This is a genomic window from Paraburkholderia fynbosensis, from assembly GCF_902859935.1.
In the GTDB taxonomy this organism is placed as follows: Bacteria; Pseudomonadota; Gammaproteobacteria; order Burkholderiales; family Burkholderiaceae; genus Paraburkholderia; species Paraburkholderia fynbosensis.
Map to the genome: position 1 here is coordinate 227,718 of NZ_CADIKI010000003.1, position 230,686 is coordinate 458,403.

Annotated in this window: 192 protein-coding genes, 1 tRNA gene, 1 pseudogene and 1 riboswitch (2 of these 195 only partly in view); of the genes and pseudogenes, 93 read left to right on the forward strand and 101 right to left on the reverse strand. The window is 63.7% G+C overall.

What is annotated here, in order from left to right; translation table 11 throughout:
- The 4 genes in view from ureC to ureG are tightly spaced (at most 11 nt apart) and all read left to right on the forward strand, a layout consistent with a single transcriptional unit that may run on beyond the window.
- Positions 1 to 1,405, forward strand: partial view of an urease subunit alpha gene (gene ureC / locus HV770_RS06725; protein ID WP_121316725.1) — the 3' portion only. The gene continues 302 nt to the left of window position 1, outside the view; only the last 1,405 of its 1,707 coding nucleotides appear in the window; its start codon lies beyond the left edge, outside the window; the stop codon is at positions 1,403 to 1,405.
- A 2-nt stretch (positions 1,406 to 1,407) separates the two neighbouring features.
- On the forward strand, positions 1,408 to 2,088 hold the full coding sequence (gene ureE / locus HV770_RS06730) for an urease accessory protein UreE (protein WP_175158664.1): 681 nt from the start codon (positions 1,408 to 1,410) through the stop codon (positions 2,086 to 2,088).
- Positions 2,075 to 2,755, forward strand: a complete 681-nt coding sequence (locus HV770_RS06735; RefSeq protein WP_175158841.1) for an urease accessory protein UreF — start codon at positions 2,075 to 2,077, stop codon at positions 2,753 to 2,755. Before ureE ends, HV770_RS06735 begins: the two co-directional genes overlap by 14 nt.
- A gap of 11 nt (positions 2,756 to 2,766) precedes the next feature.
- On the forward strand, positions 2,767 to 3,420 hold the full coding sequence (gene ureG, locus HV770_RS06740) for an urease accessory protein UreG (RefSeq protein WP_175158665.1): 654 nt from the start codon (positions 2,767 to 2,769) through the stop codon (positions 3,418 to 3,420).
- A 45-nt stretch (positions 3,421 to 3,465) separates the two neighbouring features.
- Here the strand turns inward: ureG and waaA are convergent, their stop codons facing one another.
- From waaA to HV770_RS06760, 4 genes are all read right to left on the reverse strand, one after another.
- The gene (gene waaA / locus HV770_RS06745; protein WP_175158666.1) at positions 3,466 to 4,779 is read right to left on the reverse strand and encodes a lipid IV(A) 3-deoxy-D-manno-octulosonic acid transferase; all 1,314 of its coding nucleotides are present in this window, start codon (positions 4,777 to 4,779) and stop codon (positions 3,466 to 3,468) included.
- A gap of 109 nt (positions 4,780 to 4,888) precedes the next feature.
- Complete coding sequence (kdoO, locus tag HV770_RS06750; RefSeq protein WP_121316720.1) at positions 4,889 to 5,773, reverse strand: Kdo hydroxylase KdoO; 885 nt, start codon at positions 5,771 to 5,773, stop codon at positions 4,889 to 4,891.
- A gap of 48 nt (positions 5,774 to 5,821) precedes the next feature.
- Positions 5,822 to 6,823 carry a lipopolysaccharide heptosyltransferase I gene (waaC, locus tag HV770_RS06755; RefSeq protein WP_343048085.1) on the reverse strand — a complete coding sequence of 334 codons (1,002 nt, stop codon included), beginning with the start codon at positions 6,821 to 6,823 and terminating at the stop codon, positions 5,822 to 5,824.
- 250 nt (positions 6,824 to 7,073) lie between these two features.
- A complete protein-coding gene (locus tag HV770_RS06760) occupies positions 7,074 to 8,468 on the reverse strand; it encodes a phosphomannomutase/phosphoglucomutase (protein ID WP_121316718.1) in 1,395 nt (464 codons plus the stop codon).
- 290 nt (positions 8,469 to 8,758) lie between these two features.
- Here HV770_RS06760 and HV770_RS06765 point away from each other — a divergent pair, with 290 nt between their 5' ends.
- From HV770_RS06765 to HV770_RS06800, 8 genes are all read left to right on the forward strand, one after another.
- Positions 8,759 to 10,021: an oligosaccharide flippase family protein gene (locus tag HV770_RS06765; protein ID WP_175158668.1), complete on the forward strand. Its 1,263-nt coding sequence runs from the start codon at positions 8,759 to 8,761 to the stop codon at positions 10,019 to 10,021.
- Entirely contained in the window at positions 10,018 to 10,848 is an 831-nt protein-coding gene (locus tag HV770_RS06770) for a glycosyltransferase (RefSeq protein WP_175158669.1), read from the forward strand. Before HV770_RS06765 ends, HV770_RS06770 begins: the two co-directional genes overlap by 4 nt.
- Positions 10,849 to 10,886: 38 nt before the next feature.
- Positions 10,887 to 12,035 (forward strand): glycosyltransferase family 4 protein, encoded by a 1,149-nt coding sequence (locus HV770_RS06775; protein WP_175158670.1) that lies wholly within the window; start codon positions 10,887 to 10,889, stop codon positions 12,033 to 12,035.
- 13 nt (positions 12,036 to 12,048) lie between these two features.
- Positions 12,049 to 13,071, forward strand: coding sequence for a UDP-glucose 4-epimerase GalE (galE, locus tag HV770_RS06780; protein ID WP_175158671.1), 1,023 nt, complete (start codon positions 12,049 to 12,051; stop codon positions 13,069 to 13,071).
- Between the two features lie 256 nt (positions 13,072 to 13,327).
- Positions 13,328 to 14,542 (forward strand): ABC transporter substrate-binding protein, encoded by a 1,215-nt coding sequence (locus tag HV770_RS06785; RefSeq protein ID WP_175158672.1) that lies wholly within the window; start codon positions 13,328 to 13,330, stop codon positions 14,540 to 14,542.
- 151 nt (positions 14,543 to 14,693) lie between these two features.
- Positions 14,694 to 15,569: a branched-chain amino acid ABC transporter permease gene (locus HV770_RS06790; protein ID WP_175158673.1), complete on the forward strand. Its 876-nt coding sequence runs from the start codon at positions 14,694 to 14,696 to the stop codon at positions 15,567 to 15,569.
- Positions 15,570 to 15,577: 8 nt separating this feature from the next.
- A complete protein-coding gene (locus tag HV770_RS06795) occupies positions 15,578 to 17,518 on the forward strand; it encodes a branched-chain amino acid ABC transporter ATP-binding protein/permease (RefSeq protein WP_175158674.1) in 1,941 nt (646 codons plus the stop codon).
- Positions 17,519 to 17,555: 37 nt separating this feature from the next.
- Entirely contained in the window at positions 17,556 to 18,290 is a 735-nt protein-coding gene (locus HV770_RS06800; protein WP_121316711.1) for an ABC transporter ATP-binding protein, read from the forward strand.
- Between the two features lie 120 nt (positions 18,291 to 18,410).
- Here the strand turns inward: HV770_RS06800 and HV770_RS06805 are convergent, their stop codons facing one another.
- Positions 18,411 to 19,970: a methyl-accepting chemotaxis protein gene (locus HV770_RS06805; protein ID WP_175158675.1), complete on the reverse strand. Its 1,560-nt coding sequence runs from the start codon at positions 19,968 to 19,970 to the stop codon at positions 18,411 to 18,413.
- Between the two features lie 294 nt (positions 19,971 to 20,264).
- On the opposite strand from HV770_RS06805, the gene HV770_RS06810 reads away from it, so the two are divergent.
- Positions 20,265 to 21,365 carry an MraY family glycosyltransferase gene (locus HV770_RS06810; protein ID WP_175158676.1) on the forward strand — a complete coding sequence of 367 codons (1,101 nt, stop codon included), beginning with the start codon at positions 20,265 to 20,267 and terminating at the stop codon, positions 21,363 to 21,365.
- A gap of 72 nt (positions 21,366 to 21,437) precedes the next feature.
- Here HV770_RS06810 and HV770_RS06815 read toward each other — a convergent pair whose 3' ends face one another.
- The 3 genes from HV770_RS06815 to HV770_RS06825 are packed head-to-tail and all read right to left on the reverse strand — an operon-like array spanning position 21,438 to position 25,362.
- Entirely contained in the window at positions 21,438 to 23,318 is a 1,881-nt protein-coding gene (locus HV770_RS06815) for a polysaccharide biosynthesis protein (RefSeq protein WP_175158677.1), read from the reverse strand.
- An 11-nt stretch (positions 23,319 to 23,329) separates the two neighbouring features.
- Positions 23,330 to 24,358 carry an MraY family glycosyltransferase gene (locus HV770_RS06820; protein ID WP_175158678.1) on the reverse strand — a complete coding sequence of 343 codons (1,029 nt, stop codon included), beginning with the start codon at positions 24,356 to 24,358 and terminating at the stop codon, positions 23,330 to 23,332.
- A gap of 44 nt (positions 24,359 to 24,402) precedes the next feature.
- The gene (locus HV770_RS06825) at positions 24,403 to 25,362 is read right to left on the reverse strand and encodes a UDP-glucose 4-epimerase family protein (protein ID WP_175158679.1); all 960 of its coding nucleotides are present in this window, start codon (positions 25,360 to 25,362) and stop codon (positions 24,403 to 24,405) included.
- A gap of 285 nt (positions 25,363 to 25,647) precedes the next feature.
- Here HV770_RS06825 and HV770_RS06830 point away from each other — a divergent pair, with 285 nt between their 5' ends.
- The 9 genes from HV770_RS06830 to HV770_RS06870 all read left to right on the forward strand — a co-directional run bounded on the left by HV770_RS06830 (position 25,648) and on the right by HV770_RS06870 (position 37,262).
- Positions 25,648 to 26,616, forward strand: a complete 969-nt coding sequence (locus HV770_RS06830; RefSeq protein ID WP_175158680.1) for a glycosyltransferase — start codon at positions 25,648 to 25,650, stop codon at positions 26,614 to 26,616.
- Between the two features lie 207 nt (positions 26,617 to 26,823).
- Positions 26,824 to 28,980, forward strand: a complete 2,157-nt coding sequence (locus HV770_RS06835; protein ID WP_175158681.1) for a glycosyltransferase family 2 protein — start codon at positions 26,824 to 26,826, stop codon at positions 28,978 to 28,980.
- A 4-nt stretch (positions 28,981 to 28,984) separates the two neighbouring features.
- The gene (locus tag HV770_RS06840) at positions 28,985 to 31,525 is read left to right on the forward strand and encodes a glycosyltransferase family 4 protein (protein ID WP_175158682.1); all 2,541 of its coding nucleotides are present in this window, start codon (positions 28,985 to 28,987) and stop codon (positions 31,523 to 31,525) included.
- Entirely contained in the window at positions 31,522 to 32,586 is a 1,065-nt protein-coding gene (locus tag HV770_RS06845; protein WP_175158683.1) for a glycosyltransferase family 4 protein, read from the forward strand. Before HV770_RS06840 ends, HV770_RS06845 begins: the two co-directional genes overlap by 4 nt.
- Positions 32,587 to 32,737: 151 nt before the next feature.
- Complete coding sequence (locus tag HV770_RS06850; protein ID WP_246290736.1) at positions 32,738 to 33,715, forward strand: glycosyltransferase family protein; 978 nt, start codon at positions 32,738 to 32,740, stop codon at positions 33,713 to 33,715.
- Positions 33,712 to 34,359: a histidine phosphatase family protein gene (locus HV770_RS06855; protein ID WP_175158684.1), complete on the forward strand. Its 648-nt coding sequence runs from the start codon at positions 33,712 to 33,714 to the stop codon at positions 34,357 to 34,359. The genes HV770_RS06850 and HV770_RS06855 overlap by 4 nt, the downstream gene beginning before the upstream one ends.
- 3 nt (positions 34,360 to 34,362) lie before the next feature.
- Positions 34,363 to 35,406 (forward strand): glycosyltransferase family protein, encoded by a 1,044-nt coding sequence (locus tag HV770_RS06860; protein ID WP_241991294.1) that lies wholly within the window; start codon positions 34,363 to 34,365, stop codon positions 35,404 to 35,406.
- Between the two features lie 15 nt (positions 35,407 to 35,421).
- Positions 35,422 to 36,300, forward strand: a complete 879-nt coding sequence (locus tag HV770_RS06865; protein WP_175158685.1) for a hypothetical protein — start codon at positions 35,422 to 35,424, stop codon at positions 36,298 to 36,300.
- 65 nt (positions 36,301 to 36,365) lie between these two features.
- Positions 36,366 to 37,262, forward strand: coding sequence for a methyltransferase domain-containing protein (locus HV770_RS06870; RefSeq protein WP_175158686.1), 897 nt, complete (start codon positions 36,366 to 36,368; stop codon positions 37,260 to 37,262).
- 69 nt (positions 37,263 to 37,331) lie between these two features.
- Here the strand turns inward: HV770_RS06870 and HV770_RS06875 are convergent, their stop codons facing one another.
- The 20 genes from HV770_RS06875 to HV770_RS06970 all read right to left on the reverse strand — a co-directional run bounded on the left by HV770_RS06875 (position 37,332) and on the right by HV770_RS06970 (position 60,778).
- Positions 37,332 to 40,517 carry a hypothetical protein gene (locus tag HV770_RS06875; RefSeq protein WP_175158687.1) on the reverse strand — a complete coding sequence of 1,062 codons (3,186 nt, stop codon included), beginning with the start codon at positions 40,515 to 40,517 and terminating at the stop codon, positions 37,332 to 37,334.
- Positions 40,518 to 40,567: 50 nt separating this feature from the next.
- Complete coding sequence (locus HV770_RS06880) at positions 40,568 to 41,365, reverse strand: glycosyltransferase family 2 protein (protein WP_246290737.1); 798 nt, start codon at positions 41,363 to 41,365, stop codon at positions 40,568 to 40,570.
- Between the two features lie 36 nt (positions 41,366 to 41,401).
- Positions 41,402 to 41,758 carry a DMT family transporter gene (locus HV770_RS06885; RefSeq protein WP_121316695.1) on the reverse strand — a complete coding sequence of 119 codons (357 nt, stop codon included), beginning with the start codon at positions 41,756 to 41,758 and terminating at the stop codon, positions 41,402 to 41,404.
- Positions 41,755 to 42,588: a sugar phosphate isomerase/epimerase family protein gene (locus tag HV770_RS06890; RefSeq protein WP_175158689.1), complete on the reverse strand. Its 834-nt coding sequence runs from the start codon at positions 42,586 to 42,588 to the stop codon at positions 41,755 to 41,757. The genes HV770_RS06885 and HV770_RS06890 overlap by 4 nt, the downstream gene beginning before the upstream one ends.
- Positions 42,585 to 43,379, reverse strand: coding sequence for an NAD-dependent epimerase/dehydratase family protein (locus HV770_RS06895; protein ID WP_175158690.1), 795 nt, complete (start codon positions 43,377 to 43,379; stop codon positions 42,585 to 42,587). Before HV770_RS06895 ends, HV770_RS06890 begins: the two co-directional genes overlap by 4 nt.
- On the reverse strand, positions 43,376 to 44,515 hold the full coding sequence (locus HV770_RS06900; RefSeq protein ID WP_175158691.1) for an FAD-dependent oxidoreductase: 1,140 nt from the start codon (positions 44,513 to 44,515) through the stop codon (positions 43,376 to 43,378). Before HV770_RS06900 ends, HV770_RS06895 begins: the two co-directional genes overlap by 4 nt.
- 19 nt (positions 44,516 to 44,534) lie before the next feature.
- Entirely contained in the window at positions 44,535 to 45,560 is a 1,026-nt protein-coding gene (locus tag HV770_RS06905; RefSeq protein ID WP_246290738.1) for a glycosyltransferase, read from the reverse strand.
- A gap of 332 nt (positions 45,561 to 45,892) precedes the next feature.
- On the reverse strand, positions 45,893 to 47,023 hold the full coding sequence (locus HV770_RS06910; RefSeq protein WP_175158693.1) for a glycosyltransferase: 1,131 nt from the start codon (positions 47,021 to 47,023) through the stop codon (positions 45,893 to 45,895).
- A gap of 11 nt (positions 47,024 to 47,034) precedes the next feature.
- Positions 47,035 to 48,294, reverse strand: a complete 1,260-nt coding sequence (locus HV770_RS06915) for a glycosyltransferase (protein WP_175158694.1) — start codon at positions 48,292 to 48,294, stop codon at positions 47,035 to 47,037.
- The gene (gene wecB, locus HV770_RS06920; protein ID WP_175158695.1) at positions 48,287 to 49,408 is read right to left on the reverse strand and encodes a non-hydrolyzing UDP-N-acetylglucosamine 2-epimerase; all 1,122 of its coding nucleotides are present in this window, start codon (positions 49,406 to 49,408) and stop codon (positions 48,287 to 48,289) included. Before wecB ends, HV770_RS06915 begins: the two co-directional genes overlap by 8 nt.
- Positions 49,405 to 50,982 carry a polysaccharide deacetylase family protein gene (locus HV770_RS06925; RefSeq protein ID WP_175158696.1) on the reverse strand — a complete coding sequence of 526 codons (1,578 nt, stop codon included), beginning with the start codon at positions 50,980 to 50,982 and terminating at the stop codon, positions 49,405 to 49,407. Before HV770_RS06925 ends, wecB begins: the two co-directional genes overlap by 4 nt.
- Positions 50,979 to 52,361, reverse strand: coding sequence for a phenylacetate--CoA ligase family protein (locus HV770_RS06930; protein ID WP_175158697.1), 1,383 nt, complete (start codon positions 52,359 to 52,361; stop codon positions 50,979 to 50,981). Before HV770_RS06930 ends, HV770_RS06925 begins: the two co-directional genes overlap by 4 nt.
- 280 nt (positions 52,362 to 52,641) lie before the next feature.
- Positions 52,642 to 53,418 (reverse strand): ABC transporter ATP-binding protein, encoded by a 777-nt coding sequence (locus HV770_RS06935; RefSeq protein ID WP_175158698.1) that lies wholly within the window; start codon positions 53,416 to 53,418, stop codon positions 52,642 to 52,644.
- 4 nt (positions 53,419 to 53,422) lie between these two features.
- Entirely contained in the window at positions 53,423 to 54,241 is an 819-nt protein-coding gene (locus HV770_RS06940; protein WP_175158699.1) for an ABC transporter permease, read from the reverse strand.
- 1 nt (position 54,242) lies between these two features.
- A complete protein-coding gene (locus HV770_RS06945; protein ID WP_175158700.1) occupies positions 54,243 to 55,658 on the reverse strand; it encodes a mannose-1-phosphate guanylyltransferase/mannose-6-phosphate isomerase in 1,416 nt (471 codons plus the stop codon).
- 288 nt (positions 55,659 to 55,946) lie between these two features.
- On the reverse strand, positions 55,947 to 56,873 hold the full coding sequence (gene rfbD, locus HV770_RS06950) for a dTDP-4-dehydrorhamnose reductase (RefSeq protein ID WP_175158701.1): 927 nt from the start codon (positions 56,871 to 56,873) through the stop codon (positions 55,947 to 55,949).
- A gap of 12 nt (positions 56,874 to 56,885) precedes the next feature.
- Positions 56,886 to 57,437 carry a dTDP-4-dehydrorhamnose 3,5-epimerase gene (rfbC, locus tag HV770_RS06955; RefSeq protein ID WP_175158702.1) on the reverse strand — a complete coding sequence of 184 codons (552 nt, stop codon included), beginning with the start codon at positions 57,435 to 57,437 and terminating at the stop codon, positions 56,886 to 56,888.
- Entirely contained in the window at positions 57,422 to 58,315 is an 894-nt protein-coding gene (gene rfbA / locus HV770_RS06960) for a glucose-1-phosphate thymidylyltransferase RfbA (protein WP_175158703.1), read from the reverse strand. Before rfbA ends, rfbC begins: the two co-directional genes overlap by 16 nt.
- Before the next feature lie 10 nt (positions 58,316 to 58,325).
- A complete protein-coding gene (gene rfbB / locus HV770_RS06965; RefSeq protein WP_175158704.1) occupies positions 58,326 to 59,387 on the reverse strand; it encodes a dTDP-glucose 4,6-dehydratase in 1,062 nt (353 codons plus the stop codon).
- Positions 59,388 to 59,866: 479 nt separating this feature from the next.
- Complete coding sequence (locus HV770_RS06970; RefSeq protein WP_175158705.1) at positions 59,867 to 60,778, reverse strand: GDP-mannose 4,6-dehydratase; 912 nt, start codon at positions 60,776 to 60,778, stop codon at positions 59,867 to 59,869.
- Between the two features lie 202 nt (positions 60,779 to 60,980).
- On the opposite strand from HV770_RS06970, the gene HV770_RS06975 reads away from it, so the two are divergent.
- Complete coding sequence (locus tag HV770_RS06975) at positions 60,981 to 61,853, forward strand: symmetrical bis(5'-nucleosyl)-tetraphosphatase (RefSeq protein WP_175158706.1); 873 nt, start codon at positions 60,981 to 60,983, stop codon at positions 61,851 to 61,853.
- A 123-nt stretch (positions 61,854 to 61,976) separates the two neighbouring features.
- Here the strand turns inward: HV770_RS06975 and HV770_RS06980 are convergent, their stop codons facing one another.
- The 8 genes from HV770_RS06980 to HV770_RS07015 form a co-directional block, all read right to left on the reverse strand.
- On the reverse strand, positions 61,977 to 62,807 hold the full coding sequence (locus HV770_RS06980; protein WP_175158707.1) for a lysophospholipid acyltransferase family protein: 831 nt from the start codon (positions 62,805 to 62,807) through the stop codon (positions 61,977 to 61,979).
- 64 nt (positions 62,808 to 62,871) lie between these two features.
- Positions 62,872 to 64,152, reverse strand: a complete 1,281-nt coding sequence (locus tag HV770_RS06985) for a dihydroorotase (RefSeq protein ID WP_175158708.1) — start codon at positions 64,150 to 64,152, stop codon at positions 62,872 to 62,874.
- Positions 64,153 to 64,293: 141 nt separating this feature from the next.
- Positions 64,294 to 65,319 carry an aspartate carbamoyltransferase catalytic subunit gene (locus HV770_RS06990; protein WP_175158709.1) on the reverse strand — a complete coding sequence of 342 codons (1,026 nt, stop codon included), beginning with the start codon at positions 65,317 to 65,319 and terminating at the stop codon, positions 64,294 to 64,296.
- A gap of 183 nt (positions 65,320 to 65,502) precedes the next feature.
- Positions 65,503 to 66,021: a bifunctional pyr operon transcriptional regulator/uracil phosphoribosyltransferase PyrR gene (gene pyrR, locus HV770_RS06995; protein WP_175158710.1), complete on the reverse strand. Its 519-nt coding sequence runs from the start codon at positions 66,019 to 66,021 to the stop codon at positions 65,503 to 65,505.
- Entirely contained in the window at positions 66,008 to 66,448 is a 441-nt protein-coding gene (ruvX, locus tag HV770_RS07000; RefSeq protein WP_175158711.1) for a Holliday junction resolvase RuvX, read from the reverse strand. Before ruvX ends, pyrR begins: the two co-directional genes overlap by 14 nt.
- Positions 66,445 to 67,023, reverse strand: a complete 579-nt coding sequence (locus tag HV770_RS07005; RefSeq protein ID WP_121316672.1) for a YqgE/AlgH family protein — start codon at positions 67,021 to 67,023, stop codon at positions 66,445 to 66,447. The genes ruvX and HV770_RS07005 overlap by 4 nt, the downstream gene beginning before the upstream one ends.
- Positions 67,024 to 67,267: 244 nt before the next feature.
- The gene (locus tag HV770_RS07010) at positions 67,268 to 68,689 is read right to left on the reverse strand and encodes a FimL-related protein (RefSeq protein ID WP_175158712.1); all 1,422 of its coding nucleotides are present in this window, start codon (positions 68,687 to 68,689) and stop codon (positions 67,268 to 67,270) included.
- 243 nt (positions 68,690 to 68,932) lie between these two features.
- A complete protein-coding gene (locus HV770_RS07015; RefSeq protein WP_006047743.1) occupies positions 68,933 to 69,103 on the reverse strand; it encodes a rubredoxin in 171 nt (56 codons plus the stop codon).
- A gap of 289 nt (positions 69,104 to 69,392) precedes the next feature.
- On the opposite strand from HV770_RS07015, the gene HV770_RS07020 reads away from it, so the two are divergent.
- The 3 genes from HV770_RS07020 to cysC all read left to right on the forward strand — a co-directional run bounded on the left by HV770_RS07020 (position 69,393) and on the right by cysC (position 72,311).
- Entirely contained in the window at positions 69,393 to 70,253 is an 861-nt protein-coding gene (locus HV770_RS07020) for a hydroxymethylpyrimidine/phosphomethylpyrimidine kinase (RefSeq protein ID WP_175158713.1), read from the forward strand.
- Positions 70,254 to 70,422: 169 nt separating this feature from the next.
- Positions 70,423 to 71,667, forward strand: a complete 1,245-nt coding sequence (locus tag HV770_RS07025) for a chondroitin 4-O-sulfotransferase (RefSeq protein WP_343048086.1) — start codon at positions 70,423 to 70,425, stop codon at positions 71,665 to 71,667.
- A 17-nt stretch (positions 71,668 to 71,684) separates the two neighbouring features.
- Positions 71,685 to 72,311, forward strand: coding sequence for an adenylyl-sulfate kinase (gene cysC, locus HV770_RS07030; protein ID WP_175158714.1), 627 nt, complete (start codon positions 71,685 to 71,687; stop codon positions 72,309 to 72,311).
- Between the two features lie 143 nt (positions 72,312 to 72,454).
- On the opposite strand, the gene groL is transcribed toward cysC, so the two are convergent.
- From groL to HV770_RS07045, 3 genes are all read right to left on the reverse strand, one after another.
- Positions 72,455 to 74,095 carry a chaperonin GroEL gene (gene groL, locus HV770_RS07035; protein WP_175158715.1) on the reverse strand — a complete coding sequence of 547 codons (1,641 nt, stop codon included), beginning with the start codon at positions 74,093 to 74,095 and terminating at the stop codon, positions 72,455 to 72,457.
- A 54-nt stretch (positions 74,096 to 74,149) separates the two neighbouring features.
- Positions 74,150 to 74,440 carry a co-chaperone GroES gene (gene groES, locus HV770_RS07040; protein ID WP_008923887.1) on the reverse strand — a complete coding sequence of 97 codons (291 nt, stop codon included), beginning with the start codon at positions 74,438 to 74,440 and terminating at the stop codon, positions 74,150 to 74,152.
- A gap of 596 nt (positions 74,441 to 75,036) precedes the next feature.
- On the reverse strand, positions 75,037 to 75,483 hold the full coding sequence (locus HV770_RS07045) for a hypothetical protein (protein ID WP_175158716.1): 447 nt from the start codon (positions 75,481 to 75,483) through the stop codon (positions 75,037 to 75,039).
- 428 nt (positions 75,484 to 75,911) lie between these two features.
- Between HV770_RS07045 and HV770_RS07050 the strand changes: the two genes are divergently transcribed.
- The 3 genes from HV770_RS07050 to HV770_RS07060 all read left to right on the forward strand — a co-directional run bounded on the left by HV770_RS07050 (position 75,912) and on the right by HV770_RS07060 (position 79,452).
- Complete coding sequence (locus HV770_RS07050; RefSeq protein ID WP_175158717.1) at positions 75,912 to 77,057, forward strand: glycosyltransferase; 1,146 nt, start codon at positions 75,912 to 75,914, stop codon at positions 77,055 to 77,057.
- 22 nt (positions 77,058 to 77,079) lie between these two features.
- On the forward strand, positions 77,080 to 78,168 hold the full coding sequence (locus tag HV770_RS07055; protein WP_175158844.1) for a glycosyltransferase family 4 protein: 1,089 nt from the start codon (positions 77,080 to 77,082) through the stop codon (positions 78,166 to 78,168).
- 87 nt (positions 78,169 to 78,255) lie between these two features.
- Positions 78,256 to 79,452 (forward strand): glycosyltransferase, encoded by a 1,197-nt coding sequence (locus HV770_RS07060; RefSeq protein ID WP_175158718.1) that lies wholly within the window; start codon positions 78,256 to 78,258, stop codon positions 79,450 to 79,452.
- Between the two features lie 268 nt (positions 79,453 to 79,720).
- Here HV770_RS07060 and HV770_RS07065 read toward each other — a convergent pair whose 3' ends face one another.
- From HV770_RS07065 to HV770_RS07100, 8 genes are all read right to left on the reverse strand, one after another.
- On the reverse strand, positions 79,721 to 81,202 hold the full coding sequence (locus tag HV770_RS07065) for an MOP flippase family protein (RefSeq protein ID WP_175158719.1): 1,482 nt from the start codon (positions 81,200 to 81,202) through the stop codon (positions 79,721 to 79,723).
- A 131-nt stretch (positions 81,203 to 81,333) separates the two neighbouring features.
- On the reverse strand, positions 81,334 to 83,595 hold the full coding sequence (locus HV770_RS07070) for a polysaccharide biosynthesis tyrosine autokinase (protein ID WP_175158720.1): 2,262 nt from the start codon (positions 83,593 to 83,595) through the stop codon (positions 81,334 to 81,336).
- 118 nt (positions 83,596 to 83,713) lie between these two features.
- On the reverse strand, positions 83,714 to 85,027 hold the full coding sequence (locus tag HV770_RS07075; RefSeq protein ID WP_246290740.1) for a cellulase family glycosylhydrolase: 1,314 nt from the start codon (positions 85,025 to 85,027) through the stop codon (positions 83,714 to 83,716).
- 105 nt (positions 85,028 to 85,132) lie between these two features.
- Positions 85,133 to 86,389, reverse strand: coding sequence for a hypothetical protein (locus HV770_RS07080; RefSeq protein WP_175158722.1), 1,257 nt, complete (start codon positions 86,387 to 86,389; stop codon positions 85,133 to 85,135).
- The gene (locus HV770_RS07085; protein WP_246290741.1) at positions 86,386 to 87,885 is read right to left on the reverse strand and encodes a N,N-dimethylformamidase beta subunit family domain-containing protein; all 1,500 of its coding nucleotides are present in this window, start codon (positions 87,883 to 87,885) and stop codon (positions 86,386 to 86,388) included. Before HV770_RS07085 ends, HV770_RS07080 begins: the two co-directional genes overlap by 4 nt.
- Before the next feature lie 20 nt (positions 87,886 to 87,905).
- Complete coding sequence (locus tag HV770_RS07090; RefSeq protein ID WP_175158723.1) at positions 87,906 to 88,991, reverse strand: glycosyltransferase family 2 protein; 1,086 nt, start codon at positions 88,989 to 88,991, stop codon at positions 87,906 to 87,908.
- Positions 88,992 to 89,604: 613 nt separating this feature from the next.
- The gene (locus HV770_RS07095; RefSeq protein WP_175158724.1) at positions 89,605 to 90,963 is read right to left on the reverse strand and encodes a glycosyltransferase family 87 protein; all 1,359 of its coding nucleotides are present in this window, start codon (positions 90,961 to 90,963) and stop codon (positions 89,605 to 89,607) included.
- A 177-nt stretch (positions 90,964 to 91,140) separates the two neighbouring features.
- A complete protein-coding gene (locus tag HV770_RS07100) occupies positions 91,141 to 92,322 on the reverse strand; it encodes a hypothetical protein (protein WP_175158725.1) in 1,182 nt (393 codons plus the stop codon).
- A gap of 258 nt (positions 92,323 to 92,580) precedes the next feature.
- Between HV770_RS07100 and HV770_RS07105 the strand changes: the two genes are divergently transcribed.
- Both HV770_RS07105 and HV770_RS07110 read left to right on the forward strand, forming a co-directional pair.
- The gene (locus tag HV770_RS07105) at positions 92,581 to 94,002 is read left to right on the forward strand and encodes a UbiA family prenyltransferase (protein ID WP_175158726.1); all 1,422 of its coding nucleotides are present in this window, start codon (positions 92,581 to 92,583) and stop codon (positions 94,000 to 94,002) included.
- 87 nt (positions 94,003 to 94,089) lie between these two features.
- The gene (locus HV770_RS07110) at positions 94,090 to 94,446 is read left to right on the forward strand and encodes a ligand-binding protein SH3 (RefSeq protein ID WP_175158727.1); all 357 of its coding nucleotides are present in this window, start codon (positions 94,090 to 94,092) and stop codon (positions 94,444 to 94,446) included.
- On the opposite strand, the gene HV770_RS07115 is transcribed toward HV770_RS07110, so the two are convergent.
- Together HV770_RS07115 and HV770_RS07120 are read right to left on the reverse strand one after the other, a co-directional pair.
- Entirely contained in the window at positions 94,437 to 94,826 is a 390-nt protein-coding gene (locus HV770_RS07115) for a hypothetical protein (RefSeq protein ID WP_175158728.1), read from the reverse strand. The two genes, HV770_RS07110 and HV770_RS07115, sit on opposite strands and share 10 nt — an antisense overlap.
- A 28-nt stretch (positions 94,827 to 94,854) precedes the next feature.
- Complete coding sequence (locus tag HV770_RS07120; protein WP_175158729.1) at positions 94,855 to 97,989, reverse strand: acetoacetate--CoA ligase; 3,135 nt, start codon at positions 97,987 to 97,989, stop codon at positions 94,855 to 94,857.
- Between the two features lie 404 nt (positions 97,990 to 98,393).
- Between HV770_RS07120 and HV770_RS07125 the strand changes: the two genes are divergently transcribed.
- A complete protein-coding gene (locus tag HV770_RS07125) occupies positions 98,394 to 99,200 on the forward strand; it encodes a hypothetical protein (RefSeq protein WP_246290743.1) in 807 nt (268 codons plus the stop codon).
- 282 nt (positions 99,201 to 99,482) lie between these two features.
- Positions 99,483 to 99,743: a hypothetical protein gene (locus tag HV770_RS07130; protein WP_175158730.1), complete on the forward strand. Its 261-nt coding sequence runs from the start codon at positions 99,483 to 99,485 to the stop codon at positions 99,741 to 99,743.
- 360 nt (positions 99,744 to 100,103) lie between these two features.
- Here HV770_RS07130 and HV770_RS07135 read toward each other — a convergent pair whose 3' ends face one another.
- Both HV770_RS07135 and HV770_RS39650 read right to left on the reverse strand, forming a co-directional pair.
- A complete protein-coding gene (locus HV770_RS07135; RefSeq protein WP_175158731.1) occupies positions 100,104 to 100,499 on the reverse strand; it encodes a hypothetical protein in 396 nt (131 codons plus the stop codon).
- A gap of 462 nt (positions 100,500 to 100,961) precedes the next feature.
- Positions 100,962 to 101,351, reverse strand: coding sequence for a hypothetical protein (locus tag HV770_RS39650; RefSeq protein WP_175158732.1), 390 nt, complete (start codon positions 101,349 to 101,351; stop codon positions 100,962 to 100,964).
- Positions 101,352 to 101,462: 111 nt separating this feature from the next.
- Between HV770_RS39650 and HV770_RS07145 the strand changes: the two genes are divergently transcribed.
- The 3 genes from HV770_RS07145 (at position 101,463) to HV770_RS07155 (ending at position 105,341) form a co-directional block, all read left to right on the forward strand.
- On the forward strand, positions 101,463 to 103,220 hold the full coding sequence (locus HV770_RS07145; RefSeq protein ID WP_175158733.1) for a hypothetical protein: 1,758 nt from the start codon (positions 101,463 to 101,465) through the stop codon (positions 103,218 to 103,220).
- Positions 103,221 to 103,554: 334 nt separating this feature from the next.
- Entirely contained in the window at positions 103,555 to 105,057 is a 1,503-nt protein-coding gene (locus HV770_RS07150) for a hypothetical protein (protein ID WP_175158734.1), read from the forward strand.
- Complete coding sequence (locus tag HV770_RS07155) at positions 105,054 to 105,341, forward strand: hypothetical protein (protein ID WP_175158735.1); 288 nt, start codon at positions 105,054 to 105,056, stop codon at positions 105,339 to 105,341. The genes HV770_RS07150 and HV770_RS07155 overlap by 4 nt, the downstream gene beginning before the upstream one ends.
- Positions 105,342 to 105,743: 402 nt before the next feature.
- Here HV770_RS07155 and HV770_RS07160 read toward each other — a convergent pair whose 3' ends face one another.
- The 5 genes from HV770_RS07160 to HV770_RS07180 all read right to left on the reverse strand — a co-directional run bounded on the left by HV770_RS07160 (position 105,744) and on the right by HV770_RS07180 (position 113,321).
- The gene (locus HV770_RS07160) at positions 105,744 to 107,978 is read right to left on the reverse strand and encodes a polysaccharide biosynthesis tyrosine autokinase (protein WP_175158736.1); all 2,235 of its coding nucleotides are present in this window, start codon (positions 107,976 to 107,978) and stop codon (positions 105,744 to 105,746) included.
- Positions 107,979 to 108,029: 51 nt separating this feature from the next.
- Positions 108,030 to 109,169, reverse strand: coding sequence for a polysaccharide biosynthesis/export family protein (locus HV770_RS07165; protein WP_175158737.1), 1,140 nt, complete (start codon positions 109,167 to 109,169; stop codon positions 108,030 to 108,032).
- A 64-nt stretch (positions 109,170 to 109,233) separates the two neighbouring features.
- Complete coding sequence (locus HV770_RS07170; protein WP_175158738.1) at positions 109,234 to 110,619, reverse strand: undecaprenyl-phosphate glucose phosphotransferase; 1,386 nt, start codon at positions 110,617 to 110,619, stop codon at positions 109,234 to 109,236.
- A gap of 66 nt (positions 110,620 to 110,685) precedes the next feature.
- A complete protein-coding gene (locus HV770_RS07175; RefSeq protein WP_175158739.1) occupies positions 110,686 to 112,248 on the reverse strand; it encodes a mannose-1-phosphate guanylyltransferase/mannose-6-phosphate isomerase in 1,563 nt (520 codons plus the stop codon).
- Positions 112,249 to 112,337: 89 nt separating this feature from the next.
- Positions 112,338 to 113,321, reverse strand: coding sequence for a GlxA family transcriptional regulator (locus tag HV770_RS07180; protein ID WP_175158846.1), 984 nt, complete (start codon positions 113,319 to 113,321; stop codon positions 112,338 to 112,340).
- Between the two features lie 1,086 nt (positions 113,322 to 114,407).
- Between HV770_RS07180 and HV770_RS07185 the strand changes: the two genes are divergently transcribed.
- Positions 114,408 to 114,554 (forward strand): hypothetical protein, encoded by a 147-nt coding sequence (locus HV770_RS07185; RefSeq protein WP_175158740.1) that lies wholly within the window; start codon positions 114,408 to 114,410, stop codon positions 114,552 to 114,554.
- Positions 114,555 to 115,047: 493 nt separating this feature from the next.
- On the opposite strand, the gene HV770_RS07190 is transcribed toward HV770_RS07185, so the two are convergent.
- The 4 genes from HV770_RS07190 to HV770_RS07205 form a co-directional block, all read right to left on the reverse strand.
- Positions 115,048 to 116,544, reverse strand: coding sequence for an MFS transporter (locus HV770_RS07190; protein WP_175158741.1), 1,497 nt, complete (start codon positions 116,542 to 116,544; stop codon positions 115,048 to 115,050).
- 145 nt (positions 116,545 to 116,689) lie between these two features.
- On the reverse strand, positions 116,690 to 117,928 hold the full coding sequence (locus HV770_RS07195) for a CaiB/BaiF CoA transferase family protein (RefSeq protein ID WP_175158742.1): 1,239 nt from the start codon (positions 117,926 to 117,928) through the stop codon (positions 116,690 to 116,692).
- A gap of 14 nt (positions 117,929 to 117,942) precedes the next feature.
- Positions 117,943 to 118,914, reverse strand: coding sequence for a hydroxymethylglutaryl-CoA lyase (locus HV770_RS07200; protein WP_175158743.1), 972 nt, complete (start codon positions 118,912 to 118,914; stop codon positions 117,943 to 117,945).
- Between the two features lie 327 nt (positions 118,915 to 119,241).
- Entirely contained in the window at positions 119,242 to 120,135 is an 894-nt protein-coding gene (locus HV770_RS07205; protein ID WP_175158744.1) for a LysR family transcriptional regulator, read from the reverse strand.
- A 416-nt stretch (positions 120,136 to 120,551) separates the two neighbouring features.
- Here HV770_RS07205 and HV770_RS07210 point away from each other — a divergent pair, with 416 nt between their 5' ends.
- Both HV770_RS07210 and HV770_RS07215 read left to right on the forward strand, forming a co-directional pair.
- Complete coding sequence (locus HV770_RS07210) at positions 120,552 to 121,193, forward strand: LysE family translocator (protein WP_175158745.1); 642 nt, start codon at positions 120,552 to 120,554, stop codon at positions 121,191 to 121,193.
- Positions 121,194 to 121,426: 233 nt separating this feature from the next.
- Positions 121,427 to 122,215 carry a sulfite exporter TauE/SafE family protein gene (locus HV770_RS07215; RefSeq protein WP_175158746.1) on the forward strand — a complete coding sequence of 263 codons (789 nt, stop codon included), beginning with the start codon at positions 121,427 to 121,429 and terminating at the stop codon, positions 122,213 to 122,215.
- Positions 122,216 to 122,367: 152 nt separating this feature from the next.
- On the opposite strand, the gene HV770_RS07220 is transcribed toward HV770_RS07215, so the two are convergent.
- Together HV770_RS07220 and HV770_RS07225 are read right to left on the reverse strand one after the other, a co-directional pair.
- On the reverse strand, positions 122,368 to 122,616 hold the full coding sequence (locus tag HV770_RS07220; protein ID WP_175158747.1) for a hypothetical protein: 249 nt from the start codon (positions 122,614 to 122,616) through the stop codon (positions 122,368 to 122,370).
- Between the two features lie 324 nt (positions 122,617 to 122,940).
- On the reverse strand, positions 122,941 to 123,279 hold the full coding sequence (locus tag HV770_RS07225; protein WP_175158748.1) for a BON domain-containing protein: 339 nt from the start codon (positions 123,277 to 123,279) through the stop codon (positions 122,941 to 122,943).
- A gap of 713 nt (positions 123,280 to 123,992) precedes the next feature.
- On the opposite strand from HV770_RS07225, the gene HV770_RS07230 reads away from it, so the two are divergent.
- The 3 genes from HV770_RS07230 (at position 123,993) to HV770_RS07240 (ending at position 127,580) form a co-directional block, all read left to right on the forward strand.
- Positions 123,993 to 125,564, forward strand: a complete 1,572-nt coding sequence (locus tag HV770_RS07230) for a TAXI family TRAP transporter solute-binding subunit (RefSeq protein ID WP_175158749.1) — start codon at positions 123,993 to 123,995, stop codon at positions 125,562 to 125,564.
- A gap of 91 nt (positions 125,565 to 125,655) precedes the next feature.
- Positions 125,656 to 126,297 (forward strand): 2-hydroxychromene-2-carboxylate isomerase, encoded by a 642-nt coding sequence (locus tag HV770_RS07235; RefSeq protein WP_175158750.1) that lies wholly within the window; start codon positions 125,656 to 125,658, stop codon positions 126,295 to 126,297.
- Positions 126,298 to 126,593: 296 nt separating this feature from the next.
- On the forward strand, positions 126,594 to 127,580 hold the full coding sequence (locus HV770_RS07240) for a LysR substrate-binding domain-containing protein (RefSeq protein WP_175158751.1): 987 nt from the start codon (positions 126,594 to 126,596) through the stop codon (positions 127,578 to 127,580).
- 84 nt (positions 127,581 to 127,664) lie between these two features.
- Here HV770_RS07240 and xdhC read toward each other — a convergent pair whose 3' ends face one another.
- The 3 genes from xdhC to xdhA are packed head-to-tail and all read right to left on the reverse strand — an operon-like array spanning position 127,665 to position 132,212.
- Positions 127,665 to 128,231 carry a xanthine dehydrogenase accessory protein XdhC gene (xdhC, locus tag HV770_RS07245; RefSeq protein WP_175158752.1) on the reverse strand — a complete coding sequence of 189 codons (567 nt, stop codon included), beginning with the start codon at positions 128,229 to 128,231 and terminating at the stop codon, positions 127,665 to 127,667.
- A 46-nt stretch (positions 128,232 to 128,277) separates the two neighbouring features.
- Positions 128,278 to 130,644, reverse strand: a complete 2,367-nt coding sequence (gene xdhB / locus HV770_RS07250; RefSeq protein ID WP_175158753.1) for a xanthine dehydrogenase molybdopterin binding subunit — start codon at positions 130,642 to 130,644, stop codon at positions 128,278 to 128,280.
- Between the two features lie 38 nt (positions 130,645 to 130,682).
- Positions 130,683 to 132,212 carry a xanthine dehydrogenase small subunit gene (gene xdhA / locus HV770_RS07255; RefSeq protein WP_175158754.1) on the reverse strand — a complete coding sequence of 510 codons (1,530 nt, stop codon included), beginning with the start codon at positions 132,210 to 132,212 and terminating at the stop codon, positions 130,683 to 130,685.
- Positions 132,213 to 132,611: 399 nt separating this feature from the next.
- Between xdhA and HV770_RS07260 the strand changes: the two genes are divergently transcribed.
- Positions 132,612 to 133,823: an MFS transporter gene (locus HV770_RS07260; RefSeq protein ID WP_175158755.1), complete on the forward strand. Its 1,212-nt coding sequence runs from the start codon at positions 132,612 to 132,614 to the stop codon at positions 133,821 to 133,823.
- A 38-nt stretch (positions 133,824 to 133,861) separates the two neighbouring features.
- Here HV770_RS07260 and HV770_RS07265 read toward each other — a convergent pair whose 3' ends face one another.
- From HV770_RS07265 to aspT (HV770_RS07280), 4 genes are all read right to left on the reverse strand, one after another.
- Positions 133,862 to 135,085, reverse strand: a complete 1,224-nt coding sequence (locus HV770_RS07265) for a pyridoxal-phosphate-dependent aminotransferase family protein (protein WP_175158756.1) — start codon at positions 135,083 to 135,085, stop codon at positions 133,862 to 133,864.
- A 158-nt stretch (positions 135,086 to 135,243) separates the two neighbouring features.
- Positions 135,244 to 136,908 carry a bifunctional aspartate transaminase/aspartate 4-decarboxylase gene (locus HV770_RS07270; RefSeq protein ID WP_175158757.1) on the reverse strand — a complete coding sequence of 555 codons (1,665 nt, stop codon included), beginning with the start codon at positions 136,906 to 136,908 and terminating at the stop codon, positions 135,244 to 135,246.
- A gap of 129 nt (positions 136,909 to 137,037) precedes the next feature.
- Positions 137,038 to 138,720 (reverse strand): aspartate-alanine antiporter, encoded by a 1,683-nt coding sequence (aspT, locus tag HV770_RS07275; protein ID WP_175158847.1) that lies wholly within the window; start codon positions 138,718 to 138,720, stop codon positions 137,038 to 137,040.
- A gap of 197 nt (positions 138,721 to 138,917) precedes the next feature.
- Complete coding sequence (gene aspT, locus HV770_RS07280) at positions 138,918 to 140,600, reverse strand: aspartate-alanine antiporter (protein WP_175158758.1); 1,683 nt, start codon at positions 140,598 to 140,600, stop codon at positions 138,918 to 138,920.
- A 533-nt stretch (positions 140,601 to 141,133) separates the two neighbouring features.
- Here aspT (HV770_RS07280) and HV770_RS07285 point away from each other — a divergent pair.
- A complete protein-coding gene (locus tag HV770_RS07285; RefSeq protein WP_175158759.1) occupies positions 141,134 to 142,132 on the forward strand; it encodes a 2-hydroxyacid dehydrogenase in 999 nt (332 codons plus the stop codon).
- Between the two features lie 213 nt (positions 142,133 to 142,345).
- On the opposite strand, the gene HV770_RS07290 is transcribed toward HV770_RS07285, so the two are convergent.
- Positions 142,346 to 142,990, reverse strand: a complete 645-nt coding sequence (locus tag HV770_RS07290) for a plasmid fertility inhibition factor family protein (protein WP_121316623.1) — start codon at positions 142,988 to 142,990, stop codon at positions 142,346 to 142,348.
- 89 nt (positions 142,991 to 143,079) lie between these two features.
- Here HV770_RS07290 and HV770_RS07295 point away from each other — a divergent pair, with 89 nt between their 5' ends.
- The 4 genes from HV770_RS07295 to HV770_RS07310 all read left to right on the forward strand — a co-directional run bounded on the left by HV770_RS07295 (position 143,080) and on the right by HV770_RS07310 (position 148,523).
- Positions 143,080 to 143,865 (forward strand): crotonase/enoyl-CoA hydratase family protein, encoded by a 786-nt coding sequence (locus HV770_RS07295; protein ID WP_175158760.1) that lies wholly within the window; start codon positions 143,080 to 143,082, stop codon positions 143,863 to 143,865.
- A 212-nt stretch (positions 143,866 to 144,077) separates the two neighbouring features.
- Positions 144,078 to 145,244, forward strand: a complete 1,167-nt coding sequence (locus tag HV770_RS07300; protein WP_175158761.1) for an MFS transporter — start codon at positions 144,078 to 144,080, stop codon at positions 145,242 to 145,244.
- Between the two features lie 151 nt (positions 145,245 to 145,395).
- Positions 145,396 to 146,556: an MFS transporter gene (locus HV770_RS07305; protein WP_175158762.1), complete on the forward strand. Its 1,161-nt coding sequence runs from the start codon at positions 145,396 to 145,398 to the stop codon at positions 146,554 to 146,556.
- A 227-nt stretch (positions 146,557 to 146,783) separates the two neighbouring features.
- The gene (locus tag HV770_RS07310) at positions 146,784 to 148,523 is read left to right on the forward strand and encodes a PQQ-binding-like beta-propeller repeat protein (RefSeq protein ID WP_175158763.1); all 1,740 of its coding nucleotides are present in this window, start codon (positions 146,784 to 146,786) and stop codon (positions 148,521 to 148,523) included.
- A gap of 62 nt (positions 148,524 to 148,585) precedes the next feature.
- Here the strand turns inward: HV770_RS07310 and fahA are convergent, their stop codons facing one another.
- Positions 148,586 to 149,899, reverse strand: coding sequence for a fumarylacetoacetase (gene fahA, locus HV770_RS07315; RefSeq protein ID WP_175158764.1), 1,314 nt, complete (start codon positions 149,897 to 149,899; stop codon positions 148,586 to 148,588).
- Positions 149,896 to 151,254 (reverse strand): homogentisate 1,2-dioxygenase, encoded by a 1,359-nt coding sequence (gene hmgA / locus HV770_RS07320; protein WP_175158765.1) that lies wholly within the window; start codon positions 151,252 to 151,254, stop codon positions 149,896 to 149,898. The genes fahA and hmgA overlap by 4 nt, the downstream gene beginning before the upstream one ends.
- A 312-nt stretch (positions 151,255 to 151,566) precedes the next feature.
- Here hmgA and HV770_RS07325 point away from each other — a divergent pair, with 312 nt between their 5' ends.
- Positions 151,567 to 152,400 (forward strand): EAL domain-containing protein, encoded by an 834-nt coding sequence (locus HV770_RS07325; RefSeq protein WP_175158848.1) that lies wholly within the window; start codon positions 151,567 to 151,569, stop codon positions 152,398 to 152,400.
- An 84-nt stretch (positions 152,401 to 152,484) separates the two neighbouring features.
- Here HV770_RS07325 and HV770_RS07330 read toward each other — a convergent pair whose 3' ends face one another.
- A complete protein-coding gene (locus HV770_RS07330) occupies positions 152,485 to 153,270 on the reverse strand; it encodes an IclR family transcriptional regulator (RefSeq protein WP_175158766.1) in 786 nt (261 codons plus the stop codon).
- Positions 153,271 to 153,364: 94 nt separating this feature from the next.
- On the opposite strand from HV770_RS07330, the gene HV770_RS07335 reads away from it, so the two are divergent.
- Positions 153,365 to 154,555, forward strand: coding sequence for an acyl-CoA dehydrogenase (locus HV770_RS07335; protein ID WP_175158767.1), 1,191 nt, complete (start codon positions 153,365 to 153,367; stop codon positions 154,553 to 154,555).
- Between the two features lie 161 nt (positions 154,556 to 154,716).
- Here the strand turns inward: HV770_RS07335 and HV770_RS07340 are convergent, their stop codons facing one another.
- On the reverse strand, positions 154,717 to 155,355 hold the full coding sequence (locus HV770_RS07340) for a peroxiredoxin (RefSeq protein WP_175158768.1): 639 nt from the start codon (positions 155,353 to 155,355) through the stop codon (positions 154,717 to 154,719).
- Positions 155,356 to 155,704: 349 nt separating this feature from the next.
- Between HV770_RS07340 and HV770_RS07345 the strand changes: the two genes are divergently transcribed.
- The 3 genes from HV770_RS07345 (at position 155,705) to HV770_RS07355 (ending at position 157,142) form a co-directional block, all read left to right on the forward strand.
- Positions 155,705 to 156,007, forward strand: coding sequence for an ElaB/YgaM/YqjD family protein (locus HV770_RS07345; protein ID WP_007179108.1), 303 nt, complete (start codon positions 155,705 to 155,707; stop codon positions 156,005 to 156,007).
- 129 nt (positions 156,008 to 156,136) lie between these two features.
- Entirely contained in the window at positions 156,137 to 156,523 is a 387-nt protein-coding gene (locus tag HV770_RS07350; protein WP_121316614.1) for a phage holin family protein, read from the forward strand.
- A 145-nt stretch (positions 156,524 to 156,668) separates the two neighbouring features.
- Positions 156,669 to 157,142 carry a DUF3318 domain-containing protein gene (locus tag HV770_RS07355; protein WP_175158769.1) on the forward strand — a complete coding sequence of 158 codons (474 nt, stop codon included), beginning with the start codon at positions 156,669 to 156,671 and terminating at the stop codon, positions 157,140 to 157,142.
- 76 nt (positions 157,143 to 157,218) lie between these two features.
- Here HV770_RS07355 and HV770_RS07360 read toward each other — a convergent pair whose 3' ends face one another.
- The 7 genes from HV770_RS07360 to glyA all read right to left on the reverse strand — a co-directional run bounded on the left by HV770_RS07360 (position 157,219) and on the right by glyA (position 162,018).
- Positions 157,219 to 157,650, reverse strand: a complete 432-nt coding sequence (locus HV770_RS07360; RefSeq protein ID WP_175158770.1) for a type IV pilin protein — start codon at positions 157,648 to 157,650, stop codon at positions 157,219 to 157,221.
- 10 nt (positions 157,651 to 157,660) lie between these two features.
- Complete coding sequence (locus HV770_RS07365) at positions 157,661 to 158,104, reverse strand: pilus assembly PilX family protein (RefSeq protein ID WP_343048093.1); 444 nt, start codon at positions 158,102 to 158,104, stop codon at positions 157,661 to 157,663.
- 164 nt (positions 158,105 to 158,268) lie between these two features.
- Positions 158,269 to 159,078 carry a PilW family protein gene (locus tag HV770_RS07370; protein ID WP_217468576.1) on the reverse strand — a complete coding sequence of 270 codons (810 nt, stop codon included), beginning with the start codon at positions 159,076 to 159,078 and terminating at the stop codon, positions 158,269 to 158,271.
- Positions 159,075 to 159,518: a type IV pilus modification PilV family protein gene (locus tag HV770_RS07375; protein WP_175158850.1), complete on the reverse strand. Its 444-nt coding sequence runs from the start codon at positions 159,516 to 159,518 to the stop codon at positions 159,075 to 159,077. The genes HV770_RS07370 and HV770_RS07375 overlap by 4 nt, the downstream gene beginning before the upstream one ends.
- The gene (locus HV770_RS07380; RefSeq protein WP_425497378.1) at positions 159,518 to 160,084 is read right to left on the reverse strand and encodes a GspH/FimT family pseudopilin; all 567 of its coding nucleotides are present in this window, start codon (positions 160,082 to 160,084) and stop codon (positions 159,518 to 159,520) included. Before HV770_RS07380 ends, HV770_RS07375 begins: the two co-directional genes overlap by 1 nt.
- 197 nt (positions 160,085 to 160,281) lie before the next feature.
- Positions 160,282 to 160,764, reverse strand: coding sequence for a transcriptional regulator NrdR (gene nrdR / locus HV770_RS07385; RefSeq protein WP_042328342.1), 483 nt, complete (start codon positions 160,762 to 160,764; stop codon positions 160,282 to 160,284).
- A 6-nt stretch (positions 160,765 to 160,770) separates the two neighbouring features.
- The gene (gene glyA / locus HV770_RS07390; protein WP_175158772.1) at positions 160,771 to 162,018 is read right to left on the reverse strand and encodes a serine hydroxymethyltransferase; all 1,248 of its coding nucleotides are present in this window, start codon (positions 162,016 to 162,018) and stop codon (positions 160,771 to 160,773) included.
- 166 nt (positions 162,019 to 162,184) lie between these two features.
- A riboswitch (ZMP/ZTP riboswitch) is annotated at positions 162,185 to 162,293 on the reverse strand.
- A gap of 238 nt (positions 162,294 to 162,531) precedes the next feature.
- Between glyA and ydfG the strand changes: the two genes are divergently transcribed.
- From ydfG to HV770_RS07450, 12 genes are all read left to right on the forward strand, one after another.
- On the forward strand, positions 162,532 to 163,278 hold the full coding sequence (gene ydfG / locus HV770_RS07395; protein ID WP_175158773.1) for a bifunctional NADP-dependent 3-hydroxy acid dehydrogenase/3-hydroxypropionate dehydrogenase YdfG: 747 nt from the start codon (positions 162,532 to 162,534) through the stop codon (positions 163,276 to 163,278).
- 58 nt (positions 163,279 to 163,336) lie between these two features.
- Positions 163,337 to 163,816, forward strand: a complete 480-nt coding sequence (ybgC, locus tag HV770_RS07400; protein WP_175158774.1) for a tol-pal system-associated acyl-CoA thioesterase — start codon at positions 163,337 to 163,339, stop codon at positions 163,814 to 163,816.
- 156 nt (positions 163,817 to 163,972) lie between these two features.
- Positions 163,973 to 164,650, forward strand: coding sequence for a protein TolQ (tolQ, locus tag HV770_RS07405; RefSeq protein ID WP_007179119.1), 678 nt, complete (start codon positions 163,973 to 163,975; stop codon positions 164,648 to 164,650).
- A gap of 10 nt (positions 164,651 to 164,660) precedes the next feature.
- Complete coding sequence (gene tolR, locus HV770_RS07410; protein WP_175158775.1) at positions 164,661 to 165,107, forward strand: protein TolR; 447 nt, start codon at positions 164,661 to 164,663, stop codon at positions 165,105 to 165,107.
- Positions 165,104 to 166,111 carry a cell envelope integrity protein TolA gene (gene tolA / locus HV770_RS07415; protein ID WP_175158776.1) on the forward strand — a complete coding sequence of 336 codons (1,008 nt, stop codon included), beginning with the start codon at positions 165,104 to 165,106 and terminating at the stop codon, positions 166,109 to 166,111. The genes tolR and tolA overlap by 4 nt, the downstream gene beginning before the upstream one ends.
- A 136-nt stretch (positions 166,112 to 166,247) precedes the next feature.
- Positions 166,248 to 167,540, forward strand: coding sequence for a Tol-Pal system beta propeller repeat protein TolB (gene tolB, locus HV770_RS07420; protein WP_175158777.1), 1,293 nt, complete (start codon positions 166,248 to 166,250; stop codon positions 167,538 to 167,540).
- Between the two features lie 34 nt (positions 167,541 to 167,574).
- Positions 167,575 to 168,084: a peptidoglycan-associated lipoprotein Pal gene (gene pal, locus HV770_RS07425; protein WP_168662948.1), complete on the forward strand. Its 510-nt coding sequence runs from the start codon at positions 167,575 to 167,577 to the stop codon at positions 168,082 to 168,084.
- Between the two features lie 20 nt (positions 168,085 to 168,104).
- A complete protein-coding gene (gene ybgF / locus HV770_RS07430; RefSeq protein WP_168662950.1) occupies positions 168,105 to 168,854 on the forward strand; it encodes a tol-pal system protein YbgF in 750 nt (249 codons plus the stop codon).
- Positions 168,855 to 169,034: 180 nt separating this feature from the next.
- A tRNA-Lys gene (locus HV770_RS07435) sits at positions 169,035 to 169,110 on the forward strand.
- A 242-nt stretch (positions 169,111 to 169,352) separates the two neighbouring features.
- Complete coding sequence (locus tag HV770_RS07440) at positions 169,353 to 170,018, forward strand: TonB-dependent receptor (protein WP_175158778.1); 666 nt, start codon at positions 169,353 to 169,355, stop codon at positions 170,016 to 170,018.
- Between the two features lie 410 nt (positions 170,019 to 170,428).
- Positions 170,429 to 170,803, forward strand: a complete 375-nt coding sequence (locus tag HV770_RS07445; protein WP_175158779.1) for a hypothetical protein — start codon at positions 170,429 to 170,431, stop codon at positions 170,801 to 170,803.
- A 328-nt stretch (positions 170,804 to 171,131) separates the two neighbouring features.
- Positions 171,132 to 171,971: a mechanosensitive ion channel family protein gene (locus tag HV770_RS07450; RefSeq protein ID WP_175158780.1), complete on the forward strand. Its 840-nt coding sequence runs from the start codon at positions 171,132 to 171,134 to the stop codon at positions 171,969 to 171,971.
- A 115-nt stretch (positions 171,972 to 172,086) separates the two neighbouring features.
- On the opposite strand, the gene HV770_RS07455 is transcribed toward HV770_RS07450, so the two are convergent.
- Positions 172,087 to 172,758: a VTT domain-containing protein gene (locus HV770_RS07455; RefSeq protein WP_175158781.1), complete on the reverse strand. Its 672-nt coding sequence runs from the start codon at positions 172,756 to 172,758 to the stop codon at positions 172,087 to 172,089.
- A 182-nt stretch (positions 172,759 to 172,940) separates the two neighbouring features.
- On the opposite strand from HV770_RS07455, the gene mutL reads away from it, so the two are divergent.
- Both mutL and miaA read left to right on the forward strand, forming a co-directional pair.
- Positions 172,941 to 174,986, forward strand: coding sequence for a DNA mismatch repair endonuclease MutL (gene mutL, locus HV770_RS07460; RefSeq protein WP_175158782.1), 2,046 nt, complete (start codon positions 172,941 to 172,943; stop codon positions 174,984 to 174,986).
- A gap of 43 nt (positions 174,987 to 175,029) precedes the next feature.
- Positions 175,030 to 175,980, forward strand: a complete 951-nt coding sequence (miaA, locus tag HV770_RS07465; RefSeq protein ID WP_175158783.1) for a tRNA (adenosine(37)-N6)-dimethylallyltransferase MiaA — start codon at positions 175,030 to 175,032, stop codon at positions 175,978 to 175,980.
- Positions 175,981 to 176,050: 70 nt separating this feature from the next.
- Here miaA and purM read toward each other — a convergent pair whose 3' ends face one another.
- Positions 176,051 to 177,118: a phosphoribosylformylglycinamidine cyclo-ligase gene (gene purM, locus HV770_RS07470; protein WP_175158784.1), complete on the reverse strand. Its 1,068-nt coding sequence runs from the start codon at positions 177,116 to 177,118 to the stop codon at positions 176,051 to 176,053.
- Positions 177,119 to 177,219: 101 nt separating this feature from the next.
- On the opposite strand from purM, the gene HV770_RS07475 reads away from it, so the two are divergent.
- The 7 genes from HV770_RS07475 to panB all read left to right on the forward strand — a co-directional run bounded on the left by HV770_RS07475 (position 177,220) and on the right by panB (position 183,543).
- Positions 177,220 to 178,296, forward strand: a complete 1,077-nt coding sequence (locus HV770_RS07475; RefSeq protein WP_175158785.1) for an AI-2E family transporter — start codon at positions 177,220 to 177,222, stop codon at positions 178,294 to 178,296.
- A 73-nt stretch (positions 178,297 to 178,369) separates the two neighbouring features.
- Entirely contained in the window at positions 178,370 to 179,143 is a 774-nt protein-coding gene (gene hda / locus HV770_RS07480; protein WP_175158786.1) for a DnaA regulatory inactivator Hda, read from the forward strand.
- On the forward strand, positions 179,136 to 179,822 hold the full coding sequence (locus HV770_RS07485; RefSeq protein WP_175158787.1) for a histidinol-phosphatase: 687 nt from the start codon (positions 179,136 to 179,138) through the stop codon (positions 179,820 to 179,822). The genes hda and HV770_RS07485 overlap by 8 nt, the downstream gene beginning before the upstream one ends.
- Positions 179,819 to 181,420 (forward strand): polynucleotide adenylyltransferase PcnB, encoded by a 1,602-nt coding sequence (pcnB, locus tag HV770_RS07490; protein WP_175158788.1) that lies wholly within the window; start codon positions 179,819 to 179,821, stop codon positions 181,418 to 181,420. Before HV770_RS07485 ends, pcnB begins: the two co-directional genes overlap by 4 nt.
- Before the next feature lie 48 nt (positions 181,421 to 181,468).
- Entirely contained in the window at positions 181,469 to 182,014 is a 546-nt protein-coding gene (gene folK / locus HV770_RS07495; RefSeq protein ID WP_175158789.1) for a 2-amino-4-hydroxy-6-hydroxymethyldihydropteridine diphosphokinase, read from the forward strand.
- The gene (locus HV770_RS07500) at positions 182,011 to 182,691 is read left to right on the forward strand and encodes a deoxynucleoside kinase (protein ID WP_175158790.1); all 681 of its coding nucleotides are present in this window, start codon (positions 182,011 to 182,013) and stop codon (positions 182,689 to 182,691) included. The genes folK and HV770_RS07500 overlap by 4 nt, the downstream gene beginning before the upstream one ends.
- A gap of 36 nt (positions 182,692 to 182,727) precedes the next feature.
- Positions 182,728 to 183,543, forward strand: coding sequence for a 3-methyl-2-oxobutanoate hydroxymethyltransferase (panB, locus tag HV770_RS07505; RefSeq protein WP_175158791.1), 816 nt, complete (start codon positions 182,728 to 182,730; stop codon positions 183,541 to 183,543).
- A gap of 107 nt (positions 183,544 to 183,650) precedes the next feature.
- Here the strand turns inward: panB and pabB are convergent, their stop codons facing one another.
- From pabB to hrcA, 8 genes and pseudogenes are all read right to left on the reverse strand, one after another.
- Entirely contained in the window at positions 183,651 to 185,588 is a 1,938-nt protein-coding gene (gene pabB, locus HV770_RS07510) for an aminodeoxychorismate synthase component I (RefSeq protein ID WP_175158792.1), read from the reverse strand.
- 25 nt (positions 185,589 to 185,613) lie between these two features.
- Positions 185,614 to 186,753: a molecular chaperone DnaJ gene (gene dnaJ, locus HV770_RS07515; RefSeq protein WP_175158793.1), complete on the reverse strand. Its 1,140-nt coding sequence runs from the start codon at positions 186,751 to 186,753 to the stop codon at positions 185,614 to 185,616.
- A gap of 268 nt (positions 186,754 to 187,021) precedes the next feature.
- The gene (gene dnaK, locus HV770_RS07520; RefSeq protein ID WP_175158794.1) at positions 187,022 to 188,974 is read right to left on the reverse strand and encodes a molecular chaperone DnaK; all 1,953 of its coding nucleotides are present in this window, start codon (positions 188,972 to 188,974) and stop codon (positions 187,022 to 187,024) included.
- A 185-nt stretch (positions 188,975 to 189,159) separates the two neighbouring features.
- Positions 189,160 to 189,463: pseudogene (locus HV770_RS38455) on the reverse strand (thioredoxin family protein); the annotation flags it as partial.
- 88 nt (positions 189,464 to 189,551) lie between these two features.
- On the reverse strand, positions 189,552 to 190,133 hold the full coding sequence (gene grpE / locus HV770_RS07525) for a nucleotide exchange factor GrpE (RefSeq protein WP_175158795.1): 582 nt from the start codon (positions 190,131 to 190,133) through the stop codon (positions 189,552 to 189,554).
- A 496-nt stretch (positions 190,134 to 190,629) separates the two neighbouring features.
- On the reverse strand, positions 190,630 to 191,037 hold the full coding sequence (locus HV770_RS07530) for an RNA-binding S4 domain-containing protein (RefSeq protein WP_175158796.1): 408 nt from the start codon (positions 191,035 to 191,037) through the stop codon (positions 190,630 to 190,632).
- The gene (gene hemH, locus HV770_RS07535) at positions 191,034 to 192,110 is read right to left on the reverse strand and encodes a ferrochelatase (protein WP_175158797.1); all 1,077 of its coding nucleotides are present in this window, start codon (positions 192,108 to 192,110) and stop codon (positions 191,034 to 191,036) included. The genes HV770_RS07530 and hemH overlap by 4 nt, the downstream gene beginning before the upstream one ends.
- A gap of 173 nt (positions 192,111 to 192,283) precedes the next feature.
- On the reverse strand, positions 192,284 to 193,303 hold the full coding sequence (hrcA, locus tag HV770_RS07540; protein ID WP_120346113.1) for a heat-inducible transcriptional repressor HrcA: 1,020 nt from the start codon (positions 193,301 to 193,303) through the stop codon (positions 192,284 to 192,286).
- A 341-nt stretch (positions 193,304 to 193,644) separates the two neighbouring features.
- Between hrcA and HV770_RS07545 the strand changes: the two genes are divergently transcribed.
- Both HV770_RS07545 and recN read left to right on the forward strand, forming a co-directional pair.
- A complete protein-coding gene (locus HV770_RS07545; RefSeq protein WP_175158798.1) occupies positions 193,645 to 194,547 on the forward strand; it encodes an NAD kinase in 903 nt (300 codons plus the stop codon).
- 81 nt (positions 194,548 to 194,628) lie between these two features.
- Positions 194,629 to 196,299, forward strand: coding sequence for a DNA repair protein RecN (gene recN, locus HV770_RS07550; protein WP_175158799.1), 1,671 nt, complete (start codon positions 194,629 to 194,631; stop codon positions 196,297 to 196,299).
- Between the two features lie 129 nt (positions 196,300 to 196,428).
- On the opposite strand, the gene glnE is transcribed toward recN, so the two are convergent.
- Positions 196,429 to 199,266 (reverse strand): bifunctional [glutamate--ammonia ligase]-adenylyl-L-tyrosine phosphorylase/[glutamate--ammonia-ligase] adenylyltransferase, encoded by a 2,838-nt coding sequence (glnE, locus tag HV770_RS07555; RefSeq protein ID WP_484555939.1) that lies wholly within the window; start codon positions 199,264 to 199,266, stop codon positions 196,429 to 196,431.
- A 144-nt stretch (positions 199,267 to 199,410) separates the two neighbouring features.
- Here glnE and HV770_RS07560 point away from each other — a divergent pair, with 144 nt between their 5' ends.
- The 6 genes from HV770_RS07560 to HV770_RS07585 all read left to right on the forward strand — a co-directional run bounded on the left by HV770_RS07560 (position 199,411) and on the right by HV770_RS07585 (position 208,549).
- Positions 199,411 to 203,646 carry a YhdP family phospholipid transporter gene (locus HV770_RS07560; RefSeq protein WP_175158801.1) on the forward strand — a complete coding sequence of 1,412 codons (4,236 nt, stop codon included), beginning with the start codon at positions 199,411 to 199,413 and terminating at the stop codon, positions 203,644 to 203,646.
- A gap of 138 nt (positions 203,647 to 203,784) precedes the next feature.
- Positions 203,785 to 204,648: a carbon-nitrogen hydrolase family protein gene (locus HV770_RS07565; protein ID WP_175158802.1), complete on the forward strand. Its 864-nt coding sequence runs from the start codon at positions 203,785 to 203,787 to the stop codon at positions 204,646 to 204,648.
- 82 nt (positions 204,649 to 204,730) lie between these two features.
- Positions 204,731 to 206,197, forward strand: a complete 1,467-nt coding sequence (gene tldD, locus HV770_RS07570) for a metalloprotease TldD (RefSeq protein ID WP_175158803.1) — start codon at positions 204,731 to 204,733, stop codon at positions 206,195 to 206,197.
- Positions 206,198 to 206,613: 416 nt separating this feature from the next.
- On the forward strand, positions 206,614 to 207,687 hold the full coding sequence (gene aroG / locus HV770_RS07575; RefSeq protein ID WP_168664739.1) for a 3-deoxy-7-phosphoheptulonate synthase AroG: 1,074 nt from the start codon (positions 206,614 to 206,616) through the stop codon (positions 207,685 to 207,687).
- 187 nt (positions 207,688 to 207,874) lie between these two features.
- Positions 207,875 to 208,213 carry a type II toxin-antitoxin system RelE/ParE family toxin gene (locus HV770_RS07580; RefSeq protein WP_175158852.1) on the forward strand — a complete coding sequence of 113 codons (339 nt, stop codon included), beginning with the start codon at positions 207,875 to 207,877 and terminating at the stop codon, positions 208,211 to 208,213.
- 3 nt (positions 208,214 to 208,216) lie between these two features.
- A complete protein-coding gene (locus HV770_RS07585; protein WP_175158804.1) occupies positions 208,217 to 208,549 on the forward strand; it encodes a helix-turn-helix domain-containing protein in 333 nt (110 codons plus the stop codon).
- 21 nt (positions 208,550 to 208,570) lie between these two features.
- Here HV770_RS07585 and HV770_RS07590 read toward each other — a convergent pair whose 3' ends face one another.
- Positions 208,571 to 209,125 carry a cob(I)yrinic acid a,c-diamide adenosyltransferase gene (locus HV770_RS07590; RefSeq protein WP_175158805.1) on the reverse strand — a complete coding sequence of 185 codons (555 nt, stop codon included), beginning with the start codon at positions 209,123 to 209,125 and terminating at the stop codon, positions 208,571 to 208,573.
- A gap of 419 nt (positions 209,126 to 209,544) precedes the next feature.
- Between HV770_RS07590 and HV770_RS07595 the strand changes: the two genes are divergently transcribed.
- The 6 genes from HV770_RS07595 (at position 209,545) to proC (ending at position 216,634) form a co-directional block, all read left to right on the forward strand.
- Positions 209,545 to 210,960 (forward strand): FAD-linked oxidase C-terminal domain-containing protein, encoded by a 1,416-nt coding sequence (locus tag HV770_RS07595; RefSeq protein ID WP_175158806.1) that lies wholly within the window; start codon positions 209,545 to 209,547, stop codon positions 210,958 to 210,960.
- Positions 210,961 to 211,076: 116 nt separating this feature from the next.
- Complete coding sequence (locus HV770_RS07600) at positions 211,077 to 212,570, forward strand: FAD-linked oxidase C-terminal domain-containing protein (protein ID WP_175158807.1); 1,494 nt, start codon at positions 211,077 to 211,079, stop codon at positions 212,568 to 212,570.
- A 139-nt stretch (positions 212,571 to 212,709) separates the two neighbouring features.
- On the forward strand, positions 212,710 to 213,798 hold the full coding sequence (gene glcE / locus HV770_RS07605) for a glycolate oxidase subunit GlcE (protein WP_175158808.1): 1,089 nt from the start codon (positions 212,710 to 212,712) through the stop codon (positions 213,796 to 213,798).
- Positions 213,799 to 213,806: 8 nt separating this feature from the next.
- On the forward strand, positions 213,807 to 215,033 hold the full coding sequence (gene glcF / locus HV770_RS07610; protein WP_175158809.1) for a glycolate oxidase subunit GlcF: 1,227 nt from the start codon (positions 213,807 to 213,809) through the stop codon (positions 215,031 to 215,033).
- A gap of 39 nt (positions 215,034 to 215,072) precedes the next feature.
- Positions 215,073 to 215,771 (forward strand): YggS family pyridoxal phosphate-dependent enzyme, encoded by a 699-nt coding sequence (locus HV770_RS07615; protein ID WP_175158810.1) that lies wholly within the window; start codon positions 215,073 to 215,075, stop codon positions 215,769 to 215,771.
- Positions 215,772 to 215,818: 47 nt separating this feature from the next.
- A complete protein-coding gene (proC, locus tag HV770_RS07620) occupies positions 215,819 to 216,634 on the forward strand; it encodes a pyrroline-5-carboxylate reductase (protein WP_175158811.1) in 816 nt (271 codons plus the stop codon).
- A 273-nt stretch (positions 216,635 to 216,907) separates the two neighbouring features.
- On the opposite strand, the gene ubiA is transcribed toward proC, so the two are convergent.
- From ubiA to recG, 7 genes are all read right to left on the reverse strand, one after another.
- Positions 216,908 to 217,771 (reverse strand): 4-hydroxybenzoate octaprenyltransferase, encoded by an 864-nt coding sequence (gene ubiA / locus HV770_RS07625; RefSeq protein WP_175158812.1) that lies wholly within the window; start codon positions 217,769 to 217,771, stop codon positions 216,908 to 216,910.
- A gap of 234 nt (positions 217,772 to 218,005) precedes the next feature.
- Positions 218,006 to 218,500, reverse strand: a complete 495-nt coding sequence (locus HV770_RS07630) for a Dps family protein (protein ID WP_175158813.1) — start codon at positions 218,498 to 218,500, stop codon at positions 218,006 to 218,008.
- Between the two features lie 153 nt (positions 218,501 to 218,653).
- A complete protein-coding gene (locus tag HV770_RS07635; RefSeq protein ID WP_175158814.1) occupies positions 218,654 to 218,827 on the reverse strand; it encodes a hypothetical protein in 174 nt (57 codons plus the stop codon).
- A gap of 81 nt (positions 218,828 to 218,908) precedes the next feature.
- Positions 218,909 to 220,363, reverse strand: coding sequence for a catalase (locus HV770_RS07640; protein ID WP_175158815.1), 1,455 nt, complete (start codon positions 220,361 to 220,363; stop codon positions 218,909 to 218,911).
- Positions 220,364 to 220,430: 67 nt separating this feature from the next.
- On the reverse strand, positions 220,431 to 220,577 hold the full coding sequence (locus tag HV770_RS07645) for a hypothetical protein (protein ID WP_175158816.1): 147 nt from the start codon (positions 220,575 to 220,577) through the stop codon (positions 220,431 to 220,433).
- Positions 220,578 to 220,806: 229 nt separating this feature from the next.
- Positions 220,807 to 221,766, reverse strand: coding sequence for a LysR substrate-binding domain-containing protein (locus tag HV770_RS07650; RefSeq protein ID WP_168669736.1), 960 nt, complete (start codon positions 221,764 to 221,766; stop codon positions 220,807 to 220,809).
- A 129-nt stretch (positions 221,767 to 221,895) separates the two neighbouring features.
- Positions 221,896 to 224,286 (reverse strand): ATP-dependent DNA helicase RecG, encoded by a 2,391-nt coding sequence (gene recG / locus HV770_RS07655; protein ID WP_175158817.1) that lies wholly within the window; start codon positions 224,284 to 224,286, stop codon positions 221,896 to 221,898.
- A gap of 160 nt (positions 224,287 to 224,446) precedes the next feature.
- On the opposite strand from recG, the gene queA reads away from it, so the two are divergent.
- From queA to secF, 5 genes are all read left to right on the forward strand, one after another.
- Positions 224,447 to 225,502: a tRNA preQ1(34) S-adenosylmethionine ribosyltransferase-isomerase QueA gene (queA, locus tag HV770_RS07660; protein WP_175158818.1), complete on the forward strand. Its 1,056-nt coding sequence runs from the start codon at positions 224,447 to 224,449 to the stop codon at positions 225,500 to 225,502.
- Between the two features lie 190 nt (positions 225,503 to 225,692).
- Entirely contained in the window at positions 225,693 to 226,883 is a 1,191-nt protein-coding gene (tgt, locus tag HV770_RS07665) for a tRNA guanosine(34) transglycosylase Tgt (protein ID WP_175158819.1), read from the forward strand.
- 198 nt (positions 226,884 to 227,081) lie between these two features.
- Positions 227,082 to 227,411 carry a preprotein translocase subunit YajC gene (gene yajC, locus HV770_RS07670; RefSeq protein WP_007179286.1) on the forward strand — a complete coding sequence of 110 codons (330 nt, stop codon included), beginning with the start codon at positions 227,082 to 227,084 and terminating at the stop codon, positions 227,409 to 227,411.
- Between the two features lie 118 nt (positions 227,412 to 227,529).
- A complete protein-coding gene (gene secD / locus HV770_RS07675) occupies positions 227,530 to 229,578 on the forward strand; it encodes a protein translocase subunit SecD (RefSeq protein WP_175158820.1) in 2,049 nt (682 codons plus the stop codon).
- Positions 229,579 to 229,596: 18 nt separating this feature from the next.
- Positions 229,597 to 230,547 carry a protein translocase subunit SecF gene (gene secF, locus HV770_RS07680; protein ID WP_175158821.1) on the forward strand — a complete coding sequence of 317 codons (951 nt, stop codon included), beginning with the start codon at positions 229,597 to 229,599 and terminating at the stop codon, positions 230,545 to 230,547.
- Between the two features lie 83 nt (positions 230,548 to 230,630).
- Here secF and HV770_RS07685 read toward each other — a convergent pair whose 3' ends face one another.
- Positions 230,631 to 230,686, reverse strand: the end of a protein-coding gene (locus HV770_RS07685; RefSeq protein ID WP_175158822.1) for an MFS transporter. Its footprint extends 1,222 nt past the window's final position; the window shows 56 of its 1,278 coding nt (coding positions 1,223-1,278); its start codon lies off the right edge, out of view; the stop codon is at positions 230,631 to 230,633.

Consider the following 230,686-nt stretch of genomic DNA (forward strand, 5'->3'; position numbering starts at 1 on the left):
CAATCCCGACATCCAGCCGAACGTGACGATCGCGATCGGCGCGTCCACCGAAGTGATCGCGGGCGAAGGCCTGATCGTGACGGCGGGCGGCATCGACACGCACATTCACTTCATCAGTCCGCAACAGATCGAGGAAGCGCTCGCGAGCGGCGTGACGACGATGCTCGGCGGCGGCACGGGCCCGGCCACGGGTACGAATGCGACCACCTGCACGCCGGGTCCGTGGCATCTCGAACGGATGCTGCAGGCGGCCGACGGTTATCCGATGAACCTCGGTTTTCTCGGCAAAGGCAACGTGAGCCAGCCGCAACCGGCGCTGGAGCAGATCGCCGCAGGCGCGATCGGCCTCAAGCTGCACGAGGACTGGGGCACGACCCCGGCCGCGATCGACAACTGCCTCTCGGTTGCGGACGACACCGACACCCAGGTCGCGATCCACACGGACACGCTGAACGAAGCGGGTTTCGTCGAAGCGACCGTGGCCGCGTTCAAGGGCCGCACGATCCACACGTATCACACGGAAGGCGCGGGCGGCGGCCACGCGCCGGACATCATCAAGGTGTGCGGCGAAGCGAACGTGCTGCCCTCGTCGACCAATCCGACGCGCCCCTACACCGTCAATACGCTCGAAGAGCATCTCGACATGCTGATGGTGTGCCACCACCTGGACCCGTCGATCGCGGAAGACATCGCGTTCGCCGAATCGCGCATCCGCCGCGAGACGATCGCCGCCGAAGACATTCTGCACGATCTCGGCGCGCTGTCGATGCTGTCGTCGGATTCGCAGGCGATGGGGCGGGTGGGCGAAGTGATCATCCGCACGTGGCAGACCGCGCACAAGATGAAGGTGCAACGCGGCGCGCTGCCTGAAGACACCGCGCGCCACGACAACTTCCGCGCGAAGCGCTATGTCGCCAAGTACACGATCAATCCGGCGATCACGCACGGCATCGCGCATGAGGTCGGCTCGATCGAACCGGGCAAGTGGGCGGACCTGGTGTTCTGGGAGCCGGCGTTCTTCGGCATCAAGCCGTCGCTGATCCTCAAGGGCGGCATGATCGCGATGGCACAGATGGGCGACCCCAACGCATCGATTCCGACGCCGCAGCCGGTGCATTATCGCGAGATGTTCGCGACGCGCGGCGGCGCCTTGGGGCGCACCTCGCTGACCTTCGTCTCGCAGATGGCCGCTGACGCCGGCGTGGCCGAACGCTATGGGTTGAACAAGCGTATCGTGGCCGTGAAGAACTGCCGCAACATTTCGAAGGCCGACATGATTCACAACGCGTGGCGCCCGGCGATCAGCGTCGATCCGGAGACCTATCAGGTGATCGCAGACGGTCAGTTGCTGACCTGCGAACCGGCCACCGTGCTGCCGATGGCGCAACGCTACTTCCTGTTCTAACCATGCGTACTCTCGACAAACTGCTGGCGCCGCATCTGAAGCTCGCGCCGGTGCTGATCAAGCGGGCGCCGTCGCTGACGCTCGCTTTCGACGAACGGCGCAAGAGCCGCCTCGCGGCCACGCTCGATAACGGCGAAGAAGTCGCGCTGCTGCTGCCGCGCGGCACCGTGCTGCGCGACAGCGACGTGCTGGTCGCCGACGACGGCGGCCTCGTGCGCGTCGTCGCCGCGCCGGAAGCCGTGCTGTACGTGCGCGCGAAAGATGCGTTGACGCTGACGCGCGCCGCGTATCACCTCGGCAATCGTCATACGCCGGTGGAAGTGGGCGCGGATTATCTGAAGCTCGAATACGATCCGGTGCTGGCCGACATGCTCAAGCGCATCGGCGCGACGGTCGATCAGGTGTCGATGCCGTTTCAGCCCGAGTCCGGCGCGTATGGCGGCGGACACAAGCATGGGCATGACGAGACGTTCGCCGAGGACTATGCGCTCGCGCAGCAGGTGTTCGGCGAGCATCATGGGCATGCGCACGAGCAGGGTCATTCGCATGACCACGACCATGACCATGACCATGCTCACGGTCACTCGCACGACCATGACCATGACCATGACCACGATCCCAGCGGTCACGTCCACGACGAATCCTGCGGCCACGCGCATCACTCGCACCATGCGCATCGCTGAACTCACCGCGCTGCTGCATCTCGCGTCGCCGGCGTTGCCGATCGGCGCGTTCAGCTACTCGCAGGGTCTCGAAGCGGCGATCGAAGCGCAGCTGATCACCGACGCCGACTCCGCGCGCGCGTGGATCGAACGCGGTCTGAGCGACGTGCTCGCGCACGGCGAGCTGCCGTTCCTCGCGCACCAGATGGAGCGCTGGCGTTCGCATGACGCCGCCGGCCTCGCTGAGGCCAACCGCGAATTCCTCGCGAGCCGGGAGTCCGCGGAACTGCGCCGCGAAACGGAACAGATGGGCTGGTCTCTGCGGCAGTTGTGCGTGTCGCTCGAATGGGGCGATGCTGAAAGGCGCGCGACGCTCGCCTCGCTCACGCCGCTCGCGCAGCCCACCGCGTTCGCCTTCGCCGCCTACGCGCACGACGCCGCCGTCGATGCCGCGCTCGCCGCTTACGCATTCAGCTGGGTCGAGAACCAGGCCGCCGCCGCATTGAAGGCCGTGCCGTTGGGACAGCTCGCGGGTCAGCGCATCATCGTCGCATTGCGCGAGCCGATCGATGCCGCGCTCACGCGTGCGCTGGCCACCTCGCCCGAGAACATCAACACATTCGCGCCGCAACTCGGCATTCTGTCGGCGCGTCACGAGTCGCAGTATTCGCGGCTTTTCCGCTCATAAATCGATCCATCATGAACGCACCCCATCAGCCCGCCCACTCGTCCGTCCGTACGAAGAAACTGCCGCCGCTGCGCGTGGGCGTCGGCGGCCCGGTCGGCTCCGGCAAGACCACGCTGCTCGAAATGCTTTGCAAGGCAATGCGCGACCGCTATGACCTCGTCGCGATCACCAACGACATCTATACGAAAGAGGATCAGCGTCTGTTGACCGTGGCGGGCGCGTTGCCGGCCGAGCGGATCATGGGCGTCGAAACGGGCGGCTGCCCGCACACGGCGATCCGCGAGGACGCGTCGATCAATCTCGAAGCCGTCGACCGCATGCTGACGCGTTTTCCCGATGCGGATATCGTGTTCATCGAATCGGGCGGCGACAACCTCGCGGCGACGTTCAGCCCGGAACTGTCGGACCTGACGATCTACGTGATCGACGTGGCGGGCGGCGAGAAGATTCCGCGCAAGGGCGGGCCCGGCATTACGAAGTCGGATCTGCTGGTGATCAACAAGACGGACCTCGCGCCGATGGTCGGCGCGAATCTCGACGTGATGGCATCGGACGCGAAGAAAATGCGCGGCGAGCGGCCCTTCGTGATGTGTAATCTGAAGGCGCTCGACGGGTTGGATCAGGTGGTGGGGTTTATCGAGCGCAAGGGGTTGTTGAAGGTTTGATGTCGTGGGCTCGATGGACGGGTCGTGCTTATCGCGCCCCGTCCCTCACTCCGGCAGCAACGCCATCAACACGTCCACCGTGCGCGCCGTCGCCCCGCGATGCCGCGCGGCGAATGCCGACGCCGCGCCGCCCATCGCGAGCCGCCGCGCCTTGTCGCCGAAAAGTTCGCGCAATGCGCGCGCGAGATCGGCCGGGTCTTGCACCTGCACCGCGGCGCCCGCCGCGACCGCGTCCGCGGTGGCCTGCGTGAAGTTGAACACGTGCGGCCCGATCAGCACCGGTACGCCGACGGCACACGCTTCGATCAGGTTCTGGCCGCCGAGCGGCAGCAGACTCCCGCCGATGAACGCCAGGTCCGCGGCGGCATAGTAGGCGCCCAATTCACCCATCGAATCGCCGAGCAGCACCGTCACTCCGGCCGGCAACGCCGGCACGGCGCCTCCCGTCGCCATGGCCGCCGACGCCACCTTCGCATCCGGGGCCCACGTCGAGCGCCGTTCGAGCCGCAGCCCCGCTTTCTCGACCAATGCCGCCACTTCGTTGAACCGCTGCGGATGACGCGGCACCAGAATCAGCAGCGCGTCCTCGACATTCAGCGCCGCGAATGCCTGCAGCACCAGCGCCTCTTCGCCCTCGCGCGTGCTCGCCGCAACCCACACCGGCCGCGTGCCGATCGCCGCACGCCACGCATGACCGCGCGCCGCCAGCTCCGGCGGCGTGCTCATGTCGAACTTCAGATTGCCGAGCACCGCGACGTTGCGCGCGCCGAGCGCGGTAAGCCGCTCGGCATCCGAGGGACTCTGCGCGAGCACGCGCGAGAAACCGCCGAACACATCCTTCGTCGCGCCGCCGAATTTGGCCGCGCGTTTATACGAGCGCGCCGACATCCGCGCATTGGTCAGCACGAGCGGCACGTCCGCGCGACGGCATTCGTCGATCAGCGTCGGCCACACTTCGGTTTCCATCACCAGACCGAGCGACGGCCGCCACGCACGCAGGAAGCGCCGCACCGCATGCGGCATGTCGTACGGCAGATAGCTGCGCAACACGCGCTCGCCGAAAACCTCCATGCCGGTGGCGCGGCCGCTCGGCGTCATGTGCGTCAACAGAATGCGCGCGTCGGGACGCGCCTTGATCAGCGCTTCGACCAGCGGCTGCGCGGCGCGCGTCTCGCCGACCGACACCGCATGCACCCAGATCAACGGCCCGTTGTCCTCGGGCAAGCGCCCACGCGAATAGCCGAAGCGCTCGCCGATATGCTCGCGATAACCGCGCTCCTTGCGCGAACGGATCAACAGACGCAGCACGGCGAGCGGCGCGATGATCCACCAGAGCGCGTTATAAATCGCCCTCAGCATCGGCATTCCGCGAAGGCGAAAGCCGCAGCCTCCCACGCATATTCCGCATTCTTCACGCGCTCGAACGCACAGGCGCGCGCCCCTCGACCCACCATCAGCAAAGCGGCGCTCAAACCAGCGCCCTGCCCTTCAGGCGTTCGAGAATGCCAAGCGGCGCGCATTCGGGCTGCGCCATCGCCTTGACCGGCAGGAAGAAGGTCTGCTCCAGCATGAACTGGCCGGACATCACCGCGTGCGAGGTCTGGTCGGAGAAACATACCCACACGCAGCCCGGCGGAAACGGCATGGTCTGCTGCGGGCTCGACTTCTGATAGTCGAGATCGGCCTTCATACCGTCGTGCAGATGCAGCATCAGATGGTCGTACTCGCTGCGCGGCGACTTGGTCACGTGCAGCAGATTCAGCAACCATGCCGAGCCGGGCATCTGCGGCTTGATGCGCGGCAGGAAGCGTTTGGCCATGTCCTCGAACGGCTCGCCGACGCGCCACACGCGCGGCGCGCCATGCGGGTTGACGTTGGTGAACACGCGCAGAATCCGCTCGCCATAGTTGGGCCGCGACGGAAACGCGTCGACGTGCAGACGGCTGTCGTCCTTGCGCCATGAGGTTTCGCGCGTTTCCACCTGATGCAGCCGCAAGCTGGTCGGCGCGACGCGCAGCCGGCCGTTGTATTCGGGAAAGAGACCATCGACCAGCGTGCGCGCATTGGTCTGATACCGCGCGATCAACGCACGCACCGCGGATTGCGTGACGGCGTCGCCGGCCACGCCGTGCAACGCGCCACCGTTGGGTTCGAGGCTGATGTTCTTGCGGCTCGGATCGGCGAGCGCGGGATCGAGCAATGCCTGCTCGCCGCCTTCGATCGCAAAGCGCAGGTTCGGGAAGTACAGCACCTTGCCGCGCTCGACGCCGGCAAGCAGCATCTCGCGCGGCACGGACAGATTGCGTGCGTGCCAGTCGGCGTTCGCTACTTCGATGATCTGGGTTTCGTTCATGGTCGCCCTTGAGAACGGAAGGTGCGCAAGGCGAAGCGCACCGACGGGTTACAGCAGGCCAAAACCGGCCAGCGCCGACTTGACCTGCTGCAGCGTGGGCGGCTGCCCGGCCGAGCCGAGATTGACGACGTTCGGCGACCAGTATCCGCCAGTGCGCCACGCGGTCGAGAAATTGTACAACTCGACCGTGGGCCGCTTCAGCGCCGCCGCGATGTGAACCAGACCTGTGTCAACGCCGACCGTCGCCGCCGCGCCTTCGATCAGACCGACCACCGCGGGCAACGACAGCTTCGGCGGGACGATCGCCGCCGCGCCGAATTCCTTCGCGAGACGCTCGCTGGTTGCGCGCTCGGCGTCGCTGCCCCACGGCAGCACGATCGACGCGCCACGCCGCACCAGCGACTGCCCCAACTCGATCCACGCGGTGTCGGGCCATTGCTTGTCGGCGCGCGAGGTCGCGTGCACGAACACCACGTACGGCACCGGCAGGTTCAGATTCGCCTGCGACAATGCCAGCGCCGCGCGCCCAGTGTCGAGGCCGAAATCGATTTCGTCGGTGGGTTGCGGCTGCGGGCCGTTGAGCGCCGCGGCGACCAGTTGCCGCGTGCGTTCGACCACATGGGTGCGCGGCTCGATCGGCACGCGCTTGTCGTAGAAGAAACGCACCGGCCATTCGAAGCCCGCGCCGTCGGTGCGGTTCGCGAGTCCGACGAGCGGCCCTCGCGCCATGCTCGCCAGCCATGCGGTCTTGATGAGCCCTTGGCAGTCGATCACGAGATCATAGTGCTCGGCCGCGAGCGCGCGCCGGAACGCGCCGATTTCGCGCCAGTTGTCGACCGACAGGATGCGCTTGCGCCAGCGCCGCAATGAAACGGGAATCGCCCGTCGCACGCCGGTGACGAGTTGCACGAGCCCGACGAAGCTTTCTTCGACGAGCCAGTCGATCTGCGCATCCGGATGGCGGCGTCGGATGTCGGCGATCACCGGCATGTTGTGAACGACGTCGCCAAGAGACGACACCCTCACGATGAGTATCTTTTGCACGCTCAAGAGTGGGAAAACCGGCTATCCGGCCCGAAGATGCGTTGAGAGATGCCCCAACCTGCCGCGGCGCGTCAGGCCCCCGAGGGATGAGAAAGCCCGGGACGGCCCGGCGCTTTCTCACGAGGACCGCAATTTTAACGCGTCGCATGTCAATGGCATGAAAAAACGCGGCGCGGTAATAAACCCGCGCCGCGTTCGACCACGGCGGCGCTTGAGGCCCGGCGAACCCAGCCGAACCGCGCCGCCGCTTCAGCCGTCAGAACGGCAGTTTCGCGTCGGCCTTCTCCGCGAGGATCACGCGGCGGAAGTCTTCCTGGATGCGTTTGAGCGCCGCGTCGTTATCGGCTTCGAAACGCATCACCACGACCGGCGTGGTGTTCGACGAACGCGCGAGACCGAAGCCGTCCGGATACTCGACGCGCAGGCCGTCGATCTTCACGACGTCGTCCGCGCCGGTGAATGTCGCGTTCTGCTGCAAGCGCGCGATCAGCTCGAAGTTCTCGCCTTCCTCCAGCTTCAGTTGCAGTTCCGGCGTGGAGTTCGAGTTCGGCAGCGAGTTCAGCAGCTTGCTCGGATCGGCGACGCGCGTCAGGATTTCGAGCAGGCGCGCGCCTGTGTACAGGCCGTCGTCGAAACCGTACCAGCGGTCCTTGAAGAACACGTGGCCGCTCATTTCGCCCGCGAGCGGCGCACCGGTTTCACGCAGCTTCGCTTTCACGAGCGAGTGGCCCGTTTTCCACATCAGCGGTTCGCCGCCCTTGTCCTTCACCCACTTCGCGAGGTTGCGCGTGCACTTCACGTCATAAATGATCTGCGCGCCCTTGTTGCGCGACAGCACTTCTTCGGCGAACAGCATCAGCTGACGGTCCGGATAGATGATCTGGCCATCTTTGGTGACGACGCCGAGGCGGTCGCCGTCGCCGTCGAACGCGAAGCCGATTTCCGCATCCGTTTCCTTCAGCGCGCGAATCACGTCCTGGAGGTTTTCCGGGTGCGCCGGGTCCGGGTGATGGTTCGGGAAGTTGCCGTCGATTTCAGTGAACAGTTCGACCAGTTCGCAGCCGAGCTTCCTGAACAGTTTCGGCGCGAGACCGCCGGCGACACCGTTGCCGGTGTCGACGACGATCTTCATCGGGCGCGCGAGCTTGATGTCGCCGGCGATGCGATCGAGGTACGCATCGGCAATGTCGTATTCGGTGTACGTGCCGCTGCCGTCGCTGAAGTTTTCGTCGACGATGCGCTGATGCAACGCGAGAATCTGTTCACCGTAAATTGCCGCGCCGCGCAGGACCATCTTGAAGCCGTTGTAGTCAGGCGGATTGTGGCTGCCCGTCACGACGATGCATGAGTCGACGCGGCGTTCGCCGCCCGCGAGCTGCAACGGCACGCTGGCCGCGAAGTAGCCAACAGGCGTCGGCACCATGCCGACGTTGACCACGTCGACACCGGCCGCACGCAGACCGTCCGACAATGCCTGAATCAGCTCAGGACCCGACAGGCGTCCGTCGCGCGCGACGACGACCGCGTCGCCGCCTTGCGCGCGCACTTCGCTGCCGAATGCGCGGCCGATGGAGCGTGCGGCATCGGCGTCGAGCGTCTTGCCGATCACGCCGCGAATGTCATACGCCTTGAAAATGGATTTGGAGATCATGTTGGCTCACTGACGTGCAATGGAAAATTTTGACCGGCGCACCGCTGAACATCGGTAAAACTAGCGGTAAAACGAGCGATGAAAAGTAGCCCTGACATGCTGCGGTGCGCGCTTGCCGGAAGCGATCCGGTTCCAACTTATAATTGCGTTCTTCTGACCCGCCTGAATAACGCCATTCTAATGCTTAGACGCCCTCCGTTTGTAAAGTTGCCGCTACAGTCGGCCAGGTGGGCGAACGCGCGCAGTGCCGCTGCGCAATCCGCATACGTGTACCGGCAAACGGCCAGCGGATGCTGACGCTCAAACGCTTCGCCAATCCCGACGTCACGCGCGCATTCACGAATATCGTCTGGCTCGGGCTCGAGAGACTCACACAAATCGGTGTCGCGATCGTGATCAGCGGCATGCTGGCGCGCTACTTCGGCCCGGACGTATTCGGCAAATGGCAATACGCGAACACGCTGCTGCTGGTGCTCTCGCCGATCACCTGGGTATGCGGCGCGGAGATTCTCGTGCCCACCATCGTCAACCGGCCGCCCACGCAGCTCGGCACCGTGCTCGGCAGCGCGTTCGTGCTGCGCTTTGCCGTGTCGGTCGGCGCGCTGCTGCTCACGTGGCTCGGCATCGCGCTGCATGTCTTCGAGCCGCTCGTCGGCGCCATGCTCGCGGGCCTCGCGGTGACGATGCTGTTTCGCGAGCCGTTCGTCGGTGTGATCAACGCGTGGCTGCAAAGCATGACCTACAGCAAGCCGCAGTTGCTCACCAGCATAAGCACCGCCGTGCTCAAAGCCGGCAGCGTCTATCTGCTGGTGCGCGCGGCGGCGGCGCCCGCGCGCTTCGGCTGGCTGTGGGCGCTCGAATCCGCGGCGATCGGCGCGGTGCTGCTGATCTACTTCATGCGCCGTCATGGCGGCCGGCTGAACTGGCGCCTCGACCGTTCGCTCTTCACGCATTTCGCGAGCGCGGGCACCGTGTTCTGGCTCGGCCTGATCTGTATGTATCTGTTCCTGAAACTGGACCGGCTGATGCTCGAGCGGGCGATCTCATTCGCCGACCTCGGACGCTACTCCGCCGCCCAGCAGTTGAACGAAAACTGGATCACGCTCGCGCTGATGCTCGCCCAGACCATCGCGCCCGCATTCGTCTACCGCGTGCAGGAAGCTACGCGACTGCGCCGCAACATGTGGCGGCTCACCGCGATGACCGCCGCATTGATGGTAGGCGGCGCGATCGTGCTGGATCTGCTCGCCGGTTTCATCATTCGCCGCGTGTTCGGGCCGGACTTCGAAGGCGCAATCGACATCTTCCGCTGGGCCGTGTGGCTGTCCGTGCCGGCCGGCATCGAAGCGATCGGCAATCTTATCGTACTGAAGTATCAGGCGAGGTTCGTGTTGCTGTCCAAATGGCTGCTCGCGCTGGCCGTTGCGTTCGTCGTGAATCTGTTGGCGATCCCGCGGCTCGGCGCATACGGCGCGCTGGTCGGTCTCGCGGCCGGCTATCTGGCGGCCGCGTCGGTCAATCTTTATTACATCCGTTTCAAATTGCGCCCATGACGAACGCATCCGCCACCGCGCAATCCGCTCTCGACGACGTCGCGGTGCTGATGCCCGCATATAACGGCCAGGCCGACGTCGACCTCACGCTCGCCTCGTTCAGTGAAAGTGCGCTGGTACACGTACTGATCGTCGATGACGGCAGCACGCCGCCGATCGTCGCGCCGGCGCTCGCCAACATGAAGATCGACGTGCTGCGCATGGCACAGAACGGCGGCATCGAGCGCGCGTTGCAAACCGGCATCGACGCGCTCGCGCAGCGCGGCTTCCGCTATGCCGCTCGAATCGACGCGGGCGATCGCAGCGTGCCGCAACGGCTCGCGAAGCAGCGCGCGTTCATGCAAGCGCATCCGAACGTGGCCGGCCTCGGCATGTGGACCCAGGTCGTCACGCGCGCGGGCGAGCCGCTCTTCATGCTGACGCCGCCCGCCGAGCCAAACACGATCCGCCGCATGCGCTTCTTCCGCTCATGCTTCGCGCATCCTTCGATGATGCTGCGCATCGACGCCGTACGCGCGGTCGGCAACTATCGCGCCGAGTATCGCTGCGCCGAAGACCTCGATCTGTTCGTCCGTCTGATGGAGCGCTACGACTGCGCGAATCTGCCGGAACTCGGGCTCTATTACGAGCTGAACGAAGGCGGCATCAGCGCGACCAAGCGGCGCCGCCAGATCACCTCGACAATGCGTTTGCAATTGCGCTACTTCAACGCCGCCAATCCGTACGACTGGCTCGGCCTCGCGAAAAATCTGCTGCATCTGGTGATGCCGTACCGCGCGCTGCAGCGGGTCAAACGCGTGCTGCTCGCGCCACGCGCGAGTCACTGACCGTCCACCGTCCCATTCACCGCCGAATCCGCTCCCGCATGAAGCCTGCCTTGAAGTCGACGCCCGCGCTGCGCATTACACTCGTTTGCAATACCGCCTGGGCAATCTATACCTATCGGCAAGGACTGATCCGTATGCTGGTGGGGCGCGGCGTCGACGTGACGGTGCTCGCGCCGCGCGACCGCACGTTCGAGCTGCTCACCGCGATGGGCTGCCGCTGCATCGAACTGCCGGTCGCCTCCAAGGGCACCAATCCACGCGACGATCTGCGCACGCTTGTCTCGCTCTATCGGCAATACCGGACGATCCGCCCGCACGTGGTGTTTCACTACACGATCAAGCCGAACATCTACGGCTCGATCGCCGCGAAGCTCGCGGGCGTGCAGTCGGTCGCGGTCACGACCGGGCTCGGCTACGTGTTCATCCAGCGGAGCCGCGCCGCGCAGGTGGCGAAAAAATTGTATCGTTTCGCGTTCCGCTTCCCGCGCGAAGTCTGGTTTCTGAATCGCGACGACCAGGCCGCGTTTGTCGAGCAGAATTTGTTGGTGCATCCTGAGCGGGCGCGGTTGCTGCACGGCGAAGGCGTCGATCTCGAACAGTTCGCGTTCGCACCGTTGCCCGAGCGGCCGGCGTTTAAATTCGTGCTGATCGGGCGGCTCCTGTGGGACAAGGGGGTCGGCGAATATGTGGAGGCCGCGCGACGTTTGCGTGAACGATATCCGCACGCGCGGTTCCAACTGCTCGGCCCGGTGGGCGTCGACAATCCGAGCGCGATCACGCGCGACGAAGTGGCGGCGTGGGAACAGGAAGGCATCATCGAGTATCTTGGCGAGGCGCACGACGTGCGCCCCTTCATCGCCGATGCCGATTGCATCGTGTTGCCGTCGTATCGTGAAGGCGTGCCGCGCACGCTGATGGAAGCGTCGGCGATGGGCCGCCCGATCGTCACGACCGACGTGCCGGGTTGCCGCGAAGTGGTGGCCGACGGCGTCAACGGTTTGCTGTGTGAAGTACGCAGCGCAGAGAGCCTCGCCGCGCAACTCGCGCGCATGCTCGACATGGGTCACGCCGAACGCCGCGCGATGGCAGAACGCGGCCGGCAGAAAGTCGCACAAGAATTCGACGAACGGGTCGTCGTCGAAACATATAAAGACCTGGTGCAGAAAATGACGGGTGTCTTACTTTAACGGAGCAAACAGCATGACCACGAAGGGCACGATTCTGGTAACGGGCGGCGCCGGCTTCATCGGCTCGCACACATGTGTCGAACTGCTCAACGGCGGCTACGACGTCGTGGTGATCGACAATCTCGTGAACAGCAACCGCGAATCGCTGCGGCGCGTGGAAAAAATCACCGGCCGCGCCGTGACCTTCTACGACAACGACGCGCGCGACGTCGACGCGCTCAACCGTATTTTCGATGCGCACCCGATCACGGGCGCCATTCACTTCGCCGCGCTGAAGGCTGTGGGCGAATCGGTCGCGAAGCCGATCGAGTACTACAGCAACAACGTCGGCAGCCTGCTCGCGCTGCTCGGCGTGATGCGTGATCGCAACGTCAGGCAGTTCGTGTTCAGTTCGTCGGCGACGGTGTACGGCGTGCCGAAAAGCTCGCCGATTGATGAATCCTTCCCGCTGTCGGCCACCAATCCGTACGGGCAGTCGAAGCTGATCGCCGAGCAGGTGCTGCGCGATCTGGAACTGGCCGATCCGTCGTGGCGCATCGCCACGCTGCGCTACTTCAATCCGGTCGGCGCGCACGAGAGCGGTCTGATCGGCGAAGATCCGGCCGGCATTCCGAACAACCTGATGCCGTATGTCGCGCAGGTGGCCGTCGGCAAGCTCGACAAGCTGCGCGTGTTCGGCGGCGACTATGAAACGCCCGACGGCACCGGCGTGCGCGACTACATACACGTGGTCGATCTGGCACGCGGGCACCTCGCCGCGCTCGACGCGCTGGTCAAGCGCGACGCGAGCTTCGTCGTGAACCTCGGCACGGGCCAGGGCTATAGCGTGCTGGACGTGGTGCGCGCGTTCGAGAAGGCGTCGGGCAAGCCGGTGCCGTACGAGATCGTCGCGCGCCGTCCGGGCGACATCGCGTCGTGCTTCGCCGATCCGGCCGCCGCCGAGAACATCATCGGCTGGCGCGCGCAGTTCGGCATCGAACGCATGTGTGCGGATCACTGGCGCTGGCAGTCGAGTAATCCGCGCGGATTTGCCTGACGCGGCCACGGCAACCACCGGTTGCAGAAAAAATCGACGGGGGCGCGAGCGGGTCCGGCAAGTTGTGCGCGCGGACTGGGCCGCCGTCGATTGCGGGATTGCACCAAGCGGGTAAGTCCGAATATTACTAATACTTTACGATTTCCTATACTGCCTCACCGACGCGACGGTCAGGCTTCCTAAGAACGTCCGGTCGGCGCGCATGGGAGCCGCATCGAGGCTCCGTGCAAGAAAAAGACATGCTACGGAGACTGCTATGGGAATTCGCTTGAAGAGCGTGGTGAGTGCGCTCGCGCTGTGTGCCTTCGCCAACGTCAGCTATGCGGCCGACCCGATCAAGATCGGCGTCGACGGACCCTTCACCGGCGGGTCGTCTTCGATGGGCGTGAGCATGCGCGACGGCGTGCGTCTTGCCGCCGCTGAAATCAACAAAGGCGGCGGCGTGCTGGGCCGTCAGATCGTGCTGGTCGAACGCGACGACGAAGCGAAAAACGAACGTGGCGTGCAGATCGCGCAAGAGCTGATCAACAAGGAAAAAGTCGTCGCGGTGGTCGGCTACATCAATACCGGCGTCGCGCTCGCCTCGCAACGCTTCTTCCAGGAAGCGAAGATTCCCGTCTTCAACAACGTCGCGACCGGCAGTATCGTGACGAAGCAATTCACCGATCAGCCCGACAACTACGTGTTCCGCAACGCCGCCGCGGACCGCATTCAGGCGCCGATGATCGTCGACGAAGCCGTCACGAAACGCGGCTTCAAGAAAGTGGCGATTCTCGCCGACTCGACCAACTACGGCCAGCTCGGCCGCGAAGACCTCGAAAAAGCGCTCGCCGCGAAAGGCGTGAAGCCGGTCGCCGTCGAGAAATTCAACATCAAGGACGTCGACATGACCGCGCAGCTGCTCAAGGCCAAAGAGGCCGGCGCAGAAGCGGTGCTGACGTACGGGATCGGGCCGGAACTCGCGCAGATCGCCAACGGCATGGCCAAACTCGGCTGGAAAGTGCCGCTGATCGGCAGCTGGACGCTCTCCATGGCGAACTACATCGACAACGCGAGCACCAACGGCGAAGGCGCGCGCATGCCGCAGACCTTCATTCAGGAAGCCAATACGCCAAAGCGCAAGGCGTTCATCGACGCGTACCTGAAGGAATTCAAGCCGAAGAACAATCGCATCGACTCGCCGGTCTCCGCCGCGCAGGGCTACGACTCGGTCTACCTGCTGGCCGCCGCGATCACGCAGGCCGGTTCGACCGACGGCCCGAAAGTGCGCGCCGCGCTCGAAAACCTGGGCACCAAGGTGGAAGGCGTCGTGATGGTCTACGACAAGCCGTTCACGCATGACGACCACGAAGCGATCAGTCCGAACGTGCCGGTGGTCGGCGAGGTCAAGGGCGGCCGCGTGATCTATGCGTACGAGGCCGACCGCAAGGGCGGCAGCCAGTTGCGCACCAAGCAGGCGTCGTCGAACTAGGCGCGCGCCGACGCGAGCGCGGCGCGCACCTCGCGCCGGCCGCGTGGCAAAGCCGCGCGCACAACGCGCGGCAGCATGCTCCGGGAGCCGCACCCGCCTCACGGCGGGCGCGGCTCTGCCTCATAAGCGGTGAATACGAAGGCGCTCGACGATGGCCATTCTTCTGCAGCTCGTCTATAGCGGCATTGCGCTCGGCATGATCTACGCCGTGATCGCATTCGGCTATCAACTCACGTTCGCCACGTCCGGCACGCTGAACTTCGGCCAGGGCGACGCGCTGATGCTCGGCGCGCTGGTCGGCCTGACGCTGGTGTCATTGGGCGTCAACTACTGGCTGATGATTCCGCTCGTCTGCCTGTTTGGTCTGCTGCAAGGCGCGTTCGTCGAACGGATCGGCGTGCGGCCCGCGATCAAGATCAAATCCGAATTCGGCTGGATCATGTCGACCATCGCGCTCGGCATCATCTTCAAGAACGTCGCGGAAAACGTCTGGGGCCGCGATGATCTGCGCTTCCCGTCACCGCTGCCGGAAGCGCCGCTCCGGGTGCTCGGCGCTAACGTGCTGCCGATGGAACTGCTGGTGGTCGGCGGCGCACTCGTGATGATGCTGGCCGTCGAGTTCTTCAATCGCAAGACGATCTTCGGCAAGGCGGTGGTGGCCACCGCGAACGACCGCGACGCCGCCGCGCTGATGGGCATCAACACCGGCCTCGTGATCACGTTCTCGTATGCGCTGTCGTCGCTGACGGCGGCCTTCGCCGGCGTGCTGATCGCCCCGCTCACGCTGACCGGCGCGACGATGGGCGCGGTGCTCGGGCTCAAGGCGTTCGCGGTGGCGATCATCGGCGGGCTGTCGAGCGGACTCGGCATCGTGGTCGGCGGCGTGATTCTCGGGATTGCGGAGACCACCACGGGCTTCTACATCTCGACCGGCTACAAGGATGTGCCGGGGCTCGTGCTGCTGCTGATCGTGCTCGCGCTGAAACCCGCCGGCCTGTTCGGCAAGACCTCGATCAAGAAAGTGTGAGGCCCGCCGTGAATCTGAAGAAACTCATTGCGTCGGCTCTGGCGCTGGTCGCGCTCGCGGTGTTCCCGGTGCTGTCGGGCAATCCGTACTACATCCATCTGTTCGAGACCATCATGATCTACGCGATCCTGCTGTTCGGTCTCGACATCGTAGTCGGCTATACCGGCCAGGTTTCGCTCGGCCATGCGGGGTTGTTCGGGGTCGGCGCTTATACGGCGGGCGTGCTGTTCATCAAGCTCGGCATGCCGTTTTTCGTCACCGCGCCGCTCGCGATCCTGATCACGGCCGGCTTCGGCGCGATTCTCGCGCTGCCCGCCTTGCGCGTGTCCGGCCCCTACCTCGCGATGGTCACGCTCGCGTTCGGCACGATCCTGCAGATCCTCATCAACGAGATGGATTTTCTGACCAACGGGCCGATGGGCGTGAAGATCCCGAAGCCGTCGTTGGGCGGCCGGCCGATGAACGAAGTCGAATACTACTGGCTCGTCGCGGCGCTGCTGGTGGTGTCGCTGATCGTCGTGCACCGCGTGCTCAAGTCGCACCTGGGCCGCGCGTTCGAAGCGCTGCGCGACAGTCCGATCGCCTCGGACTGCATGGGCGTGTCGGTGTACCGCTACAAGGTCTACGCGTTCGTGATCAGCGCGGGTTTTGCAGGACTGGCGGGCTGCCTCTATTCGTATTCGGAGCAGTACATCTCGCCGAATACCTACAACTTCGAGCTGACCATCCTGTTCCTGCTCGCGATCATCATGGGCGGACGCAAGACGCGCACCGGCGCGCTGCTCGGCTCCGCAATCATCGTGCTGCTGCCCAAACTGCTCGACGATATCGACATGTTCCGCATCGTCGCGTCGGTGCTGGCGGCGGTGGTCGTGATCGGCGCGGGCGTGGCGCTCACGCGCAAGGTAACGACGCCGCGCAAGGTGGCGATTCCGGTGCTCGGCACGCTCGGGCTCGCCGCGTTCTCCTACCGCATCGACACGCTCGCCGACTGGCGGCTGACGATCTTCGGCCTGATGATTCTGCTCGTCGTGTACTACCTGCAGGACGGCGTGGTCGGCTTCGTGCGCAAGATCGTGCTGCACGGCCGGGTGCGCACGGTCACCGTCGACACCACGGCGCCCACGACGGTCGGCGGCGATGCGGTTCAGGCGGTGCAAGCAGGCGGCACGGAAGACATCCTGCAGTTGCGCGGCATCCTGATGCAGTTCAGCGGCCTGAAGGCGCTCAACAATGTCGATCTCACGGTGCGGCGCGGCACGATTCACGGCCTGATCGGCCCGAACGGCTCCGGCAAGAGCACGATGATGAACGTGCTGACGGGCATCTACGTACCGACCGCCGGCACGCTCGACTATCGCGGCACGTCGCTCGCGGGCAAGACCTCCGCGCAGATCGCGCTGGCGGGCATCGCGCGCACGTTCCAGAACGTGCAGCTGTTCGGCGAGATGACCGCGCTCGAAAACGTGCTGGTCGGTCTGCATCACACGTTCCGCGCCAATCTCGCCGACGTCGGGCTGATGTCGCGGCGCTACCGGCGCGAGGAAGAGGCTGCCCGCGAGCGCGCGTTCGGCATGCTGCGCTTCGTCGGGCTGCAGAACGTGGCCGGCGAGGAAGCGCGCAACCTGCCCTACGGCAAGCAGCGGCTGCTCGAAATCGCGCGGGCGCTCGCGCTCGATCCGCAAGTGCTGCTGCTCGATGAGCCGGCCGCGGGCCTCACCGCGCCGGACATCAAGGAACTGATCGCGATCATCCGCAAGGTGCGCGATCACGGCATCACTGTCGTGCTGATCGAACATCACATGGACGTCGTGATGAGCGTGTGCAACCGCGTGTCGGTGCTCGACTTCGGGCAGAAGATCGCGGAAGGCAATCCGGCCGAAGTCCAGTCGAACGAGAAAGTCATCGAGGCTTATCTCGGCGGCCAGGCGGCCGGGCAAGCAGCCTGAGTCGCGCAGACAGGTCTTGAGACACACAGGAACACACATGCTATCGATCAGAAATCTGCATGCGGGCTACGGCAAGGTCAAAGTGCTGCACGGCATTTCGATCGACGTGCCGAAGGCGTCGGTCGTCACGCTGATCGGTTCGAACGGCGCGGGCAAGACCACCACGATGCGCGCGATCTCCGGGATGATCCGTCCGAGCGCCGGTGAAATCACGATGGGCGTGGGCGCAAGCGCGAAGCGGATCGACTCGCTCGACTCGCACCGCATCGCGCGGCTCGGCCTCGCGCATTCGCCGGAAGGCCGGCGCGTGTTCGCGACGATGAGCGTAACCGACAATCTGATTCTCGGCGCGTTTCCACGCCTCACATGGGCACGGCCGCGCGGCGACGTGAACGCCGATCTGGAGCGCGCGATCGAACTGTTCCCGCGTCTGAAGGAGCGGCGCAATCAACTGGCCGGCACGCTGTCCGGCGGCGAGCAGCAGATGCTGGCGATGGCGCGTGCGATCATGCTGAACCCCGAACTCGTGCTGCTCGACGAACCGTCGATGGGGCTCGCGCCGATTCTCGTCGAAGAGGTGTTTCGCATCATCGAGAATCTGAAGGGCCAGGGCGTGACGATGCTGCTGGTCGAGCAGTTCGCCGCGGCGGCGCTCAATGTGGCCGACTACGGCTATGTGCTGGAAAATGGCCGGATCGCCGCGCATGGGCCGGCGCTGCAATTGCGTAACGATCCCTCGGTGAAGGCGGCCTATCTGGGCACGAGTCATTGACTCGACGGGCATGAGCCGCCATCGAGATGGCGGCCCCGACTGCGGGCCGCTGTCGATGGGCCTGTCGGGCCCGCGCTGCCACGCGGCGCCCTCCGCCCGCCCGCGAGCGGTACGAGTTGCCTACGCCGACAGCGTGTCGAGCTGAAACACCGAGACGGCGTCCTTCAGAATCGCCGCCTGCTCTTCCAGCGACTTCGCCGCGGCCGCGGCCTGCTCGACGAGCGCCGCGTTGTGCTGCGTGACCTCGTCGATCTGCGAGACCGCCTTGTTGACCTGCTCGATGCCGTCGCTCTGCTCCAGCGCGGAGGCCTCGATCTCGTTCATCACGCCGGTGACGCGCTCGACCGCGCTCATCGCTTCGTGAATCGTCTTCTGCGCGTCGGACACGAGCGAGGCGCCCTCCTCGACCTTGGCCGCGGATTCGCCGATCAGCTCCTTGATCTCCTTGGCCGCCGCGCCCGAGCGCTGCGCAAGACTGCGCACTTCCGAGGCCACCACCGCAAAGCCGCGCCCCTGTTCGCCCGCGCGCGCCGCTTCCACCGCCGCGTTCAACGCGAGAATGTTGGTCTGAAACGCGATCCCTTCGATCATGCCGATGATCTCCGTCACCTTGCGCGAGGACTCGCTAATGCCGTCCATCGTTTCGGTGACGCGCGACACCACCGTGCCGCCGCGCGTGACCGTGTCGAGCGCGCCGTGGGCAAGCCGGTTCGCCTGCTTGGCGTTGTCGGCGTTCTGCTTCACCGTCGCCGACAACTGCTCCATGCTGGCCGCCGTCTGCTGCAACGCGGCCGCCTGCTGCTCGGTGCGCGCGGACAGGTCCGCGTTGCCCGACGCGATTTCGTTCGCGCCCTGGGTGATCGCGCTCGTGCTGCCGCGCACCTTGGCGACGGTTTCGACGAGGCCGTCGCGCATCTTCGTCAGCGCGCCGAGCAACTGGCCCATCTCGTTGCGCGAGCGCACCTTGATGGCGACCGTCAGATCACCGGCGGCGATCCGCTCGAAGTGCTTGACGGTCGCGTTGACCGGCTTGATCAGCGCCGCCGACAGCGCCATGCGCGCCGCCACGCCGATCACGAGCGCGATCACGCCGATAGCGACGAACAGCAGCGTCGCCAGCTGGAAGCGCTGCGCGCCGGTAGCGGCCTGTTGGTGCTGACTGTCGATCTGCGCGCTTTCGAGTGCGTCGATCGCTTTCGAATAGGTTGCGTAGAAGCTGTTCGCGGTGTCGCCCTGGATGTTGCGGAAGGTGTTGAAGTCGAAATCGGTGAGGGCCTTGAATTCCGGCTCGATCGCCTTGTCGACCAGCGCGGCGCGCGCCTGCTCGACGCCTTGCGCGAGCTTGCGCTCGGCGTCGCTCGCGAACGGGCCCGCCATGTAGTTGCGGAAGTCCTTGTTCGACTCGACGAGCACCTTGTGCGCGGCCGGCAGCAGATCGTCGGTCTGCTTGCCGACGCTAAAGAGCGTCTGATACGTGCCCAACGCGAGCTGCACCTGCAGAAGCTTTTCGGAACTCGCCTTCAGATGCGATAGCGCGACCGCGCTGCGCTGCGTGTCGTCGAGGCTGCTGTTGGCGAGTTTGAGCGCGCCATAACCGACAGCGATGACCGTCAGAAGGAAAGCGACGAATACGCTGATTACCAGCGTCAGGCCGCCACGAATTGTGATGTTATTTAGCATTGGGTCTCCGGAACGTCTTGCCGATCTGCGGCGAAACAGATTGGCAGTTGCACGCGCCGCCGCTTGACGGTGACTCGTTGCGCGTGACTTACACTTCGCCGCATCCAGGTTAACGACCGCGCGCCGACTGCGCTGGATAGGTGAAATCCATGACTGGCGCGCCTTTGCGTCCGCTTCGCACCTCACTATCTGGGATCGGCCGCGCGTTGCGCGACAATGGCGGGTGGCGCGCCACCCGGCCGGCGCCCGACGTTTCGTTTGTATAATTCGCCGTCTTCGCTCAGGCCCACTTTCATGCTTAGTTTTGCGCTCGGCTTTCTGGTTTCACTGCTGATCACGCTGTTGATCGTGCGCTATGCGCATCTGCATGAAAAATTGTCCACCGATACCGATCTGGCCGGCGTGCAGAAATTCCACGTGCGGCCGGTGCCGCGCATCGGCGGGACCGGGATACTGCTCGGGCTGATTGCCGCGGCGGTGCAGTTGCATCGTGCGTATCCGGCCGTGTCGGGCGGCATTCTCGGCCTGGTCGCGTGCGGCATGCCGGCGTTCGGCTCGGGTCTCGTCGAGGATCTGACCAAGCGCGTGTCGCCGCTCGTGCGCCTCGTCTGCACGATGGTGGCCGCCGCGCTCGCTTTTTTCCTGCTCGATATCGCGGTCACGCGCATCAGCGTGCCGCCGCTCGACTTTCTGCTCTCGTACGCGGTGGTCTCTTTCGCGGTCACGGTGCTGGCCGTTGCGGCGCTCGCCAACGCGATCAACATCATCGACGGCTTCAACGGCCTTGCGTCGATGGTCGCATTCATGATGTTCGCGTCGCTCGCCTACGTGGCGTTCCAGGTTCATGATCCGATCGTGCTGTCCGCGTCGTTCATGATGATGGGCGCGGTGCTCGGCTTCTTCATCTGGAATTTTCCGGCGGGGCTGATCTTTCTCGGCGACGGCGGCGCGTACTTCATCGGCTTCATGCTCGCCGAACTGTCGATCATGCTGGTGATGCGCAATCGCGACGTGTCCGCGTGGTATCCGGTGCTGCTGTTCATGTATCCGATCTTCGAGACGTGCTTCTCGATCTACCGGAAAAAGTTCATTCGCGGCATGTCGCCGGGCATTCCCGACGGCGTGCATCTGCATATGCTCGTGTATAAGCGGCTGATGCGCTGGGTGGTCGGCACGCGCACCGCGCGCGAACTGACGCGGCGCAATTCGCTGACTTCGCCGTATCTGTGGCTGCTATGTCTGATCGCGGTCGTGCCGGCCACGCTGTTCTGGCGGCATACGCTGCATCTGTTCTGCTTCGTTGTGGTGTTCGCGGCGACTTATGTGTGGCTGTATGTGAGCATCGTGCGCTTCAAGTCGCCGCGGTGGATGGTGGTGAGGAAGGGGAAGCGGTAAGCGGAAAAAGGCGCAGGGCGCCTTTTTCTTTATGTGTATCTCTGAGCGATTACGAAGCTGCCGCCGCCTTCGCTACGACGCCCGCGTCACCGGCGTCACGCTGCGCAGTGCGGTAGCCGTGGCCGGCTGATATTCGGGCACCCAGCGGCGCAGATCGCGGCGCACTTCATCGTCCGACGGCACGCGGTGCTGCATCAGCCACGGCAGCAGATTGTCGATCATGGAGTCGGGCACTGCGCGCGCCCGCGCGATGCGCAACTTCGGATGCGGTGTGCGCGTGGTCGTTTCATCATCGGCCAGCAGTTCTTCGTACAGCTTCTCGCCGGGACGCAACCCGGTGAACACGACGCGAATCTGCTCTTCGGTAAAGCCATACAGACGGATCAGATCGTGCGCGAGATCGGCGATGCGCACCGGCTTACCCATGTCGAGAATGAAAATTTCGCCGCCGCGTCCCATGCTCGAGGCCTGCAACACCAGTTGCGACGCCTCCGGAATCGTCATGAAGAAGCGGGTGATCTCCGGGTGCGTGACCGTGACCGGACCGCCGCGCGCAATCTGCTCCTGGAACTTCGGAATCACGCTGCCGGCGCTACCGAGCACGTTGCCGAACCGCACCGTTTCGAATTGCGTGCGCCGCGAGCCCTGCGCCTGCAGCGCTGAGCAGGCCATCTCCGCGAGACGCTTGCTCGCGCCCATCACGTTGGTCGGGTTGACGGCCTTGTCGGTGGAAATCAGCACGAAATGGGCGACGTCGTGGCGGATCGCCGCGCGCCCCACGCGATAGGTGCCGAGCACGTTGTTGCGCACGGCCTGCCACGTGTTCACCTCTTCCATCAGCGGCACGTGTTTGTAGGCCGCCGCATGAAACACGATATGCGGACAGTAGCGCGCCATCACCTGATCGAGCAGCAGCGAGTCCTTCACGTCGCCGATGATCGGCACGACCGACACTTCCGGATACTTGTCGCGCAGCTCTTCGTTCAGCCGATAGATCGAGAATTCGGAGATGTCGAACGCCACCAGCTGCACCGGACCGAAGCGCAGGATCTGCCGGCACAGTTCCGAGCCGATCGAGCCGCCCGCGCCGGTCACCATGACGACGCGGTTCTTCAGCAGCGCTTCGACGTGTTCCGTGTCGATCGTCACCGGATCGCGGCCAAGCAGGTCTTCGAGATCGATCTGACGCACCCGCGACAGAAACGCCTGGCCCTGCGTCAGCGGCGTGAGCGCGGGCAGCGTCATCGCCCGCACGCCCGCGCGCACGCACAGCGTGGCGATGCGCCGGTGCGCTTCGACGGAAGCGGACGGCACCGCGATGATGACGTGCTCCACTTTCAGTTCGGCGGAAATTTTCTGCAGATCGCTGATCGCGCCGAGCACGCGATAGCCATAGATTTCGCGGCCTTGTTTGACCGGATCGTCGTCGAGCAGTCCCGCGAGGCGCCATTCGCCCGAGCGCTTCAGCTCGCGCACGAGGTTCGCGCCGGCGTTGCCCGCGCCGAGCACCAGCACCGGCTTGCCCTGCCCGACCAGACCGCCGTAGCGATAGAACTCCTTGGCCGCGCGATAGAGCGCGCGCGAGCCGCCCATCGTGAGGAACAGCAGCATCGGCGAGACGATCAGCACGGAGCGAGGCACCACGGGCGCCGGCTGCAGTAGCGCGGAGCCGATCACGACGAACAGCGCACCGACGCCAATCGCCTTCGCGATACGCACGAGATCGGGCAGGCTGGCGAACACCCACATGCCGCGATAGAGCCCGTAGCTGCGGAACATCACCGCGTAGATCAGCAGCACCCACACGAGCGCGTGCAGACCGCTCGACCAGAACGCGGCGGGCACCGGACCGTTGAAACGGATCACGTACGCCAGCATCCAGGCCAGAGCCACCGCGCACAAGTCGAACGCAAACGCACTGAACGAAAGCCATCGGGCTTTAAATCTTTTCATTGCGCAGAACCTCAGGATTGCCCGGAACGGGGCGCGCGGCGCCGCCAGCGGCGATCAATGCACAGCCCGGCGACCGCCAGCACGGCAGCCCAAACGACGACAACCAGCCATTGATACAGGACGGCAAATTGTAGAGCCGATATAGCAAGCATTATGCCCGCCGCCATGAACAAATACCAAACCCATGCCGTCGACGCGTGTCCCAAACCGGACTGCACCAGTCTTTGATAGTAGTGTTCGCGGTGCGCTTCCCAAAATTTTTCACCGCGCAGCAGGCGTTTGAGCAGCGTCACCGACGCATCGCCGATGAACGGCGCGAAGCACAGCGCGGGAAACCACACTGGCCACACGCCTTCGCGCCAGCCCCAGTAGCCGAGCGCGCCGGCGAGGTAGCCGAGCGGGATCGATCCGGCGTCGCCGAGAAAGATGCGCGCGGGGTGGAAATTGAACAGCAGGAAGCCCGCCGCTGCCCCGGCCACCACCACGCTGGCCAAGGCGAGCGCGACGTCGGGATGCGCCGCGGGGCCCGTCGGCAGGGACGCGGCGATTGCATAGCCGCCGAAGCCGAACAGCGCCATGCCGCCGGCCAGCCCGTCCGAGCCATCCATGAAGTTATACAAATTGACCAGCCAGACGAGCAAAACCGCCATGGCCGCCAGTGCCCACCAGGGCACGTCGGCGGGGTAGACGGCGACCAGCGCCGCCACCGCCGCCGCGTGGCCGCCGAAGCGCACTCGCGCGGGCAAGCCGCGGCGGTCGTCGATCTGCGACAGCGCGGCAAGCAGCGCCGCGGCCAGCGCGGGCAGCCAGAGCGACGGCGCGACCAGCCAGATCAGCGCCACGCTCACCGGCACGATGCCCCAACCGCCGACGCGCGGTGTCGGCCGGGTGTGCAGCGAGCGGTCGTTGGGGATGTCGGTGGCGAGCCGCCACGCGAGACCGCTTCTGAGGAGTGCCCACAGAATCGCCGCGCACGCGCCCAGCGCGAGCGCGCCGCACAGCAGCAGATGGACCACCGGGTTGGCGGAAAGTGAAGACATCGGGAGCAGGTTCAATGCAGGTCAGTGCGTTCAGTTCTATGTGATCAATGTGTGGAGCGATACCAGGCGGCAGTCTCCAGCAGGCCATGCTCGACGGTGTGCGGCGGATACCAGCCGAGGCACTCGCAGATATGCGAACTGTCGAGGCGCAATTCACCGACCAGCCGCTCGACCTGCGCCGAGCGTCCCGTCAGACGGCCCGCGAGCCGCAGCACGCCGACCGGCACCGGCACGAGACGCTGCGGTGCGTGCAGTTGCGTGGCCAGCGCCCGCGCCAGTTCAGACACGCTCAGATCGCGGTTGTCGGTGACGTGGAACGTGTGGCCGGCCGCGCGCGGATCGGTGCTGCAATGCACGAGCGCGTCCGCGAGGTTATCGACGAACACGAGGCTGCGGCGCGCGGCGATCGCGCCGAGCGGCAGCGGCACGCCCCGGGCGATCGCGCCCATCAGCTGCAGGAAGTTCGCGCGCACGCCCGGGCCGTAGACCAGCGGCGGCCGCACGATCACGATCTCGAGACCCGACTCGCGGCCGTATGCGAGCAACGCCCGCTCGGCTTCGAGCTTGGAGATGCCATAGGGATGGGACGGCGCGGGCGGATCCGTTTCCTTGATGGGCCGCCCGATGCTGCTTTCGGCCATCGCCTTGATGCTGCTGACGAACACGAAGCGGCGCGCGCCCGCGCGACGGGCCGCGGCGGCGACGCGCAACGCGCCGTCGACGTTGGTCGCGCGATAGGCGGCGAGCGGCTCGGCGGTCGTGTCGTGCATCACGTGGACGCGAGCGGCGAGATGGATGACCACATCGCATTGGAGCGTGACGGGCCAGCGTGGCTCGATGCCCTCAAAGTCGTCCGCGTCGAGCAGCCATTCACGCACGCCTTGCGCCGCGGTCCGGGCGCGGCGTACTGCGCCGACGACCCGGTCGCCGCGCTGCAGCAAGGCTTTGGAGACCGACTTGCCGACGAAGCCGTTGGCGCCGGTGATCAGAACCGTATGACTCATGTTTTATCCACCAGGACGATCGGGTTGCGCAGCGCGGTCATGCCACGCCAGGCGGCAATTCAAACGTCAACGCCGCTGCGCGCTCACGCTTGAGGAGCTGCCAGCGCGTCCCCGGAGCCGCACGGTCTGGCGCACGGAATGGCAAACGAAGCACGGTACAATACGGCATCTGTAGGGTCGAAGGCGGCGTACCGCTATGAGTTCAGGCCGCATATTGTAAGCGGGTTAACTCCCTGGCAAACGTTGTCGGGAAATTCGAGAGATCGAGGACATAAGCTCATATTTATGAAAGTGCTGTTTGCAACGTACCCCATGGCTTTCCACACACCTGGCGGTGGAGAGATACAGTTGCTTGCGTATCGCAAACATCTTCCGGCGCACGGCGTAGAGGTCGACCTGTTCGATCCTTGGAATCCGCGCTTTCTCGAGCATGACGTCGTGCACTTCTTCTCTTGCGTCGGCGGCTCCGTGCACTTCTGCAACTTCGTCAAGCAGTTGGGCTTGCCGCTCGTCGTGTCCTCCAGCCTGTGGATCACCGAGGCGACAAGGCACCTCTATCCCGTCGACGAAATCAGGCATCAGTTCACGCTGGCCGATCGCGTGGTGGCAAATTCGGACATCGAGTGCGACACGCTCGCGCAGGTGTTCGGGCTGCCGCGCGAGAAATTCGTCACGGTCTACAACGGTGTCGAAGAAACGTTTTACGAGCCGGTGCCGGCGCAACTGTTTCGCGATCATTTCAATCTTCCCGAACCCTTCGTGCTCAACGTCGGCAATATCGAACCGCGCAAGAACCAGCTTGCGCTCATGCAAGCCATGAAGTCCATGCCGGAGCGCAAGGTGGTCCTGATCGGCCATCAGCGCGACCCCGAGTATGCGCGCGCGTGCCTCGAAGCCGGCGGCGACCAGGTGATCTATCCCGGCGTGCTGCCGCACGACTCGCCGCTGCTGCGCTCGGCCTACGCCGCGTGTGACGCGTTCTGTCTGCCGAGCACACTGGAAACACCCGGGCTCGCCGCGCTCGAAGCGCATGCGGCCGGCGCGCGCATCGCCGTCACGCAGGTCGGCTCCACGCGCGAGTATTTCGCGGATCAGGTGGCCTATCTCGATCCGGACGACGCCGCAAGCATCACGCGATCGATCCGCGAGGCGTTGACACTCGAACGCGGCACCCGCCGGCACGATCGCGATCTGCGCTGGCAGGCGGTGCTTTCTCCATTGAAAGACCTGTATGCATCGCTGTCGGTGCAATGACGTTCGGGCTTGGCTCAAATAAATCCGCCGTGCGTATCCGGCTTCCACGGCGGCCAGGCGGCGATGAGCCACTATTCGAATTGACCTGAGAGGAGAGTTCGCCAAGCAACATCGTACCCGTGCCGTTCGACATTGCCCTCTCGATGCTGGCCACATGCCCGACAATGTCGTCCATCATAGATATATAGCCAAAGCTCCTCATTCAACATGAAACTTGAACTGCAACCACTCAATAACGTTGAAGTATTCTCGGGTGACGAATACCAATGGAACGCAACGACAAACGATCCGCAGTTTGCCATTGCGGGTTGGGAGCACATGCGTGGACGCACCGTACATCTGTCTTTTACGCTAGCAACGGGCAAGGCGCCGAAGACGCCATGCATGCTGTATGTCGACAAGGGCGACGGCATGTCGGAACAGGGTGCGGTCTGGCTCCGCGCAGACGCCAACGACCATGTGGACCAGAGCATCTCGTTCCCGTGGACGCTGCGTGCGGTGCGCTTCGATCCGCTCGCGTTTCCCGGACCGTTCTCGCTGAACGACTTCGCGCTGGTGGTCGACGAAAACTCGTTGCCGTTCGGTGAAGCGGACGAGGCCGCACTTGCCCAGGCCGACGCGGTGGCCGCGCTCGGCACCCCGCTGCCGGCTACCTACGAGAACTGGATTGCGATCAACGAGGTGGCGGCGGAACGCTATCCGAGTCTGATGGAGGCCGCGCGCGAGTGGCAGCGCCAGCCGCTCATCAGCCTCGTGATGCCGACGTACAACTCGCCGGCCGAGTATTTGCGCAAGGCCATCGATTCGGTGGTCGATCAGATCTACACGAACTGGGAACTGTGCATCGCGGACGACAGGTCCACGCAGCCCCACGTGAAGGAAATTCTCGACGAGTACGCGGCGCGCGACCCCCGCATCAAGATCATCTACCGCACGGCCAACGGTCATATCAGCGCGGCGAGCAATAGTGCGCTGGCGTTGGTTAGCGGCGAATACACCGGCCTGCTCGATCACGACGACGAGTTGCATCCGCTGGCGCTGTACTACGTGGCGGAGTTGATCGAGCGCGAGCCGCAAGCCGCGTTGATCTACAGTGACGAGGACAAGGTCACGATCGAAGGCAAGCGCTACGATCCGTATTTCAAGTGCGATTTCAATTACGACCTGTTCCTCAGCCAGAACATGATTTCGCATTTCGGCGTCTACAAGACCGCCGTGCTGCGGCAGGTCGGCGGCTTCCGCGAAGGCCTGGAAGGCTCGCAAGACTACGATCTTGCGCTGCGTGTCATGGAAGCGGCCGGCCCGCAGGCCATCCACCATATCCCGCGCGTGCTGTATCACTGGCGTGTGCTGCCGGAAAGCACCGCGTCCGGCGCGGAAGCGAAGCCCTACGCGACGATCGCCGCGGCCCGCGCGGTCCAGGAGCACCTCACGCGCAGCAAAATCGCCGGGACGGTGCAATCCGCTGACGACGCGGTGATGTACCAACGGATCGTCTACGCGTTGCCCGAACAGGAGCCGCTGGTCGAAATCATCATTCCGACGCGCGACGCGGCGGGCCTCGTCAAGCAGTGTGTCGACTCCATCAAGGAGCGCACCACGTACCAGAACTATCTGATCACGATCATCGACAACGGCTCGGTCAAGCCCGAAACCTTCGAGCTGTTCAAGAGCTACGAAGGCGACGCGCGCATTCGCGTGGTGCGCGACGACTCGCCGTTCAACTACTCGGCGCTCAACAACCGCATTGCGCTGGCGAGCAAGGCCGAGTTCGTCTGTCTGCTGAACAACGACATCGAAGTGATCACGCCGCAATGGCTGAGCGAACTCGTTTCGGTCGCGCTGCAAGACAACGTGGGCGCGGTGGGCGCGAAACTGCTCTACCCCGACGACACCATCCAGCATGCCGGCGTGTATCTCGGCATGGGTGGGCTGGCCGGCCACGGCCACAAGTACCTGCCTCGCAATGCGCCGGGCTACTTCTGCCGGGCGGTGCTGCGCAATGCAGTCAGCGCGGTCACTGCGGCGTGCCTCGTGATCCGCACGAGTATCTACCGTGAAGTGCGCGGACTCGACGAGGGTCTGGTCATCGCCTTCAACGACGTCGATTTCTGCCTGCGCGTGCGCGACGCCGGCTACCGCAACGTGTGGACCCCGTTTGCCGAGTTGTACCACCACGAGTCCGCTTCCCGCGGCTATGAAGATACGCCCGAGAAGATGGCGCGCTTTGTCGAAGAAATCGAGTTCGTGAAGAAGCGCTGGGGCGATGCCTTGTGGAACGACCCGTTTTACTCGCCCAATCTGTCGATCGACTCGACCGACTTCGTGATGACCATGAGCCCGCGTCTCGCGTGCCATCAATAACGCCATGCCATTGACAAAAGATTGGGCCACGGAGTGCCGGCATCCGTCTCCCACCGTACTGTTTGCGCTTCCCAACGCAATCTATTTTCTGTTGAAGTTCCGCTCCGACCTCGCATCGTTCGAGCACCAAACGATCGAAAGCCGGATCACGCTGTATTTCTGGTGGAAGGCATACGGCGAGCGCGACTATCCGGATTTCGAGTGGGTGCTCGGCGAGGCGGATGTCGCGTATCTCGCACAACTGGACACGCAGACGCTGGTCGACAAGTTTCCGCAGGCCGTCAGCTTCTGGCTGGCCGGCAATGCGCCCGACATTCTGGATGACAAAGCATTGCTCGAGACGCTGCTGCGCAGCGATCTGTCGATCGGGCCGACGCGCGCCCGGCTGCCACGCTTCATGACGCTGCTGGTCAACGCGCGCGCGGACCTGCGCGCCAACCTCGATCTCGACGCGTTCTCGGGTCAACTCGCCGCTTTGAGCTGGTGGGAAACGCATGGGCAGTTCGAATATCCGCGCCTGTCATGGTCGCCGAATCCGGTCTGGGACAGCCTGAACGAACTGGGTAGCGAGCATCATCCCACCCAGATCGACGTCCCGGCCTTCCTCGAACTGTTGGTCAATAGCCGCCCCGACCTGCGCTCCAGCATGGACATGACAACGTTTGCCGGACGTCTTGGCGCATTGATCTGGTGGGACGAACACGGCAAGTTCGAGTACCCGAGGCTGGTCTGGCAAACATCCACTGCCATTCTTCAACTGAACGAGATCGAGCACGACGAGACCGGCACGCTGATCGATATTCCGCGTTTCGTCGCGCCCCTCGTCAGCGGTCGACCGGACCTGAGGAGCATGATCGACCTCAGCAGCTTCAAGGGCCGCTTCAGCATGCTGTTGTGGTGGGATACGCACGGCAAGCGCGAATACCGCCGGCTGGACTGGCCGACGGCGAAGATTTTCGACCGCCTGAACGAGCTCGATAACGGCGATGCACGCGGGCTGCTCAAGACACCGCATTTTCTGCCGCTTCTGATCGAAAGCCGGCCGGATCTGCAGGCGCTCTTCGATCTCGACACGTACCTCGGCCGGCTCGACGTGATGCAGTGGTGGATGGGCGGCGGCAAGCGGGAATATCCGAGCCTCCATTGGCCGATTCAGGAGACGCTCGACGACCTGCTGCGCACGGACTCGATGCCTGCCGCGGCAATCGCGTTGCCCCGACTGCTGCTCGGCGTCCGTGAGAACCGGCCCGACCTGACCGAGGCCTTCGACATCACGACGCTGCAAGGTGCGTTGGGCCTCGTTGCGTGGTGGTACACGTCCGGCCGGCTCGAATATCTGCAATTGCGGCACCTGCGCATCGTGCCGACCGAAATCCGCGATCGGGCAGCAACGCAGCTCAGAGACCAGCAGCCGCGCATCCAGATGCGGCCGTTCGGCGTGAATATCGTGGGCTTCCCGCAAGGCGTGCTCGGTCTCGGCGAGGACGCGCGGATGGCCGCGCAAGCCATGCAGCTCGGCAATACCGACGTTGCGCTCATCAATGCGCCGATGAGCGGACCGGCCCGGATCGATACGTCGATCGACCACCTGCTGCGCGACGAACTCGACTATCAAGTCAGCCTGTTCTGCCTGCCGCCGCCGGAGATGGTGCGGCTCGCGCTCGAAGGCGGGCGCCGCATGATCGAGTCGGACACATACAGGATCGGTGCGTGGCCGTGGGAACTGCCTCACTGGCCGAGCGCGTTCGGGCAAGCCCACGCGTTCGTCGACGAGATCTGGGCGCAAAGCCGTTTCGTTGAAGCCGTGTATGCGAAACTGGGCCGCACCAAGGTGCGGCACATGCCCATGGCCGTGGTCATTCCGACGCCGCAATCCATCGACCGCCAACGCTATGGCTTGCCGAAGGACGACTTCCTGTTCTATCTGATGTTCGACGGCAATTCGTGGCTGACGCGCAAGAACCCGGTCGCCGGAATCATGGCGTTCAAGCAGGCTTTCGCGAAAGAAACCAGCGGCGTCGGCCTGGTCATCAAGGCGATGAACGTTCGCGCCGAAGACCCGACATGGCGGCAGGTGCTCGAACTGGCGGCTGCGGACGAACGCATCCATATCGTCTCCGAGCGGCTGAACCGGCAGGACACGATCGACTTCATGGCCTGCTGCAATGCGTACGTTTCGCTGCATCGCAGCGAAGGCTTCGGCCGCGTGATTGCCGAGGCAATGGCCTTGGGCCAGCCGGTCATCACCACCAATTTCTCGGGCAATGTGGACTTCTGCGACGAGCAGACCGCATTCCTCGTCGACGGCGAACTGGTGCCGCTACGCCCTGGCGACTACCTGTTCCACGAAGGACAGTACTGGTGCGATCCTGACGTAGGGATCGCCGCCGGCCAGATTGCGCGCGTCTTCGGCGACGCCAATCTGCGCGAGGGCATTGCCCAGGCGGGTCGTGAACGTATCGAAAGAGACTATTCGATGGCGGCGGTGGCGCGCGCGTATGCGCAGCGTCTCGATGAAATTCGAAAAACAGTGAGCGCGCGATGAGACTGCTGATCTGTGCACCGGACATCTTTGAAGGCGACGCCGTCGGCAACCATTGCCTCGGGCTGGCTGCGATGGCTGAAAGCGCAGGTTGGGAGTCGCGCGCGTACGCGAAGAACTTCGACGCGGCGATCTCGCGGGTGCGGCCGATCGAAACGCTTTTCGCGCAAGCCACGAGCGAGGATCTTCTGTACGTCAGCTATTCGATCTTCGCGCCGAACCTCGATCGATTGCTGGCCTTGCCGTGCACGAAGATCTGCTACTACCACGGCATCACCGATCCCGCCTTGCTGCGTGAATTCGAGCCGGTGACGGCCGACTTGTGTGAGCAGGCCTTTTTGCAGCTGCCGAAGTTGGCGGGCTTCGATCTCATCGTCACCAACTCGAAACATGTGGCGCAGGATCTCGCGCCGTATGTCGACATCGCGAGCATCGCCGTCATTCCACCCGTGTTCGAGACGCTGCCCACTCTCGCCGACAGCGCGATCGCGCGCCCTGCCCCGGAGCTCTTCAACATGCTGGTGCTCGGCCGTGTCGTGCCGCACAAGCGGGTCGAAGATGCGATCGAAGTACTCGCGCATGTCGTCGAAGGCGGCGTCGATGCGACGATGACGATCGTCGGCAGCATGCCGAACTACGATTACAGCAAATTCCTGCTCAAGCGCGCTCGCGCGCTCGGCGTGCTGACGCGGATTGATTTCACCGGCATGGTCGACGATGCGGACCTGCTGTCGAGTTATGACCGCGCTTCGCTGTTGCTCTCGATGAGCCGCCACGAGGGCTTTTGCATCCCCGCGCTGGAAGCGATGCATCGCGGCATTCCCGCCGTGGTGCGGGCCGGTCACGCGGCCGCCGAAGTGGTCGACGACGCCGGATTGGTCAGCGATACGCACGAGACAGCGGAGCAGATCGCCGCGCGCATTATTGCGCTGCGCAACGATGCGTCGCGTTGGAACGCATTGACACAGAACGCGCGCGAACGCGCCGGCAAGCTGCTGCAACTCACATCCTGGCGGCATTGGTTGGAAGTGTTCGACCGGGCTCGTCGCGGCACGGGTTCGTGAAGAGTCACGTAACGAGTGTCGGCCCGAGGGTCAGCGGCGCCGACGCTCGTGCCCCATCGAACAACGAGCACGAGAATTGCTCCATTAGAAGAAGCGCCTCACACTTCTGACTGCGCGCCCCCAATCAGCAAGCGACTCGTTAGCACCGGCAATGAAAGCTCAACCCAAAATTCTGGTTACCACTTACCACTCCGCTTTTCTCGCGAAAGGCGGGGGCGAGTTCGAAATCGTCAGCCTCGTCGACAGTCTGAAGAAACAAGGCTACATCGCCGATATTTACGGGCCGTTTTCGCAGTCCATCGACAACTACGACGTCGTTCTGCATTTCTCCGTGCATGGTGGCGGACTTGAATTGCTGCGCTCCGTCGCGGCGGCGGGCAAGCCGATCGTGCTGTGGCCCAACCTCTGGATCAACGCCGAACAACCACCGCCCGCGGAGATGATCGCTGAGCACGTCAGGCTCGCGAAATACATCGTCTTCAAATCGGTCGCCGAGAAAGAGCATTTCTGCTCGCACTTTCCCGCGCCCGAAGAAAAAATCCGGCTGGTGCCCGCCGGCGTCGACGTCGTGTTCACGAAAGATGCGCCGCCTGGGCTGTTCCGCACCATGTACGACCTCGACGAATACGCGATCTGGTTCGGCGTGATCGAGCCCAGCAAGAATCAGCTGCTGGCGATCCGGGCACTACGCGACAGCGGCACGCCGCTGGTGTTCGTCGGCCGCTCGCGCAACCGCGCCTACTATGAGATGTGCCGCCGCGAAGCGCCGGCCAATTCCCTGTTTATCGACGGTCTGCCGTATCGGTCGGAAATCATGCGCGCGGCGTTGCAGGAAGCGAGCTACTACATCGAGATTTCGAAAGAACCGGCCGGCCTGTCGGCGATTGCCGCGGGGCTCGCCGGTTGCCGGCTGGTGTTAAGCGACTCGGCGTGGACGCGCGAACACTTCGACGGCTTTGCGCAGTTCGTCGATCCCGACTCCGAGACCAGTGTGCGTAGCGGCGTGGCGGCGAGCCTCGCGTCGAATCCGCACATGCCGGAGTTGCGGCGGCATTTGCAGAAGCACTGCCTGCCGGACGCCATCATTCCGTTGCTGAATGTCTTCGACGAAGCGGTGGCGTCATCATGATGCTCTACCTGTTCCGTCATGCGAAATCGCACGCAAACACCGCGCGGCTTGTCACCGGCACGCCAGCGGATACGCTCGTCGACGAAGGCCGGCGCCAGGCCGAAGCAATGCAACGCTGGCTGGATCAGGTGCAACTGGACGCGGATCACTTCTTCACCAGCACGTGGCGGCGCGCGCAGGAAACCGCGCGCCTGATGTTTCCGCGAGCCGAATGGCGGATCGACGCGCGTCTGGGCGAGACCGATGCGGGCTCGGTGGCCGAATGGCCGCTCGCGCAATTCGTCGCGCAGCAGCCCCAGTTCTACCGCAACAACGCGACGCCCTACCCCGGCGGCGAGTCTCATGAAGCGCTGAACCGGCGCGTGACGAACTGGCTCGATGAACTGCTCGCGCAACAGGCGGCCGACGCGCGGATCGTGGTGGTCGCGCATTCCGGGCCGATCGCGTGTCTGATTCAGCATGCGCTCGGCATCGGCATGGAGCGGTTTCCGGCGCTGCTGCCCGCGCATGCGAGCCTGACGGTCATCGAGTATGCGCACGGCGGCGCACATGCCGACGCAAACGCGCGCAAGGCGACGCTAAAGGGCTTCTCGCTGACGCCGGCCGAGACCGCCGGCCCCATGCTGACCCCAACGAGGCAATGAGAAATGATGAAGGTGTTGGCACTCCAGCGGGTTTCCCACGTTGCGGCGGATGCGCTGTCGCTGTCCGTGGAAGCACGTGTCACCGAGGCATTGGACTACCTGACCGATCAGGGTCAACTCGTCTATGCCGCGATCGCTGAGAACCATGATCGCGCGCACGCGGCGCTGAATTGGGCCGATGTGCTCATTCTGAGCAAGCACAGTTCGCAGGCCGCCGTGGAAATCGCCACGCAGGCGAGGAAGCGCGGTCTGCGCGTGATCTACGACGTCGACGACTGGATCTTCTCATTCCCGTCGTATAGCAACGCGAAGAAGATGTCGCGACAACTCGATGCGATTCAGGCGCTGATCGGACTCGCGGACGTCGTGACCGTGGCGAACAAGAATCTGTATGCCGGTATCAAGGAGTATTGCGAGCATCCCGTGCTGCTGCCGAACGGCATGTATGTCGAGAAGTACATTCCGGAGAAGCGGGGCTGGGAGAATGCCGAGTCCGATCCGCCGAGAATCGTGTTCACGAATGCGGATCTCATCAAGGTGCACAACAGCAAGGAAGTGCTGCTCAGAGTGCTGCAGGACTTCTTTCATCTGCACCCGGAATACACGCTGGATTTCTACGGCGACCCCTTCCCGGAAATCTTTTCGCTGCCCTTCCTGCACTACACGAGCCGCAAGCAGTACGCCGATTACGTGCAATCGCTGATCGCCGGCAATTACGCGTTCTCGATCACGCCGCTGGGCGGCGCGGAAGACGCGGAGAGCCTGTTCTTCAACAGTTGCAAGAATCCGTTCAAGTACCTCAATTACGGCACTGCGCGAGTCGCGGGCATCTATTCGCGCAGCCCGATCTACGAAGACTGCATCGAGCACGAACGGACCGGCCTGCTGGTCGACAACACCTACGAGGCCTGGCTCTCGGCGATGGAGTCGATGGCGGCGGACGCGCAGTTGCGCCGCGACATCCGCGAACGGGCTTACCAGGACGTGCACGACAGGCACCATATCCGCTTCAGCGCTGAAGTCCTGACTTCCGTGTTGACGAACTGAAGCCGGAGAGACGAGATGCGTAAATACGGTATGTACGAGCCGCTCTATCAGCCCGGGCAGCAATTGTCGAGCGACGCATTCCTGCCGCTCGAGATTCGCGACAACCCGGCGGCGGCGTGGCGCGAGTTCAGGATGCTCGTCGATCTGTACCGCAGCGGGGTCCATTTGAAGCATGCCGCCACCGGGCTCTTTTCACCGAAGTTCACGCTGAAGTCCAGGATCAGCGCCGAGCAATTCACCGCGTTCGTGGATGCGCAGCTTGGCTGCGACGTGTGGTTCATCAATCCGTTTCCGCAGCTTGCGTATTGGTCGTTCAATGTGTGGATGCAGGGCGAGCACGCGCATCCCGGCTTGCGGCAAGCGGCCCAGGCGCTGCTGGATGCGTCGGGAATCGACTGGCAGTTGAACGATGTGCCGCGCCAGGGCAACAGCACGCTGTCCTACTGCAATTTCTGGGTCGGCTCGCCGCGCTTCTGGGATGCCTATGTCGGACAGGTCCTCGTCCCTATCGCCGACTTTCTGGAGAACAACGCAGATCACCCGGCCGCGCGCGCCGTGATGCTGGACACTACGCACACCGATCCGGCGCCGTTCCTGCCGTTCATCGTCGAACGGCTGTTCAGTACTTATCTGTCGCTGACGCCGCAATGCAAGGTGGCGTCATATCCGATTTCCGGCGAGCAGGTCGCGGACTACTGCATCGACGACTTCGAACGCCTGCTGGTTCGCAACATGCGACCGCTGGTGGAGCGCGCCGACATGTCTGGCGTCTTCGATCAGCGGCTCACCGGGCAGATGGATTTCATGTGCGCCATCTGGCAACAGCATTTTTTCGACGTTTACACGCAAACGCCGCATCCGCACACCGGCAGATTAATAGCACCGCCTCTTTAACAGCTCAGTCGGCTATGATGAGGGCTCGGTAAGAATCTGGAAGTCTCTTCAAGCAGGAGAGCCCGATGTCTGCATGCCGTACCCCCCTCACCCGCAAGCAAAAGCTGCTCGCCGGGTTGGATCAGAAAAGCAGTCTTGGCCTGGAGATCGGGGCGCTATGCCGCCCGTTTCTTCTCAGGGACGACGGGCCCGTCATCTATGTCGATCACGCCAACACGCAAACTCTGCGTGGAAAATACCAGAACGACCCAAATGTGAACGTGGACGCGATCGTCGACGTGGATGCCGTATGGGGCGCCAATACGCTTCTGCAAGCATTGGGCGGCAGGCACGTCGACTACGTGGTCGCTTCGCATGTGGTCGAACACGTGCCGGACCTCATCGCGTGGTTGCACGAACTGCGCTCGGTGTTGAATCCCGGCGGCGAGGTCAGGCTGATCGTGCCGGACAAACGCTTCACGTTCGATTACTTCCGCGAAGAAACGCGGATCGCGGCGGTCCTGCACAGCAATCTGGTTGGCGCACGGGTTCCGCAACCGCAGGTCCTGATCGACTACTGCATCAACGTTGCAAAAGTGGATTGCGCGTCAGCCTGGAGGGCGCCGCTCGACCCGTTCGCAGTCGAACGACATCACAATCTCGACACCGCATTGGGGGTGGCGCAGGATTGTATGCACAATGGCGCCTATCACGACGTGCACTGCTGGGTATTTTCGCCGCGTTCGTTCGCACGCCTGTTTCGTGAAATGGCGGAACTCGGGCTGATCGACTTCGCATGCGGCAACTTCTTCGACACCGAGCGAAACGATATGGAGTTCTTCGTTTCGCTCAAACCGTCGAACGACAAGTCCGAGACGGTCGAGAGCTGGCGCCGGATGGAAACGCAAGCTCGTGACGATGCGCCCGGTCGCCCGTTCTGGAAAACTCGGCGCGCATTGCGATTCGCAGTCCAACGCTGCTGAGTACGGCCGGTAAGCCGGAGCCGGTGAGCCGGCCGCCGGCAACCGGAAGCGGCCGGTACGAACACACGCCTAGCGGAAAATATTGCGCTGATACAGCGCCACGTTCCTGATGCCGAATGCACCGCACGCGTTCGGGTCGGCAAGCGTCATTTGCAGCCCCTTCACCTTTCCGAGCGTGAGCCAGCGAGGATACGCGTCCAGCGGGACGATCAGCACTCCGTCGTCGGCCGTGAAGGTCAGATGGGCTGCGTCGGCCGGACCCTGTTGCTGGTCGCCCCACCATGCTATTTTGAATCGCGGCGTCGCGCGGCGGTCCACGCAGGAAAACTCGAAACGAAGCATGCCTGCGGAATGACCGGACACGCCAAGCGAGGACAGGTCGAAGCTCAATTGCGAATTGCCGCCGGTGACCTTATAGAGGCCGGCTTCCTGAGCCAGATCGCGCAAGGTCGGGGCCGGCGCGTCGAGCGACGCGACCCGTGTCATTTTCTTCGACAGCGATTTGTCCGAACGTCCCCAGGCCACCGGAATCTTGCCCAGCTCAGGCGTCGCGAACGACGCATCCTGCAACGTCAACCGGTACTCCGCTTGCAGCGCGGGTTCAAGCGTCGCGTCGACGACGCCGGGATACCCTGCCTGTGCAGGATCGAGCGTGCCACCGTCGAGCCAGATCGCATGCTGTTCGGCGGATATCTTCGTGACGCTGCGTGTCTCGCCGTTGCGCAAACGAACCGGCGTGCCCGGCGCGAACGCGACCATTGGCGTGCTCGGGTCTAGCGACAATGCGGCTTCGCTACGGCTGACGCCTCTGTCCCACTTATCGTCCGTCAGGTTGCGTATTCCAGCCGTGAACCGGTGTCCCTGCTGCGCGATCATCGCCGGTGCGCTCAAGCCGAGAATGACGCCGTCCGCCCACACCGGCGTGTAGTGATCCATCACGAACCGGTACAGCACGGGGTCTCGCAATGCGAGTCCGCCGCCGTCATACGTAATGTTGTCCGCCGACAGCAGCGCGATGCTGGGCAAATCGCGCTCCAGCCTCGCGACCGCTTGCTGTTGCTGCCGAACCGGCGCCATGTTGTATGCCGCCGTGACGGGCATCGTCACCGGCCGGCCGAAATAGAAAGTCTGTGCGTTGTGCGAGGTCAGATCGAGGTAGCCCACGCCCGGCGCGAGCTTGCTATTGAGCAGCGTGTTGAGCTTGACGAGCCGCGCCCATTGCTCGTCCTGCACCATCCCCTGGCCGACGTTAGGCATCCCCCAATCCACACCGTTTTTCATTGGCAACACGGGAATGGACGGCGCCGCGGAGAACACCGCCGTGTAAAACGCCAGGGTCGTGTAATTCAGCGTCGCGCTCATTCCCGCGACGAGCACGATCAATGCAGTGCGGTTGAACCGCAGCGTCGAGTGCCACGCGACGACCGGAATCAGTACCGACCAGCCGAAAATGGCCGCGAGCCCCGCACGGGACATATCGCCCGCATCGATGCGTCCCATCGAATAAGGCGTCAGCAGCAGCGCGAACAGCATCACGACCACAGCCGGCAAGAACGCCGCACTGCGTGTGGCGCGATTCCTGATGCCGGTGTAGACCATGATCAAACAGAAAGCGGGCGCGCCGAGCCACAACATCCGGATCGTTTCGAAAACCAGGCCGGACTTCGGGCTGCCGGGATTCCAGCTGATCTCCCACGGAATACCATACGCGACCTGATTGATCGGACCATTGTCGAGTACATAGCGGATCGCGCCGATCAACATGGCGCCCAACGGGGTCACCACCGCGAGCACGAGCAGCACGACGCAGACCGTCGCGAGCGTCTTCCAGCCTTCGCGCTCGCCATCCCGCCACATGCGCCATACCGCTTCGAGCGCGAGGATGCCGGACGCGGCGGCGAGCAGCAGACCCGCGGGCGGCACGCCCAGCACCACGATCGTCGCGCTCACGAGCCACACCGCGAGCCAGCGGGCCGGCCGCGCTCGCAGCGAACTGCTGAACCACAGGCACATGAACGGCGTGAAAAACAGAAAAGCCGTTCTGCCGCCGATGAAGAACGTCGAAACCAGCGCCAGCCCCAGGCTGCCGGAAAACCTATAAAGCGCAAAGAAAGCAACGAGCGCGAGCAGCGTCGAACTCAGCCGGGTCGCATCGAAAATACTCGTCGCCGTGCCGTCGTAGAACACGACCGACAGCAGTCCGGGCAGATCGTCCTCCATGAAGCCGTGAGGAGAGATATAGCCGACATACGGCACCACACCCTTCAGATACGACCACCAGCCGAGCAGGTTCTGGCCGAACTCGTAGTCGTTCGGCGCCAGCGACGGGCCGAGCGTGTTGCCAAACTTGAATGCGATCAGGAGGCCAAACAAGGCGAGCGGCGAGAAAAGGACTTTGTAGCTCTGCCGCTCGTCGCGGCAATAGCCGACATAGCGCCGGAAAACATCGATGACGCCCGCGACGGCCAACGCAATCACGAGCCCCTTCAACGCCCAGGTCGTCGGGTATTTGGTGAGCGCTCCGTCAGGCAGCGCGAGCCGCGCCGGATACAGCGCCAGGAAAAACAGCGGCAAGCCCAACTGGCCGATCAGGATGCTTTTTGGCAAGACGCGCAACGTCAGTCGCGGCGTGAAGGCCGACGCCAGCACTGCAAGAAAGAGCACGCCGATCAGCAGATGCGATACCCTGGCGTAGCGTGTCACGTCCACATGGCCGCTCATGCCCACCGGCAAGCGGCCCGTCGCGAGCGCAATTTCAAGCGGCACGAGTGCGATCAGAAACGCCGAGAACAGGCTCAGCCCGGTCAGCCATGGCGACACCCGCTCCGGCTTTTCCGCCTGCAACCACGCCGACACGCCGAGCACCAGCAAGCCCGCCGCGCAGACAAGCAGGATGGTTCGGTCGATCGACGCGCCAGTGATCAGACCCGCGACCACCACCACTGACGGCACCGACCACCACAGCAACTGTTCCGCAAGATCACGCGCATATGACCCCTGCGTGGCGTGGTTCTTCAGGGTCCTGATCTGCGCCGACAGAAAGGCGAGACCACCGAGCAGCACCGCCATGAAAAACAGTGGCGCGAACAGATCCTGAAACTTCGTATTCGCGCTCCAGGTGATGCTCCCGACGATGAAATCCGCGTACGCCGGCGCCAGCGTCAAGCGAAGACCCAGCGCCAGGGCGGCTGCGGCCAGAGAGGCCGACGCCACCACCACGCTCGTTTTTTCTGTGTTTGTCAGTTGGTTTGGCATTGAACATCTCTTTCATCGCAGATCAGGCGCGTGCGAGCCGCGCTAGCACTTCACGACGGGTTATAAGCGCCGAAGCACGCCTTGAACAAAACTTGCAACACCGAGAGATTGCCCTTCACGCTGCTGATCTTCGTGGGCACTTCGCCCTTTGGATAGCGACGCGTGGTCGCGACTTCGAGGCAGCGGTAGCCGAGCTTCGGCGCACGATACGACAGGTACGCGAGCAGCTCGTAGGTATCGAACACGTCGCGAAACGGCGCGACGCGCGGGTCGAGCAGCATCTTGCGGCTGTAGGCCCGGAAACCTTGGGTCGTATCGGTCCAGTGAAAACCGGAAAAGAGGCTGAGCATCGGCGCATGAATCAGCCGGATCGCCAGATCGCGCGACTTCGGCGTGTTCTCCGCGACGCCGCCGGACAGGTAGCGCGACGCCTGCACGAAATCCACGCCGCGCTTCAATTCTTCGATGAAGCGCGGAATCGCGTCGGGATCGTCTTTGTCGTTTCCGTCGATCGTGACGATGCCCTCATAGCCCTGGTCCAGCGCGAACGCGTAAGCGCAGCGCAACTGCGCACTCAGCTTGCCGGGCCCCGTCTTGCGCAGCAGCGTGTGCACGCCCTGGCTCTTCAGGAACTCGAGATCGAGCGAACCGTCGGTACTGCCGCCGTCGACGATGATCACATCCGCCGTGGCGTGAATGCCCAGCGCCGCCATCCGCTCGAGCAGATTGCGGATGCGCGCGCCCTCGTTGATTACCGGGATCACCACACACCACGGACTGCGCGGCTCCGACGTGAGCTGAATTCTGAAAGCGGGCACCTGCCAGGCGGCGCGGGCCTCTTGGGACATATCGAGTTTCATTGAAGTCTGTGATCCATTTTTATTTCACGCTACGCGGGCCGTGATCAGTGCAACGCCCGCGATGATGAACAAGATCCCCGCGCCGACGGTCCAGGGAAAAGGTTCACGGAATATCACCACCGACAGGATCGCCACGGTCGCGATCGCGCCGGCGGTCAGTACCGGTTGAGCAACGTTCAGCGGCAGCCTGCCGAGCGCCGCCGCGTACAGCAGAAAAGCCGCGCCGTACAACGCGAGACCGAGCCAGAAAGGTCCGTTCTTCAGCGCGCCGACCGGATCGCTGAGACTCGGAAATTGCCTTGGCGGCATCATCGCGATTTTCACCAGCACGCTTGCGGACGCATTCGACGCGATACCCAGCACCAGAATGAGCCATTTCATGCGGCCGTTCCGCCGTCGGCGCGGTAGCATCGAACGGCCTCGCCGACAGCGCGACGCACCGCGTCCACCGCTGAGCCGGATTTCGGCGCCAGCATTTCGATCGACACCACCTGCCCGGGCAACAACTCGGTCAGCACCTCGGCTACCGCGCGATGATTCGTCCCGCCCTCGCCGAGGGTGACGAGATTCGGTTCGCTCGCGTGCACGTGGCCGATCAGGTGCGCGTATCGGGTGACGACCTCGCGCGCATCTTCTTCGTTGATCGTGACCGCACCCGTATCGAGTTGCATACGGATTGCCGGATGCGCGACCGCCTCCACGACCGTGGCCGTATCGCGGCTGTTCGTCATGAAATTGGCGCCGTAGCACGGCGGATTGGGTTCGAGACAAACGAACACGCCCTGCCCGGCAGCTATGTCGCCCAGGCGGCGGAAGAACGTCACCGCGATATCGTGCGCGGCATCGTCGGCAAGACCCGTGCGATCACGATTACGCGGCGACCCGAATACGAGCCGCTGTGCGCCCAGGCCCGAGCCGATCCGGCACACGGCGCGCAAATGCTCCAGCATCGCTTGCTGCGATTCGGCCGTGCCGAACAGATTCAGCCCGGTTGTCCCGAACAGCAGCGACTGCATCCCCGTGATTGCGATTCCGCGATCGGACCACCACGCGCGAACGCGTGCGATGTCCGCCGCCTCGGCGGTCTTCGGGTCCGGAAAATATTTGCCGGGCGCAACGTCGATCGCGTCGACGCGATGCTGCTGCAAAACGTCCGCGACCAGTTGGTCGTCGGCGACTTCCCAGGCGATGTTCGAAATGGCGATTCTCATGCCTTCCCCGCCGATTCGACTGCGGCCTTCAGCGGCTCGGATTGCGCATAAGAGCGCACGGCCTGAATGGTTTCGCGCTTGCTGTACTGATACGAGCCCGTGGCCCCGAACAGACCGGCGTGCACGGTACGGAAGTCGTAGCTGGCGGGGTGCGTCACCGTCGCCTGATCGAACGGTTTGCCAAAGCCGGCTTCCGAGACCTCTGCCACGGTGAGCGGCTCGGCGGTCAGATGCACGAGCTTCAGACCGGCCGCGAGAGCGGTCTGGATGTCGTCCCAAAGGTTCACCATCGGATAGAACTGGAACGAGCCCCGGCTATCGATCGCGTGCAGATTGTTGTTGTTCAGGAAATCGAAAATAACGTTCTTGCGCAGCCCCGGCCCGACGAGTCCAGGCAGACGAACGATCAAATGACGCGGAAAGTGCGACTCGACGAATTTCTCCAGCAAGCGCCGGTGCAGGCCATAGGCATGCAGACCTTCCTCGTCCACCGGCGTGTTCTCATCGACGCCAAGCGGATTGCCGAACACGTCGACCGTGCTGATCAGCACGAACGTGTCGCACTGAACCGTCGACAGATGATCGATCAGCCCTTCGATCTTTTCGCGGTCTGCTTCCGGTTGCGCATTCGCGATCCACTTCTGAGCGGGCGCTCCCGCACCGACTACGAGGCCAAACGACGACCCGCGGATCTGCTCGATATTGGTCGAACGGAATTGCGCATCGAAATGCTTTTGCTTCAACAGGGTCGATCCTACAAACCCCGTATATCCAATCAGTGCATCGCTCATTTGCGTGTTCCCAATACTGTTTGCGTTGGCGAAGTAGAAACGAAGGTCTCTGCGTCCAGCTTCTCAAGCACGTCGTAGATGTTGTCGATCTTGCCGCCCAGGATCGAATACAGGCCATCGGACGCGGCGTATTTCTCGAACAAGATCGGACGACCGTCGTCTCCTTCGTTCTTCACGAGAACCGTTTTGACCTCAAAGAGCGATTCGACGTAACGCGCATCATAAACCGCGGGAAAGTAGCGCCCCACATCCCGCACCATGCGGTCCACGCGGCTGTCGCGCTGGTACTCGTTCAATCTCTTGTACGGGTCCTCGCCGGGCGTGTCCATCCAGCTCGAATGCGGCGTGTAGCGTACGTGCGAGAGCGTATGAAGGCCACGGGCCGGAAACGGCATCATCGAGAAAAACGGACCGTCCATCACGGTCACGCCAAGCCCTCGCAATTCGGGCACGGTCTCGACCAGCGCCATCTCGGTGATCTCGTGTTTCAGCTTCGTTTGCGTGCCGCGAAAGTCGCCGGCGAACTGATTCAGGCCACTATACGTGCAGTTAAAGACATATTTGGCCTGCAGGGTTGGATGGTTCGCATCGTTGCACTCCAGCGCGAAACCTTCGTCAAGCCGATGAATGTGCTCGACTCGCGTGTTGAGCCTGACATCGATATCGAACTCGGCGAGCTCGCGCCTCGCCCAGTCCGCAAGTTTGGTGGAATCGAACGCATACTCTTCCACCAGAAACACCTGCTCGATCAGACGCGGTTCGAACAGATCGCGAATCTGCTGCGGAGCCGTTTCGAGGCTCGCGCCGATCTCGCGGCAAAACCGCTCGAATTGCCGCGCCGTCACTTTGGAATTGCGCCGCGCGATCGCGTAGACCTTGGTGAAGTCGCGCTTCACCACATCGGGAAAATCGTGGACGAAACGAGGCAGGTTGATACGGCTGCGGAACGCGGTCGTGAAGCTGCGCGGATAGTGATAGCCATTGTGGACGCGCGCCTGGTTGTTGTACGAAGCACGCGCCAGCAATGCCGGCTCGCGCTCGATCAATGTCACCGTTTTCAGGCCGCGCTGCTTCTTGAGGTAAATCGCGATCGCCGTTCCGTAGAAGCCACCGCCGATGACCACAGCATCTTGCATGAGCAGATCCTCCCTCTACTCAGGAGGAGTGCATGGAGTCGTTCACATCCGCGCGGTGTGGCTCAGGCAATCTGACGTCTTCGATATTCAGTTTCTGGCGACGCGTCATCACGCTGCTCGTGAATTCCTGGGCAACATGGTACAGAGGACCCTCGTTGCTCAGTCGTGCCATTTGCAGGATGTATTCGCCAAGCACCAGCAGCACGAGCGAGATCAGAAAGAACATGCCGGATTGCTGCAGCGACAGCGTCACCCAGCCAGGCGCCACGTTCGACTTCATCAAGCCGATCGCGATCACGTAGATCGAGTAGACCAGATTCGACACCGCACCAAACAACGAAAGCGCGGTCACGAGTCGCATCGGCGCCTTGGTGGTCGACACGAGCAGGCGGATCCCGCGATCGATACTGTGCGACAGGCGCTTCACTTGCGCGGCCTTGGGCAGCGCGCTGTAAGTCAGATTCACGCGTGCAAAACCACCGGTGGCCGGCAGATAGCGATAAGTCATCGCGGGCATCGGATGCTGCAGCATGAAATTGATCACGCGTTTGCTGAGCAGCCGGTACTGAGGCGCGTCTTTAGCCAGATGCACGCCGTTGGACCATTTGTACAACGCATTAAACGCGCTCAGGCAGGTGCGATAGGCCCAGCTTTGCACAGGCTGCTGTTCGTTCGCGGCGAATACGACATCCGCGCCGCTCGCGGCTTTGTCGAGCATGGTCGGCAGGAAGCGGATGTCGTCGGCCAACGGGTCGACGACCGCCACGAAATCGCCGAGAGCATTTTCCAGACCCACCCACGAAGCGGTATCCGAATCGACCTCTTTGGTCAACGCGTACACCTGCAGATTCGGCAAGCCGCGATCGCCCGCAAGCTGCTTGAGCGCGGCGACACTGTCGTCCTCGGACGCGTTGTCCACGACAATCAGTTCGTAGTCGCTGACAAGCGTGCTCAGGACCGAGGCTGCGTCCATCAGGATGGCTTCGATATCCCGCGCCTGATTGCGAACGACAAATACAACGGACAAAAACACCGGGAAAAACACTACCTGCCTCCTTGGCAATAACCTGGCCTGCGCGACACGCCTCCTTGAATCTCCGGCGTCGACATCGTGCAACACATTCGAACGGCACGATCGACATCTTTTACGGACGTGACAGAAGAGTGCAATGCGCAATAGATGCGGGCTTGGCACGGCTCTGGCCGCTTGGGCCGTCATGCGCGTTTCGTGCAAACAAAGTTGCGAAAGGACTTCCGGAACCTCGCCAGGCCGGAAAATTTGAGTCTAACTATGCCGTCACCGGCTCTTTATCGCAAGTTGTTTCAAACTGTAAGCAGACCCCGCAACGCTGCACACAGGCGTGTCCGCAAGCGCCGTTATCGCTCCAATATCTGTTCATAAAGCGCCCGATACGCATTGCCCAGCGCCGGCCCGGAGAAAAGCCGCTCATACCGCTCACGCGCCGCCGCCCCCATCGTTTGGGCAAGCGCCTCATCCCGCACGAGTTCGTTGACCGCCGCCGCAAACTCCACCGGCGACTCGGGCGGCACCACGAAGCCCGTCACTCCATGCTCGTTCACGTACGACGTGCCCGAGCCCATCTCGCAGCAGACCATCGGCTTGCCGAACATTTCCGCTTCGACGAGCACCATGCCGAACGCCTCCGAGCGCAAATGCGACGGCATCACCAGCGCACGGCAGCCGCTCAGCAACGCGACCTTCTCTTCGTGCGACACCTGCCCCGCGAACACGACGTTCGACGCGCCCACCTGCTTCGCCAGCTCCGTCAGCCGCTCCATTTCCGGCCCCGACCCGGCGATGACGATCTTGCAGCCGATCGACGGCGCCGCCTCGATCAACGTGTGCAGCCCCTTGTAGTAGCGCAGCACGCCGAGGGCGAGCACATACGGCTCCCTGCCGAGCTTCAGCCGGTCGAGGCATTGCGGCGCGAAACGGCCTAGTTGCGGATCGTCACGATAGTCGATGATGCCGAGCGGAATCGCCTTCAGACGCTCGCTGTCGACCACGCTGGTCAGCACGGCGCTGCTGCGCGCGTAGACGGCCGAGGTGGCTACCACCGCCGACATCGAACGCAGCATCGAGCGCATCAACGGCCCGTACACATAGCCGAGCGCGCGCTGACGCACCACGTCGGAGTGATAGGTCATCACCGCCGGCTTTTTCACGCGTCCCAGCAGATGCAGCACGTCAGCGAACGGCCACGGAAAATGGAAATGCAGCACGTCGGCCTGTTCGGCCTGCGCGCGATACTGCCGCAGCGACTCGAAGCCGCCAAGGTCGCACGAAGCAGGCGCGGCCCATGAGCGCGAGCGCGTCACGACGCCTTCGGGAAACCGGATGTCGCGCGGCACCGGATTGGGCGACAACGTGAAAATCCGCGGATCGACCCCGCACGCCCGCGTCGACAGGCTGATCTGGCGAATCGCTTCCTGAAGTCCACCGGGCGGGTCGGGAAAATACGTGCGATAAACGTGAAGAACTTTCATACCCGCGCCGCTCATGCAACCGCGTCCAGCGAAGCCGGACTGCCGTTGCCGGCGGCATGGCCGCCAAACGTAATCCGCAGCATCTTGTCGAGCCGCGCTTCCCACGTGTTCTCACCGACCGCCGCGCGTGCTTCGTCCGCGCTCAGCTTGCCGCGCGCCAACTGCTTTTCGATGGCCGCGACGAACGCGTCGAGCTCACCGCCCACTTCGAGACCCGCACGCGGCTCTTTCGCGAAATCGAGCGGCGTCGACACGACCGGCAGACCGGCCGCGAGGTATTCATAGAACTTCATGGGAAACATGGAGCGGGTGTAGTCGTTGAGCAGCGTCGGCAGCACGCCGACCTGCATGCCGCGCAAGTACTGCGGCAGAATGCGATACGGGCGATAGCCGAGCAGATGCACGTTCGGCAGGCGCGCCAGTTGTGCGAGCAGTTCGCTTCGCTGCCCCTCGCGCTCCTCGCCGATGATGATCCACTGCCAGTGCGGCCGCGCCTGCGCGGTTTGCAGCAGCAACGGAAAGTCCACCTTGAAGTCCGATAGCACGCCGTGATAAACGAGCCGCGGTTCGGGAATCGCGGCAAGCTCGGCGGGCAGCGGACCTTCGCTGCCCGCCTCGCCGAAATGCGCGTCGTCCACCACGTTGCCGAAAAAATGCGTGTTGCGGTTGAAGGGCAAGCACACTTCTTTCAGCGACATCGCGGTCGTGAACACCACCTCGCAGCGGCCGAGCAGCGCTTGCTGCGCGTTGCGGAACGCCACGACGTCGACGCCGGGAATCTCGGCGATATCGTCGACGCAGTGATACACGAGCGGCCCGCGCGGCAGCGTCTCGATCGCATCGAGCATGTACGGGTGATACGTCCAGACCACCGGCTTCCTGAAGCGCCGCGATCTCGCGAAGCGCGTCACCGAAAAGCGCAGCAACGCCTGATTCAACGCGCGCACGAACGGCAGGTGATGGCCGGCCGGCACCATCAGCGGCGACAGCACCCAGACGTTGTCCGCGCGCCGTGGCGGCCCCAGCACGAGCGACTGCACGCCGCGCCACAGGCGGCGCCACAAACGCTGCCAGTCGCGGCCGCTGCCCACTTTTGGCGAACGGAAGCCGACGCTTTCCACATACAGAATCCGCCAGCCGCGCGCGGCGAGAATGCTCGCCGTGTGCTGCTTGTTGGTCCAATACGGTTCGTCCCAATCGGCGGTGGAAAACAGTACACAGTCCTGGGCGGCCAATACGCTCTCGTTGCCCGGAAACTTGCCCTCAACCAACGAACACCTCGACCGCGCGGCCCTGCAGACTCTGGACGATCCGCTGCGATGCCAGCCCGTCGCCATACGGATTTGCGCGATTGCGCAACGCCGCGCGCCGCGCCGGATCGTCGAGCCAGCCGCACACCGCGCTTTCGATACTCGCCGCGGCCTGGCCGGCCAGCGTCGCGAAGCCGGCGTCGACGCCTTCGCGGCGTTCAGTGTGGTTGCGCATCACGACCACCGGTACGCCGAAGGTTGGCGCTTCTTCCTGAATGCCGCCGGAGTCGCTGACGACGACCGCGCTGCCACTGATCAGATAGAGGCTCGTCGGGTAGTCGACCGGTTCGATCAGCGCGAGGTTCGCGATGTCGTCGAGTTCGCGATGCACCGGCGCGCGCACGGACGGATTCAGATGCACCGGGAACACCCAGCGGTAGTCGCTATAACGCTGACAAAGATCGCGCAGCACGCGGCAGATGTCCTGCAGCACGTCGCCGAAATTTTCCCGCCGATGGCAGGTGACGAGCACATGCTCCTTCTGCGCACCATGCCATGCGGGCAGCGGACTTTGCGGCGGCGTCGCGTTCCAGCTTTCGCGCACCGCGCCGATCGCATCCACCACCGTGTTGCCGGTCACGACGATCTTCTGCGCGGCCACGCCTTCGCTCAGCAGATTGCGGCGCGCCAGTTCGGTAGGCGCGAAATGCAGCGTCGCGATGCGGCTCAGCAGACTGCGGTTCGCTTCCTCGGGGAACGGGCTCGCGAGATCGCCGGTGCGCAGGCCCGCTTCGACGTGACCCACGCGGATGCCGCGATGAAACGCCGCGAAACCGGCGCAAAAGGCGGTCGTCGTGTCGCCCTGCACAATCACCCAGTCGGGTCGCGTTTCGTCGAGCGCGCGGTCGAGCGCCGCGATCAGGCGCGACGACAACGCGTTCAGCGACTGCCCGGGGCTCATCGTATCGAGCGTGATGTCCGGTTCGATGCCGAAGAATTGCAGCGCTTGCGCGGCCATGTCCTTGTGCTGCCCGCTCGCGCAAACGACCGTGTCGAATTCGCCGCGCAACGCTCGCACGACCGGCGCCAGCTTGATCACCTCGGGCCGCGTGCCCATCACCACCATAACTTTCATTGCAGTGCTTTCCCCGACTCGACCTGCGTGTGTGCGCCCCGGAATTCGACGCCGAGCGTCAACGGGGTCGTTTGAATGGATGGTGTCACGACGCGAAACGCGCCGCCCTCTTCGACGATCTGCGTGAGCGACCTGAAGCGCAGAAAGTCGAGCGCGGCGTCCTCGTGCAGGAACAGCGGCCGGCGCGCCTTGCTGCGCATGTACGCGATGAACTGCTCGTGGGCGTCGATCCGCGACGCCTCGTCCTTCCAGCCGTATGCATAGCGCTCGGAGAACGGATGGTCGAGATAGCCGAACAGGGTATGGGTCGCGTACGCGTAGTCGAAGGCCTGCTTGAACACGGCGAGCGGATCGCCTTCTTCGAGCATGCATTCGCCATGCAGCATGCACTGCTGGCTGTGGCCGACGAAGCCCGTCGGCATGCCGGCCAGCGCGCCGCCGCGTGCGGTCAGAAACTCCGGATCGTTGCGGATGATCCCGCCGACGCAGCCGTCATAGCCGGCATCGGCCAGTCCACGCAGGGCGTACGGCGGCGACTGGTGAAACGGCGACACCGCGTAACGGACCGGCACGCCGGTCACCGCCTCGATGAATTGCGCCGACTGGCTGCCCTCGGCGAGCGCGCACTCATAACTGCCGCCCCAGTTCGGCGCGTGCGTGGCCGTGTGCGACAGCACCGCGCCGTGATGCGGGTCGGCGAGCAGTTCGCGAAGAATGCCGTGATGCTCGGTGCGATCGAGGTTCTGTGAGTTGACGGCGAGACTGAACGGCACGTCCATGCGCTGATACGCTTGCCACAGTGGACGCGCCGACTCGATGTCTTCGTCGCAATCGAGCCGCGACGTGATCGCCGCGTCGTAGCCCCATGGCAGCTCGCTCAGCACCGGCTGACACGGCAGCGTGTCCGCGCGGTAGCCCGACACGAATTGCTCGACCATGCGCCATTCGAACGAATCGCAGGGGCCGACCGGCCGGTTGAACCACAACACGCTCGAGCCGTCGACATCCCACAGCGCGGCGTAGGCGAGCTGCCGCTCGCCGGCCACCTCGACCGCTGCGAGTTCCGCTTCGGCGGGCACCTGCACCGCTTCCCGGAGCGACCAGATCGAGCCGTCGCAACGAATCGCGCCGTAGCCGAGGTTGTTCCACTCGTCGGTGAAATCGAAGCGCTCGAACGGACGATGCCACGGCGCGCCGCCGAGCGTTTGCGCCAAGGCGCCGTAGCGCACCGCCGCCGCGCTCTCGCGCGATGCATGCGCCGGCGCCACCGCGCTGCGGCTTGCGGCTGGGAGGTTCTCCGGCAAGCCGGTCGCCTGATAGCGCAGCATATCCGCGAGCGCGCTCGGCATGTGGCCGAACACCACGAGCTTGCGCGGCCGCGCGCGCAACCAGGCGATCAGGTCCGCGCTCCAGCCATCGGGCGCGTCGACCGCGACCACGAGGTCCGGCGTGCGCTCACGCACCGTGCTGCGCGTGATCGACTGAGCCTGGGTCGCGCTCACCGAGCGTTGCAGCGCCGCCAGCACGTACTGGCCGGCTTCGGCGGCCGTGTTCGCAAACAGAACGCCGATCATGCGCTCACCACGTGACGGAACTTCGCGCGGCTGCCGACCCGCACGAAATCGTCATGGCCGACGTAGGCGATCGTGAACGCGTCCTGCCAGAAGTGGCGCAGCTTCGCGGTAGTCTCGTCCGCGTTGGCCGACGGTTCGAGCACGATGCGCAAGGTCGGCGGCGTCGTGCGCAGATCGATCTGGAATTCCTGAATCCCGCCGACGCGATGGTCCAGCATGTCCTGGATGTGATGGGTCGGATGCGCGACACCGTTGATCGGCACCACGTCGTGAATCCGCCCGACCACGTCAGTCAGGAAGAAGCCTTTGGCCGTTTCCTGCACGCGCGCGAGGTCGCCGGTCGCGTAACGGATCAGCGGCATCAGCCTGTTGCGGAAACCGGTGAATACGAGTTCATGCGCGCCGTCCGGGTTGTCTTGCACGACGCGGCTTTCCGGCCAGCCTTCCGATTCGAGAATCTGGAAGCCTCCTTCATGGCCGTCGAGTTCGTACGCCATCACACCGAGTTCGGCGAGACCATAGCGGTCGATCACCCGGCAGCGCAGCGCCGACGCGATCATCTCGCGCGCATGCGGTTCGAGCAGCTCGCCGCTCGATTCGAACACCTGGAAGGCCTTGCCGCCGCCGTACTTGCGCTGCACGTAGCAGGCGAGCGCGTACATGGTCGATGGATGCGAGTGCGCGAGATACGGCTTGCGGCGCTTGAGCGTGCGCCACATCTCTTCGAGGCCTTGATCGTCGATGCGGTCGAAGAAAATGTTGCTGCGGTTCATCGCGAAGCATTTGAAGTCTTCGCGCGACGGCCACTCGGGCATCACCTGGTCCGGGAAGCGGCACGCGAAGTGCAGCTCCGAACGATGCCGCAGCTTGCCGATCCGCTCACGGCAATAGCTGGTGACCGCCGACGAGTAATCCGCGCCCTCCTGGTCGTAATAGATCGTGGTGGAGAGCCCCGTCGAGCCGCCGGTCTTGCACGCGTGATGCCGGCCCGCTTCGAGCGGCCCGGACAACAGGCGCGGCCCCTGCTCGCGGATGATGTCCTTGGTCAGATACGGCAGTTCTTCGAGATAACGCGCATCCTGCTTGACCTTGGCCGGCTCGAACTGCAAAGCCTTGAACAGGTCGCGGTAATACGGCACCTGCGCACCGGCGAATTCGAGCATGCCGGCGAGGCGTTCGAGCGCGATGCGGCGGCGATGCGGCATCGGCAGCGTGTAGTGCTCGCGCAGTTCGCGGATTTTGGCCCGCACGTTGCGTTTTTCGCGGCTCTCGGCAATCGGATACGCGATATAGCCGCCCGCGAAACCCTTCAAGGTGCGCAACGGCTGACGCACGAGCAGGGATTCGGAGTAGCGCAGAAATGGGTGATTAGCTCGCATGAAGTTCGAACCTTGTTACGCCTGTGGCGCGTCTATGTCGCGCCGCGGGAAGCGCCTCTGGGGTGCGCTTGTGGGTTACGCCTATCCGGCTCGCGCCGGATGCGCCGCGGCGCATTCGCAGGCGCCTTCCTGGCAGTGATTGTAGGGGCCGCGAAGCCTCGCCGGGAAACGGCAAACTCACCATGCGCGGCGCACGTCAGGCCATGCGTGCAACGGACGACGCTGCGATGTGCGGCACCATACCATCCGCTGCATCCGCTCGGGACGGCAGCCCGTGCTGTCAGTGCGGCAATTGCGCGGTCTGGCTGACGAGCGGCCCGTCGCTTTCCTGCGGCGGGCTCACCGGTTCGTCCGCGACCATCCGGCCGTGCTCCATCGAAATCTTGCGATTGCACACCCGTGCCACCAGCTTCGGATCGTGCGACGCCACCACCAGCAGCGCGGCCTTGCCGACGAGGCTCTCCAGCCGCTCGGCCGCCTTGATGCTGAACTCTGCGTCGCCCACGCTCAGCCACTCGTCCATGATCAGGATATCGGCTTCGACGCTGGTCGAGATCGCGAACGCGAGACGCAGCATCATCCCGCTCGAATAGGTGCGCACCGGCAGATTCAGGTAGTCGCCCAATTCGCTGAAATCGGCGATCTCGTCGATCTTGCCGCGAATACGCGCCGGCTTCAGGCCGTCGAGAATGCCGCGCAGGTAGATGTTCTCGAAACCGGTGGCGTCCGGGTCGAGACCCATCGACACGTCCAGCAGCGATGCGATCTTGCCCTGCACCTTCAGTTCACCGCGCACCGGCGCGTAGACACCCGAGAGCGTGCGCAGCAGTGTCGTCTTGCCGGAGCCGTTGTGGCCGATCAGACCGACGCGCTCGCCTTCGGTGAAGCTGAAGCTGAGGTCGTCGATCGCCCGGACGATCGCATGGCGGCCTGCATCCTGGCCGATCCGGCCACCCGTCGTCAGATTGAGCACCGCCTTTTTCAGCGAGCGGTGAGAGTTCTCGTAAATCGGAAATTCGACGGAGATGTTACGAGCGACAATGGATGAAGAACTCACAATATCAAAGCCAGTAAGGAACGCGATTACGGAAACGCTTCATCAGGAATTGCGCGAACGCAAAGCCGACGATCAGCAAGCCGATCGACCAGGCCCACGATTCCCAATGGGTCGGACGATTGGTGAGCGGCGCACGCACCGTTTCGATCAGGTGATACAGCGGGTTGTATTCGGCGACCCACGCGCGGTCTTTCAGAATCTCCGGCGACCACATGACCGGCGTGAAGAAGAACACGACCTGGATCAGATTGGTGACGATCGGCGGAATGTCGCGAAAGCGCGCGCACAGCACGCCGAGCGTCACACCGAGCCACACGCCGTGCAGCAACAGGATCAGCAGCGCGAACGGCACCAGCACGAACTCCCAGCCGGGCCAGTGGCCGAAGATGAGCAGCAGCACCACGACCACCGGCAGGCTGTGCAGCAGGATCACGAAGTTGCGCCATGCAATCCGGCACACATGGACGGTGAGCGGTAGACGGATCTGCTTGATCAGATACCCGGCGCCTATAAAGGCCATGCAGCCTTCATTGGCGACCGCGGCCAGATAGGCCCACACGACCAGCCCCACCGCGAGATACGGCAGATAGTCGGAGATTTCCTGGTGCAACAACGTGGAGTACAGCGCGCCGAGCACGACGACCATGATGACCGTGCTCAGCGTGAACCAGAACGGCCCGAGCACCGAGCGGCGATAGCGCTGCCGGATGTCGTGCCAGCCGAGCGTGCCCCACACGCGCACCGATCTTATCCCGACCATGAGGTCGTCGTTCTCGGTGTGACGCGTCAGATCTTCCGAGTCGTTAGTAAAGCTGATATCCATCTCAAGTACGTCCGTAAATGTCTTCAAAGCGAACGATGTCGTCTTCGCCCAGGTATTCGCCGCTCTGCACTTCGATCATCACGAGCTCGACCACGCCGGGATTTTCGAGGCGATGTTTGTGACCCGCCGGAATATAGGTCGACTGGTTGGTCGACACGAAGAACTCGTTGTCTCCGTTGACGACCTTGGCCATGCCGCTCACCACCACCCAATGCTCGTTGCGGTGATGATGCATCTGCAAGCTGAGGCTCGCGCCCGGCTTGACTTCGATGCGTTTGATCTTGAAGCGCGTCCCCTCTTCGAGCACCGAGTACGTGCCCCAGGGACGATGCACCGTGCGATGCACCTTGTAGGTTTCATGGCCGCGCGACTTCAGTTCGGCGAAAATCTGCTTCACGTCCTGTGCACGGTTTTTATCTGCGATCAGCAACGCGTCGGGCGTGTCGATCACGATCAGGTTGTCGACGCCCACCGCGCCGATCAGCCGCTCGCCGCCACGCAGATAGCAGTTCTCCACGTCGATCAGCAACGCTTCGCCTTCCACGCGATTACCGCACGCATCCGCCGGCGACAGGTCCGAGAGCGCGGTCCACGAGCCGACGTCGGTCCAGCCGATATCGCAACGCACGACCGCCGCGTGTTCGCACTTCTCCATCACCGCGTAGTCGAACGAGAGCTCCGGCACCGCGCCGAAGCTGCCCGGTTCAAGCCGCACCTGCGCGCCGTCCTTGCCGGCGGCGGAGGGTGACTTCTCCATGCACGCGCTCGCCGCGTCGAGAATGTCCGGACAGTGCTGCCGCATTTCCTTCAGGATCGTGCCCGCAGTGAAGCAGAACATGCCCGAATTCCACACGAACTTGCCCGACGCCAGATATTCGCGTGCCTTGTCGAGCGACGGCTTTTCGACGAAGCGCACGACCTCGCTGCCATTCGCTTCGATGTAGCCGTAACCGGTTTCCGGCGTCTCAGGATGCACGCCGAAGGTCACGACCTTGCCCGCTTGCGCGAGCTTCTGCGCTTCTGCCACGGCCATCGCGAAGGCAGCCTGGTCGGCGATCAGATGATCCGCAGCGAGCACCAGCATGACGGTTTGATCGCCGTGCACGCTGGCCGTATGCAATGCCGCCGTGGCAACCGCCGCGGCCGTATTGCGGCCGAACGGTTCGAGGATGAACGAAGTGGCGTAGCCTTTCGCGTTCACTTCGCGGAAATCGTCTTCTGTCTTGAAGAACAGATCGCGATTGGTTACCGTCAGCACTTCCTTCACGCCGGGCAGCGCCACCGCGCGCAGGAAGGCTTTTTGCAGCAGGCTTTCGCCGTCCGCGAGCCGGATGAACGGCTTCGGATGCAGTTCGCGCGAGACGGGCCATAGTCTCGACCCCGCCCCGCCACACAGGATGATCGGTAACAAACTCACAGCGTCCTCTCAGTACCGTATTTATTACGCGGCTCGTGGCCGCGCCGGTGATGGCTAGTCCGCACGACCCTCGAACCACGCGGGTCGTACGGCCATACGCGCGCCGTGACTGTTCGCGCGCCGTACCCATCGGCGGACCAGCGCGGGTCTCCTTCATCGAACGGTATTCTACCCCCGCCCCCTTTCGCTATTGTCAGACAGCGTGGTGGCGGCGGTGCGGCAGAGCGCGGCGGACCAAGCCCGCCGCCTCGCGCATCGCACCACAAAAACCCATGCCGAAACCGCGCATCAGGAACGAGCGGCGGGCGACTTCGGAAAACCGTCCGTCAGACACAGCTTCAGCGCGTCGCGCCAATGCGGCGCGGCCAGCCCGAACACACGCGCCAGCTTCTCGTTCGACATTCTCGAATTGGCGGGACGTGCGGCGGGCGTCGGATAGTCGGCCGCCGGAATCGGCAGCGTGTTCGGCTTGTTCGGCAGGTCGGCGAGTTCGAAGATCGCCGATGCGAAGCCGTGCCACGAGGTCGCGTCGCCGGCGCACAGGTGATAGACGCCCGAGCGCTCGCTCCACCACTTCGCGCCGTCTTCCGCGGCAAAGGCCTGGGCACTCAGGTGCGCGCTCAACGTGGCGATCGTGTTGCACCACGTGGGCGCGCCGAACTGGTCGGCGACCACCTTCAGCTCGGGCCGCTCGGCGCCCAGGCGCAGCATGGTGAGCAGAAAATTCTTGCCGCGCGTGCCGTACACCCAGCTCGTGCGCAGCACCAGATGATTCACCCCGGTTGCCGCGATCGCCTGCTCGCCCGCGAGCTTGGTGCGCCCGTAGGCGTTTTGCGGATCGGTCGGGTCATCCTCGACGTACGCGCCGTCCTTCTCGCCGTTGAACACGTAGTCGGTCGAATAGTGAATCAGCGCCGCGCCCAGCTTCTTCGCTTCCTCGGCGAGCACGCCCGGCGCTTCACCGTTGATGCGCATGGCGAGGTCGAACTCCTGCTCCGCCTTGTCCACGGCGGTATAAGCCGCGGGATTGACGATCAGCGCGGGCCGCACGTCGCGGACTACGGCGCGAATCTGCTCGGGATTCGAGAGATCCAGCCGCGCGCGGTCCACCGCGACCACGGTGCCGAGCCCTTGCAGCGTGCGCGCAAGCTCGTAGCCTACCTGGCCGTTCACACCGGTGACGAGAATCGTCCGCGTGGCATTGTGTGCGCTCATCCGGCCACCCCCTTATGCGTAGACTTCGGCGTCGGCCAGGCGCTTGCCCGCCGCGTCTTTCGCGGCCAGCAGCGGTTCGAAGTGGAACGGCCATTCGATGCCGATCGCCGGATCGTTCCAGACGATGCTGCGCTCGTACTCGGGGAACCAGTAGTCGGTGGTCTTATAGAGAAATTGCGCCGATTCGGATAGCACGACGAAACCGTGCGCAAAACCCGGCGGCACCCACAGTTGCCGCTGGTTCTCCACCGACAGATGCACGCCCACCCACTTGCCGAAATTCGGTGAGCTCTTGCGGATGTCGACGGCCACGTCGAACACTTCACCTTCGACCACGCGCACCAGCTTGCCCTGCGCATTCTGGATCTGGTAATGCAGGCCGCGCAGCACGCCCTTCGCCGAGCGCGAGTGGTTGTCCTGCACGAACTCGACGCCTGCCTCGACCTTCTCGGCAAACTCGAGCGCATTGAAGCTCTCGAAGAAAAATCCTCGCGCATCGCCGAACACCTTCGGCTCGATGATCTTGACTTCGGGCAGCGCGGTAGCGGTTACTTGGATGGCCATGCCACTTGGTCCGTAAGAATGTTTTGCAGATACTGGCCGTAGGCGTTCTTGGCGAGCGGTTTGGCGAGCGCCAGCAGTTGCTCGTCGTCGATCCAGCTGCGCCGGTACGCGATTTCTTCCGGGCACGCGACCACCAGACCCTGGCGCTTTTGCAGCGTCGCGATGAACGTGGCCGCTTCGATCAGCGAATCGTGCGTGCCCGTGTCGAGCCACGCATAACCTCGGCCCATGATCTCGACATTGAGCGCAGCATTGGCGAGGTAACGCGAGTTGACGTCGGTGATTTCGAGCTCGCCGCGCGGCGACGGCTTGATGTCCGCCGCGATATCGCACACCTGCCTGTCGTAGAAGTACAAACCGGTGACCGCGTAGTTCGAACGCGGTTTGGCCGGCTTCTCCTCGATCGACAACGCGCGGAACTGCTTGTCGAATTCGACCACGCCGTAGCGCTCCGGATCGTGCACGTGATACGCGAACACGGTGGCGCCTTCGTCCTGGTTATTCGCGCGGTCGAGTTGCTTCGCGAGATCGTGGCCGTAGAAGATGTTGTCACCGAGAATCAGCGCCGACGGATCGTTGCCCACGAAGTCGCGGCCGATGATGAAAGCCTGTGCGAGACCGTCCGGCGACGGCTGCACCGCGTACTGGATGTTCATCCCCCACTGGCTGCCATCGCCGAGCATCGCTTCGAAGCGCGGCGTGTCCTGCGGCGTGGAGATGATCAGCACGTCGCGAATGCCCGCCACCATCAGCGTGGACAGCGGGTAGTAGATCATCGGCTTGTCGTAGACCGGCAGCAGTTGCTTGGAGACGACGTGCGTGATCGGATACAGGCGGGTGCCCGATCCGCCCGCGAGAATAATGCCTTTGCGCGCCATTGCCGTGCCTTTACGCGCGCTGCGCGTAGTTGGTCTCAACCCACTTGCGATATTCGCCCGAGGCGACTTCGTCGGACCAGGCCTGATTGTCCAGATACCACTGGACCGTCTTCGCGAGCCCCGTCTCGAACGTCTCCGCCGGCTTCCAGCCGAGTTCGCGTTCGAGCTTGCGAGCGTCGATGGCATAACGGCGGTCGTGGCCCGGACGATCCTTCACATACGTGATCTGATCGCGATACGAAGCGGCCGCCTTCGGACGCAGTTGATCGAGCAGGTCGCACAGCGTGTGCACGACTTCGAGGTTCTTCTTCTCGTTCCAGCCGCCGACGTTGTAGGTCTCGCCCGGCGTGCCGCGCGCGAGCACTTCGCGGATCGCGCTGCAATGGTCGCCGACGTACAGCCAGTCGCGCACGTTCTGACCGTCGCCGTAGACCGGCAGCGGCTTGCCGCCGAGCGCGTTGGCGATCATCAGCGGGATCAGCTTTTCGGGGAACTGGTATGGACCGTAGTTGTTCGAGCAGTTCGTCGTCAGCACCGGCAGGCCATACGTGTGATGGTAGGCGCGCACGAGGTGATCGGAGCCCGCCTTGGTCGCCGAATAAGGACTGTTCGGCGCATACGGCGTGGTTTCGGAAAATTGCGGATCGGTAGCGGACAACGAGCCGAACACTTCGTCGGTCGACACGTGCAGGAAGCGGAATGCCGCCTTATCGGCTTCGCCGAGCGTGTTCCAGTAGCTGCGGGTGGCTTCGAGCAACGTGAAGGTCCCGACCACGTTGGTCTGCACGAAGTCGGCCGGGCCGTGAATCGAGCGATCCACGTGGCTTTCGGCGGCGAAGTGCAAAACGGCACGCGGCTTGTGCCTCGCGAACAGCGCGTCGAGCGCGGCGCGATCACAGATGTCCGCGCGCGCGAAGATGTGTTTGGGATTGCCCTGTTGCGACTTGAGCGTGCCAAGGTTGCCAGCGTAGGTCAGCTTGTCTACGTTGAGCACCGCTTCGTCGGAGGCATCGAGCCAGTCGAGCACGAAATTGGCGCCGATAAAACCGGCGCCGCCCGTTACCAGGATCATGAAATTCCCTTCTAGATGTTAGCAGCAGGTCGGAATGGATTCGCCGGCCTGCTCAGGCCGCGTGTTGATGTTCCGATTCTGCAGGCGCCCATTGTCTCCGGCCTTTACGTACGCAGACGCTCAGACGCCAATTTTATGATGCCCCGATTATAAAGCCGCCCCCGGCAAAAACTAGCAACCCTAACAACTTGAAACAGCTTGACAGGATTGGTTGCTATTGATCTGAATTATGAGATTTCTGAGGTGGACCGCTGGCGAGCAGATGTTGCCGCACCGGAGCGGGGCCGGGCGAGGCGGGAAAGATGGCGCGCCGCATCGTGCTCGACGAGCGGCGCATAACGAACAGAAAGGGACTGCGGTGCACGCGCCCATGCCAGCAATGGCATCCAGGCGCATGCGCGGCGCGATAACAGGCTGCGGTCGGCCAGCGATAAGCTACCGCAAATGGCGATGCGATCGCTAACCGCGGATGCCGCGCGTTATGCGGCAAGCATCCAACGCAGCGTATCGATGAACGGAATCGACTCGACCGCCGGCACCAGCGCGCGCAATTTGGCGGGCGATCCGGCCAGCACCTTCACGTCGGTTTTGCGCACGAATGCGGGATTGATGCGAACTTCGAGCTCATGCCCGGTCAGCTCGCTGGCGGCCGAAAGAATGCTGCGCAACGTGTAGGGCGTGCCGGTGCAGACGTTGACGGTTTCGGATGCGGCAGCGGAATCGAGCAGCGCGTCGTACGCGCTCGCCACGTAACGCACGTCCGAGAAGTCACGGGCGACGTCGATATTGCCCAGTTCGATCGACGGCGCTCGGCGCGCGAAATGCTCGACGATCTTCGGCACGAGGAAGTTCGGCGCCTGGCCGCGGCCGGTGTAGTTGAACGGCCGCACGATCAGGATCGGCAAGCGCTCGAACCACGTGCGCACCATCGTTTCCATGGCCGCCTTGCTGGCCGCATAGTGATTGACCGGCGTGAGCGGACAACTCTCGTCGATCGCTTCGCCGCTGACGTTGCCGTAGACGTTCGCGCTGCTCGCAATCAGCACCTTGCGCGGTATATGACCGACGGCGTCGCACGCCTCCAGCAGATTCAGAGTGCCGATCACATTGACGCGGTAGAAATCGAGCGGATCGCTATGGCCCACGAAGCTGATTGCGGCCAGGTGCACAATGTAGTCTGGCCGCGCGGTCTCGATCACGCGACGGCAGGCCTCAGGCGACGTAATGTCGAGCCTGAGCCGCGTCGGCGTTTCAGGTTGGTCGGGGCTGGCCGTCGTTTCGATCACGGTATGGCCGCGGCCGAGCAGCTTCTCAACCAGATAGCGGCCGGTAAAGCCGCTCGCACCGGTGACGAGCGTGCGGATAAGCGGCTTCGCATGGATAGACGACATGCATTCTCCGTTCACGAGGGTCATCCTGTTGTGTTGCAATATCGCGCGCGGTGCATGCGAAGCCGCCTGCTAGCGGTGGCCGACGCGACCCGGCGCCAATTCGAAGCATCAAACGGGCTATTATGTCACGCTAGCATGTTGCACTGCCGAACGCGGCGCGCCTCGTGCGTCACCGCGAGTATCGAACCGCACCGACTCCTTGATGACACCGTCCACCACTTCCACCGCCTCCTCTTCATTGGTCCCTTTGGCTTTCGGCGATCTGCAGGGCTGCCGCAAGCCGTTCCAGCAATTGCTCGCCAAGGCCGCGCCGCCGGCCGGCACGCCGCTGTGGTTCGCGGGCGATCTGATCAACCGGGGCTCCGAATCGCTCGCCACGCTACGCGACGTGATCGCGCTCGGCGAGCGTGCGGTGCCGGTGCTGGGCAACCACGATCTGCATCTGCTGTCGGTGTCGGCGGGAATTCGCAAGTCGAAGAAAGGCGACACGATCGACGACATCCTCGCCGCGCCCGACGCCGCCGACCTGCTCGAATGGGTGCGCCACCGCCCGCTCGCCTATTTCGAGAACGGCATGCTGATGGTGCATGCGGGCGTCCTGCCGCAATGGGACGTGAACCTGACGCTCGAACTCGCCGACGAGTTGCAACGCGCGTTGCGCGCGCCGAACTGGAAGGAAACGCTCGCCGGTTTGTACGGCAATGAGCCCAATCGCTGGAAGCCGGGCCTCAAGGGCATCGACCGCTTGCGCGTGACGTGCAGCGCGTTGACGCGCATCCGCTTCTGCAATGCCGAGGGCGCGATGGATTTCAGCAGCAGCGGCACCTTGAACTCCGCGCCGTCGGGCTGCGTGCCATGGTTCGACGTGCCGTCGCGCAAGACCGCGGACGTCACCGTGGTGTTCGGCCATTGGGCCGCGCTCGGTTTGCTGATGCGTGAGAACCTGATCGGACTCGATTCGGGTTGCGTGTGGGGCGAGAAACTGTCCGCGGTGCGGCTTGCGCAAGATCCCGCGGAACGCACGCTGACGCAGATCGACTGCGAGTCCTGCCGCGAGCCGCGCGGCGGCAACTAGACCGGTGCGAGCCGGTGGGTGGAGAATGCGCCGGCGCGGCAGACAGAACGTTGAAGCCGACGCCGGTGCAAGCCGCGAGGCCCGGCGTCAAACCCAGCGCTCAAGCCGGCACCCACCCCGACATCAAGCCGAATGGCCCGACCGGTCGGCGGGCGCGATCAACGTTTCCGTCGCGGCGGACGCCATGGTCTCTTCCGCCACTACTCCCGCTTTCGCGGTGCCTCGCTGCATCCGCCGCAATGTTTCGCCGATGACCGCTTCCGCTTGCGCGGCCAGCGCCCGCCGGTCCGCGCCCGGTGCGAGCGGCTCGCCCACGTACACGTGCGCGGTCAGCGGCCCGCCGCGCAACAGCAGGTTCAGCGAATCGGCAAGCGACAGGTCGTCGATATACGCGGGCGCGGTGGACTGCCGGCCCTGCGCGTCTTCATACATGATGCACAGCGGCTGCACGGGCGCTGCCGCCGACACCGCCGCCTGGAACATATTCGCGTGAAACGGCAGCAGCGCGAGCCCGTCGGACGTGGTGCCTTCGGGAAACACGCACATGAGCTCGCCCGCGCTCAGACGGTCCGACAGTTCGTGCATGATCCGCTTCGCGTCGCTGCGCTTCTCGCGCTGGATGAACACCGTATCCAGTTGCTGCGCGAGCCAGCCGACCACCGGCCATTGCCGGATCTCCGCCTTCGACACGAACGGCGTGGGCCGCCACGCATTGATTACGTAGATGTCGATCCACGAGATGTGATTGGCGACCACCAGCGCGCCGCGGTCGAGCCGCGCATTGTCGTTATGCACGACGAGCCGCATGCCGCACAGGCGCAGCATCTTCAGCGACCACGCGCGATTGAGCGCGTGACGCCGTTCAGCACCGGCGCTGGGAAAGCGCGTCGCCACGGTCCACATGCCGTGCAGCAGATGCGCGATCAGACGGGCTTTGCGTAACGCGAGCTTCATGGTCGGAGCGTTCCGTGACTGGACAATGGCCGTGCGTGTTATGAGCGATGGGATGTCGCAGCGATCAATGCTGCTCGAACGCGAGATGACCGGATACGATCGTCGCCCGCACGCGCGCCGGCAGTTCGTAACCGAGGAACGGCGTGTTGTGCCCTTGGCTCTTCAATGCGCGCGGCTCGACGCGCCAATGCGCGTGCCGGTCGAACACGCAGAGGTCGGCCACCGCGCCCACCGCGATGCGGCCGGCCGCGTTCAGGTCGAGCACGTCGGCCGGCGCCGCCGTGATGCGGTTCAGCGCCTTGGCGAGCGGCACGCCCGCTTCGTCGGCCCATTTCACCGTCAGCGACAGGAACAGTTCCAGCCCGGTTGCGCCCGGCGTGGCTTCGGCGAACGGCAGCAGCTTTTCGTCGTCGTCGACCGGGGTGTGGTCGGAGCAGATCGCGTCGATCGTGCCGTCGACGAGACCCGCGCGGATCGCTTCGCGATCGCGCTGCTGACGCAGCGGCGGGTCGAGGCGGAACTGCGCGTCGAAGTAACCGATGTCGAGGTCGATCAGATGCACGTGATTCACGGTGACGTCGCACGATACCGGCAAGCCCTCGGCCTTCGCCGCGCGCATGAGCGCAATACCGGCCGCCGACGACACATGCGACAGATGCACGCGCGCGCCCGTCACGCGCACCAGTTCGAAGATGGTGTGCAACGCGATCGTTTCCGCCGATGCCGGCACGCCCGAGAGCCCGAGCCGCGACGCCAGCGCGCCGCTTGCGGCGACACCGCCCTTGCCGAGGTAGGCGTCCACCGGACGCAGCCACACGGTGTAGCCGTAAGTCTTCGCGTATTGCAGCGCGCGCATCAGCACCTGGGTGTCGACCACCGGCACGTCGGCCTGCGAGAAGCCGATGCAGCCCGCCTCGGTCAGCTCGACCATCTCCGTGATGACCTGCCCCTTCAAGCCGACCGTCAACGCGCCGAGCGGATACACGTGCGCCTGGTTCAGGTTGCGCGCGCGGAACTTGAGCATCTCGACGAGGCCCGGTTCATCGAGCGTCGGGTCGGTGTCCGGCGGACAGACGAGGCTAGTGACGCCGCCCGCGAGCGCCGCGGCCATTTCGGATTCGAGCGTCGCCTTGTGTTCGTAGCCAGGCTCGCGCAAACGCGCGGACAGGTCGACGAGACCCGGCGCGATGTAGAGGCCCTTCGCGTCGATCGTCTTCGCCGCGTGGAAGTCGGCCGGCGCCTCGCCGATGGCGACGATCGTGCCTGCCGCGATAAAAATGTCCTGCTGCTGTTCGGTGCCCGCTGCCGGGTCGATCAGCGTGCCGCCTTGAATATGAATCTTCATGCGCTGCCTTATGTTCAGCTTGGTGTTCTGCTAAACCACGCGTGAGTTACCGCGTGGATCGTACCGTGTGAGGGTGCCGGGATAACGGTGTGACTCGATGCCGCCACGCCTGTTGCGGCGCAGCGCCCGAATCTGGCGCACTCAATCGTGGTTGCCCGCGACGATGCCCATCACCGCCATGCGCACCGCGATACCGAAAGTCACCTGATTCAGAATCACCGATTGCGGACCGTCGGCCACCTGCGAATCGATTTCGACGCCGCGGTTCATCGGACCGGGGTGCATCACGATCGCGTCGGGCGCGGCGAGCGCGAGACGCTCCGGCGTCAGGCCCCAGCTCTTGAAGTACTCCTGTGCCGACGGCAGCAACGCGCCGCTCATGCGCTCGTTCTGCAAACGCAGCATGATGATCACGTCGACGTCTTTGAGACCTTCGTCGAGATTGTGGAACACCCGCACGCCCATCTGTTCGAGGCCGCCCGGCAGCAGTGTGCGCGGACCGATCGCGCGCACTTCCGGCACGCCGAGCGTGGTCAGTGCATGGATATCGGAGCGCGCGACCCGCGAATGCAGAATGTCGCCGACGATCGCCACACGCAGCTTCGTGAAGTCCTTCTTGTAGTGGCGGATCGTGTACATGTCGAGCAGACCCTGGGTCGGGTGTGCGTGACGGCCATCGCCGGCGTTGATTACGTGCACGTGCGGCGCGCAGTGCTGCGCGATCAGGTAAGGCGCGCCGCTCGATGCATGGCGTACGACGAACATGTCGGCATGCATCGCCGACAGGTTGTTGATCGTGTCGAGCAGCGACTCGCCCTTGCTCGTCGACGACGCATTGATGTTCAGATTCAGCACGTCCGCCGACAGACGTGTCGCGGCAATTTCGAAGGTGGTACGGGTGCGGGTCGAGTTCTCGAAGAACAGGTTGAACACCGACTTGCCGCGCAACAGCGGCACCTTCTTGACTTCACGATCGGTCACGCTGACGAACTGGTCGGCGGTGTCGAGAATCTGGTTGACGATGGCCTTGGGCAAACCTTCGATCGACAACAGATGTTTGAGCTCGCCGTTTTTCGTGAGCTGCGGGTTGCCCTTCAGGAAGCCATAGCGGAAGCGCTCGCTGGCGCTGTCGGCGGAATCCTGCGGGGGCTGGGTGGCGGTGTTCATGGTGTACCTGCTTCAAATACGGGCTTCAACGTGATCGATGTCGATGCTGACTGCGTGTGACGATATTGCGCCAGCCTTCGAGCGCCATGCGGCTGCGGCCGGCTTCGAATTCTTTTGCGTGGTTTGCCCGATGCGTGACGCTGCGCCGCCGGATGCGGTGCCGCGCACTGTGTCGCGCTGGGTTCAATCGACGCGTGCTTCAGTGTGAAAAGTGAAATGCGGTGCGCCCGCTTCGCCGTTCTCTTCGCGGGCCAGCACGAGCGTGGCGTCGGCGGGCACGTTCACCACGCCGCCGACAAAGCGCGCCGCCACCGGCAACTCGCGTCCGCCGCGATCGGCGAGCACCGCCAGTTCGACCGACGCCGGACGGCCATAGTCGTACAGCTCGTTGAGCGCCGCGCGAATCGTGCGGCCGGTGTACAGCACGTCGTCGACCAGCACGATGCGCGCGCCGTCGACCGAGAACGGCAGCGAGGTTGGGCTCGCCTGCGAATGCAGGCCTTTTTTCGCGTAGTCGTCGCGATGCAGCGCAACGTTCACCACGCCGAAGCTCGGCAGGTTCAGGTCGCGCGCGAGCCGCTCGGCAAGCCACGCGCCGCCGCTGTAAATCCCGGCCAGCACGAAGCCGGGCTGATCGCCATGGACCGCGCGAATCTGGTCGAGCAACGCGCGATAAAGCGCTTCGGCGTCAATGGAACTCATGATCGTCGGAAAGTCCGTCTAGATATTGCTGGAGGATGATGCTCGCGGCTTCGGCGTCGAGCATATCGGCGCGGCCTTTGCCCGCGCGGATTCCCGCTTTCGCCTCGACCGACGAATAGCGCTCGTCGATCCACGTCACCGGCAGATTGAAGCGGCCGTTCAGCTGATTGCCGAAGCGCTTCGCGAGTTGGGTCATTTCGTGGGGCGTGCCGTCCGGGTGCATCGGCAAGCCGACCACCAGCGCGTCCGGCCGCCACTCGGCGATCAGCTTGCCGACCTCTTCGAAGCGGTATTCACGGCTGCGGTTCTGCACGATGACGAGCGCGCGCGCGCTGCGTGTCAGCGAGTTGCCGACCGCCACGCCGATGCGTTTTTCACCGTAGTCGAACGCAAGCAGCGTCGCCTCACGTCCGGCCGGCAGGCTCATGCGTGGCCCGCCTCGCCCGACAGCATCGACAGCGAAATGCCGAGCAGCGCGAGCGCGGCTTCGAGACGCTCTTCGGCGGGCACGTCGAAGACGATTTTCGGGTCTGCTTCGACCGTCAGCCAACCGTTCTTCGAGATCTCTTCTTCGAGCTGACCCGCGCCCCAGCCGGCGTGGCCGAGCGTGAGCAGGAAACGTTCCGGCCCGGTCCCGCTAGCAACGGCTTCGAGGACGTCTTTCGAGGTGGTCATTTCCAGACCGCCCGGCACCGACATCGACGACGTGTACGCGTTGCCGTCTTTCGGTTCGTGCAGCACGAAGCCGCGCTCGGTTTGCACCGGGCCGCCGAAATACACGGGCACGTGAAGAAGGGGTTCGATTTCGAGCTTGAGGTCGATGCGATTGAACAGCGCTTCGAGGTCGATGTCGGTCGGCCGGTTGATCACAAGGCCGAGCGCGCCGCGCTCACTGTGATCGCAAAGGTAGACCACCGTTCCTGAAAACGTCGGATCAGCCATGTTGGGCATGGCGATCAGGAACTGGTTGGTCAGATTGATGCGATCGGTACTCTTGGACATAGTTCGGATTTTAGCAAAGACGATGCAGGATGGCGGGCTTTGAGCGTGGAACCGCGATACGTGTCATGAAACATGCCGCGAGCCATCGACGACGAATCAAGTTGCACTCTATCACGCACGCGGGCCTGGCCCACGGTGTGGGTGAGACATGTGGGCGTATGGGGCGGGGCGGGGTTTTGGCCTCGCGGTGTGGCGAGGTCGCGGGGAGGTGAGGCTGGGACAGGGAAACTCCCGAAACCACAGCTCACCCGCCGCCCTGCTCGATCGCGCGCGTCAGCGTGGCGAGCGTCGTCTGCGTGAGCCCGCCGCCCGGCGGCGCGACGCCCGCGGCGACCTTGTGCAGCGTCGCGCGCAGCGCTTCGGCCGCCTGTTCGAGCGTGCCGGCCGGCGGCGCACCGACGATCACATGCGCGCGGACCGCGGGCGTCGACACGCCCGCGTGCGCACGCCGGCGCCACGCGAGCCCCAGCGCATCGGCGAGCAGCGCCACGTGGCCGAGACCCAGCGCGCACGCGGCGGAACCGAGCCGGTAGGCGGCATCGCCCGCCTGCAGCGCTTCGCCGGGATCGGCTTTCTCCGGCTGATCGGCCGCGCGGGCATGCTCGGTCAATGCGGCGATCGACGCGTCCGCCGTCTGCAGGAAATCTTCGTAGGCGTTTGCGTTGACCGTCAGCACGCCCAGATCGCGGGTCAGCGAGACGCGGGCCGCGCTGATCGACTGTGCCTCGATCGCGCCGGCCTCCCAGAGCATTTCGGATGACTGGGTGCCCGCCACGTGCCAGGCGACGGTCAGGCCGTAGTCGTGCAAAACCTCGACCTGATCGGCATCTTCCGCCGCGGCACCGAACAGCGCGTAGTCGCGCCACAGCAGCGCCAGGGTCGCGCGCACCAGCGAGTGCGGCGCGCGCTCGACGCCGCGCGCGTGATCGGCCAGCGCCAGATTGCAGCGCGCGTAGAAACGCCGCGCCCCGGTTTCTCCGGTCGCGTGGCCGCCGACCCGCAAGGCCTTCGCGCAGGCCTTGGCGAGACGCCAGAAATCGTAGGGGTCCGGGCCGGCGAGCTCGGTGAAGACCGCATCGAGTTCGTCGAGAGCCGCGTTGGTGACGGCCAGCGCCGCCGCGCTGCCCGTGTCGGCCTGCGAGCGCAGCACCGGCAGCAGCGCGCGCTCGTAGCGCGCGCGCAGGTGAGACAGCTGGTCGGCAGACTGCGCGTGCAGCGACGCCGGCGGCACCGGACGCGCGCTCAGCGCGAGATCTTCGAAAGCGACGGTGGAACCGGGCGTGTGCTCGGACAGATGCGCACAAAGCGCGCGGTAATGATCAAACAGCTTTGGCGAGCAGGACAGCTCGCGTAGATTGTGGCGCTCGAGCGCGGCGCGAAAGTCGCGCAAGGCCGCGCCGAACACAGGCCGTGCGCTGTTGGCGTCGGACGGATCGCCCGCCGTGAGCGGCGAAAGCCGCACTAGCGCATCCGCGAAACGCTGTGCGCTGAGCCAGCCGGCTCCGCGCAGCGCGTGCGACGCACGCAGCAGCGCTGACGCGCTCTCCTGATTCTGTTCGAATGCCAACGACGCTTCAGCCAGCGCGAGCTCCGCGGGCCGAACGGCACCGCCGCGCGGATTGGGCAAAGCGTCGAAGGAAATGGGTGCAGCGGATCGAAGAGTCATGGGCAGGCGATACGAAGCTGACGGGCCGTCGCTTCACGCTGCACGCAGACTGATCGGCTAACGCGCGAACCGGCGACAGGACAATGACAGACTACCGTTGCGACACGGCACAGTCGACGATGTTCCGCGCCGACGCAGTGGGGCAGGATTTCGGGCGCCGGCGGCGCAGCCGGCATGTGGGCGGCCGCCGCTCGCGTGCAATGCTCCGGGCTCCAGCCGGCTAAACCGGCTACCCGACCGATTTCAGATCTGGACCATCTCGAAGTCTTCTTTGCGCGCGCCGCATTCCGGGCAGGTCCAGTTGATCGGCACGTCCTCCCAGCGCGTGCCCGGCGCAATGCCTTCGTCCGGCAAACCGGCTTCTTCGTCGTAAATCCAGCCGCAAATCAGGCACATCCAGCTTTGATATTCCATTCTTGTGTCGCGTCGTAGAGTCCGTGGAAACGGGAGCCATGATGGTACCGTGTTGCCGCCCCAATGCCTAGCAATCAGAAACGCGCAGTCACCACATGCGGAGGGACCGCTCCTGTATTGCGCCTGCCCGCTGCAACGGCACTCGCGGCGTACCGCCAGACAAGCCGCCGCACGCTGACGAGAACCGGCCCACGCGTGCAAAAAAACGCCCCGGCAACGGATTAGGCCGCATAATTGAGCCGATTGCGCACCTCCCGCGCCAAAATCCTGCACCTTTTTGTCAATCTTCATGCCCAGCGACACGCCTCCGATCGTCCTCACCTTCGGCCTTTCCGACCCCACCGGTGGCTCCGGCCTGCAAGCCGACCTGATGACCCTTGCCAGCATGGGCTGCCACGGCGTTTCCGTGCTCACGGGCTACACCGTGCGCGACTCGGCAAGCTGCGACGAAGTCACCGGGCTCGACCCCGAAGTCGTCGCGACTCAGGCGCGGATGCTGCTCGAAGACATGCCGATCGCCGCGTTCAAGGTCGGCGCGTGCACGCGCGCGGAAGTCGTGAGCGCGATTGCCGAAGTCGTCGCCGATTACGACGACATTCCGCTGATTCTCGCCCCCGACTTCACGCTCGACGACGAACACGTGCTCGCCGCCGACGAACTGCGCGAAGCGATCGCCGATCTGCTCGCGCCGCAAACCACCCTGCTAGTCGCCGATTCGGCCACGCTTCTCGCGCTCGCGCAGCCGGATGGCGACGCCGAAGCGCCGAGTCTGGACGCCGCGATCTCGCATCTGCTGTCGCAGGGCTGCGAATACATTCTGTCGACGGAAACTGGCACGCACCGGCTCGTCAATACGCTCTTCAGCGAAGACGGCCAGCTGCGCCAGGACATGTGGGACCGTGGCAGCCATCGGATCATGGGCCTGACGGATACGCTCGGGTCGGCGATCGCGGCGCTGCTGGCCAATGGCCAGGAACCCGCGGAAGCAGTGCGCGAGGCACAGGAATACCTGTATCAGGCGGTGCGCAATGCGTTCCGGCCGGGCATGGGCGCCTATATGCCAGACCGCTTCTTCTGGGCGCGCAGCAGCGACGACGAAGCGCCACCTGCCGCTGGCAAAGACGCTGCGCCGGGCGAAGCGCGGCACTGACTCCTCACCGCGCCGCGAAAACGGCATGTATCAAACCCGCATTTATGCGGGTTTTTTTATTCCAGGTTCCGCTTCTATCGATCTAGCATAAATTCTGCTTGCACAGCATTACCGAACGCTGTATCGCGTAATTAAACGTTACAACGTGGTGGTAGGCGCCACGCTAGACTTGACCATTCACGAACTTGACATATGTCCCCATATGCCCTTTCCGATTTTTTTCATCCATCCTCCGAAAAGCGGCGGTTCGACCGTCATTTCGTTTTTCGATCTGAATATGGGTAAAGACCGGTTCGTGAATTTTGTATGGGATCAGGACGGTTGGGGAAGCTGCCGCGCCAAACTGCTGGAAAACGGAATCGGCGGCGGCCATCACCCGTTTGGCATCCACCGGGCAATCAAGCACCCGGTGCGCTACTGCACCATTCTGCGCGAACCGCTCGCGCGCCAGATATCGCATTACTGGTATGCCGCGAGCGGCAAGAATGGGGAGGTGAAGCGGGGAGTGAGCGTGTCGATGCCCGAGGCCCTCGTCCAGCAAGGCGCGATGTCCCTCGACGAATGGGTCGGTGAATCGCTTGCCGGGAAGAATCTGTTTGTCCAGATGCTGAGCGGTCATCCCGTGCTCAACGAAAGCAGCCTTGCGCTCGCGCAAAGCCATCTTCGCCAGCATATCGGCACGGTCGGCCTCTGCGAGAACATGAGCGAATTTCTACTTCGGCTCGCCGGTATGAGCCGATTGAAATTACCGTTTTATTTCGAAGCCAATAGAACGATCGGCGCGCCAAAAGGCGACATTCCTTTAAGCGATGCAGCCAGACAAAAGTTTCTGGAAGACAATCATCTCGATTACGAACTCTTTCACGACGCCAAGCGGCTGATCCAAAACCAGGTGGATGAAGCGGGCCACGTCTTTTCGAATGCGCTGGAACTGGTCCAGGTTATACAGAAGGAAATCAATCGGCTTGAAAACCCGCACATCTACAGTTCGATGGTTTTCGGCTTCGACGAAGCGTTCCTCGCCAAAGTCAAGAGCGTCATCGGCCGATTCGACCTGGCGCCGATCAATGCCTACCTGGAGTTCGCGCAAAGCCGCCAGCCCGTTCTCGCGGACATGTTCGAAGGCTTCGTCGATACGGTTCACAACGGCGCGGTGACCGGCTGGGCCGTCAATCTCAGCCGGCCGGAAGAAAAAGTGCCGCTCGAGGTTCGGCTGGGCGACGAGGTCGTCGCGAGAGGCTGGAGCGGCGAGTCGCGCCCCGACGTGGCTGGCGCAGGCTACCCGAGCGCCCACAGCGGATTCTCCATTCCGCTGCCGGCCCATGTTCAGGGCGGCTTTCACGTTGCAATCGCAAATTCGCCCGAGAGCCTGAACAACGCGGGAATCTGGCGGCAAGGCTGGCACTGCGCCTGAGCGCCGAGGAACTCACCATGGAACAGCCCCACACTTTCGTGCAACGTTGCCACGGCGCCATCGGCACTCAGGACCGCATGCGCATCTTTCGTCAAAGACCGGTCACGGTCTGGCTCACCGGTCTATCCGGAGCGGGCAAGTCCACGATCGCCTTCGAACTGGAACGGCAACTCGTCGGCTTGGGCCATGCGTGCTACGTGCTCGACGGCGACAACGTCCGCCACGGCCTCGCTCGCGATCTCGGCTTCGACAGGAAAGATCGACACGAAAATATCCGCCGCGTGGCGCATGTCGCTCAACTGATGAACGACGCGGGCCTCATTGTCATCACCGCACTCATCTCGCCGATGCGTGAAGACCGGACGATGGCGCGCGACATTGTCGGGCGAGACAAATTTATCGAAACCTATCTCTGCGCGCCGCTCGATACGTGCGTACGGCGCGATCCGAAAGGCCTCTACGCGAAAGCCTTGTCCGGCGAAATCAGTTCGTTTACCGGCGTGTCGGCCCCTTATGAAGCCCCGGACGACCCCGAGCTTCACATCGATACAGCCGCGCTGACGCCGGCAGAAAGCGTCGCACGTATATTCGCCCACTTGCGCGAGAACTCGCTGGCGACGGCCAGCCAAGAAGCCGGCGCGTAACAACACAAGCCTGCCACCCTTTTTTCACTCGGCTCAAAAGAAAAAACCCGCATTTCTGCGGGTTTTTTCTTTTGAGAAGCACGCCTTGCGGCGCACTTCCCCATGCGCTTCCAACCGGGCCTCGCAAGGAGGCCCAAGCGAAATTACATGTCCATGCCCATGCCGCCCATGCCGCCGGGCATGCCGCCAGGCATCGGTGCATCGTCCTTCGGCAGTTCGCAAACAGCTGCGTCGGTCGTCAGCAGGAGACCAGCGACCGATGCTGCGTTTTGCAGCGCCGTGCGCGTCACCTTCGTCGGATCCACGACACCTGCGTCAACCAGGTCGACGTACTCGCCGGTTGCTGCGTTGTAGCCGTAGTTGCCTTGGCCAGCAGCAACAGCTGCCACCACGACGCTCGCTTCTTCGCCACCGTTCGTGACGATCTGGCGCAGCGGCTCTTCCATCGCGCGCAGCACGATCTTGATACCTGCGTCCTGATCGGCGTTAGCGCCCTTCAGGCCGGCGATTGCCGTACGTGCACGGATCAGCGCGACGCCGCCGCCAGCCACGATGCCTTCTTCCACAGCTGCGCGCGTTGCATGCAGTGCGTCTTCGACACGTGCCTTCTTTTCCTTCATTTCGACTTCGGTCGCAGCGCCGACCTTGATCACTGCAACACCGCCAGCCAGCTTGGCAACGCGCTCTTGCAGCTTTTCACGGTCGTAGTCCGACGTTGCTTCTTCGATTTGCGTGCGAACTTGCTTCACACGTGCTTCGATGTTGGCAGCTTCGCCAGCGCCGTCGATGATCGTCGTGTTTTCCTTGCCCACTTCGATACGCTTTGCCTGGCCCAGTTCAGCCAGCGTTGCCTTCTCAAGCGTCAGGCCGGTTTCTTCAGCGATGACCTGACCGCCGGTCAGGATCGCGATGTCTTCCAGCATCGCCTTACGACGATCGCCAAAGCCCGGAGCCTTCACAGCAACCGTCTTCAGAATGCCGCGGATGTTGTTGACAACCAGCGTAGCCAGCGCTTCGCCTTCGACGTCTTCAGCGATGATCAGCAGCGGACGGCCAGCCTTCGCGACTTGCTCGAGTACCGGCAGCAGATCACGGATGTTCGACACCTTCTTGTCGTGCAGCAGCACGAACGGGTTCTCGAGCACAGCAACTTGCTTGTCCGGGTTGTTGATGAAGTACGGCGACAGGTAGCCGCGGTCGAATTGCATACCTTCGACAACGTCCAGCTCGTCTTGCAGCGACTTGCCGTCTTCGACGGTGATGACGCCTTCCTTGCCGACCTTGTCCATCGCTTCAGCGATACGGTCGCCGATCGACGAATCGCTGTTCGCCGAGATCGCGCCGACTTGAGCGATTTCCTTGTTGGTCGTGCACGGCTTGCTGATCTTGCGCAGTTCTTCGATCGCAGCTCCAACAGCCTTGTCGATACCGCGCTTCAGGTCCATCGGGTTCATGCCCGATGCGACGTACTTCATGCCTTCACGGACGATCGACTGAGCCAGAACCGTTGCGGTCGTGGTGCCGTCGCCTGCGTTGTCGCTGGTCTTGGAAGCGACTTCCTTGACCATCTGCGCGCCCATGTTCTGGAGCTTGTCTTTCAGTTCGATCTCTTTTGCGACCGACACACCGTCCTTGGTGACCGTCGGGCCGCCGAAGCTGCGTTCCAGGACAACGTTGCGGCCCTTGGGACCCAGCGTGACCTTCACAGCGTTCGCGAGAATGTTCACGCCTTCGACCATCTTGGCACGGGCGGAATCACCGAATACGACGTCTTTAGCTGCCATCTTCTAACTCCTTGAAATCTTTGGATATGACCGGGAAAAGTAGCGGCTTTGCGCTTACTTCTGCACCACGGCCATGATGTCTTCTTCGCGCATCACGAGCAGTTCGTTGCCATCGACCTTGACGGTCTGGCCTGCGTACTTGCCGAACAGGACGCGATCGCCAACCTTCACGTCGAGCGCGATTGCGGCGCCCTTGTCGTCACGCTTGCCCGGGCCGACTGCGAGGATTTCGCCTTGATCCGGCTTTTCCGCTGCGGCTTCGGGGATCACGATGCCCGACGCGGTCTTGGTTTCTTGATCCAGACGTTTGACGATCACGCGATCATGCAAAGGACGAAGGTTCATACATACTCCTCTCTTGATTGAGACTGAAGAACGCTGAGAAAACCCGGTTGACCGAGCCAACCGGCGATATTGTTAGCACTCTCGTGCAGCGAGTGCTAATTATATGGACGGGTGGTGACAAATTCAAGAAGGATGGCGCGGCATTGGCGAGATTCACTCCACGTGGGGTTTCTGTGCGCCTGGGATCGCCCCCCGCGTCGCAGAAAAAGATTGAGCACGGTGGAATAATTTCCTTCAAAAACAGCGATCTGCCCGCATTTGCCTGCCCGTTGCTAGTCGGGCCTTGCTGATCCGCGAACGGCCGCTCAGCGGGACATACACCGAACTATCTGCGTATGAGCGGTGACCAGGGAATACCCTTGACGTGCAAATAGTCGAGCAAAACGCCATCCCGCCTCAGGCGCGTCGACCGTCTGCCCTGTCATCGCAGCCGGCTCTTTCAGGGGCTCCGTTCTGGAAACGGTCCGCACGAAAACCTTTGGGTCGCCACCTCGCCGACGAAACGAAATCGGTCTCACACCCGGAAAAGTGACTTTTCGTCCTGCCCCTTACGCTGACCTACGTCCACGCCCTTGCGCTCTGCGATCCCAGGCAAGTCAGCTCGCAGTCACAGCGATCTGCCCGAACCGAGCGAGTGCCCCTCCTGCGACATAGGATGCATCTGGCTCGCCAACTAACGACAACAAGGCAAGCACCCTGTCCAGCGTGCGCGAGCCATGAGGTAGGGAAACGAAAGCGCCGACCGTACAACGAATCTTCTCGCGAGTACCTTCGCTCGTAAATTTCGCCACAGCGGATTGAATCTCCGGCGGCGATTCGAAAGATCCATCCTTTAACGCCACATACACCCGAACCTGGCGATCAACCTCTATCGCCAATCGATACGACGGACCGCCTTGCTCGATAAGTACTCCAATTAATCGCGAACTTCGCCGGTTGTGCAGAATTGCAAGAATCCTCAATTCGTTGTCCGCGCAAGGGCGCACGAAATACGCCGCGCACTTTTCAGATTCCGCTTGCCCGCCTTCCCCGTCGTCCTTCACCCCGGGTTGCACTGCGTCTGTTCAACCACGCCAATATCGCCGTGCCTTGAGTCGCCTTCGAGCAGCCACCGCCAGCAGCTCGAACTCGAGCGCGTACCGTGCACGCCTTGTCTTGCCTGTCACCGTTCTTCTCCTTGCTTGATTTGATCTGCTCAACAGCAGACTCGTTTTCCCACGGCACGCTCATTCCGACATCCGTCTATCCGGGTTTCAGCGTGCGCTATCAGACAGAGCTATGGCTCACGTGAGGAGAAGATCACCCTGCGCCAGTGCTTCCATCTAAGGAAGGTCTGCAAAAGTCCCGCATTTGATGATTGCACTTCGATGATTTTCATCACCGAAGAATCGATTGAAAACGGGCCATGTGAACACGCATTCAGTTGGACAGTTCCAACTCGCCTACCAATCTCGATAACGGGATCAGACATATGAAAGACATCGTGCATATCACGGAAGCCTTCGGAGGGGGGGTTCTGTCGATGCTGACCGAGCTTTCCAATCGCGCCGCGGAAGCGGGGGCGAATGTATCCGTGATTTACTCGTTACGGCGAGAAACGCCTGCAAACTTCGAAAGTCTGTTTCATCCAAAAGTAAAGATGACCCACGTATCGATGTGCAGAGAGATCAGTTTCAAGAAAGACTGGTCCAGCCTGCTCGCGCTGGTTCAAAATTTACGTGACCGTAATCCGCAAGTCATCCACCTTCACTCGTCGAAAGCAGGTGTTCTCGGGCGAGCCGCGGCCAAAATAGCGTCCCCTCACGCCAAAGTATTTTATTCACCGCACGGCCCCGCTTTTCTCCGGCGTGATGTATCGCCTGCGAAACAGTACACCTATTTGAGCTTTGAACGTCTCGCCAACTTCATTGGCGGAACGATCGTTGCATGTTCACGTAGTGAACTTCATGAAATCAAAGGCCGGGTTCACGCACACTCGTCCATCCTGATCGAGAACGGCGTCGATATCGATGAAATCCCGCAGCGCTGCAAACGAAGCGACGACAAGGTGATGATCGGCATGACGGGCCGCGCTTCGTTCCAGAAGAACCATGAGGTGTTTCTCAAGCTGGCGAACGAATTTCGCGATCCCTCCGTGAGCTTTATGTGGATCGGTGGGACCGAAGAAGAAGTGCCCGACGCGTACCGCGGCGACGCGGTCACGTGCAGCGGCTGGGTCACCCGTGCGCGCGCATTGGAGCTGATGTCACAACTTGACGTCTATGTTCAGACGTCACGCTGGGAAGGAATGCCGATGGCGCTAATCGAAGCACAAGTCGCGGGTATTCCCGCGGTGGTGACCAACGTTGTGGGCAATCGCGACATTGTCATTCATTGCGTTACCGGCTTTGTGGCGTCCAACGACGAAGAGTTAGCGAAATATCTCGCTCTTCTGCGTGACAACCCGACGCTTCGTCAGCAAATGGGTGCCGCAGCGAGAAAGCGGGCTATGGAGCGCTTTTCAATGGACCTGATCTTTCGCGAATGGCAACTGCTTTACGGCTTGGCCGACGAGCGCATTACCCGCAATGAGCCGCTGATCGTTGACATCGCTCATCCGTATGACGTCAATAGCTAACCGGAGATCACGGTTGAAAAACATGCAACCTGCCGCACCCTCATTCATCTACAACGGTCGCTTCGCTACTCAGAAGACGACCGGGGTACAGCGCGTGGCACGTGAGCTGATCGCGGCGCTTGGACACCTACCGGACAATGGTGGCGTCACCCTTGTCGTTCCGCCGCAGCCGGAATTGCAGTCCGTGGCTGGCACCCATTTAGTCAAGATCGGCTTTGGAAAAGGCGTGTTCTGGGAACAGCTCGTGCTTCCCCTATTCGCGGGCCGGCATCGTATTGTCAATCTCAGCAACTCGGCCTCGATCTTTCGTCTGAATCAGGTCATCTACATGCACGACGCGGCGGTATTCGATGTGCCGGCGCATTTCTCGCGACGCTTCCGTGCATGGTACCGATTCATGTTCTGGATTCTGGCGCGAACGTCGAGCTGCGTGGTGACCAATTCGGATTTCTCGCGGCAGCGCCTTGCGCACCATTGCGCTGTGCCGGCCGAACGCATCAGCGTCGTTCCGCTTGGGGCGGATCATCTGGATGCGATCACACCCGACGCAAGTGTTTTGCAGGAACACGGCCTCGTGTCGAAGCGTTTCGTCCTTGCGGTCAGCAACATGAACCCCACCAAGAACTTTGGCCGCATTCTCGAATCCTTCCGCCAGCTCAATGATCCTTCGATTGATCTGGTGATCGTTGGCATGAAGAACGCGAGCGTGTTCGGCGAGGTTCAGGACATGCGAGCGATCGCGCCCAACATCAAAGCCGTGGGGTATCTCAACGACCAGAAGTTGAAGGCCCTGTATCAGCATGCGCACTGCTTCGTTTATCCGTCTATTTACGAAGGATTTGGCATTCCACCGCTCGAGGCCATGCGCTGCGGCTGCCCGGTTATCGTGGCCCGCTCTTCGGCACTACCGGAGACGTGCGGCGACGCAGCGCTCTATTGCGACCCCTTCTCTTCAGAAGATATTGCGGACAAGATGCGCACGCTGCTCTCTAAGCCCGACATCAGATCGACCATGATCGAGCGTGGTTATTCGCACGCGGCCAGATTCCGCTGGGACACAAGCGCCGAGATGCTCCGGCAAGTCATCAATCGATCCTGGCGCAACCCATGAAGGCGCTTTGAAGTCTGGCGGCCGGCCTTCGCGCTCAGTCCGCTCGGCGTGGCCGCCGGGCCTATTCAGAGTTTAAGGAGAACATCAGTGAGGTTGGGCATTTATTGCGATTCGGGTGTCAACGGCGGTCACGAAGAAATGCTCAAGCGACTGATTCTCGCGCTTGTGCAGTCTCCGGGAATTGTCAGCTTTCATATTCTGGTACCGACCCAGAATAAGCCAATGTCCGATTTTGCCAGCGACATTGCGGCCCAGCATCGCCAGGTCGTCGTCACCCCGCTGCCTTTCACGACCGAGTCGATTCACGGCAATCCTCTCGCGCTACTGGCGACGTCATGGAGCACCGCGGCCAAATTGCGCGCGCTGAATCTGACGAAACTGGTGATCGCTCAAGGCACGATCGTGTCGGCAATGACCGGTTTGCTTGCTGCGCGACTGGCTCGCACGACGGCCGTCAGCTACATTCCACTAATAGATGATGCCGCGCAAGCGGGCGCGCCCATTGCCGAACGCGTCAAATCGCGCGTTAAACGCGCGTTATACCAGCTGCCGCACCAGTACATCACGCTCAACGATCATCTGCGCGAAAAACTGCTGAAGCAGGCGCCAGACACGCCCGCCGCGATTCTCGAAAACTATGTCGACAATCGATTCAGCCGTTCCACGCTTACCCGTGAAACGGCGCGTAGCTCACTCGGTTTGCCGCGAAGCGGAAAGTTCATTTGCGCGCAGATTGGCCGGATTCACTTTCAGCATAAACGGCAAAGCTTCCTGCTCGCCGCCATCGAGAAGCACCCCGATGCCTTTGCGAATAGCATTGTGCTAATCGTCGGTGACGGCCCCGACGCGGATAAGTTACAACAAGCTGTGAAAGGAAGCGAGGTTCTGTCGCGTTGCGTGCGCATCATCGGCCCGCAAGCCGACGTGCTGCCCTACATCCTGGCGAGCGACGTCGTCGTGTTGCCCTCGGCCTATGAGGGCGTGCCGCTTGTGATGATCGAGGCCGTGCTGGCCGGGCGCCCTATCGTGGCATCGCAGGTATCGGCACTCAGCTCTTACCTGCCGGCCGAATTGCTGTTTCCTGTTCACGATCACGACGCGTTCGTCGAAAAGATCTTTTCGGCACCTGCCTATCCGCTGTCCGGCCTGACGGATTCTTTCCGGGTGCGATTCTCTCGTGAAGCGTTCGATGCTCAGGCGCAGGAAGTGTTACTGCAGCCCGTGCCGCAACGTCGCGTTGCGGCCCATCTCGAGCACAATACCGCGGATCTCGGTACAAAGTAGCGCGCTCAGGTTCAGCAGAAACGTTGTATCGAAGGCCATGGCACCAAGCAGCAATCTCCACGGCCTCGATTATGACGACATCATGTCGTGATAATCGAGGCCGTTCTGACTTGCCGGGCGCAGTGCTGCTTCCTGTTCACGATCGATCAGAACGTGGTTCGTCGAAAGAGTCTATTCCGCACCCACCACCGCCCCGTTCTCCGAACTGGCGGATTCTTTCCGGATGAGGTTCTCTCGAGAAGCGTTTGACGCCCAGGCGCAGAGAGTATTACTGCAGCCCCTGCCGCAACGCCACGTTGCGGACCATTTTGAGCACAATGCCGCGGATCTCGGCGCACAATAGCGATCGGTCCAGCAGGAAGGTTGCGCCGAAAACCACCGCACCCAGCGCAATCTCCAGAACCAGCTTTACGCCAGGGTGCACAGACCCGTGCAGCAGGCCGGACGCGATCCAGACGCTCGCCACCATCGGCACGGTCATTCGCAGCGGAATGAAGCAGGCATTGAGATATTCGCCGAAACTCGGACCCAGAACGCGCTTGATCAAGAGCAGATACATCGGCAGAAACGCGATCACTTCGACCGCGAGTAACCCAAATGCGACGCCTAGTGCACCACCCATATAAGCGCCAACGATAATGGCGGGCACCATCGTCGCGGTTTTCGCCAGGTTGAACCAGAAACTCAGCCTGATCTTCCCGGTCGCCATCATCAGCGAGGTGACTGGATGGCCTATGGAGCGGAATGCCCCCACCAGACAAAGCACTTGCATGATCGGTGTAATCCAGAGCCATTTCGCACCGAACATGCTCACGACAAAATCAGGGCCCGCGATCAGAAGCCCAAACACGAGCGGAAAGTTGAACATCGCCATGAAACCCGTCAGCTTGAAGTAGTTCGTACGAAGCTTCGCCGTGTCGTCCTGGATGATCGAAAAGACCGGAAAGAGTACGCGCGTGAAGAACGGGTTGAGCCGCGCCGGAAAACCGACGGCGCAATTGTGTGCGAGGTTGAAGCCCCCAAGCGTTGCCGCGCCTAACGCCCGGCCCGCCACGATGCCGCCGAAATTGAAGTTCAGGTAGAACACCATCGCGTCCATGGCCTGGAAGACGCCAAAGCCTAGATACGACCTCGTGTCCGCAAGTCGGAATCGCCATGCGGGTTTGTGCAGCTTGCGCCCGCTTACATTGAGCATGAGCGTACGACATGCCGTTCCGGTCAGTGCACCGTAAATCGGAGCGTAGGCGCCATAGCCGCGCATCGCGAAGACAAGCGTCGTGACGAACAACATCAGCGTGGACGCAACCTCGATCTTCGAGAGCATATTGAACATCAGCTCCCGCTCCATCAGCGACCGGTACTGCAAACCATGCGGCGAGATGAAGAACAACAGTGCACCGAGACCCATCAGCGACTTGAGCTCGGGCTCCGAGAAAAACCACGCCGCGAGACCGCTTCCGGCAAGCAAGACCCCGCCAAGGACCGCACCGAACATGACATTGAGCCAGTACAGCGATGACAACTCCTGCGTGGTCACGTTCTTACGCTGTACGATCGCCGTGCTCAGTCCCATGTCGAGAAACATGTCGGCCAGCGTCGTGAACAGCGAAACCATACTCACCAGCCCCAACTCGGCCGGCCTCAGCAAGCGGGCCAATATGGCCACCTGCACGAACTGTACGCTGACCGTCAGGATCATCGACGTCGCCGACCACTTCGCCCCGGAAATCGCTTTTTCTCGTAGTGACATTACTTTCCTATCGTCCAAATACCACAGGGCAGCACCGGCGCACGCGTATTCGGAAAAAATAGATCAGCGGGTTGTAGGAGCGTGTGCCCAGACCTGACTGGCGGTCCACCAGTATCAGGTCCGGGTCGGGTTCAATAGCGCCGGCCGCCTTTCAGGCCGTACTCGTCATTCTCGCCATATCGCGACGGCAGAAAGCCGTTGAAGATATGTCCACCGACGTTTGCACCGACGTTCGCCAGACGCTGAAGCGTTTCTTCCAGCTGGCGGGAACCGGTATGGTCGGCGCGCGACACGAGCAGAACCAGATCGCAACCTTGCGCCGCGATCGTCACGGCATCGCTCACCGGAAGAACCGGTGGCGAGTCGATCACCACGAAATCGTAGGTTTCGCGCAGCGTGCTGAGCATTTCCCGGAAAGCGGGACTGCTGAGAAGTTCGGCAGGATTCGACGGATAAGCGTCGCCCGCTCCCATCACCGACAGATTGGTTCCATCCTGCCTCACGATCGCTTCGTCGAGCGTCGCCGTTTTCTTGAGTACTTCCGCCAGTCCGGGCCCCGCGGGGTCCTGCTGCAGACGGCCCAGTTTCCCCTGCCGCATGTCGCCGTCGATCAGAAGAACCGATTCTTCGGTTTGCGACAACAGGTAGGCGAAGTTTGACGAAACAAAGCTTTTCCCCACGCCTTGTGTCGGGCCGGTGAACAGAATCACCTTGTTGGTCCGCTCGCTGCTGACTTTCGCAAGCATGGCTCGCACGCTGCTCGGCAATGCACGCAATGCTTCGACACTCGGATCTCGCGGACTGCTCACCGCGAGCAGTTTCATCGGTTGATCCTGATTGTTGCGCGAGTCGCTAACGCCGCGCAACTGCGCCTTGGAACGCGCGACCACGGCGAGACGCGGCAGGTCGGAAACGTAGTCAATTTCCTGCGGCGTACGGAATTCCCTGCGCTGAAGCGACACGAAGTGAACCGTGACCGTTGCCGCAAACAACCCGCCGAGGAACGAACCGAGCAGGATGATCGCCTTGCGCGGCCACGACGGCTTCTCCGGCGCAACGGCCCAGTCCATGACGTTCACGCCGGACGCAGTACTCGCTGCCGCTACTTCGAGCTGCTGAATGTTGGCCAGCACGCCGGTGTAAATCTGCTTGTTGATGGAGACATCGCTGGACAGTCTCACGAATTCGCGCTGGGTGGCCGGCAGATTCTTCGTGAGCTCGCCGGTGCGCGAAATCTCGCGGCCCACCTGCTCCAATTGCTGAACCAGTCCTCTGTACGTCGGGCTTTCCGGACCGAAGAGCTGACGCTTGTCTTCGAAGTCGAGTCGCAACTGCGCCTGCCTTTCAACGAGCCCGTTCATACGCGAAATGAGCGATGCGCCCTGTTGATCCATGTCGATGGCCTGATTCTGCGTCCGAAAATCATTCAGGCGGTCTTCCGCGGTCTGCAGTTCAGCCTTCAGTTTCGGCAGCCGCTCGCTCAGGGTTTGGAGTTTCATGTGTGCCTGAGCAGCGCGATCGTCGACATTGCGCTTCACGAAAGCATTGACGATCGCGTTGACCATCCGTTCCGCGCCCATCGCCGAAGTCGCCTGATAGCTCAACCTCATCATCGACGAGTCCCGCAACGACGTATTCTGGGCGGTTACGGCAGTCTTCAACCGACTGCTGACGTCTTCATAAGCCGCTTGCGGCGACAGCCTGGACAGCGAGAACTCGATACCCGGCCGCGCGCGCAGGACGTCGATCCGCAGTTTGCCCGACGCGGCTTCATCATCGTTCGTGACCTGGAAAGTCGCGGTTTCCCCGACACGGCCCTGGACAAGTTGATGGCCGTCCTTGTCATACAAGGTCCAGTTGCCGTCTTCACCAGTCACCACGCGAAACTTTTCGCCCAGCGCGGCGTCAGGCACCTGGAAGATCCCGGGCTTTAGTTGCTCGCCGCCCCAGGCGAACCCGCTCAGCCCCAGAAACGGCTTCCTCAACCGGTTGCCGGCAGCATGGCGCGATGCGAAATAGCGGCCGATCAATGGAAAGTAACTTTCCGTTTGCACAACCGTATCGCTCCCCGTTGCCGCGATTGCTTCGCCGACAATCGTGCGCGAACTCAGCACATCGGTTTCATCGTCGGCGGACTGGTCGGCCGACATCGTTCCCGATACGTCGGACAGCGCGCTGATCGGAGCGCCTGGCTTGATCTGCACACGCAGCAGCGCGTCAGCCCGGTATTGCGGCGTCGCGCTCAGAATGTACAGGCCGCCCGCCAGACAGCACACGCCGACAATTGTTGAAAATAGCAACTTGTGTCGGGCGATGCTTCGCCAAAGGCCGGAAAATCCGTCGTTTTTGGCGGGAATCATGCCCATTGGCGACTGCCCGATGTATGAACTCATTTTATTTTCCGCGATAAAAGACGAGGGTGACCTCGTTAGAACACACAAGCTTCCACTTTCCAGACTCGGGTCCAAGTGGAACTGCCCGGGAACTTCCATTCACGCCGTATATGTAACGCTACGACGGCACGCTGACAAAAACCGGCCCCAGCGTTTCAGGGACTGCAAGCAAATCTGTCGGCGTCAAAACCTTGCCATACATGTCAGTCACGACTGCACGACGCGGCAACTGCGACACGTCCAACTTCAATGCATCTCCGTCGTCATAGGACCAGAGCACATATTTCACCGTGCCCGCTCTGGTCCCTAGTTTGAGGACGATATATCTCTCGTGTTCGTTGATGAAGTACTTCGCACTGGTTGCATCGGCCGTAAACGAGAACAGATACTTCGATGCGTCATAGGCCGGCAACCTGTTGTTGTTCTCATCCAGCAGACCGAAGTTGTGCTCCTGATTCGTTGGGCTCGTACCGTCGTTGCGCATGTCGTAATAAGCCGTGAGCCCCACTTCGGCGATCCAGTCGACCAGAAATCGCCGCACCGCATATCTCGCCTGGAGCGCACGCGCTTTCGGCGAATGCCCGTTATCGATTCCGGAGACATACTTGTAGCCGTAGCTCGGGTATGACCATTCGGTTGCCCAGATGGCCGGCGCATTCTTGTAGTTCGCCAGGTCCGCGCGCAATTCACGGTAGTCGGCCAAGACCGACTCCGGATCTCGCTGCCGGTAGGGATGCACGCTGATCGCATCGGCGCCACGCAGCGTCGCACTGGAAACATCACCGACGGCCCGAATGAATGCGCGGTTGATCTGCTGCACGCCTCCCGACGCAATCTTGACGTTCGGATTGGCTGCGCGGGCTGCCTTCACCGCGGTCGTCAGCAGGTTCCGGTATTTCGGAGGAGAAGGGTCAGCCAGCCAGTACATTTTGTGATCCTCTTCGTTCCAGACCTCGAACCTTACGTTGGCACCGCGATAGCGTTGCGCTGACTGATAAACATACGTGTAGAACGCTCCAAGCTGACTCTTTGTTGTCGGTGGCTGATCCGGGCTGAACTCATAATGCTTGTAGCCAAGGATAAACAGCACCCCCAGGCCTCTTGCCGCGCCATCCGATACCAGTTTGTCGTATGCGCCGAAATGCCAGCCGTCGGGCGCCTGGACGTCTTCCCAGAAGAGATCCGTACGAACAAAAGAGAAGCCCACGTCTTTCACAGCATCCAGCAAGCGCGTATCGTTGACCTCGTGGATCGCCACACCCGTATCGGCCCGAGCCGCCGCGAACGACGGCAGCTGAACGTACGGCTGTTCGTCTTTCGTTGCCGCGCCGCTCAGGATCACCACCGACCCCGCCGGCATGGCAACGGCTCGAATAGCCAACGAACCTGCGAGCGCAAGCGCCAATCCGACGCAGCCCACAAGGAGAATCACGATCCGACTCGATCGCCTGTCTCTCTGAACTTTCATCTACCCCCCTGGCCGCGCTCGTCGGCTAACCGCACCCCGTCAACGTCAGTTCATTTTTTCGTGTCCGGATCATCGAAACGTCGATCTCCGATGCCTGAGGGACAGCACAAAACCGGGACGCATATGGAAGCGCTGTACGCCCACGCCTAGCCAGAGCGTCTTCGCTGTGACGCCGAAGAAGAGCAGGCAGCCGAGCGATTCAAAGATATCGGTGGTGACCCCGCTGATCAGCAGAAACATCATCATCGTCCACGCAACTCTATCTCTGGAGGCACTGGAGAACAGTATTCTAGATAACAGAGTGGCGAAGATAACCAGTCCAATAACGCCAAAGTTCGCGATCGCGTACAGCGCAATATTGTCTGCATAGCCGATGTTGAAACCGAAGTTGCTGCGGTAGTAATCGGTCGCCGCACCAAAGCCGCCGGGACCAATCCCAAACCAGATCAGGTTCTGGCGGAGCATGCCCTGCAAGAGGAGCGGCCATGTACGCTCGAATCGATCCTGGAACGAGCTGAGCGCACCACCGTCAAACATCGAGTCATTGATCGCCGCCGAGATCACGAACGCAGCGAGCGGTACGAGAAGCGCCGCCGCCGCAGCCCAGATAACGCCTTTGCGGATGGTCTCCAGCCTGCAGAAACGGTCTATTCCGAGGACGATCACCAGCGCAATCAGCGAGGTCTTGTTGGTGGTTGCCCAGATCGAGAGTCCCGCCACCGCGAGCATCATCGAAACGAGACTGAGCGAGCGGAATCGCGGCAGCAGCCAGGTGGTCAGTAGGCCGATCATGAGCCCCGTTGCCGCGCTGTCGCGCCCAAAGCCCGGCAAACGCGGCGCCTCTCCGACGTAGTTCGAATTCGTGACGTGTACCGCCGTGCCGTCCACCATGGTGTTCGCCCCGACCCAAGGCAGCGGATTGAGATAGCCGAAATAGTTCACCAGCACGCCGGCCATACACACGATGGCGATGACCGCGACCGTCATCCGTGCACCGGGCCTCTCGAGAATCGCAAGCGCTTCTGGCGGCGCCAGCATGGTAAAGAACATCGGCAGCATCATCCACGCCCAGAAAATCGCCGCGTTGAGGGTGATGCCATTGAAAAGCGACACGCATATCTGCATCGCGAAGAACAGCAATACGAACACGTGACTTGCCTTGGGACGTCTCAGGACGATGAGCGTGATGCATACGGCCATCATCACCTTGGGCAGATAAATGGCCTGCGGCACGCCTGCCAGCGACGTGTAGTAGCGAATCGCCCCCGACATGACATCGCTCGTCACTCCAAGGAAGAAGGTCAGTATCCAAAGCGGGCCCATCATGAGTTCCCCGCACCGATCGGCGCTGCACGTTCGTCGCGTTCGCGGGCAAGCGGCGCGCTAAGCGTTGCGTTTTCCAGTGAAGCGTCTTGCGCAGCGAGGCCCAGGAAATTCCGCATGACATTGAGCGTAATCCGCGCAACGATGGCGTGGCTGCTAGCGTTTTTATCCATCAGAACGCGGGGCCAATCGGTGGTGCCGCAATTGAACACCTGCCCCGGCTTCGCCCCACCGCCCAGATCGGGTGTAAACACGCCCATTGCAGCGGCGCCACCTACGTCCCAACCCACGAGCCTCGTCGAATTAGCCAGCGTCACGAATCCGTTCGGTGCGGGCGGCACGCCGTCGGCCTCATAGCCGACCAGGCGATCTTCCGCGCCGAACGTCTGCCCGTCCTTGATGTGCGTCCCGGCAAAGACCCAATGGTCCGCGAGCCGCACCGTATAGCCGATCGGCTCGCGTTCGGGTTTGACCCATTTGCGCCTGAGCCGGCTCCAGACACCGTATTTCGCGCCGCCATAGCCGTAGCTCAAACCGAGAAGATTGCTCTCGCTGTAATCCGGCCAGGATTCGGCAAGCCGGTTCATTACTTTGATATTGTTCACATTCGCCTGCGCCCCGAAATCGACCGGCCGGTAGCAGGTATTACCGCTGAACACGGCCAGATTGCCGCCGCCGGCAATGAAACGCGCGACATGGTCGCGCATTGGCTGACTCCAGTACTCATGGTGTCCGACGCTCAACATGCAGCGATATCGCGTCAGATCCAGGTCGGTGGCGCGATGCAGGTCCACATCGGTGTAGAAGTCACAGGCGAAATCGTGCGCGCGCAGCCAGCGGATGAACTTCGCGTCCCAATGCGTGAAATGCTGGCGCGGCGAGCGCCGGTCATAGGCATCGTCAGGATAGCCAAGTTGAGCGCCAAGGCCGCCGCCCGGTCGCAGAAGCGTGACTTTCGTCTGCGGGTGCGTGCGGTGAACCGGGTCGCCGTAAAAGCAGCCGCCGCCGATCGAGTTGTAAGCGTGGTACGTCGCGACCGGCACCACGTACGCGATCGATGCAGCCGGTGAACGGGGTCGCACGATAATGAGCGCCATGCTGTCACTGTCCGGCGGTGCGGCGAAGATCGGCTGACGCGCAATGCAGCGGCGGCCCAGATCCGTCAGCGCTTCGCCGCTCGGGCCGACCTCGTACGCAATCGCTGCATAGGCCCCGCTTTCCATCCCCTCGATATCCGGCTTCACCGTGATCGTCGGCCAGTTCCAGTCCGTGTCGAACCGAACCGGCATGCGCTCGCGCGTCGATTCGAATACGTACTTGCCGTTGATCAGCTTTGCCGTGACGTCCCGCGTGCCCGTCGCGACCACCCCGCCCACGCAGATCATCGACTCCGCGTCCTGTTGCTGATAGATCGCGATCGAGAATCTGTTGCGCGGCTGCACCGCGAGGTCGAAGGACTCGCCGGCGGTGAAAGATGTTTGTAGTGGATAGAGTTGCATGCCTCGCGCGCCCCGAAAAGTCACTTATGATTGCCGGCCCAGCGATGGCCGTTTGCAGCAGGCGGATCGATCCGCCGTGGTGCGACCGCGGGTGCCCGCAGTTCCATGCCAAGCGCCCGCTTGATCACTCGCTTCACCTTGAACACGCGACGGTTGACTAATATCTGCGTGCGAAAGCGCAGTGCGGGCAACGGCTCTTTGTGCTGTACGGCGAATTCTCCATACTTTGCGGCGGTCGCCTCGACGAGTTTCATTGCGGCAGGAAACACAGACGAGTCGACACGGGAAGTCAGAAAACACTGGATGGCGAAAAACTTATGAAACAGCAGAAGCCAATAGGCGGCGTCCTGTCCAGATCCGCTCTTATCGAGGGCCTCGGCCGAGAACTGAGCCACACTTTCGACTGACTTGAGCGTCGTGACCTGCGTGATACTGCCTGGACGTCGACGATAGTAGTAAAGCCGATCAGGAATGCCGTACAAAGTGCGAGCGCGCTTATAGACAATCGGCATTGCAGAGCATTCTTCGTAGACGCGCCCGGCTGGAAAATCTACGCCATCCCACAGGTCGCGGCGAAAAATTCTCGGGCAGCAATGCATCTGGCAAATGCGTGCGAATTCCAGCAGCCTCGCGGTATTGTTGGTACGCAGGCCGACCGTTGCGTCGTTCACGATCTGGAGCTCGTCGACGATGCGACCGTCCGGATTCGCCATACCCACGTTGAATTCGATGATGTCCGCCGTGTCGGTATCGAGCAACGGCATAATCATGTCCGAGAAATTCGCCGCCCATTCATCATCGGAATCGAGAAAGGCAATATAGCGGGACTTCGCGTGCTTCATCGCCGTGTTGCGAGCTGCACAAACGCCCTGATTTTCCTGATGAATCACGGTGATACGGTGCTCAGGCGCGCTGTCCTTGATTTTGAGGATCTGAGCCAACGTGCCGTCCGTCGATCCGTCGTCGATCACGATGATCTCGAATTCTTCGGAACGTGGCTGAGCGAGGGCTGATTTGATTGCCAGGCCGATATAATGCTCGACGTTATACGCCGGAATTATCACGGATAGAATTGTCTCCGCACTACCTTCATCCACTGGTTTCATAGGACGGGTTACCTTTGAATATCGATTTTTCGAAATCGCCCCGCCCTTTAGGTAGGCGATGAGGCGGATACCACCCCGGCGCGTCCTGCCACGAACTCCAGCAGACGTCACAAACCGTGTCTCCGGAATAACCTGAGCGGACTGCGCGAATCGCTCGCGTGACGCTTGGTTCGCTTTGTGAGCCGCTCCGACTTCGAATCGGTGTCGAGTCGTTTGACGGCAAACCATGTGATTTTTTTCGGCACGCCCCTCGTTGTACGCCCCCATATTCCGCTGCGGCGAACGTTACCGTCCGTTCGGAAGCCCACAGTGGAGGCACACATGCCTGACAGCAAGCGCGCCCAATCGTCCCGGCAAAGCCCAGACAATGGGTCCTCTTCCGGCGCCATGCCCTGGCCGATAAGGCCGGCACGCGCAACGCCTGCCGACGTCCGATTCTGCCGCCCGGTCGATATGTCAGGCGAAACGGAATGCGGCTGTTCGACCGTGACGTGTTTCCGCAATGTGACCCTGGCACGAAGACCCTCGAGCAGCGCTTTCCGGTCTGGCTGAGCGGCAGACAAGCGCAGGGACCTCGGCGGCGAGTTCTGTGCGCCGGGCTGCGAGGCGATGGTTACGTGGCCAGCTCGCGCTGGCCGCTCCTAGTCTGCGCCACACCGCTCGGCGCCCGATTCGCCCAGTAAAGGAGGCCGAGCATTGCAAGCGCGCCCCATAGCGCGCAGGACCCGCCCAGCCCGTGCCCGGTGAAGATGTACGACACCAATAGCACCGCCAGTGCCACAGTCCTGCCGCGTGACGTACTGCGGTTGAGCAATACGAACATCATCGCAATGTAGATGACCGGCAAGACTCCGTAGTGATGATCCCAGGCGATCGGCGAGGCCATCGTGAACGACAGCGCCGCACCGAGGAAGTCGAGCAGCCCGGAGGCCCCCTTACCGCGCAGCGGAATCAGCAGCGCTGCGCCGACGATCAAGGCCGAGGTAACAAGCGTGCCGGCGTAGACGATCGGATTGAACGACGGAAATTCGTGGATCTTCCATACGGCCGGCGTCGCGTCGGTGTCGAGCAGCCTGTTCAGCAGGCCATTGACCGACTGGTTTTCAACGAACGCTTCACCGGTGCGCGACAGCGCACGCAGCACCGCGAGGTAATCAAGATGGTTCTGTATGCCGAACACCGCAAGCGATGCGACACCCCCCACCGCCGCGACCACGCCCCAGCCCACAAGGAAGCGCCACTCACGCCTGAACAAGCCCCACACCATGAACATGACGAACTGCGGCTTGAGCAGACATATCAAACCAATCAGGACACCTGCCAGCTCCTTGCGGCCGAGGAGCCACGCCAGCGCGGACAGGGCGAACAACGCGTTGATCCAGACCTGTAGCTGGCCCAAATCGAACGCCTTGAGCAACGGGCAAAACAGCAGCGCGCCGAATGCACTGATGACTGCAAACTGCCAGCGCCGTCGCGCATGGCCCGGCGAGCGCCGCGCCAGTGTGAATGCCAGCGCGCCCGCGGCCAGAACGTTGGCGAAGACCATCCAGAAGTTGATCCAGTTCAGGAGCGCGTTGGACGGAGCGATCCCCCATTGCGACAGCGTATGGAGAGGCAACAGGCTACTCGGCGGGTATTGGAACTTGACCCGCTCCACGAAGAATATGTGCTCGTAGAGACGGCCGTCGGCATGCTGCTGAAACCAGCCGAGCGCGGCGCGCATCGGTCCCCAGGAGTCGTCGACGTCGCCAGGGTTCCGCAAGGAGCGCGCCCAGGTCAATGCGTAATTCAGGACCGATGGGTGCTTGCCGATGATCCCCAGGTGCGCGAGAAGCCGGTTGGCAATGTCCTCGACCATCGATGTGACGAATACAACGAGGCACAGCCCGAAGAGATGCCGGCGCGATCGGCTCGCGATAAAACCGCCCCCTGTTTCAGGGCCGGTTACGTTCAGGGCAGCGTTGGAAGACATGGCTCGACCCTCTCGAATGGCTCAAGATGTTTCGGGAGAAAAATTGGCGGCAGGTCGAGCATGACGAAAGATGCGTCCATATGAAATGGCGGAGTTCATCGAAGTGTGCGTTATCTCACCTATCACGCGCGCCAGCAGAGCCGGAACGTAGCGGGCGTTCGGCCGCAACAGGTTCTGTCAGCGCGGGGCTACCTCGTGCGCGGCAACCGGTTCACGCGATGCCGGCATGCGCGCCTGTGCCGCCGGCAGCGGTGCGGTCTGCCGTTGAGCGCGCGCGGCCGCCTGCTGCAGCGCCGTCGAAATGGTCGTGCAGGTCACAAACGCGAGCGTCATCGTCAGCAGGCTCAGATTGCGCAATTCGTCCCGATAGCAGAAGGCGATAAATAGCGGCACGGTGATCACCAGCGCGATCGACGCGTGCGTACGCACGACCTGTGGCAAGCCGCGCCAGCTCGCCTTCAGCAATAGCGCGACGAGCAGCAGATGAACCACGTTGAATCCCTTCGTCGTCAGAATCCCGTAGTTCATTTCCATCCGGAAGTAATTGCGCGGATTGATCAGGTACTGAATGTGCGACATGAGTTGGTACTCCATCGTGCCGCCGCCGTTGCCCGCGTACCGGAACTTGATCAACAGGTTGACCGCTGCGGCGAGCGCGAGGAGGCCGCCGGTCAGCATGAATGTCTGCTTGCGTGAGTGGCGCAGCGCGATGAACGGGACGAGCGTCAGCACGAACAGCAGGTACGACTCCTTGTTCAGCGTGGCGATCGCGGTGACGATGGCAAGCGGAACGATCCGGCGCTTTACCGCAAGCCAGATTCCGAGCGCCATGAACATCAATTCGGGCATGTCGTAGTAGTAGCCGCCTTCAGTCAGGATCAGCGGAAAGACTGCGGCAATCGCAAGCGGTGTAAGTGTCGCAGCGACCCTGTCGCCAATCACCTCGATGCAGGCACCCCGAATTGCGAACATCGCCGCGAACATCGATAGAAAAGACATTGCATAGACAAGAAAATAGCGCAGCGCGTACTGCGGATTGGCCGCGTCGGTGGCGCTCGGGAAATACCGGTGAATAGGGTTGGAAACCGGCGGATCCTCGGCCAGCTTGTTCAGGAACGTCGTTTTGGATTTTTGCGGGATCACGCTGTCGATCGCGTTGGCGGTCATCGGCAGCAATTGCCGATAAACGAACGGTCGTATCGCCGTACCCTCCAGCATCTGCGGAAGCGAGTACTTCTCGGCCTCGGAAAAGTGCCACTTGATGAAGAAGCCACTGAACGATGCCGCCGCGGCGAGGTAGTAGATGAAGGCAAGGAGGATCCACGCGGTAGGACGGGGCAACGCGACTCGGTTCGACATTGGAAGCTCCTGATCATAGGGCTGGATTTGTCAGCCGATTCCAGCATTGATCCCGCCATCGTAATGGCGCGGCACTTCACGTCTGTGCGATAGCGCACTTCAATACGATTTACCACCTTCCGGCGGCGCTGCTTCGCCATGTGCGACGCCGAACAGATGCCTCCAGTACCGCGCCTTAGGATCGGCACTGTGGCCTGCAACGGCCGCATGCCCATGTTTTGCGCCGATCAATCGCTTCTTTTGCCCAAAGGTGTTGCCATGTCGTCTCACGCTCTTCCATTGTGCGTCGATCTTGATGGCACGCTTGCGCGAACCGATCTGTTAGCCGAATCGCTTCTGGTATTGCTCAAGAAAAACCCGCTCTATCTATTCATGTGCGTGGTTTGGCTGATGCGCGGCAAAGGTTACCTGAAGGACCAGATCGCGAAACGTGTGACGATCGATGTCGGGATCCTGCCGTACAACGACCGGCTGGTCGCCTACCTTCGGACGGAGCAGCAGAGCGGACGCGAGCTGTACCTTTGCACCGCGTCCAACGAACAGTTCGCAGAGCAGGTCGCTGCGCACTTTGGCATTTTCAGCGGCGTCATGGCCAGCAATGGCGAGTTCAACCTGCGCGGCAACAACAAGGCCAGCGCACTGGCGGGCCGCTTCGGCGAGCAAGGCTTCGACTACTGCGGCAACGACATGGCCGACGTGCCAGTGTGGAAGCGCGCGCATGCCGCGATCGTGGTCGGCAACCAGAAGATCGCGGCCGCTGCCCGCAAGGTCAATCAGCAGATCATTCTGTTCGATGAGGTGAGGCCGCCGCTGCGCGTCGTGCTGCAGGCGACGCGCGTCTACCAATGGTGCAAGAACACGCTGGTGTTTTTGCCGCTGCTTGCGGCGCACCAGTTCACGAGTGCGAGCGCGGTTCTCAACGCGACCATCGCGTTCTTCGCGTTCAGTCTGTGCGCGTCGTCCGTGTACCTGGTCAACGACATGCTCGACCTCGACGCGGACCGTCGCCATATTCGCAAGCGCAACCGGCCATTTGCGTCCGGCAAGCTGCCGCTGTCGTTTGGCGTCGCGCTGACCGCCGTCTTGCTGACGCTCACCGCGATACTCACGACGTTTCTGCCCCCGAAGTTCGTGCTGGTGCTAGGCCTGTATTTCGCGCTGACGCTGGCCTATTCGTTCGTACTGAAGCGGCTGATGCTCGTCGACGTGTTCTCGCTCGCCACGCTCTATACCGCGCGAATAGTTGCGGGCGGCGCGGCGGGGCAGATTCCGCTGTCGTACTGGCTGATCCTGTTCTCAGTGTCGATCTTCCTGAGCCTTGCGATGGTCAAGCGCTACGCCGAACTAAACGTGATCCTGAAGGAAGGCAAGTCTGCCGCGGCCGGACGTGGCTACATCACACAGGATCTGGCGATCCTGCAGTCATTCGGCACCGCGGCCGGCTACACGGCGGCACTGGTGCTCGCGCTGTACCTGAATTCGCCTGAAGTACAGCTGATGTACCGCCACCAGGAAGGTCTCTGGGCATTGTTCGGGCTGATGCTGTTCTGGGTCAGCCGGGTATGGATCATGGCGTTCCGCGGCAAGATGCATGACGATCCGATCGTGTTCGCGTTGAAGGACAAAGTGAGTCTGTGCGTGTTGACGGCATGCGTCGTCAGTATTGTTCTGGCAGCATAGCGATCCGGGTCGGTCAGCCGCAACGCAACGACCGGCGCTATGCACACCGGCGCACCGCGCCCACTCGATAACAACGACTAGCGACGAATGGCGATCTTTCTTCTTTTTGCAGCCGGCACGCTCAGTGCGGTTGCCAGTGTCCTGCTGCGCGTTGCGGCAACCATGAACAGCGTACAGACTTCCGGCGGCCTGCTGTCTCTGGACACGCTGACGAGCGGGCCGATGTTGATGCGCGCGGGCGCGATCGGCGCCTACGGTGCAGGTTTCGTCCTGTACGCGCTCGCGTTGCGTCGTGTGGAGCTGAGTCTCGCGTACCCGCTGATGGTCGGCATCACGATCATCGAGTTGTTCGGCTATGGCCTGTTCGCCGGCGAAGCGGTGACAGCCAAGGCTGCGGCCGGCGCGGCGCTACTCGCGGCCGGCATCTATCTGATCTATTCGTGACCCAGCGCTGCGCATGCTTTTAGACGGGCCGTGCGTGAAGCCGGGTGACGTGCCTCCTTGTGCGAAAAGACAGCGTGCAGCGCCGGCACGATCTGCGTGAACGATGGAATGTGTCGCGCTGGCTGGTCCGCGGTACTGCACCATGGCGCATTTGCGCCGATGGCGCGCAGCGTCGCAAAGGCTCGAAAGTGCATCTCGCCGTGAATGCCTGGGGGAAGCGGCCCGTATTGCAGGTGACAGGTGACGGCCGCCACGCGCAGAATCGCGCGCAGGTCGAGTAACTGGCTTGTGCGGTGGACGGGGGTCGCCAGGCAAAGCGTGATGCTGGCGTTGCCGATCGGATCTATCCCCGCGAGGCAGCCCGGCAGATCGCCGGGCACCTCCCTCATGCAGCGTTCATGATAGGCGCTACGATTCGATTATGGCCCGATTGCCGGACAACGCCGCATCGAGTGCTGCGGCAACCACGTCCGCGTTCGGTCTGAAGACCATATCGCTGTGGCCGCCCGCCACGTCGATGACCTTCAGTCCGCCGCATGCAACCCGCTGCCACAACGGCAGTGGATTCCCGCGGCCCTCTATTCGCGTCGACGCGCGAACGTACAGGATCGGGCCGGCGCGATACCGTTTCGGCCGGTACGTGGCCATCGCAACCTGCATGGCCTGGCGTACGCGCAGCAGCACCGGAGGCAGTCCGATAGCATCGGGTTCGAGCCGATGCGCCGTGCGTCCCAGGCGCAGGCGCGCCCGGTCAACCGCCGCCGCCAGCTTGGCGGACACGTAACGGGTACGTTGCGCCGACAACATGCCGCGGAACGCCCGCCATTGCTCGATGACGTAGCGGCCTTCGTAACGCATCCATGCATCCCACGGCAGATAGCGCTCATTGACATAGGTGTCGACGAGGCACAGCATCTCGACCCGTTCGCCCGCGCGATGCAGTTGCTGGGCGATCTCAAGAGCGATCAGGCCGCCGAAAGAGTAGCCAGCCAGCGCATACGGCCCGTGCGGCTGCAACTGGCGTATCTGCGCCACGTAGTCGCGCGCCATGTCGATGACATGCTGTTGCGGCGCTTTCTCGCCCTCGAGACCGTGTGCGTTGAGTCCGTATACCGGCCTTCCGTTTCGCAACGCGCCAATCAGGCCGCGGCATTCCATCACCGAACCGGTGACGCTGTGCGCAAGAAAAAGCGGCGTCCCGTTGCCCGCGCGCATCAGCACCATTGCACTCGACGGCGCGCTCGCCGGGCCGGCTTCGAGGATAGCGGCGATTTGCGTGATGGTCGGTGCGGTCATCAGGTTCGTCAGCGAGATCGTCTGGCCGGTCGCATCGTGTATGTGGCTCGCCATCTCCGCCGCGAGAAGCGAATCGCCACCCAGATCGAAGAAGTTATCGTCGCTGCTTATCGGTCCAAAACCGAACATGCGTTCCCACAATGCCCGCAAGTACGTCTCCATCTGCTCACGCGTATTGCCGGGCAACGGCAGCGAGCCTTTTCCAAGGTTGCGCGCCGCTTGCCGGCGGATGGCGTCAAGACACTCGGGATTACGCAACGCCCCGGCGTTTCTGGCCGGCACCCCGTTGATGGCATCGCGCGCCGCGGCCTCCGAGGGCTTGCCACTATGCGTGGTCGGCAGAGCTTCGACCGCGAGGACCAAACCCGGCACATGCGCGGGCGATGCACGGCGAACGAGGTCACCGCGTACGCGTGACAGCAACGCGGCGGAAAGCTCGACACCCGCTTGCAATACCAGCAACAGAACGATGCCTCGTTCGCGCGAACCTGCGGTCAAGGTCGAATTCGCCCCATTGCGGCCTGCATGGGATAACGAACCCGCCGCATTCCGATCGACCACCATCGCGTCACGAATACCGGGAATGTCGTTCAGAATGCGATAGATTTCGGCGGGTCCGACGTTCACGCCGCCGACGTTCAGCACGCCATCGGAGCGGCCGTGCATGCGCGCCGATCCTTGAGGGGAAAATTCGATCAGGTCGCCGTGCGTCCAGGCGCCCGGGTTAGCGGCAAAGTACGACGCATGAAAACGCGTCCCGTCGGTATCGCCAAAAAACCCAACCGGTCGCGAAGGGAACGGATTGGTGCAGACGAGGTGGCCGATCCCGACTGCCGGCCGGCCGTCATCCCATGCCTGCACATCGAGCCCCAGACTCTTGCATTGCGCTTCGCCCGCGTAGACCGGCAAGTTCGGATTGCCAAGTACGAAGCAGCCGATGATATCGGTGCCGCCCGAAATCGACTGCAGCGGCAACGCTCCGACGTGTTCTCTTACCCAGTCGTACTGCGAGTCGAACAGGACCGCGCCGGTCGACAGCATCGCGCGCAGTGCCGAAAGGTCGAACTGCTTTGCAGGCTCGAGATTCGCCTGCTCACACATCTTCAGATAGGCCGGGCTCGTTCCAAACACGTTCACGCGGTTATCGGCAGCAATACGCCACAAAGTATCGACCGTCGCAAGCGGACCGTCGTAGGTGACGATCTCGACCCCCGATGCAAGCGCCGAGAGTTGCCAGTTCCACATCATCCAGGCGCAACTGGTCTGAAAATAGAGCTTCTCGCCGGGGCGCAAGTCGGTATGGAGCCGATGCTCCTTCAGGTGTTCGAGGAGCGTGCCACCGGCACCATGCACGATACATTTTGGCTTGCCGGTCGTACCCGACGAAAACATGATGAACAGCGGATGATTGAAGGGAAAGCGCCGCCAGACGAAGTCCGCCGGATCGGATTGTGCAATCAGCGCGCCAAGCGAGCGAACCGGCAGCGTGACGCTGTCGGGCAACGGTCCATCATCGAGGCTGACGATGCCTTCGAGCGAGGGCATCGCCGAGGCGAGGCCTGCGATGTTCTCCGCGAGCGGCGTGCCCCTGTCGGTTGCACGCGTGGCCGTGTGCGCGAACAGCAGCCGTGGCGCGAGCGGTACGAAACGATCGAGCAGCGCATCGGCCCCCATCTCCGGGGCCGCGCTCGCCACCGTCGCGCCGAGCGCGGCGACGGCCAGCGTACAGATGACGGCCTGCGCGTCGTTGCGCATGACCATGGCCACGCGATCGCCACTGCGCAACCCGAGACGTTCGAGCGTGCAAGCGAGGCTCGCCACTCGCTCGCGCAGTTCGCCGCGCGTCAGGCGCACAGTCGGCGCGTCGACATGACACTCGGTCAATGCAGGGGCGTCGGCGCCGGCGATGGTCAAACCGAGCAGGCTATCCGCATAGCTGAGTTCGAGCCGCGGAAAAAATTTCGCGCGCTCGATGTCTTCGCCAACGCAGACCGGCTCGACTTCGCCTGAAGTTTCGATATCCGTGCACCACTTAAGAAAGCCACGCCAGAAGCTCCGGTATTCACGTACCGAAAATTCGTGCAGTCGTGTGTAATCGGACAAAGGTAAACCCGTGCGCGCCTGGAGTGTTGCAGCAAATGCGCTCATTTGCGATGCGGCAATCCGTTGTGATGCCGGTAAATAGATTGGCATACGGGTGCTGTTAGCGATCCCGGGAATGGGATCGTGGCGATCGGAGGAAGTCATGTCTGGAGCTCTCAAAAGGGAATGGATACCCCGCGGAAAAGCGGACGCGTATGTACCCTGCTTTAACGATTCACGAAACACCTTGCCGATCCGGTCCTGCATGCTCGGCGGTGCTTTCGAAAGAATGAGAAAGATTGGGAAAGAATGTACGCGCGCGTCCGGCGCTGCAATGTGCTCTAACGAACCAACGTCTACGATCGTTTTATCGAGTGACAGATCGCGCCGATTCCATAGTCAATGCTGTTCGCATATTTCATACTGCTAATAACATTAAATAAAAACTATTTCATCTATTTAGCCGCCAACACAGTGAGCAGTCGAATTCCGCGTCGCCGCTTCGCTACGCTCCAACCACAACCCGATGTTCTATACGCTTCATCACTTTGTGTTGGACAACGTACATAGTGAAATGCGGCCAACGCATATTTTTCATGACGAGACCTACGTATTCGAGAACAAGATTCAATATCAGAGAGATTCCCTCTATGCAAACCATGTCAGGCGCACGAGGTCATTCACCCGCGAAGCGCATTCAGATAGAAACAGGCGTCGCGCTGAAATCTTTTCACGACGTGATTCCTCTTGAAGCAATCGCAGAAATCAACGAAGCCATCGATCGTTCGTTTGGCAGTCCGCCGCAACGTGCTCAAATAAGCCTGATGGCGGCCGAGTTGATTCGCCGCAGCGAGGCATTCCGGCAACTCGAAGGGACTATTTGTGCGAATACGCGCTCGATGGCGGCTCAGGCGGGAAAGACGGCCTTGCCGCTGCAACCTTTTCACGTGATTCGCTGCTCGAGCGCAGCGACGCAGGCGGAAAGTCATTGCCGCCATTACGACTCCCATCTGCTGACGTTGCTGATTCCGCTACAACTGGCGCCGGAGAGTGACGCCAACGGCGATCTGGTGTTGTACCGCCGCCCTCGCCTTTCGGTCTCCACGCCGGGCAATGTGATATGCAAGATTCGCCACGGCATCCAGCGCGGCCTGCCGCTCAGCTGGCGGAAATGGCTGACGTGGCATGATCTGCGTCGTGGCAATTGCGATCGCGTGCCGGTGCAGGTCGGCAGCGTCTACGCGTTCAATGGCTTTGCGCTCCAGCATGGGAACCTCGATGTCGAGGCGGGACAGCGCCGCACGCTGCTTATCCATTACTACGATCCTGGTCATTCGCTGGGCCTTAGCGAGATGCTGCGTCGTGCACGGCACTGAGAGGATGGCCTGCAATAGAAAGCGCTCCAGACTGTCGATGATGTGCTTCCAGCAGTGGTTGGTTCAGAAGCTTCCACAGAAAAATCCTGTGGCCTCGGTTCAAGTGGTCGCGGGACCCTCTATTGAGGCAGCCAATGCGCGGGGACGAAATGGCCGCTAGTCCAACTGATGGTATCGGTAAGCCGGGTCGCATTGCAATCGTAGGTAAAGTGTAGAACGGCAGCACGGCGAAAGGTGGCTCAGCAGCGCCTCGGCAAGTCTCATTCCGCGTTCGACCGGAATATGCTGGAAGACCATATAGGAATTGATCAAATCGAACATTCCGTGGAGATCCGTCAGCGCATCATTGGATCGAACGAATTCGACATTCCCGATGCTTTGCCGGGTGACGTTTTTTTCGCCGCTTATTCCAGCATGGATGGAGAAACGTCGATTCCAACCGCGCTTTTTGCTCGCGTTGACAAGGGCATGATCAAACGCCCCACGCCACAGCCGAAATCCGCGGCCCAATCGGCCCGAAAGTCCGGATTCAAATGTCGATGAATGGCATTGAATATGCCGAATACATATAGCTCTCCGCTCTCGAAGAACTGTTGTTTCGCATCGGTCGACAGTTCATGCTCCCTAAACTCAGGCTAGCTTACAGCCCCGTAGTACGGCGATGTCCTCTTGCGGTGGGCGCAAGTACATACGATAAGCGCGGCATGTTTCTTGAATATTGGCTATCGCACATTTGCGTCGGAAACTATTTCCGTCAAGGTTTTGCCATGCATGTCGCCCTTGGCCACGCGCCGGTCTGGGCCGACGAAGTTGGAAAGGATAGTGTGGGCGACGAGGCGGCCCGCAAGATGTTTGCGGATCGAAACGTTACACACACCCAAACCAGATAGGCATCTACTGGCCTCACTTTCTCGCGGGTGTCCGAAGCGAATTGCCGGCCAGCCACTTTAAACGTTCGCAATTCACCTTGATCCGTGCCTCGAATTCGGAGGGATCGTGATCGCGCAGCGCGCTCATCCGGGCATTGTCCTTGTTCGCGCGGTGCCAGCCAACTTGCCAGTGTCGATCGAAGTCGCTGGCCTCAGGCAGCCTGTTTCTGAGCTGCTGCTTGTATGCGCCGATACGCTCGGGCGACACCTGACAGAACGCCTGCGCGAAGTGGGCACGCTCACCCGCCGTCTCCACCTTCGCGGTGGCGGCATCCTCGCTAGCCATCCCCGATATGGGTAGAGCCGTCGAGAGCAACAGAACCGAGGCCATCGCGACACGTCTTCCATAGTGGTACTTGATGTTCTTCATCCTCATCTCCTGACCGACCGCCACCGCACGCAGGGGTTACCCCATGTTTTTCGCCGTTTTCCGCCGTCTCGCATTCAATGTGGCTGGTTTGGACAGCAGGATGGCGTTTTCGCGCGCTATCCGGACTATTGCTTCGACAATACGCAGTGCTACGCTTCAGAGGTCAGCCTTCGCGCCAGTGAGCCGCCGTTCAGCGGCAGAACCCAACAGACACGTCGCGAAGCGCATTAGCCAATGAAAAAGGCGAAACATCGCTGCGGGAGCCACTGCGATGGAATTTAAAACGTATACCGTACTAACGCTCATGGTGGTTAGCAACGCTGCCCTCGCATGGCAGCCGCTCACCTATCCTATCCAAAGTCAAAGCCCCTACCAGCGCAGCATCGACACCGCGCTGTGCTTTGCGCAGGCCAACAAGACCAAGATCGACATCAAGCGCGAACCGCAGATTCCGCCGCGCCCTCAACCTGCCACCAAGGCCACGTCGACCGGCGTACCGTCGCGTCCGCCACTGCCGCCCAGCACTTTCTCGGCCACGCCGACGAGCGCGAGCATGCCGGCCGCCGCGACCGCGCCCGGCGCCAGTGAGCCGGTAACGACGGCGGCGACAGGCGCAGGCGCTTCGGTGTCGCGCCCGGCGAGCGCACCCGCGGCGGGCGTCCCGAACACGGCTACGACGGCCGCCACGCCGGCATCGACGGCAACGACGGCAACGACGGCGGATATGGGCGCATCCGGGGCTGCAGCCGGTTCGTCGGAGCAGGCGAACGCGGCATCGAGCGTCAAGCTGCCGCCACTGCCTGCACCCGAGCCGCCCATGACCCAGTATTGGGCCGCGTACGGCGCGTGCATGCAGGCGCGAGGTTACGTCGTCGCACAGTAAGTCCCGCTTGCAAACCTCCTTGGCCGTGCCCGTTCTTTTGATGGCGGCATCGGCGTTCGACGCCCGTTAGCGACCTGGCCATGCTTAGCGACACGACCTTCGATCAGGATTCTCAACGATGTGCCCACTGCGGTGCGCCGCTAGCTGGCCGTTTATTGCCGTGTCCTTCGTGCCGCACGCACCCCGCCGATACGTTCGGCGCACGCGCGGCGCGAGCGCCGGGTCTGCCCGTTGCGCTGAACCAGCGTCAGCCGGCGTTCGCGCCCAGCGTGCCGGCGCGCAGGATCTGGAGCCCGTCGTCGCGCGCAATGGACAAGCGCTACGATTCGGTCGAAGAACCGCTTGCGCCGGCAAGCGTCTATCAGCGGTTGCGCCGACCGGCCGCGGCTGTGGCCTCGGTGATAGTGGCGACATCCGCGGTGTACCTCGGCTTCATCCATGGCGATGAGACGCGCATCGGCACGCCGATCGAGACATCCGGCAAGGTGCTGGCGCAGAACGGCAAGGCGTCCGGCGCTGTTGCCGGCAAGGGCGGCGTGGCACTCGTGCACCGGCCGGCAAGTAGCGCTGCGCAGCAGGCCGCGCCCGCGCGGTCCATGCAGGTCGCGCCGACGGTCGCGGCGCCATTGGCGCAGCGCCGCGCAGTCCTGGCAGCGCCCGATACGAAGGCCGCCATCGCGGCGGCGGCGTCCGATGCGCAGCGCGCCGGTGCGTCGGTGCTCGATACGAAGTCCAACATCGCGTCGGTGCCCGACACGAAACCCGCCGTCGCGCCTGCGTTCGATACGAGGCGCGCCGTCGCATCGGCGTCCAATGCGAAGCCCGCCATTGCGTCGGCATCCGATACGAAGCGCACCGTTGCATCAGTGCCCGAGGCGAAGTCCGCCGTCGCGCCTGCATTCGATACGAGGCGCGCCGTCGCATCGGCGCCCGAAACGAAGCCCGCCATTGCGTCGGCATCCGATACGAAGCGCACCGTTGCACCAGTGCCCGACACGAAACCCGCCGTGGCGCCTGCGTTCGATACAAACCACTCCATCGCATCGGCGCCCAACACGAAGCCCACAATTGTGTCGGCACCCGATACGAAGCGCACCGTTGCATCAGTGCCCGACGCGAAGTCCGCCGTGGCGCCTGCGTTCGATACAAGGCTCGCCGTCGCATCGGCCCCCGAAACGAAGCGCACCATTGCGTCGGCATCCGATACGAAGCGCACCGTCGCATCGGCGCCCGAAACGAAGCCGACCACGGCGCCCGATCCGAAGCGCACCGTCGCGTCCGTGCCCGCCGCGAAGTCCAACATTGCGCCTGCGCCCAATGCGAAGCGAGCCGTTGCGTCGTTGCCCGACGCCAGGCCTACCGTTGCGCCCGTGTCCACCACGAGCGCCACCGTCGCATCGACGTCAGATGCCCAACACAGCCCCGGCAATCAGCCGATCAGCCCGGCGGACAAATTGCGCGCGGACGCGTCGCGGAATTTGAAAGCCGCGCGTGCCAGTCTGCAAGCGAACAATCTGTCGGCGACCAAGACACGCCTCGCCGCAGCCGTCTCGGCGCAGCCAGGGAACCGCGACGCGCAGCGCCTGCGCTCCGCCGTGCATACCCGCGAAGAGCAGCGCGACGCGTTTCTCAGCCTTGCGCGAGGCTGTGGATACGTGGGGCATTGGACGTGCGTGTCGCACAACGCCGGCAATGCGCTGGAGATCGATTCGAGTAGCAAGGAAGCGCAGCGTCTCCTGACAATGGCGACGCAGCGATCCGAACTCCAGATCCCGCCGCCCGTCGAAGCGCCGCCCGAACCGCCGCCCCCGCCACGCGACTTGCTCACGCACCATTGAGGGCCACCGACCGCATTACCTTCGTCATCGGCGCTGGCGCCAGCACGTTCGTGCGCGCGGCTGTCTGCACACCCGGCGCGGACTTAGGGTTGTATTCGCACCGCTGGCGCCGGCACATCTGCGTGCGCGCCCACGTCAATACCTTGACCGACAACAAGCCCAAGTTTGCGCACGTCTTGCAGTGACGGCCTTGCCACCGTCGCCAGAACCCGGGCAAGCAACGGCGAATGCGGTCGGGGTAACTGACAATCGGGGAGATTCCCGCACAATGACCCCGTGTGGGACCGTCTGCTATAGACCGACGGCGTCATGACCGCGACGGTGAGGACCAGCAATGCGCCACCAGTATGCAACGCCATGGATATGGCTTTTTCTGTTACCGCTTGCGCTGGACTATCAGGCAACCGACGCGAACACGGGCCGCTTCGCGCAGGTCGGCCTCATCCTGCCCGCGGTGGTCGCGGGCGTCGCGCTGCTGCTTATCGCTCCCCGCTTTCACGAGCGTTCCCGGCTGCGTTCCGTCGTCACCATCAGCATGCTGCTGTGCGTATTCGGCAGCATCGTCGCCCAGCTGGTTCAGGACAACGACACCGGCAACTATCTGCGCACCCTGCTGCCCTTCGTGCTGTTCCTGCTCGGCTATCTCGTCGCGTGCCGGCCGTGGAGCGACTACCGGCTCGCGCAATTCGAAAGGGCGTTGTTCGCCGCCAACCTGATCAGCCTCGTGTTCACGTTCTTCTACGGCATGGCAACGGGCGGCGGTCTCGACGACGTGCGCGAACGGATCATCTCGGTGACGCTGCTCGGCTTGCAGGGCGTGCTGCTGCACGAATTCATCGTGGCGCGGCGTTTCTCGGTCTTCAGGGTCGCGGTGTTCGCGGCCACCATCGTCGTCGAATGGCTGAGCGAGACGCGCAGCGTGCTGGTCGGCACGGCGCTGCTGTTCCTGCTCGCGCTGGCGCTGAGCGCGCCGACCATCCGCCACGCGCGGCGCGCGTTCGCCCGCAGCCTCGTGGTCGGCGCGGCGCTGGCCGGCATGGCGGGCATCGTCGCCTGGAGCTTTCCGTCCGTGGCGCAGCCGTGGACCCAGCGTATCTTCGCGTCCCAGGAGAGCGTCTCCGGCACGGACCCGGCTACGATCACGCGACTCGCCGAAATGCGCGATCAGTACGACCAGGTCACTGCGTCGGCGGACACGCTGCTGTTCGGCGAGGGCTACGGCCACTACTATCGTTACTCGCCCGTGTATCTGCCGTACCTTGCGGACTCGTTCAATGAGCAGGACTTCTACGCGATCAACGAATGGGCCGCGGGTCACAACTTCTGGGTCTATCAGTTCTTCGCGGGCGGGCTGGTGTTCGGCCTTGCCATGCCGCTGGCGATGCTGGCCGCGCTGGCGATCTGCGTCTTCTCATACCGCCACTGGCGCTCGGTCGTGCCCAACGCGCCGCTGCTGCCCGTGCTTGGGCGCGCGGTCATGCTGTTCGCCGCGCTGCCGGCCACTACCATCGGCGGCAATCCGCTCGGGCCGCGCTTCTCGGGTCTGATCTTCGGCGTCGCGCTCGGCCTGATGATCGCCACGTACGCGCGCCTGCAACGCGCGCTGCCGGCAAGCACCATGCGCACGACCCGCGCGCCCGCGCCGCCGCAGCGAGGTCCGGTCGCGATGCCCGAACTGCCGGGCCGCATCCACCCCGGCATGGGCCGCGCCGATCTCGCATCGACACTCGGTACATCGCGCACGGCCGGCGCCGCGTCCAACGAAGGCGAGTTCGGCGCACTCGTGCCGCACGGCTCGCACGTGCCACGCGCCAACCGGCCACGCATCGGCCAATGAAAATCCTCCCGCTGCTTCCTGGCGTCGATCTGCGCGCAGGCGTTCCCGTCGAAGGCGTGTGTCGCAGCGGCATAGCCATGCGCGAAGCCGGACGCAAGCTCGAAGTCCCGAGCTGCGACGCGCCCGGCGACGGCTGCGTCCCGGCCTTCCCGTTTCCGGTTCACGCCTGCACCCCGACCCGCGCCGGCTACGGCGATTGCGGACGGCTCGCGCCGTCAATCACCGCCGATGCGAAGCGCTTCGACGCGGTCATCGTCCTTAGGCTGTGCCAATCGACGGCTTAGCTGCATGGAAAGCGCTGCACATGGGCGACGTGCCGCACTGCGTGTACGTGCACAGCATGCTAGATCCGTGGTTCAAGCAAGCCTATCCGCTCAAGCATCTGAAGAAGTAGCCGTGCTGGCCGTGGACCGGGAGACAACGCACGCGTGCGTCAATCGTTCTGGCTGTATCGCGCCAATGAACGGATCATGCCGCTCGGCACGACCGACAGTACCGGCACTCGACCCGGCGCGGCTTGAGAAGAACGAAGAGGCATGTCGACATTGCTTCGCTGCCGGCGCGACTGTTTGCATTCCGCGTTACCGCGATGCGCCTCGCTTCATCACGTGCAGCTTCAGTGCGACACCCATGTATATGCCAAAGCGGTAGCGCGATCGAGCGGCCTGCGCAAGCAGGTCGCTCCCTCAGCCGGCGACACTGTCGTAACCGTAATAGCCGCCTTGATAACCCGACCCGAGGAACGCGCCTTCCTGCGGCACGTCGGTCAGCAGCACGCCGCGCATCGCGACGCCGCTGTTGCGCAAGCGCTTCGCCGCCTCGGCGATCTCGTTGGCCGGATGGCGGCCGTGACGCACCACCAGCAGCGTCGTGCCCGCGTATCTGCCGATCAGCGTCGGATCCGTGACCGCAAGCACCGGCGGGGTGTCGACGATCACGAGGTCGTAGTACGGCTTCAGTTCGTCGAGCATCGTTTCGAAGCGCTCGCCCATCAGCAGTTCGGCCGGATGCGACGGCAGCGAGCCCTTGGCGAGCACGTCGAGACCGGGCAGCACGTCGCGCTGAATCATCGCGTGCAGATCGCCGCCGCTCAACACGTCGGACAGCCCCGGTTGATGCGCGATACCGAAGTGCGAATGGACTTCGCCGCGCCGCATGTCGCCGTCGATGATCAGCACGCGCTTTTTCGCCGACGCCACCAGCGCCGACAGATTCACCGACAGGAACGACTTGCCCGCATCGGGCCGCGAGCCTGTGATCATCACGACGTTGTTCTCTGCGTAATCGAGCGAGAGCTGCAACGAGGTGCGCAGATTGCGCACGCCCTCCACCGCCATGTCTTCGGGCGCCTGCTGCGCGAGCACGTGCAGCCCGCGCCGGCGCAGACTCACTTTTTCCTGCAGCCGCAACTGCGTCTGGCTGCGCGGGACGACCGCGAACACGGGCACGCCGAGCATCGTTTCGAGTTCGTCCGGGCGTTCAACGCCGCCGTACACCGCGCGTTTGAAGAAGATCAGCAGGATGCCGAGCGCGAGGCCGCCGCCGAGTGCGATCAGGATTGCCTGCGCGCGCTTCGGGCGCACCGGTTCGTCAGGCGTTTCAGCGAAATCCACCACGCGTACACTGCCCGTCTGCCCCGCCTTCGCCATGCGCAGTTGCTGCGCGCTGTTCAGCAAATTCGTATAGAGCTCCGTGTTGACCCGCACGTCGCGCAACAGCTGCATTGCGGTCTGTTCGGTGTCGGGCATTACCGCGACGCTGCGGTTCATGTTCGTCTGCGCGCCCTGCAACGTGGCGATCTGCGCATCGAGTGCGGCTACCATCGGATGACTCGCCGTGAAGCGCTGTGACATCTCCGCGCGTTGCCGTTGCAGATCGAGCAGCCTGCTCTTGTTGTCGACGATTTGCTGCAGCAGCAGGCGGCTTTCCTCGCCCAGGTCGACCGTGCCGTGCGCATTACGGAACTTGTTGTAGCGTTGCTCGGCTTCCTCGAGTGCCTTGCGCGCGCCCGACGATTGCTGATCGAGGTACGCGAGCATGTGCTCGCTTTCGCTCGAACGGCTTTCGAGGTCCTGCCGCAGGAATTCGCGCGCCATGTTGTTCACGATCGCCGCGGTCAATGCAGCGTCGCCGCCTTCGAGACTCGTGCGGATCACGCCGGACTGCTGCGTGGCTTCCTGCACCACCACCGCTTTCTGCAAACGGTTCACCGTGCTCAGCGTGGACGCGCGCGACAGTTCGAAACGCGAGCCGGGCGCGCCGACCAGCTTGTCGACGTGCAGCGCGATCGGGCCGTCGGCGGTATCGGTTTCGACGGTCTCGCCGACCCGCCCCGACAGGATCGCGATACCGTTGCGGTCGCGCAACATATAGGTGCCGTCGGCGCCCGCGATCAGCGTGAAGGTCGTGTCATACAGTTCCTTCGACGTATCGAAGCGCGACACCGCAATGCTTTCGCCGCCCCATGCGAAGCCGGACAGATTGATGAACGACGGCAGCCTGAAACCCCATTGGCCGTTCACCAGCCCCGCGATCATTCGGCCGATGACCGGCAGATAGCGTGGCGTCGCCGTGATATCGAGGTGCAGACTTCTGACGGCCTCCTCCGTGACCAGCCGCGACTTCAGCAACTCGATCTGCGCCGCCGTCGATGGCCTCGAGTCGAACATGCCGGGCAGCGGCGGCAAGGAACTCCTGCCGTTCGCGCTGTCATTGGCCGACCTGTCCTCGACGTGAAACAGCACGTCCGCACGATACGTGGGCGGCGCGAGAAACGCGTACGCGCACCCCAGCGCGAGCGCGATCAGCGTCACCGTGAAAATGGTGCGCCAACCGCGCACGATCGTGCGGAGATAGTCCGACAGGCGAAGCTCGTCCGATCCGGACACGTCGGTGTAGCGGTTTTCGAAGTTGATTGCCATGTTCTTCACCCAGCAAAGCCCGGCGGTTCAGGTTTCAGCTCGCGCGTCGTGTCATTTCGTCAGCACCACGCCCGTCACAGCCGCATTGATGGCCGGCAGCAGCAGATTCAACACGCGATTGAAGCGAACCAGTCCGCCTTGGCCGACGTACACGATGTCTTTCGGCTGAAGCTCGAACTGATTGGCAAGCACCATCGAAACCGGCGAGGTCGCATCGAGGTGATAGATCTGCGGCGACTCGCTCGTCGAATTGCGGATCACGAAGACCTGCTGCGCGGCGGCCGTGTTCGAATCGAAGCTGCCGCCATCCGAGATCGCTTGCGACAGCGTCAGCGAACCATTGCGCAACGGCAGGACGGTGGCCGGCTTGCTGACCTCGCCCATCACGTACACGCCGCTGTCTTCACGCGCCGCCACCCTGATCAGATCGCCCGGCTGCAGATAGATCTGCGACGGATTATGGCCGCGCTTGATCAGGTCGTCGACGTTGAGCGGATATATGACGCCGTCGCGGACCAGCTCGACGCGGCTGCGGTCGGCATTCGCGCTGAAGCCGCCGCCCTGGTTGATCGCCGTCGTCAGCGACATCGGAATATCGTTGAGCGATTGCGCGCCAGGCGTGCGCACTTCACCGTCCACATAGATCTGCGAATTGCGGAACGACGCCACGCGCACCGTCACTTCGGGCTTCTGGTAGACCTTGCTCAGACGGGAGTGCAGCTCTCTCTGGATCGTCGAGACGTCCTTGCCGCTCACATGCACGTTGCCCGCGTAGGGGAACTGAATGTCGCCGTTTTCGTCGATCAGGAAGCCCGGAATCGCATCCGCGCTGCGCGGGCTCTGATTCGGCTGTCCGAGCGCGGCGGCCAGTTCCGGGTGATCCCAGACGACGATCTGCAGCACGTCGCCGGGGCCCACCCTGTAGATGGGCGGCTTGCCGAACAGGCCAAGCGTCTGCGACGGCAGCGCCGCCGACGTTTGATCCGCATTTATCTTGCGCAGCAGCGCCAGGTTGATATCGGTAATCGGTATCTGCTTTTGCTGCGCGGCTTCCGTGCTGAATTCACCCCCTGTGTCCTGAATCGCGGCCGGCGTGATCATCCGTTGACCGGGCGCGATCCCGCATCCGGAAAGCAGCGTTGCCGTAGCGAAAACCAGGAGACTTCCCGTGCGTAGACCAAGTGAGCTCATGATATTTCCTCCGTGCGCGCGGCAACCGTTCCAAAGGCGGTAGCGCCGGCGTGTTTTTAATTGCTTAGTAAGCGTTTCGATGCACCAGTCCAGCGACAATCGTCGCGCCGATAATCCGCATATCGAGCGCGAACGACCAATGACCCAGGTAATACAGGTCATGTTCCACCCGACGCTCCATCTTTTCGATGCGGTCAGTCTCGCCACGGAAGCCGTTTATCTGCGCCCAGCCCGTGATTCCCGGTTTGATCCGGTAGCGATTGATGTAGCCGGCGACCACTTTCTGATAGAGGTCGTCATGCTCGAGTGCATGGGGACGCGGTCCAACGACCGACATGTCGCCACGCAACACGTTGAAAAATTGCGGCAGCTCGTCGAGGCTCGTGCGGCGCAGGAACGCGCCGACTTTCGTCACGCGGCTGTCGTCGCGCGTCGCCTGGCTGAGCACGCCTTTGGCTTCGGTATGCAGACGCATCGAGCGGAACTTGTAGATCGTGAAGACCCGGCCGTCCGCGCCCTTGCGCTTCTGTTTGAACAGCACCGGGCCGCGCGACGAGAGCTTCACCGCGATCGCGATGGCCAGCAGCAGCGGCGCGAGTGCGATCAACGCCGCGGCCGCGAACAGGCGGTCGAAAATTTCCTTCTTCAGCATCGAACTCGCCGACAGCGGCGAGGCGACCAGATTGATCGCCGGCATGCCAAGCAGCTCGACCACGCCGCTGCCTTCGAACAGCGCGTGGCTGCGCACATCGGGCATGAAACGGATGTTCACGAGGTCGTCGCGGAATCTGCCGATCAACGCGCAGATCAGCGGCTCCTCGCTCAGCGAGAGCATCAGCCACAATTCGTGCACGTCGTTCGTGCGGATATAGTCGGCGAGCGCGTCGACGCTGTCGAACACCGGCACACGCGAATTCGTCACCGACGTCTCGTCCGGGCGCGTGTTGTAGACGGCGGTCGCGCGAAACCCGGCGGTCGGTGCGGCTTCGATGCGGCGCAGGATGGCTTCGCATTGCGAGCCGCTGCCGACGATCGCGACCTGGTGCAGATTCATGCCGGCGCCGCGAGCGCGCGCCAGCGCCGCGTGCGTGATCAGCCGGTACGAGATCAGCAGGGCGCCCGTCACCGCGGTCCAGTACGAGAACCACAGCCGCGACACGAGATCGCTGCGATGCAGTGAATACATCAGCACGAGCGCGCAGCCCTGCACGATCAGCCACGCGAGCGAGACTTGACCGGCGAGCGCTAGCTTGGAGCGGCCGCGCCACGATTCGTAGACGCCGAACGCCGGGAAGATGGCCAGCGCGAACGCGGCGGAAAACATCACGAGCGCCCAGTAGAACCCGGATTGAGCGAGGTAGTCGAAACGGATCTGCGACGCCAGCGCCGCCCCCGCCAACACCAACGCGACATCGAAAACTCGCGCGAGCAAATCCTGAAACTTGCGCATTTTGTTTGCCTCTGTGCTTACGTCGTTACTTGCCGTGCCTGTTAGCAGATGAATCCGGCGGACTGCTTAGGAGCAGCGGCCGTAGTTGTCGTTGAACCTCACAATGTCGTCTTCGCCCAGATAGACGCCTGACTGGATTTCGATGATTTCGAGCGGCACTTTTCCCGGGTTTTCGAGCCGGTGGCGAGTGCCGAGCGGAATGAAGGTCGATTCGTTTTCACTCAGCAGGAACTGCTCTTCGCCGCGTGTGACGAGTGCCGTGCCGCGCACGACCACCCAGTGTTCGGCGCGGTGGTGGTGCAGTTGCAGCGACAGTTGCGCGCCCGGCGTGACGACGATGCGCTTCACCTGAAACCGCTCGCCGTGGTCGAGCGAGTCGTAGAACCCCCACGGGCGGCGCACCTTGCGATGCGCGTCGGCCTCCGGCGCATGCTGTGCCTTGATACGCGAGACCAGCCCCTTCACGTCCTGGACGTGCGAGCGGTCGACCACCAGCACGGCGTCGGCGGTTTCGACCACCACGACGTTGGTGGTGCCGACGCACGCGACCAGCCGCCCTTCCGAATGTGCATAGCTCGACACCGCGCCTTCGAACGCGACCCGCCCGCGCCCCGCGTTGCCGTTGGCGTCCTTGTCCATCGCGGCCCACACGGCGTCCCATGAACCGAGGTCGGACCAGCCCGCATCCAGTCTGACAACCACGCCGACGGGCATCGCCAGGGCATCGGAGCGCTGCGCGCCGCCGTGCGCTGCCGCATCAGCGGTGTCGATCAGCCGCTCCATTACCGCGTAGTCGATCGAATCCGCGGGTACGCCGAGGAATGCGTCCGGCAGCGGTCGGAACACCGCCTCGGCGGTGCTGCCGCCAACGAATGCGCGCGCGCACGCCGCGTGCATGTCGGGCTGCAGGCGCTTGAGCGTGTCGAGCCACACGCTCGCCCGCACGATGAAGATTCCGCTATTCCACCAATACGTACCGGCCGCCACGTACTGCGCGGCGATTTCTTCCGCGGGTTTCTCGACGAAGGCGTCGATCGCATGTCCGCCGTCTCCGAGTTCGGCGCCGATCCGGATATAGCCGAAGCCGGTGTCGGGCCGCGTGGGCGGCACGCCCAGCGTCGCGATCGCGCCGCGCTCCGCATAGCGCGCGGCGCGCTCCAGCGCGCCTTGCAATGCCTGTACGTCGGCGATCGAGTGGTCGGCCGGCATCACGACGAGAATCGCGTCGCCGCCGTCCGCGCACGCGAGCGACGCCGCCAGCGTCAACGCCGGCGCCGTATCGCGGCGCGCCGGTTCCACGATGAGACGCGCCTCGACGCCGTTTGCGTGCAGCTGTTCGGCAATCACGAAGCGATGCTCCTCACCGCACACGATGATCGGCGCGACATCCACACTCCAGCCGGCCGGAAAGCCCTCCATGCGCCGCGCGGTTGCCTGCAGCAACGAGTCCGGGCCGACCACGTCGATCAGTTGCTTCGGAAAGTTTTCCCGCGACACCGGCCACAGCCGCGTGCCCGAGCCCCCAGCAAGAATCACCGGGACGATGCGCGCGCAACGCGCGCCGGATGCTCCGGCCGCGACGTCGTCCGGTCCGGGCAACGCAGCGCTTCCCGCTCCCTGAGTCGACATATTCGGAATCCTTATAATTCTCAAAAGTCTAAGGAAATAATTCCTGACGCCGCGTTACTCACGCGCCCGTCAACGCGGCCCCGCCCGCGCTACTCACCAGCCATGCGGCGGCTTTGAATCCTGAATTCGGTGGGTGAAATGCTCATTCGCTTGCGAAACACTTTTGCAAGGCGGTCACCGTTGCCCATGCCGGTGCGCCGGGCAATCTTGTCGACCGGCAATTCCGATTCGGTCAACAGGCTGCACGTCACCGCAAGGCGTTCGTGCAGCAGAAAGCTCGATGGCGTGATGCCCATTTCCATCTTGAAGCGGCGCAGAAAGTTGCGCTCGCTCATCGCCGCGAACTGCGCCGCGTCGGCGATCGAAATCGACTGCTGGCAATTCTCCTGAAGCCAGCGAGCCGCCGCGCGCACCTTGTCGCCAGGGCTCAGGCCACCGTCTTCGCCCAGCAACGGCGCGAGGTTCGAACATGAATCCGCAAGCAGGCGTTCGGCCACCGAGCGCGCCGTGGCGCCGCCGAGGTCGCGCTTGATCATCGCGAGCGCGCTTCTCATCGACTCGAGCCGGTCGCCCGCTTCGGCGGCCGCCTCAGGGTGGCGCGCGCCATTCGCCTGCTGCGCGGGCTCGGCGCCGTTCTTGCTCTCCGGCGCGTAAGCCGCCTCGAGCAGCACGCGCCCCTCGGCGATCGGCCGGATCATGCCGGTGTTGCGGCGCACGCGCCGCAGCCACGCAATCAGCCGCTCGTCGCCCGCGGCGGCGCATGCACCTTTGCCGCCCGCCACGTACAACGCATCGAAGCCGTCGGAGTGCCGCGCGTCGAGTCCATCGGTCGACACGCGCAGCGCGGACGATGAGGTCACCATGCCGCCGTCGGCCGAGAGGAACGACACGTCGTACAGCGAGCCACCAGCGCTCGACGCGGCCAGTTCATTGGCTGCCTGGAAAACCTCGGCCACCACACCGGCGCCCTGCAGCGAGCAGTCGTTGAACATCAATATCGCGATGCGACGCATTCCCCTGGTCGGCGCATGCACCCACCGCAGCATTGCAGACTCGAGACTCGCGCAGCTCATGGTCATCCCTCTCTACAGAAAACGGATCTGCTCTTTGCCGTCACGACACAGAGAACCCCGCTCTGTACCGGTGCACCATGCGACGACCCTTCCAGCACTTAGCCGCCATGACCGAAAAGCGCAGACATGTTGGCGTGCCCCGACAATGCCGGCCAGTGAGACCCGGCAATACGGCGCGGCCGCCGCTTCCCGCCAATTTAATTGCCGATTCCACATATGAATGAATAGGCATTTTGCGAATCTTAATGCAAATAAAACGGCGGCAGCGTACGCCAGCGCACACTACACGACCACTCGAAAACGGCGCACTAACAATTCTATTCCACCAAACTTCCGCCAGTTTTAAGTGATTTTTTCCGCGCAGACGGCAAATTGAGAGTACCCTCCTTCACCGCCGTTGTCTGTGCCGGACCCCACGCAAATTTGCTCCGACCATAGAGCTTCGCATCATCTTGCGAAAACAGACATCCAATATAGGCACTTGAAAGCCGACCAGATTATTTAATTTATTGTTATCGGCAATGGGGAATATAAAGCTGGCGATTAATGTTTCAGAGCTGAAACAAAGACATCTTTTGACCGCCCGGCAATAGGCGCGCCAATGGCCGATTGCGCCGAGGGCGAAGCGGGTCGATCTCACCAGCGAATTGCGCAGATGCTATGCGCTTTGCGCGGCAGCGACCTCGCCAGACAAGTAAAGGCCGTTCTGACCTCGTGCATTAACCATTCGATGATGCATTGCCAGCAGACAGTGGACGCCATGTGCATGCGAATACCGCACCTGCCGTTTGAACAACGGCACACGCGACGTGTTGTCCGGCGACGTTGCACAGCATGTCGTCAAAACGTTGTCGCATAGCGCGGATGCCGGCTCGGTCCGCCCGGCATCGGCCGCTTATTGGGACAACATGCACGTGCACGGTTACCAAGACGCGACGCCACATCCGAAGGCGACGTGGCGCGCAAGCGGCGCAATGCGCCGATAATTAGGCACTTCATGATAGGTTCGAGGCCTGCTGGCGTACAGAACTCGTGCGCGCGGACGGGTTAGGATGCCTGACAACATGCTGGAACCGCTTCTATCCTATGAACGCTCTGATATGGATGACACTGATCCTCGCTGCGATGATCGGCGCGCTCCTCTTTACGACGATCGGCGCTTTACTGTTCGCGCTGCTGCTTGGCAACGTGTCGGACCGGCTCGCCCGTACCGACGAGGATCATCGGGACTAGTGATGCGCTCGCATCCATAAGGACGAACCGCTCGACTCGGCGTTGGGCGCATTCGCGCCCATTCACGCGCTGCCCTCGGGCGGTCCTGAATGGCAAAAGACAGAAATCCCAACAGTAATGCCAAAATCAGCGCACACTACCTCATTGCTCCTGTGAGGAGCAAAAAACGCCAATTGGGAGTCCATCATGGCAAAAGGTCAGATGCGCAGTAACCGCGAAGTCAAGAAACCGAAGCAGGAGAAGAAACCGCAACCTGCCACGTCGCCGTCCGGCGGGACACCGATTCGCGTAGCACCGAGCGTTTCGGCGACCCAGAAGAAGCACTAAACGCGAGCCGGCCCGCCTTCACAAGGCGGGCCGCTTTACTTCGGCTTTACTTCGGCTTTACTTCGGCTTTACTTCGGCTTGACTTCGGCTTGACTTCGGCTTGACTTCGGCTTTACTTCGGCTTTACTTCGGCTTGACTTCCGCATTACTTCGCCACCCGCAGCGGCTACCTGGAAATATCCTCCAGCGCGACATCGCGTGTTTTCGGTCCCAGCATGCCGATGGCGATCATCACCACCGCCATCGCGCCGGAAATGAACACGAACACCCCGTTCACGCCAAAGCGGCTCAAACACCCGGCGATCACGAACGCCGAGAACACCGCTGAAATCCGGCTCCACGAATAGACGAATCCCACCGCCCGCGCGCGGATGCTGGTCGGAAACAGTTCCGCCTGATACGCGTAATAGCTGTATGAAATGATGTTGCCCGCCAGCACGAGACACACGCCGAGACTCAGCAGCAATACGGTCTCGCGCGCCTGGCTGAAGGCCAGCCCGCACACCACGTTCACCCCCGCCATGAAGATGATCACCGTCTTGCGCTCGAAGCGGTCGGCAATCAGCAAGCCCAGCAGCGGCCCGAGCGGCGCGGCAAGCGCGATGATGCTCGCGTACATCAGGCTCGTCGTGACCGTGATGCCCTGCTTGATCAGCAACGTCGGAATCCAGTTCGCGAAGCCGTAGTAGCCCATGGTCTGGAACACGTGGAAGATGATCAGCATCAGCGTGCGCCGGCGATATGGCGGCGCGAGCAGATCGCGAAACGCCGTACGCGCGCGCACCGGCTCGGGCGACGCGGGCTGCGGCAGCGGTCGGCCGTATTCGCGCTCGACGCGCGCTTCGAGCCGCTTCATCACCGCGTCGGCTTCCCCGATGCGGCCTTTTTGCGCAAGCCAGCGCGGGCTCTCCGGCAAACGCAGACGGATCCACCACACCACGATCGCGCCGACCACGCCGGTCAGCACGACGATGCGCCAGCCGTCGAGGCCGAAGTAACGGTGCGGCACCAGCAGATACGACAGAAACGCGACGATCGGCACCGCGCAGAAGCCGACCGCCTGCGAGCACGCCGCCGCGCGGCCGCGAATATGCTTCGGCACGAGCTCGGAGATGTACGTGCCGATCGTGACGATCTCCACGCCGATGCCGATGCCCGCGATGAAGCGCCACAGGTTGAGCCCGAACGCGGTGTCCTGAAAAGCCATGATGATGTTGGCCGCGGTGTACCACAGCAGCGACCACGTAAAGATCGCCCGTCGCCCGAAACGGTCGGCGAGAAAACCGCATGCCGCCGTGCCGATGAACAGGCCCGCAAACAACGCGGCGATGAAGCTCGCGACACCGCTGGTGCCGAACAGACCATGGGTAGTCGCGGTGAGAATGCCGCTACGCACGAGTCCCGGCGCAATGTAGCCGGAGAACATCAGGTCGTACAGTTCGAAGAAGAGGCCGAGGCTCAGCAGCATCACCAGCTTCCAGATCGAACGGGTGGCGGGCAGGCGATCGAGCCGCGCGGAAATGCGCGCGCCTTCGAGCGCGATCTGCCCGGCGTGGTCGCCCGCCGCTGCGCCTGTATCCGTGTCCGTGTCCGCGGGCAGGCCGCCCAGTGCGGCGGCATCGCCGACTGCCGTCGCATACACCGCTTGATTCGACGATTTCATCGCCTGTCTCCAATCCAACGCAAATGATTGCGGAACGCCGGTCTATCGCCGGATGAAATTTGAGGGGACTACATTAGCGGCACCGGACAGCACGCCGCGCCTCGAGCGTCGCGCCGCGTTTGCCCTAGCCGGCGCCATGCGCAGGTCACGCCGCTTCGCGCGGCGCCCGAGCCGCACCGCCGCCCAGCGCCGCGATCTGCGCGTCGTCATAACCGAGACCGCGCAGCACGTCGGCGGTGTGCTCGCCGATCTTCGCGATCGGCTGACGCGGCTGCAAACGCGCGCCGTCCATCGAAATCGGCAGCAAGGGCATGGCGGTCTCGCTGCCGTCGTCGAGCGTCAGGCGCGCGAGCCCTCCGCTTTCGTTCAGATGCGGATCGTCGAACAATGCTTCCGGCTTCGTGATCGACGCGAACGGAATATGGTCGCGCTCGAACAGCGGCACGAGCGCCGCGCCTTCGAATCGACACAAGGTTTCGCCGAGCGTTTTCAGCAGCCACTCACGCGCCAGCACGCGATCGTTGTTGGTCGCGAGACGCGGATCGGCAATCAGGTCGGCGCGGCCGAGAATCGCGCACAACGCGCGCCACTGACCGTCGCCGGTCGCGGCGATGAACATCTGCTCGCCGTTGGCGAGCGTGAACACGTCGTACACGGCCCACGCGCTGATGCGCTCCGGCATCGGCGCGGCGGGCACGCCGGTCGCGGCGAACTGCTGCATGTGCTGCGCGCACAGCAGTACACAGTTCTCGAACAGCGCGCTCTGCACTTCCTTGCCGCGTCCGCTCGCATGCCGTTCGTGCAGCGCGGCGAGCACGCCGATCGCGCCGAACATGCCGCCCATGATGTCGTTGACCGAACTGCCCGCGCGCAGCGGCCGGCCGACCGGTCCGGTCATGTACGCGAGGCCCGCCATCATCTGTACGACTTCGTCGAGCGCGAGGCGGTGTTCGTAAGGGCCGTTCAGAAAACCCTTGTGCGACACGTAGATCAGCTTCGGATTGCGCTCGCGCAGTGTCGCGTAGTCGAGCCCGAGACTCGCCATGCGGCCCGGCTTGAAGTTTTCGACGAACACGTCGGCGGTGTCGACGAGCGTGTGCAGCGCGGCGAGTCCCGCTTCGCTGTCGAGATCGAGCGCGACGCTCTTCTTGTTGCGATTGAAGGTGCGGAAAAAACCCGCACCGGTGCCGAGCAGACGGCGCGTGCCGTCGCCGCGCGGCGGCTCGACCTTGATCACTTCGGCGCCGAGGTCGCCGAGAATCATCCCGCAGGTCGGGCCCATCACCATATGCGACAACTCGATCACGCGAATACCGGCGAGCGGCAATGCGCCCTGCTGCGGCGCGGACGAGGCGGAATCGGAAGTGGACGAAAGCGGAGTCATTGCAGCACCTGCGGTTAGGAAGCGGGTTGGAAAGATGCGCATGCCTGACGGCCGGCGGCGAACTGCTTCGGCAAACCGGCGCGTGCCAGGTAGCCGTACAGCGGCTCGCCGGGCAACGCGTCGGCGAGCACGGCGCGCGAGGCGAGCAGCCTCGTGAGATCGATACCGGTGTCGTAGCCCATGCTGTCGAGCATGAACACGAGGTCTTCGGTATTGACGTTGCCGGTCGCGCCCGGCGCATGCGGACAACCGCCGAGGCCGGCCAGCGACGCGTCGAATTCGCGGATGCCGTGTTGCAGGGCAACCAGCGTGTTGGCGAGGCCGAGGCCGCGCGTGTCGTGGAAATGCAGCGAGCGCAGCCGCGCGCCCGCGACGTCGCGCACCAGTCCGATGATCTCGCCGACCTGGCGCGGCGTCGCCTCGCCGGTGGTGTCGCCGAGCGCGATCACGTCGGCGCCGGCCTGCAGCGCGTCGCGCGCGATCGCGGCGATATCCGCGTACGGCACCGCGCCTTGCAGCGTGCAGCCGAACACCGTCGACAAACCGGCGATCAGTTCGACGCGCCGCGTCCCGCCGTTCGATGCGGCATCGATCGCCTCGCGCATCGCGGCGAACGCGTCGATCATGTCGGCGGGCGTCTTGCGTACGTTGGCGAGGCTATGCGCGGCGCTCACCGATATCGGCGCGACGATCCGGTGTACGCCGCTGTCGAGCGCGCGTTGCGCGCCCTTCAGATTCGGCACCAGGGCCGTCACGATCAGATCGTCGTAGCTGAGCGCATGGGCGATCACTTCACCGGCATCGGCCATTTGCGGCAGCAGTTTCGCGGGCACGAACGACGCGACTTCCATATGCCGCACGCCGGCTGCATAGGCGGCGTCGATCCACCGCCGTTTGAACTCGGTGGGCATCGTGCGGGCGATGCTTTGCAGGCCGTCGCGCATGCCGACTTCGGTCACGACGACGCGCTCCTGGGTGTCACTCATGGTCTTTGATCCCGGTGTCGGATTGCGCTGCAGAGGCGGAAATGAAGCAACTGGATGACAGCGTGCCCGCGCACGGGCGCGCGCGGAAGTCTGCGTTGACGACGCCGTCCATCGCGCCTCGCGATGGCAGCGCGGGCCTGCTGGGCGGGCGTTTCGGCGCCGAGAGGGGAAACCCTTAAGGGGTTTTCAGAAGAGGTGTGTGGCGGGGTTCAGCGGGTTATGGTGGGCGGCAGCGGACAGGCGGCGTGCACGATCAATGTCGGCGTACGCGTGATCACGAAGCGCGTGCGCCTGCCGTGTGAGTGCGCTGAAGGCGCGATCCATGCGTCAGACCGCCCCCAACAAATGCGTCAGCAGATGTGACGCCGCCAGCGTCAGCGCATGCCGATCCCGCATACAGATCACGAAGCGCCGCTCCGCCCATGCCTCGCGCAACGGCACGGCGACGATGCCGTATTCATCGGCGGCATGGCGGGGCAATGCCTCGCGCGGCAGGATCGCCACCGCGAGCCCGGCCTGGATGAAGCGATAGGCGGCATCGAACGTCGACACGTAGGTTCGATAGTTCAGCTCGCCGCCCTTCTCCACCGCGATGCGCTGCATCAGCGCATTCACCGACGCATTCGACGCGAGTCCGAGGTGATCGAAGGCGAGCGTCTGCTCGAAGCCGACCGCGGGCTCACCGGCAAGCGGATGCGCGCGCGGCACGATCAACGCGAGATGATCGGCGCGATACTGCAGGACGTCGAGACTGCCCATCGGCACGACGTCACGGCAGATGCCGAGATCGGCCACGCCCTCTTCCAGCCCGCGGACGATTTCGCCACTCACTCGCTCCTCGACATCGACGCGAATCCCCGGATTGGCCTTCAGGAACACCGACAAGGCCTCGGGCAAGAACTCCACCATCGACGACACGTTCGCCAGCACCCGCACATGTCCGCGCGCGCCGGCCGCATACTCACTGAGTTCGGCCTGCAGCCGTTCATGGCCGCGCATGATGAGCCGCGCATGGCGCAGCAGCGCCTCGCCGGCGGCGGTCGCGCGCACGCCGCGCTGGCTGCGCGAGAGCAGCGCGACATCGACCAGCGCCTCGAGATCGGCGAGCCGCTTGCTGACCGCCGACGGCGCGATGAACTCGCGTTCGGCCGCGCGTGCGATCGTCCCTTCCTCGCACACGGCGATGAACAAGCGCAGCGTCACCTGATCGATCTGCCACATGAGCGGGCGCGCTCCCGAGATTTGAAGTGGCAAAATTATGCCCGAGGAAGGCGCGCGTCGAACCGATCCCAGGGTATCCACGGCCGGTGCGGGAGCCGGATGGCGCAGGCTGGCCGGGGGGCGGGCTTACGGGCCTCGATCCGGCGCAAAAGCGGCTTCCGGCAAGCTCGCGCGGCCTTGCCCGCGCCTGCCGGTCTGGCTATGCTGACGGACGCGCCGATTGCCGCCTTCGCACGAGCAACGCCGCGTGGGCGCAAGGCTCCGCGTACGAACGGCAAGTGCACCACGAACGGCACGACCGACAAAACACCGCGACGCGCCGCGAACCGCGAACCGCGCACCACGCACCACAAGCCGCCGCAACGAAACGAATCACCCCGCGTCACGAACCTGAACCACCGCTCAAGGGCTTTCCCATGTCGACCACCAGTCTTTTCTTCACCGCCGCGGGCGTCGGCCTTGCGATTGCCGCGCCGGTCGGCCCGATGGGCATGCTGTGCATCCGCCGCACGTTGACGGGCGGCCCACGCGCGGGACTGGCGATCGGCTTCGGCATTGCAACCGGAGATGCGCTCTACGGCCTGATTGCGGCGCTGGGCCTCGTCGGTATTTCGCAGTTCATGCTTGCCTACGACCGCCCGCTGCATCTGCTCGCGGGTCTGTTCCTGCTCTATCTCGGCGTGCGCACGCTGCTGCAGAAGCCGGCCGCCGACACCTCGAACGGCAACGGCGACGGCAAGCTCGCGCAGGTGGGCCGCGCGGGCGCCTTGCGCGCGTACGCGAGCGCCTTGCTGCTCACGCTGACCAATCCGCAAACCGTCATCATGTTCGCCGCGCTGTTCACGACGCTCGCGCCGCGCGGCGCCTTCTCCCCGGCCATTGCGCTGACCACGGTGGGTGGCGTGTTCGTCGGCTCGATCGCGTGGTGGTGCGTGCTCGTGAGCGTGGTGTCGCTCGCGCGTCACGCGATCGGCAGCAGGCTGCGCCTCGCGATCGACCGCGTGGTCGGCTTCACGCTGGCGGCGTTCGGCGTCGTCGAGATTCGCCGCGCGCTTTGAACGGGACTCGCCACGGAACGCGCAGCGCGCTCGCGCTCGACCGTATTCCGTACGCAAGCGCGGCAGTTTTGCGACAATAGCGGCTTTCGCCGCGCCGCGGCGGCCCGTGGCGCACCTGCTGTGCACCTGTGCCAAGCCGCACTGCGCGCCGCTGCCTGGGGCGCGTGGCGGCCCGCACGCACCGGCCCCGCCGTCCGATCCTTCCACCCATCCGACCGTCAGCGGTCTGCTCAATGGCACTTCCCCACATCGAACTGCTGTACTCCGTCTCTGGCCTGTTCGTCGGCTTTCTGGTCGGATTGACGGGCGTCGGCGGCGGCTCGCTAATGACGCCGATTCTGGTTTTGCTGTTCAACGTGCATCCGGCCACCGCGGTGGGCACCGACCTGCTGTACGCGGCCGCCACCAAGGCGACCGGCACGCTCGTGCACGGCCTGAAGGGTTCCGTCGACTGGCAGATCACCCTGCGCCTCGCCGCCGGCAGCGTGCCTGCCGCGACAATCACGCTGGTCCTGCTGCATCGCTACGGGATGGACACGCCGGGCGCGAGCCGGCTGATCCAGATCGTGCTCGGCGCGGCGCTGCTGGTCACGGCGGTGGCGCTGGTGTTCCGGCCGCAGCTCGCGGCGCTCGGCGCGCGCGGCCAACGTGCGCCGAAGCAGGGACGCACGCTCGCGCTGACCATGCTGACCGGCGCGATACTCGGCGTGCTGGTGTCGCTGACGTCGGTAGGCGCGGGCGCAATCGGCGTGACCGTGTTGCTGCTGCTGTATCCGTTGCTGCCGACCACGCGCATCGTCGGCTCGGACATCGCGCATGCGGTGCCGCTCACGCTGCTGGCGGGCGCGGGTCATTGGCTGCTGGGTTCGGTCGACTGGTCGATGCTGGCGTCGCTGCTGGTGGGATCGCTGCCGGGTATCGCGATCGGCAGCTACCTGTCGTCGCGCGCGCCGGATGCGCTGCTGCGCAACCTGCTCGCGGCCACGCTGACGCTGGTGGGTGTGCGGCTCGTGATGGCATGATGCATCGACGCAGGCGCTGGTGTAAGGGCCGACCCAAGTGGCAATTGATGCGCTAACGTCGGCATCGACCGAGCCGGCAAGCTGAGCCCTAACGTCAGCATCGACGTGCGCGCCAGCTCCGCGCCGACATCAACAGAGCGCCGCCCCCGCCTCTACTTGAAGAACCTGCTGGTCAGATCGGCTTCGAACTGCCTGATCCATTGGCCATCACTGTCGCGATACGACTGCGTCCAGCCGGCGCGCCGCACGGTGACGAGACGCTCGTGCGCGGGCTCGCCGGCCTTCGCGCAGGCACTGATGTCGAAGTGCACCGGCGCGAAGCCGTGCCGCGCGCACACCAACTCGAAAGCCGCCCGATCGCCGATCGGCAGATCGGTGTAGCGTAACAACGTGGTTCCCATGACATTGACTCCGATTCCCATGCGTCCACAGTACGCTTCGCGCGACGTCAGTTCTGTGTCGCAACGCACGGAGAAGTCTTCGCAGCATCGACGGCAGCCAATATGCCACCCGGAAACGATCAGCGCGGTTCCCAAACAGCATCGCGCCAACAAATCAGGGCCAAAAAAAGCTCCGGCATTGTGCCGGAGCCTTGGGACACACCTGCTTCACGATCGCGCACGCCGTGTCGAGCCGCCGCCCTCTTGCACCCGCGAGGCGCCGCGTGCGCCGCTCAAGTCCGCCGGGCGCAGCCCGATTCGTGCCGCGCGCGCATGACAGACTGATTACTGTTGCATCACGGTCAACTTGTTCGACACCGACTTCACGCCCGCGACGCCCTTCGCGGCTTCGCCGGCGGCATCGATCTGGCCTTGGTCGGGCACCGTGCCCGACAGCGTCACCGCGCCAGAGCGAGCGCGCACGGAAATGTTCGACACATCGAGGCCTTGCGTCTTGCTGAGGGCGCCCCGGACCTTGCGGCCCAGTTCGTTGTTCGCCCGCTTGCCGGCCTTGACCGTTGCCGCCGCCGACGACGGCGCATCGTTCGACTGGGCGTAGACGTTGCACGCCAGCACCATTGCCACGACCGAACCCAGCGTTTTCAGATAACCGACAGATTTCATGGTTTCTCTTCTCCTTGGTTTCACATTGGACCGCGTGTACAAGCGGTTTCGTTACGACTACCGGCGGCCCAGCGCGAGGGGACACGCAGCGAGGTGCGTCCCGGCGCCGGCCGGCTTTGGCTGCAACACATATGCGAGAGGCGGGAGAAACCGGCTGCCGTTTGCCGCATGCGATGACGGACATGCCTGCGGTACGGAACCGGCAAGCCGCGACGTTCGAGAGCGTGCCCGGTTCTGGTGTGGTGCCGGGTCACGCCGCGCAAACCCTGGTTCGCGGCAGCGATCCTCAATTTAATCCAGGCGGCCCGGAAGCGCAAAGGTTTAGTCGTCCGCGCGGCATGCGGCGGCGTCGGGTGTGGGACTTGTGCGACGCATTCGCCACGCATTCGCCACGCATGTGCCAGGCGTGTGACAGCCGCGCCGTCCGCGCAATGGACCCCTCGGCATGCACACCGCCTGCACGCCATGTTCATACTGCGCTCACACCGCGTTCACCATTTGTTACGCGTTTGTCGGCGTCTGGCGCCCCCCGCGCGTTTCGCCGTCCTATGAATCTCAGGTACCATCGGCGCGACGCGCGCGACCGCGCGGTTTGCACGATATCCGCCACGGCCGGCACGCCAGGCCTCGCTTGCTCCGGAGCGCCTCGCTCCGTTCGTGCGCCGCCGGGCGCCGCCCCTGTCCACATTCGACCGTAGCCCTCACGTCATCCGATGAAGCCCGCCACCGGCCGCAAAGGCCCTCCCCGTCTCGTCGCCCGTTTTGTCGCAATCTCCTGGCGCGACCTGGCGGTCTCGTTCGGACCGCTCGCGCTGCTCGTCGTCGTCGCGATCTGGGCCGCCGTGCGGCTGATCCAGCCCGCCCCGCCCAGCACGCTGACGATCACCACCGGACCCGAGGGCAGCACCTTCTGGAACGCCGCGCAGAAGTACAAGACGATTCTCGCGCGCAACCGCATCACGGTGAATGTGCTGGCGTCGGAAGGGTCGCTGCAGAATCTCAAGCGGCTGTCGGACCCGCAGGCGAACGTCGATGTCGGCTTCGTGCAGGGCGGTGTCGCGCCCGGGGCGGTGAACAAAAACCTGATGTCGCTCGGCAGCGTCGCGTATGTGCCGCTGGCGATCTTCTATCACGGCCCGCCCGTCATGTGGCTATCCGAGTTCAAGGGCCAGCGGCTGGCGGTCGGCGCCGAAGGCAGCGGCACGCGCGAGCTGGCGCTCGCGCTCCTCAAGGCCAACGGCATCGTGCCGGGCGCGGCGACCAAACTGCTGCCACTATCGGGCGACGCCGCCGCCGACGCGCTCATCTCAGGCAAGGTCGACGCGGCCTTCCTCGCCGGCGATTCCGCGCAGCCGGCGGTCATGGGCAAGCTGTATCGCACGCCGAACGTGCGTTTCTACGATTTCACGCAGGCCGAGGCGTACACGCGCCGCTTTCCGTTTCTGACCCAGCTGAAAATGCCGATGGGGTCGTTCGACCTCGGCAAGAATCTGCCTGCGGCATCAATCAGCATCGTCGCGCCGACCGCCGAGCTGGTGGCGCGCGACTCGCTGCATCCCGCGTTGTCGGATCTGCTGATCGAAGCCGCGCGCGAGGTGCACGGCGGCGCGAGCATCATGCAGCGCGCCGGCGAATTCCCCGCGCCGATCGCACACGACTTCCCGATCAGCGACGACGCCGCGCGCTACTACAAGTCGGGCAAGAGCTTCCTCTACCGGACCCTGCCGTTCTGGGTCGCGAGTCTCGCCGACCGGCTGCTGGTGATCGTGGTGCCGCTGGTCGTGCTGCTGGTGCCGGCCTTGCGCGTCGTGCCGGGGCTCTATGCGTGGCGGGTCAAATCGCGGATTTATCGCTGGTACGGCTCGCTGATCGCGATCGAGCGCAGCGCGCTCAGCGAACATTCGGCCGCCGAGCGCGCGTCGTTGATCGAACGGCTCGACGCGATCGAGGAGTCGGTCAACGGATTGAAGATGCCGCTCGCGTATGCGGATCAGTTTTATGTGCTGCGCGAGCATATCGGCTTCGTGCGCCAGCGGCTGACGCAAAGCCGCGAGGCCCAGCGTGACCAAGCGCAGGATGCGGACGACGGCCGGCCGGACGACGAATCGCGCGAGCAAGACGCGCGCGGCCCGGCTGCGGCCAGTGGCGGCGAAGTCGCGCCGCTCCCGGCCCGTGGCGAGGCCAATGACACGCATCAGGCACATGAAGCGGCGGAACTTGGCGCGGCGCCCGGCCCCGCTGCCGACCCGGCCAACCCTGGCGGGAGCGCCGCCAAACCCTATTGAACGGTGCAAGCCGTGGCTGCACCGCGTAAGATCATCACAATTTTGACGTTGTAGCGAACGCATCGTCAGACAGGCATTTCGGGAGACATTTATGACCGTTGGCATCGACGCCAGGCAACCGCTGTGGTTTTACGACTTTGTCTCGCCGTTCACGTACCTGTTGCTCGAGCAACACGACAAATGGCCCGGCTTCGACTTCGCATTCACGCCGGTGGTGCTGAACGACCTGTACGCTCACTGGGGACAGCGGCCCGCTTACAGCGTGCCCGCCAAGCGCACCTTCATGTACCGGCACGCGCTGTTTCGCGCGGAACAGCTCGGCATTCCGTACAAGATGCCGCCGGCGCATCCGTTCGATTCGATGAAGGCGCTGCTGCTGGCCACGGCCGCGAACGGCGACATCAACTTCGTGCGCGAGATTTTCCGCTTCATCTGGCGCGAAGGGCGCGATCCGTCGAACGATGCGCACTTCGCCGAACTGTGCGAACGCGTCGGTATGCCGGACGGGCCGGAGCGCATCAAAAGCGAGGAAGTGAAAGCGCAATTGCAGCGCAATACGGCCGATGCGATCGGGCTCGGGGTGTATGGCGTGCCGACCTTTCGTCTGAACGATCAGCTGTTCTGGGGCGAAGACGCGTTGCCGATGGTGCTGTACTGCGCGCGCACGCCGAACTGGCTCGAATCGCGCGAAGTAAAGCGGATCAGTTCGCTGCCGTCGGGGCTGGTGGACTAGCTGGCGGAGCGAGGGGGGGCGACGCGCAGGCTTCAGGCGGCTGGCAGCGTGGCTGCCGTACCTGGTGCCCGCGTCGCAGTCGGCTCGGCTTTGGGCTTTGGGCTTCGGCTTCGGGTTCAACCGAATCGCACCGAAACAACTCCCGCTGATGCCGGCCATACCGCGCCTGCTATGCCGCTACACCGCAAACGGGCCTAAGGTTATAACCTTTGCGCCCCGCGCGCGGGCCGTGTCGCGAGCCGGCTTCGTGCCGCGCTTCATCCGGGCCGCTCCGCCCGCACCGCCTCGCTCAAACCATGGATGACGACGACACCGCCGCCTCACTCGATATCTGGCTCGTGCGCGTGCTGCGCACGCTGCTGGTCGAGCGCAGCGTCACGCAGACCGCGCTGCGTCTGAATCAGACCCAGCCGGCCATCAGCACCGCCCTGCGCAAACTGCGCGAGACGCTGAACGACCCGATCCTCGTGCGCGGCAAATCCGGCATGGTGCCGACCGAATATGGCCAATCGCTGCTGGCGAGTGCGCAACGCGTGCTGCGCGAAGTCGATTTCGTCGCGACGCCGCACGGCGACTTCGATCCCGCCCGCTCACGCCGCACCTTTCGCGTGGCCGCGCCGGATTATCTGAACGACTTCTTCATGCCGACCGTGATCGCGCAATTTCGCGAAGCGGCGCCGCATGCGCGGCTCGAAATCGAATCGCTGGGTCCGCTGCTCGATCACTCGGCCGCACTCGACGCCGGCGAACTCGATCTGGTGATCGGCAACTGGCCGAAACCGGATGCGCGGTTCGAGCGCAGCGATCTGTTCTCCGATACCGTCGTGTGCCTGATGCGCGCCGATCATCCGCTGACCCGCGCGCCGCTCACGCGCGACGCGTATCTCGCCGCGCCCCATCTCGCGCCGACGCCCTACAGCGGCGCGCGCGGCGGCGCAATCGACACCGGTTTCGCGCGCGCGCACGCCGAGCGGCGGATCGTCGCGACGCTGCCCTACTTCGGGCTGGTGCCTCAGACACTGTTGCAATCGGATCTGATCTTCACGACGACGCGCCGCTTTGCGATGCACTATGCGGACATGCTGCCGCTCGCGGTGGTCGAGGTGCCGATCGCTTTTCCGCGCATCAAGTGCTATCAGCTATGGCATCCGCAGCCGGACCGGCCGAGCGATGTCGGCTGGCTGCGGGCGTTGATGTCCGACGTATCGGATGGGTTGGTCGCGCAGAAGGTCAGGCGCGCGAAGCGGCCTCGGCAACAGGAAGAGCCGGGCAAGCCGAAGTGAAGGTTTTTTGCAGCACTCACGTTTGGCTTTGCACGTCCGCATGTGCCGCGCTCTCGTGAATGCCTACGGCGGTGCGCCGCCTCGTCAAACCGTCGCGCAGACCTTTTGCGTCGCGACCTGCGCCACCACCTGGCGGGTCCTGATCTGCAGCAACTGCGCGCACACCGCAACCGCGATCGCCGGCGGCGCCTTGTCGACGATGCCGTCCACGCCGATCGGACACGTCATCTCCACCAGCCGATCCGCTTGCACGCCGCGTTCGACCAACCGCCGCTCGAATTTCACCCGCTTGGTCTGCGAACCGATCATGCCGAAGTAGGTGAAATCGCGCCGCCGCATGATGCGCGCGGCAAGCGAGAAATCGAGCGCGTGGTTATGCGTCATCACGAGAAAGTAGGCGCCGGGCGGCGCCGCATCGACGATTGCATCCGGCGTGTCGGTCGCTTCGATCTGCACGTTGGCGGGCGTCTCGTCGGGGAACAGTTCGTCGCGCTCGTCGACCCACTGGACGAGGCACGGCAAGCTGCCGAGCAGCCTGACGAGCGCATGCCCGACATGCCCCGCGCCGCACAGCACGATATGCATCGGCGCCGGACGCGGCATCTGCGCGGCGCTGCGCCGGCCGATCTGAACGGACGAGAAATCGTTCATGGCGATCCTCCCTGTGTGTAGATTGTTCACGCGCGTCGTGCCGCGCTCATTGCCGCGCCGCCGCAGCAGCGGCGCGCACCGCGCCGACCGCCTTGAGAATTTCCTCGCTGGTCGCCGGCGCATTCAGCGGCGGATTGACCTTGTGATCGCCGACCGCCGACACCGCATCGCGCACCGCAAAGAACACCGAGAACGGCAGCAGCAACGGCGGCTCGCCGGTCGCTTTCGAACGATGGATGCTGTCCTCGGCATTGCGGTTCTTGAAAAGGCGCACACGGAAGTCCGGCGGCGTATCGTTCACCGTCGGAATCTTGTAGGTCGACGGCGCGTGCGTCATCAGCTTGCCGTCCGCGTTCCACCACAACTCCTCGGTCGTGAGCCAGCCCATCCCCTGGATGAACGCGCCTTCCACCTGGCCGACGTCGAGCGCCGGGTTCAGTGACGCGCCCACGTCATGCAACGCGTCCGCGCGCAGCACGCGCATTTCGCCGGTCAGCGTGTCGATCACCACTTCCGACACCGCCGCGCCGTACGAGTAGTAATAGAACGGCCGGCCCTGCAGCTTCGCCTGATCCCAGTAGAGCTTCGGCGTCGCGTAGAAGCCATCCGACCAGAGTTGGACCCGCGCGATGTAGGCCTTCGCGATCACCTCTTCGAACGGCACGACCAGGTCGCCGACCACCACGCGGTCGTGCGCGAAGCGCACGTCGGCGGCGTTCACCTGTCCGGCGCCGAAACGCTCGGCGGCGAATGCCGAGAGGCGTTCGCGCAACTGGCGCGCGGCATCCTGCGCGGCCTTGCCGTTCAGATCGGACCCGGTCGATGCAGCGGTGGCCGACGTATTGGCGATCTTGCTGGTGTCGGTCGCCGTCACGCGAATGCGCCTGAAGCCCACGCCGAGTTCATGCGCGACCACCTGCGCGACCTTGGTGTTCAAGCCCTGGCCCATTTCGGTGCCGCCGTGATTCACCAGCACCGAACCGTCGGTGTAGATATGCACGAGCGCGCCGGCCTGGTTGAAGTGCGTCACGTTGAACGCGATGCCGAATTTGACCGGCGTCAGCGCGAGGCCCTTTTTCAGCACTTCGTTGTTCGCGTTGAATTCGCCGATCGCCGCGCGGCGCGCGCGGTATTCGCTGGTCGCTTCGAGTTCGTCGATCAGTTCGTGAATCACGTTGTCTTCGACGATCTGGCCATACGGCGTCTGGTTGCGCTCGGTCTTGCCGTACAGATTGCGGCGGCGCACGTCGAGCGCATCGGCGCCCACCGAACGCGCGACGTTGTCCATGATGTATTCGATCGCGAACGCGCCTTGCGGGCCGCCGAAGCCGCGGAACGCGGTATTCGACTGCGTGTTGGTCTTGCCGCAGAAGCCGTCGATGGTCACGTCCGGGAGCCAGTACGCGTTGTCGAAGTGGCACAACGCGCGCGTCATCACCGGGCCCGACAGGTCGGCGGAAAAGCCGCAGCGCGAGGTCATGTCGACGGACACGCCGTCGATCACGCCCCGGTCGTCGTAGCCCACTTCATACGTGTAGTGAAAATCGTGGCGCTTGCCGGTGACCATCATGTCGTCGTCGCGGTCGGGGCGCAGTTTCACCGGGCACAGCAGCTTCCACGCGGCGAGCGCCGCGCAGCACGCGAACAGACCCGATTGCGATTCCTTGCCGCCGAAGCCGCCGCCCATGCGCCGGCATTCGACCAGCACGTTGTGGGAAGCCACGCCCAGCGCGTGAGCGACCATGTGCTGCATTTCGGTCGGGTGCTGCGTCGAACAGTAGACGTGCATGCCGTCGTCGTCCTTCGGCACCGCATACGAAATCTGCCCTTCCAGATAGAACTGCTCCTGGCCGCCGAGCAGCATCTCGCCGGCCTCGCGATGCGCGGCGCGTGCGATCTTGGTCGCGGCTTCACCGCGCGCGAGCTTCATCGGCGGCAACACGTGCTGGTTCGCGGCACGCGCCTGCTGCGCGGTCAGAATCGCCGGCAATTCCTCGTAGACGATCTCGGCGCGGCGCGCGGCAAGCCGCGCGGTTTCGTGCGAGGTCGCGACCACGATGAAGATCGGCTGGCCGATGTATTGCACGAGCCCGTCGGCGAGAATCGGATCGTCGCCGTGGATGATCGGGCCCACGTCGTTGACGCCGGGGATGTCGTCGGCGGTGAAGACGGCGACCACACCGGGTGTGGCGCGCACCTTGTCCACGGAGATCGACACGATCTTCGCATGCGCTTTCGACGACAGCCCGAGCGCGGCGTGCAGCGTGCCGGCGAGCGTCGGGATGTCGTCGGTATAGGTGGCGCGGCCGCTCACATGCAGATGCGCGGACTCGTGCGGACGCGACACGTGGACTTGCGTGAAGTCGTCGAGATCCTGAAGGTCTTTCAGGAACGGCTCGGCTTGCTGATTCATTGTGATGTTCTCCGTATCCTACGTAGGCCGGCCGCGGATCAGGCGCTCGCGGCAGCCGGCGCGCACGCGGCGGCGACCGCGCGCACGTCGAGCGCGCTCTTGGGCAGCGGATTGTGCGGACGCGTTTCGAGCCAGAAGCGGTACAGCGTGTTCTTCGCGGCTTCGAGCCGGTAGTCGCTGGTCGCGCGCATGTCGGACAGCGGCGCATAGTCGTTGCCGAGCGCGAGCATCGCGGCCTGCGCGGTGGCTTCGTGCCATTCGGCATCGCCCAGCACGGCTTCGGCATGCATAGCGCGTTTGGGTGTCGCGGCCATCCCGCCGAACGCGACGCGCGGCTCGCGAATCAGCGTGCCGTCGGCGATGAACGAGAACGCGGCGCACACCGCCGAGATATCCGAATCGAAACGCTTCGAGAGCTTGTAGGTGCGAAATTGCAGATTCGCGCGCGCGCCGGTGCGCGTCGGCACTTTCAGCCCGACGACGAACTCGTGCTCCGCCATATCCTTCTTCTGATAAGCGAGGTACAGGTCTTCGAGCGGCATCTCGCGCTCGATCTCGCCGCCGCGCACGACCACTCGCGCGCCGAGCGCGATCAGACCCGGCATGGAATCGCCGATCGGCGAGCCGTTGGCGATATTGCCGCCGAGCGTGCCGGCATTGCGAATCGGCAGCGAAGCGAAGCGCTGCCACATCTCGGTCAATTCGGGGTACTGCTTCGCAATCTCCGCATAAGCCTTCTCGACGCTCACGCCCGCGCCGACCTCGATCCACTCGCCGTTAGTTTCGAGCTTCTGCAATTCGGCGATCTGGCCCACGTAGACGAGGTGGCCCAGCTCGCGCATCTGTTTCGTGACCCACAGGCCGATGTCGGTGCTGCCGGCAAGAATGCGCGCGGCCGGTTGGGCTTCCTTGATCTTCGCGAGCGCGGCGACGCTGCGCGGGGCGTCGAACTGCTGGCCGGCGTGCTCATAGTGGAAGGTGTTCTCGCGCGCCAGCGTGGCGAGCGTAGCGGCGAGCGAGGCGACGTTCACCGGCGCTTTCGGCGCGGGCGCGTCGAACATGCGCACGGCCGCATCGACGATCGGCCGATAGCCGGTGCAGCGGCACAGGTTGCCCGTCAATGCATTGCTGATCGCTTCGCGCGACGGCACCGTGCGGTTCGCGCAGCTCTGCTCGTGGCCGTGTTTCTCGTACAGCGACCACATCGACATGATGAAACCCGGCGTGCAGAAGCCACATTGCGAGCCGTGGCATTCCACCATCGCCTCCTGCACCGGATGCAGCGAACCATCGGGCTGACGCAGATCCTCGACGGTGTAGAGCGCTTTGCCGTCGAGCGTCGGCACGAACTGGATGCAGGCGTTGACCGCCTTGAAGTCGACGCCGCCCGCTTCGTTGCGCTCGCCGAGCACCACCGTGCACGCGCCGCAATCGCCTTCGGCGCAGCCTTCCTTGGTTCCGGTGCAATGCGCGTCCTCGCGCAGATACTGCAGGACCGTGCGGGTGACGGGCGCGTCCTTGATCTCGCGGATCGCGTTGCGGTGATAGAAGCGAATCGGCTCAGTCATGTCTCGTTACTCTCGGATTAATCTCGAATGTTCTGTGTCCGTGCGGACGTGCTGCAGCGATGGTTTGAAAGCTATCACCGTCAATAAAGGCAACCCATAGCGTGGACCGCATGGGGGACATATTCGCCAGGCGATATAGAGGGTCGTTTGAGAGCGGGTTGACTTATGTTGGGTTGAGCTTTTTGCCGTGTATTGGTTATTTTTGCTGAATTTTGGTCATTGCGAATCATGGCATGCCTGCTCGCCAGACAAAAATACGGACACTGAACACGCGAAATCGGACCACTATGTGGGTTCGCGACGCCGATCCGACGGTCAGCGAATTATGCAAACGCAGCAAGGGAATCGGTTCCATGGGAAAATCACGCCTTCCCGCCGAATTCAAGTCTCGTTTTCCCCATGTCCACTGACTCCGCGCCACCTCGCAGCGAATTTACGACGACCCTGCAGATCATTCCGGTCGTCTTTTTCACCTTTCTTTGTTATCTGACGATCGGCATTCCGCTGGCGGTGCTGCCCGGCTATGTCCACGGCGACCTCGGCTACAGCGCGGTGCTGGCCGGCGCGGCCATCAGCGTGCAATACCTGGCGACGCTGGCCTCGCGCCCGCTCGCCGGCCGCTCCGCCGATACGCTGGGGCCGAAGCGCACGGTGTCGATCGGTCTGCTGGGTTGCGGCGCGAGCGGCGTCCTGCTGCTGCTCGCCGTGTTGTGCGGCGATTGGCCGGTGCTGAGTCTCACGCTGCTGGTGTTCAGCCGGCTGGTGCTCGGCTTCGGCGAAAGCCTGTGCGGCACCGGCGCGATTCTGTGGGGCATCGGCCGGGTCGGCACGAGCAACAACGCCCGGGTGATTTCGTGGAACGGCATCGCGACGTATGGCGCGCTGGCGATCGGCGCGCCGCTCGGCGTCGCGATCGCACACGCGATCGGCTTTGCCGCGCTCGGCATTCTGGTGATTGCGCTGGCCGCGCTCGGTTTCTATCTGGCTCGCCAGATCGCGCCGGTACCGCTCGTCCACGGCGAGCGCATGTCGTATCGCAGCGTGTTCACGCGGGTGTTGCCGCATGGCATCGGCCTCGCGCTCGGCTCGGCCGGGTTCGGCTCGATCGCGACTTTCATCACGCTGTTTTATGCGGCGAAGAACTGGCCGAATGCGGCTTTGTCGCTGACGGTGTTCGGCACGCTGTTCATCGGCGCGCGCCTGCTGTTCGCCAACACGATCAAGACCTACGGCGGCTTTCGCGTTGCGATTGCCTCGTTCTCGTTCGAATGCGTCGGCCTGCTGATGTTGTGGCTCGCGCCCGAGCCGCATATCGCCCTGGCCGGCGCCGCGTTGACCGGCTTCGGCTTCGCGCTGGTGTTTCCGGCGCTCGGCGTCGAAGCGGTCGGACTCGTGCCACCTGCGAGCCGCGGTGCGGCGCTGTCGGCGTACTCCGTGTTTCTCGACCTGTCGCTTGGAATTACCGGGCCGCTGGCCGGTTATATCGCCGGGGAATTCGGCTATGGGTCGGTGTTCCTGTTCGCCGCGGTTGCTGCTGCGGCGGCGGTCGTGCTGTCGACCGTGCTCTATCTGCGCCACGCCAAGATGACTGGCCAGCCCGCCGCGCTGTGACAGAATTGTTTTTGCCTGCGCCTGGCGCAGGCAAAAAACTACTTTCCTTCCGACAACCCGCGTTCGAGCGCCGCCACGCCGGCCGGCAAATCGACCTTCACGCCGAGATCCACCATCGTCCTGCCGAGCGCATGCACGGTGCGGAAAAGATTGTGTTCGCGGCATTGCTCGCCCATCTGTCCGATCCGGACGATCGGCAAACCAAACGAGCCCGAAATTTCCACCTGATGTTGCCGCGAAATATGCGAGCAGACATCCGCGGGAGTCAATCCGCCCGGCACCTCGATGCCGACCACCGAGTTCAGGCGGCACGCTTTGGGCGCATACAACTGCAAGCCGAGCGCCGTCACGCCGTCCTGCAACGCCAGCGAACATTTCAGATGCCGGGCGAAGCGCTTTTCGAGCGTCTCCGCGCACACCAGCCGCAACGCCTCGTGCAACGCGAGCACGCCCGAGACCGGCGCGGTGTAGTGATAGCCGGCGTTATGCCAGAAGTTCTCCGCGAGCGATGCATCCAGGCACCAATGCGCATTCGCTGCGGTGCGTCCTTTGACGCGCGCCCAGGCCGCATCGGAAAACGCGATCAGCGACACGCCCGGGATCGACGACAAACCCTTCTGCCCGCCCGTGATGACCGCGTCGATGCCCCACGCGTCCATCTCCAGCGGCATCGTGCTCAGCGTGCACACCGCGTCGACGATCACCAGCGCGCCTGAAGCTTTCGCGAGCGCGGCAATCTCCTTCAGGTGGTAATTCCACACCGTGTTCGACGTCTCGCCCTGCACGACCGTGACAACTTCAGGACGCTCGCGGCGAATCGCCTCGGCGATCTGTTCGAGGCTCGCCACCGACCGGTCCGCGACCTCGAGCGTGCTCACTTTCGCGCCCACACGCCGGCCCATTTCGCCCATGCGGTCGCTGAAAAAGCCGTTCTTGATGCACAGCACGCGCGTGCCTTCCCACGCGAGGTTGGAGATCGCCATCTCCATCGCGGCCGATCCCGGTCCCGCCACGCCCAGCACCCACTTCGATTGCGTCTGGAACACGTAGCGCGCCATCGTCTTCACCTGAGTGATCACCTTCACCATCGCGCCGCCCAGATGATTGATCACGATCGTGTTGGCCTTGGCCACGGCGGCGGGAATCGGCACGGGGCCGGCGCCCATCATCAGAAGCGGCTCTTCGGGAAGGATGGCGTCGAGCGATTCGACAACCGGACAGGGCACTACGGAAGCAACGGCAGAAGGTGATGAAGTCGGCATGATCGGTACGTGAATGTCAGGGTGCAGAGGAACGCGTGGCCTCACCGGCCATGACGCCGGTGAGGCCACGCGTCCGATCATTCACTGATCCACGCGATTGCGCAAGTTTTTTGACTATGCCTGATGAGGCGACGGCACCAGCGGCGCCGCCTCCTGCGTCATTTCACCTTGGTCTTGTCGAGCTTCTTGCCGGTCGCCGCGTTGAAGCGCTCCACATACTCCTCCATCAGCTTGCGCAGCGCACGGCCGATTTTCCGGTAGTCGGCCTCGTTGAGATTGGCGAGCGACACGCGCCCCGACGGATGCTGGGTCCCGAAGCCTCGGCCAGGCAGCAGCACGACCCGCGCTTCGCGCGCGAGTCGGAACAGCAACTCGGACGGCTCCGTGTTCTTGTAAAGCCACTCGACGAACTCGCGGCCATACGCCCGCTCGCCGAGGAATTCGACGTCGAGAATCGTGTAGTAGTCGACCTGGTTTGGATCGTCGTCCTCGAACGAGATGCCGACCTCTTCGTAAAGCGCGCGCTTGCGGCTGCGGATCAGGCGCTTCAACGCGTTCTTGTAGGCGTCGGGCGTGTCCATCAGCGAGAACAGCGAAAACAGCACCATCTGCACCTGCTGAGGCGTCGACAAACCCGCTGTATGGTTCAGCGCGACGGTGCGGCTGTCGGCCACGAGACGGTCGATGAACTTGAGCTTGTCCGGCTCGGTCGTGATCGACTCGTAACGCTCGTGCAACTGCTTCTTCGCGTCTTTCGGCAACTCGGCGATCAGCCTGTCGAGCACGTTGTCGCGATGCGTGGCGATCGTCCCCAGACGCCAGCCGGTCGCGCCGAAATACTTCGAATACGAGTATACGAGGATGGTGTTCTTCGGTGCGAGCGCGAACAGCGATACGAAGTTGTCCGCGAAGGTGCCGTACACGTCGTCGGTGAGCAGAATCAGATCGGGCCGTTCCTGGACGACGTCGGCAATGTATTTGAGGCTCTCGTCGCTGATCCTCACCGACGGCGGATTGCTCGGGTTCACGAGGAAGAACGCCTTCACCTGCGGGTCACGCAGCTTGTCGAGTTCCTTCTTCGAGTACTGCCAGCCGTTGGCGACATCGGCTTCGAGATTCACGACGTTCAGCTGATAGTCGTTCAGACGCGGAATCTCGATGTACGGCGTGAAGATCGGCATGCCGAGCGCGATCGTGTCGCCCGGCTTGATCAGGTGATTCTCGCGCATCGTGTTGAAGATATACGTCATCGCAGCCGTGCCGCCTTCCACCGCGAAAACATCGAACTCGCCGATGAACGGATGATCGCCGATCATCTCGCGGCGCAGATACTGCCCGACGATCAGTTCGGACAGCTTGAGCATGCGGTCGGGCACCGGATAGTTCGACGCGAGTATCCCCTCGCACATTTCATACAGGAAGTCGCCGGCCGAGTAGCCCAGCTGATCGCGGACATACGACACCGCACCGCGCAGGAAGTCGATGCCCGCGACGCCCTTGTTCTCGCGCAGGAACAGATCGAAACGTTCCGTCAGGCCTTCGCGCTTCGGAAACCCGCCGATGCCTTCCGGCATAAACGCAAACGAGCGCTCCGATTCGCGCATCGCAAAGAGGCCGAGTTGCCAGAACCCGTGGCGCGGAATGGTCGCGAGAAAGTTCGGATTGCCGCGCCCCGCGTTGAGCATCGACGCGTTGGCGGGCCGCTCCACGGCGCCGCCGCCAGCGGCCTTGATCAGCTCGTCCTTCAGTTCGAACGGGCTGAGCGCGGACAGTCCGGCTTGCGCCATGTCGCCTTGTTTCTTGTCGCCCTTCTCTTTTGCCATGATGCGTTCTCCAATGAGCCAGGTGAAAGACACCGGCGTATCGAACCATTGCCTGGTTGCAGCCGGCGTAACAGAGATCGATGGATGCGCGCGCTACACGTGCGCTGCACATGCGAGCTGCACGCCCCCCTACACGAGCCCGACCACGAGCGGCCCGAGCAAGGTCAGCGCGACGTTCGCGATTGCATAGGTGATCGCGAACGGCACGGTCGGCACCGCGCTTTCGGCCTTGTCGAGCACGCCGCCGAAGGCCGGGTTGGCGCTGCGCGAGCCCGACAGCGCCCCGGCCAGAAGCGCCGCATTGTTGTACTTGAGCACGTAGCGGCCGAACAGCATGGTCAGCAGCAGCGGGAACAACGTGACGAACACGCCGAGCAGGAAGATGGTCAGGCCGCTCTGCTTGACCGTCACCACCGCCTGCAAGCCGGAGTTCAGGCCCACCACCGCGACGAACGCGGCGAGCCCGAAGTCCTTGAGCAATTGCGACGCGGCCGACGGCATCGCGCCGTACATCGGATGCTTGCCGCGCATCCAGCCGAACAGCAGGCCGGCGAGCAGACAGCCGCCTCCCGAGCCGAGCGTGAGCGGAATGCCACCGACGTTGAGGACGATCAGCCCGATCAGCAAGCCCAGCACGAGGCCGACGCCCATGTAGATGAAGTCGGTCTTGTTGCTGTAGGGCAATTCGTAGCCGGCGGCGTCGACTGCGCGCTTGGTGTCTTTCGGCGAACCGTAGAAGGTGATGACGTCGCCGTGCTCGACTTTGGTTTCCGGCAGAATCGGCAACGGCTGGCCCGCGCGCGTGATGCTCTGGATGTAGACGCCGTGGCGCATATCGCGATCCACGAGTTCGCGCGCAGCGGCGAGCGTCGTATGGTTCATGCCCTTCCTGGTGAAGACGCCTTCGCGTGTCTGCATGACGACGCCGACATCGCCGGTGCTGGCGACTTCATTGCCGTTCGCGCCGAAGGCGACCACCGCCTCGCGGCGGCCCACCACCAGCACTACGTCGTCGGCCTTCAGCATCAGATCGGGCGTCGCCTCGAGCGTCTTGCCGTCGCGCTTGATGCGCTCGATCGTCAGATAATCCTCATGCAGCGTCTCGACGGCCTTCACCGTCTTGCCCGCGCTGACGTCGATCTTGTACGCCCGCCCCAGCAGCTCCGGCAGCGCGAGAATCTGCCCCGGCCCGCGTGCCGGCGCACCCGCCGCCAGTTCGCGTTCCGCTTCGATCGAGGCCTCCCGCAGACCTTGCCTCATGAACTTCGGCAGGATGTTCACGCAGACGATGATCGCGCCGAGCGAGCCGAACACGTAAGTCACCGCGTAGGCAATCGCCACGTCCGATTGCAGCGACTTGACCTGATCGGCCGGCAGCCCGAGGCGCGCGATCGCATCGCCCGCCGTACCGATAATCGCCGATTGCGTCAGCGCGCCGCCGGCGAGTCCGGCCGCGAGTCCCTTGTTCAGGTGGAACAGCTTCGCGCACACCACCACGGTAACGAGCGCGCTGACGGCGAGGAACACCGCCATCGCGATCTCACGCAGCGTCTTGCGGTTCAGCGAATTAAAAAAGCCAGGACCGGAGTCGTAGCCGACCGCGTAGATGAACACGGCGAACATGACCGACTTCACACCGTTGTCGATCGTCACGCCCGCCTGGCTGATCACCACCGCCGCCAGCAACGAGCCGCCGACGCCGCCCAGCTGGAACTTACCGAAGTTGATCTGCCCGATGAAGTAGCCGACCGCAAGCGACAGGAACAGCGCAATCTCGGGGGATTTCTGAAAGATAGGGTGTAGCCAGTCCATCGTGCCCTCGCTAATTAGTTGGCGATACTGAGTACTGGGTGCTACCTGCGCATGCGCTGCGCGGCCATGTCCCGCACCGCTGGTCGCGTGCTTCATGCCACATGCCTGATGCCACAGCCGCCGCGCAAGGCCTGGTCCGCCGCGCGCGCGGCGCATGCGCTCGCCCCTCTGGCCGCGCCGGGTCGACCTGCCCGCACCTACCCGACTTTGCCCGCGAGGCCCACCACCACAGGCCCCATCAGAGGCAACAGAATGTTCGAGAGTGCGTAGGTAATCGTGTAGCCGATCACCGGCGTCGAGTTGCCGGTCACGCCCACCAGTGCGCTGATGGCCGGGGTGCTGCATTGCTGCCCGGCGATGGCGCCGAGCAGCATCGGCGCCTCGAGCTTCAGCAACATGTGGCCGATCCACAGCGACAGCAGGCCCGGCACCAGCACCATCAAAACGCCTGCAACGGGCAGCGCGAGGCCGTATTCGCGCACCAGCCTGATCGCGTCCGGCCCCGCCGACAAACCCACAGCGGCGATGAAAGTGGCGAGGCCGAAGTCCTTGAGGATTTGCGCGGCCGCCGAGGGCAGCGAGCCGACCAGCGGATGGCGCGAACGGATCCAGCCGAACAGCAGGCCGGACAGCAGACAGCCACCACCCGTGCCGAGCGCGATCGACACGCCGCCGATCTGTCCGCCGAGACGGCCGATCGCCATGCCGGCCAGCACGCCGAGGCCGAGATAGACGAAGTCGGTTTTCTCGGTCGCGGGGAGCACGTAGCCAAGCCGCTTCGCGCCGCGCTCGACATTGGCCTTCGCGCCGACCAGCGTCAGCACGTCGCCGCGATTGAGCTCGGTGCCGGGCAGCGCGGGCACCGTGGTTTCGAGCCGTGTGACGGCCGCGATGTAGACGCCGCGGCCATCCTCCGGTTTCGCCTGGTCACGCACCTGTGCAATCGTGCGTCCATGCAGGTCACCCCGCGTCAACACGACGTCGAGCTTGTCGGCGAAGACCTGGCCGAAGCCCGCGCCATCCACCTCTTCGCCGAGACCGGCCGCCGCCGCGACCACCGCTTCGCGCCGCCCCGCCACGAGGGTGAGATCGCCTGCCGCGAGGCGCAATGGCGGTTCGACCGGCACGTTCGCGCCGTTGCGCTGAAGCTGTTCGATGGTGAGATTGAAGCCGTGCTGCTGTTCGAACTCCCGGATCGTGACGCCGGCCGCCGCGCTCACCCGGAACACGCGGCCCACGAGCGCCGGCGCCGCCGCCCGCTGCCCCTCGCTGAACGCCCCCTCGCCGCCGAGCTTGCGCCACACACGCTGCGCTTCGTCACGCAGATTGATACGCAGCAACAGCGGCGCGAACTGGCTGGTGAACAGCACGATGGTGACCAGGCCGAACAGGTAGCTCACGCTGTAGGCGGTCACGATGTTGGCCTGCAGGCGCAAGGTTTCGGCGTCGCCGAGACCGAGCTTGCCGATCGCCTCGGACGCCGTGCCGATCACCGCCGACTCCGTCGCGGCGCCCGCGAGCAAACCCGCCGCCGTGCCGATGTCGAGTCGCAGCACGCTCACCGCGATCATGATCAGCACGAGCACCGACACGATCTCGATGATCGACAGCAACCCATAGCGCCAGCCCCGGCCGATGTTGGCGAAAAACTGCGGGCCGCCGGTAAAGCCGAGCGCGAAGATGAACAGCGCGAATGCGATGTTCTTCAGATCGGGAGCGAGCCGCGCGCCCGTCTGACCCAATATCAACGCGACAATCAAGGTGCCGCACACGCCACCGAGCTGAATCGGTCCCACCCGAAACGAGCCAATAAAATATCCAATTGCAAGGCTTGCGAACAGTGCGATCTCCGGTTGCGATTTCAGCAATTCACCGATCATGTTGTCTCCCCGATTAACGGGTTTGTTGGCAGCACACTGAAGACACTCACTGGGAATTCGAATAAACCCCGCTGACCGGGCGGGATCAGGCAATCAACGGCCGCTGGTGCGGAGCCAGACGAACGCGGTTATGGCAAGGGAATGATGCAGCAGGCATTGCGGCGGGAACGCCGGGCCGCAGCGAAGGGACAAGAAAGTCTTTCCGCTGGCTCGACAGTCACGCTTTCCTCGCGAAGTTGCCTAACGCTGTGAAAAAAACATATTTGCTGACGGCCTATTTTTTACAGCATGATTCGTCATGCTTATGGATTGCTTTTTAATAAATATTGTAGTTCGCCGCCCCTGTCAATATTATTTTCATTTCGCCGGGTCGAATTCACGAAATACGATCGGGGGTAAAGACGAATGAATAGAGTGGCGGGCACTTCGTCCGAAGGTAACTATTCCGAGGGGTAATTTATACTGGCTGTGAGCCGCCGCGCCCGTGAGTCCGCCTCTTCAAAGCCGAACCGTCTTCTCTTCGGAGTACCGACATGCGCATGATCCTGTTCAGCAGCCGCCAGTACGACAGCGACACGTTCACCGAAGCTAATGCCGCCCACGGCTATGAACTGCATTTCCAGGAGTCTCATCTGGACACCGAAACGGCGATCCTCGCACAGGGGTACGAAGTGGTGTGCCCGTTCGTCAACGACAACGTCGACGCCGCCGTGCTCGAGCGGCTCCATGCGGGTGGCACACGTCTGATCGCGCTACGCTCCGCAGGCTTCAATCACGTCGACCTCGCGGCGGCCGAACGGCTCGGCATGACGGTCACGCGGGTGCCGGCCTACTCGCCGCACGCGGTCGCCGAACATGCAGTCGGGCTGATCCTCGCGCTGAACCGGCGTCTGCCGCGCGCCGCGGCGCGCACCCGCGAAGGCGACTTCTCGCTGCAGGGGCTGCTCGGTTTCGATCTGCACGGCAAGACCGTGGGTGTGGTCGGCACCGGCATGATCGGCCGGGTGTTCGGGCGCATCATGGCGGGCTTCGGCATGCGTGTGCTCGCGCATGATCCCGGCGCGCCCGCCGACGACCTGCTCGCGCTCGGCGCGCGCTATGTACCGCTCGACACGCTGCTCGCCGAATCCGACGTCGTCAGTCTGCACTGCCCGCTCGTGCCGGCTACCTATCATCTGATCGACGGACCCGCACTCGCGAAGATGAAACGCGGCGCGATGCTGGTCAACACCGGCCGCGGCGGACTCGTCGAGGCCAATGCGCTGATCGGCGCGTTGAAGGACGGCCAGCTCGGCCATCTCGGGCTCGACGTGTACGAGGAGGAAAGCGGCATCTTCTTCGAGGATCACTCGAATCTGCCGTTGCAGGACGACGTGCTCGCGCGGCTGTTGATGTTCCCGAACGTAATCGTCACCGCGCACCAGGCGTTCTTCACGCGCGAGGCGATGAGCGAGATCGCGCAGACCACGCTCGGGAACGTCGCGGCATGGCAGGCCGGCACGCCGCGCAACGCGGTGCGTGCGGCGGGGTAGGTTGGGGGCGTGTCTTGTGTGTTGAGGGCTTGGTCGTGCATCGAGCGACTCATGCCGGGCGTCATGCCCAGTGCTGCACGGGCAGGCCCGCCGCGGTGGGTCGAAGGTTGACGTGTTGGAGTTTGGGGGCTTGCGCCTTTAGCCGCGCGTCGTGCGCCTCTTGGCGTGGTGCCCCGCGCCCCGTGCAGCATCGACACCATCACACACACCGAGCTATACGCCTTTATCACCGGCCGGCGGGATCGCGCGAATCTCGGTACGCGCATCGTCCGCCGCGCCACAGACTTCGCGCAGCAACGCCGCTTCGCGCTCATGTACTTCCACCGGACACCAGCGCGCGCCCGCATCGGCCAGATAACGCGCGCGATGCTGGCCATTGCGAAACGCCACCACCCCTTCGCGCTCCAGACCCAGCCAGCCGAGCAATCCCGGCGCGCGGCGCATCGAGATCGTCACGTACGGCATCTGCGGAATGCGCTCGCTCTCGGGGTCGAGAAACTCACGAATGCCGCGCACCTTGCCCGAATGCCATTCGGCGACCGGCTTCAGCACGTAGTCCGTGTTGTCGCGATCCGCGCAGACGAGCAGCTTGCGCATGTCGACCAGCACGACCTGATGCCGTGTGCCGTCGGTGACGAAGACGCGCTTCAGGCGCACATGGTCGTACCATGAGTGTTCGTGCAACGGCACGATCCAGACGGTTTCGGCACGCCCCGAAGGAAGTCCATCGGGAGGACTCGCCAGCATGGCGGCCGGCGGTGGATTGGACAAGGGCAAAGGCAGGCTCGATAAGCTGGCAAACCAACGCCAGCGCGTGAATAGAGCGCCCACGCTACGAGTCGACTGTGAAAGATGCATGACAGGCCACGGAATTAATTGCTCTGCATGAGCAAGCTGCACAAACGCCCGACACGCACGGGCGGACCTTGACCTTCGGGTAGAAGACGATGATAACCGCTCAAAATTTCAGTGAGTACGTGCGCATTGAAGCCGACGAGGACAGCGGCGTCGCCACCATCGTTCTGGAGCGGCCCGCGCGGCGCAACGCGCTCGACCGTCCGGCCGCCGAAGCATTGAGCGCCGCGTTCAGCCGCTTCGAAGCGGAACCGGCCTGGCGCGCGGCGGTGCTGTTCGGCGCGGGCGGCACGTTTTGCGCGGGCGCGGACCTGAGCGCGCTCGCCGACGATACCCGCCGCAACGAACTGCATGCCGACGGCAGCGGCCCCGGTCCGATGGGTCCGACGCGAATGAGCTTCAGCAAGCCGGTGATCGCGGCGATTGCGGGCTACGCGGTGGCAGGCGGCCTGGAGCTGGCGGCGCTATGCGATCTGCGGGTCGTCGAGGACGATGCGGTGCTCGGCGTATTCTGCCGGCGCGTCGGCATTCCGCTGATCGACGGCGGCACGATCCGCTTGCCGCGACTGATCGGGCTGTCGCGGGCACTGGATCTGATCCTGACCGGGCGCGCGGTGAGCGCCGACGAAGCGCTTGCCATGGGGCTTGCGAATCGCATCGTAGCGAAGGGCGCGGCGCGCGCGGCGGCCGAGCGGCTGGCTGCGGAGCTAGCTGCGTTTCCTCAGGCGGCATTGCTCGCCGACCGCCGCTCGGCGCTGGAAAACAGCCCGCTCGACGATCTCGCTGAAGCGCTTCGGCGCGAAGGCGCCGGCGGATATCGGGCAGTCTTTGAAGAAGGGCTCGCCGGGGCGGCGCGGTTCGTCAACGGTGTCGATTGAGGTGAGTCAGGCGCGAGGGGTCGATTTGGGCGATCCGCCTGATCCGCCGCCGCCTTTTCACAAAAAACAACATCCCCCTCGACGATCAGCATCGCGGTTTTGACTTAGGTAGAATCCCCTACTGCTTCCCCCGCACAGCGCTGGCGTTCTCGTCCCGAAAACGCGCGCTGCCGCGCGACGCTCCCCGTCGCGCCGATTCACGCTCCGTCACCATGCCTTTACCCCTGCTTGCCCTCGCCGTTGCCGCGTTTGGAATCGGTACCACCGAATTCGTGATCATGGGGCTGCTGCCCGACGTCGCGCGCGATCTGTCCGTGTCGATTCCGGCTGCCGGCATGCTAGTGTCGGCCTATGCGCTCGGCGTCACGATCGGCGCGCCGATCGTCGCGATCGCGGTCGCCAACATGCCGCGCAAGAAGGCGCTGATGAGTTTGATCGGCGTGTTCATCGTCGGCAATCTGCTGTGCGCGGTTGCGCCGGGTTACGCGGTGCTGATGGCCGCGCGCATCGTCACGGCGTTCTGTCATGGGGCGTTCTTCGGCATCGGCTCGGTGGTGGCCGCGGGGCTCGTCGCGCCAAACCGCCGCGCACAAGCCATCGCACTGATGTTCACCGGCCTCACGCTCGCCAACGTGCTCGGCGTGCCGCTCGGCACGGCGCTCGGCCAGGCCGTGGGCTGGCGCGCGACCTTCTGGGCGGTGACGGGCATAGGCCTCGTCGCGGCAGCCGCGCTCGCCGTGTGCCTGCCGGCGAAGATCCAGATGCAGAAGGCGAGTCTCGTTCACGAGTTCAGCGTGCTGAAAAACCCGCAGGTGCTGATGGTGCTCGGCATCAGCGTGCTCGCGTCGGCGAGCCTCTTTTCCACCTTCACCTACATCACGCCGATTCTCGAGGACGTGGCCGGCTTCACGCCGCACGCGGTCACGCTGGTGCTCCTGCTGTTCGGTCTCGGGCTGACGGTCGGCAGCACGCTCGGCGGCAAGCTTGCCGACTGGCGGCTGATGCCGTCGCTGGTCGCGTTCCTGCTGGCGATCGTCGTGATCCTGACCGTCTTCGCAGGCACGATGCACGCGCAGATTCCGGCGATGATCACGATTTTCGTATGGGGCATCCTCGCTTTCGCGATCGTGCCGCCGCTGCAGATGCTGATCGTCGATCGCGCGAGCAGTGCGCCGAATCTCGCATCCACCTTGAACCAGGGCGCCTTCAACCTCGGCAACGCGACGGGTGCATGGCTCGGCGGGATGGCGATCGGCGCGGGCGCGCCGCTCACGGCGCTGCCGTGGGTCGGCGTGGCGACCTCGATCGGCGCGCTGCTGCTGACGCTGTGGTCGGTGTCGATCGACCGGCGCACGCAGAAAATGGCGGTGGCGGGTTAAGGTCGCGCACACTCCAGACTGTTAGCCTTGCGCCTGCGCGAGGCGCCTGTGGCGAGCGTTCTGTCTTGCCCCTTTGCGCAGCGCCCGTTGGAGCGTCCCGCAAGCCCCGCACCCATGCCAACGCCCGTGAGCCGTAGTAGCATCCCGGCCGATGAAAGTCATCTTCACTCGCGATTTCCTCGCCCTGATCCTCAGCGTCGCCGTCGTCGGACTCGGCAGCGGCGCCACGCTGCCGCTGACCGCCCTCGCACTGACGCAAGCAGGCTTCGGCACCGAAGTCGTCGGCCTGCTCACCGCCGCGCAAGCGGGCGGCGGCCTCGTCGTCGTGCCGTTGGCCGGCTGGATCGCGGCGCGTTTCGGCGGCCGCGAGGTGATCGTCGGCGCGGTGCTGGCGGTCGCGCTCGCCACCGCGCTCATGCAGCTCACCTCGAACCTGTGGCTGTGGGCGCTGTTGCGCGTGCTGTGCGGCGCGGCGCTGATGCTGCTGTTCACGATCGGCGAGGCCTGGGTCAACCGGCTGGCCGACGACGCGTCGCGCGGCCGCGTGATCGCGATCTACGCGACCAACTTCACGCTGTTCCAGATGTCGGGCCCGGTGCTCGTGAGCCGGATCGCGGGCTTCACGCATTCGCGCTTTCTGATTTGCGGCGCGATATTCCTGCTCGCGCTGCCGATGCTCGCCGCGATCCGCACGACGCCGCGAGCCTCCGACGATGAGCACGCCGCCCACGGCAGCTGGCGCCATGTGCTGCCGCAGATGCCTGCCCTCGTCATCGGTACCGGCTTCTTCGCGCTGTTCGACACGATCGCGCTGTCGCTGCTGCCGCTCTTCGCGATGTCGCACGGCATCGCGAGCGAGGTGGCGGTGCTGTTCGCGTCGGCGCTGCTGCTCGGTGATACGACGATGCAGTTTCCGATCGGCTGGCTCGCTGACCGGCTCGGCCGTGAACGCGTGCATATCGGCTGCGGGCTCGTCGTCGTGGCGTTGCTGCCGTTGCTGCCTTGGGCGATCAGCTCGCCGTGGCTGTGCTGGCCGCTGCTCTACGTGCTCGGTGCGGCCGCGGGCGCGATCTATACGCTGTCGCTGGTCGCCTGCGGCGAGCGCTTTCGCGGCGTGGCGCTAGTGTCGGCGAGTTCGCTGGTGGGCGCGTCGTGGAGCGCGGCCAGTTTCGGCGGCCCGCTCATCGCCGGCGCGCTGATGAAGGGTGCCGGCAACGACGCGATGGTCGGCGTGCTGCTGTTCGCGGCGCTCGCGTTTCTCGCCGCCGCCTGGTGGGAAAAGCGCCGCGCGCCGCTGCGAGCCGCCGGCTGACGGGCGAGCGTTGACGGCCGTGCGCCTTCGCGCTGGCGGACGACGGCCGCTCACCGCCGGCCGACAGCTGCGCGTCCCGGCCCAGGCTCGCGCGCGACGCCTGGCGACTGCGCGCTCGATGCGATATTACGGTCAGCACGCTTGATGCTAGTCTTGAGCCACATTGCATGGCACTCTGCCGAACGGCCCATGCTTCATGGGCCGCCGTATGCAATGGGGAGCTCGCCATGCAAACCGTGCACAAGCCGCGCCGTTTTTACCTGTTGAGCGCGTTCATCGTATTGAGCGCCCTGGTGTTCGCTGATTGCGGCGGCGGCGGAAGCGGAGATACGAGCGGCGCAGCGAGCAGCGGCGGCAGTACGGGCGGGACCGGCAGCGGCAGCAGCGGCGGCGGCGGCACCGGCTCGGGCATGGGCGGCGCCGGCACCTCGTCGGGCGGCGGCACCTCCATGGCCGCGACGCACGATGTACTGACCTACCATAACGACATCGGCCGCACGGGCCAGAATCTCAACGAGACCATCCTCACGCCCGCCAACGTCAACGCGACGACGTTCGGCAAGGTCGGCTATTTCGCCGCCGACGGCAAGGTCGACGCGCAACCGCTCTTTGTCGAATCACTGGCGATCGCGGGCGGCACGCACAACGTGCTGTACGTCGTGACCGAGCACGACAGCGTGTACGCGCTCGACGCAGACAGCGGCGCACAGCTATGGCGGGTCAGCACGCTCGGCGCCAACGAAACGCCGAGCGACGACCTCGGTTGCGGTCAGATCACGAAGGAAATCGGCATCACGTCGACGCCGGTCATCGACCGCTCGCGCGGCGCGAACGGCACGATCTACGTGGTCGCGATGTCGAAGGACACGAGCGGCGCCTACCACCAGCGCGTGCACGCGCTCGATCTCGCAACCGGCGCGGAACGACTGAACGGACCCACGGAAGTAACCGCCAGCTACCCCGGCAGCGGCGCGAACAGTTTCAACGGCAACGTGCTGTTCGCGCCGTCGTCGTATGCCGAGCGCGCGGGCCTGCTGCAGCTTGGCGGCGTGATCTACACGACGTGGACCTCGCATTGCGACGAGGGCGCCTACACCGGCTGGATCATGGGCTATAGCGCCGACACCCTGCAGCAGACTTCCCTGCTCAACGTCACGCCGAACGGCTCAGGCGGCGCGATCTGGATGAGCGGCGCCGGCCCGGCGTCGGATGGCGCAAACATCTACCTGCTCGACGCCAACGGCACGTTCGACACCACGATGACCGCTGGCGGCTTTCCCGCGCAACACAACTTCGGCAATTCGTATTTGAAACTCGGCACGGCAGGCGCTCTTGCGGTCGCGGATTACTTCGCGATGTCCAATACCGTTCAGCAGTCCAAGGCCGACGAAGACCTCGGCTCCGGCGGCGCGATCGTGCTGCCCGATCTCACCGATGCGAACGGCGTGGTCCAGCACCTCACGCTCGGCACGGGCAAGGACGGCATCATCTATGTGCTGAACCGCGACTCGATGGGCAAGTTCAATGCCGCGAGCAACAACATCTATCAGGAGATTCAGGGAGTGTTGGCCGGCGGAGAATTCGGCATGCCCGCGTACTTCAACGGCCGCCTCTATTTCGGCTCGGTCGGCGACAATCTCAAGGCGTTCACGGTGACCCATGCCCGGCTGTCGACGGCGCCGAGCGCGCAGACCTCGATGACGTTCGCCTACCCCGGCACCACGCCGAGCATCTCCGCCAATGGCACGGCGAATGGCATTGTGTGGGCCGCGGAAAACGGCGCCACGGCGGCGCTGCATGCGTTCGATCCGGCCAATCTCGCCGTCGAGCTCTACAACAGCAATCAGATGGGCACCCGCGATCAGTTCGGCGCGGGCAACAAGTTCATCACGCCGATGATCGCCAACGGCAAAGTGTATGTCGGGACGACGAACGGTGTCGCGGTGTTTGGTTTGCTGAAGGGGTGAGTCGGTCCGGGCGTGGTGGGAGTGACCCGACATGCGCCACAGCCTGAGCTCTGTCTGCGCCCCTAACGCCGCGCCGGAAGAATCTCCCCTACGCACGTGCCAAATCCCACGCGATACCCATCACCCTGGCAGTACCCGGCCAGCGTCAACTCGTCCCCGTCCTCGATGAACGTGCGTGTGCCGCCTTCGTTCAACTCCAGCGGCTTCTTGCCGTTCCATGTCAGCTCGAGCAGGCTGCCGTACGAATCGTCGGTCGGGCCGCTGATCGTGCCGGAGCCCATCAGATCGCCCACCCGCGTATTGCAGCCCGAGACCGTGTGATGCGCGAGTTGCTGCGCCATCGTCCAGTACATGTGCCTGAAGTTGGTTCGCGCGATCGTGCTCGCCTGCTTCGCCAGTTGCGGGCGCAGCCTCACTTCGAGATGGATGTCGAACGCATGCTCGCCATCGTGGCGCAGGTACGCGAGCGGTTGCGGCTCCTGCACGGGCTGCGCGACGCGGAACGGTTCGAGCGCGTCGAGTGTGACGATCCACGGCGAGATCGTGGTCGCAAAGGTCTTTGCGTTGAACGGGCCGAGCGGTACGTATTCCCACTGCTGGATGTCGCGCGCGCTCCAATCGTTGAGCAGCACCATGCCGAAAATATGCGCTTCGGCGTCGGCGCACGCGACCGGCTCGCCCAACGCATTGCCCGCGCCGATCACGAAGCCCGTTTCCAGTTCGATATCCAGCTTGCGGCACGCGCCGAACACCGGACGCTCCTGATCCGGCAACTTCAACTGACCGTTGGGACGGCGCACGGGGGTGCCGCTCACCACCACCGACGACGCCCGTCCGTTGTACCCGATCGGCATCTCCGACCAGTTCGGCAGCAGCGCATTCTTCGGATCGCGAAACATCGAGCCGACATTGGTCGCGTGTTCTTTCGACGAATAGAAATCGGTGTAGCCAGGAATCTGCACCGGCAGATGCAGTTGCGCGTCGGCCTGGCGCACCATTACCTTCGCGCGCAACGCAGTGTCGTCGCGCAACGTCGCGGTGTCGCGTGCTAACAGCGTGCTCAGCTGGATGCGCACGCTGCGCCATGCGTCGCGGCCGAGCGCGATGAAGTCGTTCAGCGTGTCGCTGGCGACGGCGCGGGCAAACACATCGCCCTGCGTCGACACGTTCAGCAACCCCGCCGCCTGCAACGCGGCGAGGTCGACGATCTGGTCGCCGATCGCCACGCCCGCGCGCCGCGCGTCGCTGCGCCGGTCGCTAAAAATGCCGAACGGCAGGTTCTGGATAGAAAAATCGCTGGCCGGATCGTTGGCCGACTCGACCCAGCTTTTGCGCGACGAATCGAGCGTCGCCTGGAGATCGCTCGATGCGTTCATCGTTGCTCCGGATTGAAGTGTTTCTTGAGACCTTGCCAGCACTCGTAGTAATGCGCCTGCAATTGCGCGGTTTCGAGCGCGAAGCGGGTGGGCTTGATCAGCGTGCGCGTCTCGAACATGAAGGCCATCGTGTCGCCGACTTTCTTCGGCGTCGACGTATCGCCGTTCGAGGCTTTTTCGAACGTGTCGGCGTCCGGGCCATGCCCCGACATGCAGTTGTGCAGACTCGCACCGCCCGGTACGAAGCCCTCGGCCTTTGCGTCGTACACGCCGTGCACGAGCCCCATGAACTCGCTCGCGACGTTGCGATGAAACCACGGCGGGCGGAACGTATCTTCGGCGGCGAGCCAACGCGGCGGGAAGATCACAAAGTCGATCGTGTCGACGCCCGGCGTGTCGCTTTGCGATTGCAGCACCAGAAAGATCGACGGGTCGGGGTGATCGAAGCTGATCGAGCCGATCGTGTTGAAGCGCCGCAGGTCGTATTTGTACGGCGCGTAGTTGCCGTGCCACGCGACCACGTCGAGCGGCGAATGGCCGATGTCCGCGCGCCACAGCTTGCCGTTCAGCTTTGCGACGAGTTCGAAGTCGCCTTCGCGGTCTTCGTAAGCGGCATGCGGCGTGAGGAAGTCGCGCGGATTGGCGAGACCGTTCGAGCCGATCGGGCCGAGGTCCGGCAAGCGCAGCAGCGCGCCGAAGTTCTCGCAGATATACCCGCGCGCCGCGCCGTCCGGCAGGCTCACGGCGAAGCGTACGCCGCGCGGGATCACCGCGATCTCGAACGGCGCGAGTTCGATGCGGCCCATTTCGGTCGCGATCTCGAGGCGGCCCTCCTGCGGCACGATCAGCAATTCGCCGTCGGCGTTATAGAAGAAGCGCTCGTGCATCGAGCGGTTCGCGGCGTACAGATGAATCGCGCAGCCATTCATCGCTTCGGCCGCGCCATTGCCGGCCATCGTCACCCAGCCGTCGATGAAATCGCTCGGCTCGGTGGGCATCGGCAACGGGTCCCAGCGCAACTGGTTCGGCGGCGTCGCCGGCACGTCGGCGAAATTGGCGACGAGCCGCTCCGACGGCAGCGGCGTGAACGGCTTGTGCATCGCCGCCGGACGAATCCGATACAGCCACGCGCGGCGGTTATGACCGCGCGGCGCGGTGAAGGCGGTGCCCGACAACTGTTCCGCATACAGGCCATAGGCCGTGCGCTGCGGCGAATTGCGCCCTTCCGGCAATGCGCCGGGCAGCGCCTCGGTCGCGAATTCGTTCGCGAAGCCCGATTGATAGCCCGGCGTGATTTCGAGTCGCGAACCGGCGGAAGGCGCACGATGCGGCGGCGTACGTGTTGGGGTGTCCATACAAGGTTCTCCGTTGATGCCCGACTCTTTTCCTCACATTCGACTGCAATGCGGACAAGCCGGCCAGCGGGATCAGTACCCGCCTCACAATTTACGAATAGTAAAACGAATTATGAATAGTGAAATTAACGTATACCCTGAAACTCCAAGCCGCAGCCGCTACCGCTTGTGCGAGCACATGAGCGGCGGATAACGTTATGAGCATTTTGTTCATGTGCACGGATTGCGGACTGCTACCATCAGCGCATGCGGCAATCGAGTCGCGTTGCCGAGCGCCGCGTGCGCATTTACCGTCGCCATCCATTCGCCTCCATGATTCCGCCGACCATCCCCGATCTCGTTACCCGCGCCGCCGCTCACCCTTTTCTCGGCGAACATCTGGTGATGGGGCAAGGCGTGCATAGCGACATCGCGCTCGCGCGGTTCGAGGACATTCAACTCGCGAGCGCCTACGAGCCGATCTTCGATATCAGCGTGCATGCGTTGGCGCAGTCGCTGTCGTCGGGGGCCGAGGGGGTTGACCGTTTCGGCGACGAACTCGGCTTCCAGGCCATCACCTATCAACTCGGCGCGGCGCCGTTCGAAGTGTTCGATCCGTTCGACCGCATCGGCAACGATCAGGAACTGGTCGCGCTCGACCGGATGTCACGCGCCTTGCACGCGATCAATTTCTTCGGCGCGCAACGGCATGGGCTGCTGTTTCTGCGCGTGCACGAGCGTTTGCTCAAGAGCGTGAAGTACGACCACGGACTGCATTTCTCGACCGTGCTGATGTCGTTCGGCTTGAACCCGTCGCGGGTGGTGATCGAGTTGCCGGCGGCGGCGGTCGCGCACAAGACCTTTCTCGGCTATCTGACGAGGAGCTACCAGCACTACGGCTTCAAGGTGGCGGGCAATCTGTCCAACGCCGGGCAAATTCTGTCGGTATCGGAAACGGCGCGGCTCGACTTCATCAAAATGGACGCTGCCAGCGCGTTGCGCGACGCGACGGTGAAGCCGCTCGTCGGTTATGCGGGCCGGCTGCGGATTCCGCTGATTTTCAATCGCGTGATGGATGAAGCGCAGTTTCTCGCGTTGCAGCAGTACGACGTGCGCTTCGTGCAAGGGCCGTTATTCACGGCGCACTATCACGACCGGGCGGTCTGATAGCGCGGGAGCGTGAGGTGGGCCAGACACGCGATGCACGATGTGTGCGTCCCGCTTCAGCTTGCCTCAACCGGCTTCACGGCTTCAGCCCGGTTCGCCCAGACGCCGCGCGAGCGCCTTCAAACGCGGCGCAACGTTTTCGCGAAACACCGCCTCTCCCATCGACGACGCCGGCCCGCTGCAACTGAGCACCAGCCAGCGCCCGTCGCGCGGTTCGCGAAACGGCACCGCGACCGCGTTCACATCGTCGTGCCACGCACGAAACGAATAACAGCAACGCTCGGTAGCGAATGCTTCGATTTCTTTTTCGGCATCGGCCACCAGCGTCGCGCCGACCTTCCCCGCGGCCTTGCGGAGTTCCGCCAGCAATGCGGCGCGCGCGTCGGCCGGCTGGACCGCCAGGTACGCGCGGCCCATCGAACTCGTCAGCATCGACAGTTTCGAGCCGGATGCGAGGCCGAGCGTCAGCGCCGTTTCGCTGCGGATCGTGTCGAGATAGATCATGTCGAGCCCGTCGCGGCACCCGAGCGACACCGCCGCGCCCACTTCGCGGGCAAACGCGCGCATATGCGGGCGGGCGAGTTCGAGCGTGTCGGTGCCCGACAGCAGCGCGAAACCGAGCGACAACACGCCGGCATCGAGCGCATATTTGCCGTGGGACTCATCGAGCCGCAGATAGCCGAGTACCGTCAGCGTGTAGGCGAGACGGTTGACGGTCGCCTTCGGCAAGCCCGTGCGCGCGACGAAATCGCGATTGCCGAGCATCGTTTCGCCAGGCTTGAACGCGCGCAGCAGATCCAGCCCGCGTGCCAGGGCGACGACGAATTTGCGCTCGTCGACGGGTTCGGAGAAAGTGGATGTGTGGGTCATCGGGTGGTACACTCGGTCGTCGTTTGCAAAACATTGTTTCGCTTAGCGGAACTTAAGTCAAGCTTGGATAGAGCAAGAAATCTGGAGATACGTCATGGCCGAAGCCGCGCAGTTTCACTGGGAAGACCCGCTGCTGCTGGATCAGCAGCTCACCGAAGACGAACGCATGGTGCGCGACGCCGCCGCGGCGTATGCGCAGGACAAGTTGCAGCCGCGCGTGCTCGAAGCGTTCCGTCATGAGAAAACCGACATCGAGATCTTTCGCGAGATGGGCGAACTCGGCCTGCTCGGCCCGACGATTGCCGAGCAATACGGCGGTCCCGGCCTGAACTACGTCGCGTATGGGCTGATCGCGCGTGAAGTGGAGCGCGTCGATTCGGGCTATCGCTCGATGATGTCGGTGCAGTCGTCGCTGGTGATGGTGCCGATCAACGAATTCGGCTCCGACGCGCAGAAGCAGAAGTACCTGCCGAAGCTCGCCTCCGGCGAATGGATCGGCTGCTTCGGCCTGACCGAGCCGAACCACGGCTCCGATCCGGGCAGCATGGTCACGCGGGCGAAGAAAGTCGACGGCGGCTATTCGCTGTCGGGCTCGAAGATGTGGATCACCAATTCGCCGATCGCCGACGTGTTCGTCGTGTGGGCGAAGCTCGAGGAAGACGGCAAGGACACGATTCGCGGCTTCATCCTGGAGAAGGGCTGGAAGGGACTGTCCGCGCCGACCATCCATAGCAAGGTGGGCTTGCGCGCGTCGATCACCGGCGAGATCGTGATGGACGAAGTGTTCGTGCCGGAAGAAAACCGTCTGCCGAATGTCGGCGGTCTGCGCGGCCCGTTCACGTGTCTGAACTCGGCGCGCTACGGCATCGCCTGGGGCGCGCTCGGCGCGGCCGAAGCCTGCTGGCACACTGCGCGTCAGTACGTGCTCGATCGCAAGCAGTTCGGCCGGCCGCTCGCCGCGAACCAGCTGATCCAGAAGAAGCTCGCCGACATGCAGACCGAAATCACGCTCGGCCTGCAAGGCGTGCTGCGCCTCGGCCGCATGAAGGACGAAGGCACCGCCGCCGTCGAGATCACGTCGATCATGAAGCGCAACTCGTGCGGCAAGGCGCTGGACATTGCGCGCCTCGCGCGCGACATGCTCGGCGGCAACGGCATTTCGGACGAGTTCGGCATCGCCCGGCATCTCGTGAACCTCGAAGTGGTGAACACCTACGAAGGCACGCACGACATTCACGCGTTGATCCTCGGTCGTGCACAGACGGGGATTCAGGCGTTTTTCTGATGGCGTTGCTGGGGCGTTGATTGTTTGTTGGTCGAGCAAAGCGCGATCGCGCCGCTCAATGACAAAACAAAAGGCCGGTTCATGCTGAACCGGCCTTTTTTCGTTGCGACGCCGTGCTATCGCGTTATCGCCAATCACGCGTTCCGAGGCGCATCAGGCACTTACTTGTTCGGCTGCGGTGTCATGCGCAGGTAGGGACGCAGCGCCTTGTAGCCCTTCGGGAATTTCTGCTTGATGACTTCCTCGTCCTTCAGCGACGGAACGATCACTACGTCATCGCCCTGCTTCCAATTGCCCGGCGTCGCGACAGAGTGGTTGTCGGTCAGTTGCAGCGAGTCGATCACGCGCAGCACTTCGTCGAAGTTGCGGCCGGTGCTGGCGGGATACGTAATGGTGAGACGCACCTTCTTCTTCGGATCGATCACGAACAGCGAACGAACCGTTAAGGTTTCGCTCGCGTTCGGGTGAATCATGTCGTACAGCTCGGCGACCTTGCGATCACCATCGGCGAGAATCGGGAAGCCGACGCTGGCGGCTTGCGTCTCGTTGATGTCCTTGATCCACTCCTTGTGCGAATCGGCGCTGTCGACCGACAACGCAATCGTCTTCACCCCGCGTTTTTCGAATTCGTCGGCGAGTTTGGCGGTCAGGCCGAGCTCAGTTGTGCACACCGGCGTGAAGTCGGCGGGATGCGAAAACAGCACGCCCCAACTATCGCCGAGCCATTCGTGAAACTTGATGCGGCCGACACTCGACTCCTGCTCAAAATCCGGCGCAATATCGCCAAGACGCAAACTCATGGTGGATCCTCCTTGGATATCAATTCGCTATAGGATTCGGCGCGGGCATTTGCCGCCACATCCCGCAAAAACATGAAGCATAAGGCAGGCACAGTGCGTAACGAAGAAACATTGCGTCACTCCTTTATGCGTTTTTGTAATTTTCGCTGATTTGGTTGAAACTTTGCGGGACAGATCAACTCCATCTGAAGCAAACTTTGCTTGGGGCTACCCTTCAGCGTGTGTTTTCGTACTTCGGGTGACCGGGAATGGTTCGTGCATCGATTTGAATCGACCGGGCAGTGCGCTCGCCAGCGGCCGTTTCTTTGGTTACGATTCACGCATGGCGTGAGATAAAGGGGAGCTGTCAATGTCGGAAATCAACAAGGAGAGATTGATGTCGGATATCAAAACCGTACTCGCGGACGCCGAGGATCTGCTGAAACAAGCCGCGAGCGCCACGGGCGAGCGCGCGTCGGAGCTGCGTGAAACGGCGCTCACGCGCTTGAAGCAGGCGAAGGAAAAGGCGGCTGACGTGCAGGTCGTCGTGGTCGAGAAAGGTAAGAAAGCTGCCCGCGCCACCGACGACTACGTGCACGAGCATCCGTGGGCGTCCATCGGCATTGCCGCGGGTGCTGGCGTGCTGCTGGGGCTATTGATCAACCGCAAGTAACGCTGGTGCGGCTGTCGGACGAAGCTGGTCCGGCGCATCAGTATTCGAGTTGACCGGCGCACGCCTGGCCGGTCCGCTTCTCTTGGCGCGCATGCTTCTCACGCGCCTTCACGCGCAACGCCCACAGCCATGACGATCGACACCCAATCGCAGCGCGGAGAACATAGTCCGTTGCGCCGCATTATCGGTTCCGTATTTGCAATTCTGCAGACGCGGCTTGAACTGGTCGGCATCGAACTCGCCGAAGAAAAAGACCGCCTGCTCGGCGTGCTGTTTCTCGGTCTCGCGGCGATGATGCTGGCCACCATGGCGCTGATCGCCCTGACTGCGCTGATTGCCATCGCATTCTGGGACACCTACCGATGGCAGGCGCTCGCCGGCATCACGGCGGTCTACGCAATTGCCGGCCTCGCCTGTGCCCTTAAAGCGCGCAGCGGTTTGCGCAATGCGCCGCTGGTGTTCGAAGCGACCATCGCCGAGTTCGAGAAAGACCGCGAGGTGTTCCGCAAGCCGTGACATGCAAGGCGTGACGGGCGAGCTTCAACGTCCCGCGCCTTCATAGAGAATCTCAAGTAAACATGTAGTGCCGTTTAGTCTCGTCGTTAGCCTCGTCGCCTAGTTGCGCCGTTGACTGTCCCACCCACACTGCCGCCGACACGCCATGAGCCATTCCGATACCGCATTCCGTAACACGCGCCACCACGCCAAAGAGCTGAGCGCGCCGCACTTGCGCGCGCTGCGCAAGGAATTGCTGCTGGTGCGTGCGGATGTCGAGCGCATGGAGCTCGCTCAGGCGACCCTCGAATTGCGGCAGGCGGTCACGCACTTCAGCTGGCTGAAATTCATCCTGCCGGGCTTCGGCGGCATGCGCACCGGCAGCGGGTCGAAGGCACACTTCGTCAATGCAGGCACCATCGGCGCGTTGCTCAAGCAGTACCCGTTCGTCAGCTCGGTCATTTCGATGCTGATCGCCAAACCACTGCGCGCGACCGTCGTCGCTGGTGCAAAGCCCGCTCTCAAATGGGGCAGCCTGGGGCTCGCGGCTTGGGAAGCGTATCGGATCTGGCAGCAGATGAAACGCGATTCCGGCTCGTCTGCCGGTGCTAAGGCTGAGTCGACGGATAGCGGGTATTAAGTTGTTGCGACGAAGTGGCCTCGTGGCTGGGCGCTCAGGTGCCGAGTTGCGAAGTCCCCGCTGAGTCGTCATTACTCTAAGTCGTATTCCAGCATTCGCTGCTTGCCGGGGTCTCCCGGCCAGCAACACTTCTATTGCTTCGCTGGCCCGTCGCATCAAGCGCAAACGTGCCACACGGATCATCGGCCATCGGCCCCGATTGTTCCGGCGCTGCCTCGATTGCATAGCCACCGTTTGCATCGTCCGCCGGCAACACATGCAAGCGATAAATCGCCGTACCGAATTGCGGCGCCTGGTCCAAACCCGGCGGCAGCGTCGATACGCCGTCGCTTGCGGCGCCCTCGACGAATTGCGCTGCCCGATACAACGCGGACGCCACATCGATACGATGGGTTCGCGCCACATGGCTGCGATACGAGGGCACGGCAAACGTGGCCAGCGTCGCGGCTATCGCCAGCGCGATCATCAGTTCGAGCAACGTGAATGCGGATGTGTACGTTCTCCTCATGTGTCTCCCGTCAAAATGGCCTTGCAGCGACACGTCGCCAATGACGCTCGATCGTCTCGCCGTCGATCACCAGTTCCATCTGAAGCCATACCTGCGACTCGCTCGTCCGCCCGAAACCACGCGACGTCAGTAAATACGCGCGAGTTTCAGCGCGGGTGGAGAGACGCCACGCCTCGATCAGACATTGCGGCGCGCGCAACGAGCTCGGCCATTGCGCGACCGGCGTGACGGCGCCGGCTTCGAACGCGCTTTCGAGTTTCCATTGCGCCGGCTCGCCATACGCGGCTTGCGGCGCTGCGGGGGCGTCGGCACCGGCAGCAATGACGCTTCGCGCGCACAGGTTCAGCGCCGAGTCCGCAGCGTGGAAAGCCTGCAAGTAGTCGCGCACGTTGGTGGTCGCGCGAGCAGCGGCGAGCGATGTTTCGAACCAGGCCGCCGAGGTCGCCAGCATCATGGCTGAAATCAGCAGCACGATTGGCAGAACGACGCCGCTGTGACGCATAAGCGAAACATGACTACCGAGGCTAAGTCGAACCAAGCGTACGGGTTGCGGCTCATTCTTACGCTGCTCGCGCTTCCCATGCGGGCGGCGCAGCGCGACCATTGCGGCTCGCTCGATCACAGTGAAGCCTCCGCTTGATCGCGTAGCGCCACGCGTCGCGAAAAAGCTTGTCGCGGCCGCTGGTCCGCACCGAGCGTGCTGACGCCGTCGCAATCGACGTAGCGTGAACGCTGCCCCTCCGGCGCACCGCGTACCAGCACGCAAAGGTCGACGGCCACGATAGCGGCCCATTGATCAGCCTGAACCACTGAAGCGTCCAGCGCGTCAGGAGCGCCGGGCAGCCAGTATTTGATCCGCACTCGCTCGACGCCCTCGACCAGCGGTTGCGCGGACCCCGGGTTGCCATTGCCTTCGCAGTAAAGCTCCGGCTCGCCGCTCGACGGGCTGACGTTGGCAAAGTACCGATTGACCACCAGCGCGCCCTGCTCGGCGGGCATCGCGGTATTGCCTGTCACGGCTTGTCCGAGGCAGTCAGTTGCCTGCCCGCTCGCCGATGGCCACGTGGACACGCTATCTCCTACATAGCGGAGCACGACGCCATCCGATCCGCCGGGCAGTTTTGTGCACGCAATGCTGTCATCGGCGCCCGTCGGGCGTCCACCCGAACATCCGAATAACGCCAGCGGACCGTCGTAATGCAGAACGTCCGCAGGCACGAAGCCGGCCATTTGCAGTTGCTGGCCGATCAGCGTCAGCGCGGTCAAACCGGCCTCGCGAATTCGCAGCGCGTTGCTCGCGTGCTCGAACGCGCTGCGCTGCGTCGTATAGAGCGACACGGCGCCCGCCGTCACCACGAGCCCCAACGCCATGGCGATCACAAACTCGAGCAAGGTGTGACCGGAAGCTGAATGCCAGCGCCGCATCATTTCGCAAACGCCAGCGCGACGCATGAGGAGCCGGCGGGAACATCCGCGCCGCCACAGGACTCCGGCTTGTCGATCACGTCATCGGTGCTCGGCATATCGCGCACGGCCGCCCACGTCACAAGCGCTGCCGACACGCCCGCGCTCTCGCCTATCGACGCTTCGCCATGTGGCAGAAGGACGTTTGCCCGTGCGCTCCATTGCTGGGTTGCAGCATCCGTCGTCGAAGGTGTGCACGCCGCCTCGGCGACGGAATCAGCGATCCACGCCGCGTGTTCGCGCATCGACATCGCGCGCGCTTCCCGCGCGGTCCATAGTTGACCGGCGATCAAGCCTAGCGCTGTTACAGCGATCAACGCGACGGCCAGCATGACCTCGATCAAGGAACTGCCCCGGCACGTCGCTGCGCAGCGGGGCGAGCTGTGGGTTGGCGAATGGCGCATCATGACGCCGCTCCGCAGGCACCCTCGGTGAGCCGCGGGCGACCGCCCGCCGCAATACGAATACAGCGCCGCCACTTATCGCCTTGCGTCGCCTTGGTAGGTGTGCGCGGCGCGATATCGAAACTGCGGAACGTACCGATCAGTTGGCCCGCCGGCGGCGTGAACGTGAGATTCGTCTGCACGCCGCTAATACTCACCGCAGCAAGCAACGGTTGTGCGCGCAGCAGCGAAAGCGTGCCGCCACGCTCCGCCAGTACCGCCCAGCCGCACGACCAGTCGGTGATGCCGTCGCCACAAGGCTGTGCCGTCGCAAGACAAGCTCGCGCCGCATCGATCCGGCACACGATGACGCGTGCGCCGCGGCGCAACGCTTCGCTGCGCGCGTAGGCGAGCGTCGACACAAGCGCCCTCGCACGTGCGTCGACCTGATCGCGCACGTGCCACGCGACGAACGACGGCGTGGCCATGACCGCGATCACCGCCAGCAGCGCGACCACGGCCAGCGTCTCGACAAGCGTGAAGCCGCCGCGCGACGGCCAGCAAAGCGCATCGTTTTTCATCTGCATCCCTGATCGTTTGGAAGAATGCAGCCAATCTAGCGATTCGCGACCGGCTCAACAATCGGCCGGATGGCCAGGTGGTATTCGGACGCTATTCCGCACAAAAATGCATGCGACGAACCATTACGGAGCGGGAGAGACTGATGCGCGAGTTAACGCGTGGGATCACGGCTACGCAGGAACAACGCGCGGCGCGACGGCAGTCAGCGCTTACGCGCAGGCTTGGGCGGAGAAGAGGCGCGGCGAAATTCTTCGATCACGTCTTCGAATTCGGAGACGTCTTCGAAGCGCCGGTACACGGAGGCGAAACGAACGTAGGCAATGGTGTCGAGCGCACGCAACTCGTTCATGACGAGTTCGCCGAGGCGCTCGCTGCGCACCTCGCGCTCGCCGCTGCCGAGCAATTGATACTCGATGCGGGCGACCGCCGCGTCGATCGCGTCCGCCGCCACCGGGCGCTTGCGCAGCGCCAGTTGCATGCTCGCGACGATCTTGCGGCGGTCGAATTCAGTGCGGCTGCCATCCTTCTTGACGACCGACGGCAGCGCCAGCTCGACCCGCTCATACGTCGTGAAACGTTTGTCGCAGGCCGGGCAGCGGCGGCGCCGGCGAATCGTCGCGCCGTCTTCGGACACGCGCGAATCGACAACCTGCGTGTCGGCGTGGCGGCAGAAGGGGCAATGCATGACGGCTTACTTGTAGACCGGGAAACGCTGCGTCAACTCGGCGACCTGGCCGCGCACGCGCTCGACCGTGGCGGCGTCTTCCGGATTGTCCAGCACGTCGGCAATCAGGTTACCCACCAGCTCGGCTTCCTTGACGCCGAAGCCGCGCGTGGTCATGGCCGGCGAGCCGAGACGCACGCCGCTCGTCACGAACGGCTTTTCCGGATCGTTCGGAATCGCGTTCTTGTTGACGGTGATGTGCGCCGCGCCGAGGGCCGCTTCCGCTGCCTTGCCGGTGATCTTCTTCGCGCGCAGGTCGACCAGCATCACGTGGCTTTCGGTGCGGCCCGACACGATGCGCAGACCACGCTGGACCAGCGTTTCAGCCAGCACGCGCGCGTTTTCGACGACCTGCTGCTGGTACGCCTTGAATTCCGGCGACAGCGCTTCCTTGAACGCGACGGCCTTGCCGGCGATCACGTGCATCAGCGGACCACCCTGGATGCCCGGGAAGATTGCCGAGTTGATCTGCTTCTCGAACTCGGCTTTCATCAGGATCACGCCGCCGCGAGGGCCGCGCAGGCTCTTATGCGTGGTCGTGGTGACGAAGTCCGCGTGCGGCACCGGGTTCGGGTAGACGCCCGCGGCGATCAGACCGGCGTAGTGCGCCATGTCGACCATGAAATACGCGCCGACCGACTTGGCGATCTTCGACAGACGTTCGAAATCGATACGCAGCGCAAAAGCGGACGCGCCCGCGATGATCAACTTCGGCTTGTGTTCCTGAGCGAGCTTTTCCGCGGCGTCGTAGTCGATGTCTTCGGCTTCGTTCAGGCCGTAGCTCACCACGTTGAACCACTTGCCCGACATGTTGACCGGCGAACCGTGGGTCAGGTGGCCACCGTGCGCGAGGCTCATGCCCATGATCGTGTCGCCCGGTTTGAGCATCGCGAAGAACACGCCCTGGTTCGCCTGCGAGCCGGAGTTCGGTTGCACGTTGGCCGCCTCGGCGCCGAACAGCTGCTTCACACGGTCGATCGCGAGCTGCTCGGCGATGTCGACGTATTCGCAGCCGCCGTAGTAGCGCTTGCCCGGATACCCTTCGGCGTACTTGTTGGTGAGTTGCGAGCCTTGCGCAGCCATCACAGCCGGGCTCGTGTAGTTTTCCGACGCGATCAGTTCGATGTGCTCTTCCTGACGGCGGTTTTCCTGCTCAATGACCTTCCAGAGTTCAGGATCGACGTTGGCGATGGTGCTTTGGGCTCTGTCAAACATACGGATTCCGTTGAGTGTGTTCAGGTTGACCGGATCATGCGCCGAATCTTGCGTAGAGGGTACGCAGCGCTGCTGGCGGCTGGGCCAGCCCTGACGTGGCGAACGGAGAGTCGCCGCACACGCGAGGCAGGACAGGCACCGTCAGCGCAGATAAACGCGCGCGGATCACGGCTGCCCAGGCGAACGGCAAAACGGCACCCTGCGCTTCACGGTGGGTTGTTCCACCTTGAACCCGATTGGTTGAATCGGTTCTATCGCCAGTTACGCAGGGCCGAGCGCGTTAGTTTATTGGAAGAGGATCGAATAGGCAACCGGCTTCCGGGCGCGGTCGGGCAGGCCAGCGGGTCGGGCCGCCGCAGCGCCTCCTGCAGTGCGCAAACGACATCCGTGAGCGCACCGGAAACCCGCTGGGCGCCCCTGCCAAAGCCCCTCATGCGGCTGGTTCATCCTTGCCGCGGCGCCGCATTGGAAGTAGGCTTGGGGCCTTTCTCTTTTACCGACCAGGGAACTGCAATGATCGTGTTCGTCACCGGAGCGTCCGCGGGATTCGGCGCCGCTATCGCCCGGGCCTTCGTTAAAGGCGGCCATCGCGTCGTCGCGACCGCGCGTCGCAAAGACCGTCTGCAAGCGCTCGCCGACGAACTCGGCGACGCGCTGCTGCCGTACGAGCTCGACGTGCGCGACCGCGCCTCCGTCGAAGCGGCGCCCGCCGCGCTGCCGGCCGAGTTCGCCGCGATCGACGTGCTGGTCAACAATGCCGGCCTCGCACTCGGTGTCGAACCGGCGCAAAAGGCCAGTCTCGACGAATGGAACACCATGATCGAGACTAACTGCACGGGCCTCGTGCAGGTCACGCATGCGCTGCTGCCCGGCATGATCGAACGCAATCGCGGGCACATCTTCAATCTGGGCTCGGTGGCGGGCCGCTGGCCTTACGCGGGCGGCAACGTGTACGGCGCGACCAAGGCGTTCGTGCGCCAGTTCAGCCTGAACCTGCGCGCCGATCTGGCCGGCACCGCGCTGCGCGTCACTGATATCGAGCCGGGCCTGTGCGGCGGCACCGAATTCTCGAACGTGCGTTATCGCGGCGACGATGAAAAAGCGGACAAAGTGTACGAAAACGTCCAGCCGCTGACGGCCGAAGACATCGCGGATTCGATCTACTGGATCGCCACCCGTCCGGCCCACGTCAACGTCAACACCATCGAACTGATGCCGGTGGCGCAATCGTTCGCCGGCCTGTCGATTCATCGCGGCTGAAGCCCGCCGGACGGGGCGCACACTTTGAAACAGACCGCGCGGTGTGCGTTCCGGTAAAATGCGCCGCATGAATATGTCGACCAGCCAGCCTGGCGCGGAAATCGGCTACACGTGGTCCATCCGCGTGTACTACGAAGATACCGATGCCGGCGGCATCGTGTTTTACGCCAACTACCTGAAATTTTTCGAACGGGCGCGCACCGAGTGGTTGCGTGCGTGCGGCGTCGACCAGAGCCGGCTCGCGGATGAAACAGGCGCAATTTTTATCGTGCGCAGCACCGCGTTGGACTATCGGGCCCCCGCCCGGCTTGACGACGTCGTCAAAATCGTCAGCCGGATCGAGCGTCTCGGCAGGGCTTCGGTAGACTTCGCCCAGGAAGCGTGGCGTGAAGGCACGCTGCTTGCTACCGGTTCGATCCGGGTCGGCTGCGTCGACCGCGGCGCGCTGCGGCCGGCCGCGATTCCTCCTCCGGTTCTGGCCGCTCTGCGGCGCGGGCCCGGCATGGGCAATGCCGGCTTGTCAACCGACAACGCCTGAATCCCGTTGATTCGGGGCCAGTGAACTCATACCGATCAAGCAACATCAAGCATGGTTCGGCTTGCAATACCGCCGAAGCTTCCGTTTTGCCCACGGAAAGCATCGAGCGGCCTTACAACCGGACGCCCCCTTCCCGGGACGCTAAAACGAACCTTTATGAACACTACACAAGATCTGTCGATCGTTTCTTTAGTACTCAACGCGAGTCTGCTGGCTCAGGCCGTGATGGCCCTGCTGCTGTTGCTGTCGCTGCTGTCCTGGACTTTCATCTTCCGCAAGTGGTTTGCGATCCGCCGTGCGCGCGCGCAAACTGAACGCTTCGAACGCGATTTCTGGTCAGGCGGCGACCTGCAGGCGCTGTATCAGAGCGCCGCGAACAACCGCCATACGATCGGCGCGCTCGAACGGATTTTCGAGTCCGGCATGCGCGAGTTCCTGAAGGGCAAGGAAAAGCGCCTGAACGATCCGGGCGCGATTCTCGATGGCGCACGGCGTGCAATGCGGGCCGCGTTCCAACGTGAAATGGACGTGCTCGAAGCCAACCTCGCGTTTCTCGCGTCGGTCGGCTCGGTCAGCCCTTATATCGGGCTGTTCGGCACGGTCTGGGGGATCATGAACGCGTTCCGCGGCCTCGCCAACGTCCAGCAGGCTACGCTTGCGAACGTCGCGCCGGGCATCGCAGAAGCGTTGACCGCCACCGCGATCGGCCTGTTCGCCGCCATTCCGGCGGTGGTCGCGTACAACCGCTACGCGCACGACATCGACCGTCTGGCGATCCGCTTCGAGACCTTCATCGAAGAGTTCTCGAACATCCTGCAGCGCCAGGCACAGTAAGGAGGCCACGATGGCAGGCTCCCGCTCCTCCAGCATGCGCGGCTCCCGTTCACGCCGCGCGATGGCCGACATCAACGTCGTGCCGTACATCGACGTGATGCTCGTGCTGCTCGTGATCTTCATGGTCACCGCGCCGCTCGTCGCTCCGTCGATCGTCAATCTGCCGACCGTCGGGGGCGCCGCGCCGCAGCAGCAAACCCCGCCCGTCATCGTCAACATTCGCGCGGACGGCAACATGAGCGTCAAGTACAAGGACGATTCCGGCGCGCAGCAGCAGGAAAACATGTCGAGAGCCGACCTGAACGGCTTTATCGCCGACCGGGCGCAATCGCATCCTGACCAGCCCGTCGTGATCGCCGCCGACAAAACCGTGAAGTACGAAGCCGTGATGAATGTGATGTCCGCGCTGAAAGCCCGCGGCGTCAAGCGTGTTGGATTGCTCGTCAAATCGCAATGATCCGCAAGAACTCCGAATACCCGCTCCAGCCACCGCGTGAACGCGGCACCGGGCGAGCCTTTGCGTTCGCGCTGGTGATGCATGCGCTGCTCGGGTTCTTCCTGTATCACGGCATCCAGTGGCAAAACAGTACGCCCGAGGGCGCGGAGGCCGAGTTGTGGACCGAGGTACCGGACACGGCGATCCCGCGTCCCGTCCCGCCGCCGCCCGTACCGGTCGCCCCTGCCCCGCCGGTGCGCGACGAGCAGGCCGACATCGCGCTACAGGAAAAGAAGCGCCAGCAGCAGGAAGCGGCGCGCGAGGCGCAACTGGCCGAGCAGCAGCGTCAGCAGAAGCTGCAGGCGCAGCAGGAAGCCCAGGAGAAGCGGCAGCAGCAACTGGCGGCCGATCAGGCCGCGCAGAAGGCCGCAGCAGCCAAACTAAAACAGCAGCAGCAACAACAGCAGGCCGAGAAGCAGAAGCAGCAGCAACTGGCCGAACAGCAAAAGCAGCAGCAGTTGAAAGAACAGCAGCAGGAGCAACAGCAGAAGCAGGCCGAAGCTGAAGCGCAGAAGAAAGCCGACGCGCAGAAAGCCGCGAAGGCCAAGGCGCAAGCCGACGCTGCAGCGCAAGCGAAGAAGCTCGATGCCGAACGGCGCGCGCGCCTCGCGCAGATGCAGGGTGCGGTTGGCGGCACGAGCACGTCCAGCAACGGGCTCGGCAAGAGCGGCACGGGCAGTGGCTCGGGTGGCACGGCGGCATCGCCGGGTTACGCGGACAAGGTGCGTCGCGCAGTGCTGCCGAATGTCTCGTGGGGCGGCGAAACGGAAGGTCTGGAAACCGTGATCTCGGTGCGCTGTTCGCCGACCGGCACTTTGCTGAGCGCAACGATCTCTCGCAGCAGCGGCAACGCCGCGTGGGACGCCGCCGCATTGCGGGCGGTCCATCGAACCGATCCGATGCCGCTGGACACCAATGGCAAGACGCCGGAAAGCTTTTTGATTACGCTGCGTCCGGCTAGTTGATAGCAGCAATTTGACAGTCAGTCGAAGGTAGACGCCGCGCCCGCTCACGGGGCGCGCTCGGGAACGAATTAGGCGTTTTCCGGTCTGTCTGCTGTCGTGAAGTGTAGTAAAACCGTTTTTGGGGAATCCATACAGCATGAGTTTGATGACCAAGCTAGGCCTGCGAACACTCGTAGCATCGTGCCTGATCGCCGTTGGCGGCGCCGCCAACGCACAACTCAACGTCCTCGTGACGGGCGTCGGGTCCACCCAGTTTCCGATCGCCACGGCGAATTTCGCCAATGAGGCGAACTCGCCGCAGCAGGTCAGCACGATCGTGCGTCAGGATCTGCAACGCAGCGGCAAATTCACCAACATCGACGCGGGCTCCACGCCGGTGTCGGAATCGGATTCCGTCGACCTCGGCGCGTGGAAAGCCAAGGGCGCCAACGCGTTCGTGGCGGGCAGCGTGAACCGCCTGCCGAACGGTCAGTACGAAGTGCGTTTCAAGCTGTACGACACGGTCAAGGGCGAAAGCCTCGGCGGCCTCGTGCTGGTGAGTCCGGAAAGCGGCTTGCGGATGAGCGCGCACAAGGTCGCAGACTATATCTACGCGAAGCTGATGGGCGGCCGCGGCGTATTCGCCACGCGCCTGTCGTACGTCATCAAGACGGGTGGCCGCTACCAGTTGCAGATCTCCGATTCGGACGGCCAGGACGCGCACATCGCTCTGTCGAGCCCCGAGCCGATCATTTCGCCCGCGTGGTCGCCTGACGGCACCAAGGTCGCCTACGTCTCGTTTGAAAAGAAGAAGCCGATCGTCTACATCCACGACCTGCCCACGGGCCGTCGCGTGGTCGTGTCGGATCAGAAGGGCAACAACAGTGCGCCGGCGTGGTCGCCGGACGGACGCACGCTTGCCGTCGCGCTCTCGCGCACCGGCAACACGCAGATTTTCGCCGTCAACGCGGACGGCAGCGGTCTGCGTCGTCTCACGCAAGGCAGCTCGATCGACACCGAGCCGACTTTCTCCCCTGATGGCAAGTCGATCTATTTCACGAGCGACCGTGGCGGCGCACCGCAAATCTACAAAATGTCGGCGCAAGGCGAAAACGCCGGCTCCGCGCAGCGCGTCACGTTCACGGGCAGCTACAACACCAGCCCGCGCGTGAGCCCGGACGGCAAACAACTCGCTTACATCTCGCGCGTCGGCGGCGGGTTCAAGCTCTATATCCAGGACCTGCAAGGCGGAACAGCCACGGGCCTGACGGACACGACACATGACGAATCGCCGAGCTTCGCGGCGAACGGTCAGTACATTCTTTACGCCACACAGGTGAACGGCCGTGGCGTGTTGGCCGCAGTATCGACCGACGGTCGCACTCGGCAGGTCCTGTCCGTTCAGGGGGGCAGCGTACGCGAGCCGTCCTGGGGCCCGTTTATGCAATAACGTTTGATGCAATAACACAAGGAGAGTAACCAAAATGATGTCCAAACTTCGCTATGTATTTGCTGTTCTGATGGTCGGCGCGCTGGCCGCATGTCACTCGGGCGTCAAGCTCGACGAAAACGCCGGCAAGGGCGGTGCAGTGTCGACCCAGCCGAACCCGAACGATGTCGCACAGGTCAACGTCGACCCGCTGAACGATCCGAACAGCCCGCTCGCCAAGCGCAGCATCTATTTCGACTTCGACAGCTACTCGGTCAAGGACGACTACCAGTCGCTGCTGCAACAACACGCGCAATACCTGAAGAGCCACCCGCAACGCCACGTCCTGATCCAGGGCAACACCGACGAACGCGGCACCAGCGAATACAATCTGGCGCTCGGCCAGAAGCGTGCTGAAGCCGTGCGTCGTTCCCTGTCGCTGATGGGCGTGACGGACTCGCAAATGGAAGCCGTGAGCCTCGGCAAGGAAAAGCCGCAAGCTACGGGTCATGACGAAGCGTCGTGGGCGCAGAACCGCCGCGCAGACCTCGTGTATCAACAGTAAGTCAACGGGTGATGAGCCGAATGACGCATCGTTTCTCCTGGCTGCGGTTTGCCGCAGCGGCCTGCGTCGCGGGCACGGCCTTCGCGGCCGTGCCCGCGCATGCGGGCATCTTCGACGACGATCAGGCCCGCCAGGCCATCCTCGATCTGCGCTCGAAGACCGATAGTTTGTCGAGCCAGCTGTCGGCCGCACAACGCACGATCCTCGATCAGTCCAACCGTCTCGACCAGCTGAACCAGCAGGTCGCGACGCTGCGCGGGCAGAACGAGGACATGGCGAATCAGCTCACCACGCTGCAGAAGCAGCAGAAGGACTACTACACCGATCTGGACACGCGCCTGAAGAAATTCGAGCCGCAACAACAGACGGTGGACGGCGTCCAGGGCGAGGTGCAGCCGGGCGAAACCGAGTCGTTCAATGCGGCTTCGCAGCAGTTCCGCAGCGGCGATTTCAAGAACGCCGCGGCGTCGTTCCGCAGCTTCATCTCCAAGTATCCGAACAGCCCTTACCAGCCGACCGCGCAGTACTGGCTCGGCAACGCGCTGTATGCATTGCGCGACTACAAGGGTTCGACGGCCGTTTGGCAAGGTGTGGTGGCCAAGTATCCGCAGCATCCGCGTGCGCCGGAAGCGTTGCTGGCGATTGCGAACAATCAGCTCGAGCAAGGTCAGAAGGCCGCGGCCAAGAAGACGCTGGAGCAGATCGTCGCGCAATACGCGGGCTCGGACGTTGCGCAATCGGCTCAGAGCAAGCTGTCGCAGATCAAGTAGTCGTAGTCGATGCCGGGTAGTTGGCAGTCACGCGCAGTGTCCGATGTCATAGCCACGCGCGCCTCTCGCTCGAAGGCCGGGTAGCAATACCCGGCCTTCTAACTGAAGTGTCGATAGCTTGATTAGCCACACTGGGTTGACAGCCCACCAAGGCTATCGATATAATTTCGCTTCTCTTTTGGGTCGTTAGCTCAGCTGGTAGAGCAGCGGACTTTTAATCCGTTGGTCACAGGTTCGAATCCCGTACGGCCTACCAAAAGATTCGAGGGCCTACATGCATTCGCATGTAGGCCCTTTTCTTTTGGCCTCACGCTTTAGCTCGCGGCTCTAGCGCCTTCCTCGTTCATTCCCCCAAATAGTTCGACTCCCCACAGACTGCTCAAGGTCTGCGCATGCATGATCGCTTAGCGGCGGCTGTCGAGCGCTCCGGAATAGACCATGAAGACCATGAGATCGGGGCGTCAAGGGCAATGATCCCTGCTGCCCGACCGCCTAGGGATGCCCGTGAAAACGATAAGAGTAATCTCGGTAGTTGGCTTGGCATTCTCGATCGAGACCTCGCACGCACAGGAAATATTCGTGCAGGGAGGCACGCTTGGCATCGGTGCGGGCGCGGCACTGAGCCTCACGTCAAGGTTCGGCGTGCATGCCGACTTCAATGCATTCAAGTTCTCGCATGACTTTACCGTGGGCGGGAATCGCTACGAGGACGACGTGCGTCTGCGTCAGGGGGGCATCTACGGTGACTTCTTCCCGTGGGCGAATAGCGGCTTTCGCCTCACGGCCGGCGTTCGCTTTACGGGCAATGAAGTCAGCGGCGATTCCGTTCCTACTAACGGCACCTACACGTTCAAAGGTCAAACCTTGCCCGCCTTTCCGGGCGAGTATGCGACGGCCACCGCCAGGCACCCGCCCGTGATGCCATATCTGGGTATTGGCTACGGCCTGCACCCCAGCAGAAAGGGCTTCGGCCTCGTGGTCGATGTGGGCGTCGCTTATGGCATCCCGCGCTCTTCATACACGCTGTCGCCCGCCCTTGCCCAGGCTGCCGGCCCCGCGCTGAGCCAGCAGATCATCGCGACGGGGCTTCAACAACTGCAAGAGAAAGCGTCTCCCTATCGCTGGTATCCCACGTTGCAGATCGGCGTTTCATACCGCTTCTGATTGGCCAGCTAAGGGACGCGGGCATGGCTCCGCCGACGGCGACAACGCTTACATTACAATCGCATATAAACGATTCTACCGCGGTCATCTGCTTTCAAAAGCTGAGTGCCGAAACATGCCCTCCTTTCTCGCGGGTCAAAGGAGCAACGAAGCCCGACGCACTCCATTCGGTTCTATTGCATTCCTCAACATCCGATTGACACATTTCTACGATTCAAACCAACGTTTCACACGCAAAAATCAGCGTCCTTCCAGGTCTTTCGCTTCCCACCAATAACATCGAACCCCCGTGATTTATCGAGATGAATAGATATGCAATGATCGCCGCCGATCCGGCAAGACACACTGGAGCCATGCGTCGACAGACGCTTCGGCAATGCCGCGAAACCCTGCGTTTTCATTGCATCGATATGGCCAATTTTCTGTTCGATCTCGTTTCGAACCTCGCTTTACTCGCGCTCGTCGTGATCGCATGTCGGGTGTACAACCGGCTCACACCCGGTCCCGCAATCAATGGCGCGCACGTATTCGCCGCGCTGGCACTGGCCGCGCTGCTGCTCGATGCGGCGCTGACCTTTCTCGTGTTCGCCGACGCGCAGAACCGCTACGGCCAGTTCAGCACGCCGGCCGCGTTTTTCTTCCGCGCTGCCGCCTACGTGATCGCGATCGTCGTTGCTTTCGCGTGGCATCACGTGACGCGCCGCAAGCGTGCCGCGACAACCACCACCGACAAAACGCTCGTCATCCACACTTCTCCCTATTCGCAATCGCATCTGCGCATGTAAGCCCACTCCAGACATATGCGCCTCGGCGCGAGTCGTCGCCGACCGCTAATCGACGTCACCAACTTGCTCCATAGACATCGTGCAAACGCGCTCACGCGCCCCGCGTACAGCACGCCGCCGCCTCTTTCAAGGCGGCCGCCTGCCCTCCCGCTCTCTCCCGCCAGGCTTCGCGTTCGGAAGACGGGAACGGTCCTTGCACATGCGCGCGCCGTCGCCTATAACTCCCGAAGACCGCGCGTTGCCGTTTGCGTCCGCCGTCGGGCATTGCCGCTGTATTGCGCCACCGTTGTTCAATCAGTCGAAGGCAACTTATCCCACGAGGGACATCTTGGATCTCGATACCGTACGCGTGTTCATCATGACCCGAGGCATCGACCTCGGTACCAAGGTTCTCGGCGCGATTGTTCTGTGGATCGTCGGCCGCTGGATCATCGGTCTGATCATCGGCTTGCTGCGCAAGGTGCTCGCGCGCAATGGCCGGGTCGACCCCACTCTCGCTCACTATCTCGGCTCGATTCTCGGCGGCTTGCTAAACCTGCTGCTGATCCTCGCGATCCTGCAGATTTTCGGTGTCCAGACGACTTCGTTCGCCGCGTTGCTCGCCGGTCTCGGCCTCGCGATCGGCACCGCCTGGGGCGGCCTGCTTGCGCACTTCGCGGCCGGCGTCTTCATGCAGGTATTGCGGCCGTTCAAGGTCGGCGACTTCGTCACCGCAGGGGGCGTCACCGGCACGGTCTCGGAACTGGGCCTGTTCGGCACCACCATCGTGACGCCGGACAACGTGACCACCATCGTCGGCAACAACAAGGTTTTCTCGGACACGATCTCGAACTTCAGTGTGTTGCCGGTACGGCGTGTCGAGCTGACCGCGAAGATCGCCAACGGCGTCGATCCCACTGACGCGATGAACCGGCTGAGGGCGGCCATCGTGCAGATTCCAAATGTCGTCGAAAGCCCCGCGCCCGACATCGAAGTGCTGAGTTTCACGCCGGAAGGACCCTTGCTGTGCGTGCGTCCCTACACGGCCAATGATCACTATTGGCAGGTCTATTTCGACACGAATCGCGCGATCGTCCGGACCTTCAAGGAAGCCGGCTACCCGACACCGGAAACACCGCTGGCGCCGCGTGCGGTCGGCCCGGGCGCGACGGGAACCGCGGCCGGTTGAGAGAGAAGGTCGCACCGCATCGCCGGCGATTCAAAGCACCGCAAAATGAAAAAGGCGTCGCGAGAATCGCGACGCCTTTTGTTCATCTGCCTGCGCATGCATCTGCAATGACGCGTCAGCGGCTATTGGCCTTGGCCCCACCCTTGCGCATCATCTTCCACAACGCGCCGAGCAGAATCGGCACGATAGCCGCGCCGATACCCACCAGCACGATCACATTCAGATACTGACGGATGAACGGAATATTGCCGAAGAAATAACCAAGCAGCACGAGCAGCAACACCCATAGCAGCGCGCCGAGGAAGTTGAACAACTGGAACCGGCTCACGGACATCGACGAAGCGCCGGCCACGAACGGCGCGAAGGTTCGCACAACCGGAATGAAACGCGCGAGCACGATAGTCTTGCCGCCATGCTTTTCATAGAAGTTATGCGTCTTCTGCAGCGCACTGCGGTCGAGGAAGCGTTCGAGAAAAGGAATATGCGAATCGAACACCCGCGGCCCGATGGCCCGTCCGATCATGTAGTTGACGGTATTGCCGGCGATCGCGGCGAGGAGCAGCAGCACGATCAGCAGACCGAGGTTCAACTGGCCCGTCGCACAGAACGCGCCGCCGATGAACAACAACGAATCGCCCGGCAAGAACGGCAGAATGACGAGGCCGGTTTCGCTGAACACGATCAGGAACAGCACCGCATAGACCCATGCGCCGTACACATGGATGAAGTCTCCGAGGAACTTGTCGATGTGCAACACAAGGTTGACGAAATGTAGCAGCGTGTCCAAGGAGCGTCCTCTGTTAAGGGAATGTGAACGCGGTGAAAACAGCCTTGCCGGCAGGCCCGCGACGAAGACGGCAAGCACATGCTCGCCGCCGGAAATTGACCGCGTCATGATACCGAAAGTGCCGGGCCGCAATTAAAAATCCGTTGCCGGTGGCTCGTGTGCCGAATCGCTATAATTTCGCCATGTCAGAATTCTCCGAAACGCCTGCCGGTTCCGCCGCGGCCGCCGTGCCCGCCGCCTCGCCCGCACCGCGCCCGTTGCGCGCGATCCAGCCCCTTCCCGATCAGCTGATCAGCCAGATCGCCGCCGGCGAAGTGGTGGAGCGGCCCGCGTCGGTGGTCAAGGAGTTACTGGAAAACGCGCTCGACGCGGGCGCGCAGACGCTGCGCATCCTGCTCGATGAAGGCGGCGTTAAACGCATTTCGATCACCGACGACGGCTGCGGCATTCCCGAAAGCGAACTGGCGCTCGCGCTGATGCGCCATGCGACCAGCAAGATCCGCTCGCTCGCCGAACTGGAAGCAGTCGCCACGCTCGGTTTCCGTGGCGAGGCGTTGGCGTCGATCGCGTCGGTCGCGCAGATGACCATCACGAGCCGCACCGCCGAAGCGCCGCATGCCGTGCGCGTCGACGCGCAAACCGGCGTACTGAGCCCCGCGGCCGGCACCCAAGGCACGACGATCGAAGTGCGCGAGCTGTACCACAACACGCCCGCGCGCCGCAAATTCCTCAAAAGCGAACAGACCGAACTCGGCCATTGCCTCGAACAGATTCGGCGCGCGGCTTTGGCGCGGCCCGACGTCGCGATTTCGGTACTGCACAACGGCAAGGCGGTCGAACACTGGAACGCGAGCGAGCCGCCGGTGCGGGTCGCGAAAATTCTCGGCGAGACCTTCGCGACGGCGCACTTGCCACTCGACGAATCCGCCGGGCCGCTGGCCGTCTACGGCTGCGCGGGCTTGCCGACCGCGAGCCGCGGGCGTGCCGATCAGCAATACTTCTTCGTCAACGGCCGCTTCGTGCGCGACAAGCTGCTCACGCACGCGGTGCGCGCCGCTTATGAAGACGTGCTGCATGGCGACCGCTATCCGTCTTATGTGCTGTTCCTCGATCTGCCGCCTGAGGGCGTCGATGTGAACGTGCATCCGTCGAAGATCGAAGTGCGGTTTCGCGATTCGCGCTCGATTCACCAGTTCGTGTTCCACGCGGTACAGCGCGCGCTGGCGCGGCATGCGGGCGCATCGCCGGAAACGACGGCGGGTGGTCACGCTGCGCACCTGGAGCCGATGGCAGGCGGCCCGGCTTCGTTCGGCGCGACGCCGCTCGGCGGCGCGGCGGTCATGGCCGCCGGTGCGGGCTTCGGCGGCTCGGCAGGCGGACTGGCGCGTGGCGGATCAGGCAGCGGTTTCGGCCCGTCGTCACAGCCCGGCAACACCTGGATGCGCCAGGCGCGCATGACGCAAGGCACGCTGCCGGTCGCGCAACCACTCGCGTTTTACGACGCGCTGTTCGGCCGCAAGGACAGCCATGCCGGCACCGCGGAAGGCGCGACCCTGCTGGAGGCGCGCGACTCGGCGGCGCAAACGCCATCGCCGTATAGCGCGTCGGCGCCCTATCCGCCGCCGGCCTTCAACGCCACCGACGAACAACCGCTCGGCTTCGCGCTCGGCCAGATTCACGGCATCTACGTGCTCGCGCAGAACGCGCACGGGCTGGTGATCGTGGACATGCACGCCGCGCACGAGCGCATCCTGTACGAGCAGTTCAAGAACGCGCTGGTGAATCGCGCGATCGCCGTGCAGCCGCTGCTGATCCCGCAGACGATGCACGCCGATCCGATCGAAATCGGCACGGTGGAAGAAGAGCGCGACACGCTCGACGCGCTCGGCTTCGACCTTGCCGTGCTGTCGCCGACCACGCTGGCGATCCGCGCCGTGCCCGCGCTGCTCAAGGACGCCGATCTGCAGGCGCTGGCGCGCGCGGTGCTCGCCGATCTGCATGAGTTCGGCGGCTCGCGCGTGCTGACCGAGCGTCAGCATGAACTGCTCGGCACGCTCGCCTGCCATCACGCGGTGCGTGCGAACCGGCGTCTGACGCTCGACGAAATGAACGCGCTGCTGCGCCAGATGGAAGCGACCGAGCGCGCCGATCAATGCAACCACGGGCGTCCGACGTGGTATCAACTGACGCTGTCCGACCTCGATCGGCTGTTCATGCGCGGGCAGTGACGGTGCGCACGCTGATTTTGCTTCGACCCGTGCGGGCTTGCTCATGACGCCACGCAACGTTGCCACGCCGATCCCTTGCCTGCTCGGCCCGACAGCCTCCGGCAAAACCGCCGCTGCGCTGGCGCTCGCCGCACGGCGGCCGGTGGAAATCATCAGCGTCGATTCGGCGCTGGTCTATCGCGAGATGGATATCGGCACTGCCAAGCCGACTGCTGAGGAACGCGCCGTGGCGCCACATCATCTGATCGACATCGTCGATCCGACCGACGCCTATTCGGCTGCGCAGTTTCGCGCCGACACGTTGCGGCTGACCGGCGAAATCCACGCGCGCGGACGGCTGCCGTTGCTGGTCGGCGGCACCATGCTGTACTACAAGGCGCTCACGCAGGGGCTCAACGACCTGCCCGCCGCCGACCCCGACGTGCGCGCCGCGCTCGATGCCGACGCCGCCCGCGACGGCTGGCCGGCCCTGCACGAACGGCTTGCGAGCGTCGACCCGGTGACGGCCGCTCGCCTCGCGCCCAACGACTCGCAGCGGATTCAGCGCGCGCTCGAAGTATTCATGCTGACCGGCCGGGCGATGTCCGCATGGCTGGCCGCCCCCGTGCGGCCGGACGACGCCGCGGCGGCATGGCGCTTCGTGCCGATCGCGCTGGAGCCGTCCGATCGCAGCGTCTTGCATGCGCGCATCGAGCAGCGCTTCGACGCGATGCTGGCCAACGGTTTCGTCGATGAAGTGGTGACGCTGCGCGAACGCGGGGACCTGCGGCCAGAGATGCCGTCGATGCGCTGTGTCGGCTATCGGCAGGTCTGGGAATATCTGGACGGCGCGGTCGATTATCCGACGATGCGCGACAAGGGAATCTTTGCGACCCGGCAGTTGTGCAAGCGGCAGCTCACGTGGCTGCGAAGCATGACAGAGCGGGTGGTGGTGGACTGCTGCGATCCGCACGCGACCGCGCGGGTGCTCGATCAAATCGAGGCGTTGATTTGAGGCGTTGAAGTATCGAACCCGCGCGGCGCGCATGCAATCCGCATGCTTGCCGCGCGGGCAATATCATCCGTTAGATCACGACGGTCTGCGCTTCACCGGCTGCGCTTTCGCGAATCGTGCCGATCTTCCAGACCTGCTCACCGGCTGCCGACAGCAAACCGATCGCCGCTTCGGCGTCGGCTGCGGACACCACCACCGCCATGCCGATGCCGCAGTTGAACACGCGGTGCATTTCCGCATCGGCGACGCCGCCGTGCTTCTGCAGCCACGAGAACAGCGGCGGCAGCGGCCACGCGCGGTGATCCAGCTCGGCCGTCAGACCTTCACGCAGCACGCGCGGAATATTTTCGACCAGCCCGCCGCCGGTGATGTGCGCCATGCCCTTCACGGCAATCTGCTGCATCAGCGACAGCAACGGCTTCACGTAAATGTGAGTCGGCGCCATCAGCGCGTCGGCGAGCGAACGGCCGTCGAAGTCCGCATTCAGATCCGGCTGCGCGCGCTCGATGATCTTGCGCACCAGCGAAAAACCGTTCGAATGAATGCCGCTCGATGCCAGACCCAGCACCACGTCGCCCGGAGCGATCGTGCTGCCGTCGATGATCTTGCTCTTTTCCACCGCGCCGACCGCGAAACCGGCCAGGTCGTACTCCCCGTCCGGATACATGCCCGGCATTTCCGCCGTTTCGCCGCCGATCAGCGCGCAACCCGACAGTTCGCAGCCATGCGCGATACCCTTGACGACCGTGGCCGCCGTGCCGACGTCCAGCTTGCCGCACGCGAAGTAGTCGAGGAAGAACAGCGGCTCGGCACCTTGCACGAGAATGTCGTTCACGCTCATCGCGACCAGATCCTGGCCAACGGTGTCATGCTTGTTCAGTTGAAACGCGAGGCGCAGTTTGGTGCCGACACCGTCGGTGCCGGACACGAGCACCGGCTCCTTGTATTTCTTCGGCACTTCGAACAGCGCGCCGAACCCGCCGATGCCACCCAGCACGCCCTCGCGCATCGTCTTTTTGGCAAAGGGCTTGATCGCGTCGACAAGCGCGTCGCCCGCGTCGATGTCCACGCCGGCGTCGCGATACGACAAACCTTGGGCCGAATCGGTTGAAGGCTGGGCGGATTTCGGGTGATTCATGGGGAAGAGCTCGAAGGTCGGTAAAATGCGATTTTACCCGATGCTGGCCGACTGGCTGGAATTTGATCATCCGGTTCCGACTACACCTGGGAAAACCCGTTTTGCAACAAAATTCCTCGATTCTGACGCCCGTTCAGCGCCGCGCCCTCATCTGGGTGGTGATCGCGCTCTGCATCGGCATTCTGCTCTGGCTGTTGAGTCCCGTCCTCACCCCGTTCCTGCTGAGCGCGATCCTCGCGTACATCCTGCATCCGGGCGTCGCGTGGATGGTGCGCCGGCGCGTGCCGCGCGCCCTCGCGGCACTGCTGATGATCCTGTTCTTCACGCTGCTGATGACCATGCTCTTCCTGCTGGTGCTCGCGGTGGTCCAGAAGGAAGGGCCGCAATTGCGGCAGCAGGTGCCGGTGTTCTTCGCGCATGTGAGCGCGTGGCTGCAACCCAAGCTGGCCATGCTGGGTCTGGCCGACTCGCTCGATTTCGCCAGCATCCGCGACCTCGTGATGGGGCAGCTCGAAGGCAGCGCGAAAACGGTCGCGCAGTACGCGTGGACCTCGATCCGCACGAGCGGCAATCTGATGATGGCGCTGGTCGGCAACGTCGTGCTGGTGCCGCTCGTCCTGTTCTATCTGCTGTTCGACTGGAACCGCATGCTCGCGCGCCTGCAAATGATGGTGCCGCGCCGCTGGCTCGACAAGACGCTGCAACTCGCGCGCGACATGGACCAGATGCTGTCGCAATACCTGCGCGGCCAGTTGCTGGTGATGGCCGTGCTGGCGGTGTACTACTCGGTCGCGCTGAGCCTCGCCGGCTTCGAGATCGCGCTGCCGGTCGGCATTTTTACCGGGCTCGCGGTGTTCATCCCGTACCTTGGTTTTGCGACGGGGCTCGTGCTGGCGCTGCTCGCGGCGCTGCTGCAATTCGGCGACTGGTATGGCTTCGGCGCGGTCGCGCTGATTTACGGCTTCGCGCAGATCGCCGAAAGTTTTTATCTGACGCCACGTCTCGTCGGCGAACGGATCGGGCTGCACCCGCTCGCGGTCATCTTCGCGCTGCTCGCGTTCGGTCAGCTGTTCGGCTTTTTCGGCGTGTTGCTTGCGTTGCCGGTCAGCGCAATTCTGTCGGTGGCGATCCGCGAATTGCGGCAAAGCTATCTGGCCAGTGCGCTTTACAACAACTAACCGCCTACTGACGTTTCAGGGCCCGAGGTCCGGGCCGCTACGGCCTTAGCCTCATTTTCGGCAGTCACCTACTGTGCTTCGTCAACTGACGCTCGATCTCGGCACCCCGCCGCCATCGACATTCGACAATTTCTTCGCCGGCGCGAACTCGGAGCTGGTCACGCGCCTGCGTGAGCTCGACAACGCGCTCGCCGCCGGGCCGGTCGCCGATCGCACCTTCTATGTCTGGGGCGAGTCCGGCAGCGGCCGCACGCATCTGTTGCAGGCGCTCGTGCACGAAGCGCCGCCGGGGCATGCGCGCTTCGCCGGGCCGCAGAGCAGCCTGGCCGCGTTCGGCTTCGACCCGCGCGTGGCGCTCTACGCGATCGACGACTGCGACGCGCTGTCCGCCGCGCAGCAGATCGCCGTGTTCAACCTGTTCAACGAAGTGCGCGCCCATCCCACCAGCGCGCTGGTCGCCGCGGGCAACGCTCCGCCGATCGGCATGACCGTGCGCGAGGATTTGCGCACCCGCCTCGGCTGGGGCCTCGTCTTCCATCTCGCGCCGCTGCCGGACGAAGGCAAGGCGGCGGTGCTCAAGCTCGCCGCGCGCGAGCGCGGCATCATGCTCGCCGACGACGTGCCCGCCTACCTGCTCACGCATTTTCGCCGCGACATGCCGAGCCTGATGGCGCTGCTCGACGCACTCGACCGCTTCTCGCTCGAACAGAAACGCGCGGTCACGCTGCCGCTTCTGCGCACCATGCTGGCGTCGCCCGACGCCGACGAACGGCGCGCCGCGCCCGGCTCGTCGGCGGGTTCGCACGCCGCGTCATCCGCTTCAAGTAAAATAGGCCCCCATGGCTAACCTCGCACTCTTCGATCTCGACCACACGCTCATCCCCACCGACAGCGACCACGAATGGGGCCGCTTCATGGTGAAACAAGGTATGGTCGACGCCGAAAATTTCGCCCGTGATAATGACCGCTTTTTCGCCGACTACAAAGCCGGCAAGCTCGACATTCACGCCTATCTGATCGCCATGCTCACGCCGCTCGCGAAATACACGCGCGCGCAACTCGCCGACATTCACGCGCGGTACATGCACGAAGTCATCACGCCGGCCATTTTTCCGGTCGCGCTGGAGCTGGTGAAGCAACACCGTGAAGCCGGCGACCTCTGCTGCGTGGTCACGGCCACCAACGAATTCATCACGCGCCCGATCGCGCAGGCCTTCGGCGTCGAAACGCTGATCGCCTGCGAGGTGGAAACCGTCGACGGCCAGCCGCATTCGCCGTACACCGGCCGACCCATCGGCACGCCGAGCTACAAGGAAGGCAAGATCGTCCGTACCGAAGCGTGGCTCGCCTCGCTCGGCAAAACCTGGAGCGACTTCGAGCACAGCTATTTCTATAGCGATTCGCACAACGACATCCCGTTGCTCGAAAAAGTCACCGACCCCATCGCGACCAATCCGGACGACACATTGCGCGCCCATGCGCAAGCCAAAGGCTGGCGCATCCTCGAACTCTTTCAACCCTCGTGATCAAAAAACTTATTCGCAAGCTATTCGGCCAGGACCCGGCGCCCGCTGACGGCAACCTGGCCGCCGAAGCCGAAGCAGACGTAACCGGCCGCGCTCCCGCGCGCACGAAGTCCGCCACCGAAGGCGCGGCCAAACCGCGCCGCAAAACAATCCGCGCGCCTGGCGCGGCCGTCAAGGCCGTGCGCGATCCGGACGTGCCGGTCATCATTCCGCACGACGTGCACGGCATCGATCCCGCGCTGATCTCGAGGAACGCGATTCGCGTGACCGAAGGTCTGCAGCAGGCGGGCCATCGCGCGTTCATCGTCGGCGGTGCGGTGCGCGATCTGCTGCTCGGCATCAAACCGAAAGACTTCGACGTCGCCACCGACGCCACCCCCGAACAGGTGCAGAAGCTGTTCCGCCGCGCGCGCATCATCGGCCGCCGGTTTCAGATCGTGCACGTGCAGTTCGGCCAGGAGATCATCGAAACCTCGACGTTTCGTGCGCTGGTCGATCCGCCCGCAGCGGACGCGGCGCCGCCGCGCCGCCTCAAGCGCGACGAGCTCGACCGCCGTACCCACGCAGTGGACGCGAGCGGCCGCGTGCTGCGCGACAACGTGTGGGGCGAGCAGCACGAAGACGCCACGCGCCGCGACTTCACGATCAACGCGATGTATTACGACCCGGCCACGCAAACCGTGCTGGACTACCACAACGGCATGGCCGACATGCGCGCGCGTCTGTTGCGCATGATCGGCGACCCGGCCACGCGCTATCGCGAAGATCCGGTGCGCATGCTGCGCGTGGTGCGTTTCGCCGCGAAGCTCGAGTTCGAGATCGAAGACAGCACGCGCGCACCGATCGTCAAGATGGCCGATCTGATCAACAACGTGCCCGCCGCGCGTCTCTTTGACGAGATGCTCAAGCTGATGCTGTCCGGTCACGCGCTCGCCTGCCTGAAGCGCTTGCGCCAGGAAGGGCTGCATCACGGTCTGTTGCCGCTCCTCGACGTGGTGCTCGAACAGCCCATCGGCGAGAAATTCATCACGCTGGCGCTCTCCAATACCGATGCGCGCGTGCGCGCCGGCAAGCCGGTGTCGCCGGGCTTCCTGTTCGCCACGCTGCTGTGGCACGACGTGCAGCAGCGCTGGCAGAAATTCGAAGCGGACGGCGAATATCCGGTGCCCGCGTTGCATCACGCGATGGACGAAGTCCTCGACATGCAAACCGAGAAGCTCGCGATCCACAAGCGCTTCTCGTCGGATATGCGCGAAATCTGGGGCCTGCAGCTGCGCCTCGAAAAACGCTCGGGAAGAAGCGCACTGAAGCTGCTGGAACACCAAAGATTTAGAGCGGGGTATGATTTCCTCCTGTTGCGCTGCGAATCGGGCGAACTCGATGAGTCGGTCGGTGCGTGGTGGACGGAGTTCATCGAAGGAGACATCGCCGCGCGCGAGGCATTGCTCACGCAAGGCGGGAAGGACCGAAGCCCCAGAAAACGACGGCGGCGCAGCAGTGGCGCGAAAAACCGCAAACCGGGCGACGGAATGGAGGGCGGCACGCCAGCCGAACGCACGGACAACGACGCGGGCCATGACGGCTCGCACGACGACTGACCAGGCGTTGGCTGAAGCCGTCGAACGATAGTTGCAGGAAGTTATGCCATGACGGTTGCTTATCTCGGCCTCGGCGCGAATCTCGGGGACGCGCGCCAGACCCTGAAAGACGCAGTGGTGTGCCTCGCACAACAGCACACCATCTCCGTGCTCGCCAAGTCGAGCCTGTATCGCACTGCCCCGATCGACGCGGGCGGTGACGACTATTTCAACTGCGTCGTGAAGGTGGACACGACGCTCCCCGTGCGGCATCTGCTCGCGCTGTGCCACAAGATCGAGCATCAGTTCGGCCGCGAGCGGCCGTTTCGCAACGCGCCGCGCACGCTCGATCTGGACATCCTGCTTTATGGCGATCAATCGATCGACGAAGCCGATCTGATCGTGCCGCATCCCCGTTTGACCGAGCGCGCGTTCGCGCTCGTGCCGCTCGTCGAAATCGACGCGGCGCTGATCATTCCACAACACGGCCGCGCTGATGCGCTGCTCGCCGGCGTCAGCGATCAACGCATCGAGAGAGTGAAGGGCCCGTGTCAGTGTCCGATGCTCAATGCATTGACGGGCGCCACCACCGCCGATAAAGGCCGCTGCGAATGAACTCGCCGCCGCTCACGGTCACCGCGCCGCAACTGCGCCCACCGTTCGGGTATCTCGCGATCGAGGGGCCGATTGGCGTGGGCAAGACGTCGCTCGCGCGACGGCTCGCACAGCGCTGGTCGATGCAGGAGTTGTTCGAACGGCCGCAGGACAATCCCTTTCTCGAACGCTTTTATCGCGATACCGCGCGTTTTGCGTTGCCTACGCAACTGCACTTCGCACTGCAGCGCGCGCAGCAGGCACAGGAAGTGAGCGCGGCGCACGGCTCGGGCACCCCGCTCATCGCCGATTTCATGACGCAGAAGAACGACATCTTCGCGCGTCTGACCTTGCAGGATGACGAGTGGCAGTTGTACCGCGCGCTCGCCGCGCGGCTCGACGTGAGTGCGCCGACGCCTGATTTCGTGGTCTATCTGCAGGCGAGCCCCGAAGTGCTGTTCGCGCGCATCCAGAAGCGCGCAGTGCCGATGGAGTTGCAGATTTCCGACGCGTATCTGCGCGCGCTGTGCGACGCGTACAACGAATTCTTCTATCACTACGACCGCACGCCTGTGCTGACGGTCAACGCCGAACACCTGAATCCGCTCGATTCCGATGCGGACCTTGCGCTGCTTGCCGAACGCATCGAAAGCATGCGCGGCCGCAAGGAATTCTTCGTCAAAGGCACGTCGCTCTGAGCGGCGCGGCCCCTCTTTTTTCCAATGGATTGACCCATGACCTATTTGCAGGAAGCGAGCCGGAACGCGATCACCGTGCCGAAACTGCAGGCGATGCGCGACGCCGGTGAAAGAATCGCGATGCTCACCTGTTACGACGCGAGCTTCGCCGCTCTACTGGATCGCGCGGGCGTCGACGTGCTGTTGATCGGCGATTCGCTCGGCAACGTGCTGCAAGGCCAGACGACCACGCTGCCGGTGTCGCTCACCGACATCGCGTATCACACAGCCAGCGTGGCGCGCGCGCGGCCGGCGGCGCTGGTGGTCGCCGATCTGCCGTTCGGCACCTACGGCACGCCGGAAGACGCGTTTCGCAGCTCGGTGGAACTGATGCGCGCCGGCGCGCAGATGGTGAAGCTCGAAGGAGGAGTATGGCTCGCGGACACAGTGCGCTTTCTGGTTGAGCGCTCGATTCCGGTGTGTGCGCACGTCGGCCTTACGCCGCAGTCCGTGCATGCGTTCGGCGGCTTCAAGGTGCAAGGCAAGACCGAAGCGGGTGCGAGCCAGTTGCTGCGCGACTCGCTCGCGATGCAGGCGGCCGGCGCACAACTGATCGTGATGGAGGCGATTCCGACGCAGCTCGCCAGCGAAGTCACGAAGCAGTTGCGCATTCCGACGATCGGCATCGGCGCGGGGCTCGACTGCTCGGGTCAGGTGCTGGTGCTGCACGACATGCTCGGGATTTTCCCCGGCAAGCGCCCGCGCTTCGTGAAGGACTTCATGGAGGGGCAGCCGAACATTCTGGCGGCTGTCGAAGCGTATGTGCGTGCGGTGAAGGACGGTTCGTTTCCTGGGCTCGAGCATACGTTCTGATGGATGGCGGCGCTTAGCTGTCGGCGCCGCCGCGCTGCTGTTCGTTTGTTTTTGAATGTTGTTTGCACGCGAGCGGCGCTCGTTCACACCGCAGCTTGATCCGCGTTCTAGCGGACCAAGCGCGCCTCCAGCGCGCCACGCAACGCGTTGCAGATCAGGAGCGCCTCGGCGTTCAGCAGATCCGCCTGCGTCAGGACTTTTTCAGCCGCTTGCAGGCCCGACGCCTCGTCTAGCAATACGCCTCGCATCACGCCGGGCAGCACGCCCGACGCGAGCGGCGGCGTCCACCAGCGCCCTGCCAGCTTCACAAATACGTTCGACCGGCCGCCTTCGGTCAACTCGCCTCGTTCGTTGAAGAACAGCGTATCGAATGCCCCCTTTGCCTCAGCTTCGCGCCAGCCACGGTCATAATCGGCGCGGCGGGTGGTCTTGTGGTGCAGCAGCGGGTCGCCGGCTTCGGTTGCGAGAAACGCGTGGTCAGGACCGAGCAGCACGCCGACGCTTGATTCCGTCAGCGGGGTCAGGACTGCAGCAGTGATTTGCACTGTGCCGTCCTTGCGCAGCGCGAGCCGCATGCGGTGCGGCATGTGCTCTGGCAGCGAAGCACATTCTGCGGCGATTTGCGCGCGAACTGCATCGATGTCGTCGAGCCTGAAGCCGAGCGCTGCGGCACTCGACGAAAGCCGTTGAAGATGACGTGCGAGATGCCGCACCCCGTCTTCCCGCGTCGCGTACATCGTTTCGAAGAGTTCAAAGCCCGGATCGGCGCCGGTCAGGAATCTGGCTTTCAATCGACACTCCGCGTATTCGTCGGCAGCCACGCTGTCGAGGACAATGCCCGCGCCGATACCCATCTTCCCTTGCAAGGCGCCGGTTTGCGCGGACCGGTTCAACGTTAGTGTCCGGATGGCGACGGACAGGCAGAAGTCGCCGCAGACGGAATCGGGCGCGATGGGTGCGGCGGCGGCAAAAGTATGCTCGTCAGAGGCATTCGTGGAGGCTTCCAATGGCGCATCGAGCCACCCGATCGCCCCGGTATAAAGACCGCGCGGCGTACTCTCGAGCTCGTCAATCAACTGCATCGTGCGGTGCTTCGGTGCGCCGGTGATCGAGCCGCACGGAAACAGCGCGCGCAGGGTGCCGGCGAACGACGTGCCGGGCCGCAACGCCGCCTCCACCGTCGAGGTCATTTGCCAGACCGACGCATAAGGCTCGACCGAAAAGAGCGCCGGCACCTTGACCGAGCCCGTCTGCGCGACCCGCGACAGATCGTTGCGCAACAGATCGACGATCATCACGTTTTCGGCGCGATTTTTTGGATCGTTGCCGAGAAACTCGGCCGTACGCCGGTCGGCGGCCGGATCGTCCGAGCGCGGCGCGGTGCCTTTCATCGGCCGCGCGCGCAACCTCGCGCCCTGCTTCTCAATGAAGAGTTCCGGCGAGCATGACAACACCCAGCTGCCGCCCGGCAACGCGATGAACGCGCCGAACGGAACCGGCTGTCGAGCCCGCAAGCGCCGATAGAGCGCAGTGGGCGAGCCGAACACGTCGAAGCCGAGCCGGTATGTGTAATTGACCTGATACGAATCACCCGCGCGCAGGGCGGCGTGAATCGCATCGATCGCCGCGTCGAATTGCGCGCGATCGACGCTCGCGTGCACATGGGCGGTGCCCGCCACCGACGGCTGCGCCGCATTGCCGTCGCGCGCCATGAGCCACGCGTCGACCTCTTCGCGCGAACGCCTGTCGCAGCGTTCGAACAATAAAAAACGCAGCGTGGCGTCGCCACACTGCGTTTTCAGAGACCTGTCCACCTCTTCGCCGAGAACAAGCGTCCGGCCAAACTCATAGTCGGCGAGCACGACGGCATGCAAACCATCCCGCGTATCGGCAACGACGCTCTCGCACACGGCTTCGAGCTGCGCGACGTTCGCGCAAACCCGTTCACGCGCAAAACCCGTGTACAGACGACTTGAGCGGCGCGCCGTCGTCGCGTCGCAATCATCGAGCAGTGCGAACACTGCGCCGCGTTCATCTGCCGTCATGCTTACCGCCAACTTCAAACTGCCATTAATCGAAGAAGCTCTTCACCCGATCGAACCAGCTCTTGCTTTGCGGGCTATGTCGCGCACCGCCTTCCACCAGCGCCTTTTCGAACTGTTGCAGCAAGTCGCGCTGGGTTTCGTTGAGCTTGACCGGTGTTTCGACTTGCACGTGTACGTACAGATCGCCCGCAATGCTCGAACGCAGCCCTTTGATGCCCTTACCACGCAAACGGAACGTCTTGCCCGATTGCGTGCCTTCCGGCACGGTGAAGCTGGCGCGTCCCGCGAGCGTCGGCACTTCGATTTCGCCGCCGAGCGCCGCCCTAGTGAACGGAATCGGCATCTGGCAATGAAGGTCATCACCATCGCGCTCGAACACCGAGTGCTGCTTGATGTGAATCTCGACGTACAGATCGCCCGACGGACCGCCGTTGATGCCCGGCTCGCCGTTACCGGCCGAGCGGATGCGCATGCCGTCGTCGATACCCGCCGGAATCTTCACTTCCAGCGTCTTGGTTTCCTTCACCTTGCCCGCGCCGTGGCAGTGGCCGCAAGGGTCGGGGATGTAGGTGCCGGTGCCATGGCACTTTGGGCAGGTCTGCTGAATGCTGAAAAAACCTTGCGACATCCGCACCGAACCCGAGCCGCTGCAGGTCGGGCAGGTTTCCGGCTTGGTGCCGGGCTTCGCGCCCGAGCCGTGACAGACTTCGCACGAGACCCAGCTCGGCACGCGAATCTGCGTGTCGTAACCGTGAGCGGCCTGCTCCAGCGTGATTTCCATGCTGTAGCGCAGATCGGCGCCGCGGTACACCTGCGGGCCGGCCCGACCGCCGCCACGCGCGGCGCCGCCAGCCGCCTGGCCGAAGATATCGCCGAAAATATCGCCGAACGCGTCGGCAAACCCGCCGAATCCTTGCGCACCGCCTGCGCCCATGTTCGGATCGACGCCCGCGTGGCCGTACTGATCGTACGCGGCACGCTTTTGCGAGTCCGACAGCATTTCGTAGGCTTCCTTCACCTCTTTGAAATGCTCTTCCGCATCCTTGTTGCCCGGATTACGGTCGGGGTGATGCTTCATCGCGAGCTTGCGATAAGCCTTCTTGATTTCGTCGTCGCTCGCGTTCTTTGCGACGCCCAGAACCTCGTAGTAATCCCGTTTCGCCATATCGGTTCAACGCCACTCGCGCAATGCAACGCTGTGGCTCCTCTTGAATGCTGGAGTCTCACGACTCGTCCGGCCGCTGTTTTCACCCGCTTCGACACGGCTCAAAACAACGCCCTCCATAAAACAAATGTGCCCGGGGAGCCCCAAAAGGCTCGCCAGGCGTGATAACCGCTCTTGCACGTGGGTCGTCCGCGCGGACGCAATTCCTTGTGCAGCCCGGCCGCGCACATTGCTGTGCGCGGCTTTACGGTCGAAATGCGACCTGGCTTTAGTCCTTCTTCACTTCCTTGAACTCGGCGTCGACCACATCGTCCTGCTGCTGGCTCGCGCCACCAGCCGATGCACCCGCACCTGCCGCGCCGGCTGCTGCGGCGTCCGCACCTTGCGCAGCCTGCATGTCGGCGTACATCTTTTCGCCCATCTTCTGCGAGGCGGTTGCCACCACTTCGATCTTGGCTTCGATCGCGGCCTTGTCGCTCGAACCGCTCTTCAGCGTTTCTTCGAGGTCCTTCAGCGCGGCTTCGATCTTTTCCTTCTCGCCCGCTTCCAGCTTGTCGCCGTATTCGGTGAGTGCCTTCTTCGTGCTATGGACCAGCGCGTCGCCCTGGTTGCGGGCATCGGCCAGCTCACGCAGCTTGTGATCTTCTTCCGCGTTCGCTTCGGCGTCCTTCACCATCTTCTCGATTTCGGCTTCGGACAGACCCGAGTTTGCCTTGATCGTAATGCGGTTTTCCTTACCGGTCGCCTTGTCCTTCGCGCCGACGTGCAGAATGCCGTTCGCGTCGATGTCGAAGCTCACTTCGATCTGCGGCGTGCCGCGCGGTGCCGGCGGAATGCCTTCGAGGTTGAACTCGCCGAGCAGCTTGTTGCCCGCTGCCATTTCGCGTTCGCCCTGGAACACCTTGATCGTCACGGCGCTCTGATTGTCGTCAGCCGTCGAGTAGACCTGAGCGTGCTTGGTCGGGATCGTGGTGTTCTTGTTGATCATCTTCGTCATCACGCCGCCGAGCGTTTCGATGCCGAGCGACAGCGGGGTCACGTCGAGCAGCAGAACGTCCTTGCGGTCGCCCGACAGAACCTGGCCTTGAATCGCGGCGCCCACGGCCACAGCTTCGTCCGGGTTCACGTCACGGCGCGGATCCTTGCCGAAGAACTCCTTGACCTTTTCCTGCACCTTCGGCATGCGGGTCATACCGCCGACCAGAATCACGTCGTCGATTTCGCCGACCTTCACGCCTGCGTCCTTGATCGCCACGCGGCACGGTTCGATCGTGCGTTCGATCAGCTCTTCAACCAGCGCTTCCAGCTTCGCACGCGTAATTTTCAGGTTCAAATGCTTCGGACCCGATGCGTCTGCGGTGATGTAAGGCAGGTTGATTTCGGTCTGCTGGCTTGACGACAGTTCGATCTTCGCCTTTTCAGCCGATTCCTTCAGACGTTGCAGCGCGAGCACGTCCTTCGACAGATCGACGCCTTGCTCTTTTTTGAACTCGCCGATGATGTAATCGATGATGCGCTGGTCGAAGTCTTCGCCGCCGAGGAACGTATCGCCGTTCGTGGACAGCACTTCGAACTGCATTTCACCGTCGACATCAGCGATTTCGATGATCGACACGTCGAACGTACCGCCGCCCAGGTCATACACCGCGATCTTGCGGTCTCCCTTTTCGGCCTTGTCCAGACCGAATGCCAGCGCGGCTGCGGTCGGTTCGTTGATGATCCGCTTCACTTCCAGACCGGCGATGCGGCCTGCGTCCTTGGTTGCCTGACGCTGGCTGTCGTTGAAGTACGCGGGAACCGTAATCACGGCTTCGGTGACCGGCTCGCCGAGGTAGTCTTCAGCGGTCTTCTTCATCTTGCGCAGCACTTCCGCGGAGATTTGCGGCGGCGCCAGCTTTTGATCGCGCACTTCGACCCATGCGTCGCCGTTGTCGGCCTTGATGATCTTGTACGGCATCAGGCCGATGTCCTTCTGCACTTCTTTTTCTTCGAAGCGGCGGCCGATCAGGCGCTTGACCGCGTACAGCGTGTTCTTCGGGTTGGTGACCGACTGACGCTTCGCGGGCGCGCCGACCAGAATCTCGCTGTCTTCCATGTAAGCGATGATCGACGGCGTGGTGCGCGCACCTTCCGAGTTCTCGATCACCTTGACCGAGTTGCCTTCCATGATCGCCACGCACGAGTTGGTCGTGCCGAGGTCGATGCCAATGATTTTGCCCATTTTTCTAATCTCCTAACTTTGATCGCTGCGGGAATCGCCCTGTTTGCCCATCCGGCTGTGGGGCGATCCGCTCTCAATTCATGCCTGCACTCAACATAAGTGCGTCCGCATCGTTTTCAAGACCTCTTTTACGATGCGGTCTTTATTTTTTTCAATCGGTCGAACTTTTGCCCGAATTCGTTCCATCAACATGCCGCACTGGCCGTGGGAACGGCGGGCCGGACCTTTCCCCGGGCCGCTGCGACCACTGCCTCGAATTGCCTCGCCCGTGCCGACCGGATGCCCGGCCCGGCCACTCGCCGCGGCAAAAGAAAAACCACGTGCGCACGCCACGAAGCATGAAACGCCTGCCCGGGTCGCGATGCTCGTGGACCTTGCTGTAAAACCATTTGAGGCCGACCGCGCGGATCGCGTCCGGCTGCGCCAGCATCGCCTTCTGGCAAGCTCGCAGTTGAAGCCGTCGAGAATCCGGAACAACGCCACGGGCAGTCATCTCCAGCCTCAGCGGTCGGCCGACCGAGATGCTCGCCATCGCGGCAGACACCAGATAGAAAGGCTTGCGAAGCCCCGTGCCGCTTTACTTCGGCGCCGCGACTGTCACGAGTGCGGGACGCAGCACGCGATCGGCAATCACGAAGCCTTTTTGCAGCACGGCGACGACGGTGTTCGGCTCCTGATCGGCCGGCACCATCGAAATGGCCTGATGGCGGTGCGGGTCGAACTTCTCGCCAACCGGATTCAAGGCGACGACGCGGCCCTTTTCCAATGCGCCGGTCAATTGGCGCAGCGTCAGCTCGACGCCCTCGCGCACCTTCTGCAGGTCGTCGGACGAGTGAGCAACGGCCGCTTCGAGGCTGTCGACCACCGGCAGCAGATGCTCCGCAAAACTTTCGATCGCAAACTTATGCGCCTTGGCGACGTCTTCCTGCGCACGACGGCGCACGTTCTCGGTTTCGGCCTTAGCGCGCAAAAAGCTCTCCTGCAACTCGGCGATCTTCGCCTGCGCTTCGGCCAGCGCAGCCTGCTCGGCGCTTGCCGGCGCATCCGCTGCGGCGTTCACAGCCGGATCCTGGGGCGCTGCGGCCTCGGCGGCCTGGCGCGCGGTTTCGTCGGCGGGCGTGGGGTTCTGGCTCGTCGGGTTCTCTTGCGTGTTTTCCATGTCGCTGAAAGTCGTTAAAAGGTAGAAATCAACGGTAGCGCGAGCTACGTAAAAATATCGCGATTATGCGTTGCAAAACCGCGACAGGCGGCTCGTCTCAGACCGCATATCAAAACGCCAGATGGGGTCGCAAGCCTCCCTTTCAAGCGCATTCGCGCGTTCTTTTCGCCCCATCGGCGAGCGGTGGCAATGTGCCGTTACAACCATTAATGCGACGCAATGAGATTGAGATTGAGTGCGACCAGCAAGTGGCCTATGCTCCAATAAAGCATCGGAAAAGACACGTTAACCCTAATCTGACGTTAAGCTTACCGAAATTTGCAATTCAACCTGATTCGCCCGTTTTAGTAATCGAATCATCCTTGGGGGAGTACCGTGAAACTGACCTTGGCAATCGGGGTGGTCGCACTGGTACTGGTTGCGGGCACCACGACCATCTGCATGTCCGGAGCGGTCAATGACCATACGACCGAGTATGGCGGCGTGCATCAACTGTTCAATTCCCACCTGAAAATTTGTCGATAATGCGCCGGTCGCGCTTGGTCGGGCGGCCGTGCATTTCAGCGGCGGGTTCGCGGTAGGTCCTGCGCCGCTCCTGCTCGACCTGCCGCTTGACCTTGCTTTGCGCGGTCTCGGCATAGAGCGTCTGCGCGACGCTCGCGGGGCCACGCACGTCGCAGACGCCCAGCACTTCCACCTGCCACACGACCCGTTCGATCTCGATCTCGACCAGGTCGCCCACCCGGACGTCCTTGGCCGGCTTGACGCTGGCCCCGCCGATGCGCACATGGCCTTTGTCGACCGCGTCGGCCGCGAGCGAGCGCGTCTTGAAGAAGCGCGCGGCCCACAGCCACTTGTCGATGCGCAGCTTCGCGCCCGCTTCAGTGGAAATCCTGTAGTTCATGAACCTGCCCCTGTGGGGTGCGGCACCGGCACCGCCTGCACCGGCCAGCCCTGGAGATTTTGCGCGACGATCTCGCCGAGCGCCGCAATCCACGGTTGCGACGCGTTCACGCAGGCGATGCGGTGAAACTCCTTGCCGCCCGCATGCAGGAACACGTCCCGCACTTCCATGCCGATTTCCTCGATCGTTTCAAGGCAGTCGGCGGTAAAGCCAGGGCAGAACACGTCGGCGCGGCGCACACCCGCCGCGCCCAGCTCCTCAAGCGTAGGCGCCGTGTACGGCTGCAGCCATTCGGCCTTGCCGAAGCGCGACTGGAAGGTGACGCGGCATTCCACCGGCGTCAGCCCGAGCGCTTGAGTCAACAGCGCCGCGGTCTGCTGGCATTGCTCGTGGTACGGATCGCCCAGGTCCAGCGTGCGCTTGGGCACACCGTGAAAGCTCAGCACCAGCTTGTCGCCCGCCGCGAAGTCCGGCCGGCCGTGCTGATGCCAATAGTGATGCACCTGGGCGGCCAGCGCGGCAATGTAGGCGGGATGATCCGCGTATTGGCGCACCGTGCGGATTTCCGGCTGATTGCGCATCCGCTTGAGGGCCGAGAAAGCGTCGTCGAACGCCGTGGCCGTGGTCGACGACGAGTATTGCGGATACATGGGCACGAGCAGCACGCGCTCGGCGCCGGCCAGCTTCAACTGGTTCAGCATGGCCGGAATGCCCGGCGTGCCGTAGCGCATCGCGTAGTCGACCAGCACCGTGTAGTCATTCAATTGCAGCAAATGGCGCAAGCCCTCGACCTGCTTTTCCGTGTAGACGCGCAACGGCGAGCCTTCGGGCATCCACACCGCCGCGTACTTCCTAGCGGAACTGCGTCCGCGAAACGGCAAAATCAGCACACGCAAAATGATCTGCCACAGCAGCGCCGGAATTTCGACCACCCGTGGATCGGACAGGAATTGCGCGAGATAGCGGCGCACCGCGCGCGGCGTCGGCGCGTCGGGTGTGCCGAGATTGATCAGCAGCACGGCGACACGATGTGAGGTGGCGTTCTGTGAAGGCCGCTCGAGGTCGAAGCGCATAGGCAGCGGAAGTCACCGCTTTACGCGGAGAGTCGATTCAGTGGAGATTCATTATAGCGGCGCGGTCCCTGGCCCGGTTCGCCGGACGCCCCTGGCCGTTCGGCCGATAGGCAAGCCGCGCGCGCTCATGCATCATTGCCAGCACGGCTCGCCGCAGCGGGATGGGCAGGCGGTTATTGCTGACTCAGCGTGAGCGAAAGCAGACGCGCGGTGATGTCGACAATTGGAATCACACGGTTGTAGGCCATGCGGGTCGGCCCGATTACGCCGAGCGTGCCGACGATCTTGCCGTTCACCTCGTAGGGCGCGGTGACGACGCTCATCTCTTCGATCGGCACCAGGTTCGACTCGCCGCCGATAAAAATCTGCACCCCGGCCGCGTGACTCGACACGTCGAGCAATTGAAGGAGACTGGTCTTTTGGTCGAACACATCGAACAGCTTGCGCAGACGCGCCATGTCCGACGAGAGGTCGGCGACTTCGAGCAGATTGCGCTCGCCGGAAATCAGCACCGTCTCGCCGGTGTCGGATTCGTCCGTGCTCGCCGTGACCGCCGCGTGCATGAGCGTGGTCATGTCGCCACGCAGTTCGTCGATTTCCTCGCGCAGGCGGCGGCGCACGTCGTCGAACGAGAGGCCCGCGAAGTGCGCGTTGATGTAATTGGAGGCTTCAACCAGCTGCGACGGCGAGAAATCGCGCTGGGTCGCCATGATGCGATTCTGCACGTCGCCTTCGGGCGTCACGATGATGAGCAGGATGCGTTTGTCCGACAAACGCATGAACTCGATCTGCTTGAACACGTGGCTGCGCCGCGGCGTGAGCACCACCCCGGCGAACTGCGACAGATTGGACAGCACGCTGGCCGCCGCCGCGACGATCTTTTGCGGCTCGCCCGCCTGCAGCGTAGTCTTGACGGTACGCATCACCGCCTCTTCGTCCGCGGCGGACTCCACTGTGAGCATCGTGTCGACGAACAGACGGTAGCCACGCGGCGTGGGAATGCGGCCCGCGGAAGTATGCGGACTGATCACGAGCCCCAGGTCCTCGAGATCGGACATCACGTTGCGGATCGTTGCCGGGCTCAGTTCGAGGCCCGAGTATCGTGACAGCGTGCGCGAGCCGACCGGCTGACCTTCGGCGATGTAGCGCTCGATCAGCGTTTTGAGGAGGGTTTGTGCGCGAGGATCTAGCATGAGGAAAAATTTTAGCTTAATGCCGCGACTACCGCGAGCGCTAACGGCGCCTGCCCGCGACGAATACGCCGCTGCTTGCCGGGGCGGCGTCCCGCCGGCCCTCTGGCGCGACACTGCGCAGCGCGCCGAGCCCCTCTTGCGCCGGAATTCGCAAGCTCCTTACGGCCAGCGTCGGCGCGGCCTGATCGGCGGCGCCCCCTCACACTTTAATCGGCGCGCATGTCATCAAGGCTTCACCATTCTAACGATAATCGCGGCATGCGCCGGCGCCCCGCCATGCCGGCCCGCCACCGGGTCTGTCTGCGGTTCTTTTCAGGCCCCACCTATGGTGTAATGCCGGCATGCAAGTGACCAGCCAGTTCAAGACCGTCGCGCTCGTCGGGCGCAACAATACGCCAGGTATCGGCGAGCCGCTGACCGCGCTCGCCTCGTGCATCGCGAAACGCGGCTTCGAAGTCGTGTTCGAGGCGGACACCGCCGCGGAAATCGGCATCACCGACTATCCGGCGCTGCGTCCCGCCGAGATCGGCGCGCGTGCCGACGTCGCCGTGGTGCTGGGCGGCGACGGCACGATGCTCGGCATCGGCCGTCAGCTTGCGCCGTACCGCACGCCGCTCATCGGCATCAACCATGGGCGGCTCGGTTTCATTACAGACATCCCGATCTCCGACATGCGCGAGATCGTGCCGCAAATGCTGTCCGGCAATTTCGAGCGCGAAGAACGCCTGCTGCTCGAAGCGCGCATCATGCGCGACGGCAATCCGATCTACCACGCGCTGGCCTTCAACGACGTGGTGGTCAACCGCAGCGGCTTTTCAGGGATGGCGGAGCTGCACGTCTCGGTGGACGGGCGCTTCATGTACAACCAGCGTTCGGACGGCCTGATCGTCGCCACGCCGACCGGCTCGACCGCTTATGCGCTGTCGTCGCAGGGGCCGATCCTGCATCCGCAATTGCAGGGCATCGTGCTCGTGCCGATCGCGCCGCACGCGCTGTCGAACCGGCCGATCGTGCTGCCGGACGACTCGAAGGTGAGCATCCAGATCGTCTCCGGGCGCGAAGTGAACGTCAATTTCGACATGCAGTCGTTCACCTCGCTCGAATTGAGCGACACGATCGAGGTGCGCCGCTCACGTCATACGGTGCCGATGCTGCATCCGGTCGGCTATAGCCACTACGCCACGTTGCGCAAGAAGCTGCATTGGAACGAATACCCGTCGCACGAAGAAGATCCCAAGCCCTGAGCGGCGTAGTCACGCTGGAACGCCAAGGCCCAAGCTACCGCCGCTGCCGAAACTGAATTTCAAGCTCATCAGACGACCTCCATGCTTCGCCACCTCTCGATACGCGACTTCGTCATCGTCGCCGCGCTCGACCTCGAATTCGACAGCGGCTTTACTGTTTTCTCGGGCGAAACCGGCGCCGGCAAGTCGATCCTGATCGACGCGCTGGCGCTCGCACTCGGCGCGCGCGCCGACGCGAGCGTCGTACGCACCGGCGAGAGCCGCGCCGACATCACCGCAGAGTTCGAGACCCATGCGCAGGTCGAGCAATGGCTCGACGAGCAGGCACTCGGCGCGGCCGCCGACAGCGACGAGCATGGCGGCACCGTGATGCTGCGGCGCGTGGTGGACGGCAACGGCCGCTCGCGCGCGTTCGTCAACGGCACGGCGGCGACACTCGCGCAGTTGCGCGAGGTGGGCGAGATGCTGGTGGACATTCACGGCCAGCACGCGCACCAGTTGCTGATGCGCCCCGACGCGCAACGCGAACTGTTCGATACCCACGCGGGTCTGTCCGACATCGCCGCCGCCGTCACGCGCGCGTGGCGCACGTGGCGCGAGAGGGTTCAGGCGGTCGAGCACGCGCGGACCCGCGACCGCGAGTTGCAGCTGGAGCGCGAGCGCCTCGCTTGGCAGCTCACCGAACTGGACAAGCTCGCGCCGCAACCGGGCGAATGGGAAGAGGTCAACGCCGAGCACCATCGTTTGTCGCACTCGGCCAATCTGATCGACGGCGTGCAAGGCGCGCTAGGCGCGCTGTCCGAGTCCGACGAGGCGATGATCACCCACCTTGCGTCGATCGTGTCGAAGGTGCGCAACCTGGCCGAGATCGATCCTGCGCTGAACGACGTCCTCGCCGCGCTCGAACCCGCCGAAATCCAGTTGCAGGAGGCGGCGTACTCGCTGAGTCATTACGCGCAAAAGCTCGAACTCGATCCTGAGCGCCTCGCCCAAGTCGAAAAGCGCCTCGACGCGCTACATTCGGCCGCGCGCAAATTCCGCCTGCAGCCGGAAACGCTCCCCGACGAACATCAGGCGCGGCGCGCGCAACTGGACGCGCTCGACGCCGCCGCCGACCTTGACAGCCTGCACGCCGCAGAGGCGAAGGCCAAGGAAGCGTACCTGGCCGAGGCGAAGAAACTCTCGAAGGCGCGTGCGAAAGCCGGCACCGCATTGGGCGCGGCGGTCACCACCGGCATGCAGGAACTGTCGATGAAAGGCGGCAGCTTCGAAGTCGCGCTGGTGCCGCTACCCGAAGGCGGCGCGCATGGTTTGGAGCAGGTCGAGTTCCGCGTCGCGGGTCACGCCGGCGTGCCGCCGCGGCCGCTCGCCAAGGTCGCCTCGGGCGGCGAACTGGCGCGTATCAGCCTCGCGCTCGCGGTCATCGCCAGCGCGGCCAGCCCGACACCCACGCTGATCTTCGACGAAGTGGATACGGGCATCGGCGGCGGCGTCGCCGAAGTGGTCGGGCGGTTGTTGCATCAGCTCGGGCAAGCACGCCAGGTGCTGTGCGTGACCCACTTGCCGCAAGTCGCCGCGCGCGGCGACCACCATTTCCAGGTGGCGAAAGCCGGCAACGGTCAAGGCGGCACGGTGAGCAGCGTAATCTCACTCGACAGGGCGAGCCGCGTCGAGGAAGTCGCGCGGATGCTCGGCGGCCTGGAAATCACCGCGACCACGCGCAAGCACGCGAAGGAAATGCTGGCCGCCTGAAACGACGCAGCCGGAAGGGCGCTCGCCCTGGCGCTTGCCCCGGCCGTCGCCCCATACTTCTGCACGTCGTGAGCCAGGCGGGGGATCGATTACGCCCGCCGCCCCGTTCTCACGTCGCGCGGCACAGCCTCACCCGAACACCCGCTTCCACAACGCCAGCACCGCTTCCCGCTCGGTGCCGACCAGCGCCGGATCGACGCGCGCCTTCTCCATCCCGTCGAGCCGCAGCTTGTGCTGCAACTTGCGATACGTGCGATACGCCGCGCCGACCGTCTCGGCTTCTTCCTCGCTCATCAGGCCGAAGCGCGACACTTCGCGCAGCAACGCGATGTTGCCGGTATTGCGGATCAGCTCGGGATCGCGGGCCGCGTGCAGCAGCACCCAGTACTGCACGGTGAATTCGATATCGACCATCCCGCCACGGTCGTGCTTCAGATCGAACAGCGCCGGCGTGTGGTTCGGATGCCCCGCCCCGACGCGCTCGCGCATCTCGACGATCTCCTTCGCGAGCGGCGCCGCGTCGCGCGGCGTGGTCAACACCTGTTCGCGGATCGCCTCGAACTTCGCGCCGATCTCGGCATCGCCCGCGCAGTAGCGCGCGCGGGTCAGCGCCTGGTGCTCCCAGACCCATGCGGTGTTGGCCGCGTCGCCTTCGCGCAACTGGTAGCGGCGGAACGCGTCCAGGTCGGTGACGAGCAGACCCGATTCGCCGTTCGGCCGCAAGCGCAGGTCGACATCGAACAACGTGCCGGCGCCGGTCGCGGTGGTCAGCCAGGTGATCAGGCGGCGGGTGTAGGTGGCGTAGACGTCGGCCGCGGCGTCGTCGGCATCGTCGTACAGGAAGATCACGTCGAGGTCGGACGCGTAGCCCAGCTCCTTGCCGCCCAACTTGCCGTAGGCGATCACCGCAAAGCGCGGCACCTCGCGGTGACGCTTCGACAACTGGTTCCAGACCGCTTCGAGCGTGACGTCGAGCACGGCGTCGGCGAGCTCCGACAGCCGGTCGCTCACGTGCTCGACGCTCAGCTTGCCGGCGAGATCAATCAGCAGAATGCGGAACACCTCGGCCTGGTGCGCGTGGCGCAGCAGATCCATCTGCTGCTCCACGCCGTCGGCGGCGGCCAGCCGCAAGCGCAGCGTGCGCTTGAACTCGGGCCAGTCGAACGGGCTATTGATCGCTTCGTCGTCCAGCAGTTCGTCGAGCAGCTGCGGGTGGCGAATCAGATAACCGGCCGCCCAGCGCGAGCCGCCCAGCACCGACAGTACCTGATGCAGCGCCTGCGGATACTCGGTCAACAGCGCGAGGTAGGCGCCGCGCCGGCTCACCGCTTCGAGCAGATCGAACAGGCGCGCGACCGTGTCGCCGCGCCGCTCGGGCGGCTCGAGCGTACGCGCGGCTTCCAGCGCTCGCTGCGCGACGATGTCGAAACGTTGCCGGCTACGCTCGGCGAGCCCCGTGTAACGCGATGACTGCCACACCGCGCGCAAGCGCGCGAGCAGATCGCCCGGCTCGGCCACACCGAGTTCGATGAGACGCGCGCGCAATGCTTCATCGGCGCTGTCGTCAGCGAGCGCGCTACTCCACACCCATGCGGCGGCGCCGTCTTCAGGCGCGCCGCAGCCGTCGCGGCCGCTCACCTTGTCGGCGAAAATCTGGTCGAACTGCTGCTCGACGAATTCGCGATGCGCATCGAGCTTCGCCATCAGTGCCGCGTAGTCGTCGCAAGCCATCGTGTGCGACAGCGCGGCGCGCTCTTCCGGGTCGACCGGCATCGCGTGGGTTTGCGCATCGTTGCGGTATTGCAGACGGTGCTCGAGTTCGCGCAGGAACAGGTAGGCGACCGACAGCTTCTCGCACACCGACGTATCCAGCAGCCCATGCGCGGCCGCGTGCCGCAACACGGCGAGCGTCGGCCGCACGCGAAAGCCCGCGTCCTGGCCGCCGCGAATCAGCTGGAACACCTGCGCGCTGAATTCGATTTCGCGGATGCCGCCGCGCCCGAGCTTGATGTCGTCGGCCTTGTCGGGCCGCATCGACGCGCGGCGCTGCGCCTCCTGGCGAATCTGCAGATGCAGCGCGCGAATCGCGCTGATCACGCCGAAGTCGAGATAGCGGCGGTAGACGAACGGCGTGACGATCGCGTCGAGCTGCTTCTGCAACCGCTGCGCGGCGTCGCTCGCGCCTTCCGACACGAGGCGCCCCTTGATCCACGCATAGCGCTCCCACTCGCGGCCCTGCACGTAGAAATACTCTTCGAGCATGCCGATGCTGCACACGAGCGGCCCGGAGTCGCCGTTCGGCCGCAGGCGCATGTCGACCCTAAACACGTAGCCGTCGGCGGTCACTTCGGCGAGCGCGCCGATCAAACGCTTGCCGAGGCGGGTGAAGAAGTCCTGCGTCGCGATCGGCGAACGCTGGCCGCCCGCCGTCTCGCCGTCCTCTTCATAGACGAAGATCAGGTCGATGTCCGACGACACGTTCAGCTCGCGTCCACCCAGCTTGCCCATGCCGACCACCCCGAGCGTGAGCCGCTCGCCCTGCGGGCCGCGTGGTTCGCCGTAGAGCGTTTCCAGCTCGGCGGACAGCACCGCGAGCGCACGCTGGATCGTCGTCTCCGCCAGATCGGTCATCGCGCCGGTCACTTCCGCGATGTCCGCCTTACCTGCCAGATCGCGCTCCATCACCGCGCAAAACACCTCGGTACGCAGTTGGCGCAAGGCCCGTTTGAGTGCATCCTCGTTAAGTGGCACGCTGGCTGCGCCGGCCGCTTCGGCGCACAACGCGTCAAAACGCGCGTCGATGCGCTCGCGGGTCAGCGGCGCGCCCGCCAGCGCCGCCACGTGCGCGACGAGTGACGGACGGGCTGCCGTGGCGCGCGCGGCGTAGTGCGAATAGCTGGAACTCAGGAGTGTGGCGTCAGTCATCAAAGGTCTGGCTCGCTCGTTGCTTGGATAGCGTGGTTCGATCTGCTGTAACACCTCGTCCGGCGCACCGATGCAGGCCGTGAGGCGGCGCGCAGACAGGGTTTGCCGGAAGTCCGCCGACCCTTTGCCGTGTGTTACATTTCGTCGTTAATCCGCAAAACTACCATATCGCCCACCCGCAGCCGCATGTCCGAGCGAAACGAATCCGCCGAGCACCACGAACCCGGGCAGGTCGGACCTGTGAGCGGACACGACCACATCGTGCTGCGTCGGACTTTGCGCGTCGTCCTCGTCATCGCGCTGGTCCTCTACTTCATCGCCACGACGCTGTTTCTCGGCTTGCGCTACGTCGTGCTGCCGCGCATCGACTCGTTCCGCCCGCGCATCGAAGCGGTCGTTTCCGAGAAGCTGCGCACGCAGTTCACCATCGGCAAGCTGGCGCCGCATTGGAGCGGTTTTCAGCCGGGCGTCGACGTGACCAACGTCGTGATCCGCGATCACGAAGGCAAACCCGCGCTGACGATTCCGCACGCCACCGCCACGCTGTCGTGGCGATCGCTCTGGCAGTTTCATCCGGTGCTCTCCAGCTTGATCGTCGATCAACCCGACGTCCTGGTCTCGCGCAACGCCGACGGCGTGCTGTCGGTCGCGGGCGTACCGGTGCCGACCGCGCATAGCGGCAACGACACGCTCTCCACCTGGCTGCTGCGCCAGCAGGCAATCGTGCTGCGCGGCGGCGTGCTGCGCTGGCGCGATGCGCAACACACGGCGCCGGAACTCGCGCTGCGCGACATCCGCATCGCGATCCTGAACGACGGCTACGACCACCGGCTCGCGCTGCAGGCGCCCGCCGAAGGCCAGGTGCTGCACGGCCCGATCGACTTCCGCACGCATTTCAGGCACGCGCCGCTCAGCGCGATCGGCAAGCCGATCAACTGGACCGGGCAGGTGTACATGTCGACGGGCCCGGTCGATCTGCCGACACTTGCGCGCTACATCGACTTCCCGATCGAGACGTTTGCCGGCCGCATCGACAACGCGATCTGGGGCGACTTCGCCGAGGGCCGCATGAAGACGGCGAGCGGCAAGCTGAGCGGCGCCGACGTCGCGCTGCGGGTGCGTCCAACGCAGCCCAAGCTGCTGCTGCCGGTCGCGCATTTCTCGTGGCACCTCGATCTCGCCCAACAGGGCGACTACCGGCTGCAACTCACCGACCTGCGCGCCGAACTCGGCCAGCCACCGCTCGAGGACGGCACGCCGCTCACGCGCACGCTCCAGTTCGCGACGCTCGACGGCCGCTACCGGACGGCGTCGCAGCAGCATGGGCAACTCGTGAGCGTCGCCGGCGACCGCGTCGACCTGGGCATCCTCGCGGAATTCAGCCGCGCGCTGCCGCTGCCGCGGCGTCTGCTGAACAACCTGGTGCGCTTCAATCCGCGCGGTCTGATGGCCAACTACGTCATCGAGGTCGAGCGCGGCAAGCCGGAGTCGGGCGAAGTGGGCGGCGATCGTCATGCGACCGGCGCGGAGCCGATCGAGCGCTATCGCTTCAAGGGTGATCTGCAGGGCATCAGCGTGGCCGCCCAGGAACCGCCGCCGGGACTCACCGCGCGCAACCACCCGCGCGCGGGCATCCCCGGCATCGAAAATGTGTGGGGCAGCGTCGACGCCGACGAAAACCATGGCACCGCGCTTCTCGACACGTCCAATGTGGCCATCACGCTGCCGGGCGTGTTCGACGATCCGCGCCTGAAGCTCGACCGTCTGCATGGCCGCGCCGACTGGACCATCACGCCCAGGGCGCCGGGCGAGAACCGCCCGGGGTTCGCGGTGAAGGTGGCCAATTTATCGGTCTCGAACGCGGACGTCGCGGCCACCGCGAGCGCGAGCTACAGCAACCCCGGCCACGGCCGCGGCTCGCTCGATCTGAAGGCCGACTTCCAGCGCGCCCAAGTGCCGCGCATCACCCGCTATCTGCCGACCAGCATCAGCGAAAAGCTGCGCATCTATCTTGGCCACGGGCTGCAGGCGGGCATCTCGCAGGGCGCGACGATCGAAGTGCACGGCGACCTGACCAAATTCCCGTACTCGCGCGATCCCGACGCCGGCATCTTCCATATCGTCGCGCCGTTCAAGGGCGGCAAGTTCGATCCTTCGCCCTACCCGCCGCGCAATATGCGCAACGGCACGCCGAACGTGTGGCCGCCGCTCGACGGCATCGACGGCGTGTTCGAACTCAAGCAGAACGTGATGCGCTTCGACATCGCCCGCGGGCGGTACAGGCACGTCGCGCTGACCGGCGTCAACGGCAGGATCGACGACCTCGGCAACCGGGGGTCGAATCTTGTCATCCAGGGTAATGGGCGCGGGCCGCTCGCCGACATGCTCGACTACGTGAACGACAGCTCGCTCGGGATCATGGCCCGGCACCAGACGGAAAAGATTCGCGCCGAAGGACCCGCGTCACTCGCGCTCAAGCTGACGGTGCCGCGCACGCCGAAACCGCATATCGGCGTGGAAGGCGCGGTAGGCTTCCTGAACAACCGGCTGAGCGTGCCGCGCGTGCCGCCGCTGTCGCAACTGAACGGCCGGGTGCGTTTCACCGAACGTACGGCCCAGTTCGACCGGCTCTCCGGGCAGTTCCTCGGCGGCGACGTGCATGCCAACGGCGGGCTGCGGCAGAACGGCACGTACGCGCTGGCGCTCAACGGCCATATCGCCGTCGACGCGGCGCGCGGCCTCGATCTGCATGGTCCGGCCGCGCAGGTGCTGACGCGCCTGAGCGGCACGGCGCCCTACGCGCTGAACGTGCGCGGCGCCAAGGGCAGCTTGCCGGAAGTGACGGCGAACTCCGATCTGACCGGCCTCGCGCTCGACTTCCCGGCGCCGTTCGCCAAGCCGGCCGGCGTGCCGATGCCGCTGCACTTTGCCGTCAACCCGTCCGCCGCGCCGGGCGAAGCCGGTGTGGAACGCGCCGACCTGACCTTCGGCCCGATCGTCGCCGCATATTTGTTGCGCTATCAGCCCAAAGCGCTGCCGACGGTCGTGCGCGGCGCGATCGGCGTGAACAGGCCCGCCGATCTGCCATCCGAAGGCGTGGTCGCCGCCGTCGACCTCCCTGCGTTCGACGCCGACGCGTGGCGCACGCTCGTCACGCAGATGCGTACCCAGGGCGCGGCTTCGAACTCCCCGCCGGGGACCCCGCCCACTGCGCCCCCGGCGCCCGCGGCCGCCACGCCGCCGGCTACGCCGAATCCGGCCGTCACACAATTCCTGCCGAACCGCTTCGCGCTGCACATCGATACGCTGACGCTGCTCAAGCGCCACTGGGACGACGTGATCGTCGGCGCGTCGCATGCGGACGGCAAATGGCAGGCGAACATCGCGTCGAACCAGGTGTCCGGCCACGTGTCGTGGCTGCCGGGCGCCACTCGCGGATCGCCGGGCACGCTGCAGGCGCGCTTTGCGCGCGTCGTGATTCCATCGGTCGAGGACAAGGACCTGCTCGGCCCGGCGATGTCGGCGCCCGCGCAGAACATGCCGTCGATCGATCTGGTGGTCAACGAGCTGATCGTGCGCGAGCGCAATGTCGGCCGGCTCGAAGTCGACGCGCACAATTTCGAGGAAGACGGCGTGCCCGTCTGGCAGCTCGACAAGCTCGACATCACGAATCCCGCCGCCACGCTCAGCGCCACCGCGAACTGGCGCACCTCGACGGGACTGGGCGCCGCCGCCGACGAAAGCACGCCGCGCCGCACCGTGTTCGATTTCAAGCTCGACATCAAGGACGCCGGCGCACTGATCGAACGCTTCGGCCTGCCGCGCACGATCAAGGGCGGCACGGGCTCGCTGTCGGGCAAGCTGGCATGGCTCGGCGCGCCGGCCGTGATCGACTTTTCGACGCTCAACGGCAATCTGGCGGCGGACTTGCACCATGGCCAGATCCTCAAGATCGACCCGGGCGTCGCCACGCTGCTGGGCGTGCTCAGCCTGCAAAGCCTCGCGCGTATCGCCACGCTGGATTTCCGCGACGTGATCGGCGAAGGGCTGCCGTTTTCCAGCGTCACCGCCACCGCGCAGATTCACAACGGCATCGGCCGCACGGACAACTTCACGATGGTGACCGCGCCCGCGCGCGTCGACATGACGGGCACGGTCGATCTCGCGCAGAAGTCCCAGGACATGCATCTCCACGTCACGCCGACCGTGAGCGTGGGCGCCGGAGTGATCGCCGCGGCGGTCATCAATCCGTTCTTCGGGCTGGGCGCGCTGCTGGCTGATCTCGCACTCACCCACTCCGTCTCGCACGTATTCGCGCGCGAATACGCGATCACCGGTTCGTGGTCGAAACCGCACGTCGAGCGGGTGACGGGCGATCGCGGTAATATGGACGTTCCGGCTTCGACCGTTGAAGCGCACTGAGTCTTATCCGGCCTCCGGATTGCTTTTTTTGGCCGGCCAAGCGCCCAGTGCCGCGACGGCGGCCCCAGCCCGCCCTGAACGACGTAAGCGGCGCAGCGGCTCGCGCCGCCGCCTTGCCGGGAGTTTTCCAAAACGCTCATGAGCGAAACACACGTCCTTCCCCCCTCGTCCACCGCGGCGTCCAGCGGTTCCCCGCCAAGCACCTTCCGGATCGCCGCGCTGCAGATGGTGAGCACGCCGGATCGCGAACGCAATCTGGCCGAAGCGCAGCGCCTGATCGCCGAAGCCGCCGCCGACGGCGCGCAACTCGTGCTGCTGCCCGAATACTTCTGCTTCATGGGCTTCAAGGACACCGACAAGCTGGCGGTACGCGAGCCCTACAAGGACGGCCCGATCCAGCGTTTCCTCGCCGATGCCGCCCGCCGCCACCAGATCTGGCTGATCGGCGGTACGCTGCCCATCACCGCGCCGGAAGCATCGCGCGTACTGAACACCACGCTGGTGTTCGACCCGCAAGGCAACGAAGCCGCGCGCTACGACAAGATTCATCTGTTCAACTTCGAGAAGGGCGAAGAATCGTTCGACGAGGCGCGCACCATCTGCCCCGGCGGCGAGGTCCGCAGCTTCGAGGCGCCGTTCGGCCGCGTGGGCCTATCGGTCTGCTACGATCTGCGCTTTCCGGAGCTGTACCGGCGCATGGGCGATTGCGCGCTGATCGTGGTGCCATCCGCCTTTACCTACACCACCGGGCGCGCACATTGGGAAACGCTGCTGCGCGCCCGGGCGGTCGAAAACCAGTGTTACGTGCTGGCCGCGGCGCAAGGCGGCAAACATGAGAACGGCCGCCGCACCTGGGGCCACAGCATGCTGATCGACCCATGGGGCGACATCATCGCGGTGCGCGACGAAGGCGCCGGCGTGGTCGCCGGCAATCTCGAGCGTGCGCGCATCGAAGAAGTGCGGCAGAGCTTGCCCGCCTGGCGTCATCGTGTGCTCAGTTGAAACGACATTGAAACTGCGGCGCCCATCACTCATATGGTGGCTCCGGCGCTAACCGACTCCTATCGAGCAGAACATACTTCGCATGAACATCATCGAACCCGGTATCCGTAATCTCGCCACCGCCAAGGACATCCTCCTGACGCCCTACGGTCTCGACGAATCCCTGCTCACCCGCACGCTCGCCGAGATCTTCACGCACAAGATCGACTACGCGGACCTGTACTTCCAGTACACGCGCAGCGAAGCGTGGAGTCTCGAAGAAGGCATCGTGAAGTCGGGCAGCTTCAGCATCGACCAGGGCGTCGGCGTGCGCGCCGTGTCGGGCGACCGCACCGCTTTCGCGTACTCGGACGACCTGTCGCCCGAAGCGATTCGTCAGGCGGCGCTCGCCACCCGCTCGATTGCCAAGGCGGGTGGCGGCAAGCAGAAGATCAAGGCAGCTACGTCGCTGACCGGCATCGCCGGACGCGACTTGTACCTGCCGTCCGATCCGCTCCATTCGCTCGACGCGACCGCCAAGGTCAAGCTGCTCGAGCGCATCGAACAGATGGCGCGCGGCCGCGATTCGCGCATCCAGCAGGTGATGGCGGGCCTCGCCGGCGAATACGACGTGGTGCTGGTCGCGCGCAGCGACGGCGGCTTCGCGGCTGACATCCGGCCGCTCGTGCGCGTGTCGGTCACGGTGATCGCCGAGCAGAACGGCCGCCGCGAAATCGGCAGCGGCGGCGGCGGCGGGCGTTTCGATTACGGCTATTTCACCGACGAAGTGCTGTCGCGCTACGTCGACGACGCGGTGCATGCGGCGCTGGTCAACCTCGACGCGCGTCCGGCGCCGGCCGGCGCGATGACCGTCGTGCTCGGACCGGGCTGGCCCGGCGTGCTGCTGCACGAAGCGATCGGCCACGGCCTCGAGGGCGACTTCAACCGCAAGGGCTCGTCGGCATTCGCGGGACGTATCGGCGAACAGGTTGCCGCCAAGGGCGTGACCGTGGTCGACGACGGCACGCTGCCGAACCGCCGCGGCTCGCTCAATATCGACGACGAAGGCAACCCGACCCAGTGCACGACGCTGATCGAGGACGGCATCCTGAAGGGCTACATCCAGGACACGCTGAACGCGCGGCTGATGAAGATGCCGGTCACCGGCAACGCGCGCCGCGAATCGTACGCGGCGCTGCCGATGCCGCGCATGACCAACACGTACATGCTCAACGGCGACAAGGACCCGCAGGAAATTCTCGCGTCGGTGAAGAACGGCTTGTACGCGGTGAACTTCGGCGGCGGCCAGGTGGACATCACGAACGGCAAGTTCGTGTTCTCGGCCTCTGAGGCGTACATGATCGAAAACGGCAAGATCACGTACCCGGTCAAGGGTGCGACGCTGATCGGCAGCGGTCCGGAATCGCTGAAGTACGTCAGCATGATCGGCAACGACATGAAGCTCGATTCGGGCGTCGGCGTGTGCGGCAAGGAAGGCCAGAGCGTGCCGGTGGGCGTCGGTCAGCCGACGCTGCGCATTGACCGGATGACGGTGGGCGGCACGGCCTGACCCCCGTAAAACGCATACTTCGTGCATGCAATGGGCGGAGTATGCGGGTTTTCCGCATTTTTGCGCCCCTATGCTTGCCAGCCGAGCTTGAGCGGGTTATAAAGTCACTCACCCTTTTTGACCAGCGACCTCATTTCGCCATGTCCGCCAAGTTTTACTTTTACTTTTTTTGGTATCTCAGACCGCTGGCGGATCGAGAGGGGTGTTAGTGCACGCAGGACACCGAGAATTCCCGAAAAACCGCCAGCTAAGCCTGGCGGTTTTTTTTCGCCTCACACATCTGCAACCGCAGTTGAAACCGCATCTAGAACTTTGTCGTTGAACATTTTTTGATTGTGGTCCGCTCTGGCATCGCTGCCTCATCACAGCCTTCGTTGCCCGCGCGAACACGCTACGAACCGATTCAGGAGAACAACATGCCCCCGCACAACACCGACGATGTCCGCATTCGCGAATTGAAAGAACTCACACCGCCCGCTCACCTGATCCGCGAATTCGCCTGCGACGAAACGGTGTCCGACGTGATCTACAACTCGCGCAACGCGATGCATCGGATTCTGCATGGCATGGAAGACCGGCTGATCGTGATCATCGGCCCGTGCTCGATTCACGATCCGAAGGCGGCGATGGAATACGCCGGGCGCCTGATCGAGCAGCGCAAGCGGTTCGCCGGTGAACTCGAAATCGTGATGCGCGTGTACTTTGAGAAGCCGCGCACGACGGTCGGCTGGAAGGGTCTCATCAACGACCCGCATATGGATAACAGCTTCAAGATCAACGACGGCCTGCGCGCCGCGCGCGAACTGCTATTGCGCATCAACGAACTGGGCCTGCCGGCCGGCACCGAATACCTCGACATGATCAGCCCGCAATACATCGCCGATCTGATCTCGTGGGGAGCGATCGGCGCGCGCACCACCGAGTCGCAGGTGCATCGCGAACTCGCCTCGGGACTGTCGTGCCCGGTCGGCTTCAAGAACGGCACGGACGGCAACGTCAAGATCGCGGTCGACGCGATCAAGGCCGCCTCGCAGCCGCACCATTTCCTTTCGGTCACCAAGGGTGGTCACTCGGCGATCGTGTCGACGGCCGGCAATGAGGACTGCCACATCATCCTGCGCGGCGGCAAGACGCCGAACTACGATGCGGACAGCGTCAACGCGGCTTGCGCGGACATCGGCAAGGCCGGTCTCGCAGCACGCCTGATGATCGACGCGAGCCACGCAAACAGTTCGAAGAAGCACGAGAACCAGATTCCGGTGTGCGCGGATATCGGCCGCCAGATTGCTTCGGGCGACGAACGGATTGTCGGCGTGATGGTGGAGTCGCACCTGGTGGCAGGCCGCCAGGATCTGCAGGAAGGTTGCGCACTGACGTACGGCCAGAGCATCACCGATGCGTGCATCGGCTGGGACGAAAGCGTCGCCGTGCTCGAAGGTCTCGCCGAAGCGGTCAAGCAACGGCGCGTTGCGCGCGGCAGCGGCAACTAAAGCGCTGCCACGCTGCCTTCAGGCAGATCCGTAGAAAGCCCGGCTCGTCGAGCCGGGCTTTTTTTTGGCCGAACGGCCGAATGGTGCTTCATGTGCCGCCTCTGTACCGTAACAGCTCATCGCCGGGTCGCGGGCGACTTGACCTGCTGGGATGGTACGTATAAAATTTTGTACAGAAAGGGCGGTTATGGAGAAGGAAAAAGAAATTCGCTGGTTGGGTTCCAGCTATCGCGATTTACTCGCCTTTCCCGAAGAACCACGTCGTCGAGCGGCATTCCAGCTCGGCAAGATCCAGGCGGGACTCGACCCGGACGACTGGAAGCCGTTCGACTCGATCGGCGCCGGAACTCGCGAAATCCGCGTCAGGAATCCTGACGGCATTTTTCGCGTGATGTACGTGACCAAGTACGTCGAAGCGCTGTATGTGCTGCATTGCTTCCAGAAAAAAGCGCAGAAGCTGGAGCCGCATGACAGGACGATTGCCGAGACGCGATACCGCGCCATCATCAACGATAGGAAAACTTAACAAATGACGATCGACACGAAAATTCGTCACGTGACCCGGCCCGGTGCGAATCTGTTCCTCGAACTGGGCTTTTCCGCCGCCGAGGCGAAGCGCCTGCACACCGCATCGCAAAAGCAGATCAACGACACGCGGCTGCTGAAAGAGCAATTGATGACCGAACTCTCCAGCTGGATCGAACAACACCATCTGAAGCAGGCTGAGGCCGCCGAGATTCTGATGGTGTCGCGTCCGCGTGTATCCGACGTGGTCAACAAGAAAACCACCAAGTTCACCATCGACACGCTGGTCGAAATGATGAGCCGCATCGGCAAGCCGGTTACGCTGGCCGTCGGCTAACGTGTGCCGCTTGTCCGCACGCTAGCCCGCGTTGCGATCGTGCTGCCACAGCACGTCGGTGCCGCCGTCAGCGCGATTGAGCACGCGCGCGAGCACGAACAGCAAGTCCGATAGCCGGTTCACGTACTGACGCGGCGCCGCGTTGATTGGCTCGTCTTCTCCCAATGCCACGATCGCCCGCTCGGCGCGGCGGCAGACGGTACGGCACACATGCGCAAGCGCCGCCGAGCGCGAGCCGCCCGGCAAAATGAACTCCTTCAGCGGCGGCAATGCCGCGTTGTAATCGGCGAGCCAGCCGTCGAGTTGAGCGAGGTGCCGGTCGGTGATCATCGTGTGGCCGGGAATGCAGAGTTCGCCGCCGAGATCGAACAGATCATGCTGGATCGCGACCAGCGCCGCGCGCACCGTGTCAGGCAGCGTTTCGCACAACAGCACGCCTAGGTTCGAATTGAGTTCGTCGACATCGCCAATCGCGGCAATGCGCGCGCTGTCCTTACATACGCGGCGACCGTCGCCCAGTCCGGTGGTACCGTCGTCGCCCGTGCGGGTCGCGATCTTGCTCAAGCGGTTGCCCATGATGTCTCCCATCCATTCAGTGACGATGCGTCCATGCAAATGGCACGGTTCAGCGCAAAACGGCCGGCCGGCCATCGCGTTTATCCATATTGCGCGCATCGTGAAGTCGCCGTCATTATAGAAGCGGTGAGCGTCCTGACGCCGGCCGGCGGGCGATCGGCGTAAAATGAAATAGCTGCTGCAAACAAGCTGTACCCAAAATTTCAGCAATCGTTTTTCATGGGAGCGGAGTCGGTGCTTTGCGCTCGTTCCGGTCGACCGCGTTGCATGGGACCGGACCAAGCGCTAAAGCGCTAACTCCGGTCGACCGCGTTGCATGGGACCGGACCAAGCGCTAAAGCGCTAACTCCGGTCGACCGCGTTGCATGGGACCGGAGTAAGCGCTAAAGCGCTAACTCCGGTCGACACAGGAGACATGCGTGAATCATCCCGTACCGCCGGCCCCGCTGCGCCGGCCTTTTCCCGCCGAGCTGCTCGACGCCCTCAAAGCGACCTTCAGCGAGCGCGTGTCGGTTGCCGAAGCCGTGCGTGCCCACCACGGCCGCGACGAATCGCCGTTCGACCCCCAACTGCCTGACGCCGTCGTGTTCGCGCGCACGACCGAAGACGTGCAAGCCGTCATCAAACTGTGCGGCCAGTACAACGTGCCGATCATTCCATACGGCAACGGTTCATCGCTCGAAGGACATCTGCTCGCCGTACAAGGCGGTGTGTCGATCGATCTGTCGGAAATGAACCGCGTGCTGTCGATCAACGCCGAAGACCTCACCGTCACCGTCGAGCCCGGCATTTCGCGCAAGCAGTTGAACGAAGCGCTGCGCGACACCGGCCTCTTCTTTCCGATCGACCCGGGCGCCGACGCGAGCATCGGCGGCATGTCGGCCACGCGCGCGTCGGGCACCAACGCCGTGCGCTACGGCACGATGCGCGAGAACGTGCTCGGCCTGACCGTCGTGCTCGCCGATGGCCGCGTGATCAAGACCGGCACGCGGGCGCGCAAGTCGTCGGCGGGTTACGACCTGACGCGTCTGTTCGTCGGCTCGGAGGGCACGCTCGGCGTGATCACCGAAATCACTGTGCGCCTCTATCCGCAACCGGAAGCGGTCTCCGCCGCGGTATGCGCATTTGCGTCGATGGGCGATGCGGTGCGCGCGGTCATCGAAACGATCCAGATCGGCGTGCCGATCGCGCGCGTCGAGTTCGTCGACTCGCTCGCGATCCGCTCGATCAACCGCCATTCGAATCTGACGCTGCGCGAAGCGCCCACGCTGTTCTTCGAATTTCACGGCACCGAGGCCGGCGTGAAGGAACAGGCCGAACTGGTCCAGGAGATCGCCGCGCAGAATGCCGGCGAAGGCTTCGAATGGGCGACGCGCCCGGAAGACCGCAGTCGTCTGTGGAACGCGCGTCACAACGCCTATTTCGCGATGCTGCAACTGAAGCCCGGCTGCCGCGCCGTCACGACCGACGTCTGCGTGCCGATCTCGCGTCTCGCAGAATGCGTGGTGGAAACGGAGCAGGATCTGAAAGCGTCGCCGCTGCCCTGCCCGATCGTCGGCCATGTCGGCGACGGCAACTTCCACGTCGCGATCCTGATCGACCCGAACAAGCCCGAAGAGCTAGCGGAAGCTGAGCGTCTGAACCATCGCATCGTGCAACGCGCGCTGCGCATGGACGGCACCTGCACCGGCGAGCACGGCGTCGGCCTGCACAAGATGGGCTTTCTGCTCGAAGAACACGGCGATGTCGCCGTCGATACGATGCGCTCGATCAAGCACGCACTCGATCCGCGCAACCTGATGAACCCGGGCAAGATTTTTTCCTGGGCAGCCTAGCTATGGGATAGGCATTGTCGGGCGCGGCTGCATTGCATTGGCCGCCGCGCCGGCGTCGAAACAAGGCTGCTCGAAACATGAGCAAGCCTGGCGAAAGGCACGAGGAGACAAGTCACATGAACGCACCCGCTGAACTGACGGCTGAAGTACTCGCCCAGCGCCAGCGCGAAGTCGTGCAGGCGCTGATGGCCGTGTTGCCGACCCATTGTCTGCTGTATCGCGAGGAAGACACCGTCGCCTACGACTGCGACGGCCTCGCCGCGTACCGGCGTCTGCCGCTCGCGGTCGCGCTGCCGGAGACGGAATCGCAGGTGCAGCGCATCGTGCAGATCTGCCACCGGCTCGACGTGCCGATCGTGCCGCGCGGCGCGGGCACCGGCCTGTCAGGCGGCGCGATGCCGATCCGTCATGGCGTCGTGGTGTCGCTTGCGCGCTTCAGGAAAATCGTCGAAGTCGATCCATACGCGCGAACCGCCACGGTGCAACCGGGCGTGCGCAATCTGTCGATCTCCGAAGCCGCGGCGCCGTACGGCCTGTACTACGCGCCGGACCCGTCGTCGCAGATCGCCTGCACGATCGGCGGCAACGTCTCGGAGAATTCCGGCGGCGTGCATTGCCTCAAGTACGGCCTCACCGTGCACAACGTGCTGCGCGTGCGCGCGGTGACGATGGAAGGCGAGATCGTCGAATTCGGCTCGCTCGCGCCGGACGCGCCCGGACTCGATCTGCTCGCGGTGGTGATCGGCAGCGAGGGCATGTTCGCGATCGTCACCGAAGTCACCGTCAAGCTGATCCCGAAGCCGCAAACGGCGCAGGTCATCATGGCGAGTTTCGACGACGTCGTGAAAGGCGGCGAAGCGGTCGCCTGCATCATCGCGGCGGGCATCATTCCGGCGGGCCTCGAAATGATGGACAAACCGGCCACACGCGCCGTCGAAGAGTTCGTCAAAGCCGGCTACGATCTCGACGCGGCGGCGATCCTGCTGTGCGAGTCGGACGGCACGCCCGAAGAGGTCGCCGACGAAATCGTGCGCATGACCGCGGTGCTGCGCGAACAGGGCGCGACGCGCATCCAGATTTCGCGCTCCGAGGCGGAGCGGCTACGCTTCTGGTCGGGCCGCAAGAACGCATTTCCGGCCGCGGGCCGCATCTCCCCGGACTACTACTGCATGGACGGCACCGTGCCGCGCCGCAGTATCGGGCCGCTGCTCGCGCGCATCGAAGCGATGGAACAAACCTACCGCTTGCGCTGCATCAACGTCTTCCACGCGGGCGACGGCAACATGCATCCGCTGATCCTCTTCAACGGCAACGACCAGGACGAGTGGCACCGCGCCGAGGCGTTCGGGTCCGACATCCTCGAAGCGTGCGTCGAACTGGGCGGCACGGTGACGGGCGAGCATGGCGTCGGCATCGAGAAGATCAATTCGATGTGCGTGCAGTTTTCGCCCGAAGAGCGCGACACGTTCCACGCGGTCAAGCGCGCTTTCGACGCGCCCGGTCTGCTCAACCCGGACAAGGGCATTCCCACGCGAGCGCGCTGCGCTGAATACGGCAAGATGCACGTGCGCGGCGGCTTGCTGCCTCACCCTGAGCTGCCGCGCTTCTAGCAGTAAGCAGGCGCATGGCCACGCTGCTGCGGCGGTGCTTCCCGGTCCTCGACCCTGATTACCCGATGCGGGTCCGCTCCTGGTTGCCAGCGAGCCCCCGCCCGGTACAATCAAACGAAACACAACGAAGCAGGACACCATGGAAGAGGACGACATCGTCGCCGTATGGTCGGAACGCGTGCGTTCGGCCAGCGCCGAGGGGCGCGCGTTGCGCATCCGTGGCGGCGGCACCAAAGACTGGTATGGTCAGACGCTGGAAGGTGACATCCTCGACACGCGCGCTTATCGCGGCATCATCGCGTACGATCCAGCGGAGCTTGTCGTCACCGCGCGCGCGGGCACGCCCCTGCTGGAGGTCGAAGCCGCGCTCGCCGAGCACGATCAGATGCTCGCCTTCGAGCCGCCGCACTTCGGCCCGCAGGCCACCTTCGGCGGCTGCATCGCGGCCGGCATCGCCGGGCCGCGCCGCCCTGCCGCAGGCGCGGCACGCGACTTCGTGCTCGGCGCGGTCATCATGAACGGTCAGGGCCAGAAACTCCATTTCGGCGGCCAGGTGGTGAAAAACGTCGCTGGCTACGACGTTTCGCGTCTGATGGCCGGCTCGCTCGGCACGCTCGGTCTGATCCTCGAATTGTCGATCAAGGTGCTGCCGCTGCCGCAGGCCGAAGCCACGCTCAAGTTCGACATGAATGGCACCGACGCGGTCCGCAAGCTGAACGAATGGGGCGGCCGCCCGCTGCCGATCACCGCGAGCGCATGGCGTCACGGCACGCTCGCCGTGCGCCTCGCGGGCGCCGAAGCGGCGGTCAAGTCGGCGCGCACGTCGCTCGGCGGCGAGGTCGTCGATGCGGTCGAAGCGGAGCGTTTCTGGGCCGGCCTGCGCGAGCAGACCGACTCGTTCTTCGCGGCCATTCCGCCGAAGGCCGCGCTTTGGCGTCTCGCGCTGCCGTCGATCACCGAACCTTTGCAACTGCCCGGCGCGCAACTGATGGAATGGGGCGGCGGCCAGCGCTGGTGGATCACCGACACCGACGCACAAACCGTGCGCATCAGCGCAAAACAGGCCGGCGGTCATGCCACGATCTTCCGCACCGGCCACGGTTACGACCGCAGCGCCGGTGTGTTCACGCCGCTGCCCGCGCCGCTGATGAAAATCCATCGCGGCCTGAAAAGCGCTTTCGACCCGGCCCGCATCTTCAATCGCGGCCGTCTCTACCCCGACTTCTGAGCGACGCGATGCAAACCAACCTCGCGGACTTCATTCGTAATACGCCCGATGGCGATGAAGCCGATGCCATCCTGCGCAATTGCGTACATTGTGGTTTCTGCACGGCCACCTGCCCGACCTACCAGTTGCTCGGCGACGAACTCGATGGGCCGCGCGGGCGCATCTATCTGATCAAGCAGATGGTCGAAGGCGCGCCGGTCACGCGCAGTACCCAGGTTCACCTCGACCGCTGCCTCACCTGCCGCAATTGCGAATCGACCTGCCCGTCCGGCGTGCAATACGGCCGGCTGGTGGAAATCGGCCGCAAGCTCACCGAAGAAAAAGTCACGCGCCCGCTCGGTCAGCGGATGCTGCGCCGGGTGCTCGCGAGCGTCGTGCCGAACAGCGCGGTCTTCACGCCGACCATGCGCCTGGGCCAGCACTTTCGCCGCGTGCTGCCGAAGAAACTGCGCGACAAGGTGCCCGCGCGGCAGCGACCGCTCGAATGGCCCACCGCGAAACATGAGCGCAAGATGCTGATGCTCGCGGGTTGCGTGCAACCGTCGATGATGCCGAACGTGAACGTCGCCACGGCGCGCGTGCTCGATGCGCTTGGCATCGAAACGGTGATCGCGCCCGACGCCGGCTGCTGCGGCGCGATCCGCCTGCATCTGGGCTACAACGACGAGGCGCTCGACGACCTGCGCGTCAATATCGACGCATGGTGGCCGTACGTCGAGCAGGGCGCGGAGGCGATCGTGATGAACGCCTCCGGCTGCGGCGCGACGGTCAAGGAATACGCGCACCTGCTGCGCCACGATCCGGCCTATGCGGAGAAGGCGCGCCGCATCGTCGAATTGACACGCGACATTTCGGAGATCCTGCCCGAGTTCGAGCAAGCGCTCACCGCCGTCACGCGCCGCCGCTCGGTGCATACCGTGGCGTTCCATCCACCCTGCACGCTGCAGCATGGCCAGCAGGTGCGCGGCAAGGTCGAGCATCTGCTCACCGCGCTCGGCGTCGAAGTGCGTCTGCCCGTCGACAGTCATCTTTGCTGCGGCTCGGCCGGCACCTATTCGCTGACGCAGCCGAAGCTGTCGTACGCACTGCGCGATCAGAAGCTCGAACGGCTGCAGGCACTGGAGCCGCAGGTGATCGTGTCGGCGAACGTCGGCTGCATTGCGCATCTGCAAAGCGGCACATCGACGCCGGTTGCGCATTGGATTGAATTGGTCGAGCACATGCTGTCCGTATAATCGGGTCATCGCTTTTCGCTGAACCACCGGTTACGTTCGATGCCCGATCTGATTCACAACCTCGAAGCGGTGCGACAGCGCATCGCCACGGCCGCGCACGCGGCCGGACGCGACGCGCGTTCGGTCATGCTGCTCGCGGTCTCGAAGACCTTCCCCGCCGAAGACGTGCGCGCGGCTCACGCGGCCGGCCAGCGCGTGTTCGGCGAGAACTACGTGCAGGAGGCGCTCGCCAAGATCGAGTCGCTCGCCGATCTGCGCGCGTCGCTCGAATGGCATTTCATCGGCCCCTTGCAATCGAACAAGACGCGGCCGGTCGCCGAGCATTTCGACTGGGTGCATTCGGTCGATCGCCTGAAGATCGCGCAGCGGCTGTCCGAACAGCGCCCTGACAATCTGCCGCCGCTGAACGTGTGCCTGCAGGTCAACGTCAGCGGCGAGGCATCCAAGAGCGGCGTCGGCATTGCCGAGGCGGTCGAAGTCGCGCAGGAAATCGCCGCGCTGCCGAAACTGAATTTGCGCGGGCTGATGTCGATTCCCGAACCGGCGGGCGATATCGACGCGCAACGCGCGCCGCATCGCCAACTGCGCGAGTTGTTCGAGCGTCTGCGCGACGACGGACTCGAGCTCGACACGTTGTCGATGGGCATGTCGAGCGACCTCGAAGCAGCCGTGCTCGAAGGCGCGACAATCGTGCGAGTCGGCACCGCGATCTTCGGCGCGCGGGATTACGCTCACTGACCTTTCCGGGCCGTCCAGGCTCTTCACCGAACCTCATTCGGAATATCATGAAAATTGCTTTTATCGGCGGCGGCAACATGGCTGCGGCATTGATCGGCGGCCTCATCAAGCGCGGCGTCGCGCCTGCGGACCTCTACGCGATCGATCCCAACGAAGACGCGCGCAAGCGCAATGAGCAGCAGTTCGGTATCCGCACCGGTGCGGGCGCGGACGCCGCGCTCGCAGGGTACGACGCCGTCGTGCTGGCGGTGAAACCGCAGATCCTGAAGAGCGTCGCTCAAGCATTGGCGCCGCATCTGAAGGCGTCGCAACTGGCGATCAGCATCGTCGCGGGCATTCGCATGTGCGACATGTCGCGCTGGCTGAACGGCCACGGCCGCATCGTGCGCGTGATGCCGAATACGCCGGCGCTGATCGGCATGGGCGTGACGGGCCTCGTCGCAACTGGCAGCGTCGACGCAGCGGGTCGCGCGCTCGCTTCGCAGGTGCTCGGCGCGGTCGGCGAAACGGTCTGGTTCGACGACGAAGCGAAAATCGACGCCGTCACCGCGATCTCGGGCAGCGGTCCGGCCTACGTGTTCTATTTCATCGAAGCACTGCAGGAAGCCGCCCGCCAACTCGGCATGGATGAAGCGCAGGGCCGCGCGCTGGCCGTCGCGACTTTCACCGGCGCGGCGCAACTGGCGGCGAATTCGGACGAGCCGCCGAGCGTGCTGCGCGAACGCGTGACCTCGAAGGGTGGCACGACGGCCGCGGCGCTGACGTCGTTCGACGCGAGCGGCATCAAGGACGCGATCGTGCGCGGCGCGCTCGCCGCCGATGCGCGCGCGAAGGAAATGGGCGACGAGTTCGGCAAGCAGTAAGCGCGGGTGATGGTAGTGCGTTAGCGGCGGCCTGGCGGGCTGCCGCATTTGACGAAGCTTAGCGGCACCGTGGTTAGAGCCGCGATTGACCAACCTTTAGCGGCACCGTGGCGAGAACGAAACACTGCGGAATCAAAACGACGCAGCGCTTCGCTCCATAACGCAGTCCGTTGCTACCAATCCGCTACAAGTCCACTGCAATTGCCCTGCAACTCTTCGCGGCGCACGCTCCACGCGGAGCCAAACCGCTGCCCTGCGGACGTGCAGCAAACATCAAAACGAAGCCACCGCATAATGCGCGGCAATCCCGGCAAACAGCGCGCCGCCCAGCCAGTTGTTATGCCGGAAAGCGGCGAAGCACGCCATCCGCTCGCGCTCGCGGATGAGCGTGTAGTGATAGACCGCGCAGGCCGCCGCTGCGGCCCAACCCACCCAGTACAGCGCGCCGAAGCCGAGCATCACACCAATGCCGACGTAAATGCCGAGCGTCACGGCATAGCACAGCATGATCGCGGCCACGTCGAAGCGGCCGAACGTGAGCGCCGACGTGCGGATGCCGATCTTGATGTCGTCGTCGCGATCGACCATCGCATATTCGGTGTCGTACGCGACCGACCAGAACACGTTGGCGAGCAGCATCACCCATGCGAGCATCGGCACGTGGTCCTGAATCGCGGCGAACGCCATCGGAATGCCGAAGCCGAACGCGATCCCGAGATACGCCTGCGGAATCGCGAAGAACCGCTTGGTGAACGGGTATGAACCGGCGACGAACAGCGCCGCCACCGAAAGCTCCCTCGTCAGCGTGTTCAGCGGCAAGATCAACAGGAACGCCAGCAGCGACAACCCGGCCGCCAGCGCCACCGCTTCCCACGCCTTGATCTTGCCCGACGTGATCGGCCGATTTTCAGTGCGCTTCACGTAGCGGTCGAAATCACGATCCGCATAGTCGTTGATCGCGCAGCCCGCCGAGCGCATCAGCACCGTGCCCACCGTGAAGATCACCAGCAGCGGCCAGGACGGATGTCCGTCGGACGCGATCCACAGCGCGTTGAGCGTTGGCCACAGCAGCAACAGGCTGCCGATCGGCTTGTCCATGCGCACGAGGCGCAGATACAGGGGAAGTCGGGCGAACATGGCGGAATCGGTGAAGTGGATGAAGTGCGCAAACGTTGCGGCTATTTTACGGGATGCACGCGGGCGGCTGTTTTTCGGGCGGGCGCGCTCCGAAACGCGAGGCCTGCCGCGCGGTTCGCTGAGCGGCACCGCAAAAAACAAAGCCTCCCGCGAAGGGAGGCTTTGTGCCGTTTCAGTGCAAACAGCGCAACGTCGGCGCCTGAGCGGAGCGGCTCGCTCGCGAGGCGGCGACGCTCAAGCGAGCATCGAGCGCAGCATCCACGCGGTCTTTTCGTGCGTTTGCATGCGTTGCGTCAGCAGGTCGGCGGTCGGCTCGTCGTTGGCGGCTTCCGTCGACGGGAAAATCGCGCGTGCGGTGCGCACCACCGCCTCCTGGCCTTCCACCAGCTGGCGAATCATTTCTTCCGCGGCGGGCACGCCGTCCGCTTCCGGAATCGACGACAGCCTCGCGAAATCCTTGTAGCTGCCCGGCGCATGCACGCCCAGCGCGCGGATCCGTTCAGCGATCGAATCGACTGCCAGCGCCAGTTCGTTGTATTGCGTTTCGAACATCAGATGCAGCGTGTTGAACATCGGACCCGTCACGTTCCAGTGGAAGTTGTGGGTCTTCAGGTACAGCGTGTAGGTGTCGGCGAGCAAACGCGACAGACCTTCTGCAATCTTCTTGCGATCCTTGTCGCTGATCCCGATATTGACGTGCTGTACGGCTGCGGCTTCTTTCTTGGCCATGATGACTCCTTCGAAGAGTGATACGAACCGGTCGGCAAAGTGACGGTTTGCGCAAGGCAAACGCGAAACATCGAACGCTCGACAGTTTAGCCTGGAAATCTGCTGCGTTCGCGTGACACATGGCCACTTGCCGCTTTGACGGGTCGACTGCGATCAACCGTCCAGCCTGTGTTGCAGGGCCTGCGCGACGAGCACCGCCCACCCGCTCGCGACGATCGCGAAACCGGCTGCCTTGCGCACGCCGAATGCCCGCGCGAGTGTCTGCCGCCGTTGCGCACCGCGTGCTGCCGGCGAGCCGCCAAGCGCGGCCATCATCATCTGAATCATGATCGTACTCCCGCGATTCGTATCGATACCGGCGGGACGCCGCTGCGCCCCGCTTTGCTGCATCGCTTCAACTACCGTTGCTTACTTCTTGACGCTTTCCGCCAGTTCGGCCAAAGCGGCGATCACGCCTTCTGCATAGGCCGGATCGGCGCGGCGGAAATGCTCGATCTGACGCGCGACGATGTCCTGCGGCACACCATCGATGTGGCGCGCGATGTTGCCGAACAAACGCTGGCGCTGTGCCGCATCGAACAGCGCGAACAGCATGCCCGGCTGCGTGTAGTAGTCGTCGTCAGCGCGATGATCGTAGCGATCCACGGCGCCTGCCGCGAGCGGCGGCTCCGACGCGTTCGGGTCCTGTGCGAAGTCGCCGAAACGGTTCGGCTCGTAGTTCACGTTGCCGCCGAGGTTGCCGTCCGTGCGCAGCGCGCCGTCGCGATGAAACGAATGCGCGCTCGGCACGCGCGGCGCATTCACCGGAATCTGATGGTGATTGATGCCGAGGCGATAGCGCTGCGTGTCACCGTACGAGAACAGGCGCCCCTGCAACAGACGGTCCGGCGAAAAGCCGATACCCGGCACCACGTTGGCCGGCGTGAATGCGGCTTGCTCGACGTCCGCGAAATAGTTCGCCGCGTTGCGGTTCAACTCGATCGTGCCGACGTCGATCAGCGGATAGTCCTTCTGCGACCACACCTTCGTGATGTCGAACGGATTGAAACGATAGTTCGCCGCCTCCGCTTCCGGCATCACCTGAATCGCGAAGCGCCATGCCGGGAAGTTGCCCGCGTCGATGTTGCCGACCAGATCACGCTGCGCACTCTCGCGGTCCTGCGCAACCACTTGCGCGGCTTCGGCATCGGTGAAGTTTTCGATACCTTGCATCGACTTGAAGTGGAACTTGACCCAGAACCGCTCGTTATTCGCGTTGATGAACGAGTACGTGTGCGAACCGAAGCCGTGCATCTGCCGATAGTTCTTCGGAATGCCGCGGTCGCTCATCAGAATCGTCACCTGATGCAGCGACTCCGGATGACGCGACCAGAAGTCCCACGCGGCGACGTTGCTGCGCATGTTGGTGTACGGATTGCGCTTCTGCGTGTGGATGAAGTCCGGAAACTTAAGCGGATCGCGGATGAAGAACACCGGCGTGTTATTGCCGACCACGTCCCAGTTACCCTCGTCGGTGTAGAACTTGATCGAGAAGCCGCGCACGTCCCGTTCGGCATCGGCCGCGCCGCGCTCGCCCGCCACCGTCGAAAAGCGCATGAAAAGCGGCGTTTCCTTGCCGAGCGCCGCGAACACCTTTGCCTTCGTGTAGCGCGAGATGTCGTGCGTGACCTTCAGCGTGCCGAATGCGCCCGAACCCTTGGCGTGAACGCGGCGCTCGGGAATCACTTCGCGGTCGAAGTGAGCGAGCTTTTCGAGCAGCCAGACGTCTTGCAGCAAGACCGGGCCGCGCGGGCCGGCGGTCATCGAATTCTGGTTGTCGGCGATCGGCGCGCCGGCGGCATTGGTGAGCTTGCGTTCGGACATGGTAACTCCTGTGATTCTTATTGAAAGAGAGCGGGCAGACGCGGCATGAATGCCGCCAGCCGCTGCGTTAAGCGGACAAGGCCCGATCGACCAGCAACGACAACGCGACGGTGCGTATGCTCGGCGCCGAAGCTGTCGCGCAGACCGCGGCTGCGGCTGCGGCTGCCGGTTGGGCGACAAGCGCGTGAAGTTGCTGCGAGTCAGGTTGCACCATGATTTCCTCCTGGGCCTTATCAGATAAGGGATCGGGCGATCCATGGAGGAAACTATACCAACGCTATTAAAAGTACGTGTTTGATTAATTTTATCTATTTGATAGGCGAGAGGCGGACCCGGAAAGCGCGGGACTGCACTTCGCAAGATCGCGGCGCGCGCAAGGGCGTGCGCCGTGCCGAGGGTCGGCCAAAGGCACCGACCGGCACAGAGAAGGAAGAGATGGAACGCTAGTTGACCGCGACCGGCAGATCGAGCTTCTTGACGCCCGGCAGATCGCAGGCGCTGATCGCATCGCAAATGGCGTCGATCGCGGGCATGCGCGTGAAGCTCTTGCGCCACGCGAGCACGACGCGGCGATCCGGCACGGGCTCGTCGAATGCGACGTAGCTGAGCAGGCCTGCGTCGATGCCGCCCGCGTGCGGCTTGACCTCATGCACCGACATGCGCGGCAGGACGGTGATCCCGACGCCGCTCGCGACCATATGTCGAATGGTCTCCAGCGACGACCCTTCGAAGGTCTTCTGGATGCCGTCGGCGTTCTGCGAAAAACGCATCAGTTCCGGGCACACGCCCAGCACGTGATCGCGGAAGCAGTGGCCGCTGCCGAGCAGCAGCATGGTTTCCTGCTTCAGGTCGTCGGCGTCGATTTTCTGGCGGTTTTCCCACGCGTGGCCTGACGGCAGCGCGACGACGAACGGCTCGTCGTACAGCGGGCGCAGCATCAAACCGGTTTCGGGAAACGGCAACGCCATGATGGCGACGTCGATTTCACCCTGCTTGAGCAGTTCGATCAGCTTGAGCGTGTAATTTTCCTGCAGCATCAAGGGCATCTGCGGGACGCGCTTGATCATCTGCTTGACGAGCGTGGGCAGCAGGTACGGCCCGATCGTATAGATCACGCCGAGCCGCAACGGTCCGACCAGCGGGTCCTTGCCCTGCTTGGCGATTTCCTTGATCGCGAGCGTCTGTTCGAGCACGCGCTGCGCCTGCGTGACGATCTGTTCGCCGATCGGCGTGACGCTGACCTCGCTGGTGCCGCGCTCGAAGATCTGCACATTCAGCTCGTCTTCGAGCTTCTTGATAGCGACCGACAACGTCGGCTGGCTGACGAAACACGCTTCGGCGGCCCGGCCGAAGTGCCGCTCGCGGGCAACCGCCACGATGTATTTCAATTCGGTGAGCGTCATTGGGGGACCAATCAGTGCAATGAATTCGATAGGTTCTAGTTATACACCCTATGGGGTCGGTTCGCCACTTCTTGTTTCGGGGCTGACGCACGAGTCGTGCAGCGGCTTTTCCACGACGTCAAACCCGCTTCACGCTTTCAGATAGTGCTCGCGCGCCCCGAGCCACCGTGCCAGATGCTGCAACACCACCTCCGGATACTGCTCGAGCAGCACCGCGGCCGCCTCGCGCGCGGGTTCGATCAGCCACTGGTCGTTTTCAAGGTCGGCGAAGCGCAGCATCGCCGCGCCCGACTGGCGCGCGCCCAGGAACTCGCCCGGTCCGCGAATCTCGAGATCGCGCCGGGCGATCTCGAAGCCGTCCGTCGTTTCGCGCATGGTCTGCAGGCGCGCGCGCGCGGTCATCGACAACGGCCCGGTGTAAAGCAGGACGCACACCGACGCCGCACTGCCGCGCCCCACCCGTCCGCGTAGCTGGTGCAGCTGCGCGAGGCCGAAGCGCTCCGCATGCTCGATCACCATCAGCGACGCATTCGGCACGTCGACGCCCACTTCGATCACCGTGGTCGCGACCAGCAGCTGCACCTCGTTGCGGGTGAACGCGTCCATCACCGCGGCCTTCTCGGCGGGGGCGAGACGTCCATGCACGAGGCCGACCTTCAACTCGGGCAGCGCGGCCACCAGTGTCTCGTAAGTCTCGACCGCGGTCTGCAATTGCAAGGTTTCGCTTTCCTCGATCAGCGGACACACCCAGTACACCTGACGCCCGCTCAGCGCCGCCTCGCGCACCCGGCCGATCACTTCCTCGCGCCGCGCGTCGGAGACGAGCTTGGTCAGGATCGGCGTGCGGCCCGGCGGCAATTCGTCGATGGTCGAGACGTCGAGGTCGGCGTAGTAGGTCATTGCGAGCGTGCGCGGAATCGGAGTCGCGGACATCATCAATTGATGCGGCTGGAAGTCGCGCGCGCCGTCGGCGGCGTTGAGCGCCTTGGCGCGCAGCGCGAGCCGTTGCGCGACGCCGAAGCGGTGCTGCTCGTCGACGATCACGAGCCCGAGGCGGGCGAACTCCACCGCGTCCTGAATGATCGCGTGCGTGCCGATCACGAGTTGCGCGGTGCCGAGCGCGGCGGCTTCGATTGCGGCGCGCTTCTCTTTGGTCTTCAGACTGCCCGCCAGCCACGCGACGCTCACGCCGAGCGGCTCCAGCCAGCCGCGCAATTTTCGCGCGTGCTGTTCAGCGAGGATTTCGGTCGGCGCCATCAGCGCGGCCTGGTAGCCGGCGTCGATGGCCTGCGCGGCGGCCAGCGCGGCGACGATCGTCTTGCCGCTGCCGACGTCGCCTTGCAAGAGCCGCTGCATCGGATGCGGCTGGGTCAGATCGAGCGCGATCTCGCCGCCGACACGCTCCTGCGCCCTCGTCAGCGAAAACGGCAGGGCCTTCAGCAGTCGCGCCACCAGCGCCGACTCGTCGCCCTGCTTGCGGCGCGGCATGGCGGGCGCGGCACGGGTGCGGCGCTCGTCGTGTGCGCGCTTGAGCGACATCTGCTGGGCGAGCAGCTCCTCGAACTTGATGCGCACCCACGCCGGATGCGTGCCGTCGATCAGCGCGGTCTCGTCGGACTGCACGCCGGGGTGATGCAGCGTGCGCACGGCATCCATCAGCGACGGCACGCCGAGCGGCTGGAGGTGCGCCCGCGCGACCGGTTCGGGCAGCAACTCCGGCAACGACGTGCGCGACAAGGCGTTGTCGATCGCCTTGCGCAGATACGCCTGCGTGACGCCCGCAGTGCTCGGGTAGACGGGCGTCAGCGCCTGCGGCAGCGGCGTGTCCTCGTCGACCACGCGCACCGCCGGATGCACCATCTCCATGCCGAAGAAGCCGCCGCGCACGTCGCCGCGCACCCGCAGCCGCGCGCCGATCGCCATCTGCTTGACCTGCGAGCCGTAGAAGTTCAGAAAGCGCAGGACGAGTTCGTCGCCGGCGTCGTCGCGCAGCTTTACCAGCAACTGACGGCGCGGGCGATAGGCGATCTCGTTGTCGAACACCACGCCTTCGGTTTGCGCGATGCCGCCAGGCAGCAGGTGGCCAATCGGCGTCAGCGAGGTTTCGTCCTCGTAGCGCATCGGCAGATGCAGCACGAGGTCGATCGCGCGCGTGAGGCCGAGTTTGGCGAGCTTGTCGGCGGTTTTGACGGGGGGTTTGGCGGTGCGTTTTTCCGCGCCTTCGTCGACGCCTTTGCCGGCGCCCCTCGCGGCGGCTTTGGCGGCGGCCTTCGGCGTGGACTTGCCGGCGGGCTTGTCACCGAAGGGGTCGGCCGCGCCGAACGGCGCCGTCGCGCCGGCTGATCCTGCGGGTTTGTCGCCGGCCAGGCCCGCTTCCGGCGCACCCTTTTCGCTCGCCAGCGTCGCGCCCGCCCCCACCTCGCTCACCTGCTGCGCCGCGTTGCCTCGCGCGACGCGGCGCTTCGGCTCGGCGCTCACTTCATCGGTAGCGGAGGGCAAACGGCGGTCGGACAAAGGCATGGGCTGCTTCGCAAGTACAATATCGGCTGTCAAAGGGTTCGCCGCCGACGGGGTTTACCGCAGGCGCGTGGGCTAGCGGGCCGCTCTGGCGTCCCGCAATCATAGCCGCCCGGCTCCGGCTTCGGCTCAATTCAGTCTCAATTCGCTTCCAGTCGTTCGCATGTTTACGCTTTCCGATTTCGATTTCGATCTGCCGCCCGAACTGATCGCGCAAGTCGCCCTGCCCGAGCGCAGCGCCAGCCGTCTGCTCGAGGTGGACAACACGGGCGGCGCCGATGCCGCGCGTCTGATCGACCGCCGCTTCGCCGAGTTGCCCGAGTGCATCGCGCCCGGCGATCTGCTGGTCTTCAACGATACCAAAGTCCTGAAGGCGCGCTTCCTCGGCCAGAAGGCCAGTGGCGGCAAGGTCGAGGTGCTGGTGGAGCGCCTCACCGGCGAGCGCACGGCGCTCGCGCAGATCCGCGCGAGCAAGAGCCCGCAGCCGGGCACCACGCTGCGTCTCGCGGACGCGTTCGACGTCACGCTCGGCGAGCGGGTCGAGCCGTTCTACACGCTGCATTTCCCCGACGACTGCCTGACGCTGATCGAGCAGTTCGGCCGGCTGCCGCTGCCGCCGTACATCGAGCACGACCCCGATTCGACCGACGAGACCCGCTATCAGACCGTGTTCGCGCGGAATCCCGGCGCGGTCGCGGCGCCCACCGCCGGCCTGCATTTCGACGACGCGCTGCTCGCGCAACTCGACGCCCGCGGCGTGGAACGCGCAACGCTGACGCTGCACGTCGGCGCGGGCACGTTCCAGCCGGTGCGGGTCGAGAATCTCGCCGAGCACAAGATGCACAGCGAGTGGTATCACCTGCCGCAGTCGCTCGCCGACAGGATCGCGGCGACCAAGGCTCGCGGCAATCGCGTGGTCGCGGTGGGCACGACGTCGATGCGCGCGCTCGAAGCCGCCGCGCGCGACGCCGAAGCCGCCGGCCGGCCGCTCGCCGCGGCCAGCACGGAAACCGACATCTTCATCACGCCGGGCTACCAGTTCCGCGTGGTCGACCGGCTGGTGACGAATTTCCATTTGCCGAAGTCGACGTTGCTGATGCTGGTGTCGGCCTTCGCCGGCGTCGAGACCATTCGCGCGGCGTACCGTCATGCGATCGAAGAACGTTACCGGTTCTTCAGTTACGGCGATGCGATGCTGCTCACGCGCCGCGACGTCTGAAACAGCCTCGCCGTTTGAAGTTTTTGCAGTCCCCAGGCCGCCGCGAACATTCGCGGCGGCGTTTCAACGTTTGGGGCTGTCGATCAGAGTCAGCGCCTTAGCGCTTTCCCGGTCCGATGCAGAATCACCCATCCGAAGTCCGTTCCAACATTCGCGCCGGACTGTTTTCCGGTAGCCCAGGAGTTACTCAATGACCCTCGGTCATCAATCGCAAGAGACCACCACCGAGCGCCCCGCCAACGGCCTCAAATTCGAACTGCTCGGCACCGACGGCCAGGCGCGGCGCGGGCGCGTCACGCTGAATCACGGTGTGGTGGAAACGCCGATCTTCATGCCTGTCGGCACCTACGGCACGGTGAAAGCGGTCCAGCCGCGCGAACTGGAAGAAATGCACGCGCAGATCATTCTGGGCAACACCTTCCACCTGTGGCTGCGCCCGGGCCTGGAAACCATCGAAGCCCACGGCGGCCTGCACGGCTTCATGGGCTGGAAGAAGCCGATCCTGACGGACTCCGGCGGCTTCCAGGTGTTCTCGCTCGGCGACCTGCGCAAGATCACCGAAGACGGCGTCACGTTCGCGTCGCCGATCAATGGCGACAAGCTGTTCCTGTCGCCGGAAGTGTCGATGCAGGTTCAGAAGGTGCTGAACTCGGACATCGTCATGCAGTTCGACGAATGCACGCCATACGCGACCAACAACGTGCCGACCTCGCACAAGGACGCGGCCGACTCGATGCGCATGTCGATGCGCTGGGCGCAGCGCTCGATCGACGAGTTCAGGCGGCTCGGCAATCCGAACGCGCTGTTCGGCATCGTCCAGGGCGGCATGTTCGAGGACCTGCGCGACGAGTCGCTCGCGGGTCTCGCGGAGATGGATTTCCACGGCCTCGCGATCGGCGGACTGTCGGTCGGCGAGCCGAAGGAAGACATGATGCGCGTGCTGAACCACATCGGCCCGAAGCTGCCGGCCGACAAGCCGCACTACCTGATGGGCGTCGGCACGCCGGAAGATCTGGTGGCCGGGGTCGCTGCCGGCGTCGACATGTTCGACTGCGTGATGCCGACCCGCAACGCGCGCAACGGCTGGCTGTTCACGCGTTTCGGCGACATCAAGATCCGCAACGCCACGCACAGGAACTCGCTGCGCCCGCTCGACGAGCAATGCGGCTGCTACACCTGCCGCCATTTCACGCGCGGTTATCTGCATCACCTGCACCGTGTCGGCGAAATCCTCGGCGCGCAGCTGAACACGATCCACAATCTGCACTACTACCTCGAACTGATGCAGGAAATGCGCGACGCGATCGACGCGAAGATGTTCGAGCCGTTCCGCAAACGCTTCCACGAGAACCGCGCGCGCGGCGTCGAACAAGCGCCCTGATGGGGTCCGGCGCGCGGATTCAACCGAAGAATCCGCGCGCCGTGACCCGAAAACCTTACAATCCACTTTCGCGGACGGCGTAAAAAGGCTTTAAACGGTTGATCGCAAAGCCGATTCGCCGCGCCGACGCGCATCAGGCCGGTGGTAGAATAACCGGCTGATTTTTTTGATCGTTTGACTGATAACGGAGAGACCAACGTGTCGTTCATTTCCAATGCCTTTGCCCAAGGCACAGCAACAGGTGGCATTGAATCGAACCTGATGAGCTTCCTGCCGCTGATCCTGATGTTCGGCGTGCTGTACTTCATCATGATTCGCCCGCAAATGAAGCGCCAGAAGGAGCATCGCAACATGCTCGCCGCCATGGCCAAGGGCGACGAAGTGGTGACGAACGGCGGCATCGTCGGCAAGGTGACCAAGGTGGGTGAAGCTTACGTCGGCGTCGAAATCTCGGAAGGCACGGAAATCACCGTGCAGAAAGCGTCGGTCACGACGATTCTCCCGAAGGGCACGATCAAGTCGCTGTAAGGCCTGCTCTCTCGCGTCCGGCGCGGCCTCGCCGGCGATTCACGCCACCCCGTGCTGAACCGCCCGCGCTCATCGCCGGACGCATCGCTTCCAAGCCAACCTTCCCGTTGGACCACTCATGAATCGCTACCCCCTCTGGAAATACGCCGTGATGCTGGTGGCTCTGGTCATCGGCCTCGTGTACACGCTGCCCAACCTGTTCGGCGAAGCGCCGGCGGTGCAGGTGTCGAGCGGCAAGGCAACGGTCCGGCTCGACTCGACCACGCTGGCTGCAGTCGAAGCCGCGCTCGTCGCCAATCAGATCAAGCCGACCGCCGTCACGTTCGACAATTCGACGACCAACGCGAACATTCGCGTGCGTCTGACGGACACCGACACGCAATTGCGCGTCAAGGATCTGCTGCAGAAAACGCTGAACAGCGATCCGACCGATCCGCAGTTCATCGTCGCGCTGAACCTGCAAAGCGCATCGCCTACCTGGCTCTCGGCGCTGCACGCGCTGCCCATGTACCTCGGTCTCGATCTGCGCGGCGGTGTGCACTTCCTGCTGCAGGTGGACATGGCCGGCGCGCTCAACAAGAAGCTCGACTCGGACGCCTCGGACGTGCGCACGCTGCTGCGCGACAACAACGTGCGCGACGGCGGCGTGAATCGCGTGGGCCAGTCGGTGGTGATCAATCTGGCCGATCAGGCCACGGCGGACGCGGCGCTCAAGCTGCTCGGACGCGGCATCAGCGAACTCCAGTGGGCCTCGCAGGCGGGCCAGGACGGCGGTGTGCAACTGGTCGGCACGTTCACGCCGGCGGTGCAACGGGCCGTGCAGGACGCCGCGCTCAAGCAGAACATCACCACGCTGCATAACCGCGTGAACGAACTCGGCGTGGCCGAGCCGGTGATCCAGCAGCAAGGCGCGGATCGCATCGTGGTCGAGCTGCCGGGCGTGCAGGACACGGCGAAGGCGAAGGACATCATCGGCCGCACGGCGACGCTCGAAGCGCGCCTCGCCGACCCGGTCAACACGCATCCGAATCCGTCCGACCCGGTGCCGCCGGGCGACGAACTGTTCACCCAGGGCAACCAGACGCCGGTGCTGCTGCGCAAGCAGGTCATCTTCACGGGCGACCGGATTATCGACGCGTCGGCGGGTTTTGACGAACATCAGCGCCCGTCGGTCAGCCTGCGCCTCGACTCGGCCGGCGGCCGCGCGCTGCGCAGCGTATCGCGCGACAACATCGGCAAGCCGATGGCGATGGTGTTGTTCGAGCGTGGCAAGGGCGAAGTGCTGACGGTGGCGACCATCCAGTCGGAACTGGGCGACCGCTTCCAGATCACCGGCCAGCCCACCCCGCAAGCGGCCGCCGACCTCGCACTGCTGCTGCGCGCCGGTTCGCTTGCCGCGCCGATGGAAATCATCGAAGAACGCACGATCGGCCCGAGCCTCGGCGCCGATAACATCAAGAAGGGCTTCCACTCGGTGGTGTGGGGCTTCGCGGCGATCGCAGTGTTCATGATCGCGTACTACATGCTGTTCGGCGTGATCTCCACGATCGGCCTGTCGGTCAACCTGCTGCTGCTGATCGCGGTGCTGTCGATGCTGCAGGCCACGCTGACCTTGCCGGGTATCGCCGCTATCGCGCTCGCGCTCGGTATGGCGATCGACTCGAACGTGCTGATCAACGAACGCGTGCGTGAAGAACTGCGCAACGGCGCGCCGCCGCAACTGGCGATCCAGAACGGCTACGCGCATGCTTGGGCGACGATTCTCGACTCGAACGTCACCACGCTGATCGCCGGCCTCGCGCTGCTCGCCTTTGGCTCCGGCCCGGTGCGCGGCTTCGCGATGGTCCACTGTATCGGCATTCTGACGTCGATGTTCTCGGCGGTGTTCTTCTCCCGCGGTATCGTCAACCTCTGGTACGGCGGCAAGAAGAAGCTGAAGTCGCTGGCGATCGGCCAGGTGTGGCGTCCGGAAACGGCGCCCGCGGGCTCGGCCGCTTACCTCGGCAATAACGACGCAGACACCGACACGGCGCGAGCCGTCGCCAAGGCTGCGGCCAAGCCGAAGGCCCCGGCGGGCGCGCAAGCGCGCACCGGCAAGCCGACTGTGCGCCGCCGCGATGCGTCGGGTTCCTCGAACACGCCGCAGAAGCCGGGTTCATCCCGCTGAGTCCCGGAGAACAAGACCATGGAATTTTTCCGTTTTCGCAAAGACATTCCGTTCATGCAGCGTGCGTTGATCTTCAACGCAATCTCGCTGCTGACGTTCCTTGCCGCTGTGTTCTTCCTCGTGCATCGCGGGCTGCACCTGTCGGTGGAGTTCACCGGCGGCACTGTGATCGAAGTGCAGTATCCGGGCGCCGTGCCGCTTGATCCGGTGCGCGGCACGCTGGCCAAACTCGGCTACGCGGATGCCCAGGTGCAGAACTTCGGCACCTCGCGCGACGTGCTGATCCGTCTGCCGCTCAAGCAGGGCTACACGTCGGCGCAACAGAGCGATCAGGTGATGACCGCGCTGAAGGCCGAGACGCCGCAGGTGCAATTGCAACGCGTCGAGTTCGTCGGCCCGCAGGTCGGCAAGGAGCTCGCCACCGACGGCCTGCTCGCACTCGCCTGCGTGGTGGTCGGCATCGTGATCTACCTGTCGTTCCGCTTCGAATGGAAGTACGCGGTGGCCGGCGTGATCGCGAACTTGCACGACGTGGTGATCATTCTCGGCTTCTTTGCGTTCTTCCAGTGGGAGTTCTCGCTGTCGGTGCTGGCCGCGGTGCTCGCGGTGCTCGGCTATTCGGTGAACGAGTCGGTCGTTATCTTCGACCGGATTCGCGAGACCTTCCGCCGCGAACGCAAGATGACCGTGATCGAGGTGATCAACCACGCGATCACCAGCACGATGTCGCGAACCGTCATCACGCACGGCTGTACGCAGATGATGGTGCTGTCGATGTTCCTGTTCGGCGGCCCGACGCTGCACTACTTCGCACTGGCGCTAACGGTCGGTATTCTGTTCGGTATCTATTCGTCGGTGTTCGTCGCCGCCGCGCTCGCGATGTGGCTGGGCGTGAAGCGCGAAGATCTGGTGAAGGACAAGAAGGAACGCACCGATCCGAACGATCCGAACGCAGGCGCGCAAGTCTGATCCTGTCGTAGAGGCGGACTTCGTCACCCATGCAAAAGGCCGGTTCAGGAGAACCGGCCTTTTGCGTTTACCGCCGCGTCGCCTCAGCGAAACCCTAGCTTGCGACGCGCTGCCATCAACGCGACGAGGCTCACCGCCG

Excerpts from the sequence above, each read along its gene's own strand:
- HV770_RS07360 (WP_175158770.1), bottom strand. The coding sequence starts at position 157,650 with ATGAGGAGAACGTACACATCCGCATTCACGTTGCTCGAACTGATGATC.
- HV770_RS06890 (WP_175158689.1), bottom strand. The coding sequence starts at position 42,588 with ATGAGAATCGCCATTTCGAACATCGCCTGGGAAGTCGCCGACGACCAA.
- HV770_RS07220 (WP_175158747.1), bottom strand. The coding sequence starts at position 122,616 with ATGGGAACCACGTTGTTACGCTACACCGATCTGCCGATCGGCGATCGG.
- HV770_RS07120 (WP_175158729.1), bottom strand. The coding sequence starts at position 97,989 with ATGACTTCCTCCGATCGCCACGATCCCATTCCCGGGATCGCTAACAGC.
- nrdR (WP_042328342.1), bottom strand. The coding sequence starts at position 160,764 with ATGCATTGCCCCTTCTGCCGCCACGCCGACACGCAGGTTGTCGATTCG.
- HV770_RS07205 (WP_175158744.1), bottom strand. The coding sequence starts at position 120,135 with ATGTGGCAGATCGATCAGGTGACGCTGCGCTTGTTCATCGCCGTGTGC.
- HV770_RS07050 (WP_175158717.1), top strand. The coding sequence starts at position 75,912 with ATGAAAGACATCGTGCATATCACGGAAGCCTTCGGAGGGGGGGTTCTG.
- recG (WP_175158817.1), bottom strand. The coding sequence starts at position 224,286 with ATGCCTTTGTCCGACCGCCGTTTGCCCTCCGCTACCGATGAAGTGAGC.
- groL (WP_175158715.1), bottom strand. The coding sequence starts at position 74,095 with ATGGCAGCTAAAGACGTCGTATTCGGTGATTCCGCCCGTGCCAAGATG.
- grpE (WP_175158795.1), bottom strand. The coding sequence starts at position 190,133 with ATGGAAAACACGCAAGAGAACCCGACGAGCCAGAACCCCACGCCCGCC.
- HV770_RS06785 (WP_175158672.1), top strand. The coding sequence starts at position 13,328 with ATGGGAATTCGCTTGAAGAGCGTGGTGAGTGCGCTCGCGCTGTGTGCC.
- HV770_RS06850 (WP_246290736.1), top strand. The coding sequence starts at position 32,738 with ATGAAAGCTCAACCCAAAATTCTGGTTACCACTTACCACTCCGCTTTT.
- HV770_RS07340 (WP_175158768.1), bottom strand. The coding sequence starts at position 155,355 with ATGAGTTTGCGTCTTGGCGATATTGCGCCGGATTTTGAGCAGGAGTCG.
- HV770_RS07565 (WP_175158802.1), top strand. The coding sequence starts at position 203,785 with ATGAGCGAAACACACGTCCTTCCCCCCTCGTCCACCGCGGCGTCCAGC.
- queA (WP_175158818.1), top strand. The coding sequence starts at position 224,447 with ATGTTTACGCTTTCCGATTTCGATTTCGATCTGCCGCCCGAACTGATC.
- HV770_RS07270 (WP_175158757.1), bottom strand. The coding sequence starts at position 136,908 with ATGGCAAAAGAGAAGGGCGACAAGAAACAAGGCGACATGGCGCAAGCC.
- HV770_RS07445 (WP_175158779.1), top strand. The coding sequence starts at position 170,429 with ATGGCCAATTTTCTGTTCGATCTCGTTTCGAACCTCGCTTTACTCGCG.
- HV770_RS07650 (WP_168669736.1), bottom strand. The coding sequence starts at position 221,766 with ATGACGCTCACCGAATTGAAATACATCGTGGCGGTTGCCCGCGAGCGG.
- HV770_RS07585 (WP_175158804.1), top strand. The coding sequence starts at position 208,217 with ATGACGATCGACACGAAAATTCGTCACGTGACCCGGCCCGGTGCGAAT.
- tolA (WP_175158776.1), top strand. The coding sequence starts at position 165,104 with ATGATCCGCAAGAACTCCGAATACCCGCTCCAGCCACCGCGTGAACGC.
- xdhA (WP_175158754.1), bottom strand. The coding sequence starts at position 132,212 with ATGACTGAGCCGATTCGCTTCTATCACCGCAACGCGATCCGCGAGATC.
- HV770_RS07130 (WP_175158730.1), top strand. The coding sequence starts at position 99,483 with ATGCTGGAAGACCATATAGGAATTGATCAAATCGAACATTCCGTGGAG.
- pal (WP_168662948.1), top strand. The coding sequence starts at position 167,575 with ATGATGTCCAAACTTCGCTATGTATTTGCTGTTCTGATGGTCGGCGCG.
- HV770_RS06810 (WP_175158676.1), top strand. The coding sequence starts at position 20,265 with ATGCTTAGTTTTGCGCTCGGCTTTCTGGTTTCACTGCTGATCACGCTG.
- miaA (WP_175158783.1), top strand. The coding sequence starts at position 175,030 with ATGACGCCACGCAACGTTGCCACGCCGATCCCTTGCCTGCTCGGCCCG.
- HV770_RS07185 (WP_175158740.1), top strand. The coding sequence starts at position 114,408 with ATGAACGCTCTGATATGGATGACACTGATCCTCGCTGCGATGATCGGC.
- HV770_RS07090 (WP_175158723.1), bottom strand. The coding sequence starts at position 88,991 with ATGAAACCAGTGGATGAAGGTAGTGCGGAGACAATTCTATCCGTGATA.
- HV770_RS07305 (WP_175158762.1), top strand. The coding sequence starts at position 145,396 with ATGAAAGTCATCTTCACTCGCGATTTCCTCGCCCTGATCCTCAGCGTC.
- HV770_RS06990 (WP_175158709.1), bottom strand. The coding sequence starts at position 65,319 with ATGAACACCGCCACCCAGCCCCCGCAGGATTCCGCCGACAGCGCCAGC.
- HV770_RS07190 (WP_175158741.1), bottom strand. The coding sequence starts at position 116,544 with ATGAAATCGTCGAATCAAGCGGTGTATGCGACGGCAGTCGGCGATGCC.
- HV770_RS07145 (WP_175158733.1), top strand. The coding sequence starts at position 101,463 with ATGCTTAGCGACACGACCTTCGATCAGGATTCTCAACGATGTGCCCAC.
- HV770_RS06930 (WP_175158697.1), bottom strand. The coding sequence starts at position 52,361 with ATGCGAGCTAATCACCCATTTCTGCGCTACTCCGAATCCCTGCTCGTG.
- HV770_RS07010 (WP_175158712.1), bottom strand. The coding sequence starts at position 68,689 with ATGACTCTTCGATCCGCTGCACCCATTTCCTTCGACGCTTTGCCCAAT.
- ydfG (WP_175158773.1), top strand. The coding sequence starts at position 162,532 with ATGATCGTGTTCGTCACCGGAGCGTCCGCGGGATTCGGCGCCGCTATC.
- tgt (WP_175158819.1), top strand. The coding sequence starts at position 225,693 with ATGACCCTCGGTCATCAATCGCAAGAGACCACCACCGAGCGCCCCGCC.
- hemH (WP_175158797.1), bottom strand. The coding sequence starts at position 192,110 with ATGCGCTTCGACCTCGAGCGGCCTTCACAGAACGCCACCTCACATCGT.
- panB (WP_175158791.1), top strand. The coding sequence starts at position 182,728 with ATGACCTATTTGCAGGAAGCGAGCCGGAACGCGATCACCGTGCCGAAA.
- HV770_RS06885 (WP_121316695.1), bottom strand. The coding sequence starts at position 41,758 with ATGAAATGGCTCATTCTGGTGCTGGGTATCGCGTCGAATGCGTCCGCA.
- HV770_RS06815 (WP_175158677.1), bottom strand. The coding sequence starts at position 23,318 with ATGAAAAGATTTAAAGCCCGATGGCTTTCGTTCAGTGCGTTTGCGTTC.
- tolR (WP_175158775.1), top strand. The coding sequence starts at position 164,661 with ATGGCAGGCTCCCGCTCCTCCAGCATGCGCGGCTCCCGTTCACGCCGC.
- HV770_RS07355 (WP_175158769.1), top strand. The coding sequence starts at position 156,669 with ATGAGCCATTCCGATACCGCATTCCGTAACACGCGCCACCACGCCAAA.
- HV770_RS06825 (WP_175158679.1), bottom strand. The coding sequence starts at position 25,362 with ATGAGTCATACGGTTCTGATCACCGGCGCCAACGGCTTCGTCGGCAAG.
- rfbA (WP_175158703.1), bottom strand. The coding sequence starts at position 58,315 with ATGGCGCGCAAAGGCATTATTCTCGCGGGCGGATCGGGCACCCGCCTG.
- folK (WP_175158789.1), top strand. The coding sequence starts at position 181,469 with ATGACGGTTGCTTATCTCGGCCTCGGCGCGAATCTCGGGGACGCGCGC.
- HV770_RS39650 (WP_175158732.1), bottom strand. The coding sequence starts at position 101,351 with ATGCACGCGCCGTACGCGGCCCAATACTGGGTCATGGGCGGCTCGGGT.
- HV770_RS07240 (WP_175158751.1), top strand. The coding sequence starts at position 126,594 with ATGGATGACGACGACACCGCCGCCTCACTCGATATCTGGCTCGTGCGC.
- rfbD (WP_175158701.1), bottom strand. The coding sequence starts at position 56,873 with ATGAGCGCACACAATGCCACGCGGACGATTCTCGTCACCGGTGTGAAC.
- HV770_RS07630 (WP_175158813.1), bottom strand. The coding sequence starts at position 218,500 with ATGGCCAAGAAAGAAGCCGCAGCCGTACAGCACGTCAATATCGGGATC.
- HV770_RS07160 (WP_175158736.1), bottom strand. The coding sequence starts at position 107,978 with ATGGCAATCAACTTCGAAAACCGCTACACCGACGTGTCCGGATCGGAC.
- HV770_RS07330 (WP_175158766.1), bottom strand. The coding sequence starts at position 153,270 with ATGACCCACACATCCACTTTCTCCGAACCCGTCGACGAGCGCAAATTC.
- HV770_RS07180 (WP_175158846.1), bottom strand. The coding sequence starts at position 113,321 with ATGAGCTGCGCGAGTCTCGAGTCTGCAATGCTGCGGTGGGTGCATGCG.
- HV770_RS06790 (WP_175158673.1), top strand. The coding sequence starts at position 14,694 with ATGGCCATTCTTCTGCAGCTCGTCTATAGCGGCATTGCGCTCGGCATG.
- aroG (WP_168664739.1), top strand. The coding sequence starts at position 206,614 with ATGCCCCCGCACAACACCGACGATGTCCGCATTCGCGAATTGAAAGAA.
- HV770_RS07345 (WP_007179108.1), top strand. The coding sequence starts at position 155,705 with ATGTCGGAAATCAACAAGGAGAGATTGATGTCGGATATCAAAACCGTA.
- mutL (WP_175158782.1), top strand. The coding sequence starts at position 172,941 with ATGTCAGAATTCTCCGAAACGCCTGCCGGTTCCGCCGCGGCCGCCGTG.
- HV770_RS07600 (WP_175158807.1), top strand. The coding sequence starts at position 211,077 with ATGAACGCACCCGCTGAACTGACGGCTGAAGTACTCGCCCAGCGCCAG.
- hrcA (WP_120346113.1), bottom strand. The coding sequence starts at position 193,303 with ATGCTAGATCCTCGCGCACAAACCCTCCTCAAAACGCTGATCGAGCGC.
- ruvX (WP_175158711.1), bottom strand. The coding sequence starts at position 66,448 with ATGAGCCTGCCGGCCGGACGTGAGGCGACGCTGCTTGCGTTCGACTAC.
- HV770_RS06800 (WP_121316711.1), top strand. The coding sequence starts at position 17,556 with ATGCTATCGATCAGAAATCTGCATGCGGGCTACGGCAAGGTCAAAGTG.
- cysC (WP_175158714.1), top strand. The coding sequence starts at position 71,685 with ATGGAACAGCCCCACACTTTCGTGCAACGTTGCCACGGCGCCATCGGC.
- HV770_RS06875 (WP_175158687.1), bottom strand. The coding sequence starts at position 40,517 with ATGCCAAACCAACTGACAAACACAGAAAAAACGAGCGTGGTGGTGGCG.
- HV770_RS07110 (WP_175158727.1), top strand. The coding sequence starts at position 94,090 with ATGGCGATCTTTCTTCTTTTTGCAGCCGGCACGCTCAGTGCGGTTGCC.
- HV770_RS06765 (WP_175158668.1), top strand. The coding sequence starts at position 8,759 with ATGCTGACGCTCAAACGCTTCGCCAATCCCGACGTCACGCGCGCATTC.
- HV770_RS07645 (WP_175158816.1), bottom strand. The coding sequence starts at position 220,577 with ATGGTGCAACCTGACTCGCAGCAACTTCACGCGCTTGTCGCCCAACCG.
- HV770_RS06830 (WP_175158680.1), top strand. The coding sequence starts at position 25,648 with ATGAAAGTGCTGTTTGCAACGTACCCCATGGCTTTCCACACACCTGGC.
- HV770_RS07365 (WP_343048093.1), bottom strand. The coding sequence starts at position 158,104 with ATGATGCTGGCGACCTCGGCGGCCTGGTTCGAAACATCGCTCGCCGCT.
- kdoO (WP_121316720.1), bottom strand. The coding sequence starts at position 5,773 with ATGAACGAAACCCAGATCATCGAAGTAGCGAACGCCGACTGGCACGCA.
- HV770_RS07150 (WP_175158734.1), top strand. The coding sequence starts at position 103,555 with ATGCGCCACCAGTATGCAACGCCATGGATATGGCTTTTTCTGTTACCG.
- HV770_RS06855 (WP_175158684.1), top strand. The coding sequence starts at position 33,712 with ATGATGCTCTACCTGTTCCGTCATGCGAAATCGCACGCAAACACCGCG.
- HV770_RS07560 (WP_175158801.1), top strand. The coding sequence starts at position 199,411 with ATGTCCGAGCGAAACGAATCCGCCGAGCACCACGAACCCGGGCAGGTC.
- HV770_RS07285 (WP_175158759.1), top strand. The coding sequence starts at position 141,134 with ATGCGCATGATCCTGTTCAGCAGCCGCCAGTACGACAGCGACACGTTC.
- HV770_RS07485 (WP_175158787.1), top strand. The coding sequence starts at position 179,136 with ATGGCTAACCTCGCACTCTTCGATCTCGACCACACGCTCATCCCCACC.
- pabB (WP_175158792.1), bottom strand. The coding sequence starts at position 185,588 with ATGACGGCAGATGAACGCGGCGCAGTGTTCGCACTGCTCGATGATTGC.
- ubiA (WP_175158812.1), bottom strand. The coding sequence starts at position 217,771 with ATGTTCGCCCGACTTCCCCTGTATCTGCGCCTCGTGCGCATGGACAAG.
- HV770_RS07100 (WP_175158725.1), bottom strand. The coding sequence starts at position 92,322 with ATGTCGAACCGAGTCGCGTTGCCCCGTCCTACCGCGTGGATCCTCCTT.
- HV770_RS07195 (WP_175158742.1), bottom strand. The coding sequence starts at position 117,928 with ATGACTCCGCTTTCGTCCACTTCCGATTCCGCCTCGTCCGCGCCGCAG.
- aspT (WP_175158847.1), bottom strand. The coding sequence starts at position 138,720 with ATGGACTGGCTACACCCTATCTTTCAGAAATCCCCCGAGATTGCGCTG.
- HV770_RS07615 (WP_175158810.1), top strand. The coding sequence starts at position 215,073 with ATGCCCGATCTGATTCACAACCTCGAAGCGGTGCGACAGCGCATCGCC.
- proC (WP_175158811.1), top strand. The coding sequence starts at position 215,819 with ATGAAAATTGCTTTTATCGGCGGCGGCAACATGGCTGCGGCATTGATC.
- HV770_RS07215 (WP_175158746.1), top strand. The coding sequence starts at position 121,427 with ATGGCACTTCCCCACATCGAACTGCTGTACTCCGTCTCTGGCCTGTTC.
- HV770_RS06735 (WP_175158841.1), top strand. The coding sequence starts at position 2,075 with ATGCGCATCGCTGAACTCACCGCGCTGCTGCATCTCGCGTCGCCGGCG.
- aspT (WP_175158758.1), bottom strand. The coding sequence starts at position 140,600 with ATGATCGGTGAATTGCTGAAATCGCAACCGGAGATCGCACTGTTCGCA.
- HV770_RS07375 (WP_175158850.1), bottom strand. The coding sequence starts at position 159,518 with ATGCGCCATTCGCCAACCCACAGCTCGCCCCGCTGCGCAGCGACGTGC.
- HV770_RS06865 (WP_175158685.1), top strand. The coding sequence starts at position 35,422 with ATGCGTAAATACGGTATGTACGAGCCGCTCTATCAGCCCGGGCAGCAA.
- HV770_RS07015 (WP_006047743.1), bottom strand. The coding sequence starts at position 69,103 with ATGGAATATCAAAGCTGGATGTGCCTGATTTGCGGCTGGATTTACGAC.
- rfbC (WP_175158702.1), bottom strand. The coding sequence starts at position 57,437 with ATGGCCATCCAAGTAACCGCTACCGCGCTGCCCGAAGTCAAGATCATC.
- HV770_RS07095 (WP_175158724.1), bottom strand. The coding sequence starts at position 90,963 with ATGTCTTCCAACGCTGCCCTGAACGTAACCGGCCCTGAAACAGGGGGC.
- HV770_RS07165 (WP_175158737.1), bottom strand. The coding sequence starts at position 109,169 with ATGAGCTCACTTGGTCTACGCACGGGAAGTCTCCTGGTTTTCGCTACG.
- HV770_RS07580 (WP_175158852.1), top strand. The coding sequence starts at position 207,875 with ATGGAGAAGGAAAAAGAAATTCGCTGGTTGGGTTCCAGCTATCGCGAT.
- HV770_RS07290 (WP_121316623.1), bottom strand. The coding sequence starts at position 142,990 with ATGCATCTTTCACAGTCGACTCGTAGCGTGGGCGCTCTATTCACGCGC.
- pyrR (WP_175158710.1), bottom strand. The coding sequence starts at position 66,021 with ATGAGTTCCATTGACGCCGAAGCGCTTTATCGCGCGTTGCTCGACCAG.
- HV770_RS07350 (WP_121316614.1), top strand. The coding sequence starts at position 156,137 with ATGACGATCGACACCCAATCGCAGCGCGGAGAACATAGTCCGTTGCGC.
- HV770_RS07080 (WP_175158722.1), bottom strand. The coding sequence starts at position 86,389 with ATGATGGGCCCGCTTTGGATACTGACCTTCTTCCTTGGAGTGACGAGC.
- HV770_RS07200 (WP_175158743.1), bottom strand. The coding sequence starts at position 118,914 with ATGAGTGACACCCAGGAGCGCGTCGTCGTGACCGAAGTCGGCATGCGC.
- HV770_RS06940 (WP_175158699.1), bottom strand. The coding sequence starts at position 54,241 with ATGGATATCAGCTTTACTAACGACTCGGAAGATCTGACGCGTCACACC.
- HV770_RS06900 (WP_175158691.1), bottom strand. The coding sequence starts at position 44,515 with ATGCAAGATGCTGTGGTCATCGGCGGTGGCTTCTACGGAACGGCGATC.
- ureE (WP_175158664.1), top strand. The coding sequence starts at position 1,408 with ATGCGTACTCTCGACAAACTGCTGGCGCCGCATCTGAAGCTCGCGCCG.
- HV770_RS07005 (WP_121316672.1), bottom strand. The coding sequence starts at position 67,023 with ATGTCCAAGAGTACCGATCGCATCAATCTGACCAACCAGTTCCTGATC.
- HV770_RS06880 (WP_246290737.1), bottom strand. The coding sequence starts at position 41,365 with ATGTCCCAAGAGGCCCGCGCCGCCTGGCAGGTGCCCGCTTTCAGAATT.
- HV770_RS07380 (WP_425497378.1), bottom strand. The coding sequence starts at position 160,084 with ATGCAGATGAAAAACGATGCGCTTTGCTGGCCGTCGCGCGGCGGCTTC.
- HV770_RS07105 (WP_175158726.1), top strand. The coding sequence starts at position 92,581 with ATGTCGTCTCACGCTCTTCCATTGTGCGTCGATCTTGATGGCACGCTT.
- wecB (WP_175158695.1), bottom strand. The coding sequence starts at position 49,408 with ATGAAAGTTATGGTGGTGATGGGCACGCGGCCCGAGGTGATCAAGCTG.
- HV770_RS07085 (WP_246290741.1), bottom strand. The coding sequence starts at position 87,885 with ATGCAACTCTATCCACTACAAACATCTTTCACCGCCGGCGAGTCCTTC.
- HV770_RS07070 (WP_175158720.1), bottom strand. The coding sequence starts at position 83,595 with ATGAGTTCATACATCGGGCAGTCGCCAATGGGCATGATTCCCGCCAAA.
- ureG (WP_175158665.1), top strand. The coding sequence starts at position 2,767 with ATGAACGCACCCCATCAGCCCGCCCACTCGTCCGTCCGTACGAAGAAA.
- HV770_RS06835 (WP_175158681.1), top strand. The coding sequence starts at position 26,824 with ATGAAACTTGAACTGCAACCACTCAATAACGTTGAAGTATTCTCGGGT.
- HV770_RS06820 (WP_175158678.1), bottom strand. The coding sequence starts at position 24,358 with ATGTCTTCACTTTCCGCCAACCCGGTGGTCCATCTGCTGCTGTGCGGC.
- HV770_RS07635 (WP_175158814.1), bottom strand. The coding sequence starts at position 218,827 with ATGATTCAGATGATGATGGCCGCGCTTGGCGGCTCGCCGGCAGCACGC.
- HV770_RS06895 (WP_175158690.1), bottom strand. The coding sequence starts at position 43,379 with ATGAGCGATGCACTGATTGGATATACGGGGTTTGTAGGATCGACCCTG.
- HV770_RS07235 (WP_175158750.1), top strand. The coding sequence starts at position 125,656 with ATGACCGTTGGCATCGACGCCAGGCAACCGCTGTGGTTTTACGACTTT.
- ybgC (WP_175158774.1), top strand. The coding sequence starts at position 163,337 with ATGCGCCGCATGAATATGTCGACCAGCCAGCCTGGCGCGGAAATCGGC.
- HV770_RS06775 (WP_175158670.1), top strand. The coding sequence starts at position 10,887 with ATGAAGCCTGCCTTGAAGTCGACGCCCGCGCTGCGCATTACACTCGTT.
- ybgF (WP_168662950.1), top strand. The coding sequence starts at position 168,105 with ATGACGCATCGTTTCTCCTGGCTGCGGTTTGCCGCAGCGGCCTGCGTC.
- glcF (WP_175158809.1), top strand. The coding sequence starts at position 213,807 with ATGCAAACCAACCTCGCGGACTTCATTCGTAATACGCCCGATGGCGAT.
- dnaK (WP_175158794.1), bottom strand. The coding sequence starts at position 188,974 with ATGGGCAAAATCATTGGCATCGACCTCGGCACGACCAACTCGTGCGTG.
- HV770_RS06975 (WP_175158706.1), top strand. The coding sequence starts at position 60,981 with ATGACACCGTCCACCACTTCCACCGCCTCCTCTTCATTGGTCCCTTTG.
- galE (WP_175158671.1), top strand. The coding sequence starts at position 12,049 with ATGACCACGAAGGGCACGATTCTGGTAACGGGCGGCGCCGGCTTCATC.
- HV770_RS07295 (WP_175158760.1), top strand. The coding sequence starts at position 143,080 with ATGATAACCGCTCAAAATTTCAGTGAGTACGTGCGCATTGAAGCCGAC.
- HV770_RS07335 (WP_175158767.1), top strand. The coding sequence starts at position 153,365 with ATGGCCGAAGCCGCGCAGTTTCACTGGGAAGACCCGCTGCTGCTGGAT.
- HV770_RS07300 (WP_175158761.1), top strand. The coding sequence starts at position 144,078 with ATGCCTTTACCCCTGCTTGCCCTCGCCGTTGCCGCGTTTGGAATCGGT.
- HV770_RS06840 (WP_175158682.1), top strand. The coding sequence starts at position 28,985 with ATGCCATTGACAAAAGATTGGGCCACGGAGTGCCGGCATCCGTCTCCC.
- HV770_RS06980 (WP_175158707.1), bottom strand. The coding sequence starts at position 62,807 with ATGAAGCTCGCGTTACGCAAAGCCCGTCTGATCGCGCATCTGCTGCAC.
- xdhB (WP_175158753.1), bottom strand. The coding sequence starts at position 130,644 with ATGAATCAGCAAGCCGAGCCGTTCCTGAAAGACCTTCAGGATCTCGAC.
- HV770_RS06910 (WP_175158693.1), bottom strand. The coding sequence starts at position 47,023 with ATGAAAGTTCTTCACGTTTATCGCACGTATTTTCCCGACCCGCCCGGT.
- groES (WP_008923887.1), bottom strand. The coding sequence starts at position 74,440 with ATGAACCTTCGTCCTTTGCATGATCGCGTGATCGTCAAACGTCTGGAT.
- HV770_RS07225 (WP_175158748.1), bottom strand. The coding sequence starts at position 123,279 with ATGAAATCTGTCGGTTATCTGAAAACGCTGGGTTCGGTCGTGGCAATG.
- secF (WP_175158821.1), top strand. The coding sequence starts at position 229,597 with ATGGAATTTTTCCGTTTTCGCAAAGACATTCCGTTCATGCAGCGTGCG.
- tolB (WP_175158777.1), top strand. The coding sequence starts at position 166,248 with ATGAGTTTGATGACCAAGCTAGGCCTGCGAACACTCGTAGCATCGTGC.
- HV770_RS07065 (WP_175158719.1), bottom strand. The coding sequence starts at position 81,202 with ATGTCACTACGAGAAAAAGCGATTTCCGGGGCGAAGTGGTCGGCGACG.
- HV770_RS06860 (WP_241991294.1), top strand. The coding sequence starts at position 34,363 with ATGATGAAGGTGTTGGCACTCCAGCGGGTTTCCCACGTTGCGGCGGAT.
- xdhC (WP_175158752.1), bottom strand. The coding sequence starts at position 128,231 with ATGAACGATTTCTCGTCCGTTCAGATCGGCCGGCGCAGCGCCGCGCAG.
- glcE (WP_175158808.1), top strand. The coding sequence starts at position 212,710 with ATGGAAGAGGACGACATCGTCGCCGTATGGTCGGAACGCGTGCGTTCG.
- HV770_RS06845 (WP_175158683.1), top strand. The coding sequence starts at position 31,522 with ATGAGACTGCTGATCTGTGCACCGGACATCTTTGAAGGCGACGCCGTC.
- HV770_RS07170 (WP_175158738.1), bottom strand. The coding sequence starts at position 110,619 with ATGCGCAAGTTTCAGGATTTGCTCGCGCGAGTTTTCGATGTCGCGTTG.
- HV770_RS07265 (WP_175158756.1), bottom strand. The coding sequence starts at position 135,085 with ATGCCGACTTCATCACCTTCTGCCGTTGCTTCCGTAGTGCCCTGTCCG.
- HV770_RS06870 (WP_175158686.1), top strand. The coding sequence starts at position 36,366 with ATGTCTGCATGCCGTACCCCCCTCACCCGCAAGCAAAAGCTGCTCGCC.
- HV770_RS06805 (WP_175158675.1), bottom strand. The coding sequence starts at position 19,970 with ATGCTAAATAACATCACAATTCGTGGCGGCCTGACGCTGGTAATCAGC.
- fahA (WP_175158764.1), bottom strand. The coding sequence starts at position 149,899 with ATGAACGCATCGAGCGATCTCCAGGCGACGCTCGATTCGTCGCGCAAA.
- glyA (WP_175158772.1), bottom strand. The coding sequence starts at position 162,018 with ATGTTTGACAGAGCCCAAAGCACCATCGCCAACGTCGATCCTGAACTC.
- HV770_RS06985 (WP_175158708.1), bottom strand. The coding sequence starts at position 64,152 with ATGAAGATTCATATTCAAGGCGGCACGCTGATCGACCCGGCAGCGGGC.
- HV770_RS06760 (WP_121316718.1), bottom strand. The coding sequence starts at position 8,468 with ATGATCTCCAAATCCATTTTCAAGGCGTATGACATTCGCGGCGTGATC.
- HV770_RS06770 (WP_175158669.1), top strand. The coding sequence starts at position 10,018 with ATGACGAACGCATCCGCCACCGCGCAATCCGCTCTCGACGACGTCGCG.
- recN (WP_175158799.1), top strand. The coding sequence starts at position 194,629 with ATGCTTCGCCACCTCTCGATACGCGACTTCGTCATCGTCGCCGCGCTC.
- HV770_RS06970 (WP_175158705.1), bottom strand. The coding sequence starts at position 60,778 with ATGTCGTCTATCCATGCGAAGCCGCTTATCCGCACGCTCGTCACCGGT.
- HV770_RS07440 (WP_175158778.1), top strand. The coding sequence starts at position 169,353 with ATGCCCGTGAAAACGATAAGAGTAATCTCGGTAGTTGGCTTGGCATTC.
- HV770_RS07325 (WP_175158848.1), top strand. The coding sequence starts at position 151,567 with ATGATTCCGCCGACCATCCCCGATCTCGTTACCCGCGCCGCCGCTCAC.
- HV770_RS07020 (WP_175158713.1), top strand. The coding sequence starts at position 69,393 with ATGCCCAGCGACACGCCTCCGATCGTCCTCACCTTCGGCCTTTCCGAC.
- tolQ (WP_007179119.1), top strand. The coding sequence starts at position 163,973 with ATGAACACTACACAAGATCTGTCGATCGTTTCTTTAGTACTCAACGCG.
- HV770_RS07260 (WP_175158755.1), top strand. The coding sequence starts at position 132,612 with ATGTCCACTGACTCCGCGCCACCTCGCAGCGAATTTACGACGACCCTG.
- hmgA (WP_175158765.1), bottom strand. The coding sequence starts at position 151,254 with ATGGACACCCCAACACGTACGCCGCCGCATCGTGCGCCTTCCGCCGGT.
- HV770_RS07055 (WP_175158844.1), top strand. The coding sequence starts at position 77,080 with ATGCAACCTGCCGCACCCTCATTCATCTACAACGGTCGCTTCGCTACT.
- HV770_RS06925 (WP_175158696.1), bottom strand. The coding sequence starts at position 50,982 with ATGATCGGCGTTCTGTTTGCGAACACGGCCGCCGAAGCCGGCCAGTAC.
- HV770_RS07530 (WP_175158796.1), bottom strand. The coding sequence starts at position 191,037 with ATGAACTACAGGATTTCCACTGAAGCGGGCGCGAAGCTGCGCATCGAC.
- HV770_RS07230 (WP_175158749.1), top strand. The coding sequence starts at position 123,993 with ATGAAGCCCGCCACCGGCCGCAAAGGCCCTCCCCGTCTCGTCGCCCGT.
- HV770_RS07370 (WP_217468576.1), bottom strand. The coding sequence starts at position 159,078 with ATGATGCGGCGCTGGCATTCAGCTTCCGGTCACACCTTGCTCGAGTTT.
- waaA (WP_175158666.1), bottom strand. The coding sequence starts at position 4,779 with ATGCTGAGGGCGATTTATAACGCGCTCTGGTGGATCATCGCGCCGCTC.
- rfbB (WP_175158704.1), bottom strand. The coding sequence starts at position 59,387 with ATGATCCTGGTAACGGGCGGCGCCGGTTTTATCGGCGCCAATTTCGTG.
- HV770_RS07310 (WP_175158763.1), top strand. The coding sequence starts at position 146,784 with ATGCAAACCGTGCACAAGCCGCGCCGTTTTTACCTGTTGAGCGCGTTC.
- HV770_RS07155 (WP_175158735.1), top strand. The coding sequence starts at position 105,054 with ATGAAAATCCTCCCGCTGCTTCCTGGCGTCGATCTGCGCGCAGGCGTT.
- HV770_RS07640 (WP_175158815.1), bottom strand. The coding sequence starts at position 220,363 with ATGTCCGAACGCAAGCTCACCAATGCCGCCGGCGCGCCGATCGCCGAC.
- secD (WP_175158820.1), top strand. The coding sequence starts at position 227,530 with ATGAATCGCTACCCCCTCTGGAAATACGCCGTGATGCTGGTGGCTCTG.
- HV770_RS07175 (WP_175158739.1), bottom strand. The coding sequence starts at position 112,248 with ATGTCGACTCAGGGAGCGGGAAGCGCTGCGTTGCCCGGACCGGACGAC.
- purM (WP_175158784.1), bottom strand. The coding sequence starts at position 177,118 with ATGAATCACCCGAAATCCGCCCAGCCTTCAACCGATTCGGCCCAAGGT.
- HV770_RS07210 (WP_175158745.1), top strand. The coding sequence starts at position 120,552 with ATGTCGACCACCAGTCTTTTCTTCACCGCCGCGGGCGTCGGCCTTGCG.
- tldD (WP_175158803.1), top strand. The coding sequence starts at position 204,731 with ATGAACATCATCGAACCCGGTATCCGTAATCTCGCCACCGCCAAGGAC.
- HV770_RS07590 (WP_175158805.1), bottom strand. The coding sequence starts at position 209,125 with ATGGGCAACCGCTTGAGCAAGATCGCGACCCGCACGGGCGACGACGGT.
- HV770_RS07500 (WP_175158790.1), top strand. The coding sequence starts at position 182,011 with ATGAACTCGCCGCCGCTCACGGTCACCGCGCCGCAACTGCGCCCACCG.
- HV770_RS07545 (WP_175158798.1), top strand. The coding sequence starts at position 193,645 with ATGCAAGTGACCAGCCAGTTCAAGACCGTCGCGCTCGTCGGGCGCAAC.
- dnaJ (WP_175158793.1), bottom strand. The coding sequence starts at position 186,753 with ATGGCGAAACGGGATTACTACGAGGTTCTGGGCGTCGCAAAGAACGCG.
- HV770_RS07135 (WP_175158731.1), bottom strand. The coding sequence starts at position 100,499 with ATGAAGAACATCAAGTACCACTATGGAAGACGTGTCGCGATGGCCTCG.